Below are 230686 nucleotides of genomic sequence, written 5' to 3'. Positions count from 1 at the left end.
CTGAAAAAGAATTGCCGATCTCAGCGATTACCTCTCATTTCCCCATAAGCCGAACGGCTGTAGTCAAGCATCTTCATATACTTGCTGACGCAGATTTGGTTACAGGACATAAGGTAGGTCGCGAGAAAATCTATCGGTTGCATCCCGGTCCTCTGACGGAAGTAAAGCAGTGGCTTTCCTTTTACGAGCAGTTTTGGAACAATAAGCTCTCTATGTTGAAGCATCTGGTGGAGACCGATGGTGATACGACGTTAACTGTCGTGCAATCCGAACCGGATCAAAAAAGGAAATAGATTGTCATGCCCTTCCCTCTTGATCGTTTGCCCCAAGATCAAGAGGGTTTTCTTTGATCAGGCAGTACAGATAGAAAAAGACTGCCGATTGCTCAACAGTCTGGGTAGTTTGCTTACTTATTCAATAGCTCGGTCAGTTCAGTGGATTCGGTCAAGTGCAACGGTGCCGTTCCATAAGTTTTGCCATCTTCTGAATCAAACATATGGTCTTTGTTTTCTCCACTCAATACGAAGAACAGTGTCTTCGCCTTTACTTCCGCTTTGTTATCTGTATTAACAGTCGCTGGCAAAGTGTTTGTCGTTACTTCAGCGTAGTTGAATTCTACTGCCAAAGCCTCTTTCTTGTCCTTCTCCACCGCTTGGGTGCTCTCGTCAAAACGCATTTGGTCCGCAGGTGTTTCAAAGCGTTTGTTCATGAGCGCAAGAATTTCCTTGAACTTGTCATCTTCCGGCTTTAGGGATGTTTTTTCCCCTTGCTTGTACACGACGATTTCTTGTGGAGTAGCGATCACCTGTTGCTCTTCTTTTTTCGTTTCTTCAGGTTTTTGCGTAGTTGTTTCACCCGCTTGCTGTTGGGTACCTGTTGCCGCCTGATTTTGATTTTTTGGTTGCTCTGTAGGCTGCGTGTTGCCGCAAGCAGTCAGGACTGCTAGCAGGAGTACAGCCGGGATCCATGTAGACTTTTTCATGTTGAAGACCACCTTTTACTTTTTCTCTCCATTGCTTTACTCCCGTAATAGAAATAAGAGCGATCACGAACATACGCGAACACGCCCGACCGATTGAACTAACGTGGAGTGCTTTTAACCAAAGCATTATAATAAAACCAAAGTAATATTGCAAATAATCACCAATTGTTGTCTTCGTGCAAGCACGTCTTATTGAATGGGAAAGATGAATGAAGGCAGTACAATTCGGACGACAGACGGATTCCTAAGGAGATACTTCATGAATCATCAAAAAATCATTCATTTCAGTGATAAGGACTTGGATGGCGTATCCTGTGCAATTCTTAGTCAAATTGCTTTTTCCAATCAAGAAGTCGATTACCGCGGGGTGACTCCTTACACTGTCAATCAAGAAGTTCAAAAGTTTATCGAAGAAGAGCTTACCCCCGATGCGTACGTGATGATTACCGATGTAAGTGTCACTGACGAGGTCGGATCGCTTATTCAGAAAAAGGTCGATCAAGGACATGCGTTTGTCTTGATCGATCATCACCCAACTGCCTTGCCGTTGGCTTCCAAGTACGAATGGGCAAAAGTTATTACGGAAGAATCAGGGAAAAAGACTTCGGCAACGAGCCTTTATTATGATTACCTGGTAAACCAGGGGTATCTGACCCCTACTGGCGTTCTCTCTGACTATGTGGAGCTGGTTCGGGCCTTTGATACGTGGGATTGGGATGCAACCGGTACTGTACAGGCTAATCAACTGAACATTTTATTCTATATGATCGAGCGAGACACGTTTATTCAAAATGTGCTAGGACGCTTGCGTGTTGATGGTGCCAATACAGACCAATTTGTATTTGATGAAGTAGAATCTATTCTCATCTATACAGAAGAAAAGCGAATCGATGAATTTGAACAAAAAAAGCTGAAGCAAATGAAGCTGATCCCCGTAGAAATCGATTTAGATGAGCCAAAAACATATCAAGTAGGCGTGGTTTTCCTTGAGCAATATCACTCCACGACAGGCAATTTCTTATGTAAAAATGCGGAAATGATTGATTTCGTCGCGATGCTCGATCCTGGAAAAGGCAGAATCAGCTTTCGAACCATACGCGAAGACCTGGATCTGTCGGTGATCGCCCAACATTACGGTGGGGGCGGTCATCCAAAGGCTTCCGGATGTTCCTTTACAGGCGTTACGTTAAAGGCTTTTGTGTACCCTGCTTTGCGGACGAATTAGAGCAAAACAATAAAAAGTCCCATTTCTCTATCCGTGAAATGGGGCTTTTTATTCTTCCAGAGTACAACTAATTGTTAACACAACCATTTATTTTACTTGTGCCTCTCCGATCTCATATCGCAGTTGTATGGACCCGCTTTTTCCATAAAGCTTTGTTTCTAGCAACTTCATGTCGTGACGTGTGTTGATGTTGTCAAAGTAATGTTTGCCGCTGCCCATTAAGACCGGATGAATGATTATCCGGAGTTCATCAAGCAAATCAGCATTGATCAAACTTTGAACAAGACCCGCACTTGCAGGAACAATGATATCACCTTTGACTTGTGTTTTTAGCTGTTGTATTTTTGTCATGACATCAGAGTGAAGGAGTGTAATCGTCTCGGTGTAGTTCCCCCAATGAACTTCTGTAAACTCACGATTATTGGTTACTACAAACTTCTGAGTCTTATTCATTGCATCAGCCCAATCCCCCACTTGAAACGGCCAATAGCTTGCAAAGCCTTCATAGGTGACTCGCCCCATCAAGATGGCGTCAACCCTCTGGAAGAACGCAAGACCATCATCTGTGGCGTCGATAATTCCAGGCAACGCCCAGCTAACCATATTGTCTTCTTCTCCTGTCGGCCCCGTATAAATACCATTCAATGTGCTGCTTACGTTTGCCATTATCTTCCCCATCGAATCTCCGCCATTCTTTCAAAATTATTATCAAAAGATTACCACATTTCACCACTTAGTACTTCTTCTCGATTGCTCAAATTCCCCCTCCAGCAGAAGCAGTCGTTCCTACATTTGGAGAAGACATTACAAAGAAAGGTGAGGAAAACGAAACGGTTTTCCCCACCTTCTTTCTTTTAGAGACTTTTCGTCCAATTACAGTTCAACGATCTTTGTAGCAATGTTATTGCAAAACTCCCTGTCATGCTCGACAAAAAGGATCGTTGGCGAGTGCTCGAGAAGCAGCTCTTCAATTTGCATGCGCGAAATGACATCAATAAAGTTAAGCGGCTCATCCCAAATATGGAGATGGGCTTTCTCGCAAAGACTTTTCGCAATCAATACTTTCTTCTTCTGGCCGCCGCTAAATGCGGAAATGTCCTTCTCAAATTGTACGCGGGAAAAGTCCAGCTTTCGCAAAATCGATTTAAACAGGCTTTCATCAATGCCGTTTTCTTGGGCAAAATCCGTCAGATTGCCCTTTAGATGCGAAGTGTCTTGGGATACATACGAGATTTTCAACTGACTCCCCTTTCGGAAGGCACCAGTATGATCGATGTTCTCCCCGCAAATGAGCTTGAGAATGCTGGATTTGCCAGAGCCGTTTTTGCCTGACAGCGCGATACGCTCCCCCTGCTCAATCGTAAAACTAATATCTGAGCAAACCAACTTCTCCCCATAACGAATCGAAACCTTATCCAGTTCAGCAAGTTGGTTCTTATGGTAAGCAAGCTGTGCAATCTTTAAGCTGTCATGGCTTTCAATGTTTTTCAGGAGCTTCGACTTTTCTTCCAGCGCAGATTGCTGTCTTTGCTCAATTGATTTAGAGCGTTTCATCATTTTCGCAGCTTTGTGACCCACGTAGCCTTTGTCGAGCTTAGAGCCTGAATTTAAGGTACCATTTTTCGTTTTTTCCACAGCGTCCGACCAGTTGCTCGTACGTTTCGCTGCGTCCGACAAGCGTTTAATGTCTTTTTTGAGCTTCTCGTTCTCAGCGAGTTCATAGTTATCCTGTCTCTGTTTATTTTCCCACCAATCGGAGAAATTCCCTTTTTGCACCTCGATGTTCGTCTTGTTGATGGACAAGATGTGATCGACACAATTGTCCAGAAATGCTCGGTCGTGAGAAACAAGAATATAACCGCTTTTGGAATGGAGATAATCACTGACGAGCTCCCTTGCATGCATGTCGAGGTGATTGGTTGGTTCATCAATTAACAAAAAACTGTTTTCCTTTAGAAATAAGGCGGCTAACATCACTTTCGTTTGCTCCCCGTTAGACAAAGATTCAAATGGACGATATAGAACATCCTCTGAAACCTTTAAGAGGGAGAATTCGCGCATTAATTCCCATAGCTGATAGTCCGGGACAATGTCTTGAACGATATCAAGCGTCAGATATTCTTTGTTCTCGACTTGGAAAGGAAAGTATTCAAAGCTGACATGGGCACTAATCTTCCCGCTGTATTCATATTTACCAAGCAACAGGTTGAGAAAAGTTGTCTTCCCCCTGCCGTTTCTTCCCGTAAAACCCAATTTCCAATCCGTATCAATTTGGAAGCTCACGTTTTCAAAAATGTTATCAAAACTGCCTTCATAGGCAAACGTCAAGTTATTTACATTGATTAATGACATACAATCATCCCCCTGCATGCAAAAAATAGAAAAGCTACAAGAAAGTTACTCTCTTGTAGCTCAAATAAATACAGCAAATCCAACTCAAAAAATGAAGTTAGATAAGGATATATTGTTTGAGTGAAGAGATATAAGTAACTTTCTTGCACATAAAGAATAAAACATGCGAAAGATATCGCAGTTTGTTTTATTTTTTAAGCAAGAAAATTATCCATTATACTCTTCAGCTCCAGTCATTAAGTTAACAGCATCATAACATATTCATTTATACGTTTCAACAAGTAATATTTCCGTTTTTTTACTGCGATTCTATTGAAAACTCGTGTACCCTCGCAACAATCGTTTTGCTGGAATAAGAATTTTTTTCCATAAAAGAAGGTATTTTCAAATGTGTTTAGAATTCTCATGCTTATTGAAATTCTTTTTTCTTATTCGCATTCATATGGAGGAGTAAATCATGAAAAAAGTGGTAAGAAGTCTGGGTATTCTCGTCTTGGCATCATCATTCCTGTTCGTCCCGACTCAAGCAGCGGATGCGGTAGGAAAGGGAAAAGACTCTAACGTCCGTCCACAAAAATATATCTTTGATGGAAACTGGAAGTACGGTGATACGTTAGTAGTGGCATACGATACGTTCTTTCCGAATGGATGGATTTCGATTGAAAAAGAGCCACATCGTGGAACACAGCTTGGATATGAAGTAGCCAAATATATTAATGGCGCGAATTATGGGCAAGTGGAAAGAAGCTTGAGCTTTAACATCCCTTCTGGTTGGGTAGAAATCGGTCGAGGTTATAACAGCAAGAGACAGGCTTATATCGATATCAGAAATGAGAATAAAAAACGGTACCAACCTCACGAGCTGGAGAATAAATGGGTCGGTACCGGGGTGCCTGTACCATATGGCTGGGTCGTGGTAAATGTAAGTCTCTATGAAAAACAAATCGTCAATATCACCAGTATCCCTACTGAATCCAGCATTGAAGCGGTCAAACACCCTTCGCCAGCCTTTGCTTATGAAATCCCAAGAGGCTGGGAAATCACTGTAGACGGAGAGCATTCTCGAATTCTCACAAGAAAGTACTAAATCATAACGGATACAATCTATTACGAAATAAGATCATGAAACGACCTGTAGGTAACACGATGGAAAACCATTCGTGCAACCCACAGGTCGTTTTCGTTTTTCGAAATGTAGCTCTCAGCGGCTTCCAATTATATGTGCAGTTGAATCTCATTGCCATAAGGAACCTCCATAACCGCACCTCATGGCTTTGAAGTTTTTTCAGCCGACATTCATTTCAGTAATTTCAGTATTGACTAAAATTACTGAAAATACTTAATATAATACTCATAACATCTTTTAGGAAGTGATGCACATGAAAAAAACTACTTCGATCAGTGCTGTGCTCTTGTTTGTCACCATACTCGTTGGGGTTCTTGGCTCGTACAGCATCATTATTGCGCTGCCATTTATTGGAGAAGAATTTCATCTGAATCCAGTGGAGCAAGGTGCGATCATCAGTGTTTATTTTTTAGGCTTCGCGATTTTTACCATTCCGGGAGGGATCATTGCTGATAAACGAGGATCGAAGCAAATTATTGTAATCAACTTGGTACTGTGGGCAATATTGACTGCGCTTACAGGGGCGGTCACAAGTTTTGCAGCCTTACTCGTCATCCGATTTTTGTTGGGGTTTATCGATGCCCCCCTAATGCCTGCTATGTTAAAAGCGATTGCCGAACGAACACCTGCAAACATCCGTACGACCACAGTCTCCATCGTTTCATCAGCTGAACCAATTGGGACTGGACTTGCCCCTTTTCTAGTCGCACCATTGATTGCGATACTGGGATGGCAGGAAGCTACTTTTGTTACAGCATTAATCGGCCTGCTCTTGGCCCCCATTCTCTGGATATCCCTTCCCCGTCCTTTCGTGAAGGAATCACCATCATGCTCAGCATCATCAGAGTCGAACCCCATCCCTTTCATGTCTCTTTTCCGTAATGGGCATTTGTGGAAACTAACAAGTATGCTCTGCGGAATTCAAATCGTGATGGTTGGATGCTTGACATGGGTACCTACTTACTTAACAACGGAAAAACATCTTGCTATTACCCAATCAGGCTTATACGCATCGCTTCCTCTTCTCATTTCCATGCTTGGCTATTTGGCAGGAGGTTGGTTGTTTGACCGTTATTTTCATCAAAAGTTTCGATCGATGGTCATTCCGTCCCTTCTGTTCTCAACGATTCTCCTTACACTTATGATCCTATCTGACAATGTCAACCAGTTTCTGTTGTTTGAGTCGATCTCTTTGTTTTTTCTCTCCCTTACCACTCAACCCATTATTGGCCTTACCATGCGTATCATTCCCTCAGATGCTTTGGGTACTGCTAGTGGAATTCTGTTAACCGGAGGAAAGCTGGCAAGTATTTTTACACCAATCGCGATGGGCGCATTTATTCAGGCGTTCTCCTTTCAAGCCGGTTTTTCCCTGTTGCTGGTAGGTGCAGGAATTGCACTTGTTTCATCCTTTCTTATCCATCTCAAAAGGAGTGAGGAGCTTGACTGATTTCATTCAAAAACTGTTACAAGAAATGCCTGATTTTTCACATTTTCTAACCATTGAGGAATTGGACACCTCTTCCCGTGAACTAGCAGCCGCCTATCCAGATCTTGTTACCCTCAGTACCATCGGTCACTCAACAGAAGGACACCCCATCCTTATGCTGCGAATTGGAAATGGCCAGCATCGCGCGCTGTTCGTCGGTTGTCCGCATCCAAATGAGCCGATTGGAGCTCTATCGCTAGAGTATCTCAGCAAAAAGCTATGTGAGGATTCAGCCCTATTAGAGCAAATGGATTATACCTTTTATATCATCAAAGAAATCGATGTAGATGGTTGCCGACTGAATGAAGGTTGGTACGGCGGCCCGTTTTCTCCAGATCGTTACATCCGCAACTACTATCGTCCCAGTATGCACGAACAAGTTGAATGGACATTCCCGTATGCGTATAAAACGTTCAGCTTCAGCGAGCCCATTCCTGAAACCGTAGCATTTATGCGGGCGATTGATGAAGCCAAGCCGCATTTCCTCAACAGCTTGCACAGCTCCGATCAAACTGGAACGTTTTATTATGTATCGACTCCTCTTCCCGACGCATTGTGCCAACAGATCATAAAACTGACCCATGATCATCAATTACCGCTGATGATCGGCGAACCGGAGGCACCATTCATGCCCCCTATCCAAGCCGGTTTTTATCTGCTACCTGAGCTGTCTGCTATGTACGATTACTACCAAAGTATCCTGCCTACTGGAGAAGACCCTTCGAAAGCAATCCTCATGGGGGGCTCATCGCGCGATTATGCTGGGACACGTTACGATACCTTTTGCCTTGTTTCGGAAATATCGTTGTTTACGGATCCAAGGATGGGAGATAAATCGGAAACCACTCATAGCTACAAGGATGCTACGCTGGACATAGCCAAACTGGAAGGGGAACAGATTGCTTTTTTATCCAAACAGTACCAAAACGCACAGGTATTCATAACGGTACCAACCAAATTTCAGCGGTCTGTAGAGGATTTTCTGATCGGTATGGAGGAAGTTCGATCCCATCATTTACAATCAGCTGAAAGTGATGCAGCTTTAGCACGCTTCGCAACAGTAGCTGAAATGTTTGACCTGAAACTACGCACTTTTTGGAGTTCTCTATGCTGCTGTAGCATGCTTATCCGCATGCTGGATGCCCAGCCCGACAACATCGCCCTTTCGGAGATTCGAGCAGATTCAGAACAATGGCTGAATCAAGGCTTACAAGAGCTACTCTCCTTTTTTAACTGGTCGATGCGTCCGCTGCGCGAATTATGCGGTGTCCAGCTAGGTTCTGCCTTGATGATCATGGAATATCTTCGTCAAACCCATGAAACTACTTCCACGCCACTAAAATAAGGAATGACGTGGGCACCTGTCAAAAGAGCAGGTGCATTTTCTTTTGGTATTTTCTGAAGAAAGCGATGACTATTGGTAGTATAATAGACAAAAGCATGGAAATCGGGCAAAACGAGGAAAAAGGAGTCATGAAGTTGGACAAATTAACGGCGGAAACAATGCAATTGATTGAAGAAATGGCTCTCCATCACGAAAATCAAGGATTATCCAGAATTGCTGGCCGGATTATTGGACTGTTGATGGTCTCTCAGGAACCCCTTTCATCCGAGCAGATTGCCACTACATTACAAGTCAGTCTCGGAAGCGTGTCTACCAATATGCGCATGCTTTTGAAAATTGGATTCGCGGAAAAAAAGAGTGTGACAGGCGACCGTGTGAGCTATTACATCATGGCACCAGACACAATTGAGGAAGAGCTTATACAGGGTTTAGAGCGAATCCTATCATTAAAGAATATCATAGAAAAAGGAATGCAAATTGAAAATTTGCAGGATAGTGAGCTAGTTATGCAGCGATTCCATGAGATGCTGGAAGCAATTGAGCTATACAGGGAATCTCTCAACCAAATGCTCGTTGAGTGGAAGTCTCGTCGTATGTAACAGCAAATAGCTCGTATCAATGGAAAAGCAGAAAGGCAGCTTTGGCGCTGAAAAAGCCGCGGCTGCCTTTTTCCATAAAAGGATGGCATCGATCATTTGACTGGTGATATCTCATCCTCCGTTACCCATTTGTAGTTCTTTATTTCTCCTCCCCCTGTCGTGGGAGTGTAATCGATCATATAGACAGTCGTTGTATTTGCCGTATCAAGCTTGGCTGATGCATCGAGCATCCCTTTCACATGATCCGCCTTCAAGACGACTTCCGTTCCCGGATTATACGGTTGCTGGATATGGTTCTTGATTTCTTCTTGAATGATCCATTTATAACCTTTCACAGGGGGCTCACCCGTTGTAGGCGTATAGGTAACGGAATAGGCCGTCGTGTCGTAAGCCCCCACGATTTTTGCTTTCGCCCCTTGCATCCCTGGTTGGTGACTTGCTTTCAAGATGACTTCACTCCCTACTGTATACGTAGGTTTCGGTACAACTTCTACTTGCTCCAGCACATCCGGTGCAGCAGGACCGCCACATGCGCTTAACCCCATTGCGGTAATCAGCATGAGCGATAACAGTTTCCATTTTTTCATTCTAAACACCCCGAATTCTTTGTTGTCTGTCAAAGGTATTATGGGTACACAATACCTTCCTTATCCACTTGTATCCTGCTTGATGCTTTATTTGAATGCATCCTTGGACGGGCTTGGCAAATCCTGCGCATCTGTGTACAGCAACATCTTCCTGCAGCTAGCCATTCTGGCAGTCAACTCTTGTCCATACAGACGCACCACCCAAATAAAATGTTTCATGTAAAAAGAAACCAGTTCGAAGGACCTGCTCGTGCCCTGAACTGGTTTTCGCTCTATTCCGCTGCAAGTATGTACTTTCTGAATAAAGCAAAAGGCCGCAAAGAATGGTCGTACAGCTCACTGCTGAACACAACAAGCCGTAAGACCCAATCCTCTCGTATATCCGAAATTTTGGCTGAATCGACTCTTGAACCCACGCTGCTGAAACAATCTGCTTTTCTTGCCAATTTCTGATCTTTCTGTCAAATTCCTTGAATAGCTCTGTATCTAACCGCGTTTTTTGCAGGGTCTGCAACTTCTTTGCCCGGTATTTCCCCGCGTAGGTAACGTTCGCCCCATTCACACATGAGATCCATAATTGGTTTGAGCGATTCTCCCAATTCACTCAATTCATACTCGACCTTTGGCGGTACTTGGCTGTACACGGTCCTAATGACGATTCCATCCTCTTCTAACTCACGAAGCTGCTGTGTCAGGATTTTTTGGCTAATGTCCGGCATTTGTTTTTTCAATTCGCTCGTTCTTTTTGGCCCGTAGTATAGCTGACATAAAATCAAGGTTTTCCATTTTCCACCTAAAACATCTAGCGTTGCTTCAGAAGGAATTTGGTATGTATGTTTGAGCTTTGGTCTCATCGATTTACTATCCTCCCTCATGGCTTACGATTTTTTCAGGAACCTTTTTGTTCCTATGTTACTTTTTGGTATTAAAAGCACAAAAAAGTGCGTACTTTTCACATTCCATTATATGGTGCATGATTCGGATATACCAGCGCCTTAGAAGATGGCCGTATAAATGACTACAAAGATAGAGGGTGTATGAAATGAAAGTACTGACAGTTGTTACCCATCCACGAACCAATTCCTTGACCTTTGCCGTTTCAGAACGCTTCGTTCAGGGCCTAAAAGATGCAGGGCATGAGGTTGAAGTTTTGGATTTGCATCGCAGTGGGTTTCACCCTGTATTATGGGAGGAAGATGAGCCGGATTGGAATAATGGCGATAAGAAATATTCCGAAGAGGTCGAGATTGAAATGGAGCGTATGAGAAAACACGACGCGTTAGCCTTCATTTTTCCGATCTGGTGGTTCAGCATGCCAGCCATGTTGAAAGGATATATCGATCGCGTCTGGAACAACGGGTTTGCCTACGGCTCAAGTAAACTGCATCATAAGCATGCATTGTGGATTGGTCTGGCAGCTGCAACGGAAGATCATTTTCAAAAAAGAAGTTATGACCAAATGATAGCGCATCACCTCAATGTCGGAATCTCTGGTTACGTCGGAATCGACAATTCGAGAGTTGAGTTCCTTTATGACACCTTGGCGCAAAATCCTGCGCATATCGAGCAGTTGTTGTTGGACCGTGCATATCAATTGGGATTCCATTATGGGAAGAAAGAGAGCCTGCAAGTATAAAAAATGTCTTTCTATCGTAGCCAGCGGTGGGAGTTGCAACTTAACGCCCACCCCTTCTGATTTACCGGATGTTTAAACAATAAAAAAGAAAACCCTCTTTTCTTGTGAGAAAAAAGAAGGCTTTCAACTATGTGTATTTAATGCTACGCAAGTACCTCAACTGTAAATCCACCAGGAGCTTTCACGTAAAACGTCCAGCCATGCGATCTTACTGGCGGTGCTACTTTGTAACCATCTTCTTTTAAGCGTTGATTGATTTCATTTACTTTCTCTTCGCTCTCCTGAATGAAGCCGATATGAAATGTCTTTGGATATTGGACTTCGGCACCCTTCATCAAGGTAAACACCAGGCCGTTATCGTCAAATAGGACCCCAAAACTATCGCCACGGGCATCATCCGACGTATCTAACTTTTTCAAGCCAAAATATTTCTCCAAGAAATCAGAAGCAGCTGGAACATCCGTAACCGTAAGATTGACGTGATTCAATTTCATAATGACCACACATCCTTTGCACGAGATTAATTCAAGCGTAGCACATTCATGCAAATGCTAATCTTGACAGGGTCTGAGGCTGATCATTGTCATGAATATCCGTCACATATCTTTAAGGTTTCACGATAGTTCTATTGGTTCACAGCTACTTTTGATTTGTTTACGATATGAATGGCATGACCTAACACCGCTTCAGCAGCCTCCAGCCATACTTCGCTTAAAGTGGGATGCGGATGCATAGTTAACGCCACATCTTCTACACGTGCAGCAAGCTCAAGTGCCAGCACACCCTCCCCAATCAGGTTTGAGGCATCCGCACCTACAACGTGCATTCCCAATAATAAATGGCTTTCTTGATCCACTATCACTTCTGCAAAACCCTCTCCCTCATCCATGGCGAGTGCTCTTCCATTCGCCCGATAAGGAAAAGCCGCTACCTTGACCTTGTATCCTTGAAGTTCTGCCTCTTCGCGTGTCATCCCCACACCCGCTATTTGCGGTTCGGTAAAAATCACATAAGGTACAAAAGGGGAATCTACGCTGCTAGGCAGCCCTGCGATCACCTCGGCTGCCACAATCCCTTGCTTCGTTGCACGATGGGCTAACGCAGGGCCAGGTGTTACATCGCCGATGGCATAAATATGCGCCCTGTTCGTACTGCCAATCGATGTGACGGGTATGTAGCCGCGCTCGTCCATTTCTACACCCGCCTGCGCAAGTCCGAGTTCGCCTGTGTTCGGCACTCGCCCTATGGTGACGAGCGTTTTATGTGCGGTGACACTTTCGGAACCGTTCTTTTCCGAGGTGCATGCGAGCGTGACTCTTCCGTTCGTTACCTCAGCCTTTTCTACCTTTGTTGCGGTCTTGACCGTCATCCTGAGCTGTTTTGCTTGCTTGAGCACTTCCGAAGAGAGATGCGCAGCTGTCTGTGGCAAAATTCGCTCGGTTGCCTCGATGACAGTCACCTGCGATCCAAGCTTGGCAAACGCCATCCCGAGCTCCATTCCAATATAGCCCCCGCCGATAATGGCAAGTGTTTCCGGTACGTCATCCAATGCCAGCATATCAGTAGAATCCAGAATATATTCTCCATCTGTTTTTAAAAACGATGGAATGAATGGACGTGATCCTGTCGCAATAATGGCTTGTTTGAATTTGTACGTTTCAAAATCGCCACCCGTCTCTACGCCAATCCGATCACTCGAGAGAAATGTCGCTATCCCCTTTACGACCGTAACCCCGTTGGCCTGGCAGAGATAATCGACCCCTTTGTTCAGCTGAGCAACGACAGAAGACTTCCACGTCTGCCAGCTCGGCATGTGGAACGTCGTTTTCCCTGTCGGCAGTTGAATTCCAAGCTTAGTTAGACTACTTAACTTGTGGTATTCGCCTGCTGTATGAATCAAGGCTTTCGACGGAATGCATCCGCGATTCAAGCAGACCCCACCCAGTACTTCTTTTTCAATGAGAACAACTGATTTCCCCAGCTGTCCGAGACGAATAGCGGCTGCATAACCTCCTGGCCCACCGCCGATGACAACCACATCTGTTTCGACTGCTACTTCGCCGACTACCATCTATACCATCTCCGCAAACAATAGATTCGGATCTTCCAGCAACTCCTTGATCCGGTTGGTAAAACGTACCGCCGTCACGCCATCGATCAGGCGATGATCAAACGAAAGTGACAGGTTCATCATCCAGCGAATAACTCCTTCATCCTCACGCACGACCCAACGCTTCTCCATTTTGTGCAAACTGATAATCGCCACTTCGGGGTGATTAATGATGGGAGTTGCTTGCAGTCCCCCGATAGGACCTACATTGCTGATCGTGAAGGTGCCGCCTGTTATGTGCTCCATAGTCAATTTGCCTTCGCGAGCCAAGCGTGCGAGCTGATCGATTTCCTCTGCGAGTTGAAAAATCGATTTGTGGTCTGCATCCTTGATAACTGGTACGATCAAGCCCTCCGGCGTATCCGTTGCAATACCGATATGGTAAAAACGCTTGAGCAGGATTTCATTCGTAGGTTCGTCAATCGATGCGTTCAGCGTCGGGAATTCCTTCAGTGCAATGACCAGCGCCTTGATAAAGAACGGCAGGAAGGTCAGCTTGATATTCCGTTTTTCCGCATGTGGCTTTAGCTTTTCGCGCAAAGCACGCAGCTGATCCATCTCCAGCTCATCGACTGAAGTAACATGCGGGATGATTGTCACTGATTTCACCATATGCTCGGCAATCTTTTTCCGGATGCCTTTTAAAGGTAGCCGTTCGATATCTCCCTGCGACGAGGTGGTCGCACGAGTAGTGGTTCCTATTTTCGGCTGAACAACCGGTTCAGTCTCAACCTCCACCGTACTTGCCTCCAACAGACGCTCATTGCCAGTAGCCGAGGTCGGAAACTTGGCTGGTACTGATTTTTGCAGTCGATTGGCGAATTGGCGCAAATCTTCTTCCGTCACACGCCCTGCTGCTCCTGTTCCCGTGACCAACTCGATATCCAGCTTCATTTCCCGTGCCAGCTGCCGAACGTATGGTGTGGCCAATGAGCGGCGGTGATCAGCACGAGCTGGGGCAAAATTGACTGTCTTATCCGGATTTACGACCTTTTCTGGAAGCTTTGTCTCTTCCTTCTTTGCTTCCGTACCTGCATCGATTACGAGAAGGGTAGTTCCGACCTCTACTGTTTCCCCTTCTGATATGAAAATGTCACGAATAATGCCTGTCACTGGCGCAGACAACTCGGCATTCACCTTGTCTGTCTGAACCTCCAGCAGCGGTTGATCCTGTTGAACGGATTCGCCCGTGCGAACCAGTACTTTTACAATTTCTCCTTCATGCATACCTTCTCCCACATCAGGAAGCTTGAACTCAACCATATGACTCGCTCCTTCTCTTTAAAACGTAGCCGTTTCCAAAATTCCATCCTTCACGCGTTCAGCCGTTGGCAAATAGTCATCCTCAATGCTGAATTGCGGGACGGGGACGTCAAATCCGGTAATCCGTTTCACGGGAGCCTTCATGTAGATCAATGCTTCATCATTGATTATGGAGATGATCTCTGCACCCAACCCGGCGGTCTTATGCGCTTCATGTACGACAACTGCGCGTCCAGTCTTTTTGACCGAGGCGATGATCGTATCCCGATCCAATGGATAGAGCGTCCGCAGATCAATGATTTCACAACTCAAGCCGTTTTCGCGCTCGATCTGCTTCGCAGCATCCTCAGCGACGCGAAGCATCGCTCCCCAAGCAAAAATGGATACATCCGAGCCTTCCTGGACGACCTTCGCTTTTCCAATGGGGACACGGTACATTTCCTCTGGGACCTCTTGTTTAAATGCACGATACAGCTTGGTCGGCTCCAAAAATATGACCGGGTCAGGATCTTCCATTGCTGCAATAAGCAAGCCTTTTGCATCATAAGGTGTGCTTGGTGCTACAACCTTTAAGCCAGGGACATGAGCAAAAAACGTTTCGACACTCTCCGAATGCAGCTCAGGACCGCGAATCCCTGCTCCATACGGTGTGCGTATGACCATCGGGACATGGTACTGTCCGCGAGTCCGATAGCGCATGCGTGCCGCATGAGAAACAATTTGCTCAAAGCCCGGATATATGAAGGCAAGGAATTGAATCTCGACCACAGGAATTTTCCCGTTCATGGCAAGACCGATTGCTGCCCCGATGATTCCCGCCTCAGCAAGCGGCGTGTCCACTACACGATCCGGACCGTACTTGTGAATCAAATCTTCCGTCGCCCGGAACACGCCACCATTCACGCCAATATCCTCGCCGAGCAGCATAATGCGTGAATCATCTGCCAATTTTTGATCCATAGCCTCCGTGATTGCTTGAATCATCGTCAGTTTGCGTTTCATGCGGGGATTCCCTCCTGCTTCGATGGCTTGACGAGCTCGCTCTCCTGTTCCGTTGCCATCCACGATGGTTCAGCGTAGACGTGCTTGAACATGTCTTCCGGTTTGGACTTCGGATAGCTCTCTGCTTCGACAAGAGCTGCGTCGATCTGTTCATTCATCCGTGCAACCAACTCTGCTTCCTTCGTTTCATTCCACAACCCTTGATTCTCCAGATATACACGCAGACGTTGGAGTGGATCGCGTTCTTGACGCCATTCCTCGGACAAACTCTCTTGATCCCGGTATTTCTTTGGATCATCTGCGGTTGTGTGTGCGCCATAGCGGAATGTCACCGCTTCGATCAACGTCGGTCCCTTGCCATCTAGTGCACGTTGCATGGCTTCTTTCATCGTCAGCCAAACAGCGAAGATATCATTGCCGTCTATCCGAACTCCAGGGATGTCATAAGCAGCCGAACGCTGTGCAATCGTTTTCGATGAAGACTGCTGTGAAAACGGAACGCTGATGGCGAAGCCGTTGTTTTGACAGAAGAAAATGGTCGGTGTTTGAAATACGCCTGCAAAATTCAATGCCTCATGAAAATCGCCCTCTGAGCTTGCTCCATCACCAAAGTAGGCGATGCTGACATGCTTTTCGTTTTGCAGCTTGCTCGCCCAAGCCGTCCCTACCGCATGAACCATTTGAGTCGCAATCGGTACGCAGGGCGGCATGATGTTCAAATGCTTCGGACTGATACTCCCTTCCATGTGGCCCATCCAATAGAGGAACACCCGTGCCATGGATTGACCATGGACGATTGCTGCCGCATGGTCTCGGTAGGTTGGGAAAAGCCAATCTCCAGGTGTTAATGCCATCGCGCTGCCTACTTGCGAAGCTTCCTGCCCTTCAAAAGGAGCATACGTACCCATTCTTCCTTGTCGTTGCAGGTTAATCGACTTGCGGTCAAACTGGCGAACCAGCACCATATTTTCATACATCTTGATCATCGTCGCCTCGTCTAATTGCCCCTTGAGATCGCCTACCAGCTCACCCGCTGGACTCAATACCTGATATAATGAAGACATGGAAACATCCCTCTCTTTTTCAATGAAAAACACCGCAGTGTCTTTCGTTAGTGTGATTCAGATCGACTTACTTTTGCTTTCGTCCCTATAGAAGAGCAAGTAACATGCCAAACATTTGAAAGCGATTTCACAACAAAACTATTCAAAAATGATCATTTTTGCATATGCATGTTTGCGCATTGATGATTAATTCTGATTATTCCGTTTACAAGCCTACCAAGGAGGACTTCGATGTATCAAACCAAGTATTTCCAGGCCAGTGATAATCATGAACTCGCAAAATTGCTGACAACCATCTTCAGTACGTCTCACGATGGATTGGCGATCTGTGACCGCAACGGCTACGTCCTACTCTACAATGAGGCGTACTTGAACATCACGGGAGTTCCCGCCGACATCCTGAATAATTTCAGCTTTATGGAGCAAAAAGAAATGCATCTTGTTCCTGACTCTTCTGCTGTGCGGACGATTTTGACGAAACAAACCCATAGTGTCGTGATCGATTATCCAAACGGTCGGCAAGCGATTAACACAGCTACCCCGCTGCTCGATTCAAATCAGGAATTATTGTTTGTAGTGGGAAATGTGCGCGACGTCACGGAACTGAATCAGCTTCAGAAGGAGCTGGAAGAAACACGTCAAATCAGTTCGGCGTATCAAAGGGCTCTGGAGCATATCCAAACCGATGGTAACTTTGACGAGCAGATCATTTATCGCAGTGGGCTCATGCATCGAATCGCTTCACTCGCCAAGCGCTTTGCGACCAACGACTCTCCCATCCTTTTGCTAGGTGAGTCTGGTGTTGGTAAAGATGTCATGGCGAATTACATTCACGCGCAAAGCGGACGAACTGGAGAGTTTATCAAGATTAACTGTGGGGCCATTCCCGAGCATTTGCTTGAGTCAGAATTGTTTGGCTATGAGAAAGGCGCATTTACGGGGGCAAGCCAGTCAAAGGAAGGATTGTTTGAGCTGGCGGATCGAGGAACCATATTTCTCGATGAGATTGGAGACCTTCCCTTTCCTTTACAGGTGAAGCTCTTGAATGTGTTGCAGGATGGACGGATTCGCAGACTTGGGGGGAAAACATCTCGTCAAGTGAACATGCGTATCATCGCTGCCACTAATAGTGATTTGGAAGCGATGGTGGAACAAAAGCGTTTTCGGCAGGATTTGTTCTACCGGCTAAACGTACTTTCTCTTACCATCCCACCCTTGCGTGAGCGCCGCGAGGATATTCCGGCTCTCATTTTCTACTATTTGAAAAAGCTCGAATGGAAGTACCAGCAAGAGATGCGCATCGAAACAGATGCGTTGGAGGCGCTGATGGATTATGATTGGCCAGGGAATACACGCGAGTTGAAAAATGTGGTGGAACGTTCTTTCCACATGTGTGAAAATGGGCGGATTACCTTTGATCAGTTGCCAACATCCATTCGTAATACGCAACAGACAGCCCTGCCTCTCCAACTCGCTAAAATGGATGAGCTATTGCCGCTAAAAGAAGCGGTCGAACGGTTTGAACGAGCGTATATCCAGCGCCTCTTGAAAGAGACAGACACCATGCAGCAGTGTGCGGATAAGCTGCAAGTGAACATATCCACGCTCGTTCGAAAAAAGCGTACCCTCGGCATTAAATAAGGCAAAAGGAAAAGCCCGATACACTTTGGTTCGGGCTTTCTCGTTCTTTCAGCGTATGGTCTTGCAAACATTCGGGGGCTATTTCACAAGCCCTTCTCTTAAAGTGTTGATCCCATGCTCCAGATACCCCTTCAAACAGCTTAAGACGTACACCCAGCCTTCTTTATTGTCGACGATTTTTTGTAGAAGCGCTGGATCCTCTTCTTGAAAACCCTCTTCGTTCACTTCAATGATCGTCGTGGCTTCATCCAACGCGTTTAATGTAATCGTTACAGTATTTTCTTCTCCCGCCCACTGGAAAACGATTCGTTTGTGCTCTTTGATTTCGCGAACGGCAATCCCTACTTCTGCGTTGTAAATATCGTAGAATAATGTAATGTGCTTCCCTTCTTCCCACCTTGCCGAGCTGGAAGAGAACCAGAAGTTGCCGATTTTCGCCGGGTCCACGAAAGCTTCGAACACTTCATGGGCAGGCCTGTTAATCTGAAATTTTGTAAGATTATTCATGCGTTCGTCAACTCGCTTTCTGATTGCTGCTTCCACCGTAACACAATCACATTTGCGGGACAAATGATCGAATGACTCCCTTTCATTCTTTTACTGCCCCGGACGTCAATCCTGAAATAATCCGCCTCTGGAAAATCAACACCATCACTACGAGCGGGATCGTCACAATGATGGAGGCAGCAGATATTTCTCCCCACGGGATTGTAAACATTCCCTGAAACATGACGATTCCCACAGGCACTGTCTTCATCGCTTCCTGTGTATTCAACGTCAAGGCGAACAAAAATTCATTCCACGCTGCGATAAAAACGAGGATGGCGGTCGTAAAAACCCCAGGCATAGCAAGCGGGAAAAACACTTTCGTCATCGTTTGCCAAATGCTCGCACCGTCTACTTTGGCTGCTTCGCCCAAATCACTCGGTATTTTGCGGAAAAAGATGGTCAGATTCCAGATGGCGAGCGGCAGCGCGAAGGTTGTATACGGAATGATCAGGCCAATGTAGCTGTTCGTTAAGCCCATCGATTGCATGAACATAAAAATAGGAGAAATGGTAGCGATCTGCGGAAACATGGACACAGCCAGTACGACACCCAAAATAACCGTTTTCCCCCGAAAGGAAAGCCAGGCAATTGCATATGCAGCAAAGGAAGCGATCGTTATAGAGTAGAGTGTGGTTAACGTCGCCACGACAGTTGAATTCCACAAGTAACGGGCAAACGGTCTTTCCGTGAAGACGCGGACAAAGTTGTCCAACGAAGGATTTTGGATGATAAAATAAAAGGCTCGCTCTCCAAACAGCTCCGCTGGTGGCTTCAATGCTGCGAGGAGAATCCATAAAAACGGGAACATCACAAGAAAAACGAATAGCAGTAGCCCCACGTAAAACAAGGGACCTGTATGTTTACCCATCCAATCACCTCCTTATTTGCTACTGCCATCACTCAGCAGATCAGCTCCCAATATTTTGACATAGCCGATGGAGATCAATGCCACACATAAAAAGACAATGACCGCAAGCGCAGAACCTTCTCCAAAACTCATTTGAGCAAACATCGTTTTGTACGCGTAAATGGAAATGGTCTCGGTTGAGTTCCCGGGTGCCCCACCTGTCAGCGTGTAAATCAGGTCAAATACGCGGAACGCATCTAGTGTGCGGAACAATAGCGCCACCAGAATAGTTGATTTCAGCATCGGAAGCGTAATACGAAAAAATTGCTGGGTGCGGGTGGCACCGTCGACAGAAGCTGCTTCATACAAGCTTTGGGGAATCGTTTGCAGGCCTGCGAATATGAGCAAAGCCATGAACGGCGTCGTCTTCCACACATCGGCCAAAATGACGGAAAACATGGCTCCAGCCTTTGTCGTCAGGAGCATCCCCATATCCGCGATCAGCCCTGCCTGCTCAAAAAGATAGGCGACGATGCCATTTTGCCCATCGTACAAAAACTTCCACATCATCGCGGAGATAACAGTCGGAATCGCCCACGGTATTAACACAGTTGCTCGTACAAGACTCCTTCCACGAAAAGGTCGATTGATCAACAGCGCGATCAATATGCCGAGCACTAGTTCAATAGCAACGGAAATAACGGTAAAAAATGCTGTATTGTACATAGCCCCCCACATCCGGGCGTCCGTTAAAAACTTCTTGTAGTAGGCAAAGCCAACAAAGTTGGGTTCGATTATCGAAGCTTCAATGCCTTGGATCACGCCAAGAGCACCCTCTGGCTTCGAAAGCAGCTTTTGTTCACTCATTTGCAAAAGGACCGCTCTGATTTCCGCCAAGGTGTTTTTGATAGACTCTGTTTGTAGGTTCGAGAGGCTCACATATTTGAGTTCTGTGGGGACTGGTTTAAAGTCCAGCAATAGCTGGTCGATCATTTGGTATCGGCTCGCGACCTCGCCTGTTTGGTTGAGGGAAGTGTTCATTTGCTCGATTTGCACTTGGAGCGCGTTCAATTTTTCTTTTGATGACCCTTCTGCAGAGTCCGCCTCCCTCTTTACATACCGGAGCAGATTGGGTAACGTGCTGACGTAGCGTTCCATATCTAGTCCGTATGAAGAGTGAATCTCTGATTTCGTCGGGTCGTTCAACCGAATATCGTGCAGACTGATCCAAAAGGATCGCATGACAGGCCAAATCGCGATAACAAGTATGATGAGCAGTGCAGGAAAAATCAGCACATACCCCATCTGTTTTTCTGAGAGAGACATTTTGGTTGATCGATTCATCCGTTCACCACCTTCCTTCCCGCTAGAAGCATGCTTGGGCTTGCCTGATCGTTGTGCAACTTCCAAGGAAGTCGGTTAGACTCCCTTGGAAGCTCCATATGGTGCCGCTTAATTTCTCATCAAGTCGTTCATCTGCGTTTCCATGTTTTGCACCGCTTGCTCGGCTGTTTGCTGCCCTGCAAGCGCTTTGGACACTTCAATCTGGATCACTTCCGAAATTTTGGGATAGATCGGAGTCGTTGGACGAGATACAGCAGCGCTTACGCCATCGACGAAATCTTTGTTGGCGAACAACGGACTGGCTTTTTGAACATCGGCGTCTTCGTAGGCTGGCAGGTAAGTTGGTGCGAGCCCACCTTCTATCGCTGATATTTTCTGACCCTCTGGACCTGTCATGAATTTGAGGAATTCCCATGCTTCTTTCGGGTGCTTCGAGAACTTGTTGATTCCGCCCATCCAACCGCCAAGTGCTGCTGCGGAGCCTGCATCGCCAGCTGGCAGTGGAGCGATTGCTACTTGATCAACGATTTTGGACTGGGCCTGATCCTGCGCCAACGCGAACTGATACGGCCAGTTGCGGATAAATGGTGCCTGCCCCTCGAGGAAAGCGGTGTGTGATTCCGGCTCCATGAATGTGGTGACATTGGATGGGACGAAATCAGATTTGACGACCTCGATCATTTTTTTCAACCCTTTGATCGTAGCCGGATTGTTGACCGCTACTTTGCCTTGTTCATCCAAAATTTTTCCGCCGTACGATGCACTGAACTCGACAAAGTTGCAAACCAGTCCTTCATATTGCTTGGCTTGCATCAAGTAGCCGAACTTCGTGCCGCCCTTGCCCTTCGTTGCCTTTGCTTGGGCAATCAGGTCATCCCACGTCTTTGGTGCTTTGGATACAAGATCTTTGCGGTAAAACAAGAGTCCCGCGTCGATAAACTTGGGCATGGTCCATTGCTGGCCGCCAAAGTTCCCAGCATCCATGGCCCCCTTGATATATTTTCCGGTCTCGATTCCATCTTGCTCCATCAGGCGGTCGAGCGGCAGAAGATAACCCGCTTGTGCGAATTCAGCCGGCCAGATCACGTCCAGGTCAAATACATCGATCTCGGAGGATTGGGCACTGAACATGGTAACGTATTGATCATGACTCTGCCCGGAATCGGCAGGCATCTCACGGATTTCTACTTCGATATTCGGATGGGCTTTTTGGAAAGCCTCCACGAGCTTTTTGGTGGAATCCGTCGCGTCTTTTCCGCGTGCGTAGACAAGCTTGATTTTTTCTGCTGTGGGCTGTGATGGCTCTGTTTTAGGTGCGGTTGGTGTTGAAGGCTGTGATGGGGTTGTATCTGTAGAAGCTTGCTGAGGTGTGGAAGAACATGCTGCCAATGAGAAGGCCATTAATAAGGTAAGTCCAGCGGATGTAAGTCTTTTTGCAACTTTCATCTAAGTAACCCCCTATGCTCATGTTAGAAGCGGACTGCTTCACCTTTTTGTGCAGATGCGTAGATGGCTTCGATCAATCTGTTGATGTACAAGGCTTGTTCCGGTGTGCAGAGCACCTCTGCTTTCCCTTCGATGGCGTCTATGAAATTACGGAATAAGAGTACGCGTTCTTTTTGAGGTTTTGGTGTTAATTCTGTCGAAGCAGTTACGCCGTTCCACTCGTGGTAAAGCGTGAACTGGTTCTCCAATAAACGCAGGGAGGCCCCACCCTCTTGTCCATATAGTTGAAGGAAAACGTTTTCCTCTGCGATGTGAGAAGCCCAGCTTGCATCGAGCGTAAGTGACAATCCATTCTCAAAAGTGATCATCGCAACTGCCATATCTTCCACGTCAAACTTCCCGTTATCATCGATCCTTCCCCACTCTGACAAGCCGCGTTTGTGAGGTCCGAATTGCGCATACGTTTGCCCGAGGACAGATACAGGCTTTGGATGATCCAAGAGCCATAAGGTCAAATCGAGCATATGTACGCCGATATCAATCAACGGACCGCCGCCAGCCCTTTCTTTTTGCGTAAACCAGCTCCCCCATCCGGGAATCCCATTTCTCCTGATCCAACCGGTTTTGGCGTGATAAATGTTCCCCAGTTTTCCTTCCTTCAGCCATGTTTTGACTTGCAGGGAATCGCTTCGGAATCGGTTGTTTTGAGCTACCATGAGGATTTTGTCTGCTTTCTTCGCGGCTTCGATCATTTCTTCTGCTTCCTGGGCATTCATCGCCATCGGCTTTTCGCACAACAAGTGTTTGCCTGCTGCAAGCGCACGTTTGGTCGCTTCTGCATGCAAGTAGTTCGGGACACAAACAATGATTGCGTCCGTATCAGACTCTTGCAGCATCGTCTGGTATTCGGTGAAAACTTGCGGAATCTCATGCCGTTTCGCACGAAAGGAAGCCATTTCTGCTGAAATATCTGCAATCGCAACTACCTCTGCTCGCGGCTCTTCCTTGATCGCCTCCAAGTGTGCTTCTGTAATCCCCCCTGCACCGATGATTCCGATTTTCCATTTGCGTCTACTCGTCATTTCCTTCCCTCCTACACCCACCATAGATTCTGGACTGGTTCTCGCAAGATGACCTGCTGCAGATTTTGAACAGCGCGCAAAAAGCCTTCTTCAATCGACATGATGGCATCCTCATGCTCGATACTCACGACATAATCGTATCCATTCATGCGCAGTGCACTCATCATATCCGCCCACGTCTGCTGCGAATGCCCATAGCCTACGGTTCGGAAATACCACGCACGTTCATGTAGGTTGGCGTAGGAATTCATATCCGTCAGCCCGTACATGTTCACTTTTTCCTGGTCGATATACGTGTCTTTGGCATGGAAATGATAGATAGCTTTTTCTTTGCCCAAGATTTTGATCGCAGCTACAGGATCAATCCCTTGCCACCACATGTGACTTGGATCGAAGTTTGCCCCGATTCCCTCGCCTACCTGTTCCCGCAGCTTTAGCAGTGTCCCTGGTGTGTGGACGAGAAATCCGCCATGCAGTTCCAGCGCAACCTTGACATGATGGTCAGTCGCATAAGCAGTCCATTCGCGCCAATACGGGATGAGCCTCTCATTCCATTGCCAATGCAGCACATCGTGATACTCATTGGGCCAAGGAGCAACGGGCCAGCTCGGGTATTTCGCTCCTTCGTGGTCGCCTGCCGTGCCTGAAAAGCAGTTGACCACAGGCACCTCCAGCATCTCGGCTAATTGTACCGTTTTCACAAACGTATCGTGGGATTGCTGCGCAAAGCTTTTCTCTGGTGTCAACGGGTTTCCGTGACAACTAAGCGCGCTGATTATCAATCCCCGATCCTCTACTGCTTTTTTGTACGCTCGTCTTTTTTCCGGACTTTCCAACAGCTCATCCAGATTGCAGTGTGCATTGCCCGGATAGCAGCCTGTGCCGATTTCCACGGCCTCTAAACCTGCTGCCTTCACATGATCCAGCATTTCTTCGAACGACTTCTCGCTAAAAAGAACAGTAAATACGCCAAGCTTCATATCTCTTCACCCCTTTTGAATGCGTAAACTCGTTTGCTTCTTCTATATGGTAAAGACTTGTTGCCTCACTCCAGTAAAACGCTTACAGTTTGGCGAATGACGAGATGATGGGGGACGGTGCTCATTCTCTCTACAGGTTCATTGCGGATTTGTCTGAGTAATTGCTCTGCTGCGGCTTTTCCGTACATGAACGGGTCATTGTGCACGGTGGTGAGCATCGGACGGGAAAGTGAGGCGAGCTCCAAATTGTCGAAGCCCATGACGGAGATGTCTTCTGGTACACGAATGCCATGGTCGTACAAGTAATTGAGGACGCCAACCGCCATCAGGTCTGTGGCGACAAAAACGGCTGTTGGACGAATTTTTTCCTCACAAATACGGCGCATGGCTTCGTAACCGCTCTTGGCTGTGAATTCTCCTTCCACGACAAATCCTTCATGGATGGGCAAATCATGTGCCCGCATGGCTTTTCGGTAACCACCCATGCGATCCAGACCACACGGCGGGTCCCACAGTGGACCAGATATACACGCGATTTTTGTATGGCCTTGCGAAATGAGATAGGCGGTAGCATCATAAGAAGCTTGCACATTGTTCACGTTGACAGTCGGAATCTGATAGCCGGGCAAATCGTGGCCGGTAACAACAAGGGGAACCTGAATCTCTTGCAGCGTCTGGATGTTGCCCTCCAGGAAATGGATGCTCGCAATAATGACACCATCGATTTGTTTTTCTTTGAACAGGCGCAAGTACTTCAGCTCTTTGTCCACCACTTCATCGGATATCGCCAAAAACATACTATAGTCGTACTCGCTAATGACGCTGTCAATTCCGTAAATGAGATTGGAGTAAAAATTGTTGGAGATATCGGGAATCATCACCCCGATGATGCGGGTTTCCTTGCTAACCAAGCTCCTGGCAATCGCATTCGGCTGAAAGCCCGTCTCTTGCACGATTTTCAAGACTCTTTCCCGCAGCTCTGGTCGGACTGGCTTGGAATTGTTCAGCACGCGCGAAACAGTCGCGATGGAAACGTTGGCGAGTTGAGCGATATCTTTAATGGTTACAGTAATGGTTCTTCACTCACTTTCTATGTAGCGGGTAAACGTTTTCCTAATGTGAAAATAACACCCAATTTTCGTTTTGTCAATATTCAGTTAATTATAAATTGTGTTGACATTGCAAGGAACTTACTAAATAATTCACTATATAATTTATTTACTAAATTAATTATGTATGAAGGAGGTTTTGTCATGAATGTTTTCCTTACAGGAATAACAGGTTATGTCGGGTCCGTAGTCGCCGAGCATTTTCAGTCTCTTGGGTATCAGGTTGCTGGACTTGTACGATCGGAAGAGAAAGCGGAGCTGTTGCTTTCACAGGGGTTCACCCCTATTGCTGGCGATCTTGCGGACACCACACTGCTAACGGAGATTGTTAAAAAATTCGATGGGGTCATTCATATGGCGATCTCGCACACTCCTGATATGGAAAAACTGGATGTAGCTGCGGTTCAGGCAATGCTGGATGGTTTGGAAGGGACAGGGAAGCCATTCATTTATACGAGCGGAACGCTGATCTATAACGATACGTACGACACTGTCGTGGATGAGAACTCCCCTCTCAACCCTTTGCCTTTTCTCCAATGGAAAGCGAACCAGGAGCAGGAAGTTTTAGTAGCTGCCGAGCGCAACATTCGAACAATCGTCATACGTCCTACACTTGTGTATGGTCGTGGTGGTGGACTCGTCCAAGCAACGATTCAAAGAACGAAGCTCTCTCAGTCAGCCAACTACATCGATGATGGACAAACGGCATGGTCTACTATCGATATTGATGATTTGGCGAGACTTTACGAATGCGCTTTTTTACGCGCACAACCAGGCTCATTATTTAACGGAACTTCTAAGGAAATGATTACGACGAAAGAGCTCATGACTTCGATTGCCAAAATAGCTGGGATAGACAAAGCGGAATCATGGAGCTATGAGGATGCGGCCAAGGAGTTAGGACCAGCCGCTTGGGGGGCGAGCATCAATCAGAGGATATCTGGATTGCGCGCGGAACAACAGTTGCAATGGAGCCCCTCTGCGAACTCTCTCCTTAAAGAGCTGGAGCAAGGTTCTTATCAAAACAATAAAAAACCATAGTTCCTCTTCGAACTATGGGTGTGATTCATCGCTATCCTGATAGGTATGCAGGAATCGGATTGATTTCGTTAAAATTCGTATGAGTGCCTGTGCATCATCCGTACCTAGATGTTCATGCAGCTGCTGAAAACGATTAAACAGCTCTTGCTCTCTCGCTGCCACAAAATCAAATCCCTTTTTCGTAGGGGCTACGAGAATGGAGCGTCGATCCTTAGGTCCTACGGTACGGGTTATGTAGCCTTGCTGTTCGAGTGATTGAATCACATGGGTCACAGCTGCAGACGTTATTTTCAACTGCTTGCCTAGCTCAGAAACTCTGATGCCGTTCGTGCCAGGTGGACTGACGTAGGTCAAGTGAACTAGCAAATTCAGTTCGCTCTGACGGAGGTCTTTCGAAGGACTGAAAACATGTCCGATCCGCTTTAGCTGACCAAATACGAGAGCAAGCTCTTTCGTTGTCTGATCAATAGTAACATCCGAGTTTGAGTTTGTATGGTCTGTACTCATCCGTTTAGACTCCCATTCTTTGATGGTATCAATCGATTATTTACGAAATGAAAAGACATTGTCAAGAATGAGAGTCCACTTACCACTCGAAAAACACCGTATGCCAAGGTTTGACCCACCGGCATACGGTGTTTTTCCCACCGGCTCTATTCTGGGCAGCAGAACTGCATCTTGCTAAACGATCTGCGCAATTCGATCACCTTTGACTTAACCACCTCGGGCTTTTCCCTGCCGGACAACACACTAACAATGAGTTCTGCAATCATGTCCATCTCTTGTTCCTTCATACCAAAGCGAGTGACTTCTGTCGTCCCGATACGCAGACCGCTTGGAAAGTCCCAATCCTCTGGTCCATCGCCTGGAATTAAATTTTTGTTCGTGATGATGTTCGCTTCTGCCAATCGCTTACCTACCTCGTACCCACCGCCAAACTCTTTTACGTCCAGAATGACTTGGTGTGTACGTGTATAGCCTTTATGGGCGCAAAGAACTCGAATACCCCGTTCATCGAATGCTTTTCCCAGCGCTTGCGCATTCGTCACAATTTGCGCCATGTATTCTTTGCCAAACGCCAAAAACTCTGCCGCCGCCGCAGCCAGTGCCGCTACCCGGTTGACTTGATGTGTCGCGGCAAGGGCTGGGAAAATGGCATCTGTAATCGGTATCGAAAGTTCCGGGTCATTCCAGACGATAATGCCGCTTTGCGGACCGCTAAATGTTTTGCCAGCCGAGCCAGTCATCACACATGCCCCTTCTCGTAGCGGGTCTTGAAATTGACCACCACCGATCAACCCCAACTGGTGTGCACCATCAAAATAAATGCGCCCGCCCCATTCCTTCACGATCTCAGCCATTTCCTTCAAAGGAAATGGGAATAAGGTCATGGACGCGCCGAGGGTAACGAGCTTTGGTCTAACTTGCCGTGCGACTTTCGCGAATTCGTCCAAATCAACGGTAAGCTCAGCGGGGTCCATTGGCACATCCACAATTTGCAAACCGCGAATGCCAGCAGGCCCGTCCACCCGATTGCTGGAATGCCCCCCAAACGGTTGCGCAATCGTCATAATCGTATCGCCCGGTTGTGTTAACGCCGCATAGACTGTCATGTTCCCGATCATGCTCGCTACCAATCGATGGTCAGCAAAATTGGCGTGGAATACTTTTTTCAATAGCTCCACACATAGCGCTTCGATTTCGTCGATATATTTTGTGCCAGCGAACCATCTCTGCGTGCTGCCAATATGTCCTTCCGCAGCGCGAGTACCAACCTCAGAAGCGAGCAGTTGACGTACGATGGGCGTGGTAGGAGCTTCTGGTGCGAGCAAATTCAGGCATTCCTCGCCGCGCCAAATCGCATTGCGGTTGACAGCATTCACGATCTCTTGCTGAATCAGACGGTGGGACGGACTCTCTTCGATAATGGATCGTGCCCATTGAAGAACACGCGAATCATGTACTTCTCCCTTCATTTCAACCGTACTCATGCCATTACCCCCTATTCATCATTAGAATGGTCCGTAAGCAATCTGCCAAGGTTGATCCAGTTTTCTTCCATTAAAGAAGAGGCAAGCTGACTGTTGTTGTCTCGAATCGCTTCGATGATTCTGCGATGCTGTTCTACTGATTCCACCCCTTCTAAGGAACCAAACCGAGCAAATTCCAAACGCCGAATTTTCGGTACAACTCGCTCAAGAGCCAGGTAGATTTCACGATTCCCAGCAGCTTCGAGGATCACGTCGTGAAAGCCATCATCTGCTTCAAGCGCTTTGATCACATCTTGCTGTTCGAGTGCGACCTGCAGCTTTTCATTCCATTGCTCCAAACTACAGATGACCTCTGTTTCAAATGGCATCGCCAATCGTGTTGCCAACCCGTGCAAGGCCGCAACAACCGGAAAAGCGTGCTTCGCCTCCTTTTCGAGTAAGGGTGTCACCCGTGTGAGAGAGCCGGGAACGGATTCAATAAGCCCTTCGTCCTCCAGCCGTTTGAGCGCTTCTCTCACAGGTGTTCGACTCACGCCAAATAAAGCCGCCAGCTCGTTGTCGTTGACTCGTTGTCCTGGCTTTAGCTCCAGCATGATGATCGCTTTCTTCAAGCCTTGGTATACCTGTTCGCGTAATGTGGGGCGTTCGATCTGTTTGATTAGGTTCATGTCCATAAAACCAATATATTGGTTTTATTTATTTCTGTCAATTTAAAATATTTTGATATATCAAAGCGGTGGTTTGGATGGTATGTGTTTTGGGCTTTTCAGTAATACCATAGGTCATAGGTACAGAAAAAAAGAGGCTACCCCACCTGTATCCTTTACGAATGGGATAGCCTCTTCATTATCAATCAAAACTCTCTGTTTCTGCCGGAGGGCTACAATACTCCCGAACAATCTGCTCCTTCATCTCTTCAACCGGAAACCCTTCCGGATAAGTCGTCATCATCAGCATTGCGCCTTGGAGCGCCGATGAAAAATAGAGCGATCTCAATCTGGGCTGCTTTACTCCTAATTGTTTGAAGATCTGGCACTGGACTTCAAACTGCCTGCTTGACTCCTCATTTAATTGCTCTCTGTAAGAAGCAAGAACACGATCATCTTCGGGCTGCGTCTGCAAATTCAAGTAAAAACGATAAACATCCGGTCGCTGGTATACGTTATCAAGCGCACCGTTGACAATATGGCGCAGCTGTTCGCTCGGCGTTGCAAGCTGAGTCGCAGCCTCCATCACTTCTTTTACTTCCTCGATCCGTACCTGAACCATCGCGGCGAGAAGCTCTTCTTTGCCTTTGTAATAATTGTAAAGCAGTCCCTTCGATATCTGGGCCTGTTTGGCTACATCGTCGATTGAGGTCGCGTGGTAGCCTTTTTTTATGAATAGCGTCATCGCGGCTGCATGGATTTTGTCTTTTGCAGCTTGGCGAATGCGTTCATTTTCAGCTGGAGTACGCGGCACGGTTTACATCAATCCTCCAAAAATTCAATGATAGCGCGAGCGATTTCTTCCGGATGCGTCAACGTTGGTTTATGATCGGCACCCGTAATCTCGATAACCCTATGCTCTGGCAAGACTTGTTGAAAATGTTCGGCGATACGTTGTAGATCAGGCGCATCTTCCTTGCCGAGGAGAAAGCATGTTTTATGAGCCAAATCTCCCAGACGCTCAATCGCAGGTGGTTGCGGCCATACGGACTCCCAGGTGGCCCACTCGAACATTTTCGCTATATTATGCTTCGTCATCTCTACCATGAGGTCCTTCTCGGGACTTGCCATCACGACGCGGTACGAGCAGGAGGACAGAGAAAGCTCCAACATACGGTCAACATCCGGTGCTGCCGCTTGAATTGTTTGCATCCATTCTGTGAAAGGCTTGCTGAACGTATAGCCTGACAAATCCGGAGCGATCAACACGAGCTTGCTCACTCGCTGCGGATAAGCCAAAGCAAACTCAGTTGCAATTCGTCCACCTATCGAATGCCCCACGAGTGTGGCTTCATCCAGCCGAAAATGGTCCATGACGGAAAGCAAATCATCGACGTAGTTCGGTGTCTCTGTTGGAGACGGCGATTTCCCGCAGCCGCGTCCGTCAAAAGCGATGACCTGAAAATGCTTCGCCAGAATCGGCGCGACAAACACCCAATCCCGCAAATCAGCACCGCCACTGTGCAACAAAATGACTGGTTTTCCTTCCCCTGAAACCTCATAGTACAAATCCATCGGTGATCTCTCCGTGAATTGTAGATTTGGTATTTGGTATATGACCCCAGTTTATTATTGAATGAACATTTAGTCAATAAAAAACATGTATTCCCCATACAAAGCAAAAAGCCCTAATCAACCTGATCAGGACTTACCTCTATACGTTAGAATCTGCCAATCACGACTCCGACTGTATGCGCTTCGCCTCTGCATACAGCACTTGAATGAACTTTTTCATATTGATCCGAATATCTGAACTCGGCGATGTAGCATTGCTTTTCAATTCCGCCATCTTCTTCCACACATACGTAAAATCAAAAAACTGCGAAGCGTAATTCTCGAACTTCCAATTCGAGAGGTCCGCAAGCCCAAGAGACGCCAAATGATTCAGCGACTGATAAATCGCTCGACGTACTCTCTGCTCAGAAGCTTTGACAACCTTAGCGATTTGTGGATCATCCGGAGCTACTCCTAGCCTGTCCTGAGCTACTGCCACAAAGATCTCTTTTAACGCAGGAAATCCATTTTTAAACGTATGCGTCTGTTCGTATCCATGCAAGAAGTCCAAAATATCTAGCAAGTCATTACTACCATTGTCCCCCGCGATGCCCAATTCTGTTAATAGAAATTGCCCCGCCTCGCGAAGTGGTTTACCCTGTGACGGACGATGTTGTCCGGAAGGTGGCTGGTCCACTTGCATGACAGCATTTAGCGATTTGTGAATGTCCCGTATCGAACGCTCGAGGCGAATTTTCTCGATCACTTTTTGGAGGATCGTTACGACTTCGATCTTGTTTACAGGCTTGATAATGTAGTATTCGCTTCCAAGGGCATAAGCTTGGGCAATCAAATCTTTCGTTTCTGCCTGTGAGATCATAACGATCTTTCCTGAGAACGTCGGCTTTACTTGGCGAATCGTTTCGATCCCATCCCGGTCGGGCATGAACAGATCGATCAGCAAAATATCTACGTTGCGTGCAGTTAACGTATGACCGTCTACCATCGAACCGTCAGATGCTTCCCCCACGACTTCGCCCAGATTCTCGTCTTCTATAATTTCCGTCAGCATAAGGCGAACAGCATCATCGTCATCCACTAAATAAAACAGCATCTTCTCACTCTTTCTTCGTTATCGGATCAATTGGTATTCGCATGAGAAATGTCGTCCCCTTCCCATATACTCCATCCTGTAGGGAGATTTCCCCTTGCCATTGTTCTACCAATTGTTGTACATAAGACAGTCCGATCCCTGTAGAGGGGTTGCCGGTTTGATCGTATTTCGTAGTAAAGCCAGGCTTGAATAATAAAGCCTTTCTCCGTGGAGGTACTCCCGGCCCGTCATCGTTGATTTTGATTTCCACATGATCCCCAATCCGATCAATTTCTATGGAAATGGCTCCTGTTTGCTGGATAGCTTCCACTGCATTTGCCACCAGATTATTGATCAGGGAAAGCATCATGAAAACATGGTAGAGCGGATGTGTCCCCGTAATGGAAGCTGTTATCTGTATGTCCTTCTCCAACAAAGTCGCATACTTCATATTGCTTCGTCTGATAATGTCCACGAGCTGATGGATGTCCATGTAATCCGTAAGGCTTTCATCGGAAATCAGCTTGTGCAGCCCTGCAAAAATGCGTTGATTATCCTTTTTAATCTCGTGAACCTCGCCTGCAACAATCAAGGCTTTCTTGGCAAAGCTCTCTACATTCGTGACCACCTGTTCCTTATGGAGCTCCTGTAAGCCTTGGTATAGCTCGAAAGACTTCATACTAATACTCTCGGCATTTTGCAATGTTTTTTTCAAATGAATCGATTCCTCATACAAGTTTGATATCAGCATCAGGATGTGTTCGTTCTGTTTTCTTGTCTGTTGCTCTCGCGATTGTGCTTCGTACAGCTTCATCATGTTGAGAAAACTGATCACGATAAAGCTGTGGGACAGAGCGATGACGAGCATTTCTTGCACCGCTCCCCATGTGAGGACGGTATCCAGCAGTACATGTTGCGAGAGAAACTCAATGAGGTCAGCCAATACCTCGATGACCATTCCCATTAATCCAACCAAAATCGTCCTGTTGTGAAAATGACGTATTCCGGTTAAGTAAAACAGAACACAATAAGCGAAATAAAAGAAAAAGCTAGAATAATGCGCTTGGAGAGAAGCCTCCCATGCTGTATGATTCCCGGCGATGAGGTCCATCACAACCCGGAAGCATACGACCGTAATCCCCGTCAAAAAGCCAGCGAGAACAGATGGAATTCGTTGAAACAATAATAAAAAGAAGAAAAAGGTAGGAGCTCCAAAGCTAATTCGAAAAGTCTCATTGACGGGATAAAATTTCAACTCCCCTGCCAATGGCACCGTAATCAGCATGAGCACCAATATATACCAATCTCGTTTTACTTGTGTCTGAACACGCACGCCTTTCACTTCCCATGTTGTTTCTTGATGCTCCTATCTATTTTTACCGAGGATACGCATATCGGACAAGTAAAAAAAAATGTGAAACTCTCATGAAACAATCTGTGAGTTTTTGTTTTATTTTGTAGGGTGGTTGTAAAGTGATCATTATATGTATTTTCGCGAAGCATGGAAGCGCTTTCTCATCCACTTCGCGTAAGAGCAGTGTATTCGATTTTTGGGGGGACAGGCGTTGATTCAACAGGTTTTACTCGTGGATGAATTAGAGCAATGGGTGGAACAATATCGTTCCAAGGCATCAGAAGGAAAATGTGCCAGTTATATCCCTGCCTTGTACAGAACGGATCCGAATCAGTTAGGTATTTGTATCATCGAGCCTACAGGAAAAATGCACACCGCGGGTGACTGGGAAGTTCCTTTTACGATGCAAAGTATTTCCAAAGTCATCAGTTTTATTGCTGTTTGCTGCTACCATGGCATCCCTTACGTGTTGGATCGGGTGGATGTAGAACCGACTGGAGATGCATTCAACTCCATTATCCGACTGGAAATGAACAAGCCAGGTAAGCCTTTTAATCCGATGATCAATGCGGGAGCAATTACGACCTCTTCACTCCTCCCTGGTCAATCACCGGATCATAAACTGCGCTACTTGTATGCATTTTTCAGTAAAATCACAGGTGTCACGCCAATGGTGAACGAGGAAGTGTTTCTTTCCGAATGGGAAAACTCTCACAGAAACCGGGCACTCGCCCATTATTTAAAGGATACAGGCTATCTGGCCTGCGAAGTAGAAGAGGCTTTGGAGGTTTATCTAACGCAATGCTCGATTGAAGTAACTACCGAGCAAATCGCCTTGATTGGTCTCCTGTTGGCACTCGACGGCTTCCATCCTCTGCGCAACGAACAAGTTCTCCCGAAAGATGTCGTCCGTTTAGCCAAAGCACTGATGCTCACCTGCGGCATGTACGATGCATCGGGCAAATTTGCCGCGAATGTTGGCTTGCCAGCAAAAAGTGGCGTATCAGGCGGTATCATGACGCTGGTTCCTCCTAACCGCAAACCACATTCACCGTTTCAAGATGGCTGTGGAATCGGTATTTTCGGACCTTCCATTGACGGTTGTGGAAATAGTGTAGCGGGCGTTTCTTTGTTAAAACATATGGCTCACGAATGGGATGTAACAATTTTTTAGAGAATACTAAGGAAACATTCATAACAAACTCCGAGGTGACACGATGCAACAATTCCTACTGGATGTAACAACTTCTATAAACGATTTTTTGTGGTCCTATATTATCATTATCATGCTTATCGCGTTAGGCTTGTTCTTTACCTACCGGGGTAAATTTTTGCAAGTACGTATGTTGCCGGAAATGATCCGTTCCATTAAAGAAGGAAGAGCGAAAGACGACGGTGGCATCTCCCCTTTTCAAGCTTTCGCTATTAGTATGGCCGCGCGTGTCGGCACTGGGAACATTACAGGAATTGCCATTGCCATTGCTCTAGGTGGTCCTGGTGCCGTATTCTGGATGTGGGTCATCGCGATTATCGGTTCGGCATCCAGTTTTGTTGAGAGTACGCTCGCTCAGATTTATAAAATCAAGGATAAGAGCGGTTTTCGTGGCGGTCCAGCTTATTACATGGAAAAAGGCCTGAACAAACGTTGGATGGGCGCGCTGTTTGCTGTCCTCATCACCCTTTCGTTTGGTCTCGTATTTAACGCAGTGCAATCCAACACGATCACGATTGCTTTTGAAAATTCGTTTGGGACAGATCGTTTGATACTGGGTATCATCATGACGATCGCATTTGCAGCAATCATTTTCGGCGGCGTAAAGCGCATTGCGAAAATGTCTGAGTACATTGTAATTGTATTGGCTGTATTGTACATCGGGATGGCGCTGTTTATCGTGTTGATGAACATCACCGAGATGCCTGCACTGATCGCGTTGATTGTGAAAAACGCGTTCGGCTTCGAACAAATCGCAGGCGGTTCTCTGGGTGCAGCGCTCATGCACGGCATCAAGCGAGGATTGTTCTCGAACGAAGCAGGTATGGGTAGTGCGCCGAATGCTGCGGCAACGGCAACGACAAGCCATCCAGTGAAGCAAGGTCTGATTCAGGCATTCGGTGTTCTATTCGATACCCTCGTGATCTGTACAAGCACAGCTTTCATCATTTTGCTGTCCGGCGCGTACACGCAACAAGGATTGAGTGGCATTGAGCTGTCCCAAGCAGCACTGAGCATTCATATTGGTTCTTGGGCGTCCGGCTTCCTTGCCATTATGGTATTCCTGTTCGCCTTCAGTACATTGATTGGTAACTACTACTACGGCGAGACCAACATCGAGTTTTTGAAAACAAGCAAAGCTTGGCTATTGCTGTATCGTTTGAGTGTACTCGCTATGGTGTTGTTCGGATCAGTGGCAAAGGTACAGCTCGTATGGGATTTGGCCGATTTGTTCATGGGCTTGATGGTCATTGTCAACCTGATTGCAATTGCCATGTTGTCAAAAGTCGCCTATGCTGCGCTACATGATTATTTGAAACAGAAAAAGGCAGGAAAAGACCCTGTGTTCTACAAGGACAGTATTGAAGGTCTCAATAATATTGAAGCCTGGGATAATGCTACTCCTTCCTCCAACAAATAACGCAACGAATAAAAACGAGAAGCCTGTGTAGTAGCGGCTTCTCGTTTTTCATTTACAATCGTGGATCGATCTCTTTTTCCTTCGCCACTTCAAAGAGCATCGTTGCGACTACTTTTTGATACTCCGTATTTTCTGGAGAAATATCGGCGAATTTGAAACCAAGCATCCGCTCACCTAGCCTATGCTCCTGCATGGAAGTCTTGAGTTTTTGCGTAATATTTTTCTGATGGAAAAGCTTGCGGTATTTGTGTGGGAATCGGTAGTCGTAGCCATAAATAATCGACAAGTACTCCGGATTGCGTACCTTCATGGCAGGAACGACCTTCTGATTGATCAGCTCTGGCTTGATCACGACGCCTTCCATCTTGTTTTCCATTGTAATCGTGGAAAAGTAACGAGCCGCTTCTTCATACGCATTCGGCTCAGACAAATCGATAGTGAGAAAATGATCGTCATTGACAAAGCGATACATATCGGATGTTTTCCAATCGGGCAATTGCTCGTCCCCATTCAAATAGACGGTCTTTAGAATCGTAAAAGGCTTGTAGGCAAGCTCCCCTTCTCCTGCATAGAGCTCCATCTGTTTTTGGTAAATGTGATAGGCCTCCAAATGCTCGGCGACAGAAACGTAGCTCTCTTTGATTTCTCGCACATACTTATAGTTTTGATACAAGCTCGCGCCGAATTTTTCCGTGAGTGCACTCTTGGATAGATGGAACTGGTCTTTTTCGAATCCGCTCTCGTCATAGTTGTGAATGAGTTGCTGAAGCGCCTCTTCAAAACCGTTTTCCTGCAAAAATGCAAATTCACTCCGCAACGCGGATTCAATTGGTTTGAACTGCTTTTCGATCAAGCCCTTCCCTATTGCACTCCACGGCAACAATTCACCATCCAGGATGAGCATCGCAATTTCATTTTGCTCCATGTACGTGCGGAACCTTGCATATAGACTGTCATAAATCGGTGTCAAATCAACCTGATTGATGGCATAACCGTTTCTGCTGATCGCAAAGCATTTGTCGCGCTCATGATGGAGATAGAGATTGCATCGCGAACCCATGTATTTTGGCTGCAACACGACTTGATGAACGCCTCGACTCGCAAAATAGTCTAGCCCCGCCTTCAACGACTCCAATTCCTGAGTCGCCGTATTCTTATCCGCGGGAGGCATCGTTCCAGAAATAAAATTGACCTTGTTTTGCGAGCAGTAACGGAGTCGACGAAGTTCTTCCTCTTCCAAATCTCCTATGGATACTTGTTTTTCAGCGTGGAACAAGATCGGCAACTCCTCAGTCATCACCCGATGCTCAGACTGAAACGATTTGAAAAACGGCTTGTGTGCGATCACGACAGAGGTCAAAGCATTTCCGTGCACACATCCGGTATCGAGATGAAGCTTGTTTTTCAAGCGAAACGCTTTTTGAGCCGCAATATGCCCAAAAATATGGTAGGGATGGTTACTTACTGCTTCAACCGTCAAAAATGCGAGTTGCTCTTCCAATGAAGCTGTTCGGTCTATCCGAAAATTGCGTTGGCGTCGCATCGAATTCGCATCAAGCTTTCCGATATACTTCTTTTTGCAGGGCGCGTGTGTGACATAATAGGACGGGCCAGTCAGTGCGTTCGATCGATAAAACGGCTGAGCGAGCGTATACAGGTGATTGAACCTCTCAGTTAATTCGGCGTCTTTTTCCAGGACGTGTATGGAATCAAAATAAGTATCCAGTAGCTGTGGGTCTACCCCTTTTAGTTCCTTGCGCAGGTACTTGTAGACAAAATTTTCGTGATTCCCGAGAACAAACAAGAAATACTCTTGATTCGTATATAAAAACTCGATGATCTCCCTCGTTTGCGCTCCTTTGTCGATCCAGTCTCCTGCTATGATGATTTTGGTATGCTGCACCTTGTCAGTCGAGATGAGACGATTGTCCCCCAGCTTGAATCCGTAGGTTTGCAGAAGACCTTTTAACTCATGGACGCATTCGTGAACGTCTCCGATGATGATGTATGTTTGATCTTTGGGAAGGATCGTAGCCAGATAGGCATCCTTATTTTCGATCACGACCTCATATAGAGGATTTGCCATCCCATCAGCTATTGCATAAAAATCTTTGTGCCGTATCCTGTGAATGTTGTGGTACCCTTCTTTGGACAATGCCCGGAGCACTTCTTGCTTTAGACGGAGAATATGGTTGGTAATCAGTTTTTTCGACCGTTCAGATGCGTAGTAATCTTCCCGATTGCGATAATCAAAGAGGATCACTTCCAAGCGGTAATTGTTCTCGGCTGCAATGTCGCGGACTTTCGAGCGGAAGTCTTCCGCTAGCCCTGTTGTATCGACAACCACGAATTCGGCGTTGATCGGAAACGAAGTCACCAAGCGCAGCTTTTCAAACAGGAGCTGAAAAGCCTGCTCACTAGCCTCCAGCATCACCTGATCATACTTGTCGTAATCATAGCCCAGCAATTCCTGGCGAATGCTGTCCGAGGAAATGTATTGGACATTTGCTTTTACGTTTTTTTGTTCATCTTCGAATGAAAGATTTGGCATGAGTACTTCCTTGGCAAAAGTCGTTTTCCCACATTCGGTGGGACCGACGAGCATGAAAATCGTATGAACCTGTGTCTGTAACAGCATCGTTACGCCCCCTTCCTCTGGAGAATGACGCCTTGCGTGGTATGGATGTCGTTTACGCCGTCACCAATAGATACAAATTGCCCCTCTACCCCGGCTTCTTCCATGATCTCGGTCATCCATGCCTGGAACTCTTCTTGTCCCATTTCCCATTTATGATCGTCGTGGCGATAGCCTTCCAGCTCGTAGAACTGATTAAAATCCGCGTTGGGCGTTGTAATGATAAGATGGTTAAAATCCAATCGACTGCAGATTTGCTTAATGAGCGCTCGCGCTTCCTCTTTGCTCATATGCTCAATGACCTCAGTCAAAATGACATCTACCTGTTCACCGTTGTAATCCTGTAAAAACTGATCAAGCGAGCGGAACAAAATGAGATTCGGGATTTCTTTTTCCTCTGCCCTGCGTCTGACTACTTCCAATGATTGTTCATCGATATCGATTGCATAGTAATACTGTGGCAGCTTGGTAGCAAACGGAATCGCATAAAAGCCTTCTCCGCATCCGATATCCACAATCGATCTGGTAAAAGGAAGCTTACTCGCGATGTAGTTCCTTCTCTGTAAACCAGTGCTGCCATACTCCAATTGAATGGGGTAGCGGCTTGTCTTCTCGATCTCAGTCTTATACTTGCGATAGCGATCTCTGGTTGTCAGGAAGTTGCGTGCGAACAGGCTTCGTATGTAAAAAGGTGCGTCGATGACATGGATGCTTTTGATGTATTTATCCAGGATGTTATCGGATATATCGATGTACTCTTTTCCAAACATACTCAAGAATAGACAGAGCACACTTACGACATGGAGAAGCTGATGCAGACTCGTTCTCGTTGTGATGGTCAGAGCGTAGCTTTTATCGGCGTGGTGGTTGAGTTCAAAGGTGAAATCCTTGAGGTGCTTCTCAAAAAAAGTAAGATAAAGCAGGCGTTCGATGTGAATCATGTTGATGAAAAAAACATGCTCATACCCTTCAGCATCCCGCTCGTCGTGTTGCTTCATCGAAGCGGAAAAAAATTCATTAATCGCATTTAACGGAAACAAGGGTGTATTGTACCGGGAGACATTCAAATATTCAAAATGCTCCTGTTCCGATTGTTTGTAGGAAACCTCATTTTCTGCATCTTTAAAGTAAACGTTGTATGTATCCGTATTGGAAAACCACCCGTAAGCGATGCCTTTTCGAATAGATCGTAAACTCAGCCCGGAATTTGGATTTTTCTTGATCATGAACGAAAAATCCGGGTTCTCTGAGCGTAGCTGAACAATGGCCATACGTTGTCTCACCTCTGGAAAAGAAGTATGAATATCTACTGACAATATTCGCCTTTCCATCCCATGTTGAACAGGGTAAAAGTATGGCGACTTTCCAAAAATGACAGGATTATTTGCTTCGAATTGCTGTTCTTGGTATAGTGAAATCCGCGATAACAAACCAGCGGGAGGTGCGTCAGATGCCTTATTTCAAGCCGATTGAGATCGCTCGCGAGCTACATATTAGCACGAGTGCTTTACGCCATTATGAATCTTGGGGAGTCGTTCCTGCTCCCGAACGTGCAGACAATGGCTATCGACTTTATACAGAGAGCCATCTTGCCTATTTTCGTTGCCTTCGCGCTATGTTCCCCGGCTTCGGTGTCGCCATCACCTGTGAAGTCCTTCGATTGATTCAAAAAGCGGATATGGATGCTGCCTTTTGGCTTGTGAATAAAGAACAGGCCACCCTCCAACAAGAGAAGGTCGCAGCAGACCAAACACTCGGACTTTTGGAAAATCTCGATGTCTCCTTGCCTTCTAACAAAAAGTGGCGAGATCGCATGACGATTGGTGAAGTCGCTGCTTACACAGGAGTCACCACGTCTGCGATTCGCCATTGGGAAAAAGAAGGCTTGCTCGTACTGCCACGAGATCCTGCGAATGGCTACCGCCAATTCACTCCCATGGATATACGGAAGATTTTGCTTATCCGCACATTGCGCAATACGGTGTATTTTTTAACAAACATGAAAGAAATTGTACAAGCAGTAGAAAATCAAAGTATTGAGCAGGCCAAAAAAGTGACGGCGGATGCGATTAGAAGCATTCACGATCGCAATCGCCATCAGATGTACGGAGTTAGGCGGTTGGTTGAATTGTGTGAGGTACTGAAGCTCGTGTGATTATCTCCCTGTAAAACGTGGTGGAGTTTTGTCTAAGAAAGCTTTGGTTCCTTCCCGAAAGTCTTCGGTTGATGCCACGAGTCCGAAATAGTCTGCGCCTAGAAGAGCGGACTCCTCTACTGTCAGGTTGCTTCCGCGGTGAATCGCGTCCCACGTCAGTTTCACTGCTAGCGGAGACTGAGACAAAATTTCCTGGAGAAGCTCCTCTGTTTCCGCCAGTAGCCGCTCACGCGAAACGACCCGATTTACCAGACCCATTCGATATGCTTCATCCGCATCTATCGCTGACCCTGTAAGAAGCAATTCCGCAGCTCGGCCTTTTCCTATTAGCCTAGGAAGTCTGGTTGTCCCACCAAAGCCCGCCACTGCTCCAATTCGTACCTCTGGATGTCCCATTTTGGCATGGTGAACCGCAATACGCAGCGTGCACGATTCGGCGATCTCAAGCCCCCCACCTAACGCATAGCCGTTCATTGCAGCAACGACTACTTTTCCCAACGATTCGATTTTACTGGTCACCGACACGGCCAACTGAGCAAAATTCCTAACTTCCAACGGTGTCGCCTGATGCAGATACGAAATGTCAGCGCCGGCCGAAAATGCTTTTTCTCCCGCCCCTGTAAGGATGACCGCTCTCACACTGGTATCGGTCTTGATCCTGTCCAAGATGGTCGAAAGCTGATTAAGGACATCTCGGTTCAAAGCATTCAATGCCTGTGGTCTGTTTAGCGTAAGGGTCACAATTCCTTTCTCATTTTTGTACAAAACAACCTCTTCAACGCTCATCTTTCCATCCTCCCATCGTTTTAGAAGCTACTGAATAAAAGCACTTTTCGACCAGGCAAACTTCTGGGTGATACCTGCACACTTTGCTTTCCGAATTAAAATTTCCTTCTTTTTCCATACACAAAAAAAGGATGACCCCGGAGCTTCAACCACCGAAGCACCTTTGGTCATCCCCTATCTTATTTCTTTTCTACGGCATGCCCGCCAAATTCATTACGCAAGGCTGCGACCACTTTTCCGTGGAACGTATCCTCATCCAACGAACGGTACCGCATCAGCAAGGACATCGCAATCACGGGTGTGGCTGCCTGTAGATCCAGCGCGGTTTCCAGTGTCCATTTTCCTTCCCCGGAAGAGTGCATGACCCCACGGATTTCATCAAGCTTGGCGTCTTTTCGAAAAGCTCGCTCTGTCAAGTCCATCAGCCAGCCTCGAATGACGGAACCATTTGCCCACACGCGTGCGACCTCTGCAAAATCATAGTTATATTGGCTTTTCGCAAGTACCTCAAAACCTTCTCCAATCGCCTGCATCATGCCGTATTCGATTCCATTATGAATCATTTTCAAGAAGTGGCCGCTGCCCGCTTCCCCAGCATACAAATATCCGTTTTCAACGTTAATGTCGCGAACCATCGGCTCGATATGCGTGAATGCTTCCCGATCTCCGCCAATCATCATGCATGCTCCGTGGCGCGCTCCCTCCATGCCTCCGCTCGTTCCTGCATCCATGAAGTGAATAGCTTTCTCTTTCAAGCGTGCATAGCGATCTAGCGATTGCTTGTAATGAGAGTTGCCACCGTCAATGACGATATCTCCTGCGGCAAGCAAGGTGGAGAGTTGATCAACCAGTTGATCCACAATCTCTCCTGCTGGTACCATCATCCATACTACGCGAGGTGTCGGCAGTTTCGCTACAGCGTCCTCCACCGAAAATGCCGGAATCGCGCCTTCATGACTCAACTCTTCTGCACGCGCAGAATCTACATCATACGCTACAACCTCATGCTGATGCGAAAGCAAATTCAGCGTGAGATTGTACCCCATTTTTCCTAATCCGAGGATCGCTAGTTTCATATCGTGTACGTCACTCCTTTTTTGGATCATATCCGTTACCACGTATTATAAGACAAAAATTTTCATCTTTCATCAAAAATGAAGAAAATTTTTTCGAACCTATGAAAAGGAGTCTGATTTTCCTTATACTATCAGTACAGATTCACAATGGAACGTTAGGAGGTACCTATTGATGAACGCTTCCACCCCGCATGCTCCGCGTGTTCTCACGCAATTACGCGCTATCTATACACAATTAAGCGGGAAAGAACAACAGATCGCCGACTATATTTTGGAGCATGCCAGTGAAATTATTCACTTCTCGATCACGGAGCTAGCCGATCAATGCCAGTGTGCAGATGCTACCGTATTTCGTCTGTGTCGCAGGCTTGGATTTCGCGGTTACCAAGCATTCAAGATCGCCTTGGCGAGTGAAGTCACAAATCCGAAGCAAACGATTCACCAAGAAATCAATCTCGACGACGATGACGTCAGTGCAATCGCTGAAAAAATTTTCACAGCGAATATCGAGACGATTCGTGATACGCAGCAGATTATCAATAAAGATGAGTTAATGAAAATCGTCTCCTGTTTGGAAAACGCTAGCCGGATCGAGTTTTATGGCTCGGGAGGCTCAGCTGTCATCGCACAGGACGCATACCACAAATTTATGCGGACAGGCATCCCTTGTCTCTATCATTCTGATGCCCACTATCAAGTGATGTCCGCCTCTCTGCTTACCGAGGGTGCTGTCGTCGTAGGCATCTCCCACTCTGGGTCCAACAAAGATATCTTGGCAGCCCTGCAGGTTGCCAAGGAAGCCGGAGCAAAAACAATCGGCATCACAAGCTATGGGAAATCCCCTCTTGTACGTCTGGCAGACATGTGCTTGTATACGACTTCACGCGAAACGGTATTTCGTACAGAAGCCCTGTCGTCCAGGCTTGCTCAGCTCAGTTTAATTGATCTGCTCTATGTAGCCGTATCCTTACGGCGGCAGGATGATACGATCGCCAATATCCAGCACATCCGCGAAGCAATCTCACTCAAACGCCTGTAAATCAGGCGTTTTTTCTTTTGCTTGCCTCCTCTTGCAACTTGTAGGTGAAAAATGCAAATCATACAAGCATCGTGTGAAATGTTTAATTACGAAATAATTTTTTTCTTAATGCTTAACAAATGAAAAAAATTTCGATATAATCGCGTTATCTCCATGACAACACGTTGAAAGCGTATTCAATTAGGGGTGACTTCTATGACGCAATCCTACTTTATCGGGCTTGATATCGGGACAACCAGTACCAAAGCAATTGTTTTCACTCCTTCCGGCGCCATCCGCGGTACGGGCAATATCGATTATCAGCTGCTCGTTCCCCAGCCGTCTTGGGCTGAGCAAGAGCCGGAGACGATTTTTGCTGCTGTCATTCAAGCATTGAAGCAAGCACTGGAACATGCAGGCATCGCCAAAAGCGAGCTCGGTGGTATTGGCTTCTCAACTGCCATGCACAGTCTGATCGCAGTCGACCCGAGTGGCAATCCCCTGACGAACAGCATTATCTGGGCGGACAATCGGAGTGTGGCACAAGCAGACCGACTAAAAGCAGACGGTGTCGGTCATCAGATTTACTTAGCGACAGGCACGCCCATCCATCCCATGTCTCCACTGCCCAAAATCATGTGGCTTCGGGAGAACTTGCCAGATACGTTTCGCCGGGCAGCCAAGTTTCTTTCGATCAAGGAATATGTCATTTATCGGCTTTTTGGTGAGTATATCGTCGATTACTCCATTGCTTCTGCTATGGGGCTGTTTAATCTGAGAAAGCTCGACTGGGATGAGGAGGCGCTGCGAGTCGCAGGCATTTCCAAGCAACATCTCAGTGAGCCTGTACCGACTACTCATATCCTGCGAGGAATGAAGATTCGTTATGCGGAAGAGATTGGGATCGATCCCGATACCCCTTTCGTTGTCGGTGCCAGCGATGGGGTTTTGGCAAACCTCGGCATTGGAGCTATTGACCCCGGACAAGTAGCCATCACGATTGGCACGAGTGGCGCAGTAAGAACGGTTGTTCCAGAGCCGATCACGGATCCAAAAGGACGGACTTTCTGCTACGTGCTGACGGAAAACCACTGGGTGATTGGCGGACCCTCAAACAACGGCGGGATCATGCTTCGCTGGTTCCGTGACGAATTCAGTTGGCCCGAAGTGGAAAAAGCCAAACAGCTCGGCGTTGATCCCTATGATGTCATGATTCAAGCTGCTGAGCATGTTCGAGCTGGTGCAGACGGGTTGCTCTTTCTCCCCTTCTTGTCGGGCGAACGGGCTCCGTACTGGAACGCACAAGCAAGAGGCTCCTTTTTCGGTATCGGCCTGCATCATAAGCGCGAGCATTTTATCCGAGCTGTTCTCGAAGGAATCTTGTTTAGCGTCTACAGCATCGGTATCGCCCTGCGCGATCTGGCAGGTGGAGCCAAGGAAATCCGGGCATCGGGTGGATTCGCCCGCTCGCGAGAATGGCGGCAGATTATGTCCGACATGTTCGGATATGAAGTGCTGATCCCGGAGAGTCATGAAAGCTCGAGCTTTGGTGCCGCTCTTCTGGCGATGCATGCATTGGGAGCGATGGATCAATTACAAGATGTGAAAAAGATGATTCATATTTCGCATCGCCACGAGCCTGATTTGGAACGATCCAGTGCTTATTTGGAGCTTTTCTATATATACGAGCGTGTTTACTACAACCTGCTGGAAGAGTACAAGCTGATAGCCGAATTCCAAAAGCGGTTAAACAACTAGAGACAACAACTAGGGAGGGTTCATCATGCCACTCGTCATTACACTGCTGTCCATTGTCTTCCTGCTCGTTCTCATTACTCGTTTCAAACTGAACCCATTTATCGCACTGTTATTGGCCGCTGGATTTGTGGGAATCGCATCCGGCATGCCGCTTGTAAAAGTTGTAGATTCAATCAAGGATGGGATGGGTGGCACTCTCGGTTTTATCGCGATTGTGCTGGCCTTGGGAACCATGCTTGGCAAAATGATGGCTGAATCTGGCGGTGCCGAACGCATTGCCCGTACGCTCATCAACCTCTTCGGTGAGAAAAACGTGCACTGGGCCATGATGTTCGTGGCATTTATTGTAGGGATTCCGGTATTTTTCCAGGTTGGTTTTGTGCTCTTGATTCCTCTCGTGTTTACGATTGCCAGACAAACAGGGGTCTCCCTTGTCAAAATCGGAATTCCGCTCGTAGCCGGCCTTTCCATCGTTCACGGGATCGTCCCGCCTCACCCTGCTGCTATGGCCGCTGTCGATCTGTTCCAGGCGGATGTCGGTAAAACGATTCTGCTCTCGATCATTGTCGCCCTGCCTTCCGCGATCATTGCAGGACCGATCTACGGCAGCTGGATTAGCAAACGAGTCAAGGCCAGCATCTCTCCCGAGCTAGCTTCCCAGTTGGCAGAACCAAAATCAGAGCGTGACTTACCTGGCTTTGGGATTACCGTTTTCACCGTCTTGCTCCCTGTGCTGTTGATGTTGTCTGCAACCGTTGCGGATGTAACTCTGCCAAAAGAACATACGATTCGCCAATGGGCTGATTTTATTGGAAGCCCGATTACATCTCTATTGATTGCCGTGATTGTTTCCTTCTGGACGCTCGGGTTCAACCGTGGATTTACGAAAGACGATATTCTGAAATTCACAAATGATTGCTTGGCCCCAACCGCGACAATCTTGCTCGTCATCGGTGCAGGTGGCGCATTCAACAAAGTACTGCTGAACAGCGGTGTTGGTGACTATATTGCCGAGCTCGCTACGGCATCTGCGATCTCCCCTATTTTCCTGGGCTGGTTGATCGCGGCCCTGATCCGTGTGGCAACAGGCTCTGCGACCGTCTCCATGATGACAGCAGCCGGTATCGTAGGTCCGATCGCGTTGCAAATCCCTGGAACCAGCCCAGAGCTTTTGGTACTGGCGACTGGTTCTGGCTCCCTGATTCTGTCCCACGTAAACGATTCCGGGTTCTGGCTGATCAAAGAATACTTCAATATGTCTGTGCAAGACACGCTTAAAACATGGACAGTGATGGAGACCATTCTTTCTGTTGTGGCAATCATTTTGATCATGGGACTGTCCTATATCGTGTAGCACAAAATGAAAAACAGGTCTTTCCATCCATATCGTTGGAGGTAAGACCTGTTTTTGGTCTGGCTGGGTAACTTGCTACTTCATTCGTTTGGCAATCGGATGATCCTCATTCAGCTCCAGTAAATCCCACAGGTTGCCGTATAAATCCTGAAAGACTGCCACCATTCCATACGGCTGTTCTTTTGGCTCTCTCACAAATTGGATTCCTCTTCCGACCATCTCATGATAATCTCTCCAAAAATCGTCTGTGTTTAAAAAGAGAAAAACTCTCCCGCCAGCCTGATTCCCGATAAATGGCTCTTGCTCAGGTTTTGATGCTTTTGCAAGCAAGATTGTAGTTCCAACAGAACCAGGCGGAGATACGACAACCCACCGCTTATCCTGTTCTGGCTGATACGTATCTTCCACTAAGGTAAAATGGAGCTTCTTGGTATAAAACTCAATGGCTTCATCATAATCTTTGACCACGAGCGCGATATGGACGATGGACTGAATCATGATCTGGGTACCACCCTTGAAGGTTTTTTTTGGAATGAAATGATAAGTTTGGGACACACTATGCCTTGGGGCTGCACGTTTGATATAGCAGAGCTTCCCAACACTAATCGAGGGAGTGACAATCTTGGCTACGAACAACGAACGCAATCACAACGATGCTGTTGGCAACGACGGAGCGAACATGACAGGCAATGGAGCTGGTGAAGCTGTAGGAACAGTTGGCGGTGCGGCTGTAGGTGCGGCTGTAGGCTCTATTTTAGGTCCTCTTGGTACCATTGCAGGTGCCGTTGCCGGGGGTGCACTTGGCAACAAAATGGGGGAAAATGTGTCGGCTGACGCCAATGACGCGTTTGGTGCTACAAATAATGATGCCAATAGAGACCGAACCGAATAAAACAAGCTTCTTCTATGTCTGACAAGATGGGGTGCAGGGGCAAACCTGCACCTCGTTCCACTAGCTGATGTAGAAAATAAGGCCTTTTTCTTGCTCTACTGCTCGCTTGAAAAATGCTTGAATGGATTGAAAATGATGATACATGTACGCAAAAAATCCTTCTGCTTCATCTCCCTCGTGAAGTGGGTACACATCGTTTTCCACCAAGGTAGGAAAATGGTACTTCTCTTTTAGAGCTGACTCGGACATATTGGCAATGGCCTCATACGCTGCTTTTACCTGTTCACTATGTAAATAGAATGCGCCAAACTCCCCGAATTCACCTGTTTGGTCCGTTAATAGAGGTACCACATAGCAAAAGGGAGGCTCTCCATCCATTAATTCTCCGCACAAAGTATAGGGAATGGCTTGCCAGGTTTTATCTATATCCAGCATATCCTCTTCTATCAGCTCTACGTCATATAAATCGATCGCTCCTGCAATCCATGAATCGATCATCTCGTCATTTGCTATCATGTAATTGCCACACATGCCCATTGCGATCCCTCCTCTACCTTTTTACTCATCATCATAGCAAACTTCCCAATCCCCTACCACGTCGCATTGGTTACCAAAAGAAAAAGCCGACGACTCACATAATAAGTCATCGGCCAACTCCTTATTTCCCCACTGAAACAAAGGATTGCTCGCGGGCTTTCTTTTTCGATGCTTTGGCATCGCCTTTCTTCTGGCTCATTTCAAAAGCTGCCAATATTGCCTCTTGACGCTTCATGCCGGATTTCTCTAACTCCTCCATTGTGGTAACAATTTGCTTGTAATCTTTTGGAATGACTTTGACAAACTGTTGGACGGTACGTTCCCACTCATTGAGCAAAGCTTGTGCATGACGGCTGCCTGTGTGGCTGACGTGGTTTTCCAGCAAGCGTTTGACTCGAGCGATTTCCCGCTGATCTTCCAGTGTCTCCAGGAGTACCATTTCCTGATTGCACATCGCAGCAAACTTCTCTTTATCCTCGGCCAGTACGTAGGCAGTACCACCTGACATGCCTGCTGCAAAGTTTTTGCCAACGGGGCCGAGAACAACGACACGTCCTCCAGTCATATACTCGCAACCATGGTCACCTACTCCTTCAACCACTGCAGTCACGCCGCTGTTGCGAACGCAGAATCGCTCACCAGCCATCCCGTTGATATACGCCTCTCCAGAGGTCGCTCCGTAGAACGCAACGTTTCCGATAATCATGTTGTGCTCGGGAGCGAATTTGCTGTTTTTCGATGGTGCGACCGTTATTTTGCCGCCCGACAACCCTTTTCCTACGTAGTCGTTTGCATCTCCCTCAAGATGCAGCGTAATCCCACGTGGAACAAACGCCCCGAAGCTTTGACCTGCCGACCCAGTAAAATGCAGGCGGATGGTATCCTCCGGCAGACCATGCTCGCCAAAACGTTTGGTTACCTCGCTGCCCAAGATCGTACCAACCACACGATTCGTATTGGTGATGGCGAGCTTTGCCTCTACCTGCTGCTGTTTATTCAATGCTGGCTTGCACAGCTTGAGCAGCTTTTGACGATCCAGCGTTTCTTCGAGCTTGTGATCTTGGTTGCGCTGATGATAGCGGCCCACATCCTCGGAGACATCCGGTTGGAACAAGAGCGCAGACAAATCAATGTGCTTGGCTTTCCAATGTTCTTTTGCCGAATCACTCATCTTCAGGACATGGCTCTGACCGACCATCGACTCGATAGAGTGGTAGCCCAGCTCCGCCATGATCTCTCGAACTTCACGGGCAACGTGACGCATGAAATTCACGGCGTGCTGCGGGTCGCCTTTAAACCGTTTTCTCAGCTCGGGATTTTGTGTCGCCACACCCACTGGGCATGTATCGAGGTGGCATACGCGAGCCATGACACACCCTATCGAAACAAGTGGTGCCGTAGCGAAGCCGAATTCCTCCGCACCGAGTAAAGCTGCAATGACGACATCTCGTCCTGTCATCAGTTTGCCGTCTGTTTCCAGAACAACACGGTCGCGCAACTGGTTCAACAACAGCGTCTGATGTGTCTCAGCAAGACCGAGTTCCCATGGCAGTCCTGCGTGCTTGATACTTGATTTTGGGGAAGCGCCTGTGCCGCCATCGTGTCCACTGACCACAATGACATCTGCAAGACCTTTCGCCACACCAGCCGCAATCGTTCCGACTCCCGCCTTGGATACGAGCTTCACGCTGATTCGTGCTCGTGGATTCGCATTTTTCAAGTCAAAAATCAGCTGTGCCAAATCCTCAATCGAGTAAATATCATGATGAGGCGGCGGTGAAATGAGCCCAACTCCTGGCGTCGATCCGCGTACTTCGGCAATCCACGGGTAGACCTTGCTTCCTGGCAATTGACCGCCCTCGCCCGGCTTTGCTCCTTGTGCCATCTTGATCTGGATCTCAGAGGCATTGACCAAGTAATGACTGGATACGCCAAAGCGTCCGGATGCGACCTGCTTGATGGCACTGCGACGCAAATCTCCGTTTTCATCCATGATGTAGCGTGCCGAATCCTCGCCGCCTTCCCCGCTGTTGCTTTTCGCACCCAAGCGGTTCATGGCGATTGCTAAGGTCTCATGCGCTTCCTTGCTGAGAGAACCGTATGACATCGCCCCCGTTTTAAAACGATGAACAATGGAGTCAACAGATTCTACCTCGCTCAGCGGGATCGGTTGTCGGTTGGACTTGAAATCGAGCAAATGGCGTAGGGCTACGAATTGCTGGGCTGTGGCTTGCTCCGCATAAATTTTGTACTGCTCATAGCTGCCTTCCCGACAAGCTTTTTGCAAGGCATGAACTGTCTTCGGGTTGAACAGGTGGAACTCACCATCACGGCGGAACTGAAAATCGCTGCCTGCCTCCAATGCTTCCTCGGAATGCTCTGGCAAAAATGCTTTCGCATGACGTATCAATGTCTCTTGCGCAATCACATCCAGTCCAATCCCTGAAATCTGAGAAGGGGTACGGCTAAAATAGCGATCGATGACGGCAGAATGAATGCCCACCGCTTCAAAAATTTGTGCGCCACGGTAGCTCTGAATGGTCGAAATGCCCATCTTGGACATGACTTTTACGACACCTTCTACGGCTGTTTGCAGGTACACTTCGACTGCTTCGTCGCTTGTGATATCCTTCAGCTTAGCCGATACAGCCAGATGGTTTACCGTTGAGATAGCGACGTACGGATTGATCGCATCGACACCGTAACCAATCAGCATGGCAAACTGGTGTACATCACGCGGTTCACCGGATTCTATGATGATGCTCGCTTTGGTACGTGTCCCTGTGCGGACGAGATGATGGTGAAGTCCACTTCCAGCCAGCAAGGCAGGGATCGCAGCCAAATCTTGATTCATTCCGCGATCAGATAAAATCAGCAAGGTGTAACCGGCAGCAATCGCTTCATCTGCCGCAGCGAACAATTGATCAAGTGCCTGCTCTAGCTCCTGTTCGCCCCCTTGCGCCGGGAAGAGTGTCGACAATGTTTTTGCCTTGAACTCTTGGTGTGGATTCGCACGAAGCTTCGCCAGCTCTTGATTGGAGATCAACGGATTGGACAAACGAATTCTGCGGCAATTCCTCGCATCCGGTGCAAGCAGATTTCCTTCCGCGCCAAGCACAGTATGGGTCGATGTTACGCAAGCCTCTCGTAGTGCATCGATCGGCGGATTCGTGACTTGGGCGAATGATTGTTTGAAATAGTGGTACAAAAGCTGTGGGCGATCAGACAGTACCGCAAGTGGTGTGTCTACTCCCATCGAACCAATGGGATCTTTTTGTTCTGCCACCATCGGGACAAGTACCTTGTCGACTTCCTCCTGTGTATAGCCAAATGCTTTTTGATACGCAAGCAAGCTATCTCCTTGCAGCTCCTCCATGCGACCTGCTGCCGGCAAATCCTCGATCGCATACAGGTTGTTTTTCACCCACTCCCGATATGGCTGTTCGCTTGCGATTTTTTGCTTGATTTCCTCGTCAGCTACGATTCTGCCTTCTTCGAGGTCGACGAGCAGCATCCGTCCAGGACTCAGCCGTCCTTTCTGAACAATTGTTTCATCTGGTACTTCGAGAACTCCAACCTCCGATGAGAAAATGATGGTATCATCGGACGTCACATAGTATCTCGCTGGTCGCAAGCCATTTCGGTCGAGAATCGCGCCGATGTGTCTGCCATCGGTAAATGAAATAGCTGTTGGACCATCCCACGGCTCCATGAGGCAGCTATGGTACTCGTAAAAAGCTTTCTTATTTTCGTCGATCCGCTCATCCTGATCCCACGGTTCAGGAATCATCATCATCGCGACATGCGGCAAGGAACGGCCTGCCAACGAGAAAAACTCCACGCAGTTATCCAAAATCGCCGAATCACTGCCCGCCATATCAATGACTGGCACCACTTTTGCCAAATCAGCACCAAACGCCTCGGACTGGAACATTTTTTCACGAGCCATCATCCAGTTCATGTTTCCTTGCAAGGTGTTGATCTCCCCGTTGTGAATCAAATAACGATTCGGGTGCGCCCTCTCCCATGTTGGGAATGTGTTCGTGCTGAAACGCGAGTGAACGACGGAAAAGGCAGAAGTGTATGAATTATCTTTCAAATCGAGATAAAAAGCATCCAGTTGTCCTGGTGTGAGCAATCCTTTATAGACAATCGTGCGCGATGACATGGAAGCGGCGTAAAAATCAGCACCTGTTGCCTGTTCCACCTGCTTGCGAATGACGTACAGCTTCCGTTCAAATGCCATTTGGTCCTGTATATTCGAGCTGGCTCCGATAAATACTTGGCGGACATAAGGCTGACTCGCTACAGCCGTCTTGCCAATTTTCGTAGAATCGACAGGAACGGTTCTCCAGCCAAGCAGCTTTTGTCCCTCTGCCGCAACAATCGCCTCCAGCTGATCTTCATACATTTGGCGTTTCGCTTCATTCATCGGAAGAAACAGCATACCTACACCGTATTTGCCTGGCGCCGGTAGCGTGATATTCAGCTCTTTACAGGTCTTTTTGAAAAAGGCGTGTGGTATTTGCGTTAAAATCCCTGCACCGTCTCCCGTTTCCGGATCACTGCCTTGACCGCCGCGGTGTTCCAGTTGGCACAGAATTTTCAGACCTTTCCGGACCATATCATGCGTCGATTTCGATTTCAAATTTGCAATAAAACCAATTCCGCAAGCGTCATGTTCAAAAATCGGATCGTACAGACCTTGCTTAGCAGGCATTCCTTGTGTCGTCATGTATCTCCACTCTCCTTGCTCTCTCTGGTATGTACATTTTAGATTGAGTGAAACGATACAAACAATATATAATTTATACAAAACCTATCTCAAATCGAGATAAATGGGTAAGGTGGGAGTATTCATGGAGCTACGACAGATTCAATACTTCATCGAGGTTGCCAAACGAGAGCATTTCACCGAAGCCTCACATCATTTGCACGTCGCCCAATCTGCCCTTAGTCGGCAAATCGCCAATTTGGAGGAGGAGCTTGGTGTTTCCTTGTTCCTCCGCGAAGGTCGCAATATCAAGCTGACAGCAGTTGGAAAAATCTTTTTGCAGCACGTCGAAATGGCCATGAACGAAATCGAGAAAGCGAAAGAAAAGATCGAAGAGTTCCTTGACCCGTCAAGGGGCACGATTCGTGTTGGTTTTACGAGCAGCCTTGCAGCCAATCCCCTTCCGACGGTCATCTCAGGTTTTCGGGCTCGGTATCCGGACATCGGCTTTCAATTGAAGCAAGGTTCTTATCAGGGATTGATCAGCTCGGTCATCAACGGAGAAATTGACCTGGCTTTTCTTGGACCTGTTCCCACTCAGGAAAAAAATGTGCGCAGCTACATCTTTTTCGCTGAAAATATCGTGGCACTCCTGCCCGCGAAGCACCCGCTGTCCAAACAGCCAAGCTTGCGTCTCAGTCAATTGCAGGAAGATACCTTTGTGTTGTTTCCACCCGGTTTCATCCTCCGCAATATCGCAGTCAATGCTTGCTCGCAAATGGGCTTTTCTCCTAAAGTTGCGTTTGAAGGGGAAGACATCGATGCCATTAAAGGGTTGGTGGCAGCGGGCTTGGGCGTCACTTTGTTGCCAGAGCTTACCTTAACGGATAACGTTCCTCGTGAGACAGTGAAAATCCCGATAAGTGAGCCATTGGTGACGCGAACAGTGGGCATTATCATCCCCAACAACCGGGAGCTCCCCCCTTCCGAAAAGCTTTTTTATCATTTTCTGAAAGAGTTTTTTGATGTGCTGAGTAAGTACAGTTAAACTACTGACAGACAGTTGTCAGTAGTCGATCCTTATAATCGGAAGTACCATCCATTTTAAGGAGGAACTTCGATGATGATGAGTCACACCCAAACCTTGCGGGGCTTTGCTACGATCAGTTATTGGGCGGATGATGTGCAGGCGGCAAAAAAGTGGTACACAGAACTACTGGGCTATGCGCCATATTTCGAACGCTCTGGACCAGATGGACAGCTCGCCTATGTCGAGTTTCGCATTGGCGACTACAAGCACGAGCTAGGCCTCATTGATCGCCGTTTCGCACCTGCTAAAGCGGTACCTGATCCGGGCGGAGCTGTGATGTACTGGCACGTCGACGATATCGAATCCGTACTGGAAAAGTTGTTATCCATGGGAGCAAGAGAGTACGAACCTTTGGTCCAGCGAGGTGACGGATTCATTACGGCTTCTGTCCTTGATCCATTTGGGAATGTCCTCGGCATCATGTACAATGCACACTACCTGGAGATTCTCGCTTCTTTTCAACAAGAGTAAGAAAAAGTCCTGATGAACAATGCATCAGGACTTTTTGTATCGATCTCCGTATTTTAAAAAATAGTTGGCACCATGCCCCCGTCCATACGAATTGGTGAACCTTTAAATGCGGTTGCATAAGGGCTGGATACAAATGCTACCAGCCTGCCTATTTCAAAAGGCTTGATAAACCGCTGTAACTCGGATTGAGGGAGGTTAGCTGCCATAAATTGCTTCTCTTTTTCCGAAAATGCCATATCATCAGAAAACAAACGATCAATGATTTGATAGACATTTTCGGAAAGCGTTGGACCTGGCATGATTGTATTGGAGGTGACTTCTGTTCCTACCGTTCGTTTCGATAGGCTTTTTGACAGTGATAATAGCATCGACTTCGTCATGCAATACTGAGGCATTTGCCCTGAAGGCATGATCGCTTCTTCACTTGCGATAAAGATGATTCGTCCATAATTGTTCTTCAACATGTTAGGCAAGTAAAATTTAGATAATCCATTCGCGGCAAGGACATTTGTTCGGAAGTATTTTTCCCATACTTCATCGTCAACGTCTTCATAGGACATGATCTCATAAATACCCATATTGTTAACGAGAATATCTACATGGGGATATTTCTCAAATAAAGCTTCTCTTTGCTGCCTATCCACAAGATCGGCCGTAGCATTCTGAGGAGAAGTATCCGGGAATTCCGACTTCAATTCATTTACGATACGTTCTACCTCTTGATCATTCCGTCCATTTACGAGGACATTGACGCCTTCTCTGGCAAGCTCAATGGCAATTGCTTTCCCAATACCCTTCGTCGATCCAGTAACTAAAGCAGTTTTGTTCCTTAATCCCATATCCATAACACTTGTCTCCTTTGTTGTCATCTACGGCAAGCTTGACTAGAAGTTCATCTTGGAACATCCTTGTGCTCCGGATAGAGATTATCGTACTTTTTCTGGATCGTTGGGTAACTAGCGTACTGCGCCAAAATTCTTGCTGAACCCGCCAAATATGAGAAACCGTAAAAATGCTAGCCCTGGGAGGAACGGGTTAGGTCACGGATTCTATGACGACGGGATTGACCTGAGAGTTTTGGAACGCCAATTTGAAGGTGTATCGCCTTCCCAAAGGCGAAAGGCCCGGTAAAATGAGTTCTGATCCTCATATCCAAGTAAAAAAGCCACTTCTTTTATATCGAGCTTGGGGTCAGCCAAGTATTCTCGTGCCTGTTCATGCCGTGCCTTTGTTAACAGTTGCTTGAACGTTGTGCATTCATCCGTAAGTCTGCGCTGCAAAGTACGATCACTCATGCCCAACTCGCTCGCTACAGCTCGAATATCAAGGCGACCTCCGGTTAGACCTCTCTTCAAAATCCACTTGACCATCTCAGCAACGGAATGACTGTACTGTTCATCCAATGATCGGTCCAATACAGGTGTCAATATCTCCAGCAATTCTTTGTTATACGAAAGAAAGAGGCGGTCTAGGTCCCGGCGATGGAGTGTTAATCGGTTATCGGTGGTGCCAATCCGTATCGGACAACCGAAGTAAGCTTCAAGAGCAGTGACATCCCCCATCAAATGAGAAAATTCCACGGACTGTGCGGTTAATCGCTTGCCCGTGCCCCGTCGTCCAAGTTCTAAAAGAAAGGCGAGCGTGGTTCCAACCAAGACTGGTGGTCCGGGTTGCTCACTATGCATCCACTTCAATTCGATTGTACAGTGCTCTCCCTCCTCTGTTATACGCAACCTTTCCGGAGGGCACAGTTGTTTGTACCGTACCATTCGATTAAGCGCGTCGCGATAGTCACGAGCATGGTAGGTCGCTAAAACAGTGGGTGGGTATTGTGCCGTTTCAAAGTTGGTTGAAAGTGTGACGATTGCAGTAGCAATGTCACCAACTAGATCAGAGTACGCTTGCCAGATTGTGAAATATTGGGCAGTGGTGACTACAGCTGGTTCTGTAAGAATGGTGAGCGGCAGGCGCGCTTTGCGAACGAGCTCGTCGGGGGCAATCCCTAGTCGTTGTAATCCCGCCCAAAATCCCGCCGGGAATTTTATTCGATCTGATTTCATTACGTATGGATCTCCTTTAGTTGCTTACCGATTCGTTCCGCTTATGCTTAAGTATACATGAAGGTGATCGTATGCGTTATTTTTGGCTTGCCAAGCATCTGGAAAAGCTCAATAAGTTTCCTATTATATCGCGGAAGAAACCGACGAACATACCCCTCCCCCATCTCTGGATGCAGGGACAGATTTGTACAACGCATATGCTAATCATTCTCAAATTATAGCGAAAGGCGGAAAGTTCTACTATGATATGGGAATAGTGGCACATTTCAGCAAGAGAGGTGAAGTTCTTATGCTAGATTTAGCAAGTCCTCTATGGGGGAAGCTACATGGTCCTTATGGTCTTTCCGATCGCATCCCTGCGCTCATCCAGCATATTCAGCACGACTATTTTTCCGAGGAAAAAGAAGAGTTGTATTGGGAGCTTCTGTATCATCAAAATACGATTTATCCATGTACATATGCTGCGGTCCCCTATTTAGTTGAGATCGCACGAAAAACAGAGAGCCCCGATATTTTGTTGGACATCTTCATAACCTGCGGCATGTTCGAAGCCAGTAGCGAAAATGCGCCTCATCTGGAAGTACCATCGGAGTTTTTACGAGATCAGATACCATTATTGGATCAAGAGACCATCCGAGATATCTATCGGGAATACCGACAGGCCATTCTCTCTTTGACAGAGAAGACAGAATCGATTCTTCACCTAGCACGGATGGGAGAGCATGATGCAGAGAAGCGCTACATACTAGCTGCGGACGCTGCGTTTCGTGGGGAAAAAGACATTGCCAACATGCTTCTCACCTTTTCGGCGGGAGACGAATATGTAACGGTGTGTCCAACGTGCGATCAGTCTATCTATATATGGCCAGATGAGGAAGAGGGAATCTTGTATGGTTACGAAGAAGACCCCGTTTTTCATGATAAAGCGAAACGACTTTCAATCATCACCAAAAGACCGGACACGACAAACGACAGCGGACTTCAGGGATTATACCAATGTGCGCTTGCAATTGAGGATAAAACGCTGCTTGCCCACCTTCCTTATCTTGCTGGTGAATTGAACTGCTGCTCATGCGACACTCCTATCCAAGTTTGGACGGGACTTTTTCCATAATCAGCAAAAAGGCCCCAGCTAATGCCGTGGCCTTTTTGCTTTAGATTGCAGATACATCTGCCAAGGAGCCTTTCGTTGCTTGTAACAAGCCCTCTACTGCCATCTCGATCTGGACGCCAATGTTTCCACCACTGACGATAATCGACTCTAGCGATTGTGCTCGTTGATCAATCACCGTCGGAAACAATTTCTTCATCCCGACTGGCGAACATCCACCACGAATATAGCCGGATACCTTTGTGATCTCCTTCACGGGAATCATCTCGATCTTCTTCTCGCCGACTGCTTTCGCCGCTTTTTTGAGGTCAAGCTCGGCTTCAACGGGAATGACAAACACATAATATGATTTGCTCGTCCCTTGCGAAATCAAAGTTTTATAGACAACGTTCTCTTCGCGACCGATCTTTTGGGCGACAGCGATTCCGTCGATTTTCCCATCATCCGTTGCATATGTCAGCATGGTGTATGCGATTTTTTCTTTATCCAATATCCGCATTGCATTCGTTTTTCCTTGCTTCACGCCATTCCACCTCCACTCCACGCTGGTCAACAAAATATAATCTATCTTAGGGGATGGCGTTCTACTTTTCAACCCAAAAACGCCACTGACACAAGCATGTCAGCGGCGCCTTGTATTATTGAATCGTTACTTCGTCAATCTCGATATGGCCTGCAGGGCTAATCCATACACCCTGTACATTCTTTTGAATCGCCGCCAGGTTCTCAGAGAATCGGAACGGAATGAGCGGTGCTTCAGTCATTTCGATTTGTTGTGCTTTTTCATAGAGTTGCTTTCGTTTTTCTGCGTCTGTTTCTCTGCGTCCTTCGTCAATCAGCTTGTCTACTTCCGGATTGTTGTAGAACGAATGGTTACCAGGTGCGCCATGTGCTTTCGAATGATACAGGTTCGATTGATTGTAGTCGGCATCGCCTGTAGCATTTCCCCATCCACTCATGAACAGGTCTGTCTCCCCTTTGGATGCTGCTTCGATATACGCCCCGAATTCCATCACATCCAGTTGCAGATCAATACCGATTGGCTTCAGTTGTTGTTGCAAAACCTCGGCTACGCTAATTCGTGCTTTGTTATCATTCAACGCGATTTTTGCTTTGAAGCCATTTGGATAACCAGCCTCTGCGAGCAATTGCTTCGCTTTCTCGACGTCATACGGAATGTCTTTTACATTCGGGCTGTACCCAACCATCGCTGGTGTAATCGAGGAGTGAGCTGGTGTTCCCACACTGTTGTAAACGCCTTCAATAATGGTTTTCTTGTCGATGGCGTGGGCAATGGCTTGGCGGACACGCACATCATCAAACGGCTTTTTCTTTGTATTCAATCCGATGTGGTCGACAGAGAACCCAGGGTATCGACCCAATTGCATGGATGGAGAATTTTGTACGCGATCGATGTCCGTCACAGGCAGGTTTTCTGCCACTTGAACTTCTCCTGTCTCAACCATGGCAAGGCGAGTTGTGTCTTCTGGTACGGTTTTGAAAACGACTTTATCCAAATTCGTTGTACCGCCATAGTAGCTATTGTTTCTCACCAGAACCACTTCTTGACCCGGCGTCCATTTTTCGAATTTGTACGGGCCTGTACCGGTTGGATGCTTGCTCAAATCTTTTCCATATTGTTCAATGGCTTTCGGGCTGATAATGCTTCCCTCTGCACTCGCCAAAACAGACAAGAGTGGTGAGTACGGGTAATTCAGTAGAAATTGTACCGTGTACTCATCTACTACTTTCACTTCTTTGATTGCTTCAAACATGTTAATCCGACTGGAGCCAACGGCAGGGTCTTGAACACGAGCGATCGTTGCTTTTACCGCTTCCGCATTGAAAGGTGCCCCATCATGGAACGTCACACCTTGACGAAGCTTGAACTCCCATGTCAAGTCATCGAGCTGTTTCCATTCACTTGCCAGGGATGGGACGTATTTGCTTTCTTTATCCATGCGGACAAGCCCTTCATATACTTTGTGATGAACGATTGCTGCAGAAGGGATTTGGGACAGGAAATGTGGATCGAGGTTGTTCGCATCGGACAGACGAGCGATGACGAGGGTTCCCCCTGTTTTGCCAGCTTCCGCAGTACCCCCTGCTTGTCCGGCGCTAGTCGACGCATCCTGCCCCGACGAACACCCAGCCAATGCCGCAGATACCGCGATTGTCATGGCAATCAGCGTGTGATAAAAGCTCTTCTTTTTCATCTGTGTTCCCCCAATTCTTGTTGCAAATGTTTTAGCATTCAAACATGTTTTATTTTAGACAATATTCAGTCATTGTATTTTCACTTTGTTTACCTTTATTTTCAGTTTCTTTACAACTTGATAAATAAACAAAAAAGAGAGACTCCTCAAGAATCTCTCTTTCTTCACTGGACTCTATTACGATGATCGAGTCAAAGGCTTTTTCATCATATTGATGTACTGCACCACATACAAATACTGCTGCGTTAGCAACTCGGCATCTGCTTTTACTTCCTGCAAATAGCGATTGCCCTCCACATGCAGATCTTCTATCAATGAGCCCAGAAAGCTCATATCGTATTCGGTTGCGAGCTCTTGCAGTTTTTTCAATTCCTGCAAATCTTGCTTATCAAGTTTATGGATTCCTTTGAGTAACAAGCGTTCCTGCCAATCAGTTAGCTTTTCGGTAAAGGAATATAACTCCTCCATGATTTTATGTCCACTCCCTCACCGTTTATAGGTCTAACTTGAAGCTCGTCAGCGATTTTCCCTGCATGATGCTGATGGGATAAAGCCCATCCCCTATTTTTTGCACAAGCAAATACACATCGCGCAACTCCAGCAACCGTTTGTTTTGCTCCAGATGACGTATATTGCGGGCGAAATCCCCCTGATAGGAGATGCTCAATGGGAGGGAATAACCTTGCTCGTCTTCGATCGTCAAAATCAACTGTTGCGACTTCTGATCAAAATCGACTTGATTGAACTTGTTCGCTTTCAATAAAAAAACCGAGTCCAAAGCAGTTTCAAACATATCGCCTGCCGCGTCCTTCCAGTCACTTGACCAGTCGCAAACGAGCACCTTGCCGAGATCCAGCTCTTCAATGTTGTCCCTGGGAACGATGGTTAGCCGCGTCTCTTCACTGGAAGACAAGCGCTGCTCCCGATTCGTCTTTGCCTGTGTCAGGATGACCTGTGAATGAGAGAGCTCCTCCATGGAGATCAACCCGCCCCATGGGACCTTGCTTTTATAGCTGTCCTTAAAGGAAAACGATATGCCCTCATAATACACGGGGCGCGCTTCTGTATACGTGTAAATGCGCTGATCAGAAAGCGAATAAAAGTAATACGTAATCCCCTTGTACCCTGACCGTGTCTCCCATGGATTTGCTCCCAATGCATACAGACTTAACTGTGGAACCATATGGTACTTGCTTTTGAAGCTGCCGAGCAGCTGCTTTTTCGCTTCGATGTGATCGGTCTTCTCTATGGCAAGCAAACTGAGATACACCCGGGAAAGTCGGTCGAGCAGCGCTTCCGTCGAAAACTTGACATGACGCTGAAAAAATAAGTTCAGCTCCCCATGAATGCCGCGTATGTCTTTTTCCACGCGGGGAAGATTGCCGTTATGCGCAGCAATAGCAAGCAGCTCCAGCCGTGTACAAATCGTTTGGGATAGCTTCGCCAAGCCGATGCCAAGAATCTCTGCGATTATCGATTTGGCTTCCGCTACGACATCGGTTTCGTAGCTGACATCGGTTACAGATGCTTGTAACTGCTCCCGATCCTGTAGCTGATGCATGGCCCGATAGCGTAAAATGACCTCCAGCTTGTGCAAGCAATTGCCTTTCGCCTTGCAGGTACACATGCTCTTCCCGATCTCCGATTCACTGTCAAAAGATACGGAAATATCTTGGGTACGTAATGTCATGGTTAAGAAGGATGTTTCAACGACCTCCATCTCCTCGAAATAGTCGAGGCGAAACAGCACTTCTTCCAGCTGTGCTGGGGTAAAAGCCTTGCTAATGTGAGACGGCTGCAATTGCAAGAGCCAGCTAAAGTCAGGCTTGTAAATCTCCAGCTCTTCCCCGGTCTCTGCTCCTGCTTGCAAGTGGTTTTTGGCATAGTAGACGATGGCGATGATAACATGCTTGCAAATCTTGTCTGATGGACATGAGCAGGAAAAGCGATCAATATCTGCATGAAGTCGGCATACGCTGTCATCTGACAGCGCACACTCGACGTAATCGTCCCCGAACTCGTAGGAAACGGACATTCCTTTTTCCATTTCCTTGATGGAACGATTGTAAATGCCTTTGTTCGCGTATTTGATCAGATACTCTTCGTTGCACAGCGCGATAAACCGATGAAATTCTGATGTGAAATCCGCCATCGTTATTTTCCTGCTGCTCGCATGACATCATAGACGGTTTCGCTGAAAATGCGTGTTGGAATATCAGTGAGCTTCAGTCGATCCACTGGTTTGAAGTAAAAATGCTTGTACTCGGCATCTTTGTTTGGAAAGAAAGCCAACGTTTCCAGCTTCACATCCTCCATTCCTTCCCAGTACGAAATGCTCGCCCCGCTGATTTTCAGCTCAGCCACCATACCGTCATACAGTTTGTAAAACTCGTAATAATAACCGGCATCGAGCGGGGTTCCTTTAACCCAGCCAAATTTCTCCATCATTTTCGCAAAAGCAGTAGGTGAATACGATTCAACAGGCAGGCGGAGCAATTCATTGGCTTTTATTTCTTCTTCCGTTGGCAGGAACGCTTCACGGCTCAACTGCTCGAACGGTTGCGTAATTTCGTAATCTTCCAGCTGAGTACGCCAGCCGTTCAACGTCTCTTCGTCCAGCTCCAGTGGGTGAATCAAGCCAATAAGCTGCTCATCTGCCAACTCATACTCATCCTCGTCCACGGTGTTAAATGTCCCATCGTCCATATAGCGGAACGTATCTACGAGTTTTCCATCCTCGTATACACCCCAGATGAGCCCGATTGCGAATTTTTGCATCAACACGTTCTCCACAAATAGACGTTTCCACGCTTCCGTTGACCAATAACGTGATTTGGACAGGGACTCCTCCAGACGAAGAGATTGCACTTTCACCATATTTTTCAGGTCTTTTTTCAATTGGGCAAAAGTCAATCGCGCTTGTTCTGCCTTCTCCTGATCGTCTTTCGCAGACGGTGCAGGCAGATTTTTGACCGCTTTTCCTGTGCTGTCGTTCGTAACTTCCAGCTCCAGCTCGTTGCTGACTTTGACCGTGAAGGTGCGGTCGCCGTAGTCAAAGACTTGCTTGCCAGACGCATCGAAGCCAAGCGTCGTGACCAATCGGTCTTCCAGTTCCATCGCGGAAATGTTCTGATTGGCAGCCGCCATAGACAGCGCCTCTTCTGCGGCTGATTTGACTTGCCTGTTTTTGATCGTACGTTTAATCTGGTCGATTAGACGCAGCGCAGTCAAATCATTCGAGAAAGACAGAGCACGTACGCCATCCGCAGCCAAAGCTCCGCGAGAGTGATCTGTCCACTCCTTAATCAACTGACCAAGCGTATCGACTATACGACGATCTCCAAAAGCAACGCAAAGCGGCATGACCCATTTTTCTTTGGCTACTGCTCCATTATCGACCCAACTGCGCAAAACTTCCGTGGTAAAGTCAGCAACAGATGCCGCTTGCAGAGACGGTTTCAAGTCAAGTACCAACTGGTTTGGCGCTGTCGGGAAATCGATTGAGGCGGTGAGCATGTACTCCATTACTTCCTGACCTAGCTCGTTGCCGTCTTGGTCGCGAAGGACTGGCATGCGCTCCAGAGGCATCCATTTAATCCGTGTGAGCTTGCGCTTGTCGGTCAGGTTGCCTAAATGAGTCAAGCTCGCATCTGGCCCTTGTTCCTCGGCGTCGATAAATGTTTGCAGCAGCGTTTTAAATTTGCTGCTCTTTTCATTTGTCAGTAGCTCTTGGAAAATGACCTTGTTATTGTCCAGGGAGCGAATCGCATCCAGCGCCATTTCTTTAACCTTTGCTTTTTTCTCGGTTTGATAAACGTGCAAATAAAGCTCCTTGTCTTTGGCCTGAAGAAACGCCGCACCAGCAAGGCCGCTCACTTTCTTCGAGCTGTCACCCAACCCGAGCAGAATCGCTTGGTTGCGCAATTCTTCTGACAGCGTCTCCTTTGCCGCTAATAGGGTTTGCATCACAAACACGCGAAGCTCCGTATCCAGCTTATCAAATTGAGCCAGACTCATTTCCGGATTCGCTACGACCAACGAACGATACACCTCTTCTTTGACGTCTGTGTAATAATAATGATTCTCCTTGATCGACAAAATCTGATAGAACAGCGTCTGGATATCTACAGCTTCGTCCTTCCGGTAATGATCGATGATACCGGTCAATCGCTCCTGGAACGCATGAGCGAAGCACATATGGCCTACTCTGCGGTTGGACTTGTCTTTGTATTGGCACATGAACGGAATCAGACGCGCAATAAACGGATGATCCACAGGCAAGAAGCTCAGCAGGATCATTTGCTGTCTTACAAGTTGTACGTCCTCCAGATGCACATGCTCGAGCACATCCTCGAGTACTGCTTTGTCATCCAGATAGTTCGCCAGCTTTGTCGATCCCTTTGCACGACGCAACGCGTCTTGAATAATCGCTTCCAGAGATGGCTGGAAATTGGAGAGATCCACGCCTTCTGCCGCCAGCGTTTTGTATAAAAATCCTTTGACCATCGGGATCGAAGCAAGCTCCAGTGCTCGTCTTGATTTCGTTACGTCTTCCTGCACCAGCTGCTTCACTTGCTCCCAATTGGTCGGAGGGGATAGCAAATGCTCGCGAAGTCCCAGCAGTAGATCGTAAGGCTCATCCATGTGTACGAGGTTAGACAGTCTCTTATCTTCGGCCAAGATATCGAGCGGGAACATGTCAAAAAGGATTTGCAAGGTGTCGTGCAGCTCCCGATCGATCTCCTCTTCCTTCTTCAGGAATGCACTGGTCCCGCCTTTTACGTGAATGCGGAAATACAGCAAGCTGATGACTAGCTCCATATAACGCTTCAAATGTTTCTGATTCAAAAGGGAGCCTTCCTTTACTTGCTCTCCTGGGTAATACTTTTCTCGCAACGCAGCCTTTTTCTCTTTGACGTACGAAGGGTACAACGACTCGTTGGTCAGCAAATTGTTACTCGAAAACTGCATGGTCACGATTTCTTTGGCAATGGTATGCAGTTCTTTTATATATTCACGCGTATCACCCGTAACTAGGTAATAGTAGCTCGGCATTAGCTTTTCTTTTGCTTCCTCCAATAAGCTCGGAGAAATCGAGTACGCATACGAAATGAATAGCAAAAATTCGGCCCGATCAAATGTCGAGGAGTAATCACGGCTGATGCTTACGCGATAATCCTCCGCGGCTTTTAACATAAATTCGGCAAACAACGCATGTCCGAAATGCTCGATCGTTTTTCTCATTGCTTCCAATGCTTTCTGATCTTTTGCCCGGATATCAGCATCACTGATGTCCTTCATACCTTGAAGTTCGATCTGATCCAGGAAGCACTCATCCATCACATTTTTCTTATCGTAAAAACGGTTGCTTGCCTTGTAAATCAGTACAGCTGCTCGATAGAAAGCCAGCTCCTCGCCGCGTTTTTTCAGCTTGTCAAATTCGGATCGAACCGTATAGCTGTAAAACCTCGGGTCCTCTACGATTGCCGGGCATTCGTCTGTGTCGCCTGCAATGTAATCATTGATTTGATCGTACAAATGCTTGTTTCGATCACTTGCACTGATAAACTCCTCCACAAATTTCTTCGTAACCGGATTCAGATCTGTCTTTCGTAAAACCATTCCTTACTCCTCCTTCTTTCTATCTCTATTTGATAACCTTACCTATCCATTGCGCGAGCTCATCAGGCGTGATCGCAGCAACATTTGCTCCCATATCACTCAAAACCCGTGCAGCATGCTGGTTGTACGTAGCGTTGCCATTGAAATCCAAAGCCGTCAGCACTAAGAACTTGCAGCCCGCATCAATAATTTCCTTGCTTTGGCGATACATTTCCTTGATCGGATAGCCTTCCTCCAAATCGCTGACGAGGATAAATATCGTCTTGGATGGATTTTCGAGTAGTGATCTTCCGTATTTGAGCGCCTGGGCAATATGAGTCCCCCCACCAAGTTGCACACTCATCAGCACATCGACCGGATCATCCAGTCTATCGCTCAAATCAACGACCTTCGTATCAAAAATAACCAAATGCGTTTTCAAGGCAGCAAGCTTGTAAAAAATACTTGCCATAACGGAGCTGTAAATCACAGAGTCCATCATACTTCCGCTCTCGTCCACGACAATGACGATGTTCCATTTGTTGTGATGCTGAATATTGCTGTGGAAATACAGGTCATCAATGATAAAACGGCTTTTTTTGTGATCGTAGTTCTTCAAATTTTTCCGAATCGTTTTATGCACATCCAGATTTTTCATCGACTTTGTATAACCGCGTTTGTGGCGATTGCGTTTGCCGACGATACTGGTCTGCACTTCATTCTCAAGCTGACGCCGCAGATCGTCTACGACCTTGCGTACAATTTCCTTTGCACTTTTTACGACCTCTCCTTTCATCCTGCCTTTGAATTGGAGGATGTTTTTCAAGAGGGTCATGTTGGGTTCCATGCTTTCCAACACTTTTTTGTCTGTCAAGAGCTCTGTCATGTTATAGCGGTCCAGAGCTTGCCGCTCGAGGATTTCCACCGTCTTTTTGGGAAACAGCTTGCGGATTTTATTCAGCCAGACGGGAACCGTCAATGCCGAATCTCCTCGGCCGCCTTCTTTTCGATAGCCTTGCTCTTCTCCGTATTCACGGTTGTATAAAAATTCAAGAATCGAGTCCAGTTCCTGATAGGAAAACTCGGATGATTGATAGACCCCGCTGCCTTCCAAAGATTCCTCGGCATGAGAGCCCAATAATAACCGCCAGCGATTCAAGGCTTCGCGGCTCAAATCAGGTTCCATTTGGCAAACTCCTCCTTGATCGCTTGATCGAGCATGCGGGCATCACGCAAAGTACGCTCATCGATGACTGGATTCGTGACTTGGTCCACCGTCGTTTGGAAGAGAGCTGCCACTTTTTCCGAGAGCATACTAATTTCCATTGGGCTAAAATATGTAAACGCCAATCGCAGTTCAGGCACCACCTGCAAAAAGTCGTCGTAGGCCAAGGATGTAATCATTTGATGCAGATCGCGCAAGATTTCCTCTTGATAAAAGAGGTAGTCACGAGCCACGATAAAAACGCCATGTAAATACGAGGCAGTATGAAGCATTTGCTCAGGCGAGCCGAACATATAGGCACGCGCACGTCTGGAGATTTCTGCGCGTTCGACCACTTCGAGATTGCACAAGATCGCAACCACTACCCCCTCCAGTTTCGCAGGGAGCTTGTCGTTACGCAGCAATTCCAGCAGTTGATCACTGAAAATCTCTATAGAATCATCCGCCTGTCTCTTCTCACTCAGCATGTAGAGGAATTTGAGCTGATCGGCCAACTCATCCAGTTCGTTGGGGTTCGGGTTTCCCTGCTCGACGATTTTGGTCACAGCCTGGTAATATACTTCTTCCACCAGGTTCTCCAGCCGTTCTGACTCGATCAAACCGAATAACCGTTTTTGCTCCAAAAGAATCGTGAGTGTTTTCAACGTTTTGCAAAGAGAGAGAAAATGTCCATCTTGCTTAACGGACTCTTGTACAGATTTAAAGAGTCGTTCTGACAACTCTTCCAATCCCATGACAACCGCCATCAAAAGCCATTTTGCCAGTTCATGGCTCTGGTGCTGCGGCAGTTCTTTTACCATATCGGCTAGCTTATGGGCAGCCGCTTCCTTCACTGTCCCACCGTAGACCGAGTTCTCGATCAGACGGGCTTCGACGAACGAGGAATAGCTGTAGCGCCATGTTTCTCGGACGAGATTGACATTTCGGTTGTTCATCCAGTCGGGTCCAGCTTCTTTGGCGCAAAATTCTGTGCCCAAGAACTGCATGCAGTGAAAAAACTGGCTGGCTTCGCGATGCGACTTCTTGGCATACAGCTCCAGCACCTTCTGATTGCGCCCTGTTGTCGTGATCGCGAGCTTTAGCGATTTGCATCTGTCTTTGCAATCTCGAACGATAGGCACATCCAGTGAATTTGGGGCCACTTCACCGATTCCATCTCCGGTCAACAGCTCTCGCAATGTCTCGATCGGCTGGGAAGTCGCAATCGACCGTTCGCCTTTTGTAAAAGCAGAGAGAACGGAATCGATCAACTCATAGGCACCGCCCTCAGCCTTTTCCCGCATAACTGCCAAGCCGTTCATGAGGCTATACGCTTCGATCGCATCCGCAGTAGACGTCGTTTCTCCTTTGTCGCGCAGTTTTTTGAGCAATTGCGGGAGGTATATCAAGGCGCTTTTCGAGAAAGGAGCACGTTCCTTCTTCTCCAGGGCCTTCCACACACTCTCGTAATAATGGACGTACGGCATCCCGCTTGCGTATCCATTCAACTGATCTGCTTCCTGGTACGTGTACACCATTGGATATATTTTCTCTTCTTGGACCTTTTGTATCTTGTAGGAAGTCTTGCGCTCCTCGATGAGCCCGTATGTATGAAAGCCCCCGGTAATCACGAGAATTCTCGCGTGCTTTTGCTTTGCCTCTGCAATTTTTTGACGCATATGCGCCTCGCGAATCAAATCGCCTTCCGCTTCCAAAGTAGCGTCATCATAGCATTTTCGCGACAAGTAGCAGTAGGCAAAGACATCCTTGACGAAATCCTGCGTCTTTTTGCGAATCCCGTCAATCTCAAAAACCTTTTCCCACAGCTCATCGAAGTTCCTGCATTTCATCGTCTGGCACAATCGCTGTATAAATTGCGAGCCTGCCAGCATGCGCTCATCGTGATAAGACAGCTTTTCATTCTTCTTTTTCAAATCATGGCCGTCTTCCAAGCTTTCGAGGCGGCTTCCGTAGCTGAGATCAATGAAAGCAGCAGGAATCTGCCGGCGTTTTGCTTCGACCAAGGCCACATACTCCGGCGAATATAGAAGAAACGGAAAGTAACATACGTATTTTTGCTCCCCTGAGGCGTACGCATAATAAATGCTCACAGGAGGCTTCGTCCGTTCATCCGTCAAAATCGGAATAATATGATTGCTATGGTCCGGGCCTTCAATCAGAATGATTTCCGGTTGATACTCTTCGATCGTTTTTTTCAAATGAAACGAGCAGGCAGGACTATGATGACGAACCGGGAAGTAGACGACCTGCTTGCTGAGATTGTAAACCTCTTCTTCGACAAATGATTTTATGAAGCGGTCCTGATCCTTTATTTGATCCATTTCTTCTCGTTGTAATAAGTTCCCCATAGACCCTCTTCCTTTGCCCGTTCTTTGACCACTTTGGTAAAGTAGGTTTTCAGGATATTTGCGTCCTTTTGGTTTTCCTTGACGACGGCTCCCAGCATATTCTGTACCAGTCGATCCATGGAAATTGGCCTGCCATCATAGTAATGGGATGTCATTGCACTCTGGACATAGACGGATACGGCTTCAGCTGTACTCATCACGGATTGAGGGGAGTCGATTTTGAATCCTTCCTTCGTCTCGCCCATGCGCAGCTCCATGAAGGTCGTCGCCAATATCTCAACCACATCGCGATCGATTTCGATGTTTACGCCACTTTGTTCCAGGATCACTTTTGCTTGGGATTCGATAATTTGGGCTTCCATTTTCACATGATTAATCGGCGCGATTGTCTCAAAGTTAAAACGGCGTTTGAGCGCGCTGCTCATTTCATTGACGCCTTTGTCCCGCAGGTTCGCTGTTGCAATGATATTAAAACCGGGCTTTGCAAACAGGATGCCGTCTGACAGCTCGGGAATGTTCATCACCTTGTCACTCAAAATACTAATCAACACGTCTTGAACCTCAAAAGGACAACGGGTAATCTCTTCAAAACGGGTAATGATTCCTTTACTCATTCCGGTGTACAGCGGGGAGGGAACCAACGCTTGCAGAGAAGGACCTTTGTCCAGCAACATCGCGTAGTTCCAGGAGTATTTGATCATATCCTCCGTCGTTCCCGCGGTGCCTTGGATCGTATTCGTGCTTGTACCGGAGATGGCCGCAGACAGCAGCTCAGACAGCATCGTTTTTGCCGTTCCAGGCTCACCAACTAGCATCAAACCGCGATTGCCTGCCAACGTGACGATCGCGCGCTCAATAAGCACATCGTCTCCATAAAACTTTTTCGTAATCGGTATACTTTCACCCTCATAAGAGAGAGGTTCATCCGTTCCTAAAATAAAGTCGCGCACAGCTCTGGGCGACATCAGCCAATTGGGAGGTTTTGCCCCTTTATCATGGGATCGCAGCGCATTCAGCTGTTTGTCATATAACACTTCCATAGGTGGCTTCATTGTTTCCATCCAAATGCCCACTCCATTTCTGGTTGTTCTTGAAAAAATAGGTACACTATTAAAAATGAAAACATATGTTTGTCAGGAAAAGAAGGGTATTTGTACCCAATATTAGGTAAGATATGTGAAAAAATGTGAAAGGAGTACTACAATCGAAAAAAGCGCCTTGGGTCCCCAAGACGCTTTTTTCGCTTTTTTTGAAGAGTTTTTTACAACAACGTCCGCAAGCTCCATAGCTCCGGGAAAAAACGGTGATCGAGCGCTCTGCGTAAGTACATGACGCCCGATGACCCTCCGGTTCCCGGCTTTTGGCCTATGATGCGTTCGACTGTCGTCATATGGTTAAAACGCCATTGTTGTTGCTGGCTGGCGATGTCCACCAGCTTTTCTGCCAACTCGTACAGATCCCAATATTGGTTCACATTTCGATACACAGTCAGCCAGGCTTGCTCGACACTCTGATTTGGTTGATATGGCTGTGACCAATCGCGATTCAAACATTCCGGATCAATCGGCAAGCCCCGAACAGCCATCTCCCTGATCGCCGCATCGTAAATGCTTGGCTGCTGCAAGGCCGCACTCATTTTGGCGTGAAGCTCTGGTTGATGCGTATACACCGCTAGGACATGCTGGTTCTTGTATCCTAATGTAAATTCGATGAGTCTGTTTTGGTAAGATTGAAAACCGGACGAATGACCCAGCGTGTCACGGAACTGGAGGTAATCGGCTGGCGTCAATGTAGAAAGGACATCCCACGATTTAATCAATTGCTGCTGGATACGCGAGACTCGCGCGAACATTTTGAAAGCTGGCTCCAGATCGTGATTGCAGATGCATTCGTTTGCTGCTGACAGTTCGTGCAAAATTTGTTTCATCCAAAGCTCACTCACCTGATGAATGATAATAAACAGCATTTCATCATGATGGGTGGATTGACGCTGTTGACTCGACAAGATTTGATCGAGCTGTAAGTAATCGCCGTACGTCATTTCTTTTTGAAAATCAGTATGAATCTGTGTCTCCAATGAGCTGTCGTTTGGTTGATTACTTCCTTGTTCATGTGGTCTCATCGTGGTATGACCTCCTTTCCCATCTAATTCCTTTCCACCCCTCGAACCTCCTGCTGAATCACCCTCCTTCTCACCCGATTTTATTTCGCTGATTCCAAATATTTCAAATCTATCAGACCATCGATTTTATTACTCGGAATATAGCCCGCTTCCTGGCTGATATCTGCCATTTCCTGAATAACTTTTTCATTAACCGCTGTTGTTACTTCCAAACGGGAAAAGGCTGCCTGCACTTCTTTTTTGCTCAACTCTTTGCCAGTCAGATTTTTCAGATGCTTGATGATCAGGTCTTGGCTTTCTTCGGGATTTTCTTGAATGAATTTGACTGCCTTTTTATGAGCTTGCAGGTAAGCGGTTGCCAATCCTTCTCGTTTCAAAAATTCATCGCTGGCTGCTACTACTGTATTCGTTGATTCTTTCCCCCAAGCGAATTGATCCCAGTCCAAAAGTAATTTTCCTCCCGCCTTATTTTCCAGTACATATCCCCACGGCTCCTGGGTTGCTGCACCGTCAACGGATTTTTGTACGAATAATGCTGCCGTATCTGCCGGAGCCGCCGCATACAGTTCCACATCCCCACCATTCGTCGTCGGTTTGAGGCCAACCTCATCCAATGCTTTTCTGAGCATGACATCCTGTGTGCTGCCGATTACCGGAATCGCGATTTTTTTGCCTTTTACATCTTTTAGTTCGGTAATGTTGGTTGAACCATTCATGACGAGAACAGCTCCGCCATTGACCGCTCCTGAAATCAAACGATAACCGGGATGCTTGACATAAAAGTTCAACAACGGTCCAGGTCCGACTGTCCCTACATCAATTGCTTTTGTTGCCATTGCTTCCATAAATAATCCGCCATTGGCGACCGTTTTGGTTTGAATTTTTACATCCGCACCGAAAGCTTCCTTGAAATAGCCTTTCTCCAGTGCAATGATCGTTGCGCTATGGGTAAGATTCGGGAAATATCCGATCTTTACTTCCTTTTCAGAGGATTCTGCTCCGCCCGTAGAGCACCCGCTCGCAATCCCCATCAATAATAGGGATGCGACAACGGTACTGATCACTTTTTTAAGCATGTGACGACACTCCTTCGCTATTTTTCTTTTATGAATGGACTCCCCACTTCATCTGAACGTTGCGTTCGATCCGTGAAAAGACAACATTATCGACGACGGTACCGATGATCGCAATAATGATCATGACAGATATCACCAAATCCATTTGTCCAAGGGAACGTCCCATCTCGAGCAGTTGACCGAGACCACCGCCACCCCCGAGCAGCTCACCAGCCATGAGTGCCCGCCAGGAAAATGCCCAAGCGATTCGAAGCCCTGAGATGATCTGTGGTACGGATGCAGGAAGAATGACTGTTCGTACAAAGTGAAAGCCAGTCGAACCGTAAGTTTTGGCTACCCGCTGATATAGCGGCGGGACATTTTTAAAACCGCTGGTCGCGTTGACCGTCATCGTCCAGGTCGCCCCAATCGTCACGATGAACAGAATGGAGAAGTCATTTAAGCCAAACCAGATAATCGCAAGCGGGAACCAGACAATGCTCGGAATAGATTGAAGCGCCGTCACGACAAACCCAAGCGTATCTTCTACGAGTTTGTATCTCCAAATGAAGTAACCCAATATTAGTCCGACGATAATGGCAATGAGAAAGCCCAACAGGATTCGTCCCATGCTTTTTCCAATCGCGGCGGTAATTTGCCCGCTTATCAAGCCATTTACGAGTGTTTCAAAAATCTGGGTCAAGCTAGGAAACATGAACGATGGCAACCCGGATAATTTAGATGTGACTTCCCATATCGCCGCTATCATAGCGATGAAGATGACCCGTCTTAAAGCTGTAGTCATTGCCCATTTCCTCCTTCAGCACCTTTTCTATCTCTTCTTGCAGGATCGACAGCACCTTCTGCTCCGTGTTGACTGTCACACTGTCCGGCATGACTCCATCGCGCATAGCAGGAACCGCAATGATCTCCTTGATTTTTCCGGGGCGTGTGGCAAAAACGACGATCCTCTCCGCAAGCAAAACGGCCTCCCGGATATTATGGGTAACGAAAAAAATCGTGACCTTGGTCGTCCGCCAAATCTCAAGCAACTCCTTATGAAGAACCATTCGCGTCTGTTCATCCAGCGCCGAGAAAGGTTCATCCATCAGTAAAATGTCGGGTTCCATGACAAGTGCCCGAGCTATGGCTACGCGTTGCTTCATCCCGCCTGAGAGCTGATGGGGATAGGAATGAACATACTTGCTCAAATGGACCATTTTGAGCACTTCCAGCGCCTTTTCGTTGGCTTTCGCTGCAGACATTTTCTTTAACTTGAGTCCGTATGTAACATTTTCCAAAACGGTCAGCCATGGAAATAACCCTGCTTCTTGAAAAACGACGACTCTGTCGGGGCCGGGCTTATTCACTTTGTTGCCAGCAACGTGTATGTCACCGCTGTCCGGTTGATCCAATCCCGCTATCAAGTAGAGCAGCGTCGATTTTCCACAGCCAGAGGGGCCGACAATGGAAACGAAGCTGCCCTTTTCCACTTCCAGATTGATATCATCGAGCACCTTTACTTTTTGTTTCTGTTCATCCACAAAATGTTTCGTAACATTATCAATAGTCAGATACATGACTGCACCTCTTTTTATTCCAACTTAGTCGATGGGGATTATGAATAAATAATGATTAATCCTATCGTTTTTGTCAACTATAATCCAATAAAAAAAGGGAAGGCGGCGGGCACCTTCTCCTATTCAATGCAAGGGCAACACTTTAGGTGCAGCATTAACATTCTCCAAACTACAATTTCGTCGGGTCAAATCTTCTCTCATCCAAATAAGCTCGCGCATGCCCCCAGAAATACTTGCTTGGCTGCATGTAGACTTCCAGGCCTGCCCGCTCGATTGTGCGATTCGCCTCTTCATTCGCTTCCTTGAGAATTTGCTTTTCATCCACAGTCAACACACGGCGTTCGTCCATAATCAGTTCACCGTCGACAATGACATGGTTCACATCTCCACCGACTGCCTGATAGACAACACGATGGACATGCATGTTTTCGGGATTCAAGTGGGCCTGATGCATATTTACTGTAATGACGTCCGCTTTTTTACCAGCTTCCAGCGACCCCAGCTCATCGTCCCAGCCCACACAGCGCGCCGCGTCAATCGTGACCATTTCCAGCAGCTTGCCCGGCGGGAGGTAGTAATAATCGCGCAACGCCGCTTGTTGCAACAGTTGCATTCTGCGCATGGCCTGGAACATGTCAAAAGGAGTCATCGGCGAGGTGCCGTCTGTTGTGATCGCAACAGTGGCTCCCATCTCCAGCAATTCCGTAATCGGGGTGCGTGCATTGATTTGACCAAAACCAGGAGAAGCACTCACATTCGTTCCTGTTTCGGCCAAAATTTTCGCCTCGTCAAAAGAAATTCCCCGACAATGCTGCAAGTGTACATCTGGACCTAAGAGCGCGTACTCTTTGTCTTGAATCGCGAGGTGAATCATGCCTCCAAAAGCATCGGAATGGATGCGCGTGTCGTACTTTTTCGCAATCTCCCTGATTTTCCGCGCTTGGTACCGGTCGAAATCGGTTAAGCCAAACAATTGGTCAGCTGGTGTCGGATAAGACGGATTGACAGAGGTCACGATGACAAAGGGAGTTATGTATGCTCTCGTTTTATCGTTGTTCGTATGATTCAGGGCTTCGATCACTGCTTCTGCTCCAGCGAGAACCTGCTCATAGGTGACTTCCTTCGTTACTTTTTGTCCATCGATCCAGCGGCTGAAAGGATGCGGCCACGGTGGGTTGCATGGACCTGTCGCTACGATTTCGCGAACACCCACCTCGTTGTACGCTTTGGCGTGATTCAAGGCAAAAATCGGATCATCCGAGCGCGGCATCGAGCCGAGTACGCTAACACCTGTCGTAATCCCAGCTTTAAGCCTCTCCAGTGCCGACAACTTGCCCTCGTAGTACCAAAAATCGTCTGTCACGTAGTGCTTATACGTGTTGGTCATGATTGGCATCCAGTCGTTGATATTGTCCGTCGCAATCGTTTTGAACAACGAATGTCCGCCATGACCATGTGCGTCAACGAAGCCTGGGAGTATACAATGATGCGCGCAGTCGATTACCTTTTGCGCGGGATACTTGTCTATTAGAAGTGGAGTGTCGCCCACCTCTACAATTCTTCCTTTATCAATGGCGACTGCCCCGTCCTGTAATACCCGACGGTCTTTGTCCATGGTAATGACTACGCCGTTTACGAGTAACAAATCGATCAAGTTGCATCTCCTCCAGCCTCAAGAATAAGGGCGGTGCCCATGTCACCTGCTCCACCTTCTCTCACCTTAACGCAATTAAGGCGCTTTGTATTTGCAAGAAAATTACGACTTTTTATAATATGTTTACCTCTTGGTTCCAAATGGAAAAACCACCTTCCCTTGAAGGAAAGATGGTTGGAAGGTTCTAGGCATCCACTTTTCGTTTGCGGAGGAAAACAATGAGGAACGCTATCCCCGCGAATGCGAGAACAACATAAACAACATTGGAGTAGAGATCGAAATAGTACAGAATGTCTTCCCATGATTCCCCCAATAAGTGACCTGCCACCACAAGGACGATGTTCCAAATAAACGTACCAAGTGTTGTAAACAACAAAAACAGAGGGAAGTTCATTTTGGTCATACCAGCAGGAATGGAAATCAGGCTTCTGATCAATGGGACCATGCGGCAAAAAAAGATCGTCCAGTACCCGTATCGGTCGAACCATTCATTTGCTTTATGGATATCTGCCGGTTTAATGCGCAGAATATGTCCCCATCTCTCTACGATCTTCTCTATTTTCTTGACATCCAGGTAATAACCGATTCCATAGAGTATGATTGCCCCGATCACAGAACCGATTGTAGCTGACAAGATTACGCCAAAAACCGTTAAGGATGATTGCGTCGTCATAAATCCACCGAACGTCAAGATCACCTCAGAAGGTATGGGCGGAAATATGTTTTCCAGTGCCATCATGAGCAAGATACCGAAGTAACTATATTGTTCAATAATTTGGGTCATCCAGTTCTGCATGCTATCCCTCACAATTATTTACCAATGCTTATCTCTCCAGTATAGAGAGACGCGTTGCATAGTTCAATGAAAAGCGATAATCTTTTCCTTTATTTCAATACGAAAGAAGGAAGTCTTGGGTTACCTTTCCTTTGAAAATTTTCATTTAAAATATTCCTGAGCAAAAAACATTGCAAAGAGAGGTAATATATGGAATATTAAAAAGGTGCCTCCATGCACATTTTTCAAAAACGAATCGTGAGGAGGTGAACTGTGTGTTTCGCAAGATTGTCTATTCACTCGTATGTTTTTTGCTGGTTATGACTGCTGGCGCCGTTAATGTAAACGCGGCCGTACCAAAAGCAACCGGCATGTTTTTCATTGACAAACCATTTAAGAAAGAAGGACTTCGGTTTCAAGTAACCGTTACCGAAATCGACAATCCTAAATACGACTCACCAATGTACCACCTAAATACGATTGTCACGAATATTTCGCGGAAGCCAATTACCTACACGACTGGTCATTGCTATGGTGTAACAAATCAACTAGAAGCGTTTGCCTCTGGAGACTCTTGGGAGCTTCCCTACCCTGAAGACGAACCTGCCTGTACCCCGGACATCAAGGAAAAAACCTTAAAGCCCGGGAGAACATTCGAGCAAGATGAATATTTCCGAACAGACGAACTGCCGAGTGATCTAACGCCAGACTATTTTCAGTTAAACTCTTACGTACACATCCTCATAGGACCTGAAGATAAGGAACGCAAAGAGGAAATTGTAAAGATGCAGACGAAATTTCTTCCAGAGCTGGCTCTCTATCCAGATGAGATTGAGCTCCATGCTGAATCAAGTGAGCTCCCTAAATCGTATTACCAAATCGAAGTGACAGGGAAAGTCTCGAATAAAGAAATCAAGCGCGTAACCATTCAAGTCTTCAATACGGTCATTACGTTGCGAATCGACTCGAAGTCAGGAGAGTTCTCCACGAAGAAAAAAGTAAAAGCAAAAGGCCCTTCCCTTCAATCAGGTATACTCGAAGTAACGTATAAAGATGGTACGAAACATATCTACAACGTTCCCATAGAAAATTCCAGCAACTGATGTTCTCCACGAAAAAAGGACTGCCATGTGTGCGTCCTTTTTTTCGTGTGAAACTCTGATTCTGTTCAGGAGTGCTATTATTTCTGCCTATACCAGTAAATCATTGCTTCGTCCCTCTTAATTTCTGAAAAGCCCAGCTTGACTAATAATTTTGCGGAATCTATGTTAGCTAGCAAGCACCTTGCCGTAATCTTTTTCACATCTGGCTGCAACAGCGCCCAATCCGTCAAGACTTCAGCCGCCTCGTACGCGTAGCCTTTTTTTCGCTCGGCTTCAACAATTCCATAGCCGATGTCCACTTCTCCTTCGGGATTCGGGACTCCTTTGAATCCTACATCACCGATGATCTTCCTGCCATCTTTTGTAATGATCATCCACGATTCAAATCCAGTTGGTTCCCCTGTTCGTTCGAGTGCCTTGATGATTTTGGGTATGGTTTCCATCGCATCCGCATCAGGCCAGCCTTCGCCTAATGTAAGCCCCATAGCCAATAACTCTTCGTAATTTTCATGCAAAATATTCGTCGCTATTCTATGTGTAAATGGAATCAATTTGAGCCGTTGTGTATGAATGCTTTTTTCATTCATGGACAGGTACCCCTTCCTCTTTCCTTTATTATCGGTGAAAATATTTACGTTGGATTTACTCGACATATGTCTTTTCAGAAAGGGTCTATTCCTACACCTCAGCTTCTCTTTCCATACTCCGATAATAAGAATCGCTCGGGCATCACCATTATAGCATGATTTTCCAACACTCTTTCTGAGAACGAATAGAAGATTGATTAATTGGAATTTTTTTCGAATAATGAGAGATAACGAATGATGATAGACACAACGGACATCCAGTCGATAAGGAGTGAAAAAATGTCTACAACGCTAAACACTGCGCTTGTCCGCATTCAGCCCTGGGCGGATCACGATCTTTCCTTGCTGCGTCTTTTGAATGCGCCAGCCATGATGGAGCATCTTGGAGGCCCAGAGACGGAGGAACAGCTCCTTGCTCGGCACGAACGATACGTCAATAAAGACGGACAGCTTACCAGCAAGATGTTCAGTATCGTTCTGCTTCCAGATCACACCACTGTCGGAAGCATCGGCTATTGGGACCGCATCTGGCAAGGAGAAAACGTATACGAAGTAGGCTGGAGCGTCCTGCCTCCTTATCAAGGGAAAGGGATAGCCTCAGCGGCTTTAGCCTCACTCATCGCACACATCAACCAAGAACAGAGACACAAGTTTATTCATGCCTTCCCCTCCGTGGACAATCCTGCCTCGAATGCCATTTGCCGAAAGCTCGGTTTCACTCTGCAATCAGAATGCACCTTTGAATACCCTCCTGGAAGTTTTATGCGCTCGAATGATTGGCGATTAGAAGTTACATCAGGACATTTCCCCATTGAAAAAGTCCGAGAGCAATTCCCCGCACTTCAACGAACGTACAAAGGCAAGCCAGTTGTTTATCTGGATGGTCCAGGCGGCTCGCAAGTCGTAAAATCCTCCATGGACGCGATCTATCACTATATGGCGAACGGTGGAGCGAATTTACATGGCTCCTTTCCAACGAGCAAGGAGACAGAAGCCATTCTGGCAGATGCCAAGCAAGCCGTAGCCGATCTCTTCCACGTAAGGCCGCTAGAGGTTGCCTTCGGTGCGAATATGACCACCCTGACCTTTGCCATTGCTCGTGCATTAGGTCGGCATTGGAAAGAAGGGGATGAGATCATCGTCTCCGAGATGGATCACCGCGCCAATGTAGACCCGTGGCTGACTGTTGCCGCTGATCGCGGAATGATCGTTCGGTGGTTGAAGGTGAACAAAGAGACACTTACGTTACAACTAGATGAACTCGATACCCTCCTTACTTCCAGAACCAGACTTTTGGCAGTCGGGCTTGCTTCCAATGCTGTCGGAACGATCCATGATCTCGCTGCCATTTCCCAAAAAGCACGCGCAAAAGGAGTCGTTGTTGCTGTCGACGCCGTGCATGCGGCCCCTCACTTCTCCATCCATCGTGACGAGATTGGAGCCGATATCCTGCTCTGTTCCGCTTACAAATTTTTTGGTCCACATGTCGGAATCGCTGTCATCTGCAAAGAAATTTTTGAAGCACTCGATGTTTACAAATTGGTTCCCGCTCCCTCTTCTTATCCAGATAAACTGGAGACCGGAACACAAAATCATGAAGGGATCGCAGGAATCAGACCCGCTATTGAATTTGTTGCATCACTTGGTCTCGGTGATAACTTCCCAGAAAAAATCCGCTCAGGTTACGAGGGAATCGAAGCTTATGAAAATCAGCTGGCAGAAAAGCTCCGAAAAGAACTAGGCGCAATGAAGGATGTCACCATTTATCAAGCAGGTGAAGATGTACCGAAAACACCGACGATCGCTTTTCGGATCGAAGGGATTTCTCCGCAAGAAGTATGTGAGCGATTGTGTGAGGAGCATAGCATATTCCTTGCGGATGGGGACTTTTATGCGACAACACTCGCCAATTGTTTGGGAATCAATGAAAGTGGCGGCTGGATACGAGCGGGGCTGGCACCGTATAATACCCACGAGGAAATGGACCGTTTCATTCAAGGTATCAAAGCCATTATACGAGCATAATACAAGACCCGGGTCAACGAGACTCGGGTCTTCCACGTTTTTATCCATGAAGCCCGGTCTGAAATCTGGCGCGGGGGCGATAGTGCCCGACCGGAATTTGAATCAAGCAGGTTTTCTCTTCGGTCTCTAGCTTGTAAAGATCATCGCAATTCTCCACGTCAAATCCGAGTAGCGGATGACCACCCATTCCACACGTGAACGCTGCCAAAAGCAAGTGATGCACGACGATTCCCGCCTCCATCTGCTGAATGCGATACCCTCGATAACCCAACTCATTGATCAGATGATCACGTTTCCCCGCCACATGAAAGCAGAGCGGCACTTGATACAAATTTACGTTGTCCAGAGTCATCCCGTCTTGAAGGCGTGCTCGTAAATCTCCATATACAATCGGATAAAGCGCGTGCTCCCGTGGTTCGTATGCATATGCCCCATCTTGCATCCCTTCGACCTGATGAATGCTTACATAGAGAGATAGCCTTCTACAAGCTGCTTCCTGATTATTTCCCAAATCATTGCCATACGATAGAGCACTCATCGTCATTTCCATGATACGCGCTACCTGATTCAGGTCTGTTTTCCTCTTGACAAAGTCCATTTCCGGTGAAAAACGCTCCCGGCAATATTGCGCCAGATCATAGCTTGGTTTCTGCAAACGCGGGAGAAGGATTCGCTCATCAAAATGACGAGGCCACTTGCTTTCCAACTGATCCGAATATCGTCTAAATGCATAGGTAGATGCCTGCATGGCAGCTTCATTCATTTGCAGAAGTGCAGGATATTGCCTCATTCTTTTTGATCGCATCACGTGCACATGCTTTTGCTCAGGCAGTTCTCTGATTAGCTCGCTTGCTGTCTCTTCCTCTTCTCGTTCTGTCCATTGTGCCGGTGAGTGCGAATACCTTCCCCCTTCTGTTTGAAGCGATAAGGGGACTACCGCGTAGACACTCTCTTGATCGGCAGACAATCCTAGCAGTGTATTCAACGCTCTATCCAGGAACTGGTAGTGTACCGAAGTCGTCACGCCGAGCTGGCTTGCCATTTCCTGCAATTGCCCAAGCAGTACACCAGCATCGAGGCCCTGCAATCGATAGGAAAACTCATCATACTTAAAAAAGTTCTTCCAAAAATAGATGGATACGAAAGCAACTCCAAAGCATGCATGTACCGGACAACTGCCACCAAGCGCTCGGCTAAGGACGTGATCAAAATTCCCTTCGCGCAACTGTACGAGTCTGTGATGAGCCACATCGTAGTGGTATAGACCTGGAGGAATACTCGATAGCTTCACATACACGTACAGCTCACTCGGATAGAGCCCTCCCCCAGATGGAACAGGTCTTCGATTCGTTACAAGCGGCCAAAACGACTCAGATTCTGCATCTGCCGAAGTCGTGGTTACCAACGATTGGCTGATTTGGATCAGTCCGTAGCTATACCATAACCAAGCGCCCAATTGAGGAAGAGACATTTCTTGTGAAACCGTTTGATCTACAAGTGAAAAAGGAATATCTTCTGGCAATGGAATGACAGGTAGCCCCCTGTACACTTTGTATGTAAGTGGCGCATCCCCCCAATCCACTTCACTATCACTTGACCTGGCGTTTTCTGTATCAAAATGAAGGCGGTACAAGAAATTTTCGAGGCTCATCCGGCTCACTCCCAGCTGCATGTTATGGAAACGGATGCGGAAAAGGATTCAACTCATCTACACGCAGTGGTTGTTTCGCGTAACCCAGTTTCACAGGGACCTCCAATACTCTTTTCAATCCCGTTACTCGCGTGAGATGATGGCCAAAAGTCATCGGAAGCATGCCAGGAATCAATACACGCACGCAAGATAAGTCATGGCGCCCTACCTCTGGTGTCGTTTGATCCACCACAATGACATCGAGATCTACCTCTTGGAACACACCGAGCAACTCCCGCAAATCGTCTGTTAGATCACGATTTTGGTTTCTTCTAGGAAAGCGTTCAGCGAATGACACCATCGGACGTGAATCATCTATAAGAAAGGATAAGCGCTCCGCTGCTTCCGGCAAGCTGTAAAGCATCGCATGATCGTCCATCTTTTTCACCAAGGACGAATCATGGAGCATGCGCAAGTATTTGTCTCGGTTTGCTTCGTACTTGTCTGTCAAGGTCATGAGCATGGCAGCCGTTTCGAAAATGGAGCTTTTTACCGCGCGAATAGGGTCTGGATGCGCTCCTGCTGCACAAATGAGGTGCAGGCCTTCCACTCCACGGTTTTTCGCAATCGTCCATACAGCAGGAATTCCATTTTCCATGGTCGCATCGAACAAGTACAAATCGTAATTGGTAACGGTCTGCATCCGATCGATCAACAGAAGCAATTCCCGATCATTGACCGTAGCGGGATCGAGTCGCGGCAATGGCAATTTGGCATACCAGGTCAACAAAAAAGCATCTCGCTCCACCACTTCGAGGATGCCGTAAAAGATCGCCTCCTCCAAACTACCACCTAATGCACAGCCATTGGAGGTCTCAAATACAACTCCCTCCCCGAATCCCATACTATAGTAGGCCATGAGTTCTGGTACAAGAATGGGTCGCTCTTCTTTAAAAGAATACCCCCATACCCAGTTCATTTCCCGCTTGGGATCAAACGGCTGAAACGGAAAATCAGGCAGGGCATACTGCTCTTCTGAATGGGTTCCCGCCGTCGTCGGGTCAAGGGCATTCGGTGCAAGGTTTGCGTAGCAGTCGCGTACCATCGTCCTCTTGCCACGCGGCATCAGCCCGCAATATCTTTCCATTCCTTCCAGAATCGCCGTTATCTCACTATCCGCGTATGAAACAGATCTGCCTGCCGTACCCTCGTCATGCGAAAATAACGGCAGATTGACACTAACATCTGCGAACACAGAGACAAGATCACGCATTTTCCCATTCAAAAACCCAGTACGGGAATCCAAATATTCGGTGGAAAGTGCTTGTTTCAACTCGGCAACGGGTTTGGTCCGATAGCTGTCCGGGCTTTGTTTTACGATAGGCTTCAAACGTATCCTCGCCTGCTCTTTGGAATCCTCAGGTAACTGACTGCATACCGGACATAACGGATTCGGCAAAAAGAAGTGGCGCGTGCTTGTCAATGTTTGCAAATCAATGAACTGGATATGCTCTGAAAACTGGGCTTGCCTGCCGTCTCCTATACGATCAACTTCCGCGCTTACATGGTATGCCACCTGTAACAATCCTGAACGGGATGCCCACGGGTCACGGGGTATGCCACCTTTTTCACTCAGCATGTGTTGTACCTTCCACATCTCTTTGCGATCGCGTCCCGCCATCAGTCGCCGCATATCTGCACACTGGGAGCAGCCTGTTTGACCTGGACGAACCAACGGGCCTACGATGGCCTCCCCGAATGAAACAAAGCCGCGTAGCCATGCGATATTTGTTTGCCGAAAATGTTTTTCTGCCTGCAAATGCAAGGCAGGATGGTACGTATCGTGTAACAGGAGAGCCAAATCAGCTCGACTTGTCGCCGACTCCATGGTTTCACTGTGCCACACACGATAGTCCTTTCTCAAACGTTCCGAAACCAGCTCTGCCAGTACTCCGTCTCCGATAAGCAGAATATCAGATGTCATTGGGCACCTCCCTCGAAAGCTGCAGGGCGAATACACCGCCAAGGTCTTCTTCCAGGAAAGGCTCTATCGCGGCATTCATGACTAGCGGAGTAAGGTGATGAAGGGCCAGCACCTCGAGAGCTTGTATCCATACTGCTCTTTCCGATTCTTCCTGAACGCTGTTTAGTGCAAGCTCGATGGCTTCACCCGTTAATCCAACAGATTGCGCTGTCAGGACATACTTAGAGACTTGGTTGGATGGAGTCTGAACCTGTTGCAAGGCAAACATCAGCGCTGATCGCAATGCATCTCGCTCCTGCAAGCCAATACTCCCGTACCAACCCGCGAGCGTTCCCACCCAATACACCGGAAATCCGGACACCTCATACCCCTTTGCAATTATTGGTTTTTCACCCAACGTAGTAAGTGACCGGACATAAAATTGGCATGGTTCATCAGCAATCGTGTCAACGCGTACTGGTCGTCCTGTTGGTTGTCTCCCTTTCATTTCTGATGTATGCATGATCGTCAAGCAATGTCGAAGTGCACGATTAAGTCCTTCTGCTGGCGTTTCCCCTGCGCCGACTCCGATATTGCCATTTCCTACAGCTCGGAAAGCAGCGTCTGTGGTTGCAAGGTGGTTCACCAATCTTCCAACATACATTTCTACCCCAAGAAGCCCCGCTTCTCTACGTGCCTCTTCATGGGTATAACCAGGGCAGACAACTGGCGACATCAGCTCCGCCGGGCCTTCTGAGACAGGATCGACAGCTGTAACCATACACTGTGTGAGCGGTAATTGCGTGAGCTCACCCTCATCCCAGTTGTGAAAAATTCCTGTATCCGATGAGGTCCACGACTGAAACACAGACTGTAGTCCTTCCTTTGGTTCTGTCTTATCGGCTAGTCGAGATTCAAGCTCTTTTCTATCCAATATCTCCAGGCACATCTCTTTATTCACCATCGGATGGGGCAGGAATGATCCCCAGCTTCCTTCCAATGTCTCCAAATTCAGAACATACACCTTGTTTTCATTCTGCGCTTCATTGACACCAGTCACATGTTTAAACCATTCGAACACTGCAATATTCGCCAGTATCCCTGCTGCCGTCATTGAAAATGGATGTTGATCGGGATCCGCACATAAAGTCTGTCGGTGCAAACGACGCCAAGCCGATTCTAGGCAAGCGGCTGATTCGGGATGAATCAGCGGTCCAGCTATTCCTTTTTGCATCAGACAAACGGCAGGAACAAATACTTTCTGCCTCTCTCTGCATACGGAATGAATGACGCTCATTTCATCCTTGCTTACTTGCGCTGAGGTGTACAAAACAGCAGCGAAAGGCTCAATAGCCTCCGACCACTCTGCAATGCCCCACGACGTTGGTTTCAGCTCCTCCAGCTTGACTTGCGCGTCTTTCCTGCGAGCATGCTCGATGATGGTGTCTAATCGCCCGCGATTCGTAGGAGCTTCGTTCGTGATGACGTAATGGAATTGAACGCAGCCTGATTCTAGCAAGGCGTGGGCAACAGAAAGGAGAAAGGAACCTGCCCCAATGATTAGTACCTTTTCCGTTCGATATTTTTGAAATAGATATCCACCCGATCCGCCAAACTGGTCCAAAAATTCAATCTGTTCTGCATAGGCCGTCATGATTTCAGGCGATAGTTCATGTGGCTTCTCTCGACTGATGTCTTGAAGAAATCCATTTTGTAAAAGCGTGTCTGCCACTTGGTATATTTGTTGCTGGTATTCTTCCGGCAAATCGTCAGTCAATTGGGCCAGCGTGTACTCCCCATTAAACATCGGCATGAGCTGGTCAACCCATCGATCAATCATATCCCCCTTCATTCGAAATGTTCCGATGTTGTTCCGAAAGTATACACTCCCATCTGAATCAGGCAGATAAACCGTATCCCGCTTCACTTTTATGCGCATTGAAGGATTCAGCCTAACCATTCTCCTCCCCCTTTTTATGCGAGATCAGTCCTTTTGCGACATGATGTGTCATCGTCATTTTATGTAGAACACGTTGTCTCACATGCCAGCTGGAAAAACAAAACCCCTGCCAAGAACGTCATCCTGGCAGGGCGCTTCATTCGGTTTATCGTTAAACGATAAAGCATGGGAAGAAGCAAGTGCAGGTGCATGTGCAGAAGCAGGAACAGCTACAGGAGCAGAAGCAGGAACAACTGCAACTACAACTACAACGCCCGCAGCGGCCACAACCGCATCTACCACATCCACATCGACCACGAACAAGCGTCGCTTCATTCATTTTTTGTTTATCCCAACGCTGTACGTGATCCGATTTTATTTCGGAAGCCTTTAGTTTTTTTAGCTCTTTTTTGAAATCATCCATTCATCTTCACCTCCGCCACTTCATGGAGCTACTCTAGATTTATGAAGTGACATTAGGTATTCGTTCCATGATCATGCGCCCATTTTTGGTTTAACTTGAGAAGAACCAGCTATGCCGCAAGATTCGCAGACAAAAAAAGAAGCCGCCCTCTAAGTGAAGGCAGCTTGGATGATCACTGATTTACAGTTTGAAGATAATGCCCATCAGTGAATAAATAATCACCGTCGAGAACAGCACCGTCATATGAATCAGCGAATAAATAAACATCGTTTTCGACCATTTTTGTGAATCCATTTTCCGGTATCCAAAAACACTCAGAACCAGCCATAAAATATTCAGGAGCAGGGCCATAAACGTAAGACCAACGCTTAATGACCAAAATAGAAAACTACTAGCAATTAAAATAACCAAATAAACATTGGTTTGAATGTAGGTACGTCTTGCACCTTTGACCACGGGCAACATTGGAACCCCAGCCGCCTTGTATTCATCATGCTTGCGAATCGCGATCGCATAGAAGTGAGGCATTTGCCAAATGACCATGATGATAAAGAGACCAAGGATAGCAGGATGCGTAATATCCGGGTGAATGGCAGCCCAACCGATGAGCGGGGGCATTGCGCCAGAAATACTCCCTACCTCCGTGTTGTAAACCGTTCTTCTTTTGGTCCACATCGTATAAGGCACGACATAAAAAAACAGTCCGAGAAAACCCATGATAGCAGCCAACGGTGATGCCAAGACGAGAGCCACCAAGCCAAAAATCGTCATCAGGGATGCTAGCCATAAAACGGTCTTCGTTGATATATCGCCTGTTACCGTAGGTCTGTTCTTCGTCCGCTCCATGACAGAATCGATATCGCGATCATATACGTTATTAAATGCACCCGCTGCGCCCATGATTAAAATAGAGCCGATTGTAGCGAATAAGATTTCTGGCAGCTTGTCAATTAGACTGAAGTGATACGTATATAAAGCCAATGTTAATCCGGCAAACATCGGAATCAGATTCGATTTGATAATTCCCGTCTTAACCGTTTGCGCCAAAATATTGGACATAGGCCGATTCCGCGTTGCAACGTTTTCTTCCCTCTGCATTCGTACACTGTCCCCTCTTACTAGATGATCTATCTCTATCGTACTCCAAAATAGCATGACATAGTAGACGGTTAAATCCTACAAAACTGCCATTTGCATCTTACATACCAATAAGGATTTAAATACTATATGGAATGTTAATTCTATATGGTATGCTTGTCAAGAGAAGGAGGAGGACGAATGAACAGACGCAGATTAACCCAAGCAGAGCGTAAACAGGAAACACGGCAATTGCTCATTGACGCAGCTATCGAGACCTTTGCTCAGTTAGGCTTCCACGGGGCTTCCGTTGATAAAATCGCAGACCATGCTGGCTTTACCAAAGGAGCTGTTTATGCTCATTTTCAGTCCAAAGAAGATCTCTTTCTCGCTATTTTGGAAGGTCAGATGCAATTACATGTGTCGAATATCCATCACGTAATTCATCACCAGCCATCATTATCGCATTTTATAGAAGCCATGGACGCCTATTTTATGTCCGTTCAGCAACAAAATCGTACATGGAACATGCTGAACCTGGAATTTTTGCTTTATGCCATGCGCGAAGAGTCTGTTCGAAAGCGATGGTCGAACATGATCATCGAGTCGGTACAGCATCTTTCCCAAGCCATTCAGACATTGATGCCAAAAGAAAATGACTCTACTCTATCCGCGGATGAAATGGCATGGACGATTCTTGCTTTAGAAAATGGCATGGCTATCTTTTATTACATGAACAGCGACCAGATGCCCCTGTCTTTATACGGAAAAGCTTTGCAAAACATGCTATCGACAAAATAGCGAGTGCCTCATGCTAGATTGTTTCTGACTGGACAGTCCGTTGTTTCATGATTCGATTGACTCTCTCAGAACCATATAGCATGAACGCAATGTAGAAGGCTATAAAAAACGGTAAAATCGAAACGGTCGTCTGTGCAGCAAGCCAACCTAGCAACGGAGGTAGAAACGTGGCCCCCGTGTACGCAACTGCCATCTGATAGCCCATCAGCTTTTGCGTTTGCTCTTTCCCAAAGCGTTCTGGGGTATCATGCAGCATACAGGGATAAATCGGAGCGAAGCCTAACCCGAGCAACAGAAAACCGATTACCGAACAGAAGATTGGTAATGGCAACATCAACAGCGCTGCCCCAGCGAATGATATGAGAAGTCCACTGCGAATCAGGACGCGGTTGCTCACTTTGAAGGTAACAAAGCCCGTGATAAATCGCCCCACAGTAATGCCACCGTAATACATGGCTACCCACACCGCTGCCGCAGCCGCAGGTAGCTCTTTTACATTTACCAAAAAGCTACTCCCCCATAATCCTACAGATGCTTCAGCCCCACAGTAGAACAGAAAGGTTAGCAAAGTCAGCTTGACGCCTTTTATCCGTAAAGGTTGCTCGCTCAGCCCATGAGACTGCTGAACATGTGGCTCTTTGGCAGCATGATTCTGTATGTTTTCCATCCGTTTCCACAAAGGAAGCGTAAACGCTAGAAGCACGACTAACGCAAATTGTATGAGCGAAACAGTCAAGTATCCATTCCGCCATAAACCATAATCGCGCATAAATCCAGACATGATAATAGGGCCAAGTGTAGCACCCACACCCCAGAAACAATGCAACCAGCTCATATGATGCGCTTGATAATGCGTGGCGACATAATGATTCAAGGCAGCATCCACAGAGCCGGCACCGAGTCCCAGCGGCAATGCCAATACCATCAACCATAAAATCGAAGGGGCAAAAGAAAATCCGAGCAAGGCTGCTGCCGTCATCAAACAACTGATCAGCGTGATCCGTCCTGTTCCCAATCGTTTTAATAATGCACCGCTCATCAAGCTAGATACGATCGTTCCAGACGCAATCACAATGTTAATCACACCAGCCATACCAAATGCCGCCCCATATTCTGCTTGCATGACCGGCCAAGCTGCCCCCAGTAATGAATCGGGAAGGCCCAAGCTGACAAACGACAAGTAAATCATGATCAAAAAGAATGTTGCCACGATCCCCCGCCCCCTACTCGTTTTACATTCTTACAGTGAGTCTGTTCAGCAATTTCTCTCCCTCTGTTTTGAATCGCTTGTTCCTTTCAAGAAATTCGTTCACTTCATGTAATTGGGCTGGCCGGTAGCCTGGACCACCACAGCCACAAGAATGATAGGTAAACCCATGCTGATAGAGGATTTCAACCTTTTTCCACTGCTTCACATCCGTTTGCTTCGGAGCCTTGAAATCATGCCCCATCTCCTTCATTCCCTCACCACATTGCGGACAGCTATGCTTGATCTTGTTCCATTCTTCCTCCGTCATCTCATACTTGGAGGTTTGCTTGAACACTTTTCGGCAAGGGAAACAGGCGTATATTTGTTTATACGGACCATACATCCCATATCGACACATGATGATCAACCCCTATCTTATTTATCTGCAAGTTTCTCTTTTAATTGGATGGCGAGCATTCTCCAGCGTTTTCGTTCCTCCGATTCCGCAATTTCCTCCTCGTCCATTTCCAGCCAGTAGTCGGCATCCATCCATTCATACATATCCAAAAGAGTGATCGTTGCACAGGCAGGATTCTCAAAAGCCGCAATCATCGCCTCCGGTCCGTCATCCCAGTTGTAGCCATTCACTACAGCATGAAGGAGAACAGATGAATCAAGCAGACTTATCTTCTTGCACCGCTTGTGCTCAGATTCCTCATATAAAATATCGTCCACCGTTTCCTCTTCCTCAGAAGACAGTATTAGACGTACTGCGCCTTTCGTTTCGAGCAGCAGGTCTGCAATCGCTTTGTCGTTCCTAGCCACATTCCAAGCAGTAGCCAAAATGCCATGCTTAGAGTCAAGCTCGGCTCCCTGTTGCAGCAGTCGTTTTACGGCATCGACCTGCTTGAATTTGACGGCTTTTTTCAACGCGGTATCACCCAGCTTATCTTCCGCTTCCAGCTCTGCGCCTTTATCCAATAGCATCTGAATTGCTTCTGGCGGCATTCGGTTTGTGATAAAAAGCATCAGCGGTGTTCGCCCGCGTTGATCCCGTTCGTTAATATCTAATTGATCTACTGCTGCTCGCACGATCTCAAGATCCTTTGTCTTGCTGACGTATGCCCATTCCATCCGACTTCTTCTCCTCTGCTTCTATTAGACAACTCCCTTTCCGTTATTGCTATGTATCCCCTTGGCTACCTCCTCATTGCGAATAAATGTTCATCAGTTCTGCCAAATGCGTTTTTATGCCGTCCACTATTTCTGGTGAATGCTGTACAGTCACTTCTTTCCCCAACCCAATCAAGAACTTTGAAAAAAACAAGATGTCACTTCGCGCTACATTTCCTTCCAACCAACCACTTCCATCCTGCCGCACATGCAGCATGGATGCAAGCCAAAGTTCAGCCTCACAAGCCTGCACACCTTCAATCGTCAGCTCCGCAATTAAGTGGACCGTGTCCTGATCCTCCACTGTTTTGATCCGCCGATTTTCCAGGTGAATGTCTCGAAGATCCAACGGCTTCGATGCCGATTGTTCGGCCGAATGGATACGGTCACAACGAAACACACGAATATCTTGATGTTGATAACAATATGCCGGGCAGTACCATAAACCGTTTTTTGTATAAATTCCAATCGGCTGCATCTCCCGCTTGGATTGTTGTCCGCGTGTTTCATAAGTGATAAGGAGTACTTTTTGTTGGATGGCGGCATCCAGTAACATCGATAAATGTGGGGAGCTTGCTTGCCGCTTCGGTGTTACGAAATCAACACGTCGTTTCATCTGATCTATGCGATCGCGAATATCCGGCGGCATGAACTGATAAAATTTGTTCAGCGCCGAGGAGGATTCTGTCTCAAATGGCAGAGAGGTATGGTGTCGAAGTGCATGGATCGCGAAAAAGATTGCGACCGCTTCCTCCTCGGAGAATGCAATAGGAGGCAAAATCCTTTCCTTCAAAACATGATATCCGCCATGCGGTCCCACCTCAGAGTACAAAGGCACGCCTAACTCACTCAGCTCTTGCAGGTCCCGGAGTATGGTTCGCCCTGAAACGCCAAATTCGTTAGCAAGCTCACTCACAGTAAACTTGCGCTTCCGGTTGACAGTCATCATCATTTCCAGCAGTCTTTTTGATTTTGGCATGGCATAACTCTCCAAATGCTTTTATTATGACAATTCCTGTCACTATTATCTGTTATTGTGTAGGAGAAGTCGAGTTGGACATGACGCTTATGATAAATAAGGAGGAATTACTATATGCTTCAGCCACAAGAAAACAGGACGATAACAAGGAAATTTTTCCAATCAGGTAACGTAAAACTATCTTACCTCGATTTTGGCGGGGGCAGTCAAAGAGTTTTGCTCCTGCTGCATGGTCATATGAATGATTCACGAACTTTTTCAGCGTTTGCTTCCAGATTCACAGATTGGCGCGTGATTGGATTGGATCAACGAGGTCACGGTTGGAGCGAGCATGCCCCAGATACGGATTATTCACGTGAAGGCTATCTCAACGACATTCTCGCCTTTGTTCAGACCGTGTTGGATGGAGCTCCTGTTACGATCGTCGGGCATTCTTTAGGAGGCGTCAACGCTTATCAATTTGCTGCCCGTTATCCCGAGCTTGTGAACGCAGTCATCGTGGAAGATATCGGCGTAGAAATTAAGGCCGACTTATCCTTTGCAGAAAAACTCCCACATCGCTCCCCTTCTTTACACGATCTTAGGAAATCCCTCGAAGAAGCCGGGGTTCGGGCAGTCGATTATTTTTCGGAAAGCGTATTTGAGGATGAACAAGGCTGGGGATTCCGTTCTGATTTAAAAGGCATGCCTATCTCTCAACGACACATTAACGGGGAATGGTGGAACGAATGGCTGGCGTCTTCTTGCCCGATCTTGCTGATTCATGGCAAAAAAAGCTTTGTACTGGATGAAAGTCAAGCCGAGCGCATGGTTACCCAAAGGCCAAACACAAGGCTTGCAAGTTTTGCTGAGTGCGGGCATGATATTCATTCTACTGACCCTGATGGATACTTTCAGGCAGTAAGTAGCTTTCTTGATGAGTTGAAATAATAGAATAGAGGCTCCTCCATAATCAACAGCCAACCCTTTAAGGATTGGCTGCTTTTTGTGTTTCATTCCCTTTTTGGTTGATAACGAGAGTCGCCTTCGAACTTGAAGCCACTGACTTCTTTTTTTGTAAACATAGGATGAGAATAAAGGTCACCACCCCTAGAATGGCACTGCATGCTAACGCTACAATAAAAGCGTGCAATTGTAGTTGAAGCGCTGATGTACCCGTGTATGTAGCTGACTGGGACAGGACAGCAAAAAATACGGTTCCAATGGCTGCAATCCCTAGTGCATTGGCTGTCTGCCCGCGCTCAATGAAAACCTACACAACGCCGAGGCCACAATAAATATCCCCATGCCTACAAGGAACATTCTTTTTCTTCCTTGCCAATCTCCTAAACGAGCTCCGGCAATTAATAATACAGCATAAGACAGAACGTAAGATGCCACTATGAATTGTATATGTGTTGTACTTGCATGAAGTTGTTCCTGTATCGTTGGAATGGCAACATTCACAATAAAAGAATCCAAGATAACCATAATCGTTCCGAGTAGTAAAACAAACAGTGCCCACCATCGTTTAGTGTCCAGCGTCCTTGTCTTTTCAGAATGGGTGTAGTTCATACAAGAGTCACTTCCTGTCAACGATTATTAGAGGTATTTATAAACACGACTATAAATCAGTCGAAAAAAGAGGAAATACTCGTTATAAGTATTCCCTGTAAGGTGTGATAATGCTTACATAGTCACTCCCATATTTCTCTTCCAGCACTTGGCCGAAATCCTTCTCGATCTGACCCATGATGATGTCATGGTAGAAAGCATTTTGCAGCAACTCAATGAGAGACGGGTGGTCGGTCTCCAGTATAGTGGGCTTGATCCCGCGCCCAAAGCTGCCCAGCAATGCCGAATGTGCATCGCAAAGAATAGAGAACTTCCTGGATTGTACTTGATTCCATTCCGCACTCCTTTTATGTACGACAATATTTTTTAGCTTTGCATGGCATTCGCCAATGGATATTAGCGTGACAGCAACCCCTTGTTTTTCTGCTTCTACCAGCGGTTCTTCTACCCAATGAACATCTTCAGACCAAATATCGACAACAATGCTTTTGTTTGCATTTGAGACGATACGTTTGATGGCTGTTTCAATCGCTTTGTCACCTTGCCAATTATAAAAGGAAGGAGACGTTCTGGGGGTGGATTTTAACTGTTCTTGAAGGACACGGGTTGTTTGATCAAATTCCGATTGTAACAAACGAATCAGTTGCTCGATTGGTACCGCATCATAAAGAACAGGCTCCGATTCGATCATGCGGCACATGCCCTTTTCCGTCAATGCTCGAAGGGCAGCGTATACATTTGTCCGAGAGACGGAAACTTTCTTGGCAACTTCATATCCAGATATTTTGGGTTCCTCGTGAAGCACCAAATAACATCTGGCTTCCAGGTCTGACAATCCGATTTTTCGAAGCTCATCAATCAAGGTGTTACCTCCTTTCTTTTTAGTAGTATAAATGAATACTGCTATAAATGAAAAAAGAACTGTAACAGAGAGGCATTTCTGTCACAGTTCTTTCATGCTCGTTACAAATTCAGTGTATTTTTTTCCAGAAAATTCGTAGCGAAATTCCCTGCGACAAAGTCAGGGTGCTCCAGTAGCTTCTCATGGAAGGGAACCGTCGTATGTACGCCTTCGATGACAAACTCACCTAGCGCCCGCTTCATACGAGCCAATGCTTCGTTGCGATCGGTTCCCCAAACGATCAGCTTGGCCACCATTGAGTCATAGAAGGGGGAGATTTCGTAGCCAGGATAAACGGCACTGTCCACGCGTACACCGTAACCGCCAGGCGGCAAGTAATTGATGACCTTCCCTGGTGATGGCATAAAGTTCTTCGCAGGATTCTCCGCGTTGATTCTGCACTCGATGGCCCATCCGTTGATTTTCACGTCTTCTTGTGAGAAGGATAACGGATTGCCTGCTGCGACAGATATTTGTTCTTTGATCAAGTCGATCCCTGTGATCATCTCTGTCACAGGATGCTCTACCTGAATGCGTGTATTCATTTCCATGAAGTAAAATTGGCCGTGCTTGTCGAGCAAAAATTCAACGGTACCTGCTCCGTGGTACGAAACCGCTTTGGCTGCCGCCACCGCAGCTTGCCCCATTTGCTCGCGGAGAGCTTGGTCCAGCGCAGGAGATGGTGCTTCTTCTACCAGCTTTTGGTGACGACGTTGGATGGAGCAATCCCGCTCTCCCAAGTACACCACGTTGCCATGCTTATCACCCATGATTTGAATCTCTACATGCCGCGGCTCTTCTACATATTTTTCCAAGTACACGCCAGCGTTGCCGAATGCCGTCTCCGCTTCTTTCTGGGCTTGCCGAATCGCCTTGGACAACTCTTCGGCGTCAAAAGCGACACGCATGCCTCTTCCGCCGCCTCCAGCTGTTGCTTTTACGATGACAGGATAGCCGATTTTCTCCGCCACCTGCAATGCCTCATCGATGTCTTCAATCAAGCCGTCGGTGCCGGGAACTAATGGAACATTTGCTTGACTCATCGTTGCTTTTGCTACGGCTTTGTCACCCATTTTGGTGATTGCTTCCGGATCTGGACCGATAAAGGTAATGGAGCAATCTTGGCAAAGCTGGGCAAACGAAGCGTTTTCCGCCAAGAAGCCATAGCCCGGATGGATAGCGTCTGCCTTCGTGTGTAGAGCAACCGTCATAATCCGTGCCATGTTCAAATAGCTGTCCTTGGACGCCGTAGGTCCGATGCAATACGCTTCATCCGCCAATTCTACGTGCAATGCTTCCCGGTCCGCCTCAGAAAAGACAGCGACTGTACGTATCCCTAATTCCTGACAAGCGCGGATAATGCGGACAGCGATTTCGCCGCGATTGGCAATTAATACTTTCGTAAACATAGGCCCTCTCCTTCCTACTGAGTTTTGACAACAAGCAAAGCTTTTCCATAATCGACAAACTGACCATCCATGACGAGAATTTCCGTGATGATTCCGCTAACGGGGGTCGTAATATCCGCAGATAGCTGAAGAGCATCGGCCGTGCAGCGTCCAACCTTTTCGCCTGCTTGAACGGTCTGCCCTACTGTCACTTCCGCATAGAACAGTCCTACTCCCGGTGACATGACTTGTTGTGTCACTTCTTCCTCAGGTGCCTCAGTAACAACATTGACAGACTCAGCAGTGGCGGCTGCCTCCTGATAGCCATGCTCCACTTCGTCCACCTGTACAGGTGTATTGACAGCCACGACTTCGACTGGTGCGCTTTTCTTGATCACGATGCGGGTCTTCCCCTTCTCCCATTCCAACTCCTCAATGGAAGACTGATTCACCAGCTTGATGAATTCACGCAGTTCATGCAGCTTCATAGCACGATCAGAGCTCCTTTCTTTTTTCGTGTAAGAAAGCTTAAGTACAACATGTCAAAGCGACTTTGCTTAAGCTTTCTGGAGCGGATAAAAACTTTCCGCTAAAACGCGGTCGCTCATCCATGAAAAGACCTCGAAAATAGTTTTTTTACAATGGGATATTGCCGTGCTTTTTGTACGGACGGTCTTCCTGCTTGTTTCTTAGCATTTCCAGGGCTTGCGCGACTTTTTGGCGGGTTTCACGCGGATCGATGACGTCGTCCACCATCCCGAGACTTGCCGCGACATATGGATTGGCGAACTTTTCACGATAGAGGGCTATTTTCTCTGCGCGAGTCGCTGCCGGGTCCTCACTTTGTTCGATTTCCTTTGCAAAAATGACGTTGGCTGCCCCCTCGGGACCCATGACGGCAATCTCTGCATTCGGCCATGCATACACGACATCTGCCCCAATCGATTTGGAGTTGAGCGCCACATAAGCGCCTCCGTAAGCTTTGCGCAGAATCACGGTGATTTTGGGAACCGTTGCTTCTGAGTATGCATACAAGATTTTCGCCCCGTGACGGATAATCCCTCCATGCTCCTGATTGATTCCCGGGAAAAAGCCAGAGACATCTTCAAAGGTCAGCAGTGGAATGTTGAAGCAGTCGCAGAACCGGATGAACCGTGCCAGCTTATCCGATGAATGAATGTCCAGCCCACCTGCCATGACCTTCGGCTGGTTCGCGATAATGCCGACACTGTGTCCATCGATACGCGCCAGACCGATCACGATATTGCGGGCAAAGTTTGGCTGTACTTCCATGAAATCACCGTGATCCACGATTTTTTCGATGACCTTGCGCACATCGTATACTTTCGTGCTTTCAGCAGGTACCAGCTCCAAAAGCTCCTCCTGCCAACCATTATTCTCCTCTGCTTTTATCACAGGCGCGCGATCACGATTGTTTTGCGGAAGGAAGCTGAGCAGCCTGCGCACTCCTTCCAGTACTTCCTGTTCGGTTTCTGCCGTAAAATGGGCATTGCCGCTCACCGTCGAATGGACTTTGGCTCCGCCTAGGTCCTCTGCGGATATTTTTTCACCTGTAACGGTTTCGATCACTTTTGGTCCTGTGATGAACATTTGACTCGTCTTCTCTACCATGAACACGAAATCCGTAATCGCTGGCGAGTAAACGGCTCCTCCCGCACACGGACCGAGGATGACAGAGATTTGCGGAATCACGCCGGAGTAAATGGCATTGCGGTAAAAAATCGTGCCGTAGCCATCCAGTGAGCTTACCCCTTCTTGAATACGTGCGCCGCCGGAATCGTTCAGACCGATAAAGGGAGCGCCGTTTTTCGCTGCCAAGTCCATTACCTTGGCGATTTTCATGGCGTGCATCTCTCCCAGAGCACCGCCAAACACCGTGAAATCCTGCGCGAACAAATAGACAGGGCGACCGTTGATTTTTCCGTAGCCCGTCACGACGCCCTCGCCTGGTGCCTCCATCTGGTCGAGGCCAAAATGCGTAGCGCGATGCTCAACAAACGGGTTCAGCTCCATAAAGGTGTCTGGGTCAAGCAGAAGCTCGATCCGCTCACGTGCGGTCAACTTGCCGCGGTTATGCTGGGCATCGATGCGAGCATCTCCGCCGCCAAGCTGGATTTTATATTTGCGTTCCATCAATTCATCAATTTTTTCGTACATATTGCTGCTCATATGGGCCACCATCTCTCTATTCCTTTTTCATGATCGCATTCTCATAGATCGCCACTAATTGCTGTACGGCGCTCGTCGGTGAAATCTCGCCACTCGCAACGGCTCCTTCAATGGAGGGAAGCAGCTCGGCTACTTGCTGGTTGCCGAAAAAGGTCGCGCGCAAGTAGTCCTCAGCCATACTGTGCATCCAATCGAGTAGCTGCGCTTTGCGTCTTGCTTCGAAGCCACCTGATTGGATAGTGGTTTCACGAAATTGACCGATGACCTTCCAAATATCTTCAATGCCTTCCCCTGTCAGCGAAGAACACATGTATGCCTTCGTCTCCCAGCCAGTGGTTGCCGGCTGCAAGTAATGCAGAACACGATTGTATTCCCCTTTGGCGATCAAGGCACGCGTGCGGTTTTCCCCATCGGCTTTATTGATCAGCAGCGCATCCGCAATTTCCATAATGCCTTTTTTAATTCCTTGCAGTTCATCGCCCGCCCCTGTCAGCATCAAGAGTAAAAAGAAATCGACCATAGACCTGACTGTCGTCTCGCTTTGTCCGACCCCGACCGTTTCGACCAAAATCACATCATAGCCTGCTGCCTCACAGATCAGCATTGTTTCCCGCGTCTTCCGATTGACTCCTCCCAGCGTGCCGCCCGTGGCAGACGGTCGGATGAACGCCTGTGGATTGCGTGACAAGAGCTCCATCCGCGTCTTGTCGCCGAGAATGCTCCCGCGTGTAACCGTACTACTCGGATCAACGGCCAAAACAGCGACACGATGACCTTTTTCGCAGAGCATACTGCCAAATGCTTCAATGAACGTGCTCTTGCCCGCCCCTGGTACACCGGATATACCTATGCGTATGGAGCGACCTGTATGAGGAAGCAGCTGCTTGATCACCTCTTGGGCCATATCCATATGAGCGGGAGCATTGCTCTCAGCCAGTGTAATTGCCTGTGCCAAAACCGATCGGTTATTCTCTCGTACGCCCGTGACGTATTGGTCCACGGATAAGCGTGGGAGGCGTGCCTTGGAGGAAACGTTCAAGAAATTCTTGTCAGCCTTGCCCCCGGTCATTGTCCTGCAGCCTCCAAGCGATACACTACCTCTTGCAGAACATGCTGAGCTGCAACAGGAATGACTGTTCCCGGTCCGAAGATAGCTGCGGCACCATGCTCTCGCAAAAAGGCGTAATCCTGCGCTGGTATCACACCACCTATAACGACGACAATATCTTCGCGTCCCAGCTTTTTGAGCTCCTCCACCAGTTGTGGCAGCAATGTTTTATGTCCTGCCGCAAGCGAGCTGAAGCCGATCACGTGTACGTCATTTTCTATCGCCTGCTTCGCTGTTTCCTCAGGTGTCTGGAACAACGGACCGATATCGACGTCAAAGCCCAAATCGGCAAAAGCGGTGGCAATCACTTTCGCGCCCCTGTCATGTCCGTCCTGACCCATTTTCGCGATCATAATGCGGGGACGTCTGCCTTCCCACTGCTCGAATTCATCTGCCATCTTGCGCACAGCCGCTACCTCTTCGGCATCAGCGTATTCGGAACTGTAGACGCCGCTGATGGAGCGAATGACCGCCTTGTGTCTCCCGACGACCTTTTCATAGGCATCCGATATTTCGCCCAAAGAAGCTCTTGCTCGCGCCGCTTCAATGGCCAGCTCCAACAGATTGCCTTCGCCCGTTTTCGCGCATTCCGTGATGGCCTGTAGTGTTGCTTGCACTCTCGCCTCGTCACGGTTACTGCGCAGCTCCTGCAAACGTCTGATTTGCGCTTCTCGAACCGCTGTATTGTCGACTTCGAGAATTTCCAGCGGATCTTCTTTGTCCAGACGGTATTTGTTCACGCCAATTATGGCTTCCTTCGCCGAATCGATATGTGCCTGACGGCGTGCAGCCGCTTCCTCGATCTTCATTTTCGGCAATCCCGTCTCAATTGCTTTCGCCATACCACCAAGTGCTTCGATTTCTTCGATGTGCGCCCACGCTTTTTCCACGAGCTGGGCTGTCAAGGACTCGACGTAATAGGAGCCTGCCCACGGATCGACGACCTTGGTTATCTCTGTTTCGTCCTGCAAAAACAACTGCGTATTTCGCGCGATCCGGGCCGAAAAGTCTGTCGGCAACGCAATCGCTTCATCCAAAGCGTTCGTGTGCAGAGATTGGGTATGCCCCAGAGCCGCTGCCATGGCCTCGATGCACGTCCGCACTACGTTGTTATACGGGTCCTGCTCCGTCAAACTCCATCCGGACGTTTGTGAGTGTGTCCGCAGTGCCATCGATTTTTCGTTTTTCGGATGGAACTGTTTGATCAGATTGGCCCAAATCAGGCGGCCTGCACGCATTTTCGCCACTTCCATGAAGTAGTTCATGCCAATCGCCCAGAAAAACGACAGCCGCGGCGCAAACGCATCGATGTCAATGCCTGCTGCAAGTCCCGTGCGAACGTATTCCAAGCCATCTGCCAGTGTGTAAGCCAATTCAATATCCGCGGTCGCACCCGCTTCTTGCAGGTGGTAGCCTGAAATACTGATGCTGTTGAATTTGGGCATGTGCTTGGAGGTGTAGGCAAAAATATCGGAAATGATCTTCATCGACGCTTCTGGCGGATAAATGTAAGTATTCCGAACCATGTATTCCTTCAAAATGTCATTTTGGATCGTTCCGGTAAGCTCCGCCTGCGATACCCCTTGCTCTTCAGCTGCCACAATATAAAACGCCATAATGGGCAAAACCGCGCCGTTCATCGTCATGGAGACGGACATTTTATCGAGGGGGATGCCGTCGAACAAGATTTTCATATCGAGAATGGAGTCAACTGCCACGCCCGCTTTCCCGACATCACCAACTACCCGGGGATGATCGGAGTCATAGCCGCGATGTGTAGCAAGGTCAAAGGCAATCGACAGCCCTTTTTGTCCAGCAGCCAAATTCCGTCGATAAAAAGCGTTACTCTCTTCCGCCGTAGAAAAGCCGGCATATTGGCGAACCGTCCATGGCTGAGTCACGTACATCGTCGGATACGGACCGCGCGTATATGGTGGCAAACCAGGCATGTAGCCGAGGTGATCCATGCCCTCCACATCTTCCATTGTGTACAGAGGTTTTACAGGGATCTGCTCAAGCGTGTGCCACATTTGCTCCATTCCTTGTGAGTTTGAACCCAGTTGGGGAAACAAATCAGACACATCTCGTTTGGACTGATAAGCCATTTTTGAAAAATCAGGTCGCTTCATTATGAGCTCACTCCTATCCGCTCCTGAAGTTCTCTCAGCATCTCGTAGCAATTGGAACGCATGTGGATGCAATCATCTACACCGGCCGCCTTATAAGTAGCCAGCTGCTCCGCATCAGGCAAGCCTGCCAACAGAACCGTCATCTGAGGTACACGTTGCTTGATTGCATGAGCCAACGGTGGAACCTGCTCCGGATAACTCGCATCGTCTGAACAAACGACCAAGATCATCGCACCGGATGCCACCGCAGCTTCGGCCGCCTCTTCAGTGGTAGAGAATGCTTGCTTGCGCAAAACGTCAAAGCCGCCAACTGCAAAAAATTCTGCTGCAAAGTCTGCCCGGGCCTTATGCTTTGCCACTGGCCCCATCGTCGCCAAGAACACGGTCGGTCTTTTGCCTGTTGTTTTCAAGAAATCATCCGCTTGCATCCGCAAGGCTTCAAAGCGTTCGGATGCCCGGTGAATACGGAGTGGCTGAATGGTTGTCTCCACTGAATCTTCACGTTTCATGGCTTTGGCGATATCGCCCACAGTCGCTCCATGAAGCACTGCTTTTACTGCTTGTGCCACAAGCTCATCGGTATGTTTTGACAACGCATCTAGCTCTGCTGAAAGAAGAGTCGTGTCCTGTTTCTGCCGAAGGGATCGTGCTTTCTCTGCTCGCTCTTCGTAAATGCTCGGAAGACTCTCGGCCTTGAGTGGCTGCTCAGCAGTATTGGCATACATATTGGTTCCAACCAAACGTTTTTTACGCGTATCGATGCTCACTGCTTTTTGATCCGCGATCTGGGAGATCAAGCCTTGTGGGAAGCCTGCTTCTAAGGCGCTCAGCATGCCACCCTGCGCTTCTACCTGCTGGAACAGCTCCCATGCTTTTTTCGCTAATGCATCTGTGAGCCATTCTACGTACCAAGAACCTCCCGCAGGGTCGATCACTTTTGCCAAATGTGCTTCTTCTTGCAAAATGATTTGCGTATTTCTGGCGATTCTTCTCGAAAACTCATTGGCGGGGCGGATCGCTTCGTCAAATGCGGATACATGCAGACTGTCTGCTCCGCCAATGATGGCTGAAAACGCTTCTGTCGTGGAGCGAAGCATATTGACATACGGATCGTAGATTGTCTTCGTCCAGGCCGAGGTTCTGGCGTGAATCGTCATCTTTTGGGCTTCCGTTGATCCGCCGTAGGCCGCCACGATGTTTGACCAGAGCATTCTTGCCGCACGCAGCTTCGCGATTTCCATGAAGACATCAGAACCAATCGAGAATGAGAACTGCATCCGTGCTGCGATATCCTCTATGGAAAGCCCCCGTTCAAGCATCGCTTGCAAATAGTCGACGCCTGTGGCCAGTGAAAAAGCCAGTTCGGTTACTGCATTTCCGCCGCCGTCCTGATAAGGATTGCTTTGAACCAGGATCGTTTTCAGCGCGGGCGCATGATCTTTTGCCCATTTTGTCATTCTTGCCATAGCGTTATAAGCTATCTGCAAGGAACAAGGGAGCTTGCCCTCTGTTAGCAGAACCGCTACAGGATCTTGCCCGATACATCCGCGAAGCTCGGTGACTTGTTGGCCTGTCGCTTCAACATGTGCCAAAAGGAGTGAAAGTATAGGCAAGCCAAGCGCCCCCGTGTTCACGTAAAGAGGGATCTCTGAAAGCTTCACCCCTTCAAATGCCTGTTCGATATCCTCTCGGCAAAAAACAGATACGCCTTTGTGACCAATCGTATCCGGCAATGCTTCGTCAGGGTCAAGTCCAGCCAATGTCGCATGATCCACTATCAGATGCAGCATCGTTTGTCCGCGCGCCAAGTCTTCTACGGCTGCCTGATTAAATGCCTTGGCACTCGTTGCGTTGATTTCCTGACAGACTTCCCATTTCTGTTCCTTTTGCCCGCCAGGCCGCTGATTCCCTCTATGAAAAGGCGCCTCTCCTGGTAGCGCTTCCAGATGCGGCAATGTTTTGACATCTTCGTACCGATAGATTGGCTGGCGAACAATTCCCTCGTACGAATGCGTCAGTAGCTTGGCATCAAAAGATGCACCCTTTAGCGATTTCTCTGCTGCTTCCCGCCATTGCTCGTAAGTGGGAACAGAGAATTCCTTGAACCATGTATGTTTGCTCACTCTTCCAGTCCTCCCCTTAAAAGCTGCTCCATTACGCCTGCTTCACCAGGAATAACGGCTGTCCGTGCTCGACCAACTGACCGTTTTCCACCAAGACTTGGACAATCTCTCCTTTTACTTCTGCTTCAATCTCGTTAAACAGCTTCATGGCCTCGACAATACAGACAATGGTAGTTGGCTCTACCCGATCATTTACGGATACGTATGGTGCTGCGTCAACGGCTGGTGCTGCATAGAAGGTTCCGACCATAGGTGAAGTGATTTTATGCAAGTTTTCCGTCACTTCCGCCGATTTCTGGGGAGCTTCCACATGTACTGTTGCGACCGGGCGCTCAATCGTTTCTTTTTTAGGCAAAAGAACAGCGGGTGCCGCCGTCACGATTGGCGCGCTTTTCGTTTGTACGGGGGGCTGATGTACAGCTGTGACTTGGTTCCCATTTCTTCGTTTGATACGCAAAGAAGAATCCTCGTCATTTACCTCAAAAGATTCTATGTCCGTCTGCTCCAATAGCTTCACAAGTTCTCGTAATTCGTAAATGGTAAGCACGACTATTCCTCCCCTATTTCCGAATCTGACTGGCATAATTTCACGAACCGACTAGTTGGTCCGTGATGATTGCGCAAGACCGACCAGTTGGTCTTTTTGATATTATAACAAATGTCAGAATACTAGTACAGACCAACTAGTTGGTCTGATCGAAGGATTTTATAAGGGACCATCAAGCGACTATGCCCCTGTCTCCTATCGAAAAGCTTGAGTGTAGCCGCATGATCCTTGTTAGCATCCCTACAATGGCTTGAAGGGATTTTCTTGTGATTGCAGGAAAAAACGTTGAAAGGCCGGGTTTTCCATCGATTCTGATTTCAAAACGGAATGAAGAACCATATCTGCATAAATATCCGCGATTTGCTCGATCGAGTACGTCCCTGACTTTTGATACCATTTGTAAATCCAGTTCACCATGCCAAAAATAGCCATGGACACAATCGGCACAGGCAGCTCGGGACGGAACTCACCCGATTCGATCCCGTCCGAAATGACGGTGAACATAATTTTTTTATAACGATCCCGTTTCGTTTCAATATCCGTGTAGTACTCCGGAGCTAAAAACAAGCTTTCCTGATAAAAAATCGTAACCTGAGAGCGATACAGATCAATCATCATAACGAAGGATTTTACGATGGCTTGTAGTCTTTCTGTCGGGGTATCCCACTTCTCGTAAGCTTCCTCTGCTTTCTCCAGCACATACGTAATAAATTGATCATGAATGATGTAGAGGAGTTCATCTTTTGATTTGAAGTTGTGATAAAATCCTCCCTTTGACGTGCCGCTTTCTTTCACAATTTGATCCACAGTCACTTTGTGGTAGCCATTTGCTTCAAACAAGCGCATGGATGTTTCAATAATACGTTCTCTGATTGATTTTTCGACCATTATCTTCACCCGTGAACATTATAGCATAACTACCTAGCAAAAACGCCGATCTCTTCGGTGAGCGATCGGCGTTGTTTCTTTAATTCGTTGGTGTGGAAACAGGCACCGCACCTGAATACTCTTCAAGCGTAATCCCTTTTTCTCCGATTTCTTGCGCAATCTCGGTACCTACATACCGCAAATGCCATGGCTCATAAATATAGCCCGTAATCGCGTCTTTTCCCTCTGGGTAGCGAATGATAAATCCAAACTTCTCGACGTTTTCATCCAGCCACTTTGCTTCCTTGGTTCCGGCAAAGCAGCTCGTTGCAGCACATTTTCCATCCTTCCCAGAGACGTCAATCGCGAGTCCTGTCTCATGCTCACTCGTCCCAGGAACGGCACTGTAAGTCCGTGCCTTCTCTACGCCGTCTTTTTTTACATAGCGATTAAACAGCGCTTTCTGGTAGGCGTGGGAGCGATAGGCTGATACGCCAGCCAATTGGACACCGTCAGCCTGGGCTGCCGCAAATAACTGCTCAAGCGCACCCGCTGCTTCTTTGCGCATTTTGCGTTTCTCGCTCTTTTCAGGGAGTAGGTAAGGAACGTTTGGAAACACTAAATCATTTGGCTGATAATTTTCCGGAAGCTTGCGTTGTTTGTTCACCAGCACAGCAACACTCTCAGGCTCACCAACAACCTCGATGTCCGGGAACGATAGCTCAGGCGGCTGACCCGCTGGTGGCTTTTCTGCCGGTTTCGTCTCCGTTGGCTTCGCCTTCTGGGGTTGCTCCGGTTGTTCTTGCTTTGGTGTTTCAGCAGGTAGAGGCGTTGTCTCCTCCTTTGGCTTCGCTTCTTCTTTCTTTGGAGGAGTTGGCGTCTCCACGGATGGTGGTGTCTGTGGTTCTTGTGGAGCAGCACTACTGCTGCATCCAGACAATACAAATGTCAATGCCGTTACGAGTACAAGCGGATGCAAAAGTCGGTGTCGAAAACTTCTCATTGTAACGTTCCTTTCGTTTGGGAGCTGATCCAATTATGTAGGTAAAAAAGTACGTACCTATTATGACATAATTGACCGGCTTTTCGTTACATGTTTTATTGAGAAATCACGACCTGATCGAGATTCAGATAACCTGCCGGACTGATGGAGAAGCCCTGAATATGGTTGCTAATCACAGCCAAATTCTCCAAATTGCGAATCGGAACAACCAAAGCATCTTGCAGCTCCACTTCTTGTGCTTTTGCGTAGATAGCGAGTCTTTTTCCAGGATCTGTTTCGCTACGACCAGCCTCGATGAGACGATCCAGCCCGGGATTGCTGTATTGAAAGCTGTTGCCTGCCCCACCGCCTGATGTATGGAACAAATTGTACTGATTATAGTCGGCATCTCCGGTTGCATTTGCCCAGCCACTGACAAAAATCTCATGACCCTTCGTTTGCTCAATCGTTCGGACAAATTCATCGTAGCTGACGACTTTTAGCTCCGCGTCGATGCCGATTCCTTTTAACTGCGACCGTATCACTTGGGCAACCAAAATTCGATCCCGTCTGTTGTAGGTAATCATTTGAATGGGAAAACCATTTGGATAGCCCGCCTCTGCGAGCAACCGACGCGCTTGGTTGATGTCGTACGGGTAGCTTTTCACAGTTGGACTGTAACCGAACACATGCGGTCCAATCGGTGAATTCGCCTTTGTTCCCACATTGTTATACACCCCTTTAATGATCGCTCCCGTCTCGATCGCCATACTGATGGCTTTCCTCACACGGAGATCATTCAGTGGTGGCCGTGATACATTAAACCCGATAAACTCCGTCCCAAGCGCATCACTGCGGTAGACACGCATCTGGTTGGATGCTTGAATTCGATCCAGCTCCATGACAGGGATCGACTCTGCCACATGTGCTTCTCCATTCTCGACCATCGCAATGCGAGCCGCATCATCGGGAACAACCTTGAAAATGACATGATCAAGCGTGGCTGCCTCGCCCCAGTAGGACTGGTTTTTGCTCAACGTGATTTGACTGCCATGCTCCCATGATTGGAACCGATAAGGGCCAGTACCAACCGGGTGCTGCGATAATTCCCGCCCGTATTTATCGATTGCCGTAGGGCTAATGATGCTCCCCTCGTGACTGGCAAAAATAGAAAGCAATGGCGCAAATGGCTTGTGAAGAATAAATTGCACTTTGTACGGATTGATGACTCTTACCTGCTTTATTTTATCGAACATGGCTGCTCGGGGAGAAGCCACTGCCGGGTCTAATACGCGATCAAATGTTTTCTTGACTGCCTCTGCATGAAAGGGCGTCCCATCGTGAAAAACAACCCCTTGTCGGAGAGTAAACTCCCAAGTAAGATCGTCGATTTGTTCCCATGCCGTTGCCAGCTGTGGCTGAATGTTCATGTTCCGATCTCGTTTGACGAGCCCTTCATACACTTTTCCTTGGACGACACTCGCCTCATTGATTGTCAAAATAAAATGAGGATCGAGATTTGCCGCATCTGACATTCGTGCAATGATTAACGTCCCACCCTCGACAACATTTTGGGGTGTCGGTACGATTTGATTGTTGTGAGGCGACTCCTGACCGAAAGAACAGCCTGCCATAACCATGATTGCTGCGAGTAACAGTCCAATTCTTCTGTGTAAGAATGTCTGTGTGTTCATTGGACCCTCCCTGCATGCTCTTATGTCTACCTAGTTGTATGTTTAGCAAAAAGACCGCCCTTCTCCCATGTTTCCCAGAGAGTAGCGGTCTACACTCTATTCTTTTTCAAATAATCGCTTATACTCCCCGAACCCTTCTTCCTCCAAACGATCCTTCGGAATGAAGCGCAATGCAGCTGAATTGATGCAGTAGCGCAAACCATTTTCCCCAGGACCGTCCTCGAAAACGTGGCCGAGATGAGAATCTGCCTCTTTGCTGCGAACCTCTGTACGAATCATATTATGGGTCAAATCCACATGCTCGGTTACGTTTTCCTCTTGCAAGGGCTTGGTAAAGGATGGCCATCCGCAGCCAGAATCGAATTTGTCCAAGGAACTGAACAAAGGCTCGTTGGAGACGATGTCTACGTAGATGCCCTCTTCCTTGTGATCCCAGAATTCATTCGTAAAAGGACGTTCTGTCCCGTTATTTTGCGTCACTTCGTACTGAAGCGGAGTCAAGATCTTTTTCAACTCTTCTTGCTTCGATCGGTCGCGCCACGCTTCCTTGGTGAATTTCGCTCTGCCTGATGCCGCACGGTAGTATTGGTAGCGGACCGGATTTTTTTTATAGTAGTCCTGATGATATTCCTCCGCCGGATAGAACGGCTTGGCTGGCAAAATCAGCGTTGCAATGGCCTTCGGGAAACGACCGCTCGCATCCAGCTCTTGCTTGGATTTTTGCGCAAGCCTTTCTTGCTCTTCATTATGATAGAAGATCGCTGGCGCATACGATTGACCTCGATCGCCGAATTGACCACCAGCGTCAGTCGGGTCGATTTGCCTCCAAAACATTTGCAGCAATTCCTCATAGGAGATGAGCGACGGATCATAGGTGATTTGGACGGCTTCATAGTGTCCCGTCGTATCAGAGCATACCTGTTCATAGGTAGGGTTTTCGACATGACCGCCTGTATAGCCGGAGACGACTTTTTGAATGCCTGGCATCTTGTCAAACGGACTGACCATGCACCAGAAGCATCCGCCTGCAAAGGTTGCGATTTCGAATGGATGTGTATCGCTGTTCACGCATTTCGCCTCCTGTAGATGTATGTACATTATCATTTACGATTGTACATGGTTTGCAAAAGCAAAGTCCACTCTGGAAGTGCTATGAGGGGGTTCCAAATCGAAAAGGAGACCTTTTTACACGAAAGGTCCCCTTTTCGCTATCGGATTGTATGATCATTCCCTTTGGATGTTGCTACTCTGACAACGCTTTGGCAAATCCAGAGAGCATGACAACCATATGGGCAATACCTTCCTGGAAGTCTTTCAAACGGATAGATTCATTCGGCGCATGAACTTTGCAGCCAACCCAGCCTACCCCTGTACTGACAACCGGAAGCTTTAACTGTTCCCCGAAAATATACATCGGACCTGTGCCTGCCGCGTTTGGCGAAAGTACTGGCTCCTGATCGTAAATGACGCGGGCCGAATCCAGTACGTGAGCAACAAATGGATGGTGGAAATCGGAGCGATACGCTCTTTGCCCGTTGATCATGGTGACGGTAATATCCGTAAAACCATGCTTCTCCAAATGATTTTCGATGCAATTCATGATGTGCTGTGGATCTTGTCCTGGGACAAGGCGGCAATCCAGCTTGGCCTTCGCGCTTTTCGGCAGCACTGTCTTCGAGCCCTCTCCTGTATAGCCGCTCTCCAGACCGCAAATGGTCATGGTCGGATGGAACACCATAGCTTCTCGTGGGTCCACGTTGTTTGCCGCGGTAATCAGTGGGCGTTTCAAACCGTATAGCGCTGCTGTCGCCTCTTCACTGAACGGCAATTCAGAAACGACTTTCTTTTCATCCGCTGTCGGTTCCTCGATCCCGTCGAAAAAGCCTTCGACCAAAATCTCGTTTTGCTGATTTTTCATCGTCGCTAATGCCTGTACGAGGCGCCATGCTGCATTGTCTACATACGCACCGACAGAGGAGTGCATGTCGATATCTGCTCCAACGCATGTCAGTTCCAGGTACGCCATGCCTTTGATCCCGGCAACCATGCTGATTCGCTCATTCTCGTCTTTTCCACCGAATTCCCAAATGCAGGCATCCGCCTGGAAAAGCTCCTTGTACGCTCGAAGATATGGCTCCAGATTCGGGCTGCCAATCTCTTCTTCTCCTTCGATCAGAAACTTGATGTTGCAAGGCAGACCACCCGCTTGCTGCTGCAAAATCTGAATCGCCGTCAGACGGGCAACGAGATCACCTTTATTGTCGGCAGCACCACGCGCATACAGCTTTCCATCGATGATCGTAGGATCGAACGGTTCCGTGTTCCACTCATGAAACGGTTCAGGTGGTTGAACATCGTAGTGATCGTAAAAGAGGATCGTTTTGCTATCGTCTCCTTCACTGCCTGCTGCAAAAAACCCATACACGACTGGATTACCGCCAAGATTGTCGAGTACCTTTGTCTCTCCGCCAAGCTCATGAATCATCTTGACCACGTATTCAACTGTCTCAGGAATGGCCTGATGCTGCGCGGATACAGTAGGAAAACGCAAATATTGCTTCAAGTTCTCGATTGCATGCGGCAACTTTTCTTGTACGATACCTAAGACTTGTTCTTTGTTCACGATCGGGCACCTCCTATTGACATTTACCTGCTTATTCGACTTTCTCTTTCTGGTGTGCGACCAAATAGCTGTCAAACCAATCCGTCGTATATTGCAGTCTCAATACACGTTGCTCGGGATCACCACTGCGGGAAAGTTCATGACTGGCACCCGGGAAGCGGACAAACGACACCGGAGCCTTGCCTTGATGCTTCAATGTTACATAAAGCTGCTCGGCCTGTTCGATCGGGCAACGATAGTCATGTTCGCCATGCATGATCAATAGAGGCGTCTCGACGTTCTCTACCAAGCGAATCGGTGAATGCTGCCACATTTTTTCCGGATTCGTGAATGGATTTGCCTGAATCTCTTCGGCAGTGAAAAAGTAACCGATATCACTGACCCCGTAAAAGCTAACCCAGTTGCAAATACTCCGATCAGTTACACCCGCTTTGAATCGATTGGTTTTACCGACGATCCAGTTCGTCATGAAGCCACCGTAGCTGCCGCCTGCGACACCTAAACGATCCTCATCGACAAAATCGAAATGATCGCATGCAAATTGCACCGCCGTCATCAAATCGCGGTAATCGTTTCCTCCATAGTCTCCGCAGCACGCCTGAACAAAACGCTCTCCGTAGCCAAAGCTCCCCCTCGGATTCGTATAGAGTACGGCGTAGCCTTTTGCAGCGAGCAACTGGAACTCGTGGAAAAACGTATATCCGTACATGGAGTGAGGCCCGCCATGAATTTGTAGAACCATCGGGTATTTTTTTCCTTCTTCAAAACCGACAGGCTTGAGCATCCAACCGTGCAGCCTCCAGCCATCCTTTGCGACGAACTCCATTTCTTCTGGAACAGCAAGCTCAATGCCCGCAAATAGCTCTTCGTTCAGCGCTGTTAAACGTTTTTCTTCTCCGTCCTTCAGACTTATTTGATACAAGTCGCCCGGCGTAAATGGGTCACTGATAGCAGCAACCACCGTTTGTTCGTTTTCATGCAGCGAAAAGCCGTAAATATTCCGGTTGCCCGTTACGACATTCGTGACCTGTCCGTCCAGTGTTACGTGATAAATGCCGGAATTTCCTCGTTCGCTTGCGATAAAATACATGCCATTTCCGTCCGCTGTCCATACAGCACCTGGATTTGGGTGACCAGGCGAGCGCATGTCTCCGATGGTGGAATCGCCAACCTGTACATCCCAATCCGCTGTGATGCAAGTATAATCGCCCTTTTCAAAATCATATACCCAGATGCGCTTCTGTGCTGCGTACAAATGCGTGTCCAATTCACTTCCGATATACGCTAACTTCTTACCGTCGTGTGACCAGGTTGGATAGGCAAAAATACCTTTGCTGTTGGTCAGCTTTTTCCATTCTCCCCCTTCAAAAGGGATGAGAAAAACGTCAACACTATGCTGAAAATCAGGGTCTTCTGCTCGGTTTGCCGTAATGGCAAGCCATTTTCCGTCCGGCGACCAGGAGCCAATCGTATGATTGTATGGGCCATCGCTGAGTGGTGTAACCTCGCCTGTTTCGACATGAACAATGGCCAGTTGCTTGTTTTTCTCGTAAATAAACCCGAGATCATCGGATTTGTACTTCAATCTTCCGACATGAATGGCTTTGGCCCTTCCTTTTCCCTCTGTTCCCTCGAGGTCTGCGAATGTTTCACCCTCATCCAAGAGTGACGAAAAAACAATGTATTTGCCGTCAGGTGACCAAATCGGATTGCTGACGCCGTTTTTGCAATGTGTGAGCTGCCTTGCTTCTCCTCCGGTTGCATCGATCAGCCAAATCTGTGGTTTTCCAGAACGATTCGAGACAAAGCTAATCTTTGAACCATCCGGCGACCAGCGCGGAAAGGTGTCGCGGGAGCCAGACGTCAGAGGCTGTGGTTCATTCGCATCCAATTTGCGTAAGAACAAGTGATTTTGGTATGAGTGGGACTCATCGATTTGATTTTCCACATAGGCAAGCGTTTTTCCGTCTGGTGATAGCTGCGGATCGCTCGCGTACCGCATTTGATACAAATCTTCAGCCGTTATACCTCTTTTTGCTTGCGTCATCCTAATCACTCCTCGATTTTATGGGTGGATGCAAGTTGCTCCAAAAAGAACTGGGAAATCTTTTGATTCAACGTGATGTGATTGTCCAGCTTTTCGGTAAAGTGGCCTTCATCCTCAAAAATGTGCAAATCGACTTCTTGTCCCCTGCCTCTCATGTCTGCTACGAGCTGTTCCGCTTCGCTGACAGGAACGCGCGTATCATTGCGTCCATGGAATACGAGAAGCGGAGCCGTGATCTTATGGGAGTGATTCAACGGAGCAATTTCTTCAAAAAAGTCATCGTCTTCGCCGAGGAACCCGTACTCCACCTCACGCAATCTCCTTCTCCATTCCCCGGTGTTCTCCAAAAAGGTTTTGAAGTGGGAAATCCCCACAATATCAACACCCGCAGCCCACAGGTCAGGGTAATGCGTAAGCGCAGCCAGTGTCATGAAGCCTCCGTAACTGCGACCCATGATTCCGATCGCATTCGGGTCTACGCTTGGGCGGTTGCCTAAATCTTTGACCAGCCAAGCCAAATCTGCTACAGAATCCATCCGCTTGCGACGATCATCGAGCTGAACATATTCCCGACCATAGCCCATGCTACCGCGAACATTCGGTGCTACCACCGTAAAGCCTTCGTTCGCCAAAAATTGAAAAACGGGATGATACTCCGGGCGAATTTGGCTCTCTGGCCCGCCATGGACATAGACGACGACTGGTTTTTTCTCTGCATGTTCAGATGTATCTTTGGCATAGAGGAAATACGGCACTTCCAAGCCATCGAATGAGTAAAAGGTGCACAATTCCGGCTCGATGAGTTTATCTTCCAGAGCATCAGATTGACCAATGTTCGTCACACGTCTGCTGGTTTTCTCCGAAATGGTGTACGTCCAGATGTCGCCCGGAAGTGTAGGGCTTTTCAGTGTATAGGCGAGCTGATCATCACTCACCCACGCCAAGGAAGAGATCACTCCTCGTGGTGCTTCCTCTACCCGCTCCCAGCTTTGCTCTGTCAAGGAATAGAGAGCAAGAACGGAGTAGCCTCCTTCATTGATCGTGAAGGCAAGAAGTGTCTCGTCGGGAGATAATTGGGCCTCCTCAATGTCCCATTTCGGGTCGTGCACCAGTTTGTCCAGCTCTCCTGAATGCAGGGAGAAGCGGCACAATGCTTTCGTGTTTTCATCACGGTTGGTTACGAGATATCCTGTTTTGCCTTCATTAGACAGTACCAAGGAATGGTAGCGCGCATGTTTGCTGCAAATGGCGAGCTTTTGTGCTTCCTTTGTTTGCAGATTCAACAAATACAGGCAATTGTCAATGTTGGTCTCCTGCACGCTGAAAATGAGTCCTGTCCCGTCTGGCAGCCAGCCGATTGGATCTGTGCGCCCATCATAGCGAAAGACTTCCTCATACGCACCACTCTCGACATCCTGTATAAAAGTATCAAAGCTGCGCGGATTGCGACGATTGCTGGACCACGCGATTTTTTGCCCACACGGTGACCAGCCCCCCAAATAGTGAAAGTAATCGGGTGCGTCCGTCAGCGGTTTTACAACTGCACCATTGTCGGTCAGCAAAAAGAACTGCTGCCGCTCGTCTCCCTTGTTGTCCATACCGACGATCGTTTTCGTTCCGCATGGGGAATGGTCAACCTCTACCACACGATCAGGCAAGAAGGTCACTTGCTCCGAGCAATTGGACGCTTCATTCCAGCGCCACAACTGCGCAATACCTGTCAACTTCGTTAAAAAGGTAATCTCTCTACGCTGCGGTACCACCTTCAATTGATACGCGGATTTCACTTGCAGATAGTCCAAAATCACGAGAAATCATCCTTTCCTCTTTGGCTAGATGCACGTTGGAGTATGTAAAGAGAAAAAAGAGGAGAAGCTCCTCTTTTTTTCTATTTTTTCGTTGCCCAGCGAGCGCTTGGGAACGCGTTGACTGGGAAAGTGAGACCTTCCAGATTCGGTTTCACCAAATAGTTTTGCTGGTAGTGGTAGACTGGAATAAACGGCATTTCATCCATCAAAACGGCTTCTGCCTGATGAAGCAGTTCCATACGCTTGTTCGGGTCTTGCTCAACTTTTGCCGCCATATTCAACTGATCATACTCTTTGTTCACCCAACCAGTACGGTTGTTCGGGCTTTCACCCAAATAGTAGTCCAGGTTAAACGCAGGATCGTTGATTTGACCTACCCAGCCCATACGGCCCATTTGATAGTTCTTTTGTTTCGTTGTGTCCAGATACACTTTCCACTCTTGGTTTGTCATTTTCACTTCTACGCCCAAGTTTTTCTTGAGCATTTCTTGGATCGCTTGTGCTATTTTCTTGTGGCTTTCATCGGTGTTGTACATGAGTGTTACTTCTGGCAATGTGGACCAGCCTTCTTCTTGCATACCTTCCGCCAGCAACTTCTTCGCTGCTTCGTAATCTTCTTTGAAGTAGTCTCCACCCTCTTCGCGGAAGTCTTTTCCGTTTGGTTGCATCGCTCCACGCGGAACCATGGAGTAAGCTGGTGTCTCTCCACCTTGGCTCACCATTTCGGACAGTGCTTTACGGTCGAGTGACATGGCGAATGCTTTGCGAACTTTTTTATTCGTAAATGGTTCTTTCGTTACGTTAAACATGTACATGTACGTACCGTAGTAAGGAACGGATTTAAAGTCTGGGCTCGATTTTTCTTGCGCGAGGATGTCAGATGGCATCTCTTTGTTGAAGTCGAGCTCACCGCTCTTGTACATCTGATAAGCAGTCGTGGCGTCATTCACCATTTTCCAGGTGATCTTTTCCATTTTTACGTCCGCTTTGTTCCAATAATGCTCGTTCTTTTCAATAACGAGCTCGGAGTCATGTTTCCAGGATACGAGCTTGTAAGCACCGTTGGAGATGTAGGTATCCGCATTTGCTGCCCATTTTGGATTGGCTTCTGCCTGCTTCTTGTTGATTGGGTGCCAGTAACGGGTAGCCAGCATTTTGTCAAAGTACGATGTAGGTGCGACCAGCTCGATTTCGAGCGTTTTTGCATCCACGGCCTTGATACCAACATCCTCGGCTTTTCCTGTGCCCTTGTTGTATGCTTCTGCTCCTTTAATGTAATAGAGCAGGTAAGCCGTAGTCGAAGCAGTGGCTGGATCAAGATGCTTCATATACGTGAAAGCAAAATCCTCGGCTGTCACTGGCTCGCCGTTTGTCCATTTCACATCATCGCGCAAAATGAACGTGTACTTCAGCTTGTCATCGGACAGCTTCACTTCCTTGGCTTGTCCCAGGATCGGATTGCCGTCCTTATCCTTGGTGTACAAGCCTTCCCCCAAGTGATCCATGATCCAGAAGGACGTGGTATCCGTCGAGGTGAGCGGGTTCAAGTCTGGCGGCTCAGACTTGGCATTGAACACGACTTCTTGTTTGGCAGCAGCGCCTGGGGTAGTGGTACCTCCAGTCGATGCTGACTCGCCACTACCGCCGCAACCAGCTAAAGCCGGGATGACGAGCGAGAGCGACAGGGCAAAGGCAGCTAATTTCTTCACGTTGTTTCCCCCTATATATTAAGATAGAAAATCGAACTACTGATAGAGATGACAAGCAACCCAATGGTTCGGTGCGGCTTCCTGCCATTCAGGAACCTGTGCCGCGCATTGCTCCATGGCCTTAGGGCATCTTGTTCGGAAAACACAACCGCTCGGAGCATTGGCAGGACTCGGCAAATCGCCCTGCAAAATGATGCGCTCCCGCTTGATTGTCGGATCAGGAATCGGAATCGAGGACAGCAACGCTTGTGTATATGGATGAAGTGGCTTTGCGTACAACTCGAAGCTGTTTGCCATTTCTACCATTTTGCCGAGGTACATCACACCGATTCGAGTGGAAATGTGTTTCACCATGGACAGATCGTGGGCGATAAACAAGTAAGTCAGTCCCCTGTCCTGCTGCAAGTCTTCCAATAGATTCACGACCTGCGCTTGAATCGACACATCAAGCGCCGAAATCGGTTCATCCGCGATGATAAATTCCGGCTCGACCGCAAGTGCCCGGGCAATCCCGATCCGCTGTCTTTGGCCTCCGCTGAATTCATGGGGAAATCGGTTCGCATGTTCCTTAGAAAGACCAACTAGCTCAAGCAATTCTTTGACGCGATCCGCTCTTGCACCACGGGACAAGCCGTGAATATCCAGGCCCTCCGCAATAATGTCCATGACGGTCATGCGCGGATTCAGACTTGCTTGCGGGTCTTGAAAAATCATTTGGACGTCGCGGTGGAATTGCTCTGCCTCTTTTCCTTTTAAGCGATGTGCATTTTTGCCTTTGAACAAAACTTCTCCATCTGTATTTTCATAGAGTCGAATCATCGTTCTGCCCAACGTCGACTTCCCGCAGCCGCTCTCTCCAACAAGTCCGAGCGTCTCGCCGCGATGAATGGTGAAGGTCACGCCGTCGACTGCTTTTAGCGTAATCCCATTGCCGATCTCAAAATGCTTTTTTAGATTTTTGACTTCAACCAACGCTTGGCTCATCTACGTCTGCCTCCCTGCTGCCACCAGTTCTTCCAGCTTCGGTGCGCGTGGATCATGTAGCCAGCATGCAGCTTCGTGACCCTCGGTGAATGTGGAAGCATCCGGCATTTGCTGCTCGCATATTTCCATCGCAAACTGACAACGCGGAGCGAACGGACAACCTTTTGGCGGGTGGAATAAATCTGGCGGCGTTCCCTCAATCGGTACCAGGCGTTCCTTTTCCACACCATCGATCCGCGGCAGAGAGCGCATTAAGCCCCATGTGTACGGATGCTTCGGATTTGCGAAAATATCCTCTACCTTGCCCGTTTCCACCACAATTCCTGCGTACATAACCACGGCCCGATGCGCGATTTCGGCAACGACACCCAGGTCATGTGTAATCATCACGATGGAGAGCTGCTGCTTTTCCTGCAATTCCCGGAGCAAGTCCAAGATTTGTGCTTGAATCGTTACATCCAACGCTGTCGTCGGTTCATCTGCAATGACGAGCTTTGGATCATTGGCGAGAGCAATGGCGATGACGACACGTTGCCGCATTCCCCCGGAAAACTCATGCGGGTATTGATCCACTCGTTTTTCCGGATCGGGGATACCGACCAACCGAAGCATCTCCATCGCTTTTTTACGCGCCTCTTCTTTGCTGACCTGCTGGGTACGAACAAATCCCTCGACGATTTGGGCGCCGACCTTCATCGTCGGATTCAGTGCCGTCATCGGGTCCTGAAAGACCATCCCGATCTCAGCTCCACGAACCGATAGCAATTCCTTCTTACTCATCCCCGTGATGACTTTTCCGTCAAAACGAATCTGACCATCCACGATTCTTCCCGGCGGGTTCGGGATCAAGCCCATGATCGCTTGGGCGGTTACACTCTTTCCACAACCGCTCTCCCCTACTACCGCAAGCGTCTCGCCACGATCAACATGAAAGGTAACTCCCCGTACAGCCTGTACCTCTCCACCGTACGTTTTGAAATGTACGCGGAGGTTTTCTACTTGCAGCAAATGATCCGCCATGTCTGATCCTCCTATCTTCGTGGCGAGGTTACTCGCGAATTCTTGGGTCCAATGCATCCTGCAAGCCATCACCGAAAACGTTGAAGGCAAACATCGTCAATGAAATCATCAAGGCCGGGAAGAAAAGTCTCCACCAATCCCCTGTCAAAATGACGCCGAGTGCATCGTTAGTCATCGTCCCCCAGCTTGCGATTGGCGCCTGCACACCCAGTCCTAAAAAGCTGAGGAAAGATTCTGCAAATATCGCCGACGGAATGGTAAACGTCAAGTTCACGATGATGACTCCGATGGTATTCGGAATCAGGTGGCGTAACAGAATGCGCGGGAATTTGGCACCCAGCACTTGCGCAGCCATGATGAACTCCTGGTTTTTCAATTGCAGGATTTGTCCCCGAACGAGACGAGCCATTCCTACCCAACCGGTTGCGGACAATGCGATGATGATGGTAACAATGCCAGGCTCCATGACAACCATCAGCATGATCACCACGAGCAGGTATGGCAATCCGTACAAGACCTCGATCAACCGCATGATGATGGTATCGATCCGGTCTCCCTTTTTGCCTCGACCAGCCATGTATCCGGCAATACCGCCGACCGTCACCCCGATGATCAAGTCAATTAATGCTGCCGATATTCCGATAATCAGTGAAATCTGCGCTCCGTACCATGTACGTGAAAACATGTCGCGCCCCAGCTCATCTGTTCCGAACCAATGCTCGCTCGAAATTTCCTGATTTGCATTTAAAAGGCTCTGGTCGGAATAACTGTACGGAACGAGATGTGGTCCAATAATCGCCATGGCAATCAATAAAACAATCAGAGTCAAACCCACCATGGCCAGCTTATTTCTGACGAGCTTTCTCGTTACTTGTTGAAAATGAGTCAGGCTCGGTCGCATCTGGGCGATCTGTCCATCTGCTTTTTGAGCTCTAGGTCTAAACAACTCATTTACTGATTGATCTACCGCCATTGGCTACCTCCCCCTGCTCGATAGTTTGATTCGTGGATCGATGAACATATAGGCCAGATCAATCAAGAAGATAATGAGCACCAAGATGGCACTGTAGAATACTGTTGTTCCCAGAATAACGGGATAATCTCGATTGAAAATGCCATCGACGAAGTATTTGCCGATCCCTGGTACTGCAAAGATCTTTTCGACGACGAACGTTCCGGTTAACAGCCCCGCGATGAGAGGTCCCATAAACGTGACGATCGGCAAAATCGCGTTGCGGATTCCATGCTTGACCACTATCAGAAAAGTCGGAATTCCTTTTGCCTCAGCGGTCCGTATGTAATTCTGGTTCATCACGTCGATCATGCTCGTCCGCATATAGCGTGTAATGATCGCTAAAGGACCAAAAGCAAGTGCGAGTGAAGGCAGAACCGAATGTTTCCAACTGGTAAGCGTCGCTACTGGGAATAACGGCCATTTGATTGCCAAGTAATTAATGAGCAATGGCGCCATGATAAAGCTGGGTACAGCAATTCCTAATACCGCCATGACCATTGCCGCATAATCAATCCAGGTATTTCGGTTTAATGCCGCAATTGTTCCGAATAAAAGTCCGAAAAAAAGGGCAACCGCTATCGCCTGCAAACCGATCATTGCAGATGCTCCGAAGCCATCTTTGATCATATCATTGACACCGCGTGTCTCCGACTTAATAGAAGGTCCTAAATCGAGCATGACCAAACTTTTTAGATAAAGCAAATACTGCATCGGCAGCGGTTCATCCAAATTGTATTTGGCACGCAGATTCATCAAAATTTGCTCGGGCAACTGATCTGACTCCGACGCGAATGGATCACCAGGGATCATATGCATCAGGCTAAAGGTCAACGTTACAATAATCCACAAGGTGAGTACCATCATCAGAATTCTTTTAAGTAAATAACGTGACATCTTATAAGAGCCCCCTAGTCCAGACTTGCAAAAAGATTAAGAAAATTAAACGCACCCTCCTTTTGAAAAACCTTTAACGGAAATTGACCTAAAACATTCCTTAATTCAACAATATAGTGCCGTGATTATTTAATGTCAATTCTGATTTTTTTATTTTTTACATCGATTTATAAAGGAATTTGCTGAAAGTTGTCAAATATAAAACAATTAATACGGAAATTTTCCCTAAAACATCCCTATTTAAAATTTCGTGTTCGCTACATCTCGCATGCCCATCTGATGGGTTATATTTAATCTATATAAGAAAGACTGGCATACTAGAATGCCGAAAAAAGGATGGATCTCCTTCCTGACGAATTGTTTATCCCGTAGTTTAACTTTTTGGAGGACATTTTGATGATAAAAGTTGGCATAGTCGGTCCAAAAGATTCAGTAGATGCAATGGTAGCTGTCGGACGTGAGTTTTCCGATCAGATCCTGCTCACCTCCTTTATTTATCAAGGAGTGGAACAAGTACCAGCCTATGTAGCCGAAAATGATATGGAAACAGACATCTGGTTCTTCTCTGGAGTCGCTCCCTACTCGATGGCAAAAGCGCATATTGGCAAGAAAAAAGCCTTTTATCCCCAAGTCAATTCAAGTGTCCTGACCAAAGTATTGCTCGAATTGGTCTACCGCGATGGTTTGTCTTTGGATCGCGTGAGCTTTGATACCATTTCGGAAGCTCATTTTCGTGAGACTTTAGAGGAATTGGGCCTGCACTGTGAGAATCCATACCTAAAGCCATATAAAGAATTCAGAAAGAGATCTGAATTGGTAGCCTATCACACCCGCCTTATCCAGGAAGGCAAGGTAGACGCTTGTGTCACGGGAACGCTTTTTGTCACCGAAGAATTAAAGCGACTAGGAATCAGAGTGTATCGAATGGGCTTCACACGCTTCATATTCCGAGAGATTTTCAAGCGAATTCTGCAAGAGGGAGAAACGCTCCACTTCAAGCGCTCCCAAATTGCTGTTCAATTGATTGAGGTATCCGACATGGAAAAGCTCGTAAATGAACCTGCCAACGCGTACGAGCTGCGCCGCCTCGACTTGAAGCTCCAAGAGCTCGTCCTCGATTACACAGAGTCGATTTCCGGTAGCTTCGTCGCGGTCGGCAATTCCAAGTTCATTATTTTTTCCACCCGCGGATCGTATGAAGACAATCCGGATTTTCACCCCACGCTCCTTTTGGAAAAAATCAAGCTGCTCACCCATTCGCACGCAAATATGGGAATCGGCTTTGGTGTCACAGCATTGTCTGCAGAGCGCAATGCTCAGCTTGCACTCGGTCAGGCCAAAAACCATAAGGATGCCGTGATCCTCGTTGACCATGACGGTTCGATTGAAGGACCGCTGCGTCAGCCGAACAGCATCAGCTACGAATATTGGACACAGGACAAAGAAATCAGCGAAAATCTGAAAAAAGCCGGTGTCAGTATTACGACGTTTAACAAAATCATTTCCGTCCAAAAAGCGCTTGGGCAAAAATATATCAGCGCTTCGATGATCGCGGAATGGATGGGGATGACCCCTCGCAATGCGCGAAGAATCTTGAGTGACTTGGCAGAACACAACATTATCGAGCTCATTGGGGAAGAGACGCCAACAAACCGGGGGCGCCCACGGAAAATTTATCGGATACTCCCCTCCCCACAAACCATTTAATTGTTACTCCATGAGAAAGGCGGAAAATATCCAACGACCAAAAAGGAGGTTGTCATATGCCCGTTCATCCACAGATTCAACAAATTTTAGACGTCTTCAACCGCTCACGTCATGATGTCGATTTTAACCAATTGACCCCACAGATTATGCGAATGGCGACTGATCAAAATCGAGATTCAAGCGTGGAACGTGAACAGGTAAAAAAGGTAGAGAATCTATCGCTTCCCTTGGAAGGTCGTTCCATTCCGATCCGCATATACACACCAGAAGGTCACGCCCCCTTTCCTGCCCTCGTGTACTATCATGGAGGCGGATTTGTGATCGGCAATCTCGAAACGGTAGACTCGGTATGTCGCAACTTCGCAAATAACGCAAAATGCGTCGTCATTTCTATCGATTATCGGCTCGCTCCTGAACATCCTTTTCCGGCAGGGTTGGAAGATGCCTATGATTCTCTCCTATTTATTTCAGACCATGCCGATCAGTTTGGCATTGATCCGTCGCGGATAGCGGTAGGGGGAGATAGCGCCGGAGGTAATTTTGCCACAGTCGTGAATCTTATGGCTAAAGAACGGCAGGGCCCTCCTATCGTATTTCAATTATTAATCTATCCAGCCGTAGGAATAGTGGACACTGCTCCCTATCCATCCATGCAGGAAAATGCGAGTGGCTATTTGATGGATGTGGAATTGCTGAATTGGTTCCTCTCTCATTATCTGCCGCCAGCCGATCTCCAAAATCCATATCTTGATCCGATCAACGGAGCCGATCTCACTGGTCTGCCCCCCGCCATGGTGATTACAGCCGAATACGATCCTTTGCGAGATGGCGGAAAAACGTATGCAGACAAGCTACGCGATAGCGGTGTCGAGGTCGTCTATCGGAATGAACAAGGCTTGATCCATTCCTTTATCGGATTCCATACTACGATCAAGCAAGCGCAAGAATCATTGGATGAGATGTCGGCGCAATTACGGAAAGCTTTCAAAATGTAAGTTGTATTGGTTAAACAAAGCGTAAGCCTGCAAACGGGGTGAAATCATTGACTAGACATACAGACGACAAAGTGACCATTCGCTTCGCTCATATCGAGGATGCAGCGGCCATTTTATCTTTGCAGCGTGATGTGGTTGGTGAAGGGGAATTTTTTATTTCTGTTTCCGAAGAGTTCAACAAAACCATGGAACAGCAGCTTGAGTGGATCCAAAACATTATTGACAATGACAGGGAAACCATGTTGGTAGCGGAAATAAACGGTGAATTGGCTGGCATGATCGTGCTCGTATCTCCGGCTCGCAAGCGTTTGTCTCATACAGGTTCGATCACGATGATGATCCAGAAAGCTCACAGAAATAAGGGCATCGGCAAGGTTTTATTGATGGAGTTGTTAGCTTGGGCAAAGCAGCATCCGCTCATTGAAAAAGTGAGCTTAGGGGTGTTCTCCAACAATCTGAGAGCGATTGCTTTATACAAAAGCCTTGGCTTTGTGGAAGAAGGACGAAAAGTAAAAGAATTCAAGCTGGCTGAGAATGAATACGCAGATGATGTCCTGATGTACAAATTCGTATAGCGTCCATTCGTTTTCCTTCCATGCAAAAAAAGGACCTTCCCATCAGGTCCTTTTCTTATGAGCAAGTAAGCCCTATACCGATTTCGATGGCTGAACAGATTGTTTCTTTTGAACACTGGCAACAATCACACCCACGACGATCAACAAGGAGCCCCCCACTTGAATCGACGTCACCTGCGAACCAAGCAGTAAAAACCCGACCAGCATCGCTACAAAAGGCTGCAAGTTAAGAAAAATAGCTGCTTTGCCCGTCCCTACCACTTTTAATTGCTGATTCCAGACGATTCCACATATTCCTTGCATGAGGATCGCAGTCAAAATGAGCATCGCCCATGCCCATGCTTCGTGGCTGATCTGCGCCCCTGGCTCGATCGTCAACAGCGCCGCAGGAGTCAAAAACAAAGTCCCAACCGTCGTCGAGTACACGGTGGCAATAAACGGCTGGATGGTTTGTGTCAGTTTGCGAATGATGATCATGGAAGAAGAGAATGTGACCATGGCAATCACAATGAGTAAGACTCCCTTGGAAATGGATAATCCTGCTCCAACACCGACTACAAAGAATGTTCCCAGGAGAGCTAAGCCGGAGCCAACCTTCATGCGCAGGGTAAACTGCTCCTTCAAAAACAAAGACGCAAGCACTGCAGTGACGATCGGCGACAAGGAAAGAATCAACGCTGCCGTTGTCGCGTCTGTCGTCAATAGCCCGTTGAAATACGCCGTTTGATTTGCCAGCGTCCCGATCAAGCCAAGCAATACAAGAAGTCCTAGCTCACGAGCGGTGATTTTTACGAATTTTTTGGTCAGCCACGCGTAAATGATCAGAAACATAGATGTGAAAAGCAAGCGTACATCTGCCAAAAACAGCGGAGGAAACTCTTTGACCAGCATGCTTCCGAAAACAAAATTACTTCCCCACAGCGTTACACAAAAAAGCAACAGCAAGTACGACCGAATCATGATTGTTCCTTCTTTCACCCGATGCATTATTCTTCCGTTAGCTATCGTACAGGAGAGTGCGAAAAAAGTCCATGAGCTGATCTGCTATTGTTTGAAGGAAATTATGTTTGGTTGTAGGCACTGTCACATACAAAAGACCAGCGAACGAGTTAGTTCACTGGTCTTCCCTTGCTTTATTGTACCATTTCTTCCATAGGGGTCTCCTCAGTTGCTTCCAGAGCCCCTTCCATCTGCCCGGCCTCTTCGACTGCCGACTCTTTCGCTTTCTCTTCCTCTTTCACTTCCGGCTTCTTCTCCGGCTCCGTCGGTGCGATTGCACTCGCCACGAGTGCCGCGTATTTTTGTGAGCCTTCCTTATTCGGGTGAACACCGTCTTTGTAAAAGTAAGAGCTTTGCCCTTCACTTGCCGTATACCAATCCACAAGAACGACATGTGGTTGGGCTGCAGCCGTTTCCGCCAGCATCTTATTCACGACGCTTTCCCATGGTTTAGGTACGCGAGCATTGACGAGAATGATCTGCTCTACGCCATCCAGTGATTGCAGCAGCTTGTCGAGCTGCCCTTTACTAAATGCGCCGTTCGAGCCTAATTCAATCACGACGCGATTTCCCAATTGGCCTTTTGCCTTGAGCTGCGCAATTACGTCAGGAGCTTGCGCCATTTGCCTTCCGATTTTGGCATCCACGACGAGCCCTGGCAGTAGTTTCTCCAGGTAAGGAGCCACATCGAGCATGACAGAGTCACCAATCACAGTGATCCCTTTACCAGAGCCTATCGCTTTGATCGGTTCCTGTTTTTGGTCAGGCTGTTTGGAAGCATTCGAATCTTTCTGCTTCTCCACAGGCTTCTGCTTTTGTCCGTTGTTATTTAGCTTCTGTTCGTTTTTCGGTTTTGTCGGGGGAGTTGCCGGTTTTTGAACCGTTTCCGGCTTCTTCTCTACGATTGGCACCTCAGGACCATGAGGCTTGTCGGGGACCTTTGTCTCGGTGACAGTTTGAGTTGGCTGTGTCACATTTCCAGCGGTCGCATCTGACGTGAGTGAAGCAATCCCATAATACGTGACACAAAGAGCAATCGCGCAACCGGTTGCCAATACACGGTTTAAACGTTTGGTTTTCTGACCCGCCTTATTGGAGCGCTGCCAGATTCTGCCTAACGCACCGTAACGAATAGGCTCCTCGAGATATTTAAATGACACCGATGCCAGCAAAATGCTTGCGAGGAGCTGCAAAACCGCTCCAGGTACCGCCATCCACTCTCTGTCCGCTAGGAACGGATTCGTCCAAACGATCACAGGGTAATGCCACAAATAAATCCCGTAAGATCGAACGCCGATCCAACGCAATGGCTTGCAGCCCATCCATTTCGCCAAGCTGCTTGCCGGATGTGCGAGTACGGCGACCAGCACGGCACTGACGACAGACAGAAGGACGAGCCCGCCCTCGTACAAATAATCATCATATTGATTCGTGTTCCAAATGCTGTACAAAAGAATCCCTAAGCTCATAAGACCGCTTAGATCGAGCGTAATTCGCGCTTTTTGTGAAATGTTCGTCGTTAGCAAGCGACTCGGCCACATCATGGCGAGTGCGGCACCGATCAATAACCCGAATACCCGTGTGTCCGTTCCGTAATATACACGACTCGGATCAAGACCTGGCTCATACAAAACGGCCATGGAAATGGCGGATATTGCAGCCAGCACCAAAGTAATAATCATGATTGGCCCCCTGCGCTTCAGGAAGCGGAGTCCCAGAGCGAGTACCAGCGGCCAAATGACATAAAACTGTTCTTCTACTGCCAATGACCACAGATGGCCTAATGGTGAAGGCGGACCGAATTTTTCAAAATAAGATACGTCATGAAAGACCAGCCACCAGTTACTTACGTACAGAACAGCTGCCCCTACATCTCCGCGGATGGTTTTCAACTGGTCTGGCGAAAAGATGGCTACGCCTGCCATCACCACAAACAGCATGAGGAAAAGCGCTGGCAGCAATCTTCTGGCACGGCGCAACCAAAAGTCTTTCATGTCGAGTCTGCCATTACGATTCCATTCTGCAATTAATAAATCTGTAATTAAGTATCCCGATAAAACGAAGAAAATCCCGACACCCAGCAATCCCCCGGGGGCCCAGTCGTAATTCAAGTGATAAATAATGACTGCGAGTACCGCCAGCGCACGAAGCCCGTCGATCCCAGCCATGTATCGACTGCTGGAGCCTTTGATCGGTTCAGGCATGCTGGTGGCCTCCTGTCGTTGCATGTTGGCGAGTGATTAATTCGTTCTGATTATTGATTCTTTTCGTACCCATCGTCCTTTTCATATTTTTATGGTGATTCTTCGTGCTCGCCATGCAAAACATTTTGCATTCTCCCCTTTTACCTTCCGTTCTGTTATTGTCCTTTGTTGTTGGGGGCAGTCATTACACATCGGGAATTGCGTGCTCTATGAATGCAAAAACCCCTGTTTTTTAGAATCGTGCGAAAACGGGGGTTGATCTCGTTCATTATCTTTATGGAAAATGAATTCTCCCATCATCGTTGCCCGTATTCAGGATGTGATGAACTACTCACTATCTCGTTGTTTTTGGTTCGCTTACTCCCTTATATATGCATCACACCTTCCTTATAGTGGATCGTCTCACAAGGAAATTACCCGGTCCTTGTCTTACGTGAGTCTCTTGCTGAATAGTTGTTTGTAACCTGATTATATGACGGTTTCGGGGGATAACTCGTTACAAACTGTTTACATTCTGACCATGTTTTTTCCCGGTCAAAACGCGGAACAAAAAAGAAGCTGCTGGTATACTTTCCCCCATCAGCTTCACGATTGTAGATCATCGCAGACCACCACTGTCAGATGCAAAATGCAACGTGTTTACTTGTCACAAAAGTTTTACGGATCAACAGCCTGCATCCGTTCGTAAATTTTGCGAGTTGTATTGACATTCCTGATTGTCATTTGTTGATAAACCTTTGAGCCAATAAGTTTCAGCATGATGTAAGGCAGAATCCAAAAACGAGTATGTATAGCGTCTTCCAATCCGTGAGGAATCATTGCTTGTGAATCGGCATCCCCCGAAGGAAAGCGACATCAACCACGGTTGTTCCCCTATCACTACCATTTTCGCCAATTGAAACAGGAAATACAAGACAAAAATAAAATCCCCATCGATTACCAGCACCGACGAGGATTTTCGCTTGATTATTCCAATTTAAATATGATGAGTAAACAAATAATTTAAGAAAAAACCACCGCTGACAACCGCAATCACCATGCATACAATGCCACTTTTCACCCGTTCGGAAAGCAATCGCATAAACCCAAGACAGAAAAAGACTCCTGTGACCAAAAAATAAGCGACTCCAACCCAAAAAACGTTCCAAGGCAAGCTCGCAAAATCTACGTTACCCAAACGTGAACACCATCCCTGTCCGATTCTACTGATTACTCGTATGTACGATACTCCATTATAGCATTTGTTCACGCTTACTTTCCCATTTTTGCAAAATGCGTAACAGAAGTGTCATACATCCTACCTTCATGTTTTCTACACAATCGTTTGGTACGCTTTTTCCAACAGCGCAAAGGAGGAAAAGGAACACATGAACAAACGGAAAATACGCCGATGGGCTTATCCCCTGGTTCTAGGTGGCGTTTTGCTGTTATCCGCATGCTCGACTGCCACTGACAATACCACGATGGATCATAATGGACACAACATGAATTCTTCACCCGAAACATCCGCACAAGCTCAACCACAACAGATGTCCTCATCCAGTGACTCGTCTATGGAGGTGCTTACAGGCAATACGTTTACCCTCACGGCAAAAGAAAACATGCTCCACCTCGATGACAAGACCATGAAAACCGCATGGACGTACAATGGAACCGTTCCAGGTCCACAGCTTCGTGTCAAACAAGGGGAAACCATCAGCGTGACGTTGAAAAACGAATTGCCCGAGCCCGTCACCATTCACTGGCATGGCTTACCCGTCCCGAATAACATGGATGGAATCCCTGGCGTGACCCAAAATGCCGTAAGACCAAACGAAAGCTTCACCTACAAATTCAAGGTGGACGTTGCCGGGACATACTGGTACCACTCGCATCAAAACAGCGCCAAGCAGGTAGACAAAGGCTTGTACGGTTCACTTGTGGTGGAACCGGCTACGCCAGAGCCAGCTGATAAGGATTTTACCCTCGTTCTGGATGAATGGATGCAGGACGATAGCATGGCGGAAATGCACGGAAGTGGCATGAGCCACGGCACGAGTTCCCCTTCTTCCGATAGCTCTTCCTCTGGTGGTCACAACATGACCGGTATGGAGATGCCCATGAGTGACGCTGAGATGATGCCGTTGATGTATACGATTTTTTCCGTGAACGGAAAAACAGGCCCAGCAATCCAGCCGCTACCTGTTAAAGAAGGTGAGAAGGTCAGAATCCGCCTGATCAATGCCGGATACTTGAACCACAAGCTGAACCTGCAAGGTCATGAATTTAAAATCGTAGCAACGGACGGGCAACCTATCAATAATCCGCCCCTCGTAGGAGGCCAGCTCCTCAATATCGGACCAGGAGAACGATATGATCTCGAATTTGTCGCAAACAATCCGGGCAAATGGTTACTAGAGGAGCGCAGCACAAATCCAGGCGCCAAGTCCCTTGTCGTACCCATCGTCTACGAAGGCTCGGAAACAAAAGCAGCCAAATCAGAAGCTGGCGACATGCCGACGATAGACATCACCAAATACGGCGAAGCAGCAAAAAGCAGCTTTATGCTGGAGCAGAAGTATGACATTACGTATCAAATGGATCTAAACACGGAAACGGCAAATGGAAAAATGGCCTTTACCATCAATGGTAAAACGTTCCCGAATGTCCCTCCTCTCAACGTCAAAAAAGGAAATCTGGTCAAAGTCACGCTGGTGAACAAGTCCCCAAAAGATATCCACCCGATGCATTTGCACGGACATTTCTTCCAAGTATTAAGCAAAAACGGACAGCCTATCACAGGCTCACCTCTGGTCAAAGATACGCTGAACATTTTGCCGGGTGAATCATATGTAGTCGCCTTCGAAGCTGACAATCCAGGAGATTGGATGTTCCACTGCCACGATCTGGGCCATGCTGCGCAAGGAATGGTATCCGAAGTAAAATATGAAGGCTTCAAGCCAGATTTCGTCGTCGACCCTACTGTCGGCAACATGCCGGAATAGCCACAGAAAAAGCAGGAGCCTTCATGGCTTCCTGCTTTTTCTTTACGCCAATACACCGTCCAAAGACGTTTTCCACTCTACCCCACTCGGAAATACATCCTGCACTTGCTGTCTCAGCTTGTCATCTTGGCTCAATTGCGGACTCAAGATCGATACCAGACCGCTATCTTCTCTTGAACGGATCAAACGCCCGATGCCTTGACGCAGTCTCAGCAGCATGTAAGGCAAATCTACCTCGTCGAAAGGATTCGCTGCACTTTTTCGTTTTGCTGTAAACACCGGATCATTCGGCGGGAATGGCAGTGACCAAATGATCACATTGGACAGCGAAGGCCCCGGAACGTCTAGCCCTTCCCACAGGCTCACCGCACAGAGGCTGCTTTTCTCGTCGTTTTGGAACTGAGAGATCAGATGGCTGATTTCCGCATCTCCTTCAAACAAGAATCGCAGATCCGTACAGGCAGGCTCGTTTTTGATGGCAGCCTTGAATTGCTGTAATTCCTCCATGGAGGAAAATAACAACAGCGCACTACCTGCTGATTTTTGCAGTAATTGGGTAGCCTGTCTCATTTTTTCCGCAAATGAATCGGTCACGGAAAGTGTCGGTACGTATACTTCCATTTGTTTGTCGTACTCATATGGAGAAGCCACCGAGAAAGACAGGTATTGATCAATGCCCAAGCTGTCCGCCACATACTTGAACGATCCGTCAACAGATAGAGTCGCCGACGAAAAGACAATTGGCATCTTTTGTGAGAAGACGCGCTCTTCCAGTACTTCCTGCACCTTTTTTGGCATGACGACCAAGGTTGGCCCCGTAATCTCTTCACTCATCCAGGAAATGACGTGATCCGGGTCCTGGAAAAGTCCTAGTGCCAACTGCATCATTTCCAAATGCTCCTCGACAATTCGCAGCTGGAACTCGTCCAACGTATACAAACCGCCCTCTAGCGCCAGCTCTTCTTCAATCCAACTGACGAGACTCGTAAAGCGGTGGATGGTTGCAATGAGTTCCTGATGAAAATGGATTTCTTTTCGGTTGGAGCCCATCACAGCCTTGCTCTCTTCGTTCAATCGCGAGAACATCTCCTCACTCTGGGCAATGGCTTCCTCAATGGCAATGGCGAGCTCTTCCCTGATCTCTCCCTTCAACACACGCGTAATCGTTTCTTCGAAGACGGAGTGATTCAGCTTGTACGTCAATGCTTTTTGGGCAGCAGGCTCCAACAGATGACCTTCATCAAAAATGACCGAGCTATGCGGCGGCAGCAACGGTAGCTGACCTCCGCGCTTGCGGATCTCATAAGTCCACACATGCTCCATATAAAAGTCATGAGAGCAAATGATCAAATCTGCTGACTGTCGATAATGATTTCTGGAAAGGGTCTGCCCACAACGGTGCTGTCTGTCGCACACAAAGCAATCCTGAAAAGTATCCCAGTTCATCTGCGCCCATTCTTGATCATCCAGTTCAGGATATGTGCTGCGATCCCCATACGGATAAAAGGACTGCAAGGCTTCATGTGTATGAACAAATGAAGGCAGCTCTTGATAAATATGCTGGAAAGCTTCGCCTGTCTCAGGCTGGAATCTCGCCTCATCCAGCTTGCGCAAACAGACATATTGGTCCGGAGATTTTCCGAGTCTCGCGTCAATCGTCAGGTTGAGATGGCGAGCCAGTTTCGCAATATCGCCTTCCGGTTTTACGAGCTGCTCAATCAGAGACTCATTCGCACAGGCAATGATAGCGGGCTTTCTGGTATACCGTGCATAGCAGATGGCGTACAGCAAGTAAGCCATTGTTTTTCCCGTGCCTACTCCCGCCTCTGCAAAAATCGTTTGCTTTTCTATAAAAGCCCGTTCAAGCTGAAAGGCCATGTAGATTTGCTCATCACGCACCTCGAATCCAGCCTCAGGCAATACTTCATAAAAAACGTCCGCTACCCAATCACTCACCTGCGAGATGAACGGCTGGGACGGATCGTAGGCAAAAGGATAACGTTCCAATTGTGACCTGCCTCCAATAATGAAAAGAATCGTCAAGCATAGATGCTAACATGTTATGATGACATGTCTTGACGATAAACACAATACAGATAAGAGAAAAAACCATTCCTTTTCGTGGTAAGATAAAGATGGTAGAAAAGTAGAATGAAATAGGAGTGAACAAGCCAATGGAAAAAGTAATGTTTATTGAAATAGGAATGGGCATCGACATGCATGGACAAAACGTCACCAAAGCCGCAGTCCGTGCTGTTCAAAATGCCATCCATCATAATTCGATGCCTGGACTGCGCTCTGTCCTGCCAGGAAACGATATCCATAACATGAAAGTAAATGTGAGACTGGCCGTTCCTGCTGACAAGGACGAGCTCGACCTGGAAACGGTTCGTAAAGCACTGCCTTACGGGGAAGTTTCCTTCGAAATCGTCGATGGCGGCATGCTGACGAGCAGTGGGGTCGTGATCGCTGAAAAAGAGGACAAAAACGACCTTGCCTATATCGTCATCGCTTCGGTAGAGGTCGGATACTAGAATACCGGCTCATCCACTACCTGTGGGTGAAACTGATAACGCTCCAACGCTATTTCTCCTGCTGCTGACACGACTACCCCTTCGCTTTCCAAGGCCATTTTTTGTAGCGTGAACGAATCCAAATCTTGCAATCCGATCTTTCCTTGGGCGTTGATGACCCGATGCCAAGGAAGCTTGTGCTTTTTGGACAAGGAATGAAGGATGCGAACGATTTGTCTGGCAGCTCTCGGACTTCCGGCCAACGCAGCAATTTGCCCGTACGTCATGACATGGCCCGTTGGAATCCCGGCAATAATTTTTAGTGCGCGCTGCGTAAATTCGGTCATGATGACTACTCCTTCTTGCTTGATCAAATCAAAAGGCTTGTGACTCCTCGAAGATCACAAGCCTTTTCTTCTTATTTCAGGTTAAAACAGTCTTTCCAGCTCGTCAACCAGACTTCCGACGTAAGCGACAGCCTCGCGGATTGGTTGCGGATCTGACATATCCACGCCAGCTTTTTTCATCAGTTCCAGCGGCGTTAGTGTTCCCCCGGCTTTGAGCACCTCGATCCAACGGTCAACGGCAGGCTGTCCCTCTTGCTTGATGCTCGCCGCCATTGCGGTAGAAGCAGTCAAACCAGCTGCGTACGTGTACGGATACAGCCCCATGTAATAGTGCGGTTGGCGCATCCATGTAAGGCTCGCTGCATCGTCCAGATCAACTGCATCACCCCAGAAGTCTGCGAGCACTTGCCCTTTCCATTCGGAGAGCTGTTTGGCAGTCAAAGGTACGTCTTTTTGCGCTCCTTCGTACACTTTTCGTTGCATTCTCGCTTCGAGAAGATGCGTGACAAAGTTGTGGTAATACGTATTCATCAATTGCAAAATGACCCAACGCTTCAGACGAGGATCGTCGGATTGCTCCACGATATGCTGCGCGAGCAAGAGCTCATTGAGTGTAGAAGGCGCTTCGATAAAGTACAACGAAGGACGAGAGTTCGTAAAGCTTTGCTCTCTTGTCGCCAGCATAAAATGTCCGCAATGCCCCAACTCATGAGCCAGCGTGAAAGCACTGCGCATATTTCCCGACCACGTTATGAGAATGTAAGAGTGCTTGCTGTATGTCGTTGAGCAGAACGCACCTGTCGATTTGCCCACGTTGTCTACGTAGTCGATCCAGCGTTCATTCAGTGCTTTTTCCATAATCGCCGTGTACTCTGGCCCCATTACTTGCAAGGATGCCAGAATCTTTTTCCCAGCTTCTTCAATCGTAATCGGCGGGCTGAATTCTGAGTCAAGCGGCGTCTTCAAATCACAAAAGGCAAGTTTTTCGAGGCCAAGCTCTTTTGCTTTCAGCTTCGCATAGCGTCGCATGTGCGGAGCGAGTTCATTCCCGATGATATCCAGGATGTTGTGGTACATATCCAGTGTAACTTGCTGCGGCTTAAGCAGCATGTCCGTTACGGTTTCATAACCACGCAGGCGAGACATGACGGTTTGTCTTTTCACCTCTGACGCGTATACCGCAGCGAAGGAGTTTTGGTAAGAAGCGAGCGTCTTCGAAAAGGATTCGTACGAAGCACGGCGGAGCACCGTATCGGAAGACATCTCATAATCTGTCTCAAACAGCGCGAAAGATACGGGACGCTCTTTTCCCTCGCCATCAAGGACGGGTGCAAATGACATGTCCGACAACTTTCCACGCAAGTAAATGTTGTATGGTGCACCGAAAACCTCGCCCATCGCCGCAAACGCTTCCTCAGTCTCAGCCGACAGTCGGTACGGCTTTGTTTCCAGCAAATCTTTCAAGCTTTTGCGGAATATTTCGAGTCCTGGTTCTTCCTCCAAGAAGCTCTCGATTTTTCCTTCTGGCAACGCCAAAATTTCGGAAGGGATAAAAGAAAGCGCAGCGTTAAGCTGAGATACGACATCCCCTACCCGTGCAGAGTTCGCTTGGTTTTGTGGATTCGTCCCGTCTTCAGAAGACCGCAGTCTGGCATATGTCGCTGCGATATTCGCCCGAACATTGATCGCTTCGTTTGCCTCCAAACATGCCAACAACGTCTCTCCACTCTTATGCAGTTGACCTTTGAATGCTGTGACAACAGGCAGATGCTGTATAATTTCTGCTAATTCTTGCTCCCACGCTTCCTGGCTCTCAAACAGATCGTTCAGGTTCCACGTATACTCGACAGCGACTTGATCACGTGTCTGTCTTGTCTTCACTCTGACTGCCTCCTTTAATTCTGCCAATAAAATATTTTTTATGTAATAAATTTGCCTTTTCATTTGAATTTTCCTACAATTAACCAAAATAAACAAGTGGATAACTTGCTCGAATTAGGCGGTAGTCTGTCTTTTTCTGCGCTTTCCTAGGAAATTCTTTCAAATCATAAGCAGGTGATTTCGGAGGGGAAGGTAAAATAGATAGAATGCAAGTAAGCCTTTTGTTCTAAAAAGGAGGAAATGAACGATGTCTTTTGAAACCTTGTTTGACCGTTACGCTGATCTCGCTGTAAAAGTCGGCGTCAACGTGCAGCCTATGCAAACGTTAGTAGTAACAGCTCCGCTATCTACTGCTCCTTTTGTAAGAAAAGTAGCAAAAAAAGCGTACGAAGCGGGTGCCAAGCATGTACATATTGATTGGACCGACGATGAACTCACACGGATGAAATATGATTTGGCTCCTGACGAAGCGTTTCGTGAATACCCGCAATGGAAGGTACAAGGATTGGAGGAAATGGCGGAAAATGGCGCGGCGTTTCTCTACATCTCTGCAGCGAATCCCGATTTGCTGAAGGGTGTAAATCTTGAACGCATTTCTACTGCCAACAAAACGGCTGGTCAAGCCCTCCACAAGTTCCGCAGCTATACCATGTCTGATAAAGTGAGCTGGTGCGTGCTAGCAGTTCCATCACCTGCATGGGCGGCAATGGTCTTCCCGCATTTGCCACAAGAGGAACAGGAGCCTGCCCTATGGGAGGCAATCTTCCGCGCCACTCGCGCAGATATGGATGACCCTGTCCAAGCTTGGCATGACCATCATGCGACATTGAACAGCAAGGTGGATCACCTCAACGCCAAACAATACCGCTATCTTCATTACGAAGCTCCCGGCACCAATTTGACGATTGAGCTGCCTAAAAATCACATCTGGATTGGCGGCGGGAGCGTAAATAAAGACGGTGCCTCCTTCATGGCCAATATGCCGACAGAAGAAGTATTCACCGCGCCATTAAAAGAAGGCGTCAACGGAACCGTTCGCAGCACCAAGCCCTTGAGCTATCATGGGAATTTGATCGAGAACTTTACGCTGACGTTTGAAAAAGGCAGAATTGTCTCGGCAACTGCTGAAAAGGGAGAAGAGTCCCTGAAACAATTAATTGAAACAGATGAAGGCTCGCATTATTTGGGCGAGGTGGCGCTGGTTCCTCATCTGTCCCCTATCTCGCAATCAAATATCATTTTCTATAACACGCTCTTTGATGAAAATGCGTCCAACCACTTGGCGATCGGGAACGCGTATAGTGTGAATATCGAAGGTGGCGCTGACATGAGTAATGAAGAACTGGCTAGCCGCGGTATCAATATCAGCCTCACTCACGTCGATTTCATGATCGGCTCCGCCGAAATGAACATTGATGGAGAAACAGCTGACGGCAAGCGTGAACCACTCTTCCGCAACGGAAATTGGGCTTGATTCTCCTGAGAATGACATAGCGAGAGGCTGGATTTCATCATCACCATGACAAATCCAGCCTCTTTTTTTCTCGGATTCAACGGCTTTTCGCGGAGCGCTTTCATGAAGGAGAGATAATCGGATACATGTGTCCCTGCATGGCAAAGGACGCTTTCCCCGTTTCCTCGGAAACAACGACGATCAGTGCATCGCTTTTTTCACTCAAGCCCAACGCAGCACGATGTCTGGTTCCCAGCTTTTTTTCCCCTACCACAACTTGAGATAATGGCAGGACATTGGCCGCGGAAACGATATGATTTTCCCGAATCAGGACGGCCCCATCATGCAAAGGGCTGCCAGGATAAAAAATCGACTCCAGCAAGGAATGACTCATCGTGGCCCCAATCGGTATGCCTGCTTGCAGCAGCAGATCTAGCGGGTCCTCACGTTCAACGACAATCAATGCTCCTTGGCGCCTTTTGGCCAAGTGCTGCACGGCCTTGGATAAATCCAGATATTTTTCCGTATAGGGTGAGAGATAGCATTGTAAATAAAAGGAGGCTGCTACTGTTTCGAGTCGGCTAAACTTCGTCCGTATTTGGTCAAACGTCCCGAGTACACATTCGTTTTCATTTTTTAGCGCATGTATGCTCTCATCCAACGTAACGGATATTCCCCTCAGCTCTTGCAGCAATTCCGCCTTCAGCGATGATGTATCACAGTTAACTTCCAGCATATGAACCCCTCAATTTCCATTTCTCTTCACACTTCGTTCTTTGATTGATTGTTCCCCTCCCTCTAGGAAATCATTCTATTTCCTAGATAATAATTCCACTGTGAACCGGACATAGTAAAACACAAATGATCAACAGCTTATGGAGCGAAACCGACATGATAACGGAATGGAATGAGTTTCTTTCCATCGCACAAGACTCGAATGATTTTAAACATTACGCCCTACTGAACGAGGAAAGTCCTTTTGTCATTTCGTACTATCAAACGTTGATAAAAACAGAGCTGCTGCAAAAAAATCTCTTGCGTCCCTATCAAGAACGCATAGAAGCAAATGAATCGCTCACGGAACTGCGCCATTTTTCCCGCTTCGTCCATGTGGAGGATATTATTTATACAGACGACATACAGCTGGTCGTCTCCAAAATCATGACGGGCTACGCTGCTATACAGGCAAAAGACAATTGGCAGTTTTTCGCCCTGATCAATCTGTCCAATCCGACTGAAGGATTGCGAACGGACAACGATACGGAAAACGAGTTTAGTGTCGTTGGACCAAAGGTTGGCTTTGTTGAAAATATCGATATCAACCTGCATCTCATCCGTCAACAAATCAGCACTCCAAAACTAATCGTTCGAGAGTTGACCTTAGGAACACTCTCTCATACACGTATCGCCATTGTCTATTTGTCTGGCATTACCAATCCTCAGCACATTGAAACCGTTGAGCAAAGACTGCACTCCATCGACTTCGATATTATTTTTGATTCATCACAGCTCGATCAGATCATGAGTGACAATTCGAATACGCCTTTTCCATTGTTCCTGTCTACGGAAAGGATTGACCGGGTCATTTATGCGTTAACTCTCGGGCAAATCGTGATTATTTCCGACGCTTCCCCGTATGTCATTACAGGTCCAACTACCATCTTTGATTTCTTCATTTCTCCCGAGGATTATTATTTACCGTGGATCTTATCATCCTTATTTCGGTTGATTCGCATTTTCGGAGTGCTTTTTTCGATCTTGATGACTCCTGCCTATACGGCGGTTCTCACCTTTCACTTGGAAATGATCCCGCAAGACATGCTGGCTCCGATCATTTTATCGAGGAAGTACGTCCCTTTTCCTCCCGTCTTGGAAGTGCTTTTCTTGGAGCTGACGATCGAATTCTTGCGAGAAGCAGGTGCAAGGCTCCCGACAAAGGTCGGACAAACTCTTGGTATTGTAGGTGGAATCGTCATCGGACAAGCATCAGTAGAAGCAGCCTTGACCAGTAATATTTTGCTGATCATCGTAGCTCTATCGGCACTTGCCTCTTTTACCACCCCCATCTATAAAATGTCAAACACGATCCGTTTTCTGCGCTTCCCGCTCATTGTTTTGGCTGGAATTTGGGGCGGGCTTGGAATTGCCATCGGTTTAATGTTCATGCTGACTCATCTGCTTCAACTCAAATCGTTAGGAACACCTTATCTGGCTCCGCTTTACCCTTTTCGCAGACGCAGCTTCGCGGACAGCTTCATTCGCTCTTCCTACAGCCACACAGCCAAAAGGTCTGCTGTTATGCGCGTCATCTCACAATGGAGGTACGATCCTGACAAGGCGACTCAAAAAAGAGACATTGATGAATAGAAGAAGGAGCCATCGAGGAAACCATGCTTGCAAAAAGGAAATGGACAGCGGTGCTATTGATAGTGATCTTGGCTGGCTGCTCTTCGACTCGAATTGTCAGCGAAGTGCAATTGATTCATTCACTGGGTCTCGATCTCGAAGACCAAAAAATAAAAGGGGCAGCCATTACTCACATATATGGAAAGGAAAAGACTCAGATAGAGCTATTGGAAACGAAAAGCTCGAATTTATTTACGATCCTCCCTGATTTTAATGCCATCACGCCTTCTCAAGTGGAGCTTGGGCAATTGCGCTCCGTTATAGTCGGGAGGAAATATGCAGAAAACGGAGTGGAAACGCTGGTGCATACCCTTTGCCGCGATCCAGCTATTGGTTTTCGCCTTCAACTCGCTGTTGCAGAACCAAAGGCAATGACGATTTTGAAAGGCATTCGCCATATGCAAATTCCTTTTTTCATCTCCGATAGCGTCGCTCAGAATATCAAAACGTTGAATTTGCCCAAGACCAACTTGCATATTTTCTTGTTTAATTATTATGGTGAGGGTCGCGATCCTTACCTTCCCTATTTCGTGATGCATAATGACAGAGTGAAGCTGGATGGTCTCGCGCTTTTCCGAGATGACAAATTCGTGCATCGCATCCATTCAAAAGAAAGCTTTTTACTCAAAATCATGGTCGAAAAAGCCAAGAGTGGTCAGATTCCATTTGAGGTGACGATCAACAATCGAAAAGAATCCGGACTTTTGAAAAATCTGCATTCCCATGCCGCCTTCGATGTCAATACGACAGGGCCTGTTCCCAGCATCATGGTAAAGCTCACGGTAAATGGACAAATCAAAGATTATTCAAAGTGGCTGCAATTATCCAATCCACAAGTCCTCCATCAAATGGAAAAAGAACTTTCCGCGTACCTGCAAAAAGAGGCGACGAGCTTTGTGAAGCATTTGCAGAAACTTGAAGTTGATCCGGTTGGATTTGGTGATTTGGTTCGCAGTCGAAGCGCTTCATGGAACTACTCCCACTTCAAAAAGATTTATCCACAAATGAAAATCGCAGTGACTGCTTCGATCAAGCTGGAGCAAACGGGTGAGTAATGAATAACCAGGAGGGATCAGGTGAGTACTTCCATTCGGGAAAGCGCGATGGTTTCACCTTTTTTTGTATTTTTTCTCGTGCACGCCAATATCGTGGGGGTCGGAATACTAGGGTTTCAACGGACAATCGTAGCCCATGCCGGATACGATGCCTGGATCTCCCTTATACTTGCCGGGGCAAGCATCCATCTCATTATTTGGATGCTCTATTTCATGTTGAATGCGGGGGGCCATGATTTATTCTCCCTTCACGAGCTCTGCTTTGGAAAATGGCTAGGAAAATTAATGAGCTTTGTCGTATTAATCTACGTCTGGATGGCTGCTTTTCTCATCTTGCGTTCTTATGTCAGTATTGTGAAGCAGTTTATTTTCCCTCTCATGCATACATGGAGTACGACGCTGATTATTTTGCTCCTCATTTTGTACATTGTTGCTGGTGGTTTTCGTACGGTTACGGGCGTCTGCTTTTTTGGTGTGGTGATTCCGGCGATATTGATGCTTCCTTTGTTTCTATTCCCTTTCGAGTACGCTCGCCCGATTAACTTGTTCCCGATGTTTTCGCATAGCTTTACCGCCTTGTTCGCGTCTGCCAAAGACGCTGTTATCAATTATATGGGCTTTGAACTACTGTTCTTCTACTACCCGTTTATCAAGCGAGCAGCTCACTCGCAAAAATGGGCACACGCTGGCGTCCTTTTTAGCACGCTCCTGTATGTAGCCGTCGCTATTGTAACATTCCTCATGTTTAGCCATGGTGAGCTGGATAAGATTATTTGGCCGACCTTGACCATGCTTAAAATCGTCGAAATTCCGATTTTGCAGCGATTGGAGTTCATTGTGATCTCTCTCTGGCTGTTCGTGATTTTGCCAAACATCTGTCTCAATCTATGGGGGGTTACCCGCGGAATGAAGCAGATATTTGGCATCAGTCAATTCCGCGCCCTTTTGCTTCTCCTAGCATCTTTGGCAATGGGTTCCTATCTGCTCGAAGGTACGACTCCTTTGCTCATGGCACTCCATTTTTATGGGAAAGTGAGCATCGTTTTTATTTTTGGCTATATCCCCCTATTGTTCCTGCTCTTCCTTCTCTGGGGGAAAAAGCGAAGTACCACACAATACCAGACCCCCGGTGCAGAAACAGAAAAAGCCCGATAGATGTCTATCGGGCAACTCGTGCTACTATCGGAATACCGGCTACTAACAATGCCTCTCGAATACTCTGCGCGAATTCCAACGCGTGGGCACCGTCGCCATGAATACAAATGGTATCGGCCTGAATCGGGATGTCCACGCCTTGCTGGGTTAGGACGAGCCCGTCCCTCACCATACGAATGACTTGCTGGAGGGATTGCTGTTGGTCCGTAATCATCGCATTCGGCTGATTGCGCGGTGTCAGCGTGCCATCCTGCTGATAAGTGCGGTCGGCAAACACTTCGTGCGCTGTAGCTAGTCCGATTTTTTCGCCAGCACGCGTCAATTCGCTTCCCGCCAAGCCATACAACACCAGTTCCGGATTTACTTTGTAGATGGCCAACGCAATAGACTCGGCCAGAGCGGGTCTTGTGGCTGCCATATTGTACAAGGCACCATGTGGCTTCACATGATGCATGACGCCCCCTTCAGCCCGCACAAAGCCTTGCAGGGCTCCGATTTGGTACACGACTAGATCATACGCCTCTTCGGGGGAAATCTCCATGTTGCGGCGACCGAAGCCGACCAAATCAGCGAATCCGGGATGGGCACCAATTGCCACACCTGCCTCCAAAGCCATTTGCACTGTTTTTCTCATCGTTCCAGGGTCTCCTGCATGGAAACCACAAGCGACATTTGCCGAGCTGACATAGCGAAGAATCGCTTCGTCATTCCCAATCCGGTAAGCGCCAAAGCTCTCTCCCATATCACAGTTTAAATCTACGCTCTTCATGTATTACCTCCACCCTACAGTCAGTTTGATTCCCAATTGGATCTCATTCATGGTCCGCTCTCGTTCGTACAATGCCCGCTGCGCATCCTGTAGAGAAATTTCCTGAAAACGCATCGTTTCTCCCGGTCGCAACTGAGCGATGATCGGCAAATCCACAGTCGCCACATACCCGATCTTGGGATATCCGCCGATTGTTTGTCTGTCTGCCATGAGAATGATCGGCTGACCGTCTGGAGGAACCTGAATCGTTCCCATCGTGACAGCAGCAGATATTAACTCTAGTGGAGACGTAAGGGCAAGAGTCGATCCCGTCAAACGATACCCCATCCGATCTGATTGAGGAGATACCTGAAAAGCCTGATCGAAAAAGCACTGACGGCTCTCTGCTGTGAAATCGTCGAACTGATCCCCACGAATGACCCGAACGATACTTTCCTGACATTGTGCAAAATGACTGGCAGGAATAAACCAATCTGTATCGGAAAAAGCTTCGTCTCCTACTTTTTGTTCCAATTGCTTTGCGAGATACAAGCTGAATGAGCTTTGCGGGTTGTGCTCGAGTCTATCACCTGCTTGCAGCATTCTGCCTGCCAATCCCCCAAATCCCGCTCGCAGATTCGTGCTGCGGCTCCCCATCACGATTGGCACATCCCAACCACCAGCAACAGCGAGATAGGCACGACAGCCTTTTTTCGCATGGCTGAACTGCAAAATGCTTCCGCTTCTTATCCAGACTGCTCGATTGGACTTGACTGTTTTTTTGTTGATAGTTGGACTGAGATCGCCACCACAGATCGCAATCAGCATGTCCTTTTGGAACAAGAGTGTCGGTCCCTTCATCGTTAACTCCAGAACTGCCTCATCTCGATGATTGCCTACCAGCATATTGGCCATCTGTACGGCAAGTGCATCCATCGCACCACCTACATTGACACCGTGCCGCTGATAGCCGTACCTGCCCCAGTCCTGCACGGTTGTACAAAGCCCTGGCGATACAACCTCTATGCTCATCGAAACACCTTCTTCCCAGCCTCATACTCCTGTTCGGAGATCGGACGAAAACGAACTTTGTCTCCGGCACGCAAAAGACTCGGCTGACTCTCGGTTGGTTGGAATAGACTGAGTGGTGTTCTTCCGATTATTTGCCATCCTCCCGGCGTCTCGATTGAGTAAATACCTGTTTGCGCACCGCCAATCCCTACACTGCCTTTTGGAATCGAGAGACGAGGTGAAGAGCGGCGTGGAGTAGCCAAACGCTCGTCCATTCCCCCAAGATACGGAAAACCGGGGGCAAATCCGATCATGTAAACCAAATATTCGGCAGATGAATGGATCGCAATGACTTCCTCTCGCGTGAGACTGTTCTGCTGAGCAACGTTGTCCAAATCCGGCCCAAAGCTTCCGCCATAGCAAACCGGAATCTCAACAAGCCTAGGCTTAGCCTTGCCTGTGACAGTGAGCTCCTGGAACATTCTGTCAAGGATAGCGAGGACGCTCTCATAAGGCATCAGGTCATGTGGAAACTGCTGTGCGAGAATAATTGGATCATAATAAACCGTGATGGTGGTAAAACCGGGGACAATCTCCAGCATTCCCGGAAAAGGATTCTCCAGAAGAAAATCCGCGAACATCACGACAATCTCATGCGTCCTTTGATCAATCACTTCCCCAAGCTTGACAATCACACCTGAATCACCAAGTGGAGAGAATTCGTAGTTCTTCATTCGTTTCCCCTCTTGATCAGCTGATTTGTCCGCCACCCACAACCATATCCTGCTCATGCGAAATCGTTGCCTCGATTGCGATTTGCAACCCTTTCACAATCGTTTCCAGCGCCATGCTTGGCTGTTCGGCCAGCCTTGCAGCCTGCTCAGGCAGATAAGGAATATGAATGAATCCCCCTCGCGTTGATGCGTGATATTCGGCTAGATAATGCATCAAACCATAAAAAAGATGATTGCACACGTAGGTTCCGGCCGTTTGTGAAACGGATGCGGGTACCCCTTGTTTTCGTAATTCATGGACGATGGCCTTGATAGGCAAGGTAGACCAGTACGCAACAGGTCCATTTTCCCGAATCGGCGTATCGATGGGCTGATTTCCTTCATTGTCTGGAATACGAGCATCGTTCACATTAATCGCAACGCGCTCGACAGCAATATCGACACGTCCGCCTGCTTGTCCAATGCAAAGCACGATGTCCGGCTTCGTTTCCTCAATCGCTGCATAAAGCTGCTCGATCGACTTATCAAAGACAGTAGGGATTTGACGTATTTCCACTTGATAATGTGCAGACTCGATCTTTCCTAGCTCTTTTACCGACTCCCATGCTGGATTGACGGACTCCCCCCCAAAAGGATCAAAACCCGTTACCAAAACCGTCTTCATGTCCTACTCCTCCTATTTATCTGTGATTGTTTCCGTATATCCCAGTTGGCCCATGATGCTTTTCGCCGCCGCTTTCGTCTCCTGGACCAAATATCCCAATCGCTCCTCCGTAAAACGCGAAGAAGCGCCAGCTAAGCTCAATCCAGCAATAACTTGTCCCGTAAAATCACGAATGGGGACTGCCAGGGCCGCAGAATCAGGCTCCAGTTCACCGTAGCTCACGGTATAACCCCTCTCACGCGCATCTTGTATCCATTTCCACAACAGGTGTTCATCCGTATTGGTACCTGGAGCGATCTTTTTCCATTCAACCCGCTTCAAGAAAGCGGTAATTTCCTCATTTGGCATGAACGATAACAAAATGCGCGGGCACGCTCCGGCATACAGAGGCGCCCTTCGCCCTACCTGGGTATAAACCCGCACGTACCCGCGTGTATCCACTTTTTCAATGTAAACTCCTTCATCTTGATCCCGAATAATCAAATTGACTGCTTCCTCGACGCTATCACGTAATTGCAGCATGTACGGAAGCGCGAGTTTTCTGATCTCCAATCGCTGTGCCACGATGTTTCCAAATTCGAGTAGCTTCAAGCCCAATTGGTACTTGGGCGGTTGATGGCTCGTTGTTTTGGCGACGAAACCGCGCATTTCAAGGGTCTGGATGATCCGAAATACCGTGCTTTTCGGCATTTGAGACAATTCCACGAGTTCCGCCAGACTCAATTCGCTGTTATCGATGAAATACTCTAAAAACTCCAGCGTTTTCAACACACTGCGGTTTGCTGTTTTTTCCATTTTTCATCACCACTTTATCGTCCCAAAATACGGAATGATATTTTGTATTTTGGTATAAGATAATCGTAGAATAATTCTGTCATTACGGTCAATACATTTTTAACCCCCTTCTCGCCGTTCACTTAACTGGAAAAGGGGGCCATACTCGTTGGCTAATGAATATTCTTTTTCTTAAACCGTCCACCAGAAACATCGTGAATATGACCGATTGCCAAAAATGCAGAGGAATCGATTTCCTCCACGATGGATTTCAGCTTCGCTTCTTCCAATCGGGTGATGACACAGAAAATGACTTTTTTGACGTCCCCGGAGTAGCCACCTTCTCCATTCAAATAGGTAATTCCCCTCCCCAGTCTCGCCGTTAACGCATCGCCAATTTCGACTGGATAATCACTGATAATCCATACTGATCTGGATTGTTCGAGTCCGACCATCGTAATATCGATCATTTTATAAGCGATGTAATAAGCAATTAACGAGTACATGGCCCGATCCCATCCAAATATGAAGCCGGCACTGCCTAGAATAAAAATGTTAAAAAACATGACCATTTCGCCGACTGAAAACGGACTTTTCCTCGTCATCAGGATCGCAACAATTTCCGTTCCATCCAAGGAACCGCCCGCGCGAATGACAAGTCCCACACCGATTCCGATAATGATCCCCCCAAAAACAGCAGAGAGAAGCAAATCGTCCGTCAAGCCGGGAACATGATGAAGGTAGCTCGTCCCCACCGACATCACGACGACACCGAACAGCGTAGAGATGGCGAATGTCTTGCCAATTTGCTTGTAGCCAATAAGTAAAAAGGGCAGGTTAAAAAGGAATAAAAATATTCCGAGTGATCCTCCTGTCAGCTTTGATGCCATAATGGAAACACCGGTTACACCACCGTCAATGATGTTGTTGGGAACCAGAAAGATTTCCAGTCCGACTGCCACCAACAGAGCTCCAATGATGATTCCAAGAGCTCTCAGTGCGATCCTCCTTTTTTTCGCTCGCTTATGAGTGATCGGTGCAACTGTTTTTGCATCCATTTTGATCATCCTTAGCCGTTTTTTCTTACCCCTTCATCTTTCCCTGGTAGCAAAAAAAATAGCCAGCCAGGATTTCTCCCAGCCGACTCTTTATCATCCTTTACCCCCAAAGGGCAATGGAAATAATGCCTATCGTGATCATCAAAGACATGGACAGACGCCATACGCGTTGTCGCTCCTTTAACAAGAAGACCCCGAGCAGCGTACCAAAAACCGTACTTACCTCACGAATGGGTGCAATGGCTGCCAGCGGTGCCAATGTCATGGCAAACAAAAACAGCAGATACGAACCTGGAGACAGGACAGCACCCAGCACAATCGTTCGCCAGTTTTTTTGCCACTCACGGCGAATGAGTCCCTTCTTCCAAACGAAGACCCCTGCGACAATCAGGCAGGCAAAGTTCGTTATTTCCAATAAAGCGAAGGGAGATAATTGTTGGACGATTTGCTTGTCGGTCAACGTATACCCTGTAATGCATAGTCCAACAGCAACAGCGTATCGCAGGGCCAGCGGATTCACTGGTTGTACCTGACGATCTGTGCCAATCATCCCGCTGATGGCAAAGACTCCGATCACGATGCAAATGACCCCCAGCCATCCCGGTACAGATAAATACTCTTGAAAGAAAATCGCGCTAAAAAACGGAATGAGAAGCGTCCCCGTCCCCCTCATGATGGGGTAAACCTGTGAGATATCCCCGTATGTATACGCCTTTGAAATCAATAAGGTATAGCATCCTTGAAAGAAAAAGGACAGAAACAGAAAAAGACCCAAAGTCCATGTCAGTTGTACGTGTATCAATTCCCAAATGAGAACAGGTAAGAGGATCACGGTTGTTGGCAATGTAATCAACCATAGAAAAGCCATTTTGTTCTCACTTTTTTTCGTGAATAGGTTCCAGACTGCGTGCGCAAGGCCAGACGATAGTACGAGCAGAATCGAAATCGATAGCATGTATGCCCCTTCTCTCTGTTGTTGTACAAATACAACTAAAGACAATAAAACACATTGCGTTTAATTGTTTTTCATTCGACGTGTACAGTATACACCCAGTCTTTGCAAAAATTAAGTATTGTTTCTGCTTATCGCCCAAAACCATTTATTGATGCTCTCAAACACACGCATCTTTTTCCATTCTCCGCATTTTGGGTTATAATGGAGGGATGACACTTCGTTCGGAGGATCTTACTACATGTTGCAAAGAGAGTTGACTCGGGAACAAGCGATACAGCTAGGCGAGCAAATCCTAATTGCCGTCGAAGGACACATCATTGAACGGGGCTATACGTACTTTTCAGATGGCGTCGTCTTCAATACACGCGTAGAACAAGGCCAATATTTGACGAGTGATGTTCAAGGCTCCGAGGTGTATCATGTTCGCCTCGATATGGAAACGGTTCAAAACAGTACTTGCACCTGCCCTTATTCGCGCATTTGCAAGCATATTGCTGCTACATTTTTTCAGATGTACAGTGTGTTCGAGAATCCTCGTACATTTTTGACCCGCTCCCAACAACCAAGACGAGCTACTTTTTCTCCTCATCTGCTGATTCCTACTTATAAATACAGCCATACCGCTCCTGCTCAACAGGATACAGCGTCTGTTTCCTCTCCGCTAAACGCGAACAGCTCCGTCAAAGAATGGTGGGCATTTTTTGAGAGCTGGACACGCAACTTGTTTGCGGCAATGGAATCGTATCGGGCTTCCTCTGAGTTATTATCGAGCTATCAAAATGTGCTGAGTGTTGCTGCCTCATGGCCGAAGGATCGGGCGCAACTCTTTGTCATTCATGCCAATCTGTTTCATCTCATGAAGCTTACACAATACGTCAAAACGTACCGCCAATCATACTGGTTTCTCGATTTGGTTCAGACCGCCGAGCGGTTATTGGATCAATTAGAAGGGACATTGTACTTTGCAGACATCCCTGCTCTTTTGGTTGACCACCAGGATGCCATCGAAGATACTCTTCAACTGACAAAGGAATTGAAAGAAAACGAAGCTACTTCCCTCTACTGGGTATTCGCCTATCAAATGTTATGGTGGATGCTATTGAAAAAGCCAGAGTGGATGCAAGAGGAGATCCATGTATTGGATCAGCTGATCAACGATGAAAACAGTTCTGCCGCCGAAAAGGAAAAAGGTCTGCTGCTCCGTGCCCACTTTCATGTGATGGAAAAGGAGGACGAAGCTGCTCTACAAATCTGGAAAAGAATGAGCCGCTTGAACCTCTCCTTCTACTTGTCCTATATGAAATCATTCGCTCGCAATGGAGAATGGCAGCGATTTCTCGATTGGACTGCCTCGTTGACGACCTTAATCGGTCAAGCCGAGACACAACAATACCGACTCGTTATCGCCATTTGGCAGGAAGCAATGGACCAAGTGGGCCGATCAGCCGAGTGTGGCGCCAAGCTGAAGCAATTCTTGCCGAGCAGTTATCACGAATATGCCGCTTATTTATATGAAGAACGACAGTTTCAGCAATGGATTGATTTGCAAATGTCGTTTCAAGTCCCCATGGCAGATATCTCGATCATGCAGGTAAAAGAAATCGAGGAAGCCGAGCCGACACTGCTCTTCCCTTTTTATTTGCGTGAGGTGAACAGACTGATTGCGGAACGGAACCGAACGGCCTACAAAGAAGCCATCAAGCTCATGAAAAGGGTAAGGACGATTTACAACAGAGCAAACCAAGATGCGCGCTGGGAACGATACGTGGAACAATTATCTGCCAAACATAATCGGTTACGTGCTTTTCAAGAAGAGCTAAGGAGAGGAAATTTCAACTTATGAAGACCGTCACTACATTGGTTCTAGACGGAGAGCTTTTGGCAGACGGACAATTCTTGATTACTGGCAAAGACACGCAAGGAACAGTGGTCGATCCAGAAGAATTGGCAGGAACACTTTTTGCGTGGGATGAGGCATCCTATTACGGAACCTTCCTGGATAAAAACGAGCATGGCGTATTGCTCAGCCCTGCCAAGGCCCTCTCCTTTTTTGTCTCCCCTCAGTGGCTTTTGCATCGGACCTATTCAGTCAGCACGCCATTTGAACAATTTACGCATGTTGCGGGAATGATCCGCGATACACTCGCACAAGGCTCCATTGCCCCTGATTTTTCTTCTTGGAAAAAAGGTCAAATCGGCTGGAGAGCCCTGCACACTCCCGTCGATTTTCCAGAGTATGGACACAGGTGGCTTTCGTTCATCGTGGAGGAATCCTTGCAAGGTACTGGCGAGATTGGACGAATGTGGGAGCAGCTATTGACGCAATATCCGGCTCTTTACGTCATGGGCGCCGAGCTTTCTCCACACCTGCAGGAACAGGAATGGTTGCAATCGATAGGCTGGCTGCCAGATACGACACCGTTTCGCACATGCTTGCAAATCGTTGAGGCCGAGGAGCACCCCAATGACTGGCAACTCCAAGTGTATTTGCAAAATCGTGAAGAGCCCGATCAGTTATTCCTCATTGAGCCACACCAGTTGACGGCTGAGGGAGTAACCACCGCTCGCATCCCTGCTGACTGGCGTGAACATTGGAATCGTTTTCTCACGGACCTAGCCAAATGCAAAGAGATTCTCCCTTGGCAAAAAGACACCCTGGAGAATCAAAGCCGTTTTCTCACCCGACTGACGAATGAGCAAGCATGGATCTTTTTGACATCGAGCAGTTTGCAGTTGGTGCAAGCTGGCATTCACGTCTTTTTGCCAGCATGGTGGGAACAAGTGCGTCGGGTAAAACCGAAGCTAAAAGCCAAGATTACAACCTCTGTCGGGGCTAGCAGACAGTCGTTCCTAGGTGTCTCCCAGCTCATGGATTTTGAATGGAAGCTCGCCTTGGGACCTGTAGAGCTCAGCGAAGAGGAATTTGAGGAACTCATTAAACAAAAGCAGCGCCTGTTGAAAATTCGCGGGCATTGGGTGCAATTGACTCCCGATCTATTCTTGCAGCTGCAGGAAGCGCTCAAGAAAAACCAAGCGAAAAACGGCATGTCCCTTCGCGATGTCATGAGAATGCACCTCGCCCCCACTGTAGAGGTTGAGGAGCTACCCGAGGATGAGTACGATTTCGATACTTCCCTAACGGTTGAAGTTCAGCTAAACCAGCATTTGCGAGAGCTGTTGAATCAATTGCAAGAAACGAAGCGCATCCCGATTATGGAGCAGCCATCTACTTTTCACGGGACGTTGCGCAATTATCAGCTAGAGGGCAGTTCGTGGCTGTTCTTTTTACGCCGCTTTGGGTTGGGAGCTTGTCTGGCCGATGACATGGGATTGGGGAAAACGGTTCAATTTATTACGTATTTGCTTCATGTCAAACAACATGGCCCAGCCAGTACTCCTTCTCTCTTAATTTGCCCGACCTCCGTCATAGGAAACTGGCAAAAAGAGCTGAAGCGTTTCGCCCCTTCTCTTCACGTAATGATTCACTATGGCAATGATCGTCAAAAGAAGGAGGCGTTTTTGCCAGCGATCAAGGGAGCGGATCTGGTCATTACCTCCTACGCTCTGTCCCATTTGGATGAGCAGGAGCTAGGAATGGTTACATGGGATACGATATGTCTCGACGAGGCGCAAAATATTAAAAACGCCTATACAAAGCAAGCATCCGCTGTGCGCGATTTGAAAGCATGGCACCGGATCGCTCTCACAGGCACTCCGATCGAAAATCGCCTAAGTGAGCTCTGGTCCATTTTCGACTTCTTGAATCCTGGCTACCTGGGAAGTCTTGGGGAATTTACCCAGCGTTTTGTCCATCCCATCGAACGAGACCAAGACCAGCAGCTCATCAATCAAGTGCAACGACTCATTCAGCCTTTCCTGCTCCGTCGGGTGAAAACCGATCCGAACATTCAGCTCGACTTGCCAGACAAGAATGAGAGCAAGGAATATGTACCGCTGACTACCGAGCAAGGCGCACTTTATGAGACCGCGATTCAAGATATGTTTGATCGTATGGAAAAAGCTTCACCTATGGAACGGCGCGGTCTGATTCTGACGACACTGACACGTCTCAAACAATTGTGTGACCATCCTGCCCTCATTTTGAATGAAATCGCAACAACAGATGAAGCCAGTCGCTCGCACAAATTGGAAAGGCTGTTGGAATTGGTAGAGGATATTCGCCAAAAGAAAGAGCGTTGTCTGATTTTTACCCAATACATCGAAATGGGCAATTTGCTTCAACGAGTGCTGACGCGAGAAGGCTATGGCCCTGTCTACTTCCTAAATGGAGCCACAAAGAAAGAAAAACGCGATGAGATGATCGCTCGTTTTCAAGACTCGACACTTCCGGACGAGGAACGCGGGGCCATCTTCATTCTTTCCTTGCGTGCGGGTGGAACTGGCTTGAACTTGACGGAAGCCAACCACGTCATTCACGTAGATCGCTGGTGGAATCCTGCGGTAGAAAATCAGGCCACCGACCGTGCTCATCGCATAGGACAACAGCGCAATGTTCACGTCTACAAATTCATCTCGCTCGGGACAATTGAGGAACGTATTGATGAGATGATGGAGAGAAAGCTATCGCTGAGCCAGCAAATTGTCGGGACGGGCGAAAGCTGGATCACGGAGCTATCCACGGAAGAACTGCGAGACTTGTTCACCCTGCGGCATGATTGGCTAGACACGAAAGGATAGATGGAGAATGGAGCGAGCGAATCAAAACGATAGCAATTCCACTATGCGCCGCCCTACAGAAGAGCCTAAGCTGCCCGAGGCATGGCTGCGTTTTTTGGAAGCCGTTCAACAACAATTTTCCGATAACCAAACAAAGAAAGACTAAGTGCGAAAAACCCAAGGCATGATCACGTTATCGATCGAGCCTTGGGTTTGATTTTCCTAGTGGAAAGGAAATCTCCACTGTCGTTCCTTTATTCGGGGTACTTGAAAAATGGATGTACCCGTCGTGTGCTTGCATGATTTTATAACAAATCATAAGTCCTAGCCCGGTCCCCTTTTCTTTTGTGCTATAAAAAGGCTCCCCTAATCGTTTCAACCGTTCTTCCGCCATACCGCAACCTTGATCAATAATTTTAATCATCACTTGCTCACTTTTTTTATGCCTTGCCACGATACGAATCGTCCCACCATCCTGCATCGACTCAACGGAGTTCGACAGAAGATTCATGAAAAGCTGTTGAATTTGATTCTGATCGCACCAAATCGTGGTCCCTTCCACTTCCTTGACATCCAGCATCAGATGATGACGCTCTAGCTTTGCTTGCATGAATCGTGTAACCTGCCGCAGCAAATCCGTTAGATTATGTGATTCGTACGGTTCTGTGCACTCTCTTGATAAAAAGACGTATTCTCGCAGGACACTCTCTAATTGGTGAAATTCAGCCTGCATAATATCAAAGTATTCCCGCTTCCATTGGTCTCGACGGAGCAATTGGACGAAGCCTTTGATGGAAGTTACCGGGTTTCGTATTTCGTGCGCAACCCCAGCAGCCATTTGCCCAATGACGGATAGCTTGTCTATCTTTTGTAAAAACTCTTCTGTTTGCACGTGCTTCGTGTGATTTCGAATAATAAAGATGACTTGGTTCGTCTCATGACCTTCACGAATAACCGGGGTGCCTTTTGCCTCCAGCGTGATCTTTTTGCCATTCCGGTCCGGGCAACTAAATGTAATGAGACGAGGCTGCTTCTCCATCGTGATCTGACGAATCGTTTGCATAACAAGCCTGCCCGTTTCCAGTGGTAGTACAGCTAGCAAGTGTCGATTCACGACTTCATCAGGAGCAATTGCCATGACAGATTGAACGGCTGGCGAAATATACGTGATCATCCCCTGACTGTTGATGATCACGATAATATCCGACAAGTTTTCTGCGATCAATCGATAGGGTGATTCGGTCACAGGTTGTTGCTTGCGAAGAACGTCTCCTCGCTCACTATGGTCCACTTCGTATGGATCAAGAGCTCGGTGCTGTCCACCATTGAGTAATAGAAAAGCACTGTTCCTAAACCTTTCCTCACGCTTCAACACACGAGCCAGGTCTTCGGCAGGCATGGGCTCACTAAACCAAAACCCTTGAGCAGAATCACAACCAAGCTGCCAAAGAAAATCCAGTTGCTCTTGCGTCTCTACACCTTCTGCCGTTACTTGCACGCCTAGACTTCGTGCCATCGCCATGACAGTTTTAATAACGGTTGCCTGTGTGACATCGCTCATACATTCCCTCACACAGGATTGATCGATTTTTAGTTTGTTCATGGCAAAGCGGGATAGATGTTGAATGCTGCTATAGCCCTTCCCAAAATCATCCAAGCTAATTTTTACACCGATTCTTTTTAGTTCTGCTAAAATCTCAATGGTACGCTCCCCATCTCTGGTCGAATCCTCGGTAAATTCCAGCTCCAAATAGTGAGGCTGCAAGTTTGTTTCATCTAAGATCGCTTGAATCCTGCTACCCACCTGGTCCGATTCCAAGGTAGAGGATGATAGATTCACACATGTCACAAGCGGTGGTAGTCCAGCGTCCTGCCAAGCTTTGTTCTGCTGGCAAGCCGTTCTGATTACCCATTCCTCTACCAATAGAATCAACCCGCTCTTTTCTGCTAACAACAATATCCATTCCGGGGGCAGCAGCCCTTTTTGATGATGGTTCCATCTTACCAGAGCTTCTGCTCCGATTATTTTGCCTGTTCTCAGGTCGTAAAGTGGTTGATAATACAAGCTCAGTTGCTGATCGACAACCGCTTGCTGAAAATCACGAACGTAGCGATCCAGTTCCTTTTGGTTCATTTTCTGTATACGAACCACGCCTTCCTGGAAATCATTCTGATTTTTCTAACTTTATCCCTGACTCTACTTTATAGGAAGAGGCTAGCCCATGTCCATACGTCGACGATGTATAGAAAAAACCCTCCACAAAGGGAGGGGCCGCTACGTATGAATTCTCATCAGAGCGCGCTCTTCTTCTTTTATCCGCGGACAGGTATAGCAATACTTTTGCTCCCCCGTCTTATAGTACAAACAGCATTGGTTCTTGATCCGCACTTTCGCTTTGGGGTCACGCATATCCTCGATCCAGCGCACTTTCACGCGAAACGGATTTTTTGGCAATCCAAAGCTCTCGCCTTCCAGCTGATTACAGAGAACATCGTAATCAGCCTTCACTTGTTGCTTGACGCTATCCTGTTCTACCAACGCCACAAAAACATCTGTATAGTAATTGAACTTGGTTGGGAACTGACCCCAAAGCATCGCTTCCGGGTTTCCTGTTACCTTTGCAAGAGTCGTGAGCAACGGATGCAGGAAGTCTTGGAAATACGCACGATAGCATTCCTCGAGCCAGATTGCGCGTTCTGCTTCGCTGGTAGGCGCTTCTATGATCTCATATGCCGGGATCACAAAGACGAATTGCGGATAGTCATCCTCGTAAAACAATTCAATCGTCATATTATCCAGCGTCATCGTAAGTGCACGGTTCCAGACAGAGATCATGTACAAAAGACCGAGTGAAGGGCTCGTGAGCCAACTGCTGATGTAAGTACCAGCAGCAGTCAGCTCATGTGCCTTGATTAGCGGAGCATAGATTTGTACAAGCTCATTCATATGTTTCAGGTTTACCAAATCTCTCGCCTTCATCGAAAATAAGGCATTGGGTCTCGGTTTTGAAGAAATATCAAACCGTTGTGTAATAAAATCGTCATCCCATTCTAGCATCACGATCTCCCTCTCTATTCCTTATCAAGAAAAAACGCTGTTTGACTGATCAAGGTATGTGCCGAACTGCGCCTTATACAGTCTGCTATAGATGCCTTCACGAGCCAAGAGCTGATCATGACTTCCTTGCTCCGTAATGCCTTGTTCCGTTACAACGATAATGCGATCTGCATTTTTAATGGTAGCCAATCTGTGCGCGATCACCAATGTCGTACGTCCTTTGGACAGTTCCTGCAAGGACTGCTGGATCGCCGCCTCCGTTTCGGTATCGAGTGCAGAGGTTGCTTCATCCAAAATCAGGATCGGCGGGTTTTTCAAGAACATGCGCGCAATCGCCAGTCTTTGTTTTTGACCACCGGACAATTTGACTCCGCGTTCACCAATGATCGTCTCCAGACCAGCAGGCTGAGAACGGATAAATTCTTCTAGTTTAGCGAGACGCGCTGCCTCCCAGATCTCTTCCTCTGAAGCATTTAGTTTTCCGTACACGATATTTTCACGAATCGTCCCTGAAAAGAGGAACACATCTTGCTGAACGATCCCGATTTGGCTGCGCAATGACGCTAACGTGATTTCGCGAATGTCCATTCCATCGATGGTGATGCTGCCTCCGTCGATCTCATAAAATCTCGGCAAGAGGCTGCACAGCGTGGTTTTTCCTGCTCCAGAAGGGCCTACAAATGCAATGGTCTCGCCCGCCCGGATGTTCAAATCAATGTTTTGCAAAACAGAAGACTCTTGGTCGTAGCTAAACGAAACATTCTTGTACGAGATATCGCCCTTCAACGACTCTACCTGGATCGCATCCGGAGCATCCGCAATATCCGGTGCTGTGTCCATGATTTCGATGTAGCGCTTAAAACCGGCAATCCCTTTTGGATAGCTCTCGATAATCGCATTAATTTTCTCCAACGGACGGAAAAATACATTCGTTAATAGCAAGAAAGCGACAAATTCACCGTAGGTCAATTCACCTTGAATAACAAACCAGCTGCCGCAAATCAAGACGAACAAATTGACTAAGCGCATCAGCACGTAACTGACGGAAATATTTTGGGCCATGATTTTGTAGGACAACAGCTTGGTGATACGGAAACGCTGGTTGTTCTCTGCAAATCTTTTGTTTTCAAATTTCTCATTGGCAAAAGCCTGTACCACACGCATTCCGCCTACGTTATCCTCAACACGTGCGTTGAAATCCGCCATGTCGCCGTACAGACGATGGAACGCGCTCGTCATCTTGCGGTTGAAGTGAACAACGAAGAATATCAAGAGCGGAATCACCAAAAACGTAAGCAGCGCCATTTCTTCATTAATATTGAACATCAAAAGAAAAGCACCAATCAGCGTCATCACCGCGATAAACAAATCTTCCGGACCGTGGTGAGCGACCTCCCCGATCTCCATCAAGTCATTCGTTAGGCGAGATAGCAGATGCCCCGTCTTGGTATTATCGAAAAAGCGGAAAGAGAGCTTTTGAATATGGTCGTACAGCTTCTTACGCATATCCGTCTCGATGTTAATTCCAAGCATATGTCCCCAGTACGTGACGACATAGTTCATCCCGGCGTTGAGACCATACAAAGCCAAAAGGCCAATGCACGCCCATACGATCATGTTCCAATCCTTGCTTGGAAGTAATTGATCGACAACCATGTTCACTGCAAGCGGAAATCCCAACTCCAACAAAGCAACAAAAACTGCACACGTGAAGTCGAGGATGAATAATCCACGATAAGGCCGATAGTAAGAAAAAAATCTGCGAAGCATTGAAGCAGCACTCCTCTCTCAAGAACAACATCAATCAAGTGTTTGATTTTGAAAATCATTTTCATTATATATGGATTTGACTTTTATATCGATGTTTTATTGGAATTTTTTTCTTCGCGGAGCACATTGGCAAAAAAAATGGTTCGAATCTCCTTATCCATCAAGGAATCAGAGGCTCGAACCTGAATATTACTCAGCGTAAATCTTGATAAGCGGGCACCCCACCCGCGCCTTTGGGAGACGGCGCGAAGCTGTTCCAAGCCCTCCTACTTTGATGCTAAGATTGGGTGCTTTAATAGATCAACATCTTTTATACAATTCATGATGTTTTGAACCCTTTCTTTACAGTTGCTTATACTAGGTACATTTGGTGTGCTTATTAAAGTATGTACAGCTTGGTTGTTTGTATTGAAATAGTGCATCGTGCATGCTTATTTAACCTCTACACTTTTATGAGAAACTTATCACCTCCTTTTTTGGTGCAGAAGGTACAAATTTTAAAGCTCTTTTACTTCTCCTGTTTGAGCATTGATTTGTAGAATAGTATCTGTTTTATGATCATAGTCGGTTGCCTTTATCAGCCAATGATCTTTCTGTCTACTTGCACTTTTCATAATGATTCCATCATTATGTGTGCTCTTTAAGTAATTGATTGCGTGCTGAATCGCACTTTTTTTATCCATTTGATTAATAGGATTTTTGCTTTCTTCATTAATTACAAGTTTACTGAGTTCTGCGCCACTGGGATAAGACTGTGCTGATGGTGTCGTTGACCATGTAGAAACTGTGTGACCAACTTCGATTTCATCAAACGAGATACTATTCCCCTTGCTATCGAGGAATACGGCTTCTTCTTTTGGGAAATACCACTCTGCTGCATAGAAATTCTCATCGCTCGTCTTGGTTTCATCATTTTCTATAACTAAGAGACCTTTTTTTTCAAAATCTTTTTCAGTTACGTATCCTGTTAATGCTTGCTTTTCAACATTCTTGTGATTAGTTGCACATCCAGTTATAAGTAATGCTGCAATGATTACTATCAAAGCCTTTTTCAATGTGCTCATTTCCTTTCTTATTCCCCATGAGAACCCCTTCCCTCATGGGGAACTTTATTTCAACTAGTTACCAGTAAAAATTGAATCAATGTTAAAATAATCCTCTATTTCGCTAATATGTGTGTAAACTCCAGTATCTGCGCTATGAACTCCTATTGCTGTTCCACCGTAAAATATAGGCCCTCCGCTATCCCCTGGTACTTCTGAATAACTAGCTTGTCTCATATTAGTAAAGTATTGCTTGTCTCCATTTGGGCTTTCTATACTCCCCCTCCAATTAGTTGATTTCAACGTTCCACACTGCAAACTGTATCTCCAATGGTTTCATCCCTTGTTCTTTGAACCTCTGTAATCGTATTGTATTCTGATTTATAATTTCCAAAAACATAGTAAGTAGCATCGTCAGATCCGTTTGTTAGTTCAATGAGTGCTGCATCTACACTCCCACCGAAATTAAAATCTGCGGTTTTACCAAACCTTTCTCCTCCTTGCTGAAATCTATCCCCAACATTTTCTGTGCAGTGTCCAGCAGTTAAAACATAAAAATCGTTATCCTTTTGCACTGAAAACGCAGAAGTGCAATTTCGGTCTTCTGTAGTATTTTTTATTCTTAAACCAGCTTGAATTGGTCTAAATTTGTCGCTTGGTTGAGCCTGAGCTTTGCGAGCTTCTTCGTTCTTTGGTACCATGACACACTTCGTCGACCAATTTTCCTTTCAGGATGATCCCCAGCAGATTATTATTGACTTTTCTCGTTCCCATGTCTGGGATTTGTCAGCTGTCACGGCTATCTCGAAAGTCGTAGAGAAATACAGACAGTTGGACAAATTCGTCTTTATCACCGGACTTAATGATGAAAGCAAGCGGTTAAAGCAAGCGGTTGATTGATCGTGTGGGTATTCGTACTCCTGCCGGACATTAACCTGCCGTTTTAAATGGAAATCCCCTAACGGATACAAGAGCTTTATCTCTTGTCGTTAGGGGATTTTCTTTTGTCCGAATGAAGTCAAGTTTTCCTCTTATTTCATTTTTGCAATAGTCCGATCATATTTCCGAATTGGTCAGCATCATTTTGCAGTGCTAGAATGATCAATAACAATATTCCTGCTTTTTAACTGCAAAGGTTGTGACAGAAAGATGGAATTTTCTTGGAAACGTAATTTGATTGTGTTATGGATTGGGGTATTTTTCTGTAGCACCGCCTACTCCATCTCGATCCCTTTCCTGCCCATCTTCCTCCATACTTCACTGGGGGTCAATGAGCATCTGGAAGCCTGGTCCGGTATTTCGTTTGGCATCACATTTTTGGCAAGTGCACTTATCTCGCCATTTTGGGGCTCGCTTGCGGACAAATATGGACGAAAGCCAATGTTGATTCGGTCTGGATTTAGCCTCGCTTTGCTGTATTTTTTGACGTATTTGATTACGGACCCTTATTTGTTTCTTGTGTTACGGATCTTCCAGGGTTTGCTTGCCGGCTACGTACCTGCCGCCATTGCGCTGGTAGCGACGAATACACCAGAAAAAAACGTCGGGTACGCACTGGGGATTATGGCGACTTCGGGAGCAACAGGAGGAATCATCGGTCCGTTGGTTGGCGGTGTCGTCAGTCACGTATGGGGAAACGCAGAAGCTTTTATTTTTTCAGGATTTGTCGTCCTCGTAGCAGCGCTGATCGCTACTTTCTTCGTGAAGGAAACGAACTTCAACCGCTCCGGCAGTCGATCTAGTGTACGAGAAGATTTGCGGGCTGCAATGGCAAACCGGCCTTTGATGTCCATATTAGGTATGAGCCTGATGGTCACGATTTCCGTTATGCTTCTTGAGCCTTTGTTAACCGTGTATGTTATGCAATTGGGCGCTTCGCAACAAGACGCATCCCTCAGCTCCGGCATCATTTTTGCGGCGGTGGGCATCGCAACCGTCATTGCAGCTCCACAATGGGGAAAGCTCGGGTCAAAGGTTGGCTATTCCAAAATCTTGTTCATCGGCTTAATGGGTGGAGCGATCGGAAATTTACTGCAATTTTTCTTCACCAATCTGTATGGATTTGGCATTTTGCGCTTCGCGTACGGACTGTTTTTTGCCGCTGTTTATCCGTCGATCAATGCCATGATTGTAAAAGTCACAGAACCAGAATTTCGCGGCAGAGCGTTTAGCCTGAACCAATCCTCGACGCAGCTCGCAACAATGATGGGACCGATCATTGGCGGCGTTCTAGGAGGACTCATCCCGATTCGCTTTGTTTTTATCATCAATGGTATCGCGCTATTGATTACTGCCATCATGATTCGATCCAAACGATCACAATTGGCCGGACAGCCGTTGAAGCAGCAGACAACGGAGCGCCAGCTAGCAACGAAGTAACGTGTGTAGCATATTCACAAGCGTAAACTCCCTCTCATCCGTACAGGTGAACACCTTGCGTTGACAGAAGGGAGTTTTTTCACGTGATCCCGCCTTTCCTTCCACGATTGTATTCGCTACAATAGTAGGTATCCAGAGTGCGGACAGAAAATTCCGACAACCAAAAAATCAAATTACATACGCCATGGAACGACCCGCATATTCCGATTTGACGAAACCACTCATTTTGTCTGAGGAAAGGGGTAACACGTACATGTCGGGGAAAACGGTGATTTTGCTTGTTCTGATCATTATTGGGCTAATCTGTATCAATCTGTTTGTGTCCAACGGTTTCATTCGACTGCTTGCCATCGCAGGAATTTTAGGGATTACCTTTGTCCTGCAGGGGGCCGTGATTCGAAGGAGATGAAGCTGACGATTACCAGCGAAGGCGATTTAGACTAGACCGTCACGCTGGCTTTATCATGAAAACAACAGCGGGCTCGGTTGAAAACGATACTCCTAGCCCGCCGCTGTTCCATTCGCGCAACCTACTCGTGCTCTTTCTCCCTTTCATGATCGGACGAGCACAATCTTCCCACGCACTCTACCCGTTTGACTAAAGAGATGCGCATCGCGAACCCCCTCAATCGTCATTGGATATATCTTCGTCAAAAACGGCTTTACATGTTTGGCTTCCACTAGCTCACGAATACGATTCATGTTTATCCCATCTGGACGCGTAAACACAAAAGTAACATCCAGCTCTCGTTCTTTCTCAAACGCATCCGCGAACGAAGGTTTCTTGGCATCGCGCTCGCTGATAATGGTGGCCACTCTTCCTTGCTGCTTCATCAATCTTATAGCTTCTCCGTACGCTTCTCCACCCAACGTGTCCAGCATGAATGTAAATTGCGCAGAGGTATGAAGTGCTCCCTGGTCATACACGATGACTTCATCTGCTCCCAGCTCACGGACATAATCGCTGTTTTTGGAGCTCGTTGTTGTTGCCACATAGGCACCTAGCGCTTTTGCTAGCTGGATCGCCATGGAACCGATCCCGCCGCTCCCCCCCAACACAAGGACTTTTTCTCCCGCTTGTACCTTCCCTACCTCCACCAATGCCTGCCAAACCGTTAGTCCAACCAGCGGAAGTGAAGCCGCTTCTGCATACGACAAACCACGTGGCATCGGGGCTACGATATTCGCCGGAACGACCATTTCATCTGCGTATGTCCCTTCCCTTTCCAGCTCCGGACGAAAGAAGACATCATCCCCGATTTGAAAATCCTGCACATTCGTACCAACAGCCTTTACCGTGCCCGCCGCATCCCACCCTAAAATAAGTGGCAGTTCAAAAGGAAAATCTGCTTGCAGCAGACCTTCCCTCACCTTCCAATCGACAGGATTTACCCCGCTCGCTTTTATTGAAATGAGCATATCCTCCGGTCCGATCGGCTTTGTTGGCAGTTCAATTTCTGTTAGCTGTTGGATGTCGCCGTATTGCTTGATGCCAATTCCTCTCATCGAACTTCCCCTTTTCATTCGGCTATTTTTTGCAATTGGTTTTCGATGTGACTCTCTCCCCATTCGCACATGACATCTAAGACCTTCGAAAGTGTCTTGCCGTACTCCGTCAATTCATATTCGACGCGTGGGGGAACCTGCTGATACACATTGCGGGTAATGATGTTGTCCGCTTCCAATTCTCGCAGTTGCTGCGTTAACATTTTTTGCGTGATGGCAGGCATTGCGCGTTTCAATTCGCTTGTCCGCTTTGTCCCTTTTGCCAACAAGCAGAGGATTACTACTTTCCATTTCCCTCCAATGACTTCCAATGTTGCTTCTACAGGGATATTGTATTTTTGCATGTCCTCCCCTCCTCATAAAAGATGTTTTCAAACCTGCTCCGGTGTATCGATATGGGCCGGGAAATATGGAAGTACTTCTTGTCCAAGCTCATCGATGACCTCGTCAATAGGACGCTGGCTAGGGAACAAGGCGAAGAACAAATGATTGACGCCGACCTCTTGATACATGGCCAACAGTTCTATAAGCATCTTTCTTCCGACCCGGTACCCTAATCGAATCGGCGTGACCGACTCATCCGGGTTTTCTGCAAGATCCAGATGAAGAGGCTGAATAAACGGCTTGAATACACCTGGATGATATTTCTGGACAAGCTCTCTCCATTCCTGGATGGCATGTGCTTGGTTGTATGGGTCACGCGGATAATAAATCCACCCATCTCCGTTTTGCGCGAACCAGTCCATCGTTTGTTGACTGTACCCCGTGATAAAAGTAGGAATGGGCGCAGTCGATTTAGGCACCAGATTCGCTCCATTAATCATACCGTATGGAGAGTTGATTTTTGGGAAATCCTCTGCCATGACCTTCTGCAAGTAGTCGTAGCCATCGCGAAACAGCTCTGCACGCTGTTCATGGGGCACATTCAATCCATGAAAATCTGCCCGTCTGTCTCCTGAAGAAATCCCCATCATCAAACGTTGGGGAAACAAATTTTCGATGGTCGCTGTCTCTTTTGCCACTCGCAACGGATGACGCAGTGGAAGCACGATACTCGAGGTACCGAAAGCGATTTTTTTGGTTTGCGCAGCCAAATAGGTTAAATAAATCATCATGTCATAAATTTGCCCGGTTGCGGGGTCACCAAAAGCAGGGTCCTGCAAAATCACATCGCGCAGCCAGATTCCGGTAAAGCCGTAGTCTTCTGCCGCTTGAACGAGTTCAACCTGTCGCTCCATTGTCGGTGCTTCCCATTCGTATGCCTCCAGCGGAATGTGAAATCCCAAGGTCATCTTCCCTTCTTGGAACATTCGCTGAAAACCATAGTGACCGTCGAATTTGCTCATCGATGCTCTCTCCTCACGTGATGTTTTTGGAAACCAACGGCGGACACAGTGCTTTCATCCATCCGCCGTCTTTGTACAATTAGCGACGAGCTTTTTCCAGCTTGCTGCTGATCACCGTCAGTAATGCTGCACCTAACACCATCACTCCGCCGACCCATGGTGTATGAATCAGTCCAATGGTATCGACGATGATTCCTCCCACGAACGCTCCTATCGCAATGCCGAGATTGAATGCCGCAATGTTAATCGCAGAAGCTACATCAACAGCACTTGGCACGTATTTTTCAGCCAGCTGCACGACATATACTTGCAAGCCTGGTACGTTCATAAAGGCCAAGAGGCCCATCAGCATAATCGTGAGGGTTCCCACCCATTTGAAAGGCGCAGTAAACGTGAGAATGACCAAAATGATCGCCTGAATGATAAACATCCAACGCAGCGCTTTTATCGGATTCTTGTCGGCCGCTTTTCCTCCGACCGTATTTCCAATCGCTACCGCAATCCCATAGACGAGCAGAATCAGACTGACGGCACTCGCCTGATAACCTGTGATTTCTTCTAGAATCGGACCTAAGAATGTAAAGGTTACGAAGGTACCGCCGTAGCCAAGAGCCGTAATCGCAAAGACAAGCAACAATGGCAAGTTTGTGATTATTTTCACTTGGTCTTTAATGGAAGCAGGCTTAGCTTTTTTCAAATTGCTTGGTACCAGAATCGCTGTCGAGATAAGTGCAATTACGCCAAGAATGGCCACTCCCCAAAAAGTCGCTCTCCATCCAAACATTTGTCCAATAAACGTTCCCAAAGGTACGCCTGTAACAGTTGCGACAGTCAGACCCGTAAACATGGTAGCAATCGCACTGGCGCGCTTGTTTTCTGGCACCAGATCGGCTGCAATCGTCGAACCGATGGAGAAAAATACCCCATGAGAAAACGCGGTAAAGAAACGGGCAATGATTAAAAGTGTAAAACTACTCGACAAGGCTGCCGCGCTGTTTCCGACAACAAAGACAATCATCAAAAGCATGAGTAGCGCTTTGCGTGGAATTCGACTTGTGAGTGCTGTAATAATCGGAGCTCCAACAGCTACCCCTAATGCATATCCAGAAATAAGAAGTCCTGCTAAGGTAATGGTTACTTCCAAATCCTGTGCGACTGTAGACAACAAACCGACGATAACAAATTCAGTAGTCCCGATACCGAATGCGCTGATTGCGAGAGCAAGTAAAGCAAGAGTGGAGTTTTTGGCACCAGTTGCTTGCTGCTTCACATTGGATGTAATTGTGCTCATCTGAGTTGTATCCTCCCTTAATTTTTCTTGCCGTTCACAAAGCAGGGCCCTTACTTATCATGATTGGCGAATATGTTGGTTCTGAATGCTATTATGTCTCATGCCTCACTTGGTAGGAAGTACGTACTTTCAAGTATCATAGGCACTAAAAAGTACCTAATAGCCGTAAACATACAATAAAAAAGCCGGGAAGACTGTCTTCCCGACTCATTTCTTTATCTTTCTTGCAGTGCTACTTTTAAGCCCAATAAGATGTAAACAGAACCTACGATCTTGCCACTCCAGCGACCCAGCCAGGAAATTCGCTTCACCATATGCCCAAGTGGTCTGATGCTGATCGCAATCAATGCGGTGTAAAAGAACCCCAAGATAGCGAATATCAGTCCCAGGACAAGGAATTGGTAAATGGCTCCCCCACGCTCCGGATGTACGAATTGTGGCAGAAACGCCAGAAAGAACAATGCCGTCTTCGGATTCAAAACTTCTGCGAGGATAGCTTGCCCATACGATTGCAGCGGAGGCAACGGTGTTACTTTTGGCAGCTCTGGGTCAGATGGTTTTTCAAGCATGGCCCGAACACCTAAATAGACCAAATAAGCCGCTCCCGCAAATTTTACGAGATTGAATGCCCATGCAGATGTCATCAATATCGCGGACAAACCGACTGCAGCAAAAATCGTATGAATGAAATCGCCTGTAGCAATGCCCAGCCCAGCCATTATCCCCGCTTTACGGCCTCCCTGGACGGTACGCGTCGCAGTTAACAGAACAGCGGGACCCGGAATTAAAAAGAGGCCGATCACAACAGCCAAAAATGCTCCCATGGTAGTCCAATCAAACATGTGCTCTCCCTCTTTGTATCGAATATTCAAATTCTCTTCCTATGATAAACGATGTGCTGCGAGAACGATACGGGTTAGGCTTACTTTTCGCCTTCATAAGCTTGTGACGGAAACAAAATCGTGATGGTCGTTCCCTCACCCACTCTACTATCCAACGAGATGATTCCCTTGTGCGCCTCCCCAATCCCTTTCACAATCGTCAACCCCAATCCTGCTCCACCGCGTTCCCTTGCTCGCGAGCGATCTCCCCGATAAAAACGCTCAAATACGTACGGGAGATCCTTTTGGTCGATACCCGTGCCGTTGTCCTTTACTTGCAACCGGACCATCGTACTCGGTTTGTCCACTGTAACTACGACTTCTCCACCCGCTGGAGTATACTTGCAGGCATTCGTCAACAAATTGGCCACGATTTGCGCCAGTCGCTGCCTGTCCCCTTTGATCCAGGCAACGTGATCTCCTTTGAAGTGAAAATTCACTTGGGCACGGGCAAACGTCGCACTCATCGACTCGGTGACTTCTTTGACAACCTCACGCAGTTCCACCTCTTCACTGCGCATTTGCAAGGAGCCCGACTCTACCTGGATCACCTGATCTAAATCGCGGACGAGACGGCTCAACCGCAGTACCTCAGACCTCGTGCTTTCGAGATTTTTGGGAGTCGCTTCCCATATGCCATCGATCATCCCCTCTACTTGCGCCAACAAGGTGTTCAACGGAGTTCGCAATTCATGGGCAATATCGGAGGTCAGTCGCTTGCGCAGCTCCTCCTGATGCTCAAGACTTTGGACCAGGTTGTTAAAGGCAGCGACCAATGACGTAACTTCATCCTTGCCACGAGGTTCCGGTACACGTATCGACAGATTGCCTCGCGCGACTCGTTGTGCTGCGGTACTCACTTGTACGACAGGACGCACCATAGTCCGGGCGAGTGGTATGCTGATGATAATGACCAGGATAAGCAGCACAGCCATTGTCCACAATGTTGTGTTTTTATGCGCCCATTGAAAATGACTTTCCAATGTCATATACGCACTGCGATCATCATGGCTAATCACCAGTTGCCCGATCATGACTCCCTTACTGACAAGGGGAATCTTGTCTACACTGTAATTGCTCGTATGGACTGGCCGCTTGCCCCATTCGTTTTGTACTTGTTGCTGTTGATCGAGGAGTGTGATATGCAATCCCAAGACCTCAGAAACCGCTTCAAGCTTATGATAGGCTTCCGCTCCCCAGCCTTGATTGTCCTGATACGCCTGGAGTGCGACACGCGATATTTCCTGGTTATGCTGATTCCTCACTTCATTGGCATACATGGAAAAATGAACATCCATTTCCTTTACGGACAACAACGAGGAAAAAAGAACAGCGCAAGCACCGACTGTCATGATCACAAAGGCGAGCTTTACCCAAATATGCTTCATTGTGGCCTCACTTCTTCATGGGATCGTCAAAGCGATAGCCCAATCCATACACCGTCTTGATATACTCCGGTTGCTTCGGGTCTGCCTCTATCTTTTGGCGAAGATTTTTGATATGCGTATCAATGGTTCGATCGTATCCATCGAAATCAAAGCCCATGACCTCACGCACGAGTTCCTCCCTGCCCCACGTCCTCCCCGGATAACGGATAAGCGTTGTGAGCAAGCGGTATTCATTTGGCGTAACCTCCAAAGCGACTCCCTTTCTCATGACTCTCTTCTCATTCATTGATATGGTCAAGTCGCCCACTTCAACGAAATCGGAGAGTGTTGAATAATCGCCCGCACGACGCATAACGGCTCGAACACGGGCTACAAGTTCTCTCGGGCTAAAAGGCTTGATTAAATAGTCATCAGCGCCAATCGTAAGCCCGCGAATCCGATCCGCCTCTCCACTTTTCGCTGTTAGCATCAAAATCGGGACACGCGACTCTTTGCGAATTTGGACGCAGACTTCTTCCCCACTCAAATCAGGAAGCATCAGATCCAAAATGATACAGGTCAATGAAATCGTCGTGGCCATTTCGACTGCTTCCTTGCCTGTTTGGGCGGTCAGGACATGATATCCTTCCTTTTGCAAATAGGAGGACAATATTTCTAAGATTTGCGGCTCATCATCGACTAGCAAAATGGTAGACATGTAAATCCTCCCTACTCCTCTTGTGTTTGATCCTTTCCTTTTTTCCAGAAAAGAAAAAAGACGAGAGCGCCTGCCAGCAAGGCAAAGAGCAAGCGAAACTTGTTTTCACCAAAAGTAATCAGATCATGACCGACGAATGTTTCAAAAACCATCGACGGCACTTTTCCTAGCAAGGTCGCCACCAAAAATTGCACGAAGGTGATATTCGTCATAGCCGCGCCTAAATTGATTACACCTGAAGGCATCAGCGGATTTATCCTGAGCAAAACGATGGCAAGGCACTTGCGAAAACTCGTCGTTCCATTGATGGTATGTACCCATTTGAATGATTTTAGCTTTTCGTTTCGATCTGCTTTTTTGATCGTGTAGCGGTAAAGAAAGAAGGCTATGCAAGCCCCAACCACCTCTCCCGTTAAGGAAATCAAGAACCCTCCGTACAAGCCGAACACGACTGCGTTCGCACCCGATAAAAAAATGGACGGCAATACACCCGCCACACTGATCACGATGTTCAATAAAATACTACCGACAATCCCCAGCATCCCCAAAGAGCGAATCCACTCTGCCAGGGCTTCTATATTGGTTATCCAATCCATTCGTCTGTATGACTCCCCTCTGCCACTCTTCCTCTAGAGTAAACGAAACTTGTGAAGAAATCATGGAAAAAAGCAAAACAGTCGTAGCCTGATCGACTACGACTGCATGGATGAGATGCTGTACTATTATTCTTCTGCGATCGCGATGTACAAATCCACTTGTGCGTTGTTGGCATCAGCGCAGCGCACTCCGTCATATCGTTCGAAATCTCCGGTAAATGTTCGCTTGTTCCCCGGTTGATGGGACCACTCCCACACCTTCGCCCAGGCCTCCATCACAACCTCTACCATCGGTCCTACGCGAGTCGTAAATACAGCGTAAGTAGAAGCCGGCAGGGTCTTGACTGTAAGCTCAGCAGGAAGCTCACCGTTTGTTTCTACAACGGTTCCTACTAACAAGGAGTACTCACCGGTCTCGTCACTGTCGTAATCGGAGTACACCCCCAGAACAACACCCGGCTCTTTTTGATGGGGAGTTTTGAAGGGATGCTCTTCTTGATAATAGCGCTGCCATAGTCCCCCAATTTTCGCATTCGGTCCGCACTCCGCCTCATTGGTTGTCCGAATTTGCAAGCCTGCTACACGCATTTCATCCAGTTTGACAATCGTTGGGTTCATCATTATCCACGCTCCTGTATGAGTTTGTTTACATGACTCAGTATAACGACCATACCCTGACAACTATCTGTCAACGTTCCAACGTTTATTCATAAAGTTTCGTCATTCTTTTTACCGTGTCCCCAATTCTCTGTCTAACATACGCAGGTTCATGTACACACAAGGCATCGCCAAAGCTAAGCAGCATACCATTTAACCATTCATCGTCTGTCATCATCGTCCGTACGAGCAAGGAGCCATCCTGCATGGTCTCTATCGTTTCTGGCCCAAACATATCTCGTACCCTTACATGCACACGCGGAGCAAATTCAAGGACAAGAGAAATACGCTCTGCCGTATCCCATGATTCGAGCCATTCCAGTTTGTCTATTTGATACGGGCGCGGGGAAAACTCCTCTGTCAGCACGGACATGTCTGCAATCCGTGACAAGCGAAACAGACGATCTTCCTGCCGCTGTAAACAATAGCCATACACATACCACACATAGCCTTTGATAATCAGTGTGACAGGCTCAATGATGCGCTCTGTCGCATCGCCTTGCATTTTCGTATAAGTGATTCGCACACGATGTCTCTTCTCGATGGCTTCCCGCAGCTTGTTTACTTTTTCGGCAATCGCAGGTGTACTACCCCATGGATTAAAGTCATAAACAACGGGATGTGAACTTCCTTGCAGTGAGGATGGTGCAGTGGTGAGCAACGCTTTTATTTTTTCCAGAAGCTGTCCGATTTGCTTGTCGTCTGTAGAGGAATGAACCCCTTTTAACGCAGCGATTACCGCGACCAGCTCGTCCAAGGATAAATATTGCCGATCGATCGTAAAATTCTCCATGATCTCGTATCCGCCGCTTGCCCCAGGGTACGCGACGATCGGAATGCCGGCTGCATTAATGGTTTCCAAATCCCGATAGACTGTACGCAAGGATACTTCAAAGTGGTCGGATAGTTCACGAGCGCTCACACGACGCTTATTCAACAGCATGATGACAATAGCGAGTAGCCGTTCTACCTTCATGAACGCCTCCATTTTTTTGAGTCAACATAGTGGAGGAGAAGAAAAAGCACAGTTCTCTTCGACTCTGACACGCCAGCATGGGGGATTGACTGGACGTCTCCACTTCAAAAAGGGGACCATCGAGCCAAAGCCACCCTACGGGCGGAAGTTTCTCAGAGGAGAAGTGTTCGACAAGCGGGTCCCCTTCTTGAAGTTCCGACTGGGTAGGCGTTGTCAAGGTCTACGAGCCCTGTGCTTTTTCTTCTCGCCAGCTTAGTTGGTTCATCGATACCTTTTAAAAATTTGAAGATCACTCCCGTATGAATGATCATACAAAAAAGGAATCTGCAGCCTAAAGTTGCTGCACATTCCTTTTTGCCTTGCTTCATTCGAAACTATACGCCCATACGTCTGCGTTGATTGTTTGGTTTTTTGGTGAGCTGGCTTTTCATCGTTTGATTTTTCGCCTTTTGATTCAATGGGTTATTGGCCTGTGCTTGCGCTTGTTTCTTCTCTGCCAGTTTGCGCTTCATCGCCTCTTGCAGGCTGATCTTCCCAGGCTTTTGCTCTGTGGTTTCTTTTTCGTTTTGGTTTGGCTCCGTCATGCGTAGCAACTCCTCATAGAAATTGGTTATCTTCTATGTATTCTAGTGCAAGACAGGAGGAAGCGCCAGTGGGAATCTACCCGTTAATCGCCCGAAGCTGTGATAATTTTACTCCACTCGCCTGGTACTTCAAAATTTCCTCCAAAAGCTCTGCAAGGTAAGCACCTGCCTCAATCGGAAGCGTGCCACCCTTATGAATATTAGAAATAACCGTACGATCCGATTCTACCGTATTGGCATCCGGTTTGTAAATCATGTAAGCACTGAGACTTTCTGCCGTCGCAAGCCCCGGTCGCTCCCCGATCAAGGAAATGACGACCTTGCAATTGACGATGGACGCGACCTGGTCCTGAATCCAAACGCGACCCTTGTGAATAAACACTGGTTTCCCAACGCTGATGCTTCGCATGGACAGCCCCTGCATCAATGCAGGCAAGAGATCTGGAATGGTCGCCTCACATGCAGACGTGCTCAGTCCGTCCGAAATGACGATTTGCACATCTTTGTTTTTATCCCCATTCTGCTCCAGCCAGCGAGCGGACTCATCCGATAGCATCCGTCCGGAGTCGAGGTTCATTAAATACTCTTCCATGCTCGTCGCTCTTGAATGGAGGACAGGTAGCTGCAGACTCTCGATCAGCTCTGGACTGATCGTTTTCATGACCGCATCGCGTGCTGCTGCTTGATCAATCCGAAATTGGAGGTAGCTTCCCGTCTTCATTCGGGTACCCGCACGCCCGATTCCGATGCGAGCCGGCGTTCGTTTCATCGCTAGCTCCAATGCTTCTGGATTGTTTGGGTTCTTGACTCCGCATTGCTTTTGCTCTGGAAAATGAATAACTCCTTGGCCTTTTTTGGACAGCTCATCGATTACGCGCTGGACCAAGTCTTCCATATTGATCTGTTTCATCTTGCTTCCCTCCCCGCTCGTTAGTCAAAAATGGTTAAATCGCCTGCGCGCTCTGTCAAACGACCATTTTCCATAAGGCCCATTTTTTCCATCCATTTCTCAAATTCCCGGAGAGGTCGCAGTCCCAAGAGCTCACGGTAGCTGGCGTCATCGTGATAGCTCGTGTCCTGGTAACTGAGCATGACATCGTCCCCACCTGGTACGCCCATATAAAAATTCGCCCCTGCCAAGGTCGTCAGCATCCCTGCAATCTCCTGGTCATTCTGATCCGCGTACATGTGGTTCGTATAAGTCGGAGCGATTCCCATCGGCAAACCATGCAGCTTGCCCATGAACAAGTCCTCCAGATCGGCACGAATCATCTGTCTGCCATCATAGAGTGTTTCTGGTCCAATAAAGCCAGAAACGTTATTGACCATAAACGGCTTCCAGTGACGGCAAAAACCGTACGTACGCGCTTCCAGCGTCTGCATATCGACACCTTCATGGGAGTCCAGCGACACTTCGGAGCCTTGCCCTGTCTCAAAATACATGACGTTTGGTCCCGAAGCTGTGCCTTTTCGGAGCATCAAATCCATTGCCTCATCCAAAATCTCCTTGTTTACGCCAAACGCATCATTCGCTCGTTGTGAGCCTGCCAGACTTTGGAACATCAGAGAAATGGGCGCTCCGCCGCGAAGAGCCTGCATCTGAGTCGTGATGTGAGCCAGTACGCAGTTTTGCGTAGGAATTTCCCACTTTTGCATGAAATCATGTGTCATTTTCAAGAGCTTGGTAACGCTTTCAACGGAATCATTATTGGGGTTAATTCCAATGACAGCGTCGCCTGATCCATAGGACAAGCCTTCCTTCATCGAAGCCAAAATGCCATCGGGATCATCGATTGGGTGATTCGGCTGGCAGCGGAACGCCAGTCTTCCCGGCTCGCCAATGAGTGTGTTGCAGTAGGCTTGATGCTTCATTTTTTGTGAAGCCATAACCAGGTCAATACTGGACATCAGCTTCGCCGTAGCGGAAATCATCTCGCTGGTCAGCCCACGACTAATTCGTGTCAGCTCAGGCATTCCTGTGGAAAACGACAAGATGTACTCCCGCAGCTCCCCTACTGTCCAATTTTTGATCTCATCGTAAATGGAGAGATTGATATCATCATAAATGATCCGCGTCACTTCGTCTTTTTCGTACGGAATGACGGGATTTTCATATATATCTCGCAGTTGCATTTCACTTAATACGACTTTGGCCGCCATCCGCTCCAGTGCGGAATTGGCTGCTAGTTTACTCATGTGATCGCCAGACTTTTCTTCACTGGCTTTTGCCAATACATCACGAACCGAAGTAAACTGGTAATGCTGTTTACGTACAACGCAAGCCAATTTCATCTCTAGCTTCACTCACTTTCTTTTCAAATTTCCGTAAACTCTATCTAATAGAACGAAAAAAAGCGCTTCGAAACATAAGACGAAATGCTCGCCTTGGTCCAAGCGCCGTTGCTCTTCATACGATTCACTTTTTTGCGTTCATTGTTTACCCGCAAGCACGAACTCCACTGCCGGTAGCAGTTCTTCCTCCATGACGGGTTTGACCAGATAGGCACATATCCCTTTTGCTTTGGCTTGCATGACCATGTCCTTTTGACTGTAAGCAGTCAAGAGAAGGATAGCCGCGTCCGAATGCTCTCGGATAATCCCAGTCGCTGTCAAACCGTCCATAATTGGCATTTTCACATCCATAATAATGAGATGCGGGTTCCACATTTGCGTCAATCGAACGGCCTCTTTGCCGTTTTTTCCTTCAGCTACGACGTTATATCCCTGCTCTTGCAACATCTCGACCAGGTCCATACGTGTTATGGGGTCGTCGTCTATGATGATGACTCGATAATGCTGACGCAATACTCCACCTCCCGATCACCAGTGAACGGACGTGCCAACTACTCTTCATTCAATACGCAACCGACGCCGTTGTCGGTTTCTTGCCTATTTCTGAATACTTTTATTATATCTATATTTTCAGGCTAATTCCAGCTTAAATCCTGTCCAGCCTTCGCCCTCATGACTTCATAGTGAAGGAACAAGAAAAAATCAATGTACGATTTTCGGCTGCAGTCGTTTTTGGCGAGCGGTAAAATGAAAACATAAAAATGGAGGGGGAACCGAATGATAACGGCCGAGATGAAGTCCGAGTATTATCAGGCGTTACTGGATAAAAATTCTGAATATGAAGGTGTCTTTTTTGTTGGAGTCAAGACAACTGGCGTATTCTGTCGCCCGACATGTCCAGCAAGAAAACCTAAGTTTGTTAATTGTGAGTTTTTTGATCATGCCAAACAAGCACTCCTGGCTTCCTTCCGGCCCTGCCAACGCTGCCGTCCACTTTCACATCCCAATCATGTCTCAGAGCTCGTGCGTCTGCTAGTAAACGCTGTAGAAGAAAACCCCGAGCAGCGCTGGACGGAAAAAGACTTTCAAAGATTATCCGTGGACGCTGCAACAGCGCGACGCCAATTCAAAAAACGTTTTGGCATGACGTTCGTCGAGTATGCAAGGGCGCGGCGTATGGGGATTGCACTAAAAGAAATCAGAGAAGGAAAAGCCATCATCGATGCCCAACTATCTACCGGTTACGAGTCCAGCAGTGGTTTTCGAGACGCATTTTCACGAATCATGGGGGCAGCCCCTACTCTTCTCGGAGATCATCATATCTTAAAGGCATCGTGGCTGGATACGCGACTCGGTCCCATGATAGCAATCGCAGATGAAGAAGCGCTATATTTACTTGAATTCATTGATCGCCGCGGCTTGGAACGAGAAGTTGAACGTCTTAGACAAAGAACGAAGTCAGCGATTATCCCTGGTTCCACAGCGCCAATCCGTTCCATTGAACGTGAGTTAGAGGAGTATTTTGACGGAAAGCTCACACAATTTGCAACGCCTTTGTTTTTGTGCGGATCGCCTTTTCAAAGGATGGTCTGGGAGCAGTTACAATCGATCCCCCCCGGTCGAACTTCATCCTATTCTGAGGTTGCAGCAGCTATTGGGAAACCAAGTGCCTTTCGTGCTGTCGCGCAAGCAAATGGCGCGAATCAGTTAGCGATTGTCATTCCTTGTCACCGGGTCATCAACTCCAATGGTGATTTGGGAGGTTACGGAGGAGGACTTTCGCGCAAACGCTGGCTGCTTCATCATGAAAAAGAAACATCCCGCCCCATTTGACCTGGATTCATGAAATATTTGAAAAATGGATGCGGGCACTCCTTTCTCGTAAAAATGCCCTCGCTTACGCAAGGGCATTTTTATTCTTACTGCGCTTTTTCGGTTATTTTTTGACGCAGGTTATCTACGAGCTCGGACATTTTCACTCCGCCCAAAATATCCTCCATGGCATTCTGCGCACGGATCAAAATCAACTCCAGCACAAACTGTATATTCGCTCCCACTGGACAATCGGGGTTCGGTTGCTCATGGATGTGAAAAAGTTGCCCTTCCTCCACGACATCGACTGCACGGTAAATCTCAAGAAGCGTGATTTGATCCAATTCCTTGGCGAGAGACGCGCCGCCAGCTCCGGCACGTACGTTCACGAGCCCAGCCTTCTTCAACAGCCCCAGCACACGTCGGATCACGACCGGATTCGTATTCACACTACCTGCGATCCATTCGGAAGTGCAATGCGAATTAGAATCAATGGAAAGCAGTGATAAGATGTGAACCGCAATAGAGAACCGGCTGCTGATTTTCATACGTAGTCACCCTTTCGTTGTAATGATTATAGTTACATCACAGACGAGAAGTCAAGTTAACCATACCGTCACATTTCGTCCCGGCGAACTTTTATTCATTCTACTATAATGACTGTGTCAAGTGTTCCCGCAATCTGGAAGGAGTGTTGACAAAAATGATGCTTCCACAAATTGAAGTTACGCCTGGGACAGCCTTAATAGATGTTCCTGTCCATATCACCCTGAGCGGGTTTATCCCCAATCAATTAATCACCCTTCATGCCACTCTGAAAAATGGGTTGCCTGGAGGAGATTTGACTGCATCATCACATGCTATATTCCAAGCAGACGAAAATGGCTCGGTGGATTTGGTTTCCCAAGCTCCTTTATTTGGTACTTATGAGGGAATTGATCCGATGGGGCTTTTCTGGTCGATGAATGTCCAAACCATGCGCTTTTATCATGCCTATTCTCTTGACGACTTTCAGTTCACCCCACGCTCCACTGAGATTGAATTAACGGCAGAAGTCTACGATAAACCCGTAGCGAAAGCCGTTGTGAAACGTATTTTTGTCTCTCGTGACGTATCGATTCAGAAAGTGACAGACAACGGGCTAGTCGGTCTGTATTTCTCAAAACCTCACACGGAGCAAAGACCCGCCATTGTCGTACTTGGTGGAAGCGAAGGTGGAATCGGTTCCTGTTCACAATTCGCAGCTTTGTTCGCCTCTCACGACTATCCGGCGCTAGCACTCGCTTACTTCCAATGCAATGATCTTCCTGACGATATCCGCCAGATCCCGATCGAATATGTTCAGCGAGCCATTCATTGGCTACAGCAGCAGCCCGCCGTACACCCTGAGAAAATCACGTTATTCGGACGCTCCAAAGGAGCAGAATTGGCATTAGTCACAGCATCGCTCGAGCAACATGTACATGCTGTTATTGCTTCAAGTCCCAGCTCTACAGTTAGTATCGGTACAGATAAAGCATTCACTGGATCAGATACGTTCTCCCCACAATCCTCTTGGTCATTTCAAGGAGAGCCTCTTCCATTCGTGCCATGGACAGAGGAGCAGACAAAAGTCTCGCAGGAGCGGCTCGACGCTGGTCAACGTATTGATCATATCCATGCCGAAGCATGGGTTGCTTGTGAGTGGTTAGAGGATACCGAAATTCCGGTTGAAAAAATCAATGGTCCGATCCTCTTCCTCTCCTCGGATGACGATCACTGGTGGCCAGCAGCAGAGCATTGCGAGCAAATGGTTGAGCGGTTAAAGGACCATCAGTTTGCTCATTCGGTAGTGCATTTGCGTTACGCGGATACAGGACACGGGATCCGCTTTCCTTACATACCGACTACACGCACGCAGCTCAATGGTGGTACGCCCAAAAACAACGCCTACGCATCCGAGCACTCTTGGCGTGAGGTTCTTCAGTTTTTGGAACGGACTTTTCCAGAGTAAAAAACAGGGAAAGCCTACACGCATGACGAAGTAGGCTTTACAATCTATCATTTTAGAAAGGATGTATAGCCCTATGGACTGCTTATTTTGCAAAATTGTAAACGGAGACATTCCGTCTAAAAAAGTGTATGAGGACGAGCATGTACTGGCTTTTCACGACATTAATCCTGTTGCCCCTGTTCACGTCCTGATGATTCCGAAAAAACATATTCAATCCGTTCTGGCTATCGAGCCTGAGGACAAGGAGCTGATCGGTCACCTCCATCTGTCGCTGCAAAAAGTAGCAGAAACAATGGGCGTGACAGAGGATGGCTTTCGAATCGTAACCAACATTGGCAAACACGGACAACAAACCGTCTTCCATCTGCACTACCACCTCATCGGAGGCAGACAATTGGAGTGGCAGTTCTAATCAATAACAGCTACTACTCTCTATGAGAGGCAATGTGGCGGGCGATACCTTCACCATGAAACCTTCCATTTTCAATAAAAATGGCGTTCGCGTGATGGCCCGCCGCAATGACTCCCGCTATATAGAGACCTGGAATGTTCGTCTCCATCGTCTCGGGATGATGCGCTGGTATTCCCGTTTCCTCGTCAATCATAACCCCTAACGAATGAAGGAAGGTACGATCAGGACGGTATCCAATCAAAGAAAACACATGGTCATTGGCAAGCGTAATGACTTCCTCCCCTGTTTTCACCTTGATGGAACGCTCCTCAATGCTCTCGACTGTTGCACCGAACAGCATCTGGATGCGTCCTTTTTTGATCAGACTCTCAAAAACAGGTCTTGTCCATGCCTTGACCTTGTCAGATAGCTCCGTTCGGCGGCAAATCACCGTTACTGCTGCTCCAGCCCGCTCCAGTTCCATTGCCGCGTCAACAGCAGAGTTGTTTCCCCCTACTACCGCTACTGCAAGCCCAGTGTACGGATGTGCTTCCTTGTAGAAGGACGAAACCTTCGGCAACTCCTCACCTGGTACATGTAGTCGATTCGGATTGTCAAAGTAACCTGTGGCGATCACCAAGTTTTTCGCTTCGTACGTATGTGTTTTGGCGAATCGGTCTGTGGTCGTGATTTGAAAGCCAACTGGCGTCTTCTTCGCACCTGTCACCGTTTCATATACGTTCACGCGCAATTTTTCTCGTGCTGCTACCAATCTATAGTAATTGAGTGCCTCCTGTCTGGTCGGCTTGTCGTTCGCCGTTGCAAAAGGCACACCTCCGATTTCCAGTAAATCAGGTGTGCTATGAAAAATCATATAGGTCGGGTAGCGATAAATCGAATGGACAAGCGCCCCTTTTTCAATAATGATGGGATCAAGTCCAGCTCGCTTGCAGGCTATTGCCGCTGCCAGTCCACAAGGCCCACCGCCTACAATCAGTACGTCTTCCATTTCTCTCCGCCTCGCTTTATTCTCTCTATTCTTATTCCTCCATCATATCATATCGCGTTTACAACAAAAGAGTTCCCCAGCACTCCTGCAAGGTTTCTACCAAAATCTGACCAATGAAAGAATGGTTCTCTCTCCTTATACTGGATGTATGATGAAAAAACAAAACATACATATCTGGTTAGTCTCCTTTGCTTTTCTGGTGTACGGTCTCTCTTTTGCCATAGGAGTCCCTGCATCCACAGCATCGACGAAAAATTTAAAAGATATCGCAAACAGCTATGCGAAAGAGCAAATCCGTTCGCTACAGGTGGCAGGTGTCATCGCTGGGGATGAAAACGGGTATTTTCACCCAACTCGCCCGGTGACGCGTGCTGAGTTTGTTGCGATGCTCACACGCACGCTCGGTATTAAGCCGGTGGCCAGCAACGTCGCAGCCTATTCGGATGTCCAAAAAAACTCTTGGGCATACGGATACGTACAAGCTGCTGCTGGACTTAACATTGCGAATGGCATCGGCCCTACTACTTTTGCTCCGAAGCGGACGATCTCTCGCGAAGAGGCCGCTGCGTTTCTCGTACGCGCACTGGAGCAGAGCATTTCTCCTTCATACCAGTTGTCCGTGAAGGATGCCTATACGATTTCCAGCTGGGCACGGGCCTCAGTCAGCCACGCCATAGAGAAAAAATGGTTGGTTGGCTACAACGGCTACTTCCGTCCGACTCAAGCACTATCGAGAGAAGAAACGGCTGTTATTTTGTATCGAATTCAGGAGAATCTCAAGAAGCAAAACGTTACAGCAAAACCGCTCGTCTCTCTCGGATGGCAATACCAATCCACGACAGAGGAGTTCATTGCACAGGTCAAAACAAGCGGAGTCAACACGCTATCTCCACGTTGGTACTTCCTGCAAAAAGACGGAACGATTAGCGACTTGACGGATGCTTCACTCGTCCATTGGGCGCAGGCAAATGGCAAGCAGGTGTGGCCTCTATTCGGAAATAAATTCGATCCCGACGCTACTCACGCCATGCTGTCCGATCCCAATAAACGAAAAGCAACCGTGCAAAAGCTTTCTTCCTTCATTGAACAGTACCAGTTAGATGGGATTAACATCGATTTTGAAGGGTTCTCCCCTGCGGATCGCAACAACTTCACCTTGTTTATCCAGGAGCTCGCGACTGCTCTTCACGCAAAAGGTGCTGTTCTATCTGTAGATATACCGCCTGATGGTGATTCAGACTGGAGCGATCCTTTTGATTTTGCTAAATTAGCAAAACACGCGGATTATTTGGTAGTAATGGCCTATGAAGAGCATTGGGTAGGCGGGTCAGAAGCAGGCTCCGTAGCATCCTTGCCTTGGTTTACGAAAGTCATTACCGACCTGCTTGACGAGGTTCCGACCCAAAAGCTGATCGCCGGAATGCCTCTTTATACACGCGACTGGTACCAATCGAATGGGTCATTGAAATCGACAGATATCAGCATCCCTCAGTCATACCAGTTACTCTCGCAATACAGAGCAAAAACAATCTGGGACGACAAAGTTGGACAATACCGTTCGACGTATCAAAAGCAAGGCGTCACACACACGATTTGGCTGGAAGAAAGCCGGTCGATTGGGCTCAAGGCTCAGGCTAGTCTGCAATGGCAAATTGGTGGACTGGCGTACTGGTACGTTGGCTCTGAATCACCTGATATGTGGACAGCCATTGCCAATTCGATCACCCTCAAACATGCACGTGAAAAACTGTAAGAATCATGCAAGAAGCGCCCTCGTCCGGCTATAGCCGTGGCAGAGGCGCTTCTTTTTGTTAGGCTAGGCAAATCCTCCTAGTAAGTTCCTGATGAGCCTGCGCCTCCAGGATGTTTGGGCGCCTCGACAACTTCGTCCTTCGCCGCTTTTCGCGTCTCAAATAAATCGGTGCTTCCTGCTGCGTGCGTCCCCAGTACTTTCAGTTCTTTATTTTCCACTTCCTGATTGTTTTGTTCAGTCAATTGCGATCCCTCCAGCATGCAAGTTAGCAGTAGTTTGCCTCCTTTAAACGATTATTAGACAATCTTTGGTGTTCTGCATGGGATTGCCCTCCTTTCTTCATACTGAAAGGGAGCAGAAGGAGGAAAGATTCTTGTCGGATATTTTGATGAGCCCTGAATTAAAAAGAAAAACAGAGGAAGCTATCCAAGGTCTCACTTTCACGAAAAATTTCCGTTCTGCAACAGCCGAGGAATGGTATCTGTTTTTGCCGGGATATCGAGATCCGCAGACAGAAGGGGCTTGCGGGAAAGTATTTATTCATTACGACTTGATTGGAAATCGGGATGTGTTTATCAACACCACCGTGATTTTCGATGACCCAAAGCTGCATGACCCTACTCTGCATCCGCTGGTCTACGCAGTGGTAGATGAGACAGTCAATCGTTTGGTGGGTTATGCAAATACATTGCTTTCGGTACATGCAGGCTTCAATTCGTACTCGGCTGAATACGTAAGCTAGCACCACTTTGCAAAATGTCCGTTGGATTATCTTTTAACTTCAGGAGGGAACACGATGAAAAACAACGATGAAGATTTGCTTAAAGCTGCCGAGGAGGTCGCCGACAAAACGTACGACCCGTCCTTTTATAAAAGTGAATCGTTGACAGAGCAAGGACTCGCCATTACACACGAACAAGTCAGTGACAACTACATGGAAGGTACAAACGACGGAAAAATCGATGAAAATGCTGGACAAAAAAATATCGAGATACCACGCACTGGCTACGAAAACATGTTTTAGAGCCCGGTTGACATCCCCTTTCCCCACTTTTTTCCTGAATATCCATTGATTCTATACAAACACTATCAAAGGTTGACAGTAACCCAATTCAATTTCAGGAGGCCATTATGCAACGATTTGCTGCTCATGAGTTTTTGGAAACACAAGAAGCACTCCGCTCCAAACACGCCGCGATTGAAATGCACGGTGTACTTGCCGAGATGGCACAGGACCCTCAATTAACAGGCATCATTAACAGACATCAGCAATTAATCATGAACGCCTACCAGCAAGGGATTAGCCTCTTGCAAGGAAAAGGTTTCAACATTGCACCAGCTCCTATTCAATTGCGTGTAGCACAACCTACAGCAGTTGGTCTTAATAACCCGCAGATGGCTGCTCCCAACCCACACCCGACCCGCTTGTCAGATATGACAATTGCTACCCTCATGCTGAACTGGCATAAAGCGGGTTCGGCAATTGGCATGCTTTGGGCGGCTGAGTGCGTCGATCCAGGAATCCGCCAATATCACGTAAATGGTGCAAATGCTTGCCAGCAAATGGCTTATGAAACCTGGCAATACATGAATGCCAAAGGCTACTACCAAGCTCCGCAGCTTGCCGATCACACGATGAACACGATGATTAACGCTTACCAGCCCCAACAACAAATGCTCCTGTAAGCCAAAAAACCGTCCTCGTTTGGACGGTTTTCATATTATGTGTGTCATGGCATCTTGGAATAAGAAAAACCTTCCCGCTTCCGGAAGGTTTTATTTGTTACGATGTGTCAGCGATCTCGAACGGTCTCTGTATTATTAGACCAGCCCCAGCTCTCTATTGTTTGTTCCTCAGGACTACTGACCTTCGCATCCGGAAGATTTTGGATGACCTGTCCTTCTTTGCCGTGCTTCGAATGGTTGCCATGTAGGTTTTTTTGCATGTCCATGGCTCTCCCCCTCTCTTTTTCGTTGGCTTGAGCTAGCTACTCTGGAGAATACCCCTCGGATTCGTTCAGCAAGCCCTCATACTGGGTAATGGCTGAAATCAAATCTGGATGAGTATCTCTATTTGTCTCAGCGAGCTTTTTCAGATCGAAATACACTTCTGATAATCGAAATAGAGGGTTGTTACGCTCAGAATCACCACTCGTTGCAGAATGTGTCACTACCCCATTCGTTTGCAAATAGAAGGCTTCTGCGGGGACATTTTCAATATCCTGCTTCACCTCTTTTATCACAGCCTGCAACCGTTCTGGCATCATATCGTTGTGTTTCTCGAATTTTTCAATAATCGTAAGGATGTAATCCTTTTTGCTCATCGATCTCGTTCATCCTTTCCTCCAAGCATCCTTTGTTAATGTGCCCTTAGAAGAGGAAAGGCATTCAAAAAAACTGCCACCTCTCTCGCATCTCGCACAAGAAGAAGTAGCAGTTTTCCTTTTCTCTATTCGTTTATCCGACTTGCTGGAGCAACTTTCCCCGCAGTTTTGCGAGCATGTCCTCGGTCATTTTGTCCAAGTCGTACTCCGCTTTGAAGCCCCACTCTTGCATGGCAGCCGTAGCATCAATCGAGTTCGGCCAGCTATCGGCAATCGCCTGACGCACAGGGTCGACTTCATAAGAGAGCGTAAACTCAGGAATGTGTTTGCGAATCGCTGCTGCTACATCTTCTGGCTCAATGCTCATCGCAGTCACGTTGAACGCATTGCGGTGAATGAGCTTGGAGGCATCTGCTTCCATCAGGGAAACAATCGCATTCAGCGCATCAGGCATATACATCATATCCATGTACGTGCCTTTGCCGATGTAGGACGTATACGCCCCATGCTGAATCGCCTTGTAGTAAATGTCAACTGCATAGTCGGTCGTACCACCGCCCGGAGGCGCTACATACGAGATCAGACCTGGGAAGCGTACACCGCGCGTATCTACCCCAAATTTTTGATAATAGTAATCGCAGAGCAACTCACCGGAAACTTTATTTACACCATACATGGTCGTAGGGCGTTGAATCGTGTCCTGCGGCGTGTTGTCCTTCGGGGTAGTCGGACCAAATGCACCAATCGAGCTCGGTGTAAAGAACTGGCAGTTCAACTCACGCGCTGCTTCCAGAGCGTTAACCAACCCGCCCATATTCAAGTTCCACGCCAAGAGAGGCTTTGCTTCTGCTGTTGCAGACAACAAGGCAGCCAAATGCATGATCGTATCCACGCCATGTTTCTTCGCCAGTTCAAACATCCGGTTCCCGTCTGTGACATCAAGAACTTCGAATGGACCCGATTGCACCACAGGATCGTCTTCGTTTTTCCGGATATCTGTAGCGATGACTTGATCCGCTCCGTAAATATCGCGTAATTTCATGATGAGCTCGGAACCAATTTGTCCTAACGCCCCGGTTACCAGAATTTTTTTCATTTCAGGATCCCCATTTCTTTCCCAACTTTTTCGTAGATGCTAAGGGCACGATCCAGCATTTCCTTGCTATGCGCCGCTGTTGGCATATTCCGTACACGACCAGTTCCTTTTGGGACAGTCGGGAACACGATCGCTTTCGCATACACGCCCTCTTCATACAATCGCTTGCTGAATTCTTGAGTTTGCTGTTCGTCTCCAATAATGCAAGGAGTAATAGGCGTTTCGCTCTCCCCGATATTGAAGCCGAGTTCTTTCAAGCCTTTTTTCAGGTAATGTCCGTTATCCCACAGCTTGTCGTGCAGCTCAGTGCTGTTCATCAAAATATCGATAGCCGCAATCGAAGCAGCCACGTCCGCTGGCGTCAGCGAGGTCGAGAACAGGAACGGTCTGCTGCGTACTTTGAGCCAGTCGATCAGCTCTTGGCGTCCCGCGACATAACCGCCGACTACCCCAATTGCTTTGGAAAGTGTGCCGATCTGGAAGTCGATTTTATCCGACAGGCCAAAATGCTTAACCGTTCCTGCGCCTTTGCCGAGAACACCAGAGCCGTGGGCATCGTCTACATACGTAATCAAGTCATATTCTTCGGCTACCTCTACGATTTCCGGCAGCTTGGCAACATCGCCATCCATCGAAAATACGCCGTCAGTAATGACCATCAGTTTTTTATATTTGCCGGATTCTTTCGCTTCCTTCGCTTTCGTACGCAGGTCATCGATATCGGAGTGGTTCACCCGAATAATTTGTGCACGTGACAGGCGGCATCCATCAATAATGGAAGCGTGGTTCAATTCGTCAGAAAGAATTGCATCGTCCTTGTCCATCACAGCAGAGATCGCAGCCATGTTGCAGTTAAAGCCAGATTGGTAAGCGATTGCAGCTTCCGTATGCTTGAAGGCAGCGAGCTTTTCTTCCAGCTTCACATGCAAGTCCAAGGTACCATTGATTGTGCGCACAGCCCCTGCTCCTACGCCGTATTTGCTCGCTGCTGCGATCGCAGCGTCCACAAGGCGTTGGTCAGTAGCCAGGCCCAGATAGTTATTGGAGGAGAGGTTGATCAGTTCTTTTCCTGCAATCGTAATGACAGGACCATTTGCGCTTTGCAAAGGATCAATGACGTTGTACAGTCCCTTGCTCTTCAAATCTGCCAAATTTTCATGTAAAAAGTGTTCAAGTGTTTTGCTCGCCAACGAGAATCCCTCCATTATTCAGCCATCGATTAGTAAGTTCCACAAAAACAATTGTTCACACTGTATGGACATATCATTTTGATAAAATTCGCATAAAATCAACTTAATCTACAGACATTTTACCACCATTTACTTAAAACGTCCACATCACAAAGACATATTGTTAACGTTTTCAATCATTTTCCTTTCCATAATGTCATCTCTCCTACTTTCTCCTTTTGTCGATATTCGTAGACTCCCGAAAATGAAAAAACCACTCTCTTGCTTCCTATAAGCAGATCGTGGCTCTTTCCTCATTTTTTTGCCTTTTGTGATTTTAAGATGCCAGGCTTGTTGTCAATCGTACGCACAAAACCGTTCGATTCAAAGCGATGCGTCATCAAGGACTCTACTGGTCTGCCGTTTTGAAAATGCTCTTCCACCAACAGCTGTGCATCTTCTGGCGTCACGTTTTCGTACCAGATTCCCTCGGGGTACACGATCATCACGCATGCGTCCTCACAGCGTCCGTTGCAACGCGTGCGGGTGGTATGTACATAGTCATCCAAGCCTGCGGTGGTAATTGCTTCACGTATCGCTACCGTAACCTCTTCGCCGCCCTTGCGCATACAGCTTCCACCGTTGCAAATCAACACGTGATGTCTCGTCTGAGATAAGTCCCATGTTGCCACTACAAATCCACTCCGTTCTTGTCCAACATCTATCCACACTCCCCATCATGACGGTTTCTTGTTCAATTTGCAATTCCCAGAACGTTTGGTTTTTGATAGAATATATGTTCGTATACGATTTACAAAAAGATGTTGGTGGTGAAAGCATGTCCGTTACCAAACAGCGCGATGCCTTGCAGCTTTTGCAAACAGTGGGCTCCTACCCTTGGTATGTCGAAAAGTTTATTGAGCATAAAAAAGCAAAAAAGAATTCACCCTCCACCTTGCTTGGCTACCTCCGCGATTTCTCTTTTTTCTTTCGCTGGATGATGACAGAAGGTTTGAGTACCGCGACGGATATGAAGGACATTCCGTTAAGCGATTTGAATGACTTGAAGAAGGAAACGGTAGAAAGCTACATATTATACTTGCAGGAGTCGCATCTGTATGAGCGATCTGCTTTGCTCTCGAACCCTACCAAAAGCGCGAAGAAAGAGTACAGCGACCGCACCATCAGCAGAAAAATATCGAGCCTGAAATCGCTTTTTCATTACTTGTCTGCTCTTGCTGAGGATGAGAATGGGGAATCGTATTTGACGCGGAATGTACTCGCCAAAATCGAGCTGGAGATCACGGAGCTGACTCCCCTTGCACGCGCCCATGCCATTCGGGCAAAAATCCTGATTGACGACGAAATCTATCAGTTCGTCGATTTTGTCTACAACGGATATTTGGCTCACTGCGATACGGAAAAAAAGAAGCAGTATCACATGCAAAACCGCGACCGGGATACTGCCTTGATCGCGATGATTTTATCCGGTGGCTTCCGTGTGTCAGAGATCGTCAGTCTCGATCTATCCGATATTATTATGGAAAAAAACCAGTTGAAATTGATCCGCAAAGGAAAGAAAGAAGACGCTCCTTTTTTCAGTGACTGGGGCAAAGAGTACTTAGCCAAATACTTGCAGCTGCGTGACAAATACAATCCCGACCCACAAGAGGACGCTGTTTTTCTCGCTGTTTCCCCTGCCAATCCGAATGGGCATCGCATAGAAGTGCGGTCTGTCCAAAAGCTGGTCAAAAAGTACGCGAAAGCATTCGGCATCCCCGATTTGTCCGTACATAAGCTTCGTCACAGCTTTGCTACACAGTTTCTTCGGTTGAACCCTGACCCCCATCAGCTCCAAGCACAGCTGGGGCACTCCAAAATCGAGACGACCATGCAGTATGCCCATGTATTAGAAGATGCGCTGGGCAAGGCTGTGAACCGAACGACGTAAGAAGTCCTCAACAAACAAGTGACCAATCTGCATCAACTGCGGACTGGTCACTTTCCATCACATTCGATTATTTCACTGCGCGTTTGACAGTAGGCACAACGGATATCTGTTCGTTCTTCGCCAATGTACTTTCGCTTTGGTCGATCACGGCCAATTCGTTCATCCGATTCAGCACTACCTCCTGCCGTTGTTTGGCTCGGCCCCAGTTCTTTACCGGTGAGTAGCGCTCTGGTCCTTTCGGTAAAGAAGCCAGCATTGCCGCTTCTCCCAGTGTTACCGCTCGATCCCCTGTTTCTGTTGCTTTTTTTCCGAAGTAAAAGGGAACAGCCTCGCCGATCCCGTATTTTCCGTGCCCGAAATAAATGACGTTGAGGTACATTTCGAGCAGTTCTTTTTTGCTGTATCGCTGTTCCAATTGCAAAGCGATCGCAACTTCCTTCACTTTTCTGGTCATCGTTTTGTCGTTTGTCAGAAACAGGTTCCGCGCCAACTGCATGGTGATTGTACTTCCGCCCTGCACGTAGGCACCTTCCTTGATATCCACCCAGATAGCGCGGCTCAATCCAATCGGGTCCACTCCTGGATGCTGCATAAACCGATGATCCTCTATCGCAACGAACGCCTTCCACACATAATCAGGCATTTCGTCCAACTTTACATAGCTGTTGGATTGCTGAACAGCAGCCAGCTTATTTTCATCTATCCATATATTCCCTGTCCACGCAAGCATGATCGGTGCCAAGATGGCTGCCATCATGATCACGAGAAAACTGATACGCAGTCGTTTTTTCCAACGAACACCGAGCTTCTTCATGCTCTTAGGCATGCTCGCCACTTCATACAAGTCGGTGTTTCTTCCTAATGGGATTGGAAGGTGGTTCATGCTGCATTCCCCCTTGCCTTGCTTCTACTCACATTGTAGGGGATGCGCGCATTTCGTCCCATCGAATCCACTTACAGCAATCTTACAATTTCGTAAGACAAACTATTCACTACATATGCTGATTTTGCTGTACCTCCTGCTGACGCAGCTCGATCCGTCTGATTTTACCGGAGGTCGTTTTCGGCAGTTCCTGAACAAATTCGATTTTGCGCGGGTATTTATAAGGAGCAGTTAATTGTTTGACATGGTTTTGCAATTCCGCGATCAACTCTTCGGATGGCTCATTCCCTTTTTTCAGGATGACAAAAGCTTTTACCACATGCCCACGCTCTGGATCAGGACTGGCAACCGCCGCACACTCCGCTACTGCCGCATGCTTCACCAACGCATCCTCAACCTCAAACGGACCAATCGTATATCCGCCTGAGATGATAATGTCGTCTGAACGTCCTTCGAACCAGATGTAGCCATCTTCGTCCATGCGACCTTGGTCACCCGTCACGTACCAGTCTCCGCGAAATGCTCTGGCAGTGCGCTCGGGATCATCCAGATAGCCTTTGAACAGCGCCACCATATGACGATCAATTGCAATATCGCCCACTTTGCCTACCGGCAGCTCCGCTCCTTCTTCGTCAATAATGGCAATCCTCACAACTGGCGATGGCTTGCCCATTGAACCTGGCCTTGGCTCCATGCCAACAAAGGTACCTACCAGCAACGTGTTCTCTGTCTGTCCGTATCCATCTCGTACGGTCAACTGGAATACTCGGCGGAATGTGTCGATCACCTCCCGATTAAGTGGTTCACCGGCGGAACATGCGGAGCGCAAGGCGGACAGCTTGTATTGTTCCAGGTTCGTTACTTTTGCCATGATTCTGTACTCGGTTGGCGTCGCACACAAGACAGAAACCGGATAATTTTGCAGAATCGTCAAATAATTCTCCGCGGAAAATTTTCCTTTATAGACAAATGCGGTCGCTCCCAGTCCTAACGTAGAGACAAACGGGCTCCAGATCCACTTGGCCCAACCAGGCCCAGCGGTTGCCCAAACCACGTCACCTTCTCGAACGTCCAGCCACTGTGTAGCGGCTACAGCCAGATGCGCAAACGGCCAACCGTGAACGTGCATAACTCCTTTTGGTCCCCCAGTCGTGCCTGATGTATAAGACAGGAATGCCAGCTCATCGGACTTCGTGTTTACTACCTCAAATTCTGTGTCCTGCCCTTGGAGTAGCCCCTCAAGCGAAATCCAACCTTCTTTCACTTCTCCCGTCGTGATGTAGTGTTGCAGCGTAGAACAGTTGCCTCTCGTCAGATCAACCTCACTCATTGCTCCCCCGAAGCTGATCACAGCCTTTACTTTTGCATGATTGATCCGGTACTCAATATCTTTGGAACGCAGCATCTCAGACCCTGGCAAAATCACTGCCCCCAGCTTCAGCAGAGCCAAATAGAGACCATAAGCCAATGTTCCCCTGGAAACCAGAACGAGTACCCGATCCCCATGCTCGATTCCAATGGAACCTAGTCCATTTGCAATTTTATTTGAATATTGGCGCAAATTTTCGTACGTAAGGATATGTTCCTGACCTTGTTCATCTAACTCCCAAACCGCTCGTCTCTCCGGGTGTTTTTTCGCCCATTCGTCCACCTGGGCAGCGAAGTTATAGTTCACTGGCATGTTTAGTTCCATAGGCACATCTCCACCTTTTCTAAGATTGATGAATAATAATTCGACATCACTATATTTCTCACCTTTTTCTTTCGACAAAAAATTGGGACAAAAAAAGGCCTATGACGCTACTTGCTCCGTACTACTATTGGCAAAAATTGACGCGAAACGATCTGTGCGAACAAGCGTCCTATATAATACAGAAGCCCCCATGCAAGTGCATGAGAGCTGAAATGGATTTGATGCTTAAATGACGCGCTTGATTTTAACTGTGCGCTTTTCCCAGTTCGTTCCGTCGTACTTGGAATAAGTCACACCAGGACTGCCGTATGTGTGCAGGATTTTCCCATCCCCTGCATAAATGGCTACGTGTGTAATCCGATCAGAAGAAGTGGTTACGGATGCCTTCATGAAGATCAGATCACCTTTTTGCAGATTGCTCTTGGAAACAGATTTCCCCACAGTTGATTGCTGGCGGGAATCGCGCGGCAATGTAATGCCGGCTTCTTTAAACACGCGCTGTGTAAAGGAAGAGCAGTCGAATGTATTGGTCGTACTGCTGCTTGACCCGTATTTGTATTTGGTACCCATATACTTTTCGCCATTTTTAATGACTTGGTCAGCAAGATTGCTTGCCGGCTTTTCTGGCTTAGTAGGCGTAGTCTCTGAGGAATTGCTATCAATAACACGACGAGCCCCTACAAATTTGTCACTGTACTCCGAATATTTTTTTACAACTACCTCGTCTTCCCCTTTTGAAGAATAAACGAATTGATCACTGCCTATGTATATTCCCATAAAAGTTGGGCTGCCGCTTCCGCTAGAGGCGAAGAACACCAAATCTCCTGGCACCACGCTTTTTTCGGATACTTTAGTCCCGGTCTTGTACAGGCTAGAGATTGTGCTCCCGATGGAAATCCCTACTTGTTTGTACGCATACGTAGCCAGCTCTGCTGATCCGAATTGCTTCGGTCCCTTTGCTTTGTACTCATAATCCTTCCCGATCAAAGAAGTAGCAATGTTCGCAATCTCTGATTGTTTTGAATCTGGTGTCTTAGCGGCCACTTCTCCAATTTGACCACCCATTAACAGGGACGTACTCAGCATGACTGCTACTGTTGACCTCATTACCCAATCTCGTTTCGTCACTTTCTTTTCCTCCTTGTCATGTTGTGGCACCCGTCTTGGGTACATGGACAGAATAGCGCAGGAGGAAACAGGAGGATAAGACCGTAAAATTTTCCAATGATGGAATTGGTAGCATGGGACTAGTCAGAAAACGGTGTGCAAAGTAGGCGGTTGTTACTTCTTAGTTCCATGGAACCATAAAGATTACAAAACGGTTTCAAAGTTGATTTTCTTCGCGAAAAGTGGCTATTTTCCTGGCCTGAGCCCCAAACAAAAACCATCTTCTGCTTGTTTCTGTCAGAAGATGGTTCGCGATTCGTCTCTATTTCATTTTGGCTGTAAACTGCCCCCACGTCTCTTCTCCCCACTTGAGAGTGAGCACATCTCCATCCGAAACCGGGCCTACCCCTGCTGGTGTACCCGTGTAAATGATATCTCCTTGATCCAGTCCCAGATTTTCGGAAATATAGGCAATAATGGTTTCCAAATCAAAAATCACATCACGCAGATTGCCTCGTTGCACCTGCTCTCCATTTTTCAGCAACGAGAAATCCGTTTGGTGCAGCTCATGGATACCAGGGAAAGGATGAAATGATGTCAAAATGGCTGAATTTTTAAACCCTTTTGCCAACAACCATGGATGCCCTGCTTTCTTCAGCTCGCTCTGAACATCACGCAAAGTAAAGTCGATCCCGAGTGCTATTTTGTCAATCATTTCGTCAAGTGTAACCCCAGCCTCATACGGTCTCGCGATGTGAATCACAAGCTCCGCCTCATAATGAAGCTCTCCACGAGATGCCGGAAGCTCGATGGCCTCACCATTTGCCATCGCAAGCGCATGTGTTGGCTTATCAAAGATCATTGGCTTGGTTGGCACATCGTTCCCTAACTCCGCAGCATGCAATCGATAGTTGCGACCGATACAGTAAATATTTTTGACTGGCTCCATCTCGTCCTCTCCTTTGGTGGCTGTCTCTTTTTTCACTATATCATGGCTGCATGGTGTATTACAGCTTGTCTTGTTCGCCCTCTTCCATGTAGTTTCCATAGCCAGGCCAAAGACGGGCATTTCCTCGTGCTTCTACTTCAATCACGGTATCACAAATAGATTCCAACGCACTCTCCAAATCCATCTCTTGCTCAGAGCTCCAGGAAAATTCGTAATGGAAAATCACTTGCTGCTCTGTCGCTTCGGAGAGGACAAAGGCAAACTGCTGTTGTTGTTCCACGACATGCTTTCTGGCTTCAACCGTCGCTTCTGCCGAGAACAAACCATCCCATTCCGCAACCATATATGTAGAAGTAACATCAATCCACAGGGAGGGAGTATCATTCGTCCGCCGGAAAACAACAGTATCCTCCCGATAAAACCCGTAGCCAGAGGGCAGCGCACCTGAGAGCTTGAACGGGATTCCTACCGGCAAATCATGTGGCTTCAATGCGTGGACAAGTCTCCCAGGCAAGAGATAACAACCATCCTGCTGGCGATCTAACCGTTCTCCCAAGACGAGAACCTCTTGATTGTGTGAATCACCTGTCACCTGAACGAACATCACGGCACCTCCCTCTAAAACAGTATGGTCAGGAATGCATGACTCAAAACCAAATCTCCATCCATTTTTTCCCTGAAGAAATACCGAAAAAAACAGGGTTCATCCATAGGATGCCCCCTTTATTCCTGCTTAGCTACGCACGTATGATCGCAATCACAACATGTTCGTCATCATATGATTTTGCTTTGATTTTCACAGGGAAATCGTACAAGTTGGTAAATTTAAAATCCTTATAGCCATACGCGACTGTGGCATCTTGACCCACTGGCACATATCTCACTGATTTGCTGTGGTTATGCCGTTCCACCATGATCATTCCCGCTTCAGCAACTGCATTGTAAAGCGTGCTGGAAACCTGACAAACCCCGCCTCCATAGTCATCGACGAGCTGGCCGTTCTGAATAACCCCGGCCTGTTGCCAACCATCCACTGGCAAATTCGAATTTCCCACTATTTCATTGAAAGAAAACACCTGTTGCGGCTTGATTTTTTCATTATGAATCTTGCTCAATGCTTGCTTGATGTTATGTTTACGAGCATCTGTGCTGTCTTTCATCGATGAGTAATAAAAGCCAAGAACCTCCTCTTCCTTGAGGCCCATCTTCTCCACATACTTTTCCTGTAACTTATCCTGCAACTCGATAGCAGGAGATAACCGGTGGTCTACTTGTAATGCCATTGCATGCTCAGGGGCATAGTTCATACCGAGCGAGAACACAAGGGCTACAATCGCCATAGTGATCGGCCAATGCCGAACTTTCTTCATTTCTACTTCCTCTCCCATATTTGTTGATCGATTTGCTGACGCGGAGTTCCCTATTTATATAGACTGTCAATATTTTTATACCTTGCCTCTTACAATGTAACGTATGGGAAAAGCGACGATCAACCTGCAAATGTTGGGCTTTTTGTCCTACATCAATTCTACTCGTCGTCCTCATCGATAACCCCAAGGGCTTTGTTCTTTTCTTTAAAGCGCTGGTTATGAGAAGAAACGTACGCCATTCGGTCTGCTACCGGGTCAATATGCAATTTGGCACTATTTACAGCCACAGCCGCATCGGTGAATGCTCCCGCAATCAGCGTAATCTTGCTGTCAAAGCTAGCAAAATCTCCCGCCGCAAAAATCCCTGGCAGATTCGTTGCCAGACGAGGACTGACAAACACGTTCCACTCATCCATGTCCAAGCCCCACTCGTTAATTCCAGTGAAATCGGCCTTCAATCCGTGATTGACAATAATGGCGTCTACATCGATTTGCTCTGTCTCGTCTGTCTCCAGATGACGTATCGTCACTTTATCGATCGTTTCTTTGTCTGAGCTTTGCAATTGCGTGACCGCATATGGCGTACGAACGATCGCAGAGGACTCTTTCATGCGCTTTACATTCCGCTCATGTCCTCCAAATACATCTCGGCGATGCACGATAGTGACGGATGCTGCGATTTGTACCAGTTCATTTGCCCAATCGACCGCGGAGTCCCCGCCCCCTGAGATGAGGACATGCTTCCCACGGAATGGCTCCAGTTCCTGCACCGTATAATGAAGATTTGTCACCTCGTAGCGCTCGGCTCCTTCGATCTCCAGCTTTGCCATCTTCAAAATACCTCGACCCAAAGCCAATATGATCGTGCGGGTCCAATGTCGTCTCCCCGATTTTGCAACGAGTATGTAAGTTCCATCTTCTTGTGGCTCTAATCCAATGATCGCCTCACCTAAGACGATGGTAGGATCAAACGTCTTTGCTTGTTGTACCAGATTGGCAATTAGCTTTTCACATAACTGTGGTGGTACACCGCCTACATCCCAGATCATTTTTTCTGGATAGATCAACATTCGTCCACCGAGTTCTTCTTTCGCTTCAATGAGTTTTGTCTTCATATCGCGCATTCCGCTATAAAAGGCAGCGTACATCCCCGCAGGGCCACCGCCGATAATGGTTACATCAAACAGCTCCAACTTTTCTCCCACAACTACCCCTCCACTGTCTTTCTTGTTTGTTTATGAATCATCAAAAACGATAGTGAAAATGAGATTCATTATCATAATGTGATTGTAATGGAAAATGGAGGAGGATTCAACATGCAAGAAAAATAAAAAGGCTCGTCATTAGCTTCATCAGCTAATGTACGAACCTGTTGTTTGCCATATGGTGCGGTCGAGAGGACTTGAACCTCCACGGTGTTGCCACCACTAGAACCTGAATCTAGCGCGTCTGCCAATTCCGCCACGACCGCATAAAAATGGTGCCGGCAATAGGACTTGAACCCACAACCCCCTGATTACAAGTCAGGTGCTCTACCAATTGAGCTATACCGGCACATTAGAAAAACTATTAAATTCGCACATTCTCGTAAAAGAATGGCGGAGCTGACGGGACTCGAACCCGCGACCTCCGGTGTGACAGACCGGCGTGAACTCCAACTTCACCACAGCTCCATGTGGTTTTTGTCTCCATCTCGCGGCGACTTCTGTAATATAGCACGATCCTATCTCGTGATGCAATAGTTTTTAAAAAATAAAATAAAGATTATTTTTTTCATAGATTTACCAAGCAAAATCCGATAGAATTTTAGCTAGATATGCAGATTTTAGTAGATTGGTGGAGACGATGACATGAAAAAGACTTCGAGGCTACTCACCTTCCTCGCCCTCTTCACTCTGCTGCCTACTGCTGCCCATGCTTCCTCATCGGCATATGTGGTATCAGCAGGTGATACGCTGAGCAAAATCGCTCGCGAGCATCAAGTATCAGTGGAACAACTCATTCAATGGAACCAACTGAATGATGATAGATTGTCAATTGGACAAACATTGTCTATTCATGGTGAAAACACTTCTGGCTCCATTGCGACTGACACTCCTTCCGATGTAGCTGTCAATCAGAATGATAACGCTACCACTGAGTCTAAAGAACTAACAGCTGGTGAAAAAGCCCGCGTCACTGGTGACGTGCTGAATGTTCGTAAAAAGCCTTCGACTGACGCAAAAGTATTAGGCAAGCTACGATTCGGTTCTATTGTAGAAGTCGTAGAGACGGGTAGTGAATGGACGAAAATCGAATTCGAAGATCGTGAAGCATACGTTTCTACAGAGTTCCTAAGTCCAAACCTCACTTCTACCGTTTCGCTGCCTGCCGAGGTAAATGCAGAAGATCTGGGTCGTTTGAAGGAAATTTTTGAACCATTGCTTAATACACCATACGTCTTAGGCGGAACTACTCCGAATGGCTTTGATTGTAGTGGCTTTACTTCATACGTTTTTGAGCAGCTTGGGGTTACACTTCCGCGCACTTCTGAAGATCAATTCCGTGGTGGTCAAGAAGTATCATTGGATCAAGCACAGCCTGGTGACCTCTTGTTCTACGATTCGCTTGGCAAAGGACGCGTGTCTCACGTAGCGATCTATCTGGGTAATGGGGCAATCGTGCATGCGAATGGCGAAGATGTTCGTTATGGCAAAGTCGAATACATGCATAAGCTCTACCCGTTTTACGGCGTGAAGCGTTACGCTAATTTCCAGTAAGCTTTCCTACACAAATAAGCAAACAACAGCCCTCTCTGCTTTTACAGCAGGTCGAGGGCTGTTTGTCTTTTTTGTGCTTAATGTATTTCGTTATTATGGGCCTGCTGATTCTGTTGTTGTTGCCCTCCGATTTCGATTTTGCCCAACGCTTGCTTCATTTTGTCGAGTTGGAGTTGATAATCGCGAACGACTACGGTAAGAACACTGACAGATTCCTTGAAATCCGGCTCGCTGCTTACTCTGTCGATGGCTCTATGTAAATGCAGCATCTTGTTCTCCGTTTCCCGTAATAGGTCGAGTAACTGCAATCCGTTTACCACGTAATCACCTCATCTGTTTTTTCTTACTTTCTCCTTCCCCTCTGTTCCCTATGCGCACAAAAACGCTTTGTATCATAAATAAAAAACGTCCGCTCATGACATAGCGGACGTTCTTCCTGTTTAGTTCAGGCGAGCAGATGCGAGCTCAACGAATTTGTCGATATCTTTTGCAACCAAAGAGAGAGAATTCCGCCAGAAATCAACTGAGCGTACGTCAACATCCATGATAGCTGCAACGTCCGCAACGCTCATTTTGCCCGTTACTGACAAGAGCTTGTCGTACTGCTCAACAAAAGCCTCCCCGCGCTTGAGATACTCTGCGTACAGGCCTTTTGCGAACAAGAGCCCAAAAGCATACGGGAAGTTGTAGAAATTGTAATCCGCGCTATAATAGTGCGGTTTGCATACCCACATGTAAGGGTGTAGGGCCGCCGGATCCAAACCATCTCCGTACGCGTCCTTTTGCGCTTGCAGCATCAGTTCGTTCAGCGTGGAAACAGACAAGGCACCTTCTGTTCTGCGCTCAAATACAGCAGTCTCGAACAAGTAACGGCTATAAATATCGACGATCACCTGACTTGCCCCGCTGATATCATTTTCCAAAATCGCAAATGCTTCCTCGGCTGTCGCTTGTTCCAGCGCTGCATTGGCAATGATGGTTTCGCACAAAATGGACGCAGTCTCGGCGATTGGCATTGGGTATTCGCTATTCAAGAATGCTTCGTTTACGAGACATTCTCCGTGATAACCATGTCCCAATTCATGTGCCATTGTGCTCACATCGCTGTAGCTGCCTGTGTAGTTGGACATAATTCTGCTCTCCCCTACGATGTGCAGGTTGTAACAGAATGCCCCTCCACGTTTGCCTTCTCGAATCTCTGCATCAATCCACTGATTGTCATAAGCTCGTGCTGCATAGTTGGCGAGCTTTTCGCTAAAGCTACCAAAGTGCTTCACGATGAAGTCGCGGGATTCCTCATACGAGAACCGCATGTCTGCCTCACCAACTGGCGCAAACAAATCATAAAACGGCAACTGAGCGCTCTCATGACCGAGCAACTTCGCCTTTGTACGGAAGTATTGATGGAAGGATGGAAGGCTCTCACGCATCGCCTGAAGCATCGCTTCGAGCGTCTCGCGGTCCATGCGGGAGTCTTGCAACGTCTTATCCAGCGGCGATTCATAGCCTCTGAGCTTCGCTACGGTAATAACCTCACCCTTAATTCCATTCAAGCTGGCAGCTGCAGCCTCATCAATTTTTTTGTAAGCGGCAAGTTCCGCCTCATATGCCGTTTTACGAAGCTGCGGATCTTTTTCGTTCGCCATGTTTCGTACTACTGGCAATGGAAGCTGTTTGTGCTCCCCATCGACTGTAATGTCTACCAGTAATGTGGAAGTCAGTATTTCATGGAGCTTTGTCCATGCATTTGACCCTGTATTTTTCATTTTTGCCAGAACGATTTCTTCTTTTTCGCTCAGCATATATTTGCTCTTGTCTGACATTTCTGTCAACATAAAGCGATGTGTCTCTAACAGCTCCGATTGGCTGATCAACTCGTCCAGGTTGCTCAACGATCCTAACCATTTTTGGAATTGTACGCCCGGTTCAACCAATTCAACAGCCTGATTCTGTACTTTTTCAATTGCGAGCAGTGCTGCTTCATTCTTGGCATCCACGCTAGCAGTCAACTCTCCGTAGGCGTACAAACGAAACTGCGTTTGCAGGACAGAGGTCATCATGGTGATGTATTTCTCCATTTTCGCTACTGCATCTTCTGAAGATTGCAAGTTTTGCGCTGCCCAACTTTTGATCTCTTCTGTTTCACGTACTAACTTCTCCCAATCTTGTTTCCATTCTGGTGCATCAAACGAGGAATACAAGACATCCAATTTCCAACGCATATTCATGGGCACGCGCCTCCTTTTCGCTTATGTAACAAGCCTATTGTAAAAAAAATTAGATGGATTCTGCAAGTTTTTACTATGAAAACTTCTTTTTCGAGAATAAAAAGACTCTGCCGCTACCATAAGCAGAGTTCTTTTATAGGGCGATCAAGCTCGAACTGGCTGCGTCAAAAACGTCAACGCTGACAAGGCAAAAAGTTGGGTGGATTCCACCAATTGGTCAATGGCTACGTACTCATCTGCATGGTGAGGGATGTGACGATCGCCTGCGCCTGTCGTCAAAATCGGTATGCCGGCCTTGTGCAGGAAGGTACCATCTGTCGCACCTGGGACGCCATTATAAACGGGTTCTTTTTTGGTAATTTCCCGATACGCGCTAGCGACAGCAGTCACGACTTCTTCCTTCATGCCAGTCAACGTCCATGGGCGCTCTTCGATGACTTCCAAGGTGGCTTTGAACTTGTCATCTTCTTTGCTTAATCCTTCTAATATCTCACTGATTTCTTTATACAGCGCCTGGTGGTCCTGCCCGGGTACCGTGCGAATATCAAGCGTGGTCATGCATTGATCGGGTACGACGTTGATCTGGGCGTCTCCTTTGACCGGTGCCTGCAAAATCGTCGGAGTGATACTCGGCCACCCCAACATCGGGTGCTCTCCCAGACGAGCCATTTCCTTGCGCTCCAGCTCCTCTAATGCGACTATGGCGCGTGCCATCCTTGTGTTTGGATTGATTCCTGTCAGTGGCATGGCACCATGCGCCATTTTGCCAAACGTACGAAGAATCGCTCGCATGGCTCCTTTTTGCGTGATGCAGAGCTGATTTTCTTCCGGTTCGCAGATGATCGCAGCATCAACGTTGTTGGCCCAGCCGCGGCGGATGAAATCTTTGATCCCGATCATCATGCTCTCCTCATCGCAAGGGATGCACAGGAGGATTTTTCCTGTAAAAGACTGTTTGGATCGTTGGATTGCTTTGACGGCACATATCGCGGCTGCCAGATTTCCTTTTGTGTCACAGGAGCCACGCCCGTAGATACGCCCACCAGATATTGTCCCGCCAAAAGGGTCATAGCTCCAAGCATCCCGGTCCCCTTCTGTTACGACATCTGTATGGGCTTCGAACAAAAGCGTTTTGCCAGGTCTACCCGAATCGTAAAAAGCGATGACATTCGGCCTGCCCGGAACAACCTCCTCATAGAAGACCTGCAAACCCATATTGCGAAGATAATCGGCGACAAATAGCGCGACCCGCTCTTCATTCGCTCCTGCCTGATCAGGGCGAAATACACTCGGAATTCTTACCAGCTCCTGCGTAAGGCGTACAACTTCCTGCTCGTCAACAAAGGATATTACCTGATTCATCCGCCAACCCTCTCCTCTGCATCCAATTTTGTTACACCTATTCCTGGAAGTAACTGCGATAAGATGGCAGCCCCCCTGCTTCCTCAGCTTGCTTAACCGCTTGGACGACGGCTTCTGCCAGCACATCTGCGGACAACGCGCCCACCAGGTCTACACTCACCTCTACTTCGCCTGTTGCTACAGCAAAGATCGTATCGCCATCGTACATGGTGTGAATCGGACGGATCGTACGGGCAAGCCCGTCATGAGCCATTTGCGCAACTTTGTTTGCTTCTGCTTTGGACAAGCGGGCATTGCTCGCGACTACGGCAATTGTCGTGTTCGTACCTGGAGGGATTGGGGCAAAAGCTTGCTGGCGCATCATCTCCACGCTATCCCGAATGGTACCCTGTTCATCTCTCGGTCCGGCTATTATCGTCCCTGACTGTGGATCTACGACATGACCGACTGCATTTACAGCAACGATTGCGCCTATGACGAGTCCATTCGGTAGAATCACGGAAGCTGTGCCCACCCCGCTCTTCATCGCATTCACAAATCCATTCAGCTTGCCTACTGACGCACCTGTACCAGCACCGACGTTTCCTTGTGCTGCTGTCTCACGGCTTGCTGCCTGTGCTGCCGCATAGCCCATATGACGATCTGGACGAACCCGATAGTCGCCTACAGCCAGGTCGAACAAGACTGCTGCTGGAACGATAGGAACGACGCCATAGCCAACATCTAGCCCGATGCCTTGTTCCTCCAAATACTGCATGACACCTGAGGCAGCATCCAAGCCGTATGCACTACCACCCGAAAGGCAAATTGCATGGACCACACTCACCAGATTGAGCGGGTCCAAGAGGTCTGTCTCGCGAGTGCCCGGGGCTGAACCCCGGACATCCACGCCGCAGACAGACGGCTTTTCCAGCATAATCACACTGCATCCCGTTAATGTTTCTTCGTTTTGTGCATGCCCGACAAGAACGCCGGGTACGTCAACTATCGTTCCGGTCATTATAAGTCTCCTGAAATTTTTGATTTTTGCCTGCCCGCTGAGCCTAACTTCTTCCAGGCCGCCACGACTGCCAATGTCACAATGACAGAAACAATTGCTTCTGGCAAGCCGCTCGTGATTGCGACTGTTGTCGCTACACCAAGCGTCATGTAGCCTCGAATAACGGCCATGCCCAGTACCAGGATCGTGTTTGTCATCGCCCCGATAAAACCAGCGGCACCAATCGCCAAGTACTGATTGACGTTTTTCAAACCAACATAGGTCAAGTAAGCAGTCACGCCGATGAACAACCGTGGCAGGATGGCGACAAGAGGGTCTTTAAACAGCGGGACGGTGGCATTTAAGAAAGAAGAGACTCCAAATATAAGGCCAATGATCATACCAACGCCCCAGCCCTCCATGATGCCCCCGATGACAGCCGGGATGTGCATAATAGTGGCATTGCCCGCTGCTGTCGGAACCGGAATGTAGCCGAGACGAGTCACCCCGAGCAAAATCGCGATCGCCCCCAAAACGCCTGCAATGACAATCTTGCGAACGGTCAAGCCTTTTTCCATGCATACTCCTCCTTTTACGAGTTTTATGTGGAATGCCCTACTCGGGCGAGTTCCCGCTAGTCTTCCTTACCAAGGTATGGCGAGCATGGCGGCAGAAATGACTATGCTTGCGATCAGCGCGACGTAATCCTTGCCTACTGCCTTGTACTGGGTGTATCTGGTCCGTGCGGCACCTGGTGTGTAGCATCTGGCTTCCATTGCCAAAATCAAATCTTCAGCTCTGGAGAGCGCCACATTAAACAGCGGGATAATGATAGGAAACATATCTTTTGTTCTCTGGATAATCCGCCACCATTCTCCTGTACCGAAGTCTGCACCGCGAGACGCTTGTGCTTTCATCATTTTTTCCATTTCCATCGCGAAGGTAGGTACAAAGCGCACAGCAATCGTAATGATCAATGCAAACGCGTGAACGGGAAACTTCACTTTTTCCAAAGGCCCCAGCAGTCGCTCCATGCCGTGCGTGAGTTCCGTCGTAGAAGTGCTGAGCGTGAGGACACTCGATAAAAAGATCACTTCTACAAAGCGCATGGCAGACACAATGACGAGGCGTACACTCTCACTCGTGATCGTGATGAAGCCGTATTTCAAATAAACCGTTCCGCCATTGACAACCTCCCCGTAAAAAAGCAACTGCATGATCGCCAATATAATGATAAAGGGGATAGCGGGCTTGATCCCGGATATGCCGTAATGCAGAGGGATCTTCGAGATTTGAAACATCCAGATACAAATGGCTAAAGCAAACAGATTGCCCACATATGTATCGCAGATGGCAATCGCTAAGATGAGAATGACGAAAGCACCAAGCTTGAAACGAGGATCGAGACGATGAACGACCGAAGCAGTGGGTAAATATTGACCGATCGTAATATTTCTCGTCAATTCAAATTCTGCTGACATGTGGACCCCCTCCTTAGCGGTTCAACAGTTTCAAAATTTCCATCGCTGTCTCTTCAGGTAAAAAAGCGCTAGGATCGATGCTGTAGCCATGCTCACGGAGCCTGTATAAAATATCGACTGATTCCGGTGTGCCGATGTGATGCTGTCGCAGCAATTCCTGATTGCTAAAAATTTGTCGTGGTGTCCCTTCGCAGACTGATTGGCCGTTTGCCATAACGTAGACACGATCTGCAAGCTTGGCGACCTCTTCCATATTGTGTGAGACGAAAATAACCGTTAGCTTTTCTTCCCGATTGAGACTGCGGATGCGTTCCAATAGCTCAAGACGAGAGCGCGGGTCCAACCCGGCAGTTGGCTCATCAAGCACGAGAACCTTGGGTTGCAAGGAAAGGACACCAGCCAATGCCACCTTGCGCTTCTGCCCTCCACTTAGGGCAAAAGTCGGACGATCTTTCATCTCCTGAAACGAGAGGCCGACCAAGTCCATCGCCCACTGAACACGTCGCCGCACTTCCTCTAAAGGCAGCCCCATCCGAAAAGGGCCATAGGCTACATCATCACCGACCAGTTTTTCGAACAGTTGATCCTCCGGATTTTGAAAAACGAGCCCTACTTGTCTGCGCAATGTACGAATATCGATTTTGGGTGAAGATACGTCCATTCCATTGATGATGACCGTACCGGACTGCGGGCGAATCAGACCGTTAAAATGCTGGATTAACGTCGATTTTCCCGATCCGGTATGACCGATAATGGCCAAGCATTCGCCCTCTGCCACCTGGATGCTTACCTGATCGAGAGCCCGATGTTCGAGAGGTGTTCCCTGCATATAGACATGAGAAAGATTTTCTACGTTTACGATCGGTTGCGTCATGAACCACTCGCCTCCGCTTGTCTGACGTATAGACGATTAACCTCCGCAACAACTTCCTCATTGTGGATGAGATCAGGGGTAAATTCGCTATATTCGGAGTGGACGAGATGAGCGATTCGGCTCGCGTCTGGAACATCCAGATGGAGTTCGCGAAGTCTTTCCTGATGGGAAAATACTTCTCGTGGAGTCCCCTCCAATACGATCTTGCCGCCCTCCATCACGATGACGCGATCTGCTTCTGCTACCTCTGACATGTGATGGGTCACTGTGACAATCGTCATTCCTTCGCGATGCAGCTTGCGAACGACTGCCAAAATATCCTGTCTACCGTAGCTGTCCAGCATACTCGTCGCTTCATCCATGACAAGGACTTGGGGCTTCATCGCCAATATACCCGCAATGGCGATCCGCTGCTTTTGTCCGCCAGACAAATGATGAGGCGGGCGATGGCGAAATGCACTCATTCCTACTGCCTCTAAGGCAAAATCCACTCGTGTTTTCATCTCTTCCGCCGATGTCCCGATGTTCTCCAATCCGAAAGCCACATCGTCCTCTACAATCGTCGCGACAATCTGATTGTCCGGATGCTGAAAAACCATCCCGACACGGCTCCTCACTTCATGGATGCGCTGTTTTTCACGCGTGTTGATGCCGTTAACGATGACGTCACCTTCCTTTGGAGTCAAAATTCCATTGAGATGCTTAGACAGCGTTGACTTACCGGACCCATTATGACCGATAATGGCGACATATTCTCCTGGAAACACTTCTAGGGAGACATTTTGCAGGACAGGAATTTGTTGATCTTGGTTAACCTGATAGGCAAACGAGACATTTTTTACACGAATAATCGGTTGTGGTGTCATGCTCTCCCCTCGCCTCTTCGTAAAAGTCGTTATGTTGTGATCCCCATAAATAAGCAACTACCATGCCAAATGAATGTGTTTTTAATTTTCTGTTAATTATGCAATTAACGGTGCTTACTCTGTTGCAAACATGCATCGCTGATGTTGCACTTGCATCAATTTCTACGACCTTTCGTAGCGCTTCATTTTTCTCCACAGGGTGGACCGATCCATTCCCAAAATTTTCGCCGCCTCCCCCTTGTTTCCCTTTGTCTCCGCCAACACCTTTCGGATGACTTCTGCTTCTCCCTCTTCTTGGTCTCGGTAAGATTGTCGCTGATACAGCTTCTTGGCAAAAAAAGCTGTGTCCTTCTTGCCAAGTGCGTCGTCCTTGCAAAGCAAGACCATTCTTTCCACCACGTTGCGCAACTCTCGTACATTGCCTGGCCAGTCATATTGTTTGAAAACGTGAAAAACGGCCTCTTCTACTTTCAAATGCCTTTTATTTTCCCGTTCCTTGATTTCTTCCATAATCGACGCCACCAATAGCGGAATATCTTCAATTCGCTCTCGCAAAGCAGGTAACTCAAGCGTCAACACGTTCAATCGGAAGTACAAGTCTGATCGAAACTGGTTTTCTTCTACCAGCCGTTCCAAATCCCGATTCGTTGCCGCGATGACTCTCACATCGACCGGGACGATGCGCTCCCCGCTGATTCTGCGCACTTTTTTCTCTTGCAAGATACGCAAGAGCAATGCTTGGATCGGGATTGACAACTCACCGATTTCATCGAGAAACAGAGTGCCTCCGTGGGCCAATTCAAACAGCCCGGGCTTTCCGCCTTTTCGTGCGCCTGTAAAAGCTCCTTCCTCGTATCCAAACAACTCGCTCTCCAATAAATTGCCAGGGAGTGCCGCACAGTTAACCGGGATGAACGGTCCGGTTGCACGCTGGCTGCTCAAATGAATCCCTTGGGCAAACAGCTCCTTGCCTGTCCCAGTCTCCCCCTGTATGAGAACTGTCGCATCTGTCCGCGCAAATGTTTCCGCCCATTCCTTCGCTTCCCGGATCGCAGAAGACTCTCCCACGATATCCTCCAGGCGGAATTTGGCTTCCAAGCCGCTTTCCATGCTCTGCTTGCGAATGCGCATCTCCATTTTTTGAATGTCGGTAATCTCTTTAAAAGTAGACACAGCACCCACGATTTCACCCTCCACGACAATCGGCAAACGGTTAATGATAATTTGTCGATTCAGAATCGTCGCAATGTCCCCAATCTCTTTTTTTCCTGTTGCCAAAATCCTCAACATATCTGAATTGGGGATATAACGGGTAATTTTTTGTCCAACGATATTGCTTGGCAGACCGAGTATTTCCATCGCGTTTTTATTGACCCCGATAATCATGGAATCCCGATCGACCGCGATAATCCCGTCGTGAGAAGCGTCCAGAATCGCCTGCATGTGGATGTCGTGAATCATTTGCCTGGCTCTCCTTCCTCGGCTTGCTCAAGCAGAACGGCTACTTCTGGTGCTGGCCTTCTTGCCCGACGCTTTTTTCGTTTCTTTTTCCGTAAAACGAAAATGGACAGGAGCATCAGCGCGAGAATGGCCAGCTCAATCGGTTGTGCCAGCTTGGCAGAAGTCCAGCCGCTCATGCCCAGCAAGTGAAAGATGACGGCTATGTAAAGGAAGATCGATGCTAGATTTTGAGCTTTCACCTGTTTCACCTCTGTTGTTTCTGGTTAGAGAAAGAATGCGGCAATCACTTTATCGTTGATCCCACTCTTGGAGTAATAATGAACGGGCTTTCCTTGTTCTTTCGCATACGCAATTTCTTGTCTTGTACTGTTCCCGATATAGCCCTCTACATCGATGACAAATATCTCGTCGGACAAGTCGATTTTTCGAAAGTGAATGTCTGTGAGTAAAACTGCTTGCTCCTGTGATATTGCAAAGCCCTCACTCTGCTCGAAAAAGGCAACACTCATTACGATGTTTCCTTGGAGAGTCAAATACGTATTCGCCTGCTCAAATTCCTTTTTGAATTTGGTAGACCCACATAGGGTGATGATTTTCATTTTATGTCCCTCTCCATATGGTCTGTTTTTTTCGTAATAATCTGACTAGCCTACTACGAAAAACTCCCATGGAGCCGTGAACATAGCTCCACAGGAGAGTTGGTTCTTGTTGTCTTTCGATTAGATGGGGAGCAGTTCCACCGTTTCTTTGCTCTCCAAGTCTTTCACCATATCGAGCCATGCCTGTGGCTTTTGTGGAAGCACAGCGTAATAACGCTTCAAGAACGTGACGATCAGTTCGGCTTCGAGCGTCGTTTGCTCTTCGTTTGTCGGCATGAAACCCAGATCGAGTCCGGATACCGCTTCGCCGTCATTTTGCCAGGATGGATGTACGTAGGTAAAGTTCGTACGTTTGTAGCCCAGATGAGAGAGCACTTCACGGCGTACAAATGGGTCCATGGGCTTAATTCCGCCAAAGCTGTGTTCTTCCACACGGTATGGGTCGTAGATTTCGGCAAACATCCCGTACAGCTCCTTGCCGTTTTCAGCAGCCAGCGCGAGCAGGTCCTTTTGACGCTCTCTAGCGAGGAATCGTCCTACTCCGAGTCCTTCGCGACCAATGATCGTAAAATCTGTCATGGCTACGTTCATGTCCGTGTAATAACGGTATTCGGTAGCGCCCACAACTTCTCCTTCGTGTACAGCTACAAATACACGAATGCCCGGATCTTCCAGTGGTTCTTTCCACAGATCGTACGCCAATACTTCCTCAGGCGGAAAAACCTCTTGCATCAAACGGTGCATCTTCGCAAACAGCGGATTGTCAATATGTTGAATACGTACGAATTCCATCAGCCGAATCCCCTCTCGATCGATTATGTCGGATAAACGCCCTACAGATGCTGCTGAAATGGATTTTTCCATTCCATGAGTGTCGCGTAGTTGCGAGATTCCTCATCTTCCAAATAATTCGCTACGACCTGAACAGGCGTGCGACCACAGCGCATGAGAAATGTAATCACCGGGTCTCTTACTTCCCCTGTCAGAACACACTCTAAATACTGCTCAGGCGACCATTGGTCTGCATAACGACCATATCCTGGCATGCGACCTCCGCCGAGCAATCTGCGCAGTTTCTTTTGTACCACCAGCTCATACATCGCTTGCATCATCTGTTGGCCCAATCCCAGCTTGCGGAAGCTCGGGCGAATGCAAATATCTACGATGTACAGCGTGTCCCCTTGCGGATCATGATTACGGATATAACCGCTATCCGTGACATCCTCCCACTTATGCTCGGGTTGAGCGGGATCAAACTTCACGAGCAACCCTGTCATCGAACCTGCCAAAACGCCATCCACTTCTACACAAATGGCACCTTCCGGGAACAGCGTAATATGGTTCGTCAGCTGCTCCTGATTCCACCATAGCTCAGACGGGAATGGCGGAGGAAAGCTCTCCGCCTGTATTTGGATCAATTCGAAGAAGTCTGCCCGATTGTAGTTGCGTATGACGGCTCTGCGTGGCTTGTTCCCTTCAAATACATACAGCTCTTTTCTGTACATATTCATCCTCCTGCTGTCCTGATCACGATGGGTTGCTTACTTCCAGTCTGTATACAAATCGGTGCGGCGGTCGCGCCAGGTTGTGACAGAACCTTTTTCCCGCACGTCGTATAGCAATTGAATATCCAGGTCAGCGGTTACCATCATGTCGTGGTTGATTTCCCCTTCAGCAAGAATGCCTCGCGGAGGGAACGGCACATCGTTTGGTGTCAAGATCGCCGCTTGTCCAAAGTTCGCTCGCATGAAATCAACTGTCGGCAGCGAGCCTACTGTTCCAGTCAGCACCACATACACTTGATTTTCAATCGTCCGGGCATGACTGGTATAACGTACGCGGTGGAACGCATGGCGATCATCCGTGCAAGACGGGCAGAAAATGACGTCTGCACCCCGTGCTTTGGCGATGCGCACCCACTCAGGGAACTCGATGTCGTAGCAAATAATCATCGCGACCTTCCCTTTGTCGGTCTCAAAGATTTGCAGCGAGTCGCCAGCCCCCATGTTCCAGCCTTTTACTTCCCATGGCGTGATATGGATTTTTTTCTGCTGGCCTACACGTCCATCCGGGTAGAACAGAAAAGCCGTATTGTAAAGCTTGCCGTTTTCTTCGATGATGTGCGTTCCACCAATCAGATGCATCTCATATTTGGCAGCGAGGGAACGAAACAGCTCGACATAACGGGCCGTGAACGATGGCAATGCCGTAATCGGCAGCGCATGGCCCTGTTCGTCTCCGATTGACATGAGTTGAGTCGTAAACAGCTCCGGGAAAAGGAGAAATTCTGTGTCGTACTCTTGCGCGTTTTTCACGTAGTGCTCAACTTGATTGGCGAAGTCTTCAAAGCTATGTATGGTATGCAGATGGTACTGCACAGCGGAAACACGCATTTTCATGCCATTCTTCCTTCCTCAGACGTGATAAGAACCTCTAAGAATAAAATATATCAAAAACAGTCTGTAAAGTCTCGTCATAGACTGTATGAAAAAAGTCGCCTATCCGCTAAGACGGGCGACTCTCTCTTTTATTGGTTGGTGCTCATCCGCAATACGGTTTTGTAAAGCAGCTCTGTTCCCAGCGCCACGTCTTCATAGGCTGCGTATTCTTTTGGATTATGACTGATACCGTCCTTGCAGCGGACAAAAATCATCCCGTAATCACAGACGTAGGAGAGCGCCAAAGCGTCATGGAAAGGACCACTCATCAGTTCGCGCACAGAGGCACCGAGCTTGCTGCTCTCCTCATGCATGATTGCCTTTATCCAGTCGGCACAGTAACGCGGGTCACTATTCGTATCTTCCGTAATGGTATATTGCAATCCGCCTTCTACGGCGGCTAGCTCAATCGCCTCGCGCAACGCTTGTTCGCGCTCATCGCGTCGCTGCAAATCAATGTCGCGCAAATCAATCGAAAAACGCACCCGCTCGGGAATGATGTTACGCGAATCCGGGAAAACCTCCAAATGACCGACTGTACCAACTGTCGGCGCTTGTGGATCGAGCTTTGCCAACTCGTTTACTGCCAAAATTACTTTTGCCGCTCCGACCAGTGCATCCTTTCTCATCGGCATCGGTACGGAACCAGCATGCCCGGCAAAGCCAGTCAGCTCGACCGTCCACCACAAAGGCCCCGATATCGCCGACACGATTCCTATCGCTTCTTTGGCATCATCGAGAATCGGCCCCTGCTCAATATGCAGCTCGAGATAAGCACCTATGCTGCCTTTTGGATAAATAGACGCTTCCAGGCGATCAGGATCGCAGCCAAAATCAGCCAGTGCCTGCCTGCGTGTAATCCCGTTTTTGTCCGTCCGCTCCAAGTCTGTCGGGTCCAGCATGCCGAGAATGCCTTTGGAGCCAAACAGTCCTTTTTGAAACCGGCACCCTTCCTCGTCACAAAACGCAACGACTTCAATAGGTTGTGTGGGCATGATTCCTTGTTCATTCAACGTCTGGACGACCTCCAGTCCCCCCAATACGCCGATCACACCATCGTACTGCCCACCGTATGGCTGCGAATCGATATGAGAGCCAATCATCAGAATCGGGGCTTGCTCATCCTTCCCCATCATCCGGCCAATCAAATTGCCGAAGTCATCGATCCGGGTCTGAAGACCGGCTTCTTCCATCCAGCTACGCACCAGCTCTACACCTGCCCGGTCTTCAGCGGACAAAGCGAGTCGACATACACCCGTTTCACCTATTTTCCCGATTTGCGCCAATTGCTCGATTCGTTTTTGCAGGCGTTCTTCATTGATCGCAAGCTTTCTCGCTTTTACGTTCATGCTAGTAGAACCTCCTCATCTTGGCGATGATAGACGAACTCTCCATCTATCATCGTTTTGTCTACGCGTAGCTCTTTGATGCGATCTGCCCGCGTTGCCAAAATATCGCCGTCCAGCACCACGAGATCAGCCAGCTTCCCGACTTCAATACTCCCTTTGATCCCCTCCTCAAAGCTGGCGTACGCTCCGTTCCAAGTAAACATGCGAATCGCCTCCATGATGCTGACCCTTTGATTGATCCCCACATCCTGACCTGTTTTACTCAACCGATTAACAGCAGCATGAATCCCGATCAGCGGGTTGAAATCAGTCACGGGACTATCCGATGCGCCTGCCGCAATGATCCCCGCGTCTACCTGATCCCTCGCCGGAAACATATGTCCGACACGCTCTCCGATATTTTTCACATACGAATCGCCGTAATCATAGATAAAAGCAGGATTCGGAATGGGTACGACACCTAGCCGAGCCATTCTCGCCAACAGATCAGGCGCAGATACACCCGCATGTTCAATCCGATGTCGGTGGTTCTCGCGCGGATGTGCTTCTAATGCCGTTTCAAAGCATGTCATCAGCATGTCAATCGCTCGATCTCCCTGGGCATGAGCGGTAATTTGAAAACCTTTTGCATGTGCCTCTCCCAAAATGGTATTCAACTCGTCCTGTTCATAGTAGAGAATTCCGTAATCATCTGGTCGGCTGGTGAACGGTTCACGCATGGCCATCGTGGGCGCAATGCTTGCCCCATCGGTAAAAACCTTCGCAGGTCCGATACGGAAGCGAGCATTCCCCGTACCCGTTACCATTCCGGCATCGATCATCCTGCGGACAAAATCATCCGATTGATTCAGCGCACAAACCATTGCGTAGATACGAACTTTTACGTCACCTTTCTGTACCGCTTTTTGCATTGCCCGATAGTTCTCTGGACCGTATCCTCCCGCATCATGGACACTCGTAATGCCAGCAGCAACAAAGTCTTTCGAAGCCAATCGCAGACCTTCGATATACTCGGCTTCTGTAAAAGCAGCTTTTTCAAACATGTTCATATGTGCCGTTTCGATGAGGAATCCGGTTAGCTCACCATCTGCATCACGCTCAATACGTCCACCTTGTGGGTCGGCTGTGTCTCTGTCGTAACCTGCAATGGCAAGCGCTCTGCTGTTTACGACAGAGTGATGAGCGCACGTCCTCATGACAAAAACGGGATGCGCTGTCGTCACTTCATCCAGCTCGGCGAGTGTCGGATAGCGTTGCTCTTGCATGAGATTTTCATCGAAACCACATGCCCTCACCCATTCACCTCTGGGTGTTTTTTCCGCTTGTTCTTTCAGTGCAGTGAGCAGATCATCAATTGACCTGATCCCTCTCGCTTTGCAATCAACCCCCAGCTTGTTCGTACCGTATATCGTAATATGCAGGTGGGCATCGATGAAGCCGGGCAATAGACTTTTCCCTTGCAAATCAATGACGTTTGTATGTGATTGAATCAACTGCTTCACATCTTCATTAGACCCGACAGCAAGAATGCGATTCCCTCTGACTGCCACCGCCGCCGCCACCCGATTCTCTTGATCTACCGTGATCACCTGTCCGTTGATAAAAACAGTATCTGCCATATAACTGCCTCCTTTAAAGGATTAGTATTAAAGAGTTGGTGTCCCTTCTGTCTTTGCGGCATGACGATTCAGTGCAAAAAGATTCCTCGTCACTAACGTCACACTAAACATCACGACAAGATTGACTAGCAATGCCACGACACCAATGTTCAAGTCTTTGACAACGGCTGGCCAATTCGGAAACAGGGTCGCAATCGTCACTTGGAAAATAGTCACATACGCAACGGTTGACACCCCACATAAAATTCCGGCAAACGCTCCGTATTTATTCACCCACGGCTTGGCAGGAAGACTAAAAAGCAAGGCTGGAAACAACTGTGTGACCAAACTGTAGCCCATTAATAGCAACGTAACGAGCGTATCTCCCCCACTCAGTGCAAAATACAGCGAGATCAACGAGATGACAGGCACCAACCATTTGGCAATCCGGGCGATTTGTACGTCAGATGTGTGCGGAGCCATAACTTTGTACACATTTTTCGCCAAAAGCGTCGCCCCTGTCATCAATAGCATCGAGCCTGGTACGAGTGCCGTTAGCAAGCCTGCTGCTCCAATGATCCCGACTACCCACGGATCGAATGTTTGCAACGACAGACGAAGCAAGGACAAATCACCGTCCGCCCCTTTTAAACCGGGGACTTGCAGGATCGCCGTAAAGCCGACAAAAAACACAAACAAAAGCATCAAGGTATAGAGCGGCAGCATAATCGTATTTTTGCGGAACACATTCGCATTTTTCGCAGAAAACACAGAGCCGAACGTATGCGGCCACATGTAAAAGCCGAACACCGTTACCAGCACCGTCGAAATGTACCAGGAAATGCTTAAACCCTCCTCAGGGAACGTCAAGAAACCAGGATTGGAGTCTTGTACGGCTTCAAACATTGGCTGGATGCCCCCGTAATAATGAAACGGAAGATAAAGCCCGAGGAAAACGACGACAAAGAAAATCATGATGTCCTTGATCGCCGCCGTCCAAGCCGAACCGTGAATTCCTGAGATCATGACGTAAATGGTCACAACAATGACCCCGATCCATATCGCAGCAGCAGGCGAAATCGAGCCATAGGATGCTTCCGATACGATGATCCCCAGCCCTTTGAATTGGAGGACGAGATACGGAATAATCGCAATGACTCCGACTGCTGCGACCAAAATGCCGAGTATCGGACTCTTGTACTTGCTTACAAAAAAATCGGATTGGGAGACGAGCTTGTGCTCTTTTGCATACTGCCAAATCGGCGGCAAGAGCCAGTAGGAAATGACATAGGCGAGGGAAATATAAGAGAGAACGTAGTAAGAAGGTGCCCCTTTGGAGTACGCCCAACCACTGCCCCCCAAGAAGGTGAATGTCGTATAAATTTCGCCTGCTACCAGCAAGAAAATAAAGATCGAACCGAATCCTCTGCCGCCAACGGTCCATTGTTCCATATTCATGTCTTTCCCTTGTTGCGCACGAATACCGGAATAGAAGGACAGCAATAAAAAGGCAAAAATAATGATCAAGGCGATATTCATTGGCCGTCCTCCTTCGTAGCAGGATCGATTTTGTTGAGGAATGCCATGATAACGGAAGTTAAGACTACCCAGAGAACAATCCAAAACAGGACAAACGGCATGCCTAATACGTAAGGCTCAACCCGATTCACAAACGGAATTCCTCCCAGCATCCCAATGAATGGCAGTACCCCTAGCCAATCTCTCGCTTTCATACGACTCCCCCCAGTTTGCTCGATTTGTCCCATTGCCTGTACACATCCTGGACATGTACATTAGTATTATCTAAAAATTCAAATAGTTCCTTTGTTCACATGGCCAGAAAACGGAACGGGGTTTTGTGCGAGTAGCCAAAAGATGAAGAAGGCATGGTGAGCGTAATGATTACTGTCCGTGAGCTCATACAAGTTGGTGGCTTTGATGAATCGTCAGTGCTTGCAGGCGCGGACTCTTTAGAAAATGAGCTGTTGAATGTTACTTCCTTTGATTCTCCCGATGGCCATAGGTGGTTGCGATCTGGTGAATTCGTTCTGACGACAGGCTTTCCATTCCTCTCTCAGCAAAAACCATGTACAAAACGACTGATAACACTCATCGATGAGCTAGTCGCCATCGGCACACCTGGGCTCGCCATCAAATTAGGTCGATACATCGAGAATCTTCCTGAAGCCGTTCTCTCCCACGCTACGAAAAAAGCATTTCCCATCCTGTCCTTTCCGATGGAAAAAGCTTGGTCAGATGTTATCGTGCCAGTCGTTCAGTACATCAATGACAAACAGCGCATCGAGCTGGACAGAACCCATGCCATTTATGAACGGTTCCATCACTTTTTGACGGGAGGAGCTCCGATTTCTACATTGACAGATTTACTGTCCGATATCCTTGCTGCTCCTGTCTCCATCCATGTCCCCCAGCATAAATGGAAATGGGATTCCTCGTTTGGTTCGATCCCACGCGATGATTCATTGGACAAGCGGTACGGTCAACGCGCCCCGATCCGACTAACACAAGAGCCGCTTAGCAAACAAAAAGAGGGAATCCATGTCCGGTGGCTTCTCCACGACCAAATCGTGCAGGGAACCATCATCATTGGACAGCGGGAGCGTGATCTATACGCGTGGGAAAAAGTCGCCATCGAGCAAAGTGCTGCCCTCTTGTCCCTTGAAATGCAGCGACAACGAGCCATCCAGGAAACATTCCAACGTTTTCGCAATGATTTTTTGCAACAACTCGTCAGTGGGCAGATCGTCTCACACGAAATGCTCATGCGAAAGGCGGATGAAGTCGGCTGGGAGTTGTCCGATCACTATGTCGCGATGCTCCTAAGCACCTCCCCTCATGACAAGACCGGCATGGTACTTTGGCAAGAAAATCATCATCTTCTGAACGCGTTTCACAGCTTTTTTTCTACCAATGGAGCGATTCTGTATGGATTGGATCAGGAAAATCGTGTCCTCTTGCTCGTGCCGAAATCTAACCATGCACCCACTGAATCGCTCTCGCAATGGCTGCAAGAACAGTGCTTACAGACGTTCACCAAGCAATTGGATCAGCCCGTCTTTGCAGGAATTGGGCGATATCATCCTGAACGGGAAGGCATCGTTCGCAGTTATCGGGAAGCAGTAGTCAGCTTGCAAACCGCATTACATTCGGCAAGCCCAGCCAACGCCGCTTCTTTTCGCGTCAAAAGCTACCACGACTTGGGACTTGAGCGAATCATGTACGCAGTCGATCCTGCAACAGAAGCCCAAGCCTTTGCAGAAGAATGTCTCGGTAAAATCCAAAGCTATGATCGAGAAAAAAACGGACAGTTACTACAAACCTTGCAAGTGTTTTTGCAAGCGGATGGTAATTACGCCGAAGCCGCGCGTCGTTTGTATGTCCATAAAAATACAATCAAATACCGCATTCAGCTCATCCGCGAGTGGACCGGATTGAATGCGGAAAACGGGCACGATCAAATGCTGCTTCGCATCGCCATAACTGCACATGTCATTGGGCATCGTCATTAAACTTGGTATAATGAATGGGAAAGTCAGGTAGGAGGAACAGCAGATGAACGAGTGGTTGAATAAACCCGTGAAGACGATACAAAGACCAAAGAAACGCGGCACGGTAGAATATATCGATGACCAGTATATCGTGGTGTTCTTTACTTCCCCACGAAAAGAGCGTGTTATTTTCTCGAGCAAGGAAGCGTTTCTTAACAAAATCGAGTTCGTGGAAGACCCCGTCACATGAGAAAAAGCCCATGACTTCTGCACGATTTGTGCGAAGCCAAGGGCTTTTTATATGTCGTAGGCAGCTTACGCGTAATGCTCGTCACGCAGGCGCTTGATTTCATCGCTCTCCAGGTATTCGTCATACGTCATCATCTTATCAATGACACCCTTCGGCGTGAACTCAATGATCCGGTTCGCAATCGTTTGGACGAACTGGTGGTCATGAGATACGAACAGGAGTGTACCGTCGAACTCAATCAAGCCGTTGTTCAATGCAGTAATGGATTCCAAATCCAAGTGGTTCGTCGGTTCGTCCATGATCAATACATTGGCGCTCGCCAGCATCATCTTGGACAGCATGCAACGAACCTTTTCTCCCCCAGACAGTACGTTTGCCTTTTTCAGCGCTTCATCTCCAGAGAACAGCATGCGACCAAGGAATCCACGAATGAATGTCTCGTCTTGATCTTTGGAGTATTGGCGCAGCCAGTCAACCAGACTCAAGTCAGAGTTAAAGTACTCCGCATTGTCTTTTGGGAAGTACGCTTGGGAAGTCGTAACGCCCCATTCGAAAGAACCGCTATCAGGCTGAACTTCGCCCATCAAAATTTGGAAGAAGGTTGTTTTCGCCAGCTCATTTGGTCCGACAAACGCAACTTTGTCCCCTTTGTTGATGGTGAGGTGAAGGTTTTCAAACAGTTTTTCGCCTTCAATCGTCTTGCTCAAGCCTTCAATCGCTACGAGGTTTTTACCCGCTTCACGCTCTGGCTTGAAGTTGATGAACGGATACTTACGGCTGGAAGGACGAATGTCTTCCAACGTAATTTTCTCCAACAGCTTTTTACGCGAGGTCGCCTGCTTTGACTTGGAAGCATTCGCAGAGAAACGCGCAATAAACTCTTGCAGTTCCTTCATTTTTTCTTCTTTCTTCTTATTCTGATCACGAACCATTTTCAGCGCCAATTGGCTGGATTCGTACCAGAAGTCGTAGTTACCTACGTACATTTGGATTTTGCCAAAGTCAATATCCGCAATGTGCGTACATACCTTGTTCAGGAAGTGACGGTCATGGGATACAACGATGACGGTGTTCTCATAATCCGCCAGGAAGTTTTCCAACCAACGAATTGACTCGATGTCCAAGTGGTTCGTCGGCTCATCCAAGAGCAGGATGTGTGGATTACCGAACAGCGCTTGCGCCAACAGAACGCGTACCTTCTCCGTACCAGAGAGGTCCTTCATCTGCTTGTCGTGCAGGTCTGTCGGGATACCGAGGCCGATCAGCAAGCTAGCTGCATCTGCTTCGGCCATCCAGCCGTTCAGCTCTTCGAATTCTCCCTCAAGCTGGGACGCGCGATTGCCGTCTTCCTCGGAGAAATCTTCTTTCATGTAAAGAGCGGTCTTCTCTTCCATGATCTCGAACAGGCGCTTGTGGCCCATAATAACCGTTTTTAACACTTCGTACTCGTCGAATTCAAAGTGGTTCTGCTTTAATACAGCGATACGCTCGCCCGGTGTCACCGAAACGTGACCGCTCGTCGGCTCGATCTCTCCGGAGAGGATCTTCACGAAGGTAGACTTCCCTGCACCGTTCGCACCGATGAGGCCGTAACAGTTACCTGGGGTAAACTTAATGGATACATCTTCAAACAGTGCGCGCTTGCCGTAGCGCAGCGTCACGTTCTGAGTGCTTATCATCGTCGCAATACCTGCCTTTTTTGAATCGTTCAAACACTTATCTTACCAGAGATGACCTCATTTTGCAAAAGATAAACGATTTGGCGCACAGCAAAAAATACTTGATTCATGAAATGGACTTTGGCAGGGAAAACTACCATGGCAATCCAGTGGGAAGGAGGCTTACGATATGTCCAAGCAAAATGGTGTAAAAAATGAGATGGGAAAGAAAGAAAACCCTTCGCAAACACGGTCTTCCAACACACTTAGCAAAGAACAGACACGCTCCAAGCAACGCGGCGAGTAGCAAGTGCCTCCAATCAAAAACCGGCCTGCGGCATATGCAGACCGGTTTATTTGCCATGCTTGGATCAAACACTGGCCTGCAACGGAACGAGGGCAGGGCGTTGTGTCTGTACAGGTTGGGAATCTACATAGATCGATACATTGTGCAACGTCACGTATACAATGCTCTCCTCTTCTACGTTCAACTCCATAAAGCGCTGCCTGCTCATCTCTGCCTCAAATACTTCCTCCGTGTCCAATCGCTTCAGGTCAAGGCGAACGATCGGCCCCAAGAGAGAAATATGGTTGATCTCAGCCTGAACAGATCTGGCAGACTTCCCCTCTGGCGCGCGCAATGAAATCTCTACATCATGTGGCCGCATGTATCCGACAGCGGGAGCCTCCACCGCCTTATCCTTCCAATCCGTCTCGAACTCTGCTTCTCCGAGCTTGATTTTGCCATTTTGGATTCGTCCGTGAAACAGATTGACCCGCCCGAGAAAGCTGTACACGAATGGATTCGCCGGATAATGATAAATTTCTTCGGGCGAACCGACCTGCTCCACTCGCCCTTCATTCATCACAACAACCTGATCCGCCAATTCCATCGCTTCCTCCTGATCGTGTGTGACGAATAAAATCGTTAACCCAAGCTTCCCGTGCAGATGACGGAGCCAGCGACGCAGCTCCTGTCTCACTTTCGTATCCAAAGCGCCAAACGGTTCATCCAGCAGCAAAAATTTTGGTTCCACTGCCAACGCCCTCGCCAATGCAACACGCTGGCGCTGCCCACCTGATAGCTGTGAGGGATAGCGATGTGCAAGACCTTCTAGCTGAACGAGTTTTAACAGCGAATGAACCTTTTCACTGATTTCCTCCTTGCTCGGTCGTGTTTTGCGGGAGCGCACGGACAATCCAAACGCGATGTTGTCAAAGATGTTCATATGCCGAAACAAGGCGTAATGCTGAAAAACAAACCCTACCTGCCGCTCGCGCACGTCACGGTTCGTATTATCTTCTCCGTGAAAGAGAATGCTCCCCTCCTGCGGTTGCTCCAGTCCAGCGATGAGACGCAAAAGAGTCGTCTTTCCCGATCCGGAAGGCCCGAGAAGCGCTACGAGTTCGCCTTCCGGGATGTGCAGATTTACATTTTTCAGTGCCGTAAAGCTTTTATATGACTTCGTAATGTTCACTACCTCAATACTCATCCGGCTCTCTCTCCTGTCACGTCGTAGTGTTGTTCCTCATCCAGCTTTGCCTGCCGCTCGGTTTTCCACTCGATCAAGCTTTTCAGAATAAGTGTCACTAAGGCTAAGGCAGCAAGCAAGGTGGCTACCGCAAAGGCAGCAGCGAATTGATATTCGTTGTAGAGAATCTCCACATGCAACGGGAGCGTATTGGTCATGCCGCGGATATGACCAGAAACGACGGATACTGCCCCGAATTCACCCATGGCGCGGGCATTACACAAAATGACCCCGTACAGGAGCCCCCATTTTACGTTTGGCAGCGTGACACGTAAAAATGTTTTCCAGCCGCTCGCCCCGAGCGAAACTGCTGCTTCCTCCTCATCTCTTCCCTGTGCTTCCATGACCGGAATCAGTTCACGAGCAACGAACGGGAACGTAACAAAGGTCGTCGCGAGCACGATACCTGGAACCGCGAAAATGATTTTGAAATCCCAAGCCTCAAGCAAGGGCGCCGCCACACCTTGACTCCCAAACAAGAGGACAAAGATAAGGCCCGCAATGACTGGAGATACGGCAAATGGCAAGTCTATCAACGTAAGCAACACATTTTTCCCCGGGAACGAAAATTTGGCGATTGCCCATGCAGCAGCGATCCCGAACGTCACATTCAGCGGTACGCTAATGGCTGCGACTAGCAAGGTGAGCTTGACTGCAGATAACGTTTCCTCCTCTGTAATGGATGCTACGAACACCTCCGCCCCTTGCCGAAACGCTTCAGTAAAAACAGCTACCAGCGGCAGGATCAAAAACAAGCCGAGAAAGAGCAAGGCCACGATAATCAGTGTCCATCGGATATAGGCTGGCTCCGTTAAATGCTTCATACGTCATACCTCCTAACGGGCCGCATCGAATTTATTGATTTTCCATTGCAAGTAGTTGATGATCAAAAGCATGACGAAGGAAATCACAAGCATGATAGTTGCAATTGCCGTAGCTCCTGCATAATCAAACTGCTCCAGCTTGGTCATAATCAAGAGGGGTACAATCTCTGTTTTTAACGGCATGTTCCCGGAGATGAACACGACGGAGCCATACTCCCCCAATGCTCTGGCAAAGGCGAGCGCAAAACCCGTAATGATCGCCGGTAACAGATGCGGCAAAACCACCCGCCAAAATGTATTCCATCGAGTAGCACCCAACGTAGCCGCCGCTTCCTCCATTTGCAAATCCCAATCCTGCAAAACAGGCTGAACGGTTCTGACGACAAAAGGAAGACCGATAAATGTTAGTGCCACCCATATACCCATCGGGGTGTACGCTACCTTGATCCCCCACTCCGCCAGGTACTGCCCAATCCAGCCATTTTCAGCGTAAATAGAAGTCAGGGCAATCCCGCCTACAGCGGTAGGTAAAGCAAATGGCAGATCAACAATGCCGTCTATGATCCGCTTCCCCATAAACTGATAGCGAACCAACACCCATGCCACCAAAACCCCGAACACTGCATTAAGACAAGCCGCAAAAAAAGAAGTCATAATACTCACACGAATGGAGGCAAGGACCCTCGTATCCATAATCGTCCCTATGAATTGCTCCCAACTCATCGTTGAGGCTTTTAAAAACAAGACAGACAGAGGGATCAGCACCAGAAGACTCAGGTAGATGATTGTATAGCCCATGGTCATGCCAAAGCCTGGCAGAAACCCTCTGTTGTGGAGTGATTTTCTCATGAAGGTAACTCCTCTGAGGAAAGTGTAGGTCTATGGTTTATAAAGTTGATCGAAGACGCCTTGATCTGCAAAATGAGTCTTTTGTGCTTTCGTCCAGCCACCAAACAACTCATCAATGGTAAACAGTTGAATGTCAGGGAATGCGGGTTTATGTGCCTTGAGTACTTCCTGCGAACGAGGGCGATAGTAATGCTTGGCTGCGAGCTCTTGGCCTTTTTTGGTATACAGGAACTGGAGGTATGCTTCTGCTACTTCTTTTGTCTTGTGTTTGTCAGCGTATTTGTCAACGAGGGTGACAGGCGGTTCAGCCAAAATGCTCACGGACGGATTTACAATCTCAAACTTGTCTTTCCCAAGCTCATTGACCGCGAGATACGCTTCGTTTTCCCATGCAATCAGCACATCCCCAATGCCACGCTCGACAAACGTAGTAGTCGAACCACGTGCCCCAGAATCGAGAACGGGGACATTTTTAAACAATTGTGCTACGAATTCTTGTGCCTTCGCTTCATCTCCCCCATTTGTCTTCAAGGCGTAACCCCAGGCAGCCAAGTAATTCCATCTGGCTCCCCCAGACGTTTTCGGGTTCGGAGTGATTACGGAGATTCCAGGCTTGATCAAATCATCCCAATCTTTGATTTGCTTGGGATTGCCTTTGCGCACGAGAAACACAATCGTGGAAGTATAAGGCGAGCTGTTGTCTGAGAGCTTCTTTTGCCAGTCAGCCGGAATCAGACCGCGTTCGGCAATCGCGTCAATATCATAGGCAAGGGCGAGGGTAACTACATCTGCTTCTAATCCATCAATGACGGAACGGGATTGCTTGCCTGAACCACCATGTGATTGCTTGATCGTCACTGTTTGACCTGTCTTTTGTTGCCACTCTGAGGCAAACTCCTTGTTGATATCTTGGTAAAACTCCCGCGTAGGATCGTAGGAAACATTGAGCAGCTCTACCATAGAATTGCTGCTCCCCGCTCCACTACCAGTTTCTGCTGGTGCAGCAGCCGAGCAGCCAGCCATTGCAGCCGCCATAACAACGATACCTACGCGTTTCAGGATCGTCTGGACCTTGCCTTTCGTGGTTTTCATACAGCTCACCTTCACTCCTCTTTTAATCTATAGTAATTTACTCGGAATACTCTGTTATTGAAATTATACCTGCCTTTTCATTCCTGTCAACGATATTTCCATCTACCCTATGCTAGGCAGGTAGGCCACGTTCAAATGTTATTCGCCTATCCAGCAAATTTGGGCCCGCCCGTTCTGATTTTTTCAAAAGGCTATGTTAAGCATTGTTGTTGATAGTGGATAGAAACGAATTATCTTTCTGTAATGAGGGTGAGCAGCACCGTGTACCATATCCAAAACGCAAACAGCTACCACAGCCGCTTAAAAAAGTGGATATTGCAACATTATTTGGCTTGGTTTCGGTACTTTGACAGCAAGGAATATGAGGATACAGCATCGAATAAGAAAAATATGTTGGTGATATCATGTCTGTTTTCTGTGACCGACACGAGTGACAAACTTCGGCTTTCTGCTCAGATGTTAAAAATTTGTTCACATAAGGAGATAAAACTATGGCAAAAAACAAATTGTTAAGAATGGACAATGTTGGCATCGTTGTAGAATCCCTTGATGAATCAATCTCTTTCTTCGAGGAGATCGGCTTGAAGCTCGAAGGGCGAGCTACTGTCGAAGGTGAATGGGCTGGTCGCGTAACCGGGCTGGGTTCACAGTGTGTAGAGATTGCTATGATGGTTACCCCAGATGGCCACAGCCGACTTGAACTTTCTCAATTTCTCACCCCACCTACCATATCAGATCACCGAACTGCTCCAGTAAATGCCCTCGGTTATCTACGCGTCATGTTCGCTGTTGAAAACATTGACGAAATGGTATCCAGACTCACCAAGTATGGTGCTCAGCTCGTTGGCGAAGTGGTTCAGTACGAGGACTCCTATCGGCTCTGCTACATTCGTGGAAAAGATGGACTTCTAATTGGATTGGCGGAACAACTCGGTAATAAATAAGCGACGTTTAAATTAACTGAAATATACGATAGCTAAATAAGCCGCCTCTTCAACGAGGCGGTTTTCTTATCGTAAAAATCAACATCAGGATTTAACATGGCCTATTCAAAAAAACAAGCCTTCCCGTTTAAATTGGGAAAGCTTGTTTCGATCAGACTGTGGCACTGGCATATTTCCCCCGGTCAAAAGCAAAGAGATCTGCGTCCGCATGGCTTCCTTTTGTAATTAGATCACTGATGATTTGCGCGCCGATCGTGGAATAAACGGTTCCGTTCCCTCCGTAACCTAGTGTGAACAAGCAATGCGGATAGCCCTCCTGCTCCCCAAACAGCGGGAGTCCGTCATGTGTTCCAACAAAAGTCGCTCCCCAATAATATTCGGCTCGCATCGGAATCTGTGGAAATAACTCTTGAATCTTTGCCAGCAATTGATCCCGCTTCTTGAGACTGGAGGCCTCTCTCTTTTGCAAGTCTCTCAACGGCTCATCAAGTCCTCCGACAATGATTCTCCCTTCCAAACAAGTACGGATATACAAATAGGGACGAGCTGTTTCCCAGATTAAACAGGCATGCGGCCAACCCGTAAGCTCTTCGACTTGATTGGTCACGATGGAAAACGAGCTGGAAATCACAGCGTTGGCATTGCGTTTCATGTTTTGTGCTTCGTAGCCAGTAGCAAACACGGCACGCCTGCACTTGATTGTGTGCCCACTTTTTGTATAGACCAAAAGTCCTCCATCCTGCACTTTTTGATGCACGACTTCCGTGTTTTCATATACGCGCATCCCTTTTTTCACAGAGTGGGCGATCACACCGTTGGCAAATTTGTACGGATTGAGCTCTGCATCTCCCTTGGACAAAATAGCCCCTGCCTTCGAAAAGGAGAATCGCTGCTCTATATCTGAACGCTCCAAATACGTGACTGGAAAGCCGTACTTCTTCAATAACTGGAACTCTGTCCGCAAGCTCTTTGCATGAGCTGGTTCACTGGCATAATACAAGCTGTCACGCCTTATGTAATCGGGAGATTGGTTTAGCTGCCCTGAGATTTTTTCCAATTCATCAACAGCCTGTCGTGTTAGTTCGTAAAAACGCACTCCTTTTTTCTCACCGAACGAATGGATGCAGGCTGTCAACGTTTTATCGTTGCATATTTGCAGCAAACCGGTATTAGCGCTGCTGCTGCCCCCACTCACCTGCCGTTTATCCACGAGGATGACATCCATATCATGCTGTTTCAAATAATAGGAAACGAGTGCTCCTGCTTCACCGCCACCAATGATCAGAACATCACACTTCACGTCCTCGGTCAGCGCGGGATATAGGGGTGGCGCTGGCAATGTTTCTGGCCAATACAGTTTTCCGGTCACGAATATCATCAGCATGTCCCCTCAAGCTGAAAGTATCAATACAGTCGTTTCTTCAATTCTCAACCATAGGATAACCAACACACCAGCAGGCATCCGCTCCCCTATCGCCCAATTCATTGTTTATACGGTATGATGGGTGTCAGAAGGAGTGATTGCGCTTGACTACGGTGTACATAAAACTTCCGCATGAAAATGCAGTTGTCCGAGAAATCGATGGGACGGATGAATTGCAGGAGCTGGTGGGTGGTGACTATGAGGTAGTGGAAGATGACCATCTGGAGGGAATCTCCCTCGTCGTGAATGAAGATGCTCGCGGAGTGGAAGCGAACAATTTCCCCATCACGTCCGATGGTTTTTTAGACTGGGTCTATGGACCTTGCGTATTCGTCAAAGCGGATGGTCGTTCACTGACGGCTGACGACCTATCGAGAATTGACCAGTTTTTATCCGCCAAAGGATGAGGACTTGATTAAAACAATGACCCCTGACGCATCAGCTCAAGTCCATTGACACGGCTGATGATCAGGGGTCTTGTATTTTTACTCGATAGAATTAGCTCTTGATACCACTGCTTCCGAAGCCGCCCGCTCCTCTTTCCGTCTCATCCAGCTCATCCACTACTTCGAACTGCGCAACTGGAACGATTGCAATCACACCCTGTGCGATCCGGTCCCCTTTTTTGATCAAGTAGCTATGTGCATCGACTTCTTGTTCAACGGTTACTTCGTTTTCGCCCGCGCCCAGACATACCTTGCCACTTTTTCCGGATGCGATTCGAATGTTATCGATCAGGACGCATACTTCACCGCGATAGCCTGCATCAACAGTCCCTGGTGCATTGGACAACCGCAGCTTTGTTTTTGCACTGATCCCGGAGCGAGGGCGCACTTGCAATTCAAATCCTTCTGGAAGCGCGAAAGCCAAGCCTGTTGGAACCTTTGCAGATTGTCCTGGGGCAATCAATGTATCCTCTACCGCGACCAGATCAAAGCCCGCGTCCATTGCTCTCGCGTACGCTGGGATCACGGCGTCTTGGTGGAGCTTTTTAATTTTCACCTGTGTGACCAGGCGCTCATTTGTCATGTTCATGTAATCGTCTCTCCTCTATAGCCTGTCGGCTGAATACCATTCATAGTGTACAGGATGCATCCACTTCCAGCAAGAAGCACCGAATTTCATAAAAACCTCACAAATCCCTTTCTTTTTCAGCGCTTTTAACAATGGAATGTGGTATAATCACCGTTGCATCTAAAATCACAATTGAAAAGAAAGGTGGAATTGTACCTTGCAAGTACAAAAACCATATCGCATTTTGTTGTATTACAAGTATACTCCTATTGAAAATTATGAGGAGTACGCAGCCGAGCACCTGCAATTTTGCAAGGATAACGGGCTGAAAGGGCGGATTATCGTAGCTCCGGAAGGCATTAATGGAACCGTATCCGGGACGATCGAGCAAACCGACGCCTACATGGAATATGTGCGAAAAGATCCACGTTTTAGTGATATGTGGTTTAAAATAGATGAATCGGAAGAACATGCGTTCAAAAAAATGTTTGTGCGACCGAAAAAAGAGCTTGTAACCTGGCGTTTGGAAGAGGATGTTGATCCGAATAAATTAGTCGGCACCTATCTGAAACCAAAAGAATGGTATGAAATGATGCAGGAAGAGGACGTCGTGATCCTTGACGGTCGCAACTACTACGAATACGATTTGGGACATTTCCGTGGTGCGATTCGCCCAGAAGTGGATTCATCCCGTGAGTTCCCTGAGTGGATTCGTGAAAACATGAGCCAATTCAAGGATAAAAAAGTCCTCACCTACTGCACAGGCGGTATTCGTTGTGAAAAGCTGACAGGTATATTGCTGCAACAAGGTTTTGAAAATGTTTACCACCTTGAGGGCGGAATTGTCACATATGGAAAAGATCCAGAGGTCCAAGGACGCCTGTGGGATGGAAAATGCTACGTGTTTGACGAGCGCATCTCTGTGCCGATCAACCATACAGAAGAAGACGTCGTCATTGGCCGTTGCCATTACTGCGGGACTGTGGAAGACCGCTATGTAAACTGCGCCAACCCATTCTGTAACAAACAGCACTTCTGCTGCACAGAATGCGAAACAAAATTCAAGCGTTCTTGCTCCGATGAATGCCGTGAGCACCCTCGCAACCGTTATGTAGAAGCGGAAGAAAATGCGAAGCTGCAAGCCACTGGATCAAACGCATAGTACGAACACAGACAAGCTGATTCTCTCGTAGAGTCAGCTTGTTTTTTTATTGGCAAAAGGCTCACACTCCCCTCTCTTTCCCTTTACCTGAATTTGGTACTATAATAAAAATCAAATCATTCGTAAAAGGGGATACATTATGTCAGAGATTCATGAAACGAGCATACTCGAATGGCAAGCTGCAATGACAGCTGGAACCACGACTTCCCGGGAACTTACCCTCGCCTTTTTACAGCGGATTGCCACCTACAACAAACAAGACATCCGAATCAATGCCATTTGTGAGCTAAATCCAGATGCACTGGCGATCGCAGAGTCACTGGATCGGGAACGAGCGGTGTCAGGCAGTCGCGGACCGCTTCATGGAATCCCTGTACTGATCAAGGATAACATTGCGACCTCTGACAAGATGCACACGACAGCTGGAGCCCTAGCTTTGGCTGATTCGTTTGCCTCAGCGGATGCATTTGTTGTGACAAAGCTCCGAGAGGCGGGCGCCGTTATTTTAGGAAAAACAAATCTAACGGAATGGGCTAACTTTGTCTCCTATAATATGCCCGATGGCTACAGCTCTCGCGGTGGACAAGTGTTGAACCCATACGGCCCTGGCGTACTCGATGTAGGCGGGTCTAGCTCCGGTTCAGCTGCTGCGATTGCCGCAGGTTTTGCCGTTGTGGCAGTCGGCACAGAGACTTCCGGGTCGATTCTCCACCCAGCCGAGCACAATTCTCTTGTGGGAATCAAGCCTACTGTTGGCTTAATTAGCCGTTCGGGTATCATCCCGATTTCACATAGCCAAGACACAGCCGGACCCATGGCGAGAACCGTGACAGATGCAGCTATTTTGCTTGGCGCGCTTACTGGTATCGATGTAAATGATCCGGTAACTGGAAAAAGCGAAGGTCTAAGTCATCCCGATTACCTCCCCTTCCTCGATGCAGATGGATTGCGGGGGGCGCGCATCGGCGTTGTACGCTCCAGTTTTTTGGCTGAGTGTGAAGAAGAAGAAATGGCCTTGTACGAAGCAGCTATAGAAAAGCTCAAAGAGGCTGGTGCAACTGTCATAGATTCGGTTACCATTCCTACAGAAAATGCCAACTGGGACATCCATGTTCTCGTACATGAATTCAAGGTTGGGGTAAATGCATACTTAAAAACCTTACCCGCCTCCTACCCGATTCGCTCCTTACAGGATGTCATCACTTTTAATCGGGCACATGAGGAACAAGCACTGCTATATGGGCAAGAGCTGCTGGAAGAATCCGAGCAAACAAGTGGTACGTTGACAGAGCCTGAATATCTCGCTAATCGCCTGTTCGATTTGGAAATGTCACAGAAACAAGGCCTTGATGCAGTCATGAAAGAGCACAAACTCGATGCCCTTTTGTACCCGGGCAGTACTGGTTATGCTATCCCGGCCAAAGCTGGTTACCCTTCGATTACGGTTCCGGCTGGCTATACTTCCGCTGGCAAACCATTTGGCATCATGCTGACTGGCTTGGCATTCCAGGAACCTACTCTTCTTCGCCTGGCCTACGCTTATGAGCAAGCAACTCGACTGCGTGTAGCGCCGAGTATGACTACCGTGTAAAGGAAGTACTCTCCTATCCAGCAAAAAACGCATGAGACCTTTTTGGCCCCATGCGTTTTTCTTTTTCTACATGGTCTTGCTTTCTTGCTCCGCTTTACCGAGTCGGTCCTGGAACAGCTTGCTCAATTGACCGATATTTACTTCCCATTCCTCATCCTTGTAATAAACAGTCGCTTTGGATTCGCCTTTTTTCCCTACGATACGAATACTCGTTGTCTTCACTTCATAGGTGCCATCTTCCTTGAAAGAAATATCCGCATCCTTAAGCTCTTTGTCCAATACCGGAGTAATCGTCTTATCGACGACTTCCTGTGTCGCTACGGCTGCCTGGCGTCCCATTTGGATCACTTCTTCAGGACTGAATTGGAAAAACAACACGAGCACAACACCAATAATAGCTGCAAGCGAAATGATTCGAATGATACTTCGCACCACCCATTGGGCAGCCATGATGATGATTATGATACCTAGCGCAATCGGCCAGTAATCTTTGATCAGTTGAAGTATTTGGTCCACGTCTATCCCTCCTTCGATTTCAGTCTCGCCCAAAAATACCGAAACCAAATCTTCTTACAGAAAAAAACCGTCACAGCAAAGCGGACGGAATCGCGAAAATGGGTTGTCTCTCACTAATTCTCGTAAAAAAAGCAAACTCCTGCTCTCATTTTCAATCGTTTTAAACGAATAATTGACATCATGATCATCCTTTATCCATAATAGGGAATCCGAGAAAAATTGGAAACGGGTGATAGAGGATGAAACAAAATCTGTACGATCAACCGGATTTTTATCAGGACTATCAAAAACTGCGTCTGTCCGGTCAATCGGAGAATGACATTATCGAACAGCCTGCCTTTCGCGGATGCCTCCCCTCCCTAAAAGGATTGCGTGTACTCGACCTCGGGTGTGGTGGCGGACAGTTTGCCAGGTACTGTGTGGAGCAAGGAGCACGTGAAGTGATTGGTGTTGATCTCTCCCACAATATGCTGGAGTATGCGCAAACGAATAACAGTCATAGAAACATTCGATATCTGCATGGGTCCCTGGAGGACATTGCGCTTGCTGATCATGACTACGATCTAATAACGAGCTCTCTCGTCATGGACTACGTTCGTGACTATGAGCACGTGATCAACAAAGTAAGCCGCGCCTTGCGCAACGGAGGACATTTCGTTTACTCTACCCTCCATCCGCATATTACCGCTCGCAAAAAGGTCGAGGGCTGGGTACGCGACGAAGAAGGACAGAAGCATTTCTGGCCCTTGGACAACTACCTGGAAGATGGAGAACGTGAAATGTACATGATGAACGGCAGAAAGGCCCTTTTTTACCACCGCTCCATGTCCACTGCCGTCAATACGTTAATCCGAGCCGGACTTACCCTGCAAGAGATCATCGAGCCAACCTGCACGTCAGAAGGACTCCGCTTGCAACCGCATCAGATTTCAGAAGTAAGAAGACCAACGTTTATTATTTTCAAGACCCAGAAGACTTTGAAATGAATGAGCAACAGCCCGGAGAAGTGCTCCGGGCTTTCTGCAACATTTCGATGCTTATGAATAAGGCAAGAATGTGAAAATAGAATCGAGTTGACATAATAAATATTATGTATTCACAAGCAACGTGTTATCTTTTTCCATTCTCACCCAGAGCTTTCGCATAATATTCTTCTTGAATATTACCAGGCACCATACTCCCACCCGTCGCCCATACGATGTGGGTCGCTTTTTTCATTTTTTCCATTAGACCTTGCTTTGCCAAATAATGACGTCCTGTCTCCTGAAACAATCGAACAGGTCCTGGCATTCCAGCCAATGCGGACGGCTCCAATCGAATGGACTCGTGATCGCGCAAGGCACGCAACAAAGCATATAGCTCTTCGTCGTCCACTGTAAACACGCCACTCAGCAAGTCCTCCATCATTTTTCCTACAAATCGAGAAGGACGCCCAACAGCCAGACCATCCGCCTCTGTCTTGTTATCGATTCCAAAGTCTTGAACGGAAACTTTGTCATGCAGTCCTGTCATTAAACCTAGTAGCATGCAGGGAGAATGAGTAGGTTCCGCAAAAAAGCAATGAACATTGTCTCCGTAGATAAGCTTCAATCCGTACGCCACACCGCCAGGACCTCCCCCTACCCCACACGGCAGGTAGACAAACAGCGGGTGATCGCTATCAACTGTAATCTGCTGCTCCTCTACCTGTTTCTTTAATCGTCCGGCTGCTACCGCATAGCCGAGGAATAGACGCTTGGAGTTCTCATCATCGATGAAATAACAATTCGGATCGGCCTCCGCCTGCTTTCTGCCCTCTTCCACCGCTTTCCCATAATCCGATGCGTATTCAACTACATGGACCCCTTTTGCCCGCAGCAATTCCTTTTTCCATACTTTAGCGTCTGCTGACATGTGTACGGTGACTTGAAAACCGAGCTTTGCGCTGATGATCCCGATGCTCAAACCGAGATTTCCTGTCGAGCCTACTGCAATGGAATAACGGGAAAATAGTTCGCGGAACGCTTCCGAGGCCAAAATAGCATAATCATTGTCCGGTTGCAGCATCTGGTGCTTTTGAGCCAATTCTTCTGCATGTGCCAGCACCTCGTAGATACCGCCACGCGCTTTGATCGACCCTGCAATAGGCAAATGGCTGTCGCATTTTAACCAGAGATTCCCCTGTATATTCAATGCAAAACGAGACTCCAGGTACTTTTGCATCTCTTTAATCGGTACAAGTGGAGACTCGATTAGTCCGCCAGATTCTTTCGTCTCGGGAAAAGCCACTTGAATGAACGAGCCAAAACGCCGCAAGCGTTCTTCTGCATCCTGGACTTCCTCTGGCGAAACGGAGAGTGTTGCTTTTGCGATCTCATCATAGCATGGGTTCGTCCAGAAAACTTCTTCTGTCTCCATCATGTTATGGAGAAGCGGATATTTCATTTTCCACTCCTCTATTGTTAGCCCTTCTACCTTTTCATTGTTTCCCATCTTGAACGAACCCCCTATTCATCCTTCCACTCTTCTTTGTTATTATAACGAAATATTACAAAACTTCTTTTGGAAAACCAAATAAAAATAACTGATGATTGCACTCATTTGATACAATGGTCGTGTTAAAGAAGTCGACTGCAACAAAAAGGAAAGGGATAACATGTATCGCTATACCATATGCTTTCTCAAACATAGAAATGGAATACTCATGCTGAATCGCAACAAATCACCGTTAATGGGGCTTTGGAATGGCGTAGGCGGTAAGCTGGAGCACGGAGAGACTCCACTGGACAGTGTCCTTCGCGAGGTTCGGGAAGAGACGGGCATTTTACTAGAAACCGCTTGCTACAAAGGAATTGTCTCTTGGCTGGTCGATGGAGTTGAAACAGGCGGTATGTATGCATTTCTCGCTCATCTTCCGGAAGACTACGAGCGCTCTCAAACTCCACAGGTAGTGGAAGAAGGCATCCTTGACTGGAAAGAGCTAGCGTGGATCTTGGACCCTGACAATGCTGGCGTCCCAGAAAACCTTCCCATATTTTTACCATACATGTTGGAAGATGCTGAACCTTGTCGGCATATCTTTACGTACGAAAAGAACCTGGTTGTCAACTACGAAACAGCTCCATTGCAAAAGCCAGTGACAACTTGAATCGGAGGAGAAACACGGATGGAAATTCGCAAGCTTGCAGCACAGGAACAACCACCAATGGATTTACTCTTATTGGCTGACCCCTCTGTCAGATTGGTGGAGGATTATTTACAAAGAGGTCATTGCTATGTCGCTGTTCTGGAGGAGAGCATCGTAGGTGTCTACGTCTTGATACCAACCAGACCGGATACGATTGAACTCGTGAATGTTGCAGTCGATGAAGCCTATCATGGCAAGGGCATTGGCAAAAAGCTCGTTCTTCATTCCATAGCAGTAGCCAAATCTCTCGGTTATAAGACAATCGAGGTCGGAACAGGGAATTCTAGTGTGAGTCAGCTCGCCCTGTATCAAAAGTGTGGATTTCGCATGAATTGGATCGATCGGGACTTTTTCTTGCGGCATTATGAAGAAGAGATTTACGAAAACGGGATTCAGGTGATAGATATGGTTCGCCTCTCCCAAGATATTTGAGAAGATTGTCTAGCAACAGTGTGAACCGAATGAGTATACATAATTTATATTATGTTATCTTTTTATAGGAAAAGGTGATGGCAGGTGATTACGCACTTTTCTAAATTAACCTTACGAACGGTGTCCATCCAAGGAGTTCACCAGGTTTACGCAGACCGTCTCGGTTTTCCAATTTTGTCTCAATCAGACAAACAGATTACGTTTCAAGTCACACCCGATTTTCGTTTAACCTTTGATGAAGTGTATGAACCAATCTCCCCCGCCCATATTACTTTTCAAGTGCCTTATACCCTTTTTCATGAATCAGCGAAAAAGATCAGAGAATCTGGTCTGTTGATTGTTCGATGGGAGGATGGGCATGACATTGATCAGGAAAAAGGACGGATGAACCTGTATTTCCGCGATGGAGACGGGAATCTTCTTGAGATTATTGCCCACGACTATGTGTCAGAAAAGGTCATTATGCCATCCACTCCCCTGCACATTTTGTATTTACGGGAAGTGGGCTGTCCCGTAGAAAGTGTGCCTGTTTTTACGCAATGGCTAAAATCGAATCTAAGCCTGAAAACTTACGAGGATGGCGAAATTTTTAACTTCGTCATCGGGGGAACGGCACATATCGTAGCCACATGGAAAAAAAGGCCTTGGATTCCCATCGCGATGAAAGCGCTACCACCAAAAATGCACGTGACTTTTGGAACGCCTGACCAAACGTTCCTGCAAAAGGTGCGGAGGCGCTTTGAAAAAAGTAACGTCCTCTTCCATTCGGATGCTCATGAGCTTACATTCGTCCGGGAAGGATACTCTTTTTCTGTTATTCATACACCCGATTTCGCCCCTGACATCCCGAGCAAATTGCAATTACCGCTTTCCATCTCCACCTAGAAATACAGCGGCAGACGAGGACTGGCTTCATACATTGTCCCTGGCTGCCGCTGTTCCTTTTTCACACTATCCTCTGGCGACTTTTCTCTTCAACAGTGGCTCGCGACCTTCGCGTCCCTGTGTTTTGGCTAGGTAGATGGCGTATTCAAGCGGGCGAGTAATGGCATCCTTGTACTGCTCCATTGCCCCCATCTCCCGGAAAATTTCCCGAGCTGGTTTGGGATTCACTTCGATCAGCCACGCGCGCCCCTCTACATCGATGCCAATATCTAGTCCAAATTCAACCATCCGTCCAAAATGATCCTCGAGGGTTTCCGCTGTTTGAAAAGCGAGCTGCTCGCAATCATGCACGATCTGCGCGGTACGTTCCTCCCCAAACCTCGGTCGGAGAAATACCGATACAGGAATCGCTTTTCCGCCGCCATGCAGATTAGAGGTGGCACTGCGCTCTGGACCTACGCGAATCCCATGGCCTGTAATGCTCCATTCTCCCTGCCCATTCTTTTGAATCAAGAGACGCATGTCTACTGCCCGCGAAGGAACCAACTGCAAACGAAGCCCTTGCTGAACGATGTATTTCTCCTGTCTCGTCCAACGATCTACCCATCTCTGGGCAGCGGCTTTGTCTTTTACTACTGTGGACACTTTCGCCCTTTGCTTGTTCCGGCCGAGCAGTCGAAGTTCGTCGCCACGCTTTTCAATGGACAGGATGTTTCGTCCCCCTGTTCCATTGAGTGGCTTTACGTAGAGCAATGGATGCTTGCCTAGCATGTTGGCCAAGCTGTGTCGGTTGTACAGGTGCGTCTCCGGAAGCCACCGATGCATTCTGGGGTCCCGATGTAGCACCTCATGTACACGCCATTTGTTTGCCAAGCGATTGTTTGCGTACAAAAAATTACTCGTCCGCCGAAAGGCCACATAGTTCTTAAACGATTGTGTCGGTGTATAGCGGTATCGGTCGAAAACAGCGTCTGGACGGTCAAATATCCTTGCTTGCCAGCCGCCACTCTTCCCCGGGACATACCCTCTCACCTGTTTGCCGGCTCCAAGTACATCGTTTGGTGAAAACAGGAAAACGGTACAGCCCAGTTCTTGTCCAGCCTTGAGCAGTCGCCGAAAATAGGTTGGCTCTGCAAAACGTTTGCCTTCCCGCCAAGTCAAGATGCCGATTATGGGTCGTTTCAAAAGACCACCCTCTCTCGTTTCCTCCTTGGCAGTTTATTCAGTCCGTCGTCAAATGGCGATTATCTCAGCTTCTTTTCCAAATGAAACAGATCGAGTGGCAACGGAGCCATAACTTCGATGACTTCTCCTCCGAATGGATGCACAAATTTGAGCACTGCTGCGTGGAGAGCTTGTCGCTTAATGAGTTCAAGCTTGCCACCATACAGTTCATCCCCTAAAAGCGGGTGCCCAATATGACTGAAGTGAACGCGAATTTGATGGGTTCTCCCGGTCTCTAATTGACATTCTACTTTCGTAGCTGTTTGAAAACGTTCTTTCACCTGATAATGGGTAATCGCTGGGTCGCCGTTAGGTGTGACCCTTCTGCGGGTCCCATGGTTCCGATCTTTCCCGATCGGTTCATTAATTTTTCCGCGCTCTTTGGGCATTTGCCCCGAAACATACGCGACATATGTACGCTTGATTGTGCGTTCACGCAGCATTTCATCTAAAAGTGCAGAGGCCCACGCATGCTTTGCGTACAGGACGACGCCTGACGTATCTTGATCCAGTCGATGGACATGACGGACCTTTGCCTCCAAACCCGTACGGAAAAAGTGCCCCGACACAAGATGATCCAACGTCACATGATGATAGCGTTCGGTCGGATGCAACAGAAGGCCAACCGGCTTATTCACGATGAGCAAATGATCATCCTCGTACAAGATCTCCGGTGCTTCACTGGCCGGATCGAGCCCCAATGGCTCAGGCTTGCACATCCGCAGGCGAATTTCCTGCCCTGCTTTTCCAGCAACATGCTGAGCAACAGGTGCACCGTCCAGCAGCACTTCTTTGTTTTGGAATAAAAGATGGACCTGCTTGCGAGGCAGCTTCCACACTTCGCGCAGCAGGTTCCCAATCGGGATAGCATCGTCATTGTCTCGTAAATGAGCAACGAGCCATTCCCCTTCTTTTTTCATGAATAACATTTCTGTCTATCTCCCTGTTCGATGTTCATGCAATTA

General features: G+C 47.6%; 214 protein-coding genes, 3 tRNA genes and 2 pseudogenes (2 of these 219 only partly in view). 58 read left to right on the top strand and 161 right to left on the bottom strand.

What is annotated here, in order from left to right; translation table 11 throughout:
• Nucleotides 1-293, top strand: the 3' portion of a protein-coding gene (locus HP567_RS17470) for an ArsR/SmtB family transcription factor (protein WP_087347353.1). It extends 79 nt beyond the left edge of the window; 293 of the gene's 372 nt are visible here — the last part of the coding sequence; its start codon lies beyond the left edge, outside the window; its stop codon occupies nucleotides 291-293.
• A 113-nt stretch (nucleotides 294-406) separates the two neighbouring features.
• On the opposite strand, the gene HP567_RS17465 is transcribed toward HP567_RS17470, so the two are convergent.
• A complete protein-coding gene (locus tag HP567_RS17465; RefSeq protein ID WP_173609257.1) occupies nucleotides 407-982 on the bottom strand; it encodes a hypothetical protein in 576 nt (191 codons plus the stop codon).
• Nucleotides 983-1241: 259 nt separating this feature from the next.
• Here HP567_RS17465 and HP567_RS17460 point away from each other — a divergent pair, with 259 nt between their 5' ends.
• Entirely contained in the window at nucleotides 1242-2207 is a 966-nt protein-coding gene (locus HP567_RS17460; RefSeq protein WP_173609258.1) for a DHH family phosphoesterase, read from the top strand.
• Nucleotides 2208-2294: 87 nt separating this feature from the next.
• Here the strand turns inward: HP567_RS17460 and HP567_RS17455 are convergent, their stop codons facing one another.
• Nucleotides 2295-2885 carry a dihydrofolate reductase family protein gene (locus HP567_RS17455; RefSeq protein ID WP_173609259.1) on the bottom strand — a complete coding sequence of 197 codons (591 nt, stop codon included), beginning with the start codon at nucleotides 2883-2885 and terminating at the stop codon, nucleotides 2295-2297.
• Between the two features lie 195 nt (nucleotides 2886-3080).
• Nucleotides 3081-4559 carry an Lsa family ABC-F type ribosomal protection protein gene (locus HP567_RS17450; RefSeq protein WP_173609260.1) on the bottom strand — a complete coding sequence of 493 codons (1479 nt, stop codon included), beginning with the start codon at nucleotides 4557-4559 and terminating at the stop codon, nucleotides 3081-3083.
• Nucleotides 4560-5016: 457 nt separating this feature from the next.
• Here HP567_RS17450 and HP567_RS17445 point away from each other — a divergent pair, with 457 nt between their 5' ends.
• The 4 genes from HP567_RS17445 to HP567_RS17430 all read left to right on the top strand — a co-directional run bounded on the left by HP567_RS17445 (nucleotide 5017) and on the right by HP567_RS17430 (nucleotide 9118).
• The gene (locus tag HP567_RS17445; RefSeq protein ID WP_173609261.1) at nucleotides 5017-5646 is read left to right on the top strand and encodes a hypothetical protein; all 630 of its coding nucleotides are present in this window, start codon (nucleotides 5017-5019) and stop codon (nucleotides 5644-5646) included.
• A gap of 292 nt (nucleotides 5647-5938) precedes the next feature.
• Nucleotides 5939-7135: an MFS transporter gene (locus tag HP567_RS17440; protein WP_173609262.1), complete on the top strand. Its 1197-nt coding sequence runs from the start codon at nucleotides 5939-5941 to the stop codon at nucleotides 7133-7135.
• On the top strand, nucleotides 7128-8519 hold the full coding sequence (locus tag HP567_RS17435) for a M14 family zinc carboxypeptidase (protein WP_173609263.1): 1392 nt from the start codon (nucleotides 7128-7130) through the stop codon (nucleotides 8517-8519). The genes HP567_RS17440 and HP567_RS17435 overlap by 8 nt, the downstream gene beginning before the upstream one ends.
• Nucleotides 8520-8647: 128 nt before the next feature.
• Entirely contained in the window at nucleotides 8648-9118 is a 471-nt protein-coding gene (locus tag HP567_RS17430; RefSeq protein WP_173609264.1) for a GbsR/MarR family transcriptional regulator, read from the top strand.
• Nucleotides 9119-9210: 92 nt separating this feature from the next.
• On the opposite strand, the gene HP567_RS17425 is transcribed toward HP567_RS17430, so the two are convergent.
• From HP567_RS17425 to HP567_RS17420, 3 genes are all read right to left on the bottom strand, one after another.
• Entirely contained in the window at nucleotides 9211-9705 is a 495-nt protein-coding gene (locus HP567_RS17425) for a YdhK family protein (RefSeq protein WP_173609265.1), read from the bottom strand.
• An 87-nt stretch (nucleotides 9706-9792) separates the two neighbouring features.
• Complete coding sequence (locus HP567_RS29845; RefSeq protein WP_255675795.1) at nucleotides 9793-9924, bottom strand: hypothetical protein; 132 nt, start codon at nucleotides 9922-9924, stop codon at nucleotides 9793-9795.
• A gap of 242 nt (nucleotides 9925-10166) precedes the next feature.
• Nucleotides 10167-10559: a winged helix-turn-helix transcriptional regulator gene (locus tag HP567_RS17420; RefSeq protein ID WP_173609266.1), complete on the bottom strand. Its 393-nt coding sequence runs from the start codon at nucleotides 10557-10559 to the stop codon at nucleotides 10167-10169.
• Nucleotides 10560-10747: 188 nt separating this feature from the next.
• Between HP567_RS17420 and HP567_RS17415 the strand changes: the two genes are divergently transcribed.
• On the top strand, nucleotides 10748-11341 hold the full coding sequence (locus HP567_RS17415) for an NAD(P)H oxidoreductase (protein WP_173609267.1): 594 nt from the start codon (nucleotides 10748-10750) through the stop codon (nucleotides 11339-11341).
• A gap of 143 nt (nucleotides 11342-11484) precedes the next feature.
• Here the strand turns inward: HP567_RS17415 and HP567_RS17410 are convergent, their stop codons facing one another.
• From HP567_RS17410 to pdhA, 5 genes are all read right to left on the bottom strand, one after another.
• Nucleotides 11485-11835, bottom strand: coding sequence for a VOC family protein (locus HP567_RS17410; RefSeq protein WP_173609268.1), 351 nt, complete (start codon nucleotides 11833-11835; stop codon nucleotides 11485-11487).
• Between the two features lie 131 nt (nucleotides 11836-11966).
• Nucleotides 11967-13412, bottom strand: coding sequence for a dihydrolipoyl dehydrogenase (gene lpdA / locus HP567_RS17405; RefSeq protein WP_173609269.1), 1446 nt, complete (start codon nucleotides 13410-13412; stop codon nucleotides 11967-11969).
• Complete coding sequence (locus HP567_RS17400; RefSeq protein ID WP_173609270.1) at nucleotides 13413-14714, bottom strand: dihydrolipoamide acetyltransferase family protein; 1302 nt, start codon at nucleotides 14712-14714, stop codon at nucleotides 13413-13415.
• An 18-nt stretch (nucleotides 14715-14732) separates the two neighbouring features.
• Nucleotides 14733-15716, bottom strand: coding sequence for an alpha-ketoacid dehydrogenase subunit beta (locus tag HP567_RS17395; RefSeq protein ID WP_173609271.1), 984 nt, complete (start codon nucleotides 15714-15716; stop codon nucleotides 14733-14735).
• Nucleotides 15713-16780: a pyruvate dehydrogenase (acetyl-transferring) E1 component subunit alpha gene (gene pdhA / locus HP567_RS17390; protein WP_173609272.1), complete on the bottom strand. Its 1068-nt coding sequence runs from the start codon at nucleotides 16778-16780 to the stop codon at nucleotides 15713-15715. Before pdhA ends, HP567_RS17395 begins: the two co-directional genes overlap by 4 nt.
• A 231-nt stretch (nucleotides 16781-17011) precedes the next feature.
• On the opposite strand from pdhA, the gene HP567_RS17385 reads away from it, so the two are divergent.
• Nucleotides 17012-18421 (top strand): sigma-54 interaction domain-containing protein, encoded by a 1410-nt coding sequence (locus HP567_RS17385; protein ID WP_173609273.1) that lies wholly within the window; start codon nucleotides 17012-17014, stop codon nucleotides 18419-18421.
• 78 nt (nucleotides 18422-18499) lie between these two features.
• Here HP567_RS17385 and HP567_RS17380 read toward each other — a convergent pair whose 3' ends face one another.
• From HP567_RS17380 to HP567_RS17350, 7 genes are all read right to left on the bottom strand, one after another.
• Nucleotides 18500-18991: an SRPBCC family protein gene (locus HP567_RS17380; protein ID WP_173609274.1), complete on the bottom strand. Its 492-nt coding sequence runs from the start codon at nucleotides 18989-18991 to the stop codon at nucleotides 18500-18502.
• Nucleotides 18992-19010: 19 nt separating this feature from the next.
• Nucleotides 19011-19838, bottom strand: coding sequence for a carbohydrate ABC transporter permease (locus tag HP567_RS17375; RefSeq protein WP_173609275.1), 828 nt, complete (start codon nucleotides 19836-19838; stop codon nucleotides 19011-19013).
• Between the two features lie 12 nt (nucleotides 19839-19850).
• Nucleotides 19851-21161: a carbohydrate ABC transporter permease gene (locus HP567_RS17370; protein WP_173609276.1), complete on the bottom strand. Its 1311-nt coding sequence runs from the start codon at nucleotides 21159-21161 to the stop codon at nucleotides 19851-19853.
• A 108-nt stretch (nucleotides 21162-21269) separates the two neighbouring features.
• The gene (locus HP567_RS17365; RefSeq protein WP_173609277.1) at nucleotides 21270-22607 is read right to left on the bottom strand and encodes an extracellular solute-binding protein; all 1338 of its coding nucleotides are present in this window, start codon (nucleotides 22605-22607) and stop codon (nucleotides 21270-21272) included.
• Between the two features lie 23 nt (nucleotides 22608-22630).
• Nucleotides 22631-23689, bottom strand: a complete 1059-nt coding sequence (locus HP567_RS17360) for a Gfo/Idh/MocA family protein (RefSeq protein WP_173609278.1) — start codon at nucleotides 23687-23689, stop codon at nucleotides 22631-22633.
• Between the two features lie 11 nt (nucleotides 23690-23700).
• Nucleotides 23701-24669 carry a sugar phosphate isomerase/epimerase family protein gene (locus HP567_RS17355; protein WP_173609279.1) on the bottom strand — a complete coding sequence of 323 codons (969 nt, stop codon included), beginning with the start codon at nucleotides 24667-24669 and terminating at the stop codon, nucleotides 23701-23703.
• Between the two features lie 65 nt (nucleotides 24670-24734).
• On the bottom strand, nucleotides 24735-25721 hold the full coding sequence (locus HP567_RS17350) for a substrate-binding domain-containing protein (protein WP_173609823.1): 987 nt from the start codon (nucleotides 25719-25721) through the stop codon (nucleotides 24735-24737).
• 201 nt (nucleotides 25722-25922) lie between these two features.
• On the opposite strand from HP567_RS17350, the gene HP567_RS17345 reads away from it, so the two are divergent.
• Complete coding sequence (locus tag HP567_RS17345) at nucleotides 25923-26819, top strand: NAD-dependent epimerase/dehydratase family protein (RefSeq protein ID WP_173609280.1); 897 nt, start codon at nucleotides 25923-25925, stop codon at nucleotides 26817-26819.
• A gap of 12 nt (nucleotides 26820-26831) precedes the next feature.
• On the opposite strand, the gene HP567_RS17340 is transcribed toward HP567_RS17345, so the two are convergent.
• From HP567_RS17340 to HP567_RS17310, 7 genes are all read right to left on the bottom strand, one after another.
• Nucleotides 26832-27326, bottom strand: a complete 495-nt coding sequence (locus tag HP567_RS17340) for a MarR family winged helix-turn-helix transcriptional regulator (protein WP_173609281.1) — start codon at nucleotides 27324-27326, stop codon at nucleotides 26832-26834.
• 146 nt (nucleotides 27327-27472) lie between these two features.
• Nucleotides 27473-28810, bottom strand: a complete 1338-nt coding sequence (gene glyA / locus HP567_RS17335) for a serine hydroxymethyltransferase (protein WP_173609282.1) — start codon at nucleotides 28808-28810, stop codon at nucleotides 27473-27475.
• 11 nt (nucleotides 28811-28821) lie between these two features.
• Complete coding sequence (locus tag HP567_RS17330) at nucleotides 28822-29484, bottom strand: GntR family transcriptional regulator (protein ID WP_173609283.1); 663 nt, start codon at nucleotides 29482-29484, stop codon at nucleotides 28822-28824.
• 175 nt (nucleotides 29485-29659) lie between these two features.
• Complete coding sequence (locus tag HP567_RS17325) at nucleotides 29660-30271, bottom strand: TetR/AcrR family transcriptional regulator (protein WP_173609284.1); 612 nt, start codon at nucleotides 30269-30271, stop codon at nucleotides 29660-29662.
• A gap of 8 nt (nucleotides 30272-30279) precedes the next feature.
• Nucleotides 30280-31032, bottom strand: a complete 753-nt coding sequence (locus HP567_RS17320) for an alpha/beta fold hydrolase (RefSeq protein ID WP_173609285.1) — start codon at nucleotides 31030-31032, stop codon at nucleotides 30280-30282.
• Nucleotides 31033-31192: 160 nt separating this feature from the next.
• Nucleotides 31193-32125 (bottom strand): response regulator, encoded by a 933-nt coding sequence (locus HP567_RS17315; RefSeq protein WP_173609286.1) that lies wholly within the window; start codon nucleotides 32123-32125, stop codon nucleotides 31193-31195.
• A gap of 4 nt (nucleotides 32126-32129) precedes the next feature.
• Complete coding sequence (locus HP567_RS17310; RefSeq protein WP_173609824.1) at nucleotides 32130-33389, bottom strand: ATP-binding protein; 1260 nt, start codon at nucleotides 33387-33389, stop codon at nucleotides 32130-32132.
• Between the two features lie 265 nt (nucleotides 33390-33654).
• Between HP567_RS17310 and HP567_RS17305 the strand changes: the two genes are divergently transcribed.
• Together HP567_RS17305 and HP567_RS17300 are read left to right on the top strand one after the other, a co-directional pair.
• Nucleotides 33655-34632, top strand: a complete 978-nt coding sequence (locus HP567_RS17305; protein WP_173609287.1) for a glutaminase — start codon at nucleotides 33655-33657, stop codon at nucleotides 34630-34632.
• Nucleotides 34633-34675: 43 nt separating this feature from the next.
• Nucleotides 34676-36091 (top strand): alanine/glycine:cation symporter family protein, encoded by a 1416-nt coding sequence (locus tag HP567_RS17300; protein WP_173609288.1) that lies wholly within the window; start codon nucleotides 34676-34678, stop codon nucleotides 36089-36091.
• 52 nt (nucleotides 36092-36143) lie between these two features.
• On the opposite strand, the gene HP567_RS17295 is transcribed toward HP567_RS17300, so the two are convergent.
• Both HP567_RS17295 and HP567_RS17290 read right to left on the bottom strand, forming a co-directional pair.
• Nucleotides 36144-38729 carry a metallophosphoesterase gene (locus tag HP567_RS17295; protein ID WP_173609289.1) on the bottom strand — a complete coding sequence of 862 codons (2586 nt, stop codon included), beginning with the start codon at nucleotides 38727-38729 and terminating at the stop codon, nucleotides 36144-36146.
• A gap of 2 nt (nucleotides 38730-38731) precedes the next feature.
• Complete coding sequence (locus tag HP567_RS17290; RefSeq protein ID WP_173609290.1) at nucleotides 38732-39997, bottom strand: methyltransferase domain-containing protein; 1266 nt, start codon at nucleotides 39995-39997, stop codon at nucleotides 38732-38734.
• Nucleotides 39998-40176: 179 nt separating this feature from the next.
• Here HP567_RS17290 and HP567_RS17285 point away from each other — a divergent pair, with 179 nt between their 5' ends.
• The gene (locus HP567_RS17285; RefSeq protein ID WP_173609291.1) at nucleotides 40177-40881 is read left to right on the top strand and encodes a TioE family transcriptional regulator; all 705 of its coding nucleotides are present in this window, start codon (nucleotides 40177-40179) and stop codon (nucleotides 40879-40881) included.
• On the opposite strand, the gene HP567_RS17280 is transcribed toward HP567_RS17285, so the two are convergent.
• Together HP567_RS17280 and gnd are read right to left on the bottom strand one after the other, a co-directional pair.
• Nucleotides 40882-41667 carry an enoyl-CoA hydratase/isomerase family protein gene (locus HP567_RS17280; RefSeq protein ID WP_173609292.1) on the bottom strand — a complete coding sequence of 262 codons (786 nt, stop codon included), beginning with the start codon at nucleotides 41665-41667 and terminating at the stop codon, nucleotides 40882-40884.
• A 179-nt stretch (nucleotides 41668-41846) separates the two neighbouring features.
• A complete protein-coding gene (gnd, locus tag HP567_RS17275) occupies nucleotides 41847-42743 on the bottom strand; it encodes a phosphogluconate dehydrogenase (NAD(+)-dependent, decarboxylating) (RefSeq protein WP_173609293.1) in 897 nt (298 codons plus the stop codon).
• A gap of 172 nt (nucleotides 42744-42915) precedes the next feature.
• Between gnd and HP567_RS17270 the strand changes: the two genes are divergently transcribed.
• The 3 genes from HP567_RS17270 to HP567_RS17260 all read left to right on the top strand — a co-directional run bounded on the left by HP567_RS17270 (nucleotide 42916) and on the right by HP567_RS17260 (nucleotide 46873).
• Complete coding sequence (locus tag HP567_RS17270) at nucleotides 42916-43782, top strand: MurR/RpiR family transcriptional regulator (protein WP_088907452.1); 867 nt, start codon at nucleotides 42916-42918, stop codon at nucleotides 43780-43782.
• A gap of 195 nt (nucleotides 43783-43977) precedes the next feature.
• Nucleotides 43978-45519, top strand: a complete 1542-nt coding sequence (gntK, locus tag HP567_RS17265) for a gluconokinase (protein ID WP_173609294.1) — start codon at nucleotides 43978-43980, stop codon at nucleotides 45517-45519.
• Between the two features lie 25 nt (nucleotides 45520-45544).
• Nucleotides 45545-46873 (top strand): GntP family permease, encoded by a 1329-nt coding sequence (locus HP567_RS17260; RefSeq protein ID WP_173609295.1) that lies wholly within the window; start codon nucleotides 45545-45547, stop codon nucleotides 46871-46873.
• 75 nt (nucleotides 46874-46948) lie between these two features.
• Here the strand turns inward: HP567_RS17260 and HP567_RS17255 are convergent, their stop codons facing one another.
• Complete coding sequence (locus tag HP567_RS17255) at nucleotides 46949-47371, bottom strand: VOC family protein (RefSeq protein WP_173609296.1); 423 nt, start codon at nucleotides 47369-47371, stop codon at nucleotides 46949-46951.
• A gap of 115 nt (nucleotides 47372-47486) precedes the next feature.
• Between HP567_RS17255 and HP567_RS17250 the strand changes: the two genes are divergently transcribed.
• Nucleotides 47487-47765: a glycine zipper domain-containing protein gene (locus tag HP567_RS17250; RefSeq protein WP_370646631.1), complete on the top strand. Its 279-nt coding sequence runs from the start codon at nucleotides 47487-47489 to the stop codon at nucleotides 47763-47765.
• A gap of 60 nt (nucleotides 47766-47825) precedes the next feature.
• Here HP567_RS17250 and HP567_RS17245 read toward each other — a convergent pair whose 3' ends face one another.
• Nucleotides 47826-48302: a YfbM family protein gene (locus HP567_RS17245; protein WP_173609298.1), complete on the bottom strand. Its 477-nt coding sequence runs from the start codon at nucleotides 48300-48302 to the stop codon at nucleotides 47826-47828.
• Nucleotides 48303-48423: 121 nt separating this feature from the next.
• Nucleotides 48424-53037: a glutamate synthase large subunit gene (gltB, locus tag HP567_RS17240; RefSeq protein ID WP_173609299.1), complete on the bottom strand. Its 4614-nt coding sequence runs from the start codon at nucleotides 53035-53037 to the stop codon at nucleotides 48424-48426.
• Nucleotides 53038-53161: 124 nt separating this feature from the next.
• Here gltB and HP567_RS17235 point away from each other — a divergent pair, with 124 nt between their 5' ends.
• Both HP567_RS17235 and HP567_RS17230 read left to right on the top strand, forming a co-directional pair.
• Nucleotides 53162-54064, top strand: coding sequence for a LysR family transcriptional regulator (locus HP567_RS17235; protein ID WP_173609300.1), 903 nt, complete (start codon nucleotides 53162-53164; stop codon nucleotides 54062-54064).
• A 78-nt stretch (nucleotides 54065-54142) separates the two neighbouring features.
• Nucleotides 54143-54577, top strand: coding sequence for a VOC family protein (locus HP567_RS17230; RefSeq protein WP_173609825.1), 435 nt, complete (start codon nucleotides 54143-54145; stop codon nucleotides 54575-54577).
• Nucleotides 54578-54630: 53 nt separating this feature from the next.
• Here the strand turns inward: HP567_RS17230 and HP567_RS17225 are convergent, their stop codons facing one another.
• Together HP567_RS17225 and HP567_RS17220 are read right to left on the bottom strand one after the other, a co-directional pair.
• The gene (locus HP567_RS17225; protein WP_173609301.1) at nucleotides 54631-55422 is read right to left on the bottom strand and encodes an SDR family NAD(P)-dependent oxidoreductase; all 792 of its coding nucleotides are present in this window, start codon (nucleotides 55420-55422) and stop codon (nucleotides 54631-54633) included.
• Nucleotides 55423-55626: 204 nt separating this feature from the next.
• The gene (locus tag HP567_RS17220; protein WP_173609302.1) at nucleotides 55627-56637 is read right to left on the bottom strand and encodes a helix-turn-helix transcriptional regulator; all 1011 of its coding nucleotides are present in this window, start codon (nucleotides 56635-56637) and stop codon (nucleotides 55627-55629) included.
• Between the two features lie 289 nt (nucleotides 56638-56926).
• Between HP567_RS17220 and HP567_RS17215 the strand changes: the two genes are divergently transcribed.
• Nucleotides 56927-57751 (top strand): hypothetical protein, encoded by an 825-nt coding sequence (locus HP567_RS17215; RefSeq protein ID WP_173609303.1) that lies wholly within the window; start codon nucleotides 56927-56929, stop codon nucleotides 57749-57751.
• A 40-nt stretch (nucleotides 57752-57791) separates the two neighbouring features.
• Here the strand turns inward: HP567_RS17215 and ybaK are convergent, their stop codons facing one another.
• The 14 genes from ybaK to HP567_RS17145 all read right to left on the bottom strand — a co-directional run bounded on the left by ybaK (nucleotide 57792) and on the right by HP567_RS17145 (nucleotide 76345).
• Nucleotides 57792-58271, bottom strand: a complete 480-nt coding sequence (ybaK, locus tag HP567_RS17210) for a Cys-tRNA(Pro) deacylase (protein WP_064199583.1) — start codon at nucleotides 58269-58271, stop codon at nucleotides 57792-57794.
• 115 nt (nucleotides 58272-58386) lie between these two features.
• Complete coding sequence (locus HP567_RS17205; RefSeq protein ID WP_173609304.1) at nucleotides 58387-59964, bottom strand: glutathione ABC transporter substrate-binding protein; 1578 nt, start codon at nucleotides 59962-59964, stop codon at nucleotides 58387-58389.
• Nucleotides 59965-60141: 177 nt separating this feature from the next.
• On the bottom strand, nucleotides 60142-60432 hold the full coding sequence (locus tag HP567_RS17200; RefSeq protein WP_173609305.1) for a hypothetical protein: 291 nt from the start codon (nucleotides 60430-60432) through the stop codon (nucleotides 60142-60144).
• Between the two features lie 25 nt (nucleotides 60433-60457).
• Nucleotides 60458-62116, bottom strand: coding sequence for a hypothetical protein (locus HP567_RS17195; RefSeq protein WP_173609306.1), 1659 nt, complete (start codon nucleotides 62114-62116; stop codon nucleotides 60458-60460).
• 2 nt (nucleotides 62117-62118) lie between these two features.
• The gene (locus tag HP567_RS17190; protein WP_173609307.1) at nucleotides 62119-65586 is read right to left on the bottom strand and encodes a DUF4132 domain-containing protein; all 3468 of its coding nucleotides are present in this window, start codon (nucleotides 65584-65586) and stop codon (nucleotides 62119-62121) included.
• Nucleotides 65587-65611: 25 nt separating this feature from the next.
• Entirely contained in the window at nucleotides 65612-66751 is a 1140-nt protein-coding gene (locus HP567_RS17185) for a VWA domain-containing protein (protein WP_173609308.1), read from the bottom strand.
• Nucleotides 66736-69138, bottom strand: coding sequence for a DUF5682 family protein (locus HP567_RS17180; protein WP_173609309.1), 2403 nt, complete (start codon nucleotides 69136-69138; stop codon nucleotides 66736-66738). The genes HP567_RS17185 and HP567_RS17180 overlap by 16 nt, the downstream gene beginning before the upstream one ends.
• The gene (locus HP567_RS17175) at nucleotides 69099-70199 is read right to left on the bottom strand and encodes an ATP-binding protein (protein ID WP_173609310.1); all 1101 of its coding nucleotides are present in this window, start codon (nucleotides 70197-70199) and stop codon (nucleotides 69099-69101) included. The genes HP567_RS17180 and HP567_RS17175 overlap by 40 nt, the downstream gene beginning before the upstream one ends.
• Nucleotides 70200-70399: 200 nt before the next feature.
• Nucleotides 70400-71260: a tryptophan 2,3-dioxygenase gene (gene kynA / locus HP567_RS17170; RefSeq protein ID WP_173609311.1), complete on the bottom strand. Its 861-nt coding sequence runs from the start codon at nucleotides 71258-71260 to the stop codon at nucleotides 70400-70402.
• 80 nt (nucleotides 71261-71340) lie between these two features.
• On the bottom strand, nucleotides 71341-72336 hold the full coding sequence (locus HP567_RS17165) for an aliphatic sulfonate ABC transporter substrate-binding protein (RefSeq protein WP_173609312.1): 996 nt from the start codon (nucleotides 72334-72336) through the stop codon (nucleotides 71341-71343).
• Between the two features lie 28 nt (nucleotides 72337-72364).
• Nucleotides 72365-73120 carry an ABC transporter permease gene (locus tag HP567_RS17160; RefSeq protein ID WP_173609313.1) on the bottom strand — a complete coding sequence of 252 codons (756 nt, stop codon included), beginning with the start codon at nucleotides 73118-73120 and terminating at the stop codon, nucleotides 72365-72367.
• On the bottom strand, nucleotides 73053-73895 hold the full coding sequence (locus HP567_RS17155) for an ABC transporter ATP-binding protein (RefSeq protein WP_173609314.1): 843 nt from the start codon (nucleotides 73893-73895) through the stop codon (nucleotides 73053-73055). Before HP567_RS17155 ends, HP567_RS17160 begins: the two co-directional genes overlap by 68 nt.
• Nucleotides 73896-74064: 169 nt before the next feature.
• Nucleotides 74065-75549 (bottom strand): amidohydrolase family protein, encoded by a 1485-nt coding sequence (locus HP567_RS17150; RefSeq protein ID WP_173609315.1) that lies wholly within the window; start codon nucleotides 75547-75549, stop codon nucleotides 74065-74067.
• 184 nt (nucleotides 75550-75733) lie between these two features.
• A complete protein-coding gene (locus tag HP567_RS17145) occupies nucleotides 75734-76345 on the bottom strand; it encodes a DedA family protein (protein ID WP_173609316.1) in 612 nt (203 codons plus the stop codon).
• 254 nt (nucleotides 76346-76599) lie between these two features.
• On the opposite strand from HP567_RS17145, the gene HP567_RS17140 reads away from it, so the two are divergent.
• The gene (locus HP567_RS17140; RefSeq protein WP_173609317.1) at nucleotides 76600-77427 is read left to right on the top strand and encodes a hypothetical protein; all 828 of its coding nucleotides are present in this window, start codon (nucleotides 76600-76602) and stop codon (nucleotides 77425-77427) included.
• A 77-nt stretch (nucleotides 77428-77504) separates the two neighbouring features.
• Here the strand turns inward: HP567_RS17140 and HP567_RS17135 are convergent, their stop codons facing one another.
• Nucleotides 77505-78014, bottom strand: a complete 510-nt coding sequence (locus HP567_RS17135) for a GNAT family N-acetyltransferase (protein WP_173609318.1) — start codon at nucleotides 78012-78014, stop codon at nucleotides 77505-77507.
• Nucleotides 78015-78293: 279 nt separating this feature from the next.
• Between HP567_RS17135 and HP567_RS17125 the strand changes: the two genes are divergently transcribed.
• Nucleotides 78294-80039: a cysteine desulfurase-like protein gene (locus tag HP567_RS17125; RefSeq protein WP_173609319.1), complete on the top strand. Its 1746-nt coding sequence runs from the start codon at nucleotides 78294-78296 to the stop codon at nucleotides 80037-80039.
• 40 nt (nucleotides 80040-80079) lie between these two features.
• Here HP567_RS17125 and HP567_RS17120 read toward each other — a convergent pair whose 3' ends face one another.
• From HP567_RS17120 to cyoE, 5 genes are all read right to left on the bottom strand, one after another.
• Nucleotides 80080-81690: a SagB family peptide dehydrogenase gene (locus tag HP567_RS17120; protein WP_173609320.1), complete on the bottom strand. Its 1611-nt coding sequence runs from the start codon at nucleotides 81688-81690 to the stop codon at nucleotides 80080-80082.
• Nucleotides 81691-81712: 22 nt separating this feature from the next.
• Nucleotides 81713-83653, bottom strand: coding sequence for a TOMM precursor leader peptide-binding protein (locus HP567_RS17115; RefSeq protein ID WP_173609321.1), 1941 nt, complete (start codon nucleotides 83651-83653; stop codon nucleotides 81713-81715).
• The gene (locus HP567_RS17110) at nucleotides 83643-85592 is read right to left on the bottom strand and encodes a putative thiazole-containing bacteriocin maturation protein (RefSeq protein WP_173609322.1); all 1950 of its coding nucleotides are present in this window, start codon (nucleotides 85590-85592) and stop codon (nucleotides 83643-83645) included. The genes HP567_RS17115 and HP567_RS17110 overlap by 11 nt, the downstream gene beginning before the upstream one ends.
• A 151-nt stretch (nucleotides 85593-85743) precedes the next feature.
• Nucleotides 85744-85995 carry a heterocycloanthracin/sonorensin family bacteriocin gene (locus tag HP567_RS17105; protein ID WP_173609323.1) on the bottom strand — a complete coding sequence of 84 codons (252 nt, stop codon included), beginning with the start codon at nucleotides 85993-85995 and terminating at the stop codon, nucleotides 85744-85746.
• A 180-nt stretch (nucleotides 85996-86175) separates the two neighbouring features.
• Entirely contained in the window at nucleotides 86176-87093 is a 918-nt protein-coding gene (cyoE, locus tag HP567_RS17100) for a heme o synthase (protein WP_173609324.1), read from the bottom strand.
• A gap of 180 nt (nucleotides 87094-87273) precedes the next feature.
• Here cyoE and HP567_RS17095 point away from each other — a divergent pair, with 180 nt between their 5' ends.
• On the top strand, nucleotides 87274-87873 hold the full coding sequence (locus HP567_RS17095) for a TetR/AcrR family transcriptional regulator (RefSeq protein WP_173609325.1): 600 nt from the start codon (nucleotides 87274-87276) through the stop codon (nucleotides 87871-87873).
• Nucleotides 87874-87886: 13 nt separating this feature from the next.
• Here the strand turns inward: HP567_RS17095 and HP567_RS17090 are convergent, their stop codons facing one another.
• From HP567_RS17090 to HP567_RS17075, 4 genes are all read right to left on the bottom strand, one after another.
• On the bottom strand, nucleotides 87887-89083 hold the full coding sequence (locus HP567_RS17090; protein WP_173609326.1) for an MFS transporter: 1197 nt from the start codon (nucleotides 89081-89083) through the stop codon (nucleotides 87887-87889).
• A gap of 22 nt (nucleotides 89084-89105) precedes the next feature.
• Nucleotides 89106-89480, bottom strand: a complete 375-nt coding sequence (locus tag HP567_RS17085) for a hypothetical protein (protein WP_173609327.1) — start codon at nucleotides 89478-89480, stop codon at nucleotides 89106-89108.
• A 17-nt stretch (nucleotides 89481-89497) separates the two neighbouring features.
• Entirely contained in the window at nucleotides 89498-90196 is a 699-nt protein-coding gene (locus HP567_RS17080) for a DUF4274 domain-containing protein (RefSeq protein ID WP_173609328.1), read from the bottom strand.
• Between the two features lie 73 nt (nucleotides 90197-90269).
• Nucleotides 90270-91214, bottom strand: a complete 945-nt coding sequence (locus HP567_RS17075) for a helix-turn-helix transcriptional regulator (RefSeq protein WP_173609329.1) — start codon at nucleotides 91212-91214, stop codon at nucleotides 90270-90272.
• Between the two features lie 114 nt (nucleotides 91215-91328).
• Here HP567_RS17075 and HP567_RS17070 point away from each other — a divergent pair, with 114 nt between their 5' ends.
• Complete coding sequence (locus HP567_RS17070; RefSeq protein WP_173609330.1) at nucleotides 91329-92144, top strand: alpha/beta fold hydrolase; 816 nt, start codon at nucleotides 91329-91331, stop codon at nucleotides 92142-92144.
• 285 nt (nucleotides 92145-92429) lie between these two features.
• Here HP567_RS17070 and HP567_RS17065 read toward each other — a convergent pair whose 3' ends face one another.
• The 21 genes from HP567_RS17065 to HP567_RS16965 all read right to left on the bottom strand — a co-directional run bounded on the left by HP567_RS17065 (nucleotide 92430) and on the right by HP567_RS16965 (nucleotide 118797).
• Nucleotides 92430-92768: an MFS transporter gene (locus tag HP567_RS17065; protein WP_173609331.1), complete on the bottom strand. Its 339-nt coding sequence runs from the start codon at nucleotides 92766-92768 to the stop codon at nucleotides 92430-92432.
• 82 nt (nucleotides 92769-92850) lie between these two features.
• Nucleotides 92851-93630: a TrmB family transcriptional regulator gene (locus tag HP567_RS17060; RefSeq protein ID WP_173609332.1), complete on the bottom strand. Its 780-nt coding sequence runs from the start codon at nucleotides 93628-93630 to the stop codon at nucleotides 92851-92853.
• Between the two features lie 101 nt (nucleotides 93631-93731).
• Nucleotides 93732-95078, bottom strand: coding sequence for an acetyl-CoA carboxylase biotin carboxylase subunit (gene accC / locus HP567_RS17055; protein WP_173609333.1), 1347 nt, complete (start codon nucleotides 95076-95078; stop codon nucleotides 93732-93734).
• A 14-nt stretch (nucleotides 95079-95092) separates the two neighbouring features.
• On the bottom strand, nucleotides 95093-95545 hold the full coding sequence (locus HP567_RS17050) for an acetyl-CoA carboxylase biotin carboxyl carrier protein (RefSeq protein ID WP_173609334.1): 453 nt from the start codon (nucleotides 95543-95545) through the stop codon (nucleotides 95093-95095).
• Nucleotides 95546-95693: 148 nt separating this feature from the next.
• Nucleotides 95694-97259 (bottom strand): acyl-CoA carboxylase subunit beta, encoded by a 1566-nt coding sequence (locus tag HP567_RS17045; RefSeq protein ID WP_173609335.1) that lies wholly within the window; start codon nucleotides 97257-97259, stop codon nucleotides 95694-95696.
• Nucleotides 97260-97263: 4 nt separating this feature from the next.
• The gene (gene meaB / locus HP567_RS17040) at nucleotides 97264-98316 is read right to left on the bottom strand and encodes a methylmalonyl Co-A mutase-associated GTPase MeaB (protein ID WP_173609336.1); all 1053 of its coding nucleotides are present in this window, start codon (nucleotides 98314-98316) and stop codon (nucleotides 97264-97266) included.
• Nucleotides 98313-100484 (bottom strand): methylmalonyl-CoA mutase, encoded by a 2172-nt coding sequence (scpA, locus tag HP567_RS17035; RefSeq protein WP_173609337.1) that lies wholly within the window; start codon nucleotides 100482-100484, stop codon nucleotides 98313-98315. The genes meaB and scpA overlap by 4 nt, the downstream gene beginning before the upstream one ends.
• Nucleotides 100484-102607 carry a methylmalonyl-CoA mutase family protein gene (locus HP567_RS17030; RefSeq protein ID WP_173609338.1) on the bottom strand — a complete coding sequence of 708 codons (2124 nt, stop codon included), beginning with the start codon at nucleotides 102605-102607 and terminating at the stop codon, nucleotides 100484-100486. The genes scpA and HP567_RS17030 overlap by 1 nt, the downstream gene beginning before the upstream one ends.
• Nucleotides 102608-102638: 31 nt before the next feature.
• Complete coding sequence (gene accB, locus HP567_RS17025; RefSeq protein ID WP_173609339.1) at nucleotides 102639-103154, bottom strand: acetyl-CoA carboxylase biotin carboxyl carrier protein; 516 nt, start codon at nucleotides 103152-103154, stop codon at nucleotides 102639-102641.
• Nucleotides 103155-103394: 240 nt separating this feature from the next.
• Nucleotides 103395-104042, bottom strand: a complete 648-nt coding sequence (locus tag HP567_RS17020) for a TetR/AcrR family transcriptional regulator (RefSeq protein WP_007726477.1) — start codon at nucleotides 104040-104042, stop codon at nucleotides 103395-103397.
• Between the two features lie 79 nt (nucleotides 104043-104121).
• On the bottom strand, nucleotides 104122-105024 hold the full coding sequence (locus HP567_RS17015; protein WP_173609340.1) for a M15 family metallopeptidase: 903 nt from the start codon (nucleotides 105022-105024) through the stop codon (nucleotides 104122-104124).
• A 95-nt stretch (nucleotides 105025-105119) separates the two neighbouring features.
• Nucleotides 105120-106697: a glutathione ABC transporter substrate-binding protein gene (locus HP567_RS17010; RefSeq protein WP_173609341.1), complete on the bottom strand. Its 1578-nt coding sequence runs from the start codon at nucleotides 106695-106697 to the stop codon at nucleotides 105120-105122.
• Between the two features lie 96 nt (nucleotides 106698-106793).
• Complete coding sequence (msrA, locus tag HP567_RS17005; RefSeq protein WP_173609342.1) at nucleotides 106794-107765, bottom strand: peptide-methionine (S)-S-oxide reductase MsrA; 972 nt, start codon at nucleotides 107763-107765, stop codon at nucleotides 106794-106796.
• Nucleotides 107766-107940: 175 nt separating this feature from the next.
• Nucleotides 107941-109320 (bottom strand): M20/M25/M40 family metallo-hydrolase, encoded by a 1380-nt coding sequence (locus tag HP567_RS17000; protein WP_173609343.1) that lies wholly within the window; start codon nucleotides 109318-109320, stop codon nucleotides 107941-107943.
• Between the two features lie 31 nt (nucleotides 109321-109351).
• Nucleotides 109352-111367 carry a S9 family peptidase gene (locus HP567_RS16995; RefSeq protein WP_173609344.1) on the bottom strand — a complete coding sequence of 672 codons (2016 nt, stop codon included), beginning with the start codon at nucleotides 111365-111367 and terminating at the stop codon, nucleotides 109352-109354.
• A gap of 5 nt (nucleotides 111368-111372) precedes the next feature.
• Complete coding sequence (locus HP567_RS16990) at nucleotides 111373-113175, bottom strand: S9 family peptidase (RefSeq protein ID WP_173609345.1); 1803 nt, start codon at nucleotides 113173-113175, stop codon at nucleotides 111373-111375.
• 80 nt (nucleotides 113176-113255) lie between these two features.
• A complete protein-coding gene (locus HP567_RS16985) occupies nucleotides 113256-114884 on the bottom strand; it encodes a peptide ABC transporter substrate-binding protein (RefSeq protein ID WP_173609346.1) in 1629 nt (542 codons plus the stop codon).
• Nucleotides 114885-114920: 36 nt separating this feature from the next.
• Nucleotides 114921-115868 carry an ABC transporter ATP-binding protein gene (locus HP567_RS16980; RefSeq protein WP_173609347.1) on the bottom strand — a complete coding sequence of 316 codons (948 nt, stop codon included), beginning with the start codon at nucleotides 115866-115868 and terminating at the stop codon, nucleotides 114921-114923.
• On the bottom strand, nucleotides 115869-116888 hold the full coding sequence (locus tag HP567_RS16975) for an ABC transporter ATP-binding protein (RefSeq protein WP_173609348.1): 1020 nt from the start codon (nucleotides 116886-116888) through the stop codon (nucleotides 115869-115871).
• 28 nt (nucleotides 116889-116916) lie between these two features.
• The gene (locus HP567_RS16970; RefSeq protein WP_173609349.1) at nucleotides 116917-117861 is read right to left on the bottom strand and encodes an ABC transporter permease; all 945 of its coding nucleotides are present in this window, start codon (nucleotides 117859-117861) and stop codon (nucleotides 116917-116919) included.
• 3 nt (nucleotides 117862-117864) lie between these two features.
• The gene (locus HP567_RS16965) at nucleotides 117865-118797 is read right to left on the bottom strand and encodes an ABC transporter permease (protein ID WP_173609350.1); all 933 of its coding nucleotides are present in this window, start codon (nucleotides 118795-118797) and stop codon (nucleotides 117865-117867) included.
• A 396-nt stretch (nucleotides 118798-119193) separates the two neighbouring features.
• Here HP567_RS16965 and HP567_RS16960 point away from each other — a divergent pair, with 396 nt between their 5' ends.
• The 3 genes from HP567_RS16960 to HP567_RS16950 are packed head-to-tail and all read left to right on the top strand — an operon-like array spanning nucleotide 119194 to nucleotide 122074.
• Nucleotides 119194-120504 carry a hypothetical protein gene (locus tag HP567_RS16960; RefSeq protein WP_173609351.1) on the top strand — a complete coding sequence of 437 codons (1311 nt, stop codon included), beginning with the start codon at nucleotides 119194-119196 and terminating at the stop codon, nucleotides 120502-120504.
• Between the two features lie 56 nt (nucleotides 120505-120560).
• Nucleotides 120561-121499 (top strand): alpha/beta hydrolase, encoded by a 939-nt coding sequence (locus tag HP567_RS16955; protein WP_173609352.1) that lies wholly within the window; start codon nucleotides 120561-120563, stop codon nucleotides 121497-121499.
• Nucleotides 121500-121546: 47 nt separating this feature from the next.
• Entirely contained in the window at nucleotides 121547-122074 is a 528-nt protein-coding gene (locus HP567_RS16950; RefSeq protein WP_173609353.1) for a GNAT family N-acetyltransferase, read from the top strand.
• A gap of 72 nt (nucleotides 122075-122146) precedes the next feature.
• On the opposite strand, the gene HP567_RS16945 is transcribed toward HP567_RS16950, so the two are convergent.
• The 3 genes and pseudogenes from HP567_RS16945 to HP567_RS16935 form a co-directional block, all read right to left on the bottom strand.
• Nucleotides 122147-123034: a DMT family transporter gene (locus HP567_RS16945; protein ID WP_173609354.1), complete on the bottom strand. Its 888-nt coding sequence runs from the start codon at nucleotides 123032-123034 to the stop codon at nucleotides 122147-122149.
• A gap of 173 nt (nucleotides 123035-123207) precedes the next feature.
• On the bottom strand, nucleotides 123208-125277 hold the full coding sequence (locus HP567_RS16940; protein ID WP_173609355.1) for an acyltransferase family protein: 2070 nt from the start codon (nucleotides 125275-125277) through the stop codon (nucleotides 123208-123210).
• 657 nt (nucleotides 125278-125934) lie between these two features.
• Nucleotides 125935-126036 (bottom strand): annotated as a pseudogene (locus HP567_RS16935) (DUF1697 domain-containing protein); the annotation flags it as partial.
• 608 nt (nucleotides 126037-126644) lie between these two features.
• Between HP567_RS16935 and HP567_RS16930 the strand changes: the two are divergent.
• Entirely contained in the window at nucleotides 126645-128261 is a 1617-nt protein-coding gene (locus tag HP567_RS16930) for a multicopper oxidase family protein (protein ID WP_173609356.1), read from the top strand.
• Nucleotides 128262-128303: 42 nt separating this feature from the next.
• On the opposite strand, the gene HP567_RS16925 is transcribed toward HP567_RS16930, so the two are convergent.
• Nucleotides 128304-130268, bottom strand: coding sequence for an ATP-dependent DNA helicase (locus tag HP567_RS16925; protein ID WP_173609357.1), 1965 nt, complete (start codon nucleotides 130266-130268; stop codon nucleotides 128304-128306).
• Between the two features lie 167 nt (nucleotides 130269-130435).
• Here HP567_RS16925 and HP567_RS16920 point away from each other — a divergent pair, with 167 nt between their 5' ends.
• A complete protein-coding gene (locus HP567_RS16920; RefSeq protein ID WP_173609358.1) occupies nucleotides 130436-130795 on the top strand; it encodes a Lin0512 family protein in 360 nt (119 codons plus the stop codon).
• Here the strand turns inward: HP567_RS16920 and HP567_RS16915 are convergent.
• Nucleotides 130792-131121 (bottom strand): MGMT family protein, encoded by a 330-nt coding sequence (locus tag HP567_RS16915; RefSeq protein WP_173609359.1) that lies wholly within the window; start codon nucleotides 131119-131121, stop codon nucleotides 130792-130794. The two genes, HP567_RS16920 and HP567_RS16915, sit on opposite strands and share 4 nt — an antisense overlap.
• Before the next feature lie 81 nt (nucleotides 131122-131202).
• The gene (gene pepF, locus HP567_RS16910) at nucleotides 131203-133002 is read right to left on the bottom strand and encodes an oligoendopeptidase F (protein ID WP_173609360.1); all 1800 of its coding nucleotides are present in this window, start codon (nucleotides 133000-133002) and stop codon (nucleotides 131203-131205) included.
• Between the two features lie 247 nt (nucleotides 133003-133249).
• Between pepF and HP567_RS16905 the strand changes: the two genes are divergently transcribed.
• Nucleotides 133250-134476, top strand: a complete 1227-nt coding sequence (locus HP567_RS16905) for an aminopeptidase (RefSeq protein WP_173609361.1) — start codon at nucleotides 133250-133252, stop codon at nucleotides 134474-134476.
• 100 nt (nucleotides 134477-134576) lie between these two features.
• On the opposite strand, the gene cdaS is transcribed toward HP567_RS16905, so the two are convergent.
• Nucleotides 134577-135191 (bottom strand): sporulation-specific diadenylate cyclase CdaS, encoded by a 615-nt coding sequence (cdaS, locus tag HP567_RS16900; protein ID WP_173609362.1) that lies wholly within the window; start codon nucleotides 135189-135191, stop codon nucleotides 134577-134579.
• Nucleotides 135192-135346: 155 nt separating this feature from the next.
• On the opposite strand from cdaS, the gene HP567_RS16895 reads away from it, so the two are divergent.
• The 3 genes from HP567_RS16895 to HP567_RS16885 are packed head-to-tail and all read left to right on the top strand — an operon-like array spanning nucleotide 135347 to nucleotide 139071.
• Complete coding sequence (locus HP567_RS16895; RefSeq protein WP_173609363.1) at nucleotides 135347-136822, top strand: spore germination protein; 1476 nt, start codon at nucleotides 135347-135349, stop codon at nucleotides 136820-136822.
• Between the two features lie 50 nt (nucleotides 136823-136872).
• A complete protein-coding gene (locus HP567_RS16890; RefSeq protein WP_229088051.1) occupies nucleotides 136873-137916 on the top strand; it encodes a Ger(x)C family spore germination protein in 1044 nt (347 codons plus the stop codon).
• Between the two features lie 21 nt (nucleotides 137917-137937).
• On the top strand, nucleotides 137938-139071 hold the full coding sequence (locus HP567_RS16885; protein ID WP_173609365.1) for a GerAB/ArcD/ProY family transporter: 1134 nt from the start codon (nucleotides 137938-137940) through the stop codon (nucleotides 139069-139071).
• A 4-nt stretch (nucleotides 139072-139075) separates the two neighbouring features.
• Here the strand turns inward: HP567_RS16885 and HP567_RS16880 are convergent, their stop codons facing one another.
• From HP567_RS16880 to HP567_RS16850, 7 genes are all read right to left on the bottom strand, one after another.
• Nucleotides 139076-139840, bottom strand: a complete 765-nt coding sequence (locus tag HP567_RS16880; RefSeq protein ID WP_173609366.1) for a LamB/YcsF family protein — start codon at nucleotides 139838-139840, stop codon at nucleotides 139076-139078.
• Between the two features lie 3 nt (nucleotides 139841-139843).
• Complete coding sequence (locus HP567_RS16875; RefSeq protein WP_173609367.1) at nucleotides 139844-140851, bottom strand: biotin-dependent carboxyltransferase family protein; 1008 nt, start codon at nucleotides 140849-140851, stop codon at nucleotides 139844-139846.
• Nucleotides 140848-141564 (bottom strand): 5-oxoprolinase subunit PxpB, encoded by a 717-nt coding sequence (gene pxpB, locus HP567_RS16870; protein ID WP_173609368.1) that lies wholly within the window; start codon nucleotides 141562-141564, stop codon nucleotides 140848-140850. The genes HP567_RS16875 and pxpB overlap by 4 nt, the downstream gene beginning before the upstream one ends.
• A gap of 16 nt (nucleotides 141565-141580) precedes the next feature.
• The gene (gene pcp / locus HP567_RS16865) at nucleotides 141581-142228 is read right to left on the bottom strand and encodes a pyroglutamyl-peptidase I (protein ID WP_173609369.1); all 648 of its coding nucleotides are present in this window, start codon (nucleotides 142226-142228) and stop codon (nucleotides 141581-141583) included.
• Nucleotides 142229-142240: 12 nt separating this feature from the next.
• Nucleotides 142241-143023, bottom strand: coding sequence for an IclR family transcriptional regulator (locus HP567_RS16860; protein ID WP_173609370.1), 783 nt, complete (start codon nucleotides 143021-143023; stop codon nucleotides 142241-142243).
• Nucleotides 143024-143175: 152 nt separating this feature from the next.
• Nucleotides 143176-144060, bottom strand: a complete 885-nt coding sequence (locus tag HP567_RS16855; RefSeq protein WP_173609371.1) for a YitT family protein — start codon at nucleotides 144058-144060, stop codon at nucleotides 143176-143178.
• Between the two features lie 100 nt (nucleotides 144061-144160).
• Nucleotides 144161-145015: a DMT family transporter gene (locus HP567_RS16850; RefSeq protein WP_173609372.1), complete on the bottom strand. Its 855-nt coding sequence runs from the start codon at nucleotides 145013-145015 to the stop codon at nucleotides 144161-144163.
• Nucleotides 145016-145253: 238 nt separating this feature from the next.
• Between HP567_RS16850 and HP567_RS16845 the strand changes: the two genes are divergently transcribed.
• Genes HP567_RS16845 through HP567_RS16835 form a run of 3 tightly spaced genes read left to right on the top strand, consistent with a single transcriptional unit; the run spans nucleotide 145254 to nucleotide 149858 of the window.
• Nucleotides 145254-146858, top strand: a complete 1605-nt coding sequence (locus HP567_RS16845) for an SWIM zinc finger family protein (RefSeq protein WP_173609373.1) — start codon at nucleotides 145254-145256, stop codon at nucleotides 146856-146858.
• Nucleotides 146855-149713, top strand: a complete 2859-nt coding sequence (locus HP567_RS16840) for a DEAD/DEAH box helicase (RefSeq protein ID WP_173609374.1) — start codon at nucleotides 146855-146857, stop codon at nucleotides 149711-149713. Before HP567_RS16845 ends, HP567_RS16840 begins: the two co-directional genes overlap by 4 nt.
• 7 nt (nucleotides 149714-149720) lie before the next feature.
• Entirely contained in the window at nucleotides 149721-149858 is a 138-nt protein-coding gene (locus tag HP567_RS16835) for a hypothetical protein (protein WP_173609375.1), read from the top strand.
• A 27-nt stretch (nucleotides 149859-149885) separates the two neighbouring features.
• Here the strand turns inward: HP567_RS16835 and HP567_RS16830 are convergent, their stop codons facing one another.
• The 6 genes from HP567_RS16830 to HP567_RS16810 all read right to left on the bottom strand — a co-directional run bounded on the left by HP567_RS16830 (nucleotide 149886) and on the right by HP567_RS16810 (nucleotide 156264).
• Nucleotides 149886-151844, bottom strand: a complete 1959-nt coding sequence (locus HP567_RS16830) for an EAL domain-containing protein (protein WP_229088050.1) — start codon at nucleotides 151842-151844, stop codon at nucleotides 149886-149888.
• A gap of 123 nt (nucleotides 151845-151967) precedes the next feature.
• Complete coding sequence (locus tag HP567_RS16825; protein ID WP_173609376.1) at nucleotides 151968-152750, bottom strand: Fe-S oxidoreductase; 783 nt, start codon at nucleotides 152748-152750, stop codon at nucleotides 151968-151970.
• A 24-nt stretch (nucleotides 152751-152774) separates the two neighbouring features.
• Complete coding sequence (locus HP567_RS16820) at nucleotides 152775-154520, bottom strand: ABC transporter ATP-binding protein (protein WP_173609377.1); 1746 nt, start codon at nucleotides 154518-154520, stop codon at nucleotides 152775-152777.
• A gap of 497 nt (nucleotides 154521-155017) precedes the next feature.
• Nucleotides 155018-155584, bottom strand: coding sequence for a DUF3221 domain-containing protein (locus HP567_RS16815; RefSeq protein WP_173609378.1), 567 nt, complete (start codon nucleotides 155582-155584; stop codon nucleotides 155018-155020).
• A 54-nt stretch (nucleotides 155585-155638) separates the two neighbouring features.
• Nucleotides 155639-155866 carry a trypsin-like serine protease gene (locus HP567_RS30025; RefSeq protein ID WP_173609379.1) on the bottom strand — a complete coding sequence of 76 codons (228 nt, stop codon included), beginning with the start codon at nucleotides 155864-155866 and terminating at the stop codon, nucleotides 155639-155641.
• The gene (locus HP567_RS16810; RefSeq protein ID WP_173609380.1) at nucleotides 155863-156264 is read right to left on the bottom strand and encodes a hypothetical protein; all 402 of its coding nucleotides are present in this window, start codon (nucleotides 156262-156264) and stop codon (nucleotides 155863-155865) included. Before HP567_RS16810 ends, HP567_RS30025 begins: the two co-directional genes overlap by 4 nt.
• Here HP567_RS16810 and HP567_RS16805 point away from each other — a divergent pair.
• The 3 genes from HP567_RS16805 (at nucleotide 156263) to HP567_RS16795 (ending at nucleotide 158351) form a co-directional block, all read left to right on the top strand.
• Nucleotides 156263-156463, top strand: a complete 201-nt coding sequence (locus tag HP567_RS16805; RefSeq protein ID WP_229088048.1) for an STAS domain-containing protein — start codon at nucleotides 156263-156265, stop codon at nucleotides 156461-156463. The two genes, HP567_RS16810 and HP567_RS16805, sit on opposite strands and share 2 nt — an antisense overlap.
• A gap of 249 nt (nucleotides 156464-156712) precedes the next feature.
• Complete coding sequence (locus tag HP567_RS16800; RefSeq protein ID WP_173609381.1) at nucleotides 156713-157942, top strand: MFS transporter; 1230 nt, start codon at nucleotides 156713-156715, stop codon at nucleotides 157940-157942.
• 253 nt (nucleotides 157943-158195) lie between these two features.
• Nucleotides 158196-158351, top strand: coding sequence for a hypothetical protein (locus HP567_RS16795; protein ID WP_173609382.1), 156 nt, complete (start codon nucleotides 158196-158198; stop codon nucleotides 158349-158351).
• A gap of 143 nt (nucleotides 158352-158494) precedes the next feature.
• Here HP567_RS16795 and HP567_RS16790 read toward each other — a convergent pair whose 3' ends face one another.
• The 14 genes from HP567_RS16790 to HP567_RS16725 all read right to left on the bottom strand — a co-directional run bounded on the left by HP567_RS16790 (nucleotide 158495) and on the right by HP567_RS16725 (nucleotide 170669).
• Nucleotides 158495-159448, bottom strand: coding sequence for an NADP-dependent oxidoreductase (locus HP567_RS16790; RefSeq protein ID WP_173609383.1), 954 nt, complete (start codon nucleotides 159446-159448; stop codon nucleotides 158495-158497).
• A gap of 14 nt (nucleotides 159449-159462) precedes the next feature.
• Nucleotides 159463-159792 (bottom strand): winged helix-turn-helix transcriptional regulator, encoded by a 330-nt coding sequence (locus HP567_RS16785; protein ID WP_173609384.1) that lies wholly within the window; start codon nucleotides 159790-159792, stop codon nucleotides 159463-159465.
• A gap of 27 nt (nucleotides 159793-159819) precedes the next feature.
• Nucleotides 159820-160794, bottom strand: coding sequence for an LLM class oxidoreductase (locus tag HP567_RS16780; protein WP_173609385.1), 975 nt, complete (start codon nucleotides 160792-160794; stop codon nucleotides 159820-159822).
• Between the two features lie 79 nt (nucleotides 160795-160873).
• Nucleotides 160874-162085: an MFS transporter gene (locus tag HP567_RS16775; RefSeq protein ID WP_173609386.1), complete on the bottom strand. Its 1212-nt coding sequence runs from the start codon at nucleotides 162083-162085 to the stop codon at nucleotides 160874-160876.
• 215 nt (nucleotides 162086-162300) lie between these two features.
• Nucleotides 162301-162927 (bottom strand): LysE family translocator, encoded by a 627-nt coding sequence (locus tag HP567_RS16770; RefSeq protein ID WP_173609387.1) that lies wholly within the window; start codon nucleotides 162925-162927, stop codon nucleotides 162301-162303.
• An 80-nt stretch (nucleotides 162928-163007) separates the two neighbouring features.
• Nucleotides 163008-164354, bottom strand: coding sequence for a sensor histidine kinase (locus HP567_RS16765; RefSeq protein ID WP_173609388.1), 1347 nt, complete (start codon nucleotides 164352-164354; stop codon nucleotides 163008-163010).
• A 7-nt stretch (nucleotides 164355-164361) separates the two neighbouring features.
• Nucleotides 164362-165051 carry a response regulator transcription factor gene (locus HP567_RS16760; RefSeq protein ID WP_173609389.1) on the bottom strand — a complete coding sequence of 230 codons (690 nt, stop codon included), beginning with the start codon at nucleotides 165049-165051 and terminating at the stop codon, nucleotides 164362-164364.
• A gap of 11 nt (nucleotides 165052-165062) precedes the next feature.
• Entirely contained in the window at nucleotides 165063-165647 is a 585-nt protein-coding gene (locus HP567_RS16755; RefSeq protein ID WP_173609390.1) for a TVP38/TMEM64 family protein, read from the bottom strand.
• Between the two features lie 126 nt (nucleotides 165648-165773).
• Entirely contained in the window at nucleotides 165774-166268 is a 495-nt protein-coding gene (locus HP567_RS16750) for a GyrI-like domain-containing protein (RefSeq protein ID WP_173609391.1), read from the bottom strand.
• 82 nt (nucleotides 166269-166350) lie between these two features.
• Nucleotides 166351-167280 (bottom strand): helix-turn-helix transcriptional regulator, encoded by a 930-nt coding sequence (locus HP567_RS16745; RefSeq protein WP_173609392.1) that lies wholly within the window; start codon nucleotides 167278-167280, stop codon nucleotides 166351-166353.
• A gap of 374 nt (nucleotides 167281-167654) precedes the next feature.
• The gene (locus HP567_RS16740; RefSeq protein WP_047069123.1) at nucleotides 167655-167864 is read right to left on the bottom strand and encodes a hypothetical protein; all 210 of its coding nucleotides are present in this window, start codon (nucleotides 167862-167864) and stop codon (nucleotides 167655-167657) included.
• A 76-nt stretch (nucleotides 167865-167940) separates the two neighbouring features.
• Nucleotides 167941-168774 carry an ethanolamine ammonia-lyase subunit EutC gene (eutC, locus tag HP567_RS16735; protein WP_173609393.1) on the bottom strand — a complete coding sequence of 278 codons (834 nt, stop codon included), beginning with the start codon at nucleotides 168772-168774 and terminating at the stop codon, nucleotides 167941-167943.
• Between the two features lie 20 nt (nucleotides 168775-168794).
• On the bottom strand, nucleotides 168795-170156 hold the full coding sequence (locus tag HP567_RS16730) for an ethanolamine ammonia-lyase subunit EutB (RefSeq protein WP_173609394.1): 1362 nt from the start codon (nucleotides 170154-170156) through the stop codon (nucleotides 168795-168797).
• A gap of 138 nt (nucleotides 170157-170294) precedes the next feature.
• Nucleotides 170295-170669, bottom strand: coding sequence for a response regulator (locus HP567_RS16725; protein WP_173609395.1), 375 nt, complete (start codon nucleotides 170667-170669; stop codon nucleotides 170295-170297).
• Nucleotides 170670-170933: 264 nt separating this feature from the next.
• Between HP567_RS16725 and HP567_RS16720 the strand changes: the two genes are divergently transcribed.
• Nucleotides 170934-171989, top strand: coding sequence for a bifunctional transcriptional activator/DNA repair enzyme AdaA (locus HP567_RS16720; protein WP_173609396.1), 1056 nt, complete (start codon nucleotides 170934-170936; stop codon nucleotides 171987-171989).
• 86 nt (nucleotides 171990-172075) lie between these two features.
• On the opposite strand, the gene HP567_RS16715 is transcribed toward HP567_RS16720, so the two are convergent.
• Nucleotides 172076-172516, bottom strand: a complete 441-nt coding sequence (locus HP567_RS16715) for an Rrf2 family transcriptional regulator (RefSeq protein ID WP_173609397.1) — start codon at nucleotides 172514-172516, stop codon at nucleotides 172076-172078.
• Between the two features lie 155 nt (nucleotides 172517-172671).
• Between HP567_RS16715 and HP567_RS16710 the strand changes: the two genes are divergently transcribed.
• Together HP567_RS16710 and HP567_RS16705 are read left to right on the top strand one after the other, a co-directional pair.
• Entirely contained in the window at nucleotides 172672-173961 is a 1290-nt protein-coding gene (locus HP567_RS16710; RefSeq protein WP_173609398.1) for an acyl-CoA thioesterase/bile acid-CoA:amino acid N-acyltransferase family protein, read from the top strand.
• Between the two features lie 73 nt (nucleotides 173962-174034).
• Nucleotides 174035-174373: a histidine triad nucleotide-binding protein gene (locus HP567_RS16705; protein WP_173609399.1), complete on the top strand. Its 339-nt coding sequence runs from the start codon at nucleotides 174035-174037 to the stop codon at nucleotides 174371-174373.
• A 13-nt stretch (nucleotides 174374-174386) separates the two neighbouring features.
• Here HP567_RS16705 and HP567_RS16700 read toward each other — a convergent pair whose 3' ends face one another.
• Entirely contained in the window at nucleotides 174387-175361 is a 975-nt protein-coding gene (locus tag HP567_RS16700) for a YpdA family putative bacillithiol disulfide reductase (protein ID WP_173609400.1), read from the bottom strand.
• A gap of 148 nt (nucleotides 175362-175509) precedes the next feature.
• On the opposite strand from HP567_RS16700, the gene HP567_RS16695 reads away from it, so the two are divergent.
• The gene (locus HP567_RS16695) at nucleotides 175510-177114 is read left to right on the top strand and encodes a glycosyl hydrolase family 18 protein (protein ID WP_229088046.1); all 1605 of its coding nucleotides are present in this window, start codon (nucleotides 175510-175512) and stop codon (nucleotides 177112-177114) included.
• A 77-nt stretch (nucleotides 177115-177191) separates the two neighbouring features.
• Here the strand turns inward: HP567_RS16695 and HP567_RS16690 are convergent, their stop codons facing one another.
• Nucleotides 177192-177356, bottom strand: a complete 165-nt coding sequence (locus HP567_RS16690; protein ID WP_173609402.1) for a hypothetical protein — start codon at nucleotides 177354-177356, stop codon at nucleotides 177192-177194.
• A gap of 131 nt (nucleotides 177357-177487) precedes the next feature.
• Between HP567_RS16690 and HP567_RS16685 the strand changes: the two genes are divergently transcribed.
• The 3 genes from HP567_RS16685 (at nucleotide 177488) to HP567_RS16675 (ending at nucleotide 178800) form a co-directional block, all read left to right on the top strand.
• The gene (locus tag HP567_RS16685; RefSeq protein ID WP_047069110.1) at nucleotides 177488-177856 is read left to right on the top strand and encodes a hypothetical protein; all 369 of its coding nucleotides are present in this window, start codon (nucleotides 177488-177490) and stop codon (nucleotides 177854-177856) included.
• A 54-nt stretch (nucleotides 177857-177910) separates the two neighbouring features.
• Nucleotides 177911-178138, top strand: a complete 228-nt coding sequence (locus HP567_RS16680; RefSeq protein ID WP_173609403.1) for a YozQ family protein — start codon at nucleotides 177911-177913, stop codon at nucleotides 178136-178138.
• 107 nt (nucleotides 178139-178245) lie between these two features.
• Nucleotides 178246-178800, top strand: coding sequence for a spore coat protein (locus tag HP567_RS16675; protein WP_173609404.1), 555 nt, complete (start codon nucleotides 178246-178248; stop codon nucleotides 178798-178800).
• Nucleotides 178801-178907: 107 nt separating this feature from the next.
• Here the strand turns inward: HP567_RS16675 and HP567_RS16670 are convergent, their stop codons facing one another.
• The 5 genes from HP567_RS16670 to HP567_RS16650 all read right to left on the bottom strand — a co-directional run bounded on the left by HP567_RS16670 (nucleotide 178908) and on the right by HP567_RS16650 (nucleotide 182395).
• A complete protein-coding gene (locus HP567_RS16670) occupies nucleotides 178908-179066 on the bottom strand; it encodes a hypothetical protein (protein WP_173609405.1) in 159 nt (52 codons plus the stop codon).
• 36 nt (nucleotides 179067-179102) lie between these two features.
• A complete protein-coding gene (locus HP567_RS16665; protein ID WP_173609406.1) occupies nucleotides 179103-179438 on the bottom strand; it encodes a hypothetical protein in 336 nt (111 codons plus the stop codon).
• A gap of 133 nt (nucleotides 179439-179571) precedes the next feature.
• Entirely contained in the window at nucleotides 179572-180534 is a 963-nt protein-coding gene (locus HP567_RS16660; protein ID WP_048032750.1) for an L-threonine 3-dehydrogenase, read from the bottom strand.
• Nucleotides 180531-181724, bottom strand: coding sequence for a glycine C-acetyltransferase (locus HP567_RS16655; protein ID WP_173609407.1), 1194 nt, complete (start codon nucleotides 181722-181724; stop codon nucleotides 180531-180533). The genes HP567_RS16660 and HP567_RS16655 overlap by 4 nt, the downstream gene beginning before the upstream one ends.
• A 293-nt stretch (nucleotides 181725-182017) precedes the next feature.
• Nucleotides 182018-182395 (bottom strand): (2Fe-2S) ferredoxin domain-containing protein, encoded by a 378-nt coding sequence (locus tag HP567_RS16650; RefSeq protein WP_173609408.1) that lies wholly within the window; start codon nucleotides 182393-182395, stop codon nucleotides 182018-182020.
• Between the two features lie 146 nt (nucleotides 182396-182541).
• Here HP567_RS16650 and xerS point away from each other — a divergent pair, with 146 nt between their 5' ends.
• A complete protein-coding gene (xerS, locus tag HP567_RS16645; RefSeq protein ID WP_173609409.1) occupies nucleotides 182542-183654 on the top strand; it encodes a tyrosine recombinase XerS in 1113 nt (370 codons plus the stop codon).
• Nucleotides 183655-183721: 67 nt separating this feature from the next.
• Here xerS and HP567_RS16640 read toward each other — a convergent pair whose 3' ends face one another.
• The 10 genes from HP567_RS16640 to HP567_RS16595 form a co-directional block, all read right to left on the bottom strand.
• Nucleotides 183722-184537 carry a transglycosylase domain-containing protein gene (locus HP567_RS16640; protein ID WP_173609410.1) on the bottom strand — a complete coding sequence of 272 codons (816 nt, stop codon included), beginning with the start codon at nucleotides 184535-184537 and terminating at the stop codon, nucleotides 183722-183724.
• Nucleotides 184538-184646: 109 nt separating this feature from the next.
• Complete coding sequence (locus tag HP567_RS16635; protein WP_173609411.1) at nucleotides 184647-186230, bottom strand: acyl-CoA synthetase; 1584 nt, start codon at nucleotides 186228-186230, stop codon at nucleotides 184647-184649.
• Between the two features lie 225 nt (nucleotides 186231-186455).
• Entirely contained in the window at nucleotides 186456-187358 is a 903-nt protein-coding gene (locus HP567_RS16630; RefSeq protein ID WP_173609412.1) for a C40 family peptidase, read from the bottom strand.
• 301 nt (nucleotides 187359-187659) lie between these two features.
• A complete protein-coding gene (locus tag HP567_RS16625) occupies nucleotides 187660-188286 on the bottom strand; it encodes a fumarylacetoacetate hydrolase family protein (protein WP_173609413.1) in 627 nt (208 codons plus the stop codon).
• A gap of 58 nt (nucleotides 188287-188344) precedes the next feature.
• Nucleotides 188345-188890 (bottom strand): hypothetical protein, encoded by a 546-nt coding sequence (locus HP567_RS16620; RefSeq protein WP_173609414.1) that lies wholly within the window; start codon nucleotides 188888-188890, stop codon nucleotides 188345-188347.
• Between the two features lie 133 nt (nucleotides 188891-189023).
• A complete protein-coding gene (locus tag HP567_RS16615; RefSeq protein ID WP_173609415.1) occupies nucleotides 189024-189656 on the bottom strand; it encodes a VanW family protein in 633 nt (210 codons plus the stop codon).
• A gap of 158 nt (nucleotides 189657-189814) precedes the next feature.
• Entirely contained in the window at nucleotides 189815-190861 is a 1047-nt protein-coding gene (locus tag HP567_RS16610; RefSeq protein WP_173609416.1) for an NAD(P)/FAD-dependent oxidoreductase, read from the bottom strand.
• Nucleotides 190862-191040: 179 nt separating this feature from the next.
• Nucleotides 191041-191127: transfer RNA gene (locus tag HP567_RS16605), tRNA-Leu, on the bottom strand.
• 7 nt (nucleotides 191128-191134) lie between these two features.
• Nucleotides 191135-191210 (bottom strand) — tRNA-Thr (locus HP567_RS16600).
• 42 nt (nucleotides 191211-191252) lie between these two features.
• Nucleotides 191253-191329, bottom strand: a tRNA-Asp gene (locus tag HP567_RS16595).
• Nucleotides 191330-191506: 177 nt separating this feature from the next.
• On the opposite strand from HP567_RS16595, the gene HP567_RS16590 reads away from it, so the two are divergent.
• Nucleotides 191507-192415 (top strand): C40 family peptidase, encoded by a 909-nt coding sequence (locus tag HP567_RS16590; protein WP_173609417.1) that lies wholly within the window; start codon nucleotides 191507-191509, stop codon nucleotides 192413-192415.
• A 77-nt stretch (nucleotides 192416-192492) separates the two neighbouring features.
• Here the strand turns inward: HP567_RS16590 and HP567_RS16585 are convergent, their stop codons facing one another.
• The 18 genes from HP567_RS16585 to HP567_RS16500 all read right to left on the bottom strand — a co-directional run bounded on the left by HP567_RS16585 (nucleotide 192493) and on the right by HP567_RS16500 (nucleotide 209383).
• A complete protein-coding gene (locus HP567_RS16585) occupies nucleotides 192493-192735 on the bottom strand; it encodes a hypothetical protein (RefSeq protein ID WP_173609418.1) in 243 nt (80 codons plus the stop codon).
• 120 nt (nucleotides 192736-192855) lie between these two features.
• On the bottom strand, nucleotides 192856-194643 hold the full coding sequence (locus HP567_RS16580) for a M3 family oligoendopeptidase (protein WP_173609419.1): 1788 nt from the start codon (nucleotides 194641-194643) through the stop codon (nucleotides 192856-192858).
• 144 nt (nucleotides 194644-194787) lie between these two features.
• Nucleotides 194788-196005 (bottom strand): M20 family metallopeptidase, encoded by a 1218-nt coding sequence (locus HP567_RS16575; protein ID WP_173609420.1) that lies wholly within the window; start codon nucleotides 196003-196005, stop codon nucleotides 194788-194790.
• Between the two features lie 37 nt (nucleotides 196006-196042).
• Entirely contained in the window at nucleotides 196043-197005 is a 963-nt protein-coding gene (locus HP567_RS16570) for a P1 family peptidase (protein WP_173609421.1), read from the bottom strand.
• A complete protein-coding gene (locus HP567_RS16565) occupies nucleotides 197005-197562 on the bottom strand; it encodes an ECF transporter S component (protein WP_056493023.1) in 558 nt (185 codons plus the stop codon). Before HP567_RS16565 ends, HP567_RS16570 begins: the two co-directional genes overlap by 1 nt.
• 66 nt (nucleotides 197563-197628) lie before the next feature.
• A complete protein-coding gene (locus HP567_RS16560; protein WP_173609422.1) occupies nucleotides 197629-198465 on the bottom strand; it encodes an energy-coupling factor transporter transmembrane component T family protein in 837 nt (278 codons plus the stop codon).
• 13 nt (nucleotides 198466-198478) lie between these two features.
• On the bottom strand, nucleotides 198479-199339 hold the full coding sequence (locus HP567_RS16555) for an energy-coupling factor transporter ATPase (protein ID WP_173609423.1): 861 nt from the start codon (nucleotides 199337-199339) through the stop codon (nucleotides 198479-198481).
• The gene (locus tag HP567_RS16550) at nucleotides 199336-200205 is read right to left on the bottom strand and encodes an energy-coupling factor transporter ATPase (RefSeq protein WP_173609424.1); all 870 of its coding nucleotides are present in this window, start codon (nucleotides 200203-200205) and stop codon (nucleotides 199336-199338) included. The genes HP567_RS16555 and HP567_RS16550 overlap by 4 nt, the downstream gene beginning before the upstream one ends.
• Before the next feature lie 162 nt (nucleotides 200206-200367).
• The gene (locus HP567_RS16545) at nucleotides 200368-201666 is read right to left on the bottom strand and encodes a sigma-54 interaction domain-containing protein (RefSeq protein ID WP_173609425.1); all 1299 of its coding nucleotides are present in this window, start codon (nucleotides 201664-201666) and stop codon (nucleotides 200368-200370) included.
• The gene (locus HP567_RS16540; protein WP_173609426.1) at nucleotides 201663-201905 is read right to left on the bottom strand and encodes a hypothetical protein; all 243 of its coding nucleotides are present in this window, start codon (nucleotides 201903-201905) and stop codon (nucleotides 201663-201665) included. Before HP567_RS16540 ends, HP567_RS16545 begins: the two co-directional genes overlap by 4 nt.
• A gap of 24 nt (nucleotides 201906-201929) precedes the next feature.
• Nucleotides 201930-202265, bottom strand: a complete 336-nt coding sequence (locus HP567_RS16535) for a DUF4406 domain-containing protein (RefSeq protein ID WP_173609427.1) — start codon at nucleotides 202263-202265, stop codon at nucleotides 201930-201932.
• Between the two features lie 120 nt (nucleotides 202266-202385).
• Entirely contained in the window at nucleotides 202386-203057 is a 672-nt protein-coding gene (locus HP567_RS16530; protein WP_173609428.1) for a GNAT family N-acetyltransferase, read from the bottom strand.
• Between the two features lie 41 nt (nucleotides 203058-203098).
• Complete coding sequence (locus HP567_RS16525) at nucleotides 203099-203770, bottom strand: GNAT family N-acetyltransferase (RefSeq protein ID WP_173609429.1); 672 nt, start codon at nucleotides 203768-203770, stop codon at nucleotides 203099-203101.
• A 36-nt stretch (nucleotides 203771-203806) separates the two neighbouring features.
• Nucleotides 203807-204664 carry a carbon-nitrogen hydrolase family protein gene (locus HP567_RS16520; RefSeq protein WP_173609430.1) on the bottom strand — a complete coding sequence of 286 codons (858 nt, stop codon included), beginning with the start codon at nucleotides 204662-204664 and terminating at the stop codon, nucleotides 203807-203809.
• A 128-nt stretch (nucleotides 204665-204792) separates the two neighbouring features.
• On the bottom strand, nucleotides 204793-206052 hold the full coding sequence (locus tag HP567_RS16515; RefSeq protein ID WP_173609431.1) for a M20 family metallo-hydrolase: 1260 nt from the start codon (nucleotides 206050-206052) through the stop codon (nucleotides 204793-204795).
• A complete protein-coding gene (locus HP567_RS16510) occupies nucleotides 206049-207671 on the bottom strand; it encodes an amidohydrolase (protein WP_173609432.1) in 1623 nt (540 codons plus the stop codon). Before HP567_RS16510 ends, HP567_RS16515 begins: the two co-directional genes overlap by 4 nt.
• A gap of 27 nt (nucleotides 207672-207698) precedes the next feature.
• On the bottom strand, nucleotides 207699-209189 hold the full coding sequence (locus HP567_RS16505; protein ID WP_173609433.1) for a sodium:solute symporter family protein: 1491 nt from the start codon (nucleotides 209187-209189) through the stop codon (nucleotides 207699-207701).
• Nucleotides 209186-209383, bottom strand: a complete 198-nt coding sequence (locus HP567_RS16500) for a DUF3311 domain-containing protein (protein WP_026043050.1) — start codon at nucleotides 209381-209383, stop codon at nucleotides 209186-209188. Before HP567_RS16500 ends, HP567_RS16505 begins: the two co-directional genes overlap by 4 nt.
• A gap of 153 nt (nucleotides 209384-209536) precedes the next feature.
• Between HP567_RS16500 and HP567_RS16495 the strand changes: the two genes are divergently transcribed.
• Nucleotides 209537-211180, top strand: a complete 1644-nt coding sequence (locus tag HP567_RS16495) for a PucR family transcriptional regulator (RefSeq protein WP_173609434.1) — start codon at nucleotides 209537-209539, stop codon at nucleotides 211178-211180.
• A gap of 43 nt (nucleotides 211181-211223) precedes the next feature.
• Complete coding sequence (locus tag HP567_RS16490) at nucleotides 211224-211409, top strand: hypothetical protein (protein WP_048032716.1); 186 nt, start codon at nucleotides 211224-211226, stop codon at nucleotides 211407-211409.
• Nucleotides 211410-211474: 65 nt separating this feature from the next.
• Here the strand turns inward: HP567_RS16490 and HP567_RS16485 are convergent, their stop codons facing one another.
• From HP567_RS16485 to HP567_RS16465, 5 genes are all read right to left on the bottom strand, one after another.
• Nucleotides 211475-213088: an ABC-F family ATP-binding cassette domain-containing protein gene (locus HP567_RS16485; protein WP_047069488.1), complete on the bottom strand. Its 1614-nt coding sequence runs from the start codon at nucleotides 213086-213088 to the stop codon at nucleotides 211475-211477.
• 350 nt (nucleotides 213089-213438) lie between these two features.
• Nucleotides 213439-214560, bottom strand: coding sequence for a sulfate/molybdate ABC transporter ATP-binding protein (locus tag HP567_RS16480; protein WP_173609435.1), 1122 nt, complete (start codon nucleotides 214558-214560; stop codon nucleotides 213439-213441).
• Nucleotides 214557-215423 carry a sulfate ABC transporter permease subunit CysW gene (gene cysW / locus HP567_RS16475; RefSeq protein ID WP_173609436.1) on the bottom strand — a complete coding sequence of 289 codons (867 nt, stop codon included), beginning with the start codon at nucleotides 215421-215423 and terminating at the stop codon, nucleotides 214557-214559. Before cysW ends, HP567_RS16480 begins: the two co-directional genes overlap by 4 nt.
• A gap of 12 nt (nucleotides 215424-215435) precedes the next feature.
• Nucleotides 215436-216272 carry a sulfate ABC transporter permease subunit CysT gene (cysT, locus tag HP567_RS16470; protein ID WP_173609437.1) on the bottom strand — a complete coding sequence of 279 codons (837 nt, stop codon included), beginning with the start codon at nucleotides 216270-216272 and terminating at the stop codon, nucleotides 215436-215438.
• 30 nt (nucleotides 216273-216302) lie between these two features.
• Complete coding sequence (locus HP567_RS16465; RefSeq protein ID WP_173609438.1) at nucleotides 216303-217364, bottom strand: sulfate ABC transporter substrate-binding protein; 1062 nt, start codon at nucleotides 217362-217364, stop codon at nucleotides 216303-216305.
• A gap of 261 nt (nucleotides 217365-217625) precedes the next feature.
• Between HP567_RS16465 and HP567_RS16460 the strand changes: the two are divergent.
• Both HP567_RS16460 and HP567_RS16455 read left to right on the top strand, forming a co-directional pair.
• Nucleotides 217626-217761: pseudogene (locus HP567_RS16460) on the top strand (IS1595 family transposase); the annotation flags it as partial.
• A gap of 94 nt (nucleotides 217762-217855) precedes the next feature.
• Nucleotides 217856-218308 carry a VOC family protein gene (locus tag HP567_RS16455; RefSeq protein WP_173609439.1) on the top strand — a complete coding sequence of 151 codons (453 nt, stop codon included), beginning with the start codon at nucleotides 217856-217858 and terminating at the stop codon, nucleotides 218306-218308.
• Between the two features lie 151 nt (nucleotides 218309-218459).
• Here the strand turns inward: HP567_RS16455 and HP567_RS16450 are convergent, their stop codons facing one another.
• On the bottom strand, nucleotides 218460-219686 hold the full coding sequence (locus HP567_RS16450; RefSeq protein ID WP_173609440.1) for an NAD(P)/FAD-dependent oxidoreductase: 1227 nt from the start codon (nucleotides 219684-219686) through the stop codon (nucleotides 218460-218462).
• 158 nt (nucleotides 219687-219844) lie between these two features.
• Here HP567_RS16450 and HP567_RS16445 point away from each other — a divergent pair, with 158 nt between their 5' ends.
• Entirely contained in the window at nucleotides 219845-220138 is a 294-nt protein-coding gene (locus tag HP567_RS16445) for a DUF3846 domain-containing protein (protein WP_229088217.1), read from the top strand.
• 91 nt (nucleotides 220139-220229) lie between these two features.
• Here the strand turns inward: HP567_RS16445 and dut are convergent, their stop codons facing one another.
• Nucleotides 220230-220766: a dUTP diphosphatase gene (dut, locus tag HP567_RS16440; protein ID WP_173609442.1), complete on the bottom strand. Its 537-nt coding sequence runs from the start codon at nucleotides 220764-220766 to the stop codon at nucleotides 220230-220232.
• 196 nt (nucleotides 220767-220962) lie between these two features.
• On the opposite strand from dut, the gene trhO reads away from it, so the two are divergent.
• Together trhO and HP567_RS16430 are read left to right on the top strand one after the other, a co-directional pair.
• A complete protein-coding gene (gene trhO, locus HP567_RS16435) occupies nucleotides 220963-221907 on the top strand; it encodes an oxygen-dependent tRNA uridine(34) hydroxylase TrhO (protein WP_173609443.1) in 945 nt (314 codons plus the stop codon).
• A 139-nt stretch (nucleotides 221908-222046) separates the two neighbouring features.
• Nucleotides 222047-223498 carry an amidase family protein gene (locus HP567_RS16430; protein ID WP_173609444.1) on the top strand — a complete coding sequence of 484 codons (1452 nt, stop codon included), beginning with the start codon at nucleotides 222047-222049 and terminating at the stop codon, nucleotides 223496-223498.
• A gap of 66 nt (nucleotides 223499-223564) precedes the next feature.
• On the opposite strand, the gene HP567_RS16425 is transcribed toward HP567_RS16430, so the two are convergent.
• Nucleotides 223565-224014: a hypothetical protein gene (locus HP567_RS16425; RefSeq protein ID WP_017248186.1), complete on the bottom strand. Its 450-nt coding sequence runs from the start codon at nucleotides 224012-224014 to the stop codon at nucleotides 223565-223567.
• A 239-nt stretch (nucleotides 224015-224253) separates the two neighbouring features.
• Here HP567_RS16425 and HP567_RS16420 point away from each other — a divergent pair, with 239 nt between their 5' ends.
• Nucleotides 224254-225000, top strand: a complete 747-nt coding sequence (locus tag HP567_RS16420; RefSeq protein ID WP_173609445.1) for a class I SAM-dependent methyltransferase — start codon at nucleotides 224254-224256, stop codon at nucleotides 224998-225000.
• Nucleotides 225001-225124: 124 nt separating this feature from the next.
• Here the strand turns inward: HP567_RS16420 and HP567_RS16415 are convergent, their stop codons facing one another.
• Nucleotides 225125-226486, bottom strand: a complete 1362-nt coding sequence (locus tag HP567_RS16415; protein ID WP_173609446.1) for a D-serine ammonia-lyase — start codon at nucleotides 226484-226486, stop codon at nucleotides 225125-225127.
• A gap of 163 nt (nucleotides 226487-226649) precedes the next feature.
• Between HP567_RS16415 and HP567_RS16410 the strand changes: the two genes are divergently transcribed.
• The 3 genes from HP567_RS16410 to HP567_RS16400 all read left to right on the top strand — a co-directional run bounded on the left by HP567_RS16410 (nucleotide 226650) and on the right by HP567_RS16400 (nucleotide 228497).
• A complete protein-coding gene (locus tag HP567_RS16410; RefSeq protein ID WP_173609447.1) occupies nucleotides 226650-227141 on the top strand; it encodes an NUDIX hydrolase in 492 nt (163 codons plus the stop codon).
• An 18-nt stretch (nucleotides 227142-227159) separates the two neighbouring features.
• Nucleotides 227160-227612 (top strand): GNAT family N-acetyltransferase, encoded by a 453-nt coding sequence (locus HP567_RS16405; protein WP_173609448.1) that lies wholly within the window; start codon nucleotides 227160-227162, stop codon nucleotides 227610-227612.
• 84 nt (nucleotides 227613-227696) lie between these two features.
• On the top strand, nucleotides 227697-228497 hold the full coding sequence (locus tag HP567_RS16400) for a VOC family protein (protein ID WP_173609449.1): 801 nt from the start codon (nucleotides 227697-227699) through the stop codon (nucleotides 228495-228497).
• Between the two features lie 66 nt (nucleotides 228498-228563).
• On the opposite strand, the gene HP567_RS16395 is transcribed toward HP567_RS16400, so the two are convergent.
• The 3 genes in view from HP567_RS16395 to HP567_RS16385 are tightly spaced (at most 59 nt apart) and all read right to left on the bottom strand, a layout consistent with a single transcriptional unit that may run on beyond the window.
• Entirely contained in the window at nucleotides 228564-229682 is a 1119-nt protein-coding gene (locus tag HP567_RS16395; RefSeq protein ID WP_173609450.1) for a YheC/YheD family endospore coat-associated protein, read from the bottom strand.
• 59 nt (nucleotides 229683-229741) lie between these two features.
• Nucleotides 229742-230650, bottom strand: coding sequence for an RluA family pseudouridine synthase (locus HP567_RS16390; RefSeq protein WP_173609451.1), 909 nt, complete (start codon nucleotides 230648-230650; stop codon nucleotides 229742-229744).
• Between the two features lie 33 nt (nucleotides 230651-230683).
• Nucleotides 230684-230686, bottom strand: the 3' portion of a protein-coding gene (locus HP567_RS16385; protein WP_173609452.1) for a thioredoxin family protein. Its footprint extends 345 nt past the window's final position; the window shows 3 of its 348 coding nt (coding positions 346-348); the start codon falls outside the window, past its right edge — the gene reads right to left on this strand; the stop codon is at nucleotides 230684-230686.

It is taken from the genome of Brevibacillus sp. M2.1A, assembly GCF_013284355.2.
Taxonomy (GTDB): domain Bacteria; phylum Bacillota; class Bacilli; order Brevibacillales; family Brevibacillaceae; genus Brevibacillus.
The sequence above is the reverse complement of the archived record's forward strand: the minus strand, read 5'-3'. Positions and strand labels throughout refer to the sequence as shown.

Coding starts and splice junctions, on each gene's coding strand:
- dut (WP_173609442.1), bottom strand. CDS start 220,766: ATGAACATGACAAATGAGCGCCTGGTCACACAGGTGAAAATTAAAAAG.
- HP567_RS16765 (WP_173609388.1), bottom strand. CDS start 164,354: ATGAAGCATATTTGGGTAAAGCTCGCCTTTGTGATCATGACAGTCGGT.
- HP567_RS17260 (WP_173609295.1), top strand. CDS start 45,545: ATGCCACTCGTCATTACACTGCTGTCCATTGTCTTCCTGCTCGTTCTC.
- HP567_RS17280 (WP_173609292.1), bottom strand. CDS start 41,667: ATGAGCGTTGAAGAGGTTGTTTTGTACAAAAATGAGAAAGGAATTGTG.
- HP567_RS16755 (WP_173609390.1), bottom strand. CDS start 165,647: ATGGATTGGATAACCAATATAGAAGCCCTGGCAGAGTGGATTCGCTCT.
- pdhA (WP_173609272.1), bottom strand. CDS start 16,780: ATGTCTTCATTATATCAGGTATTGAGTCCAGCGGGTGAGCTGGTAGGC.
- HP567_RS17465 (WP_173609257.1), bottom strand. CDS start 982: ATGAAAAAGTCTACATGGATCCCGGCTGTACTCCTGCTAGCAGTCCTG.
- HP567_RS17120 (WP_173609320.1), bottom strand. CDS start 81,690: ATGAGCCTCGAAAATTTCTTGTACCGCCTTCATTTTGATACAGAAAAC.
- HP567_RS17365 (WP_173609277.1), bottom strand. CDS start 22,607: ATGAAAGTTGCAAAAAGACTTACATCCGCTGGACTTACCTTATTAATG.
- HP567_RS17225 (WP_173609301.1), bottom strand. CDS start 55,422: ATGGATATGGGATTAAGGAACAAAACTGCTTTAGTTACTGGATCGACG.
- HP567_RS16430 (WP_173609444.1), top strand. CDS start 222,047: ATGTCAGAGATTCATGAAACGAGCATACTCGAATGGCAAGCTGCAATG.
- HP567_RS16465 (WP_173609438.1), bottom strand. CDS start 217,364: ATGAAAACCACGAAAGGCAAGGTCCAGACGATCCTGAAACGCGTAGGT.
- HP567_RS17440 (WP_173609262.1), top strand. CDS start 5,939: ATGAAAAAAACTACTTCGATCAGTGCTGTGCTCTTGTTTGTCACCATA.
- HP567_RS16660 (WP_048032750.1), bottom strand. CDS start 180,534: ATGAAAAAAATTCTGGTAACCGGGGCGTTAGGACAAATTGGTTCCGAG.
- HP567_RS16680 (WP_173609403.1), top strand. CDS start 177,911: ATGAAAAACAACGATGAAGATTTGCTTAAAGCTGCCGAGGAGGTCGCC.
- HP567_RS17410 (WP_173609268.1), bottom strand. CDS start 11,835: ATGAAATTGAATCACGTCAATCTTACGGTTACGGATGTTCCAGCTGCT.
- scpA (WP_173609337.1), bottom strand. CDS start 100,484: ATGAAGCGACCTGATTTTTCAAAAATGGCTTATCAGTCCAAACGAGAT.
- HP567_RS16615 (WP_173609415.1), bottom strand. CDS start 189,656: ATGAAGAAAGTTCGGCATTGGCCGATCACTATGGCGATTGTAGCCCTT.
- HP567_RS16880 (WP_173609366.1), bottom strand. CDS start 139,840: ATGAAGAGCGTAGATTTAAACTGTGATATGGGAGAGAGCTTTGGCGCT.
- HP567_RS17270 (WP_088907452.1), top strand. CDS start 42,916: ATGAACGCTTCCACCCCGCATGCTCCGCGTGTTCTCACGCAATTACGC.
- HP567_RS17020 (WP_007726477.1), bottom strand. CDS start 104,042: ATGGTCGAAAAATCAATCAGAGAACGTATTATTGAAACATCCATGCGC.
- HP567_RS17080 (WP_173609328.1), bottom strand. CDS start 90,196: ATGGAATGGGCATACGTCAGCAAGACAAAGGATCTTGAGATCGTGCGA.
- cysT (WP_173609437.1), bottom strand. CDS start 216,272: ATGAGAAAATCACTCCACAACAGAGGGTTTCTGCCAGGCTTTGGCATG.
- HP567_RS16420 (WP_173609445.1), top strand. CDS start 224,254: ATGAAACAAAATCTGTACGATCAACCGGATTTTTATCAGGACTATCAA.
- HP567_RS16675 (WP_173609404.1), top strand. CDS start 178,246: ATGCAACGATTTGCTGCTCATGAGTTTTTGGAAACACAAGAAGCACTC.
- HP567_RS16625 (WP_173609413.1), bottom strand. CDS start 188,286: ATGGAGCCAGTCAAAAATATTTACTGTATCGGTCGCAACTATCGATTG.
- HP567_RS17295 (WP_173609289.1), bottom strand. CDS start 38,729: ATGCTGTTACAGACACAGGTTCATACGATTTTCATGCTCGTCGGTCCC.
- HP567_RS16920 (WP_173609358.1), top strand. CDS start 130,436: ATGGAAAAAGTAATGTTTATTGAAATAGGAATGGGCATCGACATGCAT.
- cyoE (WP_173609324.1), bottom strand. CDS start 87,093: ATGCAGAGGGAAGAAAACGTTGCAACGCGGAATCGGCCTATGTCCAAT.
- gntK (WP_173609294.1), top strand. CDS start 43,978: ATGACGCAATCCTACTTTATCGGGCTTGATATCGGGACAACCAGTACC.
- HP567_RS16930 (WP_173609356.1), top strand. CDS start 126,645: ATGAACAAACGGAAAATACGCCGATGGGCTTATCCCCTGGTTCTAGGT.
- HP567_RS16815 (WP_173609378.1), bottom strand. CDS start 155,584: ATGAGCACATTGAAAAAGGCTTTGATAGTAATCATTGCAGCATTACTT.
- HP567_RS16635 (WP_173609411.1), bottom strand. CDS start 186,230: ATGGAACTAAACATGCCAGTGAACTATAACTTCGCTGCCCAGGTGGAC.
- HP567_RS17370 (WP_173609276.1), bottom strand. CDS start 21,161: ATGAATCGATCAACCAAAATGTCTCTCTCAGAAAAACAGATGGGGTAT.
- cysW (WP_173609436.1), bottom strand. CDS start 215,423: ATGAAGCATTTAACGGAGCCAGCCTATATCCGATGGACACTGATTATC.
- HP567_RS17135 (WP_173609318.1), bottom strand. CDS start 78,014: ATGAATGAAAAAAGCATTCATACACAACGGCTCAAATTGATTCCATTT.
- kynA (WP_173609311.1), bottom strand. CDS start 71,260: ATGAGACCACATGAACAAGGAAGTAATCAACCAAACGACAGCTCATTG.
- HP567_RS17190 (WP_173609307.1), bottom strand. CDS start 65,586: ATGGTTTTACGAAAGACAGATCTGAATCCGGTTACGAAGAAATTTGTG.
- HP567_RS16825 (WP_173609376.1), bottom strand. CDS start 152,750: ATGCTAGAATGGGATGACGATTTTATTACACAACGGTTTGATATTTCT.
- HP567_RS16565 (WP_056493023.1), bottom strand. CDS start 197,562: ATGGAAAAAGGCTTGACCGTTCGCAAGATTGTCATTGCAGGCGTTTTG.
- HP567_RS16700 (WP_173609400.1), bottom strand. CDS start 175,361: ATGGAAGACGTACTGATTGTAGGCGGTGGGCCTTGTGGACTGGCAGCG.
- HP567_RS16710 (WP_173609398.1), top strand. CDS start 172,672: ATGATGCTTCCACAAATTGAAGTTACGCCTGGGACAGCCTTAATAGAT.
- HP567_RS17155 (WP_173609314.1), bottom strand. CDS start 73,895: ATGTATCTGACTATTGATAATGTTACGAAACATTTTGTGGATGAACAG.
- HP567_RS16995 (WP_173609344.1), bottom strand. CDS start 111,367: ATGACGCAAGCAAAAAGAGGTATAACGGCTGAAGATTTGTATCAAATG.
- HP567_RS17195 (WP_173609306.1), bottom strand. CDS start 62,116: ATGGCGGATTTCACATCAGAATTTCATCGGTTTATCGCGCTGTGCAAC.
- HP567_RS17430 (WP_173609264.1), top strand. CDS start 8,648: ATGAAGTTGGACAAATTAACGGCGGAAACAATGCAATTGATTGAAGAA.
- HP567_RS17415 (WP_173609267.1), top strand. CDS start 10,748: ATGAAAGTACTGACAGTTGTTACCCATCCACGAACCAATTCCTTGACC.
- HP567_RS16845 (WP_173609373.1), top strand. CDS start 145,254: ATGTTGCAAAGAGAGTTGACTCGGGAACAAGCGATACAGCTAGGCGAG.
- meaB (WP_173609336.1), bottom strand. CDS start 98,316: ATGACCGGGGGCAAGGCTGACAAGAATTTCTTGAACGTTTCCTCCAAG.
- HP567_RS16560 (WP_173609422.1), bottom strand. CDS start 198,465: ATGTCAGCAGAATTTGAATTGACGAGAAATATTACGATCGGTCAATAT.
- HP567_RS16785 (WP_173609384.1), bottom strand. CDS start 159,792: ATGCAAAAATACAATATCCCTGTAGAAGCAACATTGGAAGTCATTGGA.
- HP567_RS16500 (WP_026043050.1), bottom strand. CDS start 209,383: ATGAAAGCGAGAGATTGGCTAGGGGTACTGCCATTCATTGGGATGCTG.
- HP567_RS16525 (WP_173609429.1), bottom strand. CDS start 203,770: ATGTACAGAAAAGAGCTGTATGTATTTGAAGGGAACAAGCCACGCAGA.
- HP567_RS17420 (WP_173609266.1), bottom strand. CDS start 10,559: ATGAGACCAAAGCTCAAACATACATACCAAATTCCTTCTGAAGCAACG.
- pcp (WP_173609369.1), bottom strand. CDS start 142,228: ATGAAGACGGTTTTGGTAACGGGTTTTGATCCTTTTGGGGGGGAGTCC.
- HP567_RS16740 (WP_047069123.1), bottom strand. CDS start 167,864: ATGACGGAGCCAAACCAAAACGAAAAAGAAACCACAGAGCAAAAGCCT.
- HP567_RS16770 (WP_173609387.1), bottom strand. CDS start 162,927: ATGTTTGATTGGACTACCATGGGAGCATTTTTGGCTGTTGTGATCGGC.
- HP567_RS16810 (WP_173609380.1), bottom strand. CDS start 156,264: ATGGTACCAAAGAACGAAGAAGCTCGCAAAGCTCAGGCTCAACCAAGC.
- HP567_RS17330 (WP_173609283.1), bottom strand. CDS start 29,484: ATGGACATGAACCTAATCAAACAGATCGAACGCCCCACATTACGCGAA.
- HP567_RS17175 (WP_173609310.1), bottom strand. CDS start 70,199: ATGGAAACAATGAAGCCACCTATGGAAGTGTTATATGACAAACAGCTG.
- HP567_RS16905 (WP_173609361.1), top strand. CDS start 133,250: ATGTCTTTTGAAACCTTGTTTGACCGTTACGCTGATCTCGCTGTAAAA.
- HP567_RS17245 (WP_173609298.1), bottom strand. CDS start 48,302: ATGGGCATGTGTGGCAATTACATGATAGCAAATGACGAGATGATCGAT.
- HP567_RS17340 (WP_173609281.1), bottom strand. CDS start 27,326: ATGAGTACAGACCATACAAACTCAAACTCGGATGTTACTATTGATCAG.
- HP567_RS17160 (WP_173609313.1), bottom strand. CDS start 73,120: ATGACTACAGCTTTAAGACGGGTCATCTTCATCGCTATGATAGCGGCG.
- HP567_RS16715 (WP_173609397.1), bottom strand. CDS start 172,516: ATGAAAATCAGCAGCCGGTTCTCTATTGCGGTTCACATCTTATCACTG.
- cdaS (WP_173609362.1), bottom strand. CDS start 135,191: ATGCTGGAAGTTAACTGTGATACATCATCGCTGAAGGCGGAATTGCTG.
- HP567_RS17315 (WP_173609286.1), bottom strand. CDS start 32,125: ATGCTGTTTTATTTAGTGGATGACGATGATGCTGTTCGCCTTATGCTG.
- HP567_RS17215 (WP_173609303.1), top strand. CDS start 56,927: ATGCTAGATTTAGCAAGTCCTCTATGGGGGAAGCTACATGGTCCTTAT.
- HP567_RS17010 (WP_173609341.1), bottom strand. CDS start 106,697: ATGAACACACAGACATTCTTACACAGAAGAATTGGACTGTTACTCGCA.
- HP567_RS16705 (WP_173609399.1), top strand. CDS start 174,035: ATGGACTGCTTATTTTGCAAAATTGTAAACGGAGACATTCCGTCTAAA.
- HP567_RS16575 (WP_173609420.1), bottom strand. CDS start 196,005: ATGAATCAGGTAATATCCTTTGTTGACGAGCAGGAAGTTGTACGCCTT.
- HP567_RS16620 (WP_173609414.1), bottom strand. CDS start 188,890: ATGTTCGTTCAGGTGACAGGTGATTCACACAATCAAGAGGTTCTCGTC.
- HP567_RS16515 (WP_173609431.1), bottom strand. CDS start 206,052: ATGAACGTAAAAGCGAGAAAGCTTGCGATCAATGAAGAACGCCTGCAA.
- HP567_RS16720 (WP_173609396.1), top strand. CDS start 170,934: ATGATAACGGCCGAGATGAAGTCCGAGTATTATCAGGCGTTACTGGAT.
- eutC (WP_173609393.1), bottom strand. CDS start 168,774: ATGAAACAGATCAATATGGAAGACTTGGTCCAGCGCGTAATCGATGAG.
- HP567_RS17110 (WP_173609322.1), bottom strand. CDS start 85,592: ATGGTTAGGCTGAATCCTTCAATGCGCATAAAAGTGAAGCGGGATACG.
- HP567_RS16670 (WP_173609405.1), bottom strand. CDS start 179,066: ATGGACATGCAAAAAAACCTACATGGCAACCATTCGAAGCACGGCAAA.
- HP567_RS17320 (WP_173609285.1), bottom strand. CDS start 31,032: ATGGATTTGTACTATGAGGTTTCAGGGGAAGGAAAACCAGTCATTTTG.
- HP567_RS16640 (WP_173609410.1), bottom strand. CDS start 184,537: ATGAACCACCTTCCAATCCCATTAGGAAGAAACACCGACTTGTATGAA.
- HP567_RS16855 (WP_173609371.1), bottom strand. CDS start 144,060: ATGGATGCAAAAACAGTTGCACCGATCACTCATAAGCGAGCGAAAAAA.
- HP567_RS17085 (WP_173609327.1), bottom strand. CDS start 89,480: ATGTGTCGATATGGGATGTATGGTCCGTATAAACAAATATACGCCTGT.
- HP567_RS16750 (WP_173609391.1), bottom strand. CDS start 166,268: ATGATGAACCCAACGATTGTCAAACTGGATGAAATGCGTGTAGCAGGC.
- HP567_RS17445 (WP_173609261.1), top strand. CDS start 5,017: ATGAAAAAAGTGGTAAGAAGTCTGGGTATTCTCGTCTTGGCATCATCA.
- HP567_RS17255 (WP_173609296.1), bottom strand. CDS start 47,371: ATGATTCAGTCCATCGTCCATATCGCGCTCGTGGTCAAAGATTATGAT.
- HP567_RS16940 (WP_173609355.1), bottom strand. CDS start 125,277: ATGCCTGAACCGATCAAAGGCTCCAGCAGTCGATACATGGCTGGGATC.
- HP567_RS16570 (WP_173609421.1), bottom strand. CDS start 197,005: ATGACCGGAACGATAGTTGACGTACCCGGCGTTCTTGTCGGGCATGCA.
- HP567_RS16835 (WP_173609375.1), top strand. CDS start 149,721: ATGGAGCGAGCGAATCAAAACGATAGCAATTCCACTATGCGCCGCCCT.
- HP567_RS17455 (WP_173609259.1), bottom strand. CDS start 2,885: ATGGGGAAGATAATGGCAAACGTAAGCAGCACATTGAATGGTATTTAT.
- HP567_RS16805 (WP_229088048.1), top strand. CDS start 156,263: ATGACACACTTCGTCGACCAATTTTCCTTTCAGGATGATCCCCAGCAG.
- HP567_RS17185 (WP_173609308.1), bottom strand. CDS start 66,751: ATGGAACCTGATTTGAGCCGCGAAGCCTTGAATCGCTGGCGGTTATTA.
- HP567_RS16760 (WP_173609389.1), bottom strand. CDS start 165,051: ATGTCTACCATTTTGCTAGTCGATGATGAGCCGCAAATCTTAGAAATA.
- HP567_RS17425 (WP_173609265.1), bottom strand. CDS start 9,705: ATGAAAAAATGGAAACTGTTATCGCTCATGCTGATTACCGCAATGGGG.
- accC (WP_173609333.1), bottom strand. CDS start 95,078: ATGTTTACGAAAGTATTAATTGCCAATCGCGGCGAAATCGCTGTCCGC.
- HP567_RS17285 (WP_173609291.1), top strand. CDS start 40,177: ATGCCTTATTTCAAGCCGATTGAGATCGCTCGCGAGCTACATATTAGC.
- HP567_RS16895 (WP_173609363.1), top strand. CDS start 135,347: ATGATAACGGAATGGAATGAGTTTCTTTCCATCGCACAAGACTCGAAT.
- HP567_RS16510 (WP_173609432.1), bottom strand. CDS start 207,671: ATGGCAGATACTGTTTTTATCAACGGACAGGTGATCACGGTAGATCAA.
- HP567_RS17395 (WP_173609271.1), bottom strand. CDS start 15,716: ATGAAACGCAAACTGACGATGATTCAAGCAATCACGGAGGCTATGGAT.
- HP567_RS16410 (WP_173609447.1), top strand. CDS start 226,650: ATGTATCGCTATACCATATGCTTTCTCAAACATAGAAATGGAATACTC.
- HP567_RS16775 (WP_173609386.1), bottom strand. CDS start 162,085: ATGAGCACAATTACATCCAATGTGAAGCAGCAAGCAACTGGTGCCAAA.
- HP567_RS29845 (WP_255675795.1), bottom strand. CDS start 9,924: ATGAAACATTTTATTTGGGTGGTGCGTCTGTATGGACAAGAGTTGACT.
- HP567_RS16945 (WP_173609354.1), bottom strand. CDS start 123,034: ATGATTCGGTCGTACTTGCTGTTGCTTTTTTGTGTAACGCTGTGGGGA.
- HP567_RS16955 (WP_173609352.1), top strand. CDS start 120,561: ATGCCCGTTCATCCACAGATTCAACAAATTTTAGACGTCTTCAACCGC.
- HP567_RS17290 (WP_173609290.1), bottom strand. CDS start 39,997: ATGGCCATTGTTCAGCTACGCTCAGAGAACCCGGATTTTTCGTTCATG.
- HP567_RS16505 (WP_173609433.1), bottom strand. CDS start 209,189: ATGAATATCGCCTTGATCATTATTTTTGCCTTTTTATTGCTGTCCTTC.
- HP567_RS16555 (WP_173609423.1), bottom strand. CDS start 199,339: ATGACGCAACCGATCGTAAACGTAGAAAATCTTTCTCATGTCTATATG.
- HP567_RS16730 (WP_173609394.1), bottom strand. CDS start 170,156: ATGAAATTGGCTTGCGTTGTACGTAAACAGCATTACCAGTTTACTTCG.
- HP567_RS17115 (WP_173609321.1), bottom strand. CDS start 83,653: ATGACATCTGATATTCTGCTTATCGGAGACGGAGTACTGGCAGAGCTG.
- HP567_RS16860 (WP_173609370.1), bottom strand. CDS start 143,023: ATGGAAAAAACAGCAAACCGCAGTGTGTTGAAAACGCTGGAGTTTTTA.
- HP567_RS17310 (WP_173609824.1), bottom strand. CDS start 33,389: ATGCTGATTACGGTGCCATTGGCAGGGGAGTTGAAATTTTATCCCGTC.
- HP567_RS16850 (WP_173609372.1), bottom strand. CDS start 145,015: ATGCTATCGATTTCGATTCTGCTCGTACTATCGTCTGGCCTTGCGCAC.
- HP567_RS16490 (WP_048032716.1), top strand. CDS start 211,224: ATGAACGAGTGGTTGAATAAACCCGTGAAGACGATACAAAGACCAAAG.
- HP567_RS17230 (WP_173609825.1), top strand. CDS start 54,143: ATGAGTCACACCCAAACCTTGCGGGGCTTTGCTACGATCAGTTATTGG.
- HP567_RS16530 (WP_173609428.1), bottom strand. CDS start 203,057: ATGGAATTCGTACGTATTCAACATATTGACAATCCGCTGTTTGCGAAG.
- HP567_RS16960 (WP_173609351.1), top strand. CDS start 119,194: ATGATAAAAGTTGGCATAGTCGGTCCAAAAGATTCAGTAGATGCAATG.
- HP567_RS17165 (WP_173609312.1), bottom strand. CDS start 72,336: ATGCTTAAAAAAGTGATCAGTACCGTTGTCGCATCCCTATTATTGATG.
- gltB (WP_173609299.1), bottom strand. CDS start 53,037: ATGACGACACAAGGAATGCCTGCTAAGCAAGGTCTGTACGATCCGATT.
- HP567_RS16970 (WP_173609349.1), bottom strand. CDS start 117,861: ATGGCGGTAGATCAATCAGTAAATGAGTTGTTTAGACCTAGAGCTCAA.
- HP567_RS16405 (WP_173609448.1), top strand. CDS start 227,160: ATGGAAATTCGCAAGCTTGCAGCACAGGAACAACCACCAATGGATTTA.
- HP567_RS17065 (WP_173609331.1), bottom strand. CDS start 92,768: ATGAACTACACCCATTCTGAAAAGACAAGGACGCTGGACACTAAACGA.
- HP567_RS17095 (WP_173609325.1), top strand. CDS start 87,274: ATGAACAGACGCAGATTAACCCAAGCAGAGCGTAAACAGGAAACACGG.
- HP567_RS16980 (WP_173609347.1), bottom strand. CDS start 115,868: ATGAGCCAAGCGTTGGTTGAAGTCAAAAATCTAAAAAAGCATTTTGAG.
- pxpB (WP_173609368.1), bottom strand. CDS start 141,564: ATGAAGAACTACGAATTCTCTCCACTTGGTGATTCAGGTGTGATTGTC.
- HP567_RS17180 (WP_173609309.1), bottom strand. CDS start 69,138: ATGGGGAACTTATTACAACGAGAAGAAATGGATCAAATAAAGGATCAG.
- HP567_RS17385 (WP_173609273.1), top strand. CDS start 17,012: ATGTATCAAACCAAGTATTTCCAGGCCAGTGATAATCATGAACTCGCA.
- HP567_RS16480 (WP_173609435.1), bottom strand. CDS start 214,560: ATGAGTATTGAGGTAGTGAACATTACGAAGTCATATAAAAGCTTTACG.
- HP567_RS17205 (WP_173609304.1), bottom strand. CDS start 59,964: ATGAAAAAGAAGAGCTTTTATCACACGCTGATTGCCATGACAATCGCG.
- HP567_RS16800 (WP_173609381.1), top strand. CDS start 156,713: ATGGAATTTTCTTGGAAACGTAATTTGATTGTGTTATGGATTGGGGTA.
- HP567_RS17015 (WP_173609340.1), bottom strand. CDS start 105,024: ATGAGAAGTTTTCGACACCGACTTTTGCATCCGCTTGTACTCGTAACG.
- xerS (WP_173609409.1), top strand. CDS start 182,542: ATGTCCGTTACCAAACAGCGCGATGCCTTGCAGCTTTTGCAAACAGTG.
- HP567_RS17200 (WP_173609305.1), bottom strand. CDS start 60,432: ATGGAGGAGTTATATTCCTTTACCGAAAAGCTAACTGATTGGCAGGAA.
- HP567_RS16520 (WP_173609430.1), bottom strand. CDS start 204,664: ATGAAAATGCGTGTTTCCGCTGTGCAGTACCATCTGCATACCATACAT.
- HP567_RS17355 (WP_173609279.1), bottom strand. CDS start 24,669: ATGAAGCTTGGCGTATTTACTGTTCTTTTTAGCGAGAAGTCGTTCGAA.
- HP567_RS16485 (WP_047069488.1), bottom strand. CDS start 213,088: ATGATAAGCACTCAGAACGTGACGCTGCGCTACGGCAAGCGCGCACTG.
- HP567_RS16820 (WP_173609377.1), bottom strand. CDS start 154,520: ATGCTTCGCAGATTTTTTTCTTACTATCGGCCTTATCGTGGATTATTC.
- HP567_RS16495 (WP_173609434.1), top strand. CDS start 209,537: ATGGTGAGCGTAATGATTACTGTCCGTGAGCTCATACAAGTTGGTGGC.
- HP567_RS16975 (WP_173609348.1), bottom strand. CDS start 116,888: ATGGCGGATCATTTGCTGCAAGTAGAAAACCTCCGCGTACATTTCAAA.
- HP567_RS17070 (WP_173609330.1), top strand. CDS start 91,329: ATGCTTCAGCCACAAGAAAACAGGACGATAACAAGGAAATTTTTCCAA.
- HP567_RS16545 (WP_173609425.1), bottom strand. CDS start 201,666: ATGATTCACGACATCCACATGCAGGCGATTCTGGACGCTTCTCACGAC.
- HP567_RS16790 (WP_173609383.1), bottom strand. CDS start 159,448: ATGAGAGGAATTGGCATCAAGCAATACGGCGACATCCAACAGCTAACA.
- HP567_RS17145 (WP_173609316.1), bottom strand. CDS start 76,345: ATGCAGAACTGGATGACCCAAATTATTGAACAATATAGTTACTTCGGT.
- HP567_RS16450 (WP_173609440.1), bottom strand. CDS start 219,686: ATGATATTCGTGACCGGAAAACTGTATTGGCCAGAAACATTGCCAGCG.
- HP567_RS17050 (WP_173609334.1), bottom strand. CDS start 95,545: ATGAAGCTGCATGAACTGCGTGAATTCATCAAGCTGGTGAATCAGTCT.
- HP567_RS16580 (WP_173609419.1), bottom strand. CDS start 194,643: ATGAATATGCGTTGGAAATTGGATGTCTTGTATTCCTCGTTTGATGCA.
- HP567_RS17345 (WP_173609280.1), top strand. CDS start 25,923: ATGAATGTTTTCCTTACAGGAATAACAGGTTATGTCGGGTCCGTAGTC.
- HP567_RS16550 (WP_173609424.1), bottom strand. CDS start 200,205: ATGACACCACAACCGATTATTCGTGTAAAAAATGTCTCGTTTGCCTAT.
- HP567_RS17360 (WP_173609278.1), bottom strand. CDS start 23,689: ATGACGAGTAGACGCAAATGGAAAATCGGAATCATCGGTGCAGGGGGG.
- HP567_RS17450 (WP_173609260.1), bottom strand. CDS start 4,559: ATGTCATTAATCAATGTAAATAACTTGACGTTTGCCTATGAAGGCAGT.
- HP567_RS17105 (WP_173609323.1), bottom strand. CDS start 85,995: ATGGATGATTTCAAAAAAGAGCTAAAAAAACTAAAGGCTTCCGAAATA.
- HP567_RS17460 (WP_173609258.1), top strand. CDS start 1,242: ATGAATCATCAAAAAATCATTCATTTCAGTGATAAGGACTTGGATGGC.
- HP567_RS16965 (WP_173609350.1), bottom strand. CDS start 118,797: ATGTCACGTTATTTACTTAAAAGAATTCTGATGATGGTACTCACCTTG.
- HP567_RS16745 (WP_173609392.1), bottom strand. CDS start 167,280: ATGAAGGTAGAACGGCTACTCGCTATTGTCATCATGCTGTTGAATAAG.
- HP567_RS16780 (WP_173609385.1), bottom strand. CDS start 160,794: ATGAGCAAATTCGACGGTCACTATGGTTTTCAGCGAATGTTCCAAGAA.
- HP567_RS16590 (WP_173609417.1), top strand. CDS start 191,507: ATGAAAAAGACTTCGAGGCTACTCACCTTCCTCGCCCTCTTCACTCTG.
- HP567_RS16455 (WP_173609439.1), top strand. CDS start 217,856: ATGGCAAAAAACAAATTGTTAAGAATGGACAATGTTGGCATCGTTGTA.
- HP567_RS16840 (WP_173609374.1), top strand. CDS start 146,855: ATGAAGACCGTCACTACATTGGTTCTAGACGGAGAGCTTTTGGCAGAC.
- HP567_RS16415 (WP_173609446.1), bottom strand. CDS start 226,486: ATGGGAAACAATGAAAAGGTAGAAGGGCTAACAATAGAGGAGTGGAAA.
- HP567_RS17300 (WP_173609288.1), top strand. CDS start 34,676: ATGCAACAATTCCTACTGGATGTAACAACTTCTATAAACGATTTTTTG.
- HP567_RS17075 (WP_173609329.1), bottom strand. CDS start 91,214: ATGCCAAAATCAAAAAGACTGCTGGAAATGATGATGACTGTCAACCGG.
- HP567_RS17235 (WP_173609300.1), top strand. CDS start 53,162: ATGGAGCTACGACAGATTCAATACTTCATCGAGGTTGCCAAACGAGAG.
- HP567_RS17125 (WP_173609319.1), top strand. CDS start 78,294: ATGTCTACAACGCTAAACACTGCGCTTGTCCGCATTCAGCCCTGGGCG.
- HP567_RS16875 (WP_173609367.1), bottom strand. CDS start 140,851: ATGAGCATAGAGGTTGTATCGCCAGGGCTTTGTACAACCGTGCAGGAC.
- HP567_RS16795 (WP_173609382.1), top strand. CDS start 158,196: ATGTCGGGGAAAACGGTGATTTTGCTTGTTCTGATCATTATTGGGCTA.
- gnd (WP_173609293.1), bottom strand. CDS start 42,743: ATGAAACTAGCGATCCTCGGATTAGGAAAAATGGGGTACAATCTCACG.
- HP567_RS16695 (WP_229088046.1), top strand. CDS start 175,510: ATGATGAAAAAACAAAACATACATATCTGGTTAGTCTCCTTTGCTTTT.
- HP567_RS16390 (WP_173609451.1), bottom strand. CDS start 230,650: ATGTTATTCATGAAAAAAGAAGGGGAATGGCTCGTTGCTCATTTACGA.
- lpdA (WP_173609269.1), bottom strand. CDS start 13,412: ATGGTAGTCGGCGAAGTAGCAGTCGAAACAGATGTGGTTGTCATCGGC.
- HP567_RS16535 (WP_173609427.1), bottom strand. CDS start 202,265: ATGAAAATCATCACCCTATGTGGGTCTACCAAATTCAAAAAGGAATTT.
- HP567_RS17220 (WP_173609302.1), bottom strand. CDS start 56,637: ATGAAATCAGATCGAATAAAATTCCCGGCGGGATTTTGGGCGGGATTA.
- glyA (WP_173609282.1), bottom strand. CDS start 28,810: ATGAGTACGGTTGAAATGAAGGGAGAAGTACATGATTCGCGTGTTCTT.
- HP567_RS16915 (WP_173609359.1), bottom strand. CDS start 131,121: ATGACCGAATTTACGCAGCGCGCACTAAAAATTATTGCCGGGATTCCA.
- HP567_RS16665 (WP_173609406.1), bottom strand. CDS start 179,438: ATGAGCAAAAAGGATTACATCCTTACGATTATTGAAAAATTCGAGAAA.
- HP567_RS17400 (WP_173609270.1), bottom strand. CDS start 14,714: ATGGTTGAGTTCAAGCTTCCTGATGTGGGAGAAGGTATGCATGAAGGA.
- HP567_RS17375 (WP_173609275.1), bottom strand. CDS start 19,838: ATGGGTAAACATACAGGTCCCTTGTTTTACGTGGGGCTACTGCTATTC.
- HP567_RS17045 (WP_173609335.1), bottom strand. CDS start 97,259: ATGGTGGCCCATATGAGCAGCAATATGTACGAAAAAATTGATGAATTG.